Origin of the sequence: Gluconobacter frateurii, from assembly GCF_002723955.1 — a bacterium.
Lineage (GTDB): Bacteria > Pseudomonadota > Alphaproteobacteria > Acetobacterales > Acetobacteraceae > Gluconobacter > Gluconobacter frateurii.
This window is the reverse complement of the sequence record NZ_BEWN01000005.1, coordinates 54,985-281,471: the sequence shown is the minus strand read 5'-3', so window position 1 is coordinate 281,471 and position 226,487 is coordinate 54,985. Positions and strand designations below refer to the sequence as shown.

221 protein-coding genes, 2 tRNA genes and 1 pseudogene (2 of these 224 only partly in view) are annotated in these 226,487 nt (G+C 56.6%); 144 read left to right on the top strand and 80 right to left on the bottom strand.

What is annotated here, in order from left to right; translation table 11 throughout:
- From iolD to GFR01_RS14150, 6 genes are all read left to right on the top strand, one after another.
- A protein-coding gene (iolD, locus tag GFR01_RS14175) for a 3D-(3,5/4)-trihydroxycyclohexane-1,2-dione acylhydrolase (decyclizing) (RefSeq protein WP_099182950.1) crosses the window boundary here: on the top strand, positions 1-905 show its end. It extends 952 nt beyond the left edge of the window; the window shows 905 of its 1,857 coding nt (coding positions 953-1,857); its start codon lies off the left edge, out of view; its stop codon occupies positions 903-905.
- A gap of 47 nt (positions 906-952) precedes the next feature.
- Positions 953-1,855 (top strand): myo-inosose-2 dehydratase, encoded by a 903-nt coding sequence (gene iolE, locus GFR01_RS14170; RefSeq protein WP_099182949.1) that lies wholly within the window; start codon positions 953-955, stop codon positions 1,853-1,855.
- On the top strand, positions 1,837-2,637 hold the full coding sequence (iolB, locus tag GFR01_RS14165; protein ID WP_099182948.1) for a 5-deoxy-glucuronate isomerase: 801 nt from the start codon (positions 1,837-1,839) through the stop codon (positions 2,635-2,637). Before iolE ends, iolB begins: the two co-directional genes overlap by 19 nt.
- Positions 2,638-2,736: 99 nt before the next feature.
- Complete coding sequence (locus GFR01_RS14160; RefSeq protein ID WP_099183025.1) at positions 2,737-4,218, top strand: sugar porter family MFS transporter; 1,482 nt, start codon at positions 2,737-2,739, stop codon at positions 4,216-4,218.
- Positions 4,219-4,223: 5 nt separating this feature from the next.
- Entirely contained in the window at positions 4,224-5,345 is a 1,122-nt protein-coding gene (locus GFR01_RS14155; protein WP_099182947.1) for a Gfo/Idh/MocA family protein, read from the top strand.
- A gap of 30 nt (positions 5,346-5,375) precedes the next feature.
- The gene (locus tag GFR01_RS14150) at positions 5,376-5,789 is read left to right on the top strand and encodes a tautomerase family protein (RefSeq protein WP_099182946.1); all 414 of its coding nucleotides are present in this window, start codon (positions 5,376-5,378) and stop codon (positions 5,787-5,789) included.
- 89 nt (positions 5,790-5,878) lie between these two features.
- Here GFR01_RS14150 and GFR01_RS14145 read toward each other — a convergent pair whose 3' ends face one another.
- Positions 5,879-6,775 (bottom strand): LysR family transcriptional regulator, encoded by an 897-nt coding sequence (locus tag GFR01_RS14145; RefSeq protein ID WP_099182945.1) that lies wholly within the window; start codon positions 6,773-6,775, stop codon positions 5,879-5,881.
- Between the two features lie 143 nt (positions 6,776-6,918).
- Between GFR01_RS14145 and GFR01_RS14140 the strand changes: the two genes are divergently transcribed.
- The 4 genes from GFR01_RS14140 (at position 6,919) to GFR01_RS14125 (ending at position 9,847) form a co-directional block, all read left to right on the top strand.
- Positions 6,919-7,692, top strand: a complete 774-nt coding sequence (locus GFR01_RS14140; protein ID WP_099182944.1) for an SDR family oxidoreductase — start codon at positions 6,919-6,921, stop codon at positions 7,690-7,692.
- Between the two features lie 33 nt (positions 7,693-7,725).
- The gene (locus tag GFR01_RS14135; RefSeq protein WP_099182943.1) at positions 7,726-8,151 is read left to right on the top strand and encodes a hypothetical protein; all 426 of its coding nucleotides are present in this window, start codon (positions 7,726-7,728) and stop codon (positions 8,149-8,151) included.
- A 295-nt stretch (positions 8,152-8,446) separates the two neighbouring features.
- On the top strand, positions 8,447-9,211 hold the full coding sequence (locus tag GFR01_RS14130) for a hypothetical protein (RefSeq protein WP_167384272.1): 765 nt from the start codon (positions 8,447-8,449) through the stop codon (positions 9,209-9,211).
- A gap of 42 nt (positions 9,212-9,253) precedes the next feature.
- Entirely contained in the window at positions 9,254-9,847 is a 594-nt protein-coding gene (locus tag GFR01_RS14125) for a hypothetical protein (protein ID WP_244902306.1), read from the top strand.
- Positions 9,848-10,352: 505 nt separating this feature from the next.
- On the opposite strand, the gene GFR01_RS14120 is transcribed toward GFR01_RS14125, so the two are convergent.
- From GFR01_RS14120 to hisB, 8 genes are all read right to left on the bottom strand, one after another.
- Positions 10,353-10,428, bottom strand: a tRNA-Glu gene (locus tag GFR01_RS14120).
- 50 nt (positions 10,429-10,478) lie between these two features.
- The gene (locus GFR01_RS14115) at positions 10,479-10,844 is read right to left on the bottom strand and encodes a histidine triad nucleotide-binding protein (RefSeq protein ID WP_063905187.1); all 366 of its coding nucleotides are present in this window, start codon (positions 10,842-10,844) and stop codon (positions 10,479-10,481) included.
- Positions 10,845-10,857: 13 nt separating this feature from the next.
- Positions 10,858-11,232 carry a phosphoribosyl-ATP diphosphatase gene (locus GFR01_RS14110; RefSeq protein WP_007284040.1) on the bottom strand — a complete coding sequence of 125 codons (375 nt, stop codon included), beginning with the start codon at positions 11,230-11,232 and terminating at the stop codon, positions 10,858-10,860.
- A gap of 4 nt (positions 11,233-11,236) precedes the next feature.
- Positions 11,237-11,998 carry an imidazole glycerol phosphate synthase subunit HisF gene (gene hisF / locus GFR01_RS14105; protein WP_063905189.1) on the bottom strand — a complete coding sequence of 254 codons (762 nt, stop codon included), beginning with the start codon at positions 11,996-11,998 and terminating at the stop codon, positions 11,237-11,239.
- On the bottom strand, positions 11,992-13,341 hold the full coding sequence (gene hisA, locus GFR01_RS14100) for a 1-(5-phosphoribosyl)-5-[(5-phosphoribosylamino)methylideneamino]imidazole-4-carboxamide isomerase (RefSeq protein ID WP_174694720.1): 1,350 nt from the start codon (positions 13,339-13,341) through the stop codon (positions 11,992-11,994). The genes hisF and hisA overlap by 7 nt, the downstream gene beginning before the upstream one ends.
- A complete protein-coding gene (gene hisH, locus GFR01_RS14095; RefSeq protein WP_007284037.1) occupies positions 13,338-13,976 on the bottom strand; it encodes an imidazole glycerol phosphate synthase subunit HisH in 639 nt (212 codons plus the stop codon). The genes hisA and hisH overlap by 4 nt, the downstream gene beginning before the upstream one ends.
- On the bottom strand, positions 13,961-14,353 hold the full coding sequence (locus GFR01_RS14090; protein WP_099182941.1) for a hypothetical protein: 393 nt from the start codon (positions 14,351-14,353) through the stop codon (positions 13,961-13,963). The genes hisH and GFR01_RS14090 overlap by 16 nt, the downstream gene beginning before the upstream one ends.
- A complete protein-coding gene (hisB, locus tag GFR01_RS14085) occupies positions 14,350-14,946 on the bottom strand; it encodes an imidazoleglycerol-phosphate dehydratase HisB (RefSeq protein WP_007284035.1) in 597 nt (198 codons plus the stop codon). Before hisB ends, GFR01_RS14090 begins: the two co-directional genes overlap by 4 nt.
- Positions 14,947-15,023: 77 nt before the next feature.
- On the opposite strand from hisB, the gene GFR01_RS14080 reads away from it, so the two are divergent.
- Genes GFR01_RS14080 through GFR01_RS14070 form a run of 3 tightly spaced genes read left to right on the top strand, consistent with a single transcriptional unit; the run spans position 15,024 to position 17,943 of the window.
- A complete protein-coding gene (locus tag GFR01_RS14080; RefSeq protein WP_099183022.1) occupies positions 15,024-15,725 on the top strand; it encodes a nitroreductase family protein in 702 nt (233 codons plus the stop codon).
- A gap of 5 nt (positions 15,726-15,730) precedes the next feature.
- Positions 15,731-16,912: a 5-demethoxyubiquinol-8 5-hydroxylase UbiM gene (gene ubiM, locus GFR01_RS14075; RefSeq protein WP_099182940.1), complete on the top strand. Its 1,182-nt coding sequence runs from the start codon at positions 15,731-15,733 to the stop codon at positions 16,910-16,912.
- A 20-nt stretch (positions 16,913-16,932) separates the two neighbouring features.
- Positions 16,933-17,943: a zinc-binding alcohol dehydrogenase family protein gene (locus tag GFR01_RS14070; RefSeq protein ID WP_099182939.1), complete on the top strand. Its 1,011-nt coding sequence runs from the start codon at positions 16,933-16,935 to the stop codon at positions 17,941-17,943.
- A gap of 10 nt (positions 17,944-17,953) precedes the next feature.
- Here the strand turns inward: GFR01_RS14070 and GFR01_RS14065 are convergent, their stop codons facing one another.
- From GFR01_RS14065 to GFR01_RS14050, 4 genes are all read right to left on the bottom strand, one after another.
- Positions 17,954-19,408: a glycosyltransferase family 2 protein gene (locus tag GFR01_RS14065; RefSeq protein ID WP_099182938.1), complete on the bottom strand. Its 1,455-nt coding sequence runs from the start codon at positions 19,406-19,408 to the stop codon at positions 17,954-17,956.
- A 16-nt stretch (positions 19,409-19,424) separates the two neighbouring features.
- Positions 19,425-19,910 (bottom strand): hypothetical protein, encoded by a 486-nt coding sequence (locus GFR01_RS14060; RefSeq protein WP_063905415.1) that lies wholly within the window; start codon positions 19,908-19,910, stop codon positions 19,425-19,427.
- A gap of 85 nt (positions 19,911-19,995) precedes the next feature.
- Positions 19,996-22,371, bottom strand: a complete 2,376-nt coding sequence (locus GFR01_RS14055) for a DUF3772 domain-containing protein (RefSeq protein WP_244902305.1) — start codon at positions 22,369-22,371, stop codon at positions 19,996-19,998.
- Between the two features lie 176 nt (positions 22,372-22,547).
- Positions 22,548-23,621: a quinone-dependent dihydroorotate dehydrogenase gene (locus GFR01_RS14050; protein WP_099182937.1), complete on the bottom strand. Its 1,074-nt coding sequence runs from the start codon at positions 23,619-23,621 to the stop codon at positions 22,548-22,550.
- Between the two features lie 103 nt (positions 23,622-23,724).
- Between GFR01_RS14050 and GFR01_RS14045 the strand changes: the two genes are divergently transcribed.
- Positions 23,725-23,940: a hypothetical protein gene (locus GFR01_RS14045; protein ID WP_099182936.1), complete on the top strand. Its 216-nt coding sequence runs from the start codon at positions 23,725-23,727 to the stop codon at positions 23,938-23,940.
- Between the two features lie 2 nt (positions 23,941-23,942).
- Here the strand turns inward: GFR01_RS14045 and GFR01_RS14040 are convergent, their stop codons facing one another.
- Both GFR01_RS14040 and GFR01_RS14035 read right to left on the bottom strand, forming a co-directional pair.
- The gene (locus GFR01_RS14040; protein WP_099182935.1) at positions 23,943-24,788 is read right to left on the bottom strand and encodes a sugar phosphate isomerase/epimerase family protein; all 846 of its coding nucleotides are present in this window, start codon (positions 24,786-24,788) and stop codon (positions 23,943-23,945) included.
- 4 nt (positions 24,789-24,792) lie between these two features.
- Positions 24,793-25,713: an alpha/beta fold hydrolase gene (locus tag GFR01_RS14035; RefSeq protein ID WP_244902304.1), complete on the bottom strand. Its 921-nt coding sequence runs from the start codon at positions 25,711-25,713 to the stop codon at positions 24,793-24,795.
- A gap of 18 nt (positions 25,714-25,731) precedes the next feature.
- Here GFR01_RS14035 and dusB point away from each other — a divergent pair, with 18 nt between their 5' ends.
- The 6 genes from dusB (at position 25,732) to hflX (ending at position 32,972) form a co-directional block, all read left to right on the top strand.
- Positions 25,732-26,823, top strand: a complete 1,092-nt coding sequence (gene dusB / locus GFR01_RS14030; protein ID WP_099182934.1) for a tRNA dihydrouridine synthase DusB — start codon at positions 25,732-25,734, stop codon at positions 26,821-26,823.
- Between the two features lie 45 nt (positions 26,824-26,868).
- The gene (locus tag GFR01_RS14025; RefSeq protein WP_099182933.1) at positions 26,869-27,597 is read left to right on the top strand and encodes a sigma 54-interacting transcriptional regulator; all 729 of its coding nucleotides are present in this window, start codon (positions 26,869-26,871) and stop codon (positions 27,595-27,597) included.
- 68 nt (positions 27,598-27,665) lie between these two features.
- Complete coding sequence (locus GFR01_RS14020) at positions 27,666-29,960, top strand: sensor histidine kinase NtrY-like (RefSeq protein WP_244902317.1); 2,295 nt, start codon at positions 27,666-27,668, stop codon at positions 29,958-29,960.
- The gene (ntrX, locus tag GFR01_RS14015; protein ID WP_099182932.1) at positions 29,950-31,356 is read left to right on the top strand and encodes a nitrogen assimilation response regulator NtrX; all 1,407 of its coding nucleotides are present in this window, start codon (positions 29,950-29,952) and stop codon (positions 31,354-31,356) included. The genes GFR01_RS14020 and ntrX overlap by 11 nt, the downstream gene beginning before the upstream one ends.
- A gap of 54 nt (positions 31,357-31,410) precedes the next feature.
- Entirely contained in the window at positions 31,411-31,668 is a 258-nt protein-coding gene (gene hfq / locus GFR01_RS14010) for an RNA chaperone Hfq (RefSeq protein ID WP_099182931.1), read from the top strand.
- On the top strand, positions 31,665-32,972 hold the full coding sequence (gene hflX, locus GFR01_RS14005; protein ID WP_063905202.1) for a GTPase HflX: 1,308 nt from the start codon (positions 31,665-31,667) through the stop codon (positions 32,970-32,972). Before hfq ends, hflX begins: the two co-directional genes overlap by 4 nt.
- Here hflX and GFR01_RS14000 read toward each other — a convergent pair.
- From GFR01_RS14000 to GFR01_RS13985, 4 genes are all read right to left on the bottom strand, one after another.
- Entirely contained in the window at positions 32,945-34,111 is a 1,167-nt protein-coding gene (locus GFR01_RS14000; protein WP_099182930.1) for an OpgC family protein, read from the bottom strand. The genes hflX and GFR01_RS14000 overlap by 28 nt on opposite strands.
- 206 nt (positions 34,112-34,317) lie before the next feature.
- Positions 34,318-34,743: a cupin domain-containing protein gene (locus GFR01_RS13995; protein WP_099182929.1), complete on the bottom strand. Its 426-nt coding sequence runs from the start codon at positions 34,741-34,743 to the stop codon at positions 34,318-34,320.
- Positions 34,740-35,369, bottom strand: coding sequence for a cupin domain-containing protein (locus GFR01_RS13990; RefSeq protein ID WP_099182928.1), 630 nt, complete (start codon positions 35,367-35,369; stop codon positions 34,740-34,742). The genes GFR01_RS13995 and GFR01_RS13990 overlap by 4 nt, the downstream gene beginning before the upstream one ends.
- 83 nt (positions 35,370-35,452) lie before the next feature.
- Positions 35,453-36,907 (bottom strand): SulP family inorganic anion transporter, encoded by a 1,455-nt coding sequence (locus GFR01_RS13985; protein ID WP_099182927.1) that lies wholly within the window; start codon positions 36,905-36,907, stop codon positions 35,453-35,455.
- A gap of 188 nt (positions 36,908-37,095) precedes the next feature.
- Here GFR01_RS13985 and GFR01_RS13980 point away from each other — a divergent pair, with 188 nt between their 5' ends.
- From GFR01_RS13980 to GFR01_RS13970, 3 genes are all read left to right on the top strand, one after another.
- Positions 37,096-37,959: an SDR family oxidoreductase gene (locus tag GFR01_RS13980; protein WP_099182926.1), complete on the top strand. Its 864-nt coding sequence runs from the start codon at positions 37,096-37,098 to the stop codon at positions 37,957-37,959.
- A gap of 78 nt (positions 37,960-38,037) precedes the next feature.
- Positions 38,038-38,113 (top strand) — tRNA-His (locus GFR01_RS13975).
- 770 nt (positions 38,114-38,883) lie between these two features.
- Positions 38,884-39,135: a hypothetical protein gene (locus GFR01_RS13970; RefSeq protein ID WP_063905211.1), complete on the top strand. Its 252-nt coding sequence runs from the start codon at positions 38,884-38,886 to the stop codon at positions 39,133-39,135.
- Positions 39,136-39,166: 31 nt separating this feature from the next.
- On the opposite strand, the gene GFR01_RS13965 is transcribed toward GFR01_RS13970, so the two are convergent.
- The 3 genes from GFR01_RS13965 to GFR01_RS13955 form a co-directional block, all read right to left on the bottom strand.
- Entirely contained in the window at positions 39,167-40,099 is a 933-nt protein-coding gene (locus GFR01_RS13965; RefSeq protein ID WP_099182925.1) for a DMT family transporter, read from the bottom strand.
- Between the two features lie 99 nt (positions 40,100-40,198).
- On the bottom strand, positions 40,199-41,098 hold the full coding sequence (locus GFR01_RS13960) for an NAD(P)H-binding protein (RefSeq protein ID WP_099182924.1): 900 nt from the start codon (positions 41,096-41,098) through the stop codon (positions 40,199-40,201).
- A complete protein-coding gene (locus GFR01_RS13955; protein WP_244902302.1) occupies positions 41,095-42,510 on the bottom strand; it encodes a hypothetical protein in 1,416 nt (471 codons plus the stop codon). Before GFR01_RS13955 ends, GFR01_RS13960 begins: the two co-directional genes overlap by 4 nt.
- Before the next feature lie 327 nt (positions 42,511-42,837).
- On the opposite strand from GFR01_RS13955, the gene rplM reads away from it, so the two are divergent.
- From rplM to GFR01_RS13930, 4 genes are all read left to right on the top strand, one after another.
- Positions 42,838-43,311: a 50S ribosomal protein L13 gene (gene rplM / locus GFR01_RS13950; protein ID WP_010502300.1), complete on the top strand. Its 474-nt coding sequence runs from the start codon at positions 42,838-42,840 to the stop codon at positions 43,309-43,311.
- A gap of 9 nt (positions 43,312-43,320) precedes the next feature.
- Positions 43,321-43,812, top strand: a complete 492-nt coding sequence (gene rpsI, locus GFR01_RS13945; protein WP_010502298.1) for a 30S ribosomal protein S9 — start codon at positions 43,321-43,323, stop codon at positions 43,810-43,812.
- Positions 43,813-44,004: 192 nt separating this feature from the next.
- Entirely contained in the window at positions 44,005-45,084 is a 1,080-nt protein-coding gene (locus tag GFR01_RS13940; protein WP_063905215.1) for a branched-chain amino acid aminotransferase, read from the top strand.
- A 240-nt stretch (positions 45,085-45,324) separates the two neighbouring features.
- Positions 45,325-46,746 carry a mannose-1-phosphate guanylyltransferase/mannose-6-phosphate isomerase gene (locus GFR01_RS13930; protein ID WP_099182921.1) on the top strand — a complete coding sequence of 474 codons (1,422 nt, stop codon included), beginning with the start codon at positions 45,325-45,327 and terminating at the stop codon, positions 46,744-46,746.
- Positions 46,747-46,762: 16 nt separating this feature from the next.
- Here GFR01_RS13930 and GFR01_RS13925 read toward each other — a convergent pair whose 3' ends face one another.
- Together GFR01_RS13925 and GFR01_RS13920 are read right to left on the bottom strand one after the other, a co-directional pair.
- On the bottom strand, positions 46,763-47,350 hold the full coding sequence (locus GFR01_RS13925) for a nucleotidyltransferase family protein (protein ID WP_099182920.1): 588 nt from the start codon (positions 47,348-47,350) through the stop codon (positions 46,763-46,765).
- Positions 47,350-48,318 carry an XdhC family protein gene (locus tag GFR01_RS13920; RefSeq protein WP_099182919.1) on the bottom strand — a complete coding sequence of 323 codons (969 nt, stop codon included), beginning with the start codon at positions 48,316-48,318 and terminating at the stop codon, positions 47,350-47,352. Before GFR01_RS13920 ends, GFR01_RS13925 begins: the two co-directional genes overlap by 1 nt.
- Before the next feature lie 156 nt (positions 48,319-48,474).
- On the opposite strand from GFR01_RS13920, the gene GFR01_RS13915 reads away from it, so the two are divergent.
- The 6 genes from GFR01_RS13915 (at position 48,475) to GFR01_RS13890 (ending at position 53,280) form a co-directional block, all read left to right on the top strand.
- Entirely contained in the window at positions 48,475-49,671 is a 1,197-nt protein-coding gene (locus GFR01_RS13915; RefSeq protein WP_244902301.1) for a molybdopterin molybdotransferase MoeA, read from the top strand.
- Complete coding sequence (moaA, locus tag GFR01_RS13910; RefSeq protein ID WP_099182918.1) at positions 49,661-50,698, top strand: GTP 3',8-cyclase MoaA; 1,038 nt, start codon at positions 49,661-49,663, stop codon at positions 50,696-50,698. Before GFR01_RS13915 ends, moaA begins: the two co-directional genes overlap by 11 nt.
- Positions 50,699-50,716: 18 nt before the next feature.
- Positions 50,717-51,199, top strand: coding sequence for a cyclic pyranopterin monophosphate synthase MoaC (gene moaC, locus GFR01_RS13905; protein WP_063905220.1), 483 nt, complete (start codon positions 50,717-50,719; stop codon positions 51,197-51,199).
- Positions 51,196-52,023 (top strand): NTP transferase domain-containing protein, encoded by an 828-nt coding sequence (locus tag GFR01_RS13900; protein WP_099182917.1) that lies wholly within the window; start codon positions 51,196-51,198, stop codon positions 52,021-52,023. Before moaC ends, GFR01_RS13900 begins: the two co-directional genes overlap by 4 nt.
- Positions 52,020-52,523, top strand: coding sequence for a molybdenum cofactor biosynthesis protein MoaE (locus GFR01_RS13895; RefSeq protein ID WP_099182916.1), 504 nt, complete (start codon positions 52,020-52,022; stop codon positions 52,521-52,523). The genes GFR01_RS13900 and GFR01_RS13895 overlap by 4 nt, the downstream gene beginning before the upstream one ends.
- 196 nt (positions 52,524-52,719) lie before the next feature.
- Entirely contained in the window at positions 52,720-53,280 is a 561-nt protein-coding gene (locus tag GFR01_RS13890) for a hypothetical protein (protein WP_174694719.1), read from the top strand.
- Between the two features lie 200 nt (positions 53,281-53,480).
- On the opposite strand, the gene GFR01_RS13880 is transcribed toward GFR01_RS13890, so the two are convergent.
- A complete protein-coding gene (locus GFR01_RS13880; protein WP_063905226.1) occupies positions 53,481-53,687 on the bottom strand; it encodes a TOBE domain-containing protein in 207 nt (68 codons plus the stop codon).
- 124 nt (positions 53,688-53,811) lie between these two features.
- On the bottom strand, positions 53,812-54,951 hold the full coding sequence (locus GFR01_RS13875; RefSeq protein ID WP_063905419.1) for a type III PLP-dependent enzyme: 1,140 nt from the start codon (positions 54,949-54,951) through the stop codon (positions 53,812-53,814).
- Positions 54,952-55,336: 385 nt separating this feature from the next.
- Between GFR01_RS13875 and GFR01_RS13870 the strand changes: the two genes are divergently transcribed.
- Positions 55,337-56,482 (top strand): YihY/virulence factor BrkB family protein, encoded by a 1,146-nt coding sequence (locus tag GFR01_RS13870; RefSeq protein WP_063905228.1) that lies wholly within the window; start codon positions 55,337-55,339, stop codon positions 56,480-56,482.
- A 30-nt stretch (positions 56,483-56,512) separates the two neighbouring features.
- Here the strand turns inward: GFR01_RS13870 and GFR01_RS13865 are convergent, their stop codons facing one another.
- Positions 56,513-57,145: a septal ring lytic transglycosylase RlpA family protein gene (locus tag GFR01_RS13865; protein ID WP_063905229.1), complete on the bottom strand. Its 633-nt coding sequence runs from the start codon at positions 57,143-57,145 to the stop codon at positions 56,513-56,515.
- 154 nt (positions 57,146-57,299) lie between these two features.
- On the opposite strand from GFR01_RS13865, the gene aroQ reads away from it, so the two are divergent.
- Genes aroQ through GFR01_RS13845 form a run of 4 tightly spaced genes read left to right on the top strand, consistent with a single transcriptional unit; the run spans position 57,300 to position 60,132 of the window.
- A complete protein-coding gene (gene aroQ, locus GFR01_RS13860; RefSeq protein ID WP_023943307.1) occupies positions 57,300-57,749 on the top strand; it encodes a type II 3-dehydroquinate dehydratase in 450 nt (149 codons plus the stop codon).
- Complete coding sequence (locus GFR01_RS13855; protein WP_063905232.1) at positions 57,746-58,198, top strand: acetyl-CoA carboxylase biotin carboxyl carrier protein; 453 nt, start codon at positions 57,746-57,748, stop codon at positions 58,196-58,198. Before aroQ ends, GFR01_RS13855 begins: the two co-directional genes overlap by 4 nt.
- Entirely contained in the window at positions 58,198-59,547 is a 1,350-nt protein-coding gene (gene accC / locus GFR01_RS13850) for an acetyl-CoA carboxylase biotin carboxylase subunit (RefSeq protein WP_099182913.1), read from the top strand. Before GFR01_RS13855 ends, accC begins: the two co-directional genes overlap by 1 nt.
- 15 nt (positions 59,548-59,562) lie before the next feature.
- Entirely contained in the window at positions 59,563-60,132 is a 570-nt protein-coding gene (locus GFR01_RS13845; RefSeq protein WP_063905234.1) for an NIPSNAP family protein, read from the top strand.
- 67 nt (positions 60,133-60,199) lie between these two features.
- Here GFR01_RS13845 and GFR01_RS13840 read toward each other — a convergent pair whose 3' ends face one another.
- The 3 genes from GFR01_RS13840 to GFR01_RS13830 all read right to left on the bottom strand — a co-directional run bounded on the left by GFR01_RS13840 (position 60,200) and on the right by GFR01_RS13830 (position 64,230).
- Positions 60,200-62,398, bottom strand: a complete 2,199-nt coding sequence (locus tag GFR01_RS13840) for a peptidase domain-containing ABC transporter (protein WP_099182912.1) — start codon at positions 62,396-62,398, stop codon at positions 60,200-60,202.
- Positions 62,399-62,409: 11 nt separating this feature from the next.
- Entirely contained in the window at positions 62,410-63,702 is a 1,293-nt protein-coding gene (locus GFR01_RS13835; RefSeq protein WP_099182911.1) for an HlyD family secretion protein, read from the bottom strand.
- A gap of 138 nt (positions 63,703-63,840) precedes the next feature.
- The gene (locus GFR01_RS13830; protein ID WP_099182910.1) at positions 63,841-64,230 is read right to left on the bottom strand and encodes a hypothetical protein; all 390 of its coding nucleotides are present in this window, start codon (positions 64,228-64,230) and stop codon (positions 63,841-63,843) included.
- Between the two features lie 471 nt (positions 64,231-64,701).
- On the opposite strand from GFR01_RS13830, the gene GFR01_RS13825 reads away from it, so the two are divergent.
- On the top strand, positions 64,702-66,450 hold the full coding sequence (locus GFR01_RS13825) for a Hint domain-containing protein (RefSeq protein WP_099182909.1): 1,749 nt from the start codon (positions 64,702-64,704) through the stop codon (positions 66,448-66,450).
- An 88-nt stretch (positions 66,451-66,538) separates the two neighbouring features.
- Here the strand turns inward: GFR01_RS13825 and GFR01_RS13820 are convergent, their stop codons facing one another.
- Positions 66,539-67,219: a YfdX family protein gene (locus tag GFR01_RS13820; RefSeq protein ID WP_099182908.1), complete on the bottom strand. Its 681-nt coding sequence runs from the start codon at positions 67,217-67,219 to the stop codon at positions 66,539-66,541.
- Between the two features lie 429 nt (positions 67,220-67,648).
- Between GFR01_RS13820 and edd the strand changes: the two genes are divergently transcribed.
- From edd to GFR01_RS13740, 16 genes are all read left to right on the top strand, one after another.
- Positions 67,649-69,496, top strand: coding sequence for a phosphogluconate dehydratase (edd, locus tag GFR01_RS13815; RefSeq protein WP_099182907.1), 1,848 nt, complete (start codon positions 67,649-67,651; stop codon positions 69,494-69,496).
- Positions 69,497-69,507: 11 nt separating this feature from the next.
- Complete coding sequence (gene eda, locus GFR01_RS13810) at positions 69,508-70,131, top strand: bifunctional 4-hydroxy-2-oxoglutarate aldolase/2-dehydro-3-deoxy-phosphogluconate aldolase (RefSeq protein WP_010502249.1); 624 nt, start codon at positions 69,508-69,510, stop codon at positions 70,129-70,131.
- Positions 70,132-70,331: 200 nt separating this feature from the next.
- A complete protein-coding gene (locus GFR01_RS13805) occupies positions 70,332-70,895 on the top strand; it encodes a metal-dependent hydrolase (RefSeq protein WP_082872771.1) in 564 nt (187 codons plus the stop codon).
- Positions 70,892-72,469, top strand: a complete 1,578-nt coding sequence (purH, locus tag GFR01_RS13800; protein WP_099182906.1) for a bifunctional phosphoribosylaminoimidazolecarboxamide formyltransferase/IMP cyclohydrolase — start codon at positions 70,892-70,894, stop codon at positions 72,467-72,469. The genes GFR01_RS13805 and purH overlap by 4 nt, the downstream gene beginning before the upstream one ends.
- Complete coding sequence (locus GFR01_RS13795; RefSeq protein ID WP_099182905.1) at positions 72,466-72,819, top strand: hypothetical protein; 354 nt, start codon at positions 72,466-72,468, stop codon at positions 72,817-72,819. Before purH ends, GFR01_RS13795 begins: the two co-directional genes overlap by 4 nt.
- A gap of 109 nt (positions 72,820-72,928) precedes the next feature.
- Positions 72,929-74,272, top strand: coding sequence for a hypothetical protein (locus GFR01_RS13790; protein ID WP_244902300.1), 1,344 nt, complete (start codon positions 72,929-72,931; stop codon positions 74,270-74,272).
- Positions 74,273-74,284: 12 nt separating this feature from the next.
- Positions 74,285-75,028: a flagellar hook assembly protein FlgD gene (locus GFR01_RS13785; protein WP_099182903.1), complete on the top strand. Its 744-nt coding sequence runs from the start codon at positions 74,285-74,287 to the stop codon at positions 75,026-75,028.
- A gap of 166 nt (positions 75,029-75,194) precedes the next feature.
- On the top strand, positions 75,195-76,868 hold the full coding sequence (fliF, locus tag GFR01_RS13780; RefSeq protein WP_099182902.1) for a flagellar basal-body MS-ring/collar protein FliF: 1,674 nt from the start codon (positions 75,195-75,197) through the stop codon (positions 76,866-76,868).
- A 1-nt stretch (position 76,869) separates the two neighbouring features.
- Positions 76,870-77,883 (top strand): flagellar motor switch protein FliG, encoded by a 1,014-nt coding sequence (locus GFR01_RS13775; RefSeq protein WP_099182901.1) that lies wholly within the window; start codon positions 76,870-76,872, stop codon positions 77,881-77,883.
- Positions 77,884-77,888: 5 nt separating this feature from the next.
- Positions 77,889-78,527 carry a hypothetical protein gene (locus tag GFR01_RS13770; RefSeq protein ID WP_099183018.1) on the top strand — a complete coding sequence of 213 codons (639 nt, stop codon included), beginning with the start codon at positions 77,889-77,891 and terminating at the stop codon, positions 78,525-78,527.
- A gap of 18 nt (positions 78,528-78,545) precedes the next feature.
- Entirely contained in the window at positions 78,546-78,878 is a 333-nt protein-coding gene (gene fliN / locus GFR01_RS13765; protein ID WP_099182900.1) for a flagellar motor switch protein FliN, read from the top strand.
- Between the two features lie 96 nt (positions 78,879-78,974).
- Positions 78,975-81,125, top strand: coding sequence for a flagellar biosynthesis protein FlhA (gene flhA, locus GFR01_RS13760; protein WP_099182899.1), 2,151 nt, complete (start codon positions 78,975-78,977; stop codon positions 81,123-81,125).
- 25 nt (positions 81,126-81,150) lie between these two features.
- The gene (locus GFR01_RS13755; protein ID WP_099182898.1) at positions 81,151-82,224 is read left to right on the top strand and encodes a flagellar biosynthesis protein FlhF; all 1,074 of its coding nucleotides are present in this window, start codon (positions 81,151-81,153) and stop codon (positions 82,222-82,224) included.
- An 11-nt stretch (positions 82,225-82,235) separates the two neighbouring features.
- Positions 82,236-83,087 (top strand): AAA family ATPase, encoded by an 852-nt coding sequence (locus GFR01_RS13750; protein ID WP_276327982.1) that lies wholly within the window; start codon positions 82,236-82,238, stop codon positions 83,085-83,087.
- A gap of 70 nt (positions 83,088-83,157) precedes the next feature.
- Positions 83,158-84,000 carry a carbon-nitrogen hydrolase family protein gene (locus GFR01_RS13745; RefSeq protein WP_099182897.1) on the top strand — a complete coding sequence of 281 codons (843 nt, stop codon included), beginning with the start codon at positions 83,158-83,160 and terminating at the stop codon, positions 83,998-84,000.
- Positions 84,001-84,005: 5 nt separating this feature from the next.
- A complete protein-coding gene (locus GFR01_RS13740; protein WP_063905266.1) occupies positions 84,006-84,764 on the top strand; it encodes an NAD kinase in 759 nt (252 codons plus the stop codon).
- A gap of 2 nt (positions 84,765-84,766) precedes the next feature.
- Here the strand turns inward: GFR01_RS13740 and GFR01_RS13735 are convergent, their stop codons facing one another.
- The 3 genes from GFR01_RS13735 to GFR01_RS13725 are packed head-to-tail and all read right to left on the bottom strand — an operon-like array spanning position 84,767 to position 87,170.
- The gene (locus GFR01_RS13735) at positions 84,767-85,699 is read right to left on the bottom strand and encodes a 2-hydroxyacid dehydrogenase (RefSeq protein ID WP_099182896.1); all 933 of its coding nucleotides are present in this window, start codon (positions 85,697-85,699) and stop codon (positions 84,767-84,769) included.
- Positions 85,700-85,722: 23 nt separating this feature from the next.
- Positions 85,723-86,208, bottom strand: coding sequence for a low molecular weight protein-tyrosine-phosphatase (locus GFR01_RS13730; RefSeq protein WP_099182895.1), 486 nt, complete (start codon positions 86,206-86,208; stop codon positions 85,723-85,725).
- On the bottom strand, positions 86,190-87,170 hold the full coding sequence (locus tag GFR01_RS13725; protein WP_099182894.1) for an AEC family transporter: 981 nt from the start codon (positions 87,168-87,170) through the stop codon (positions 86,190-86,192). The genes GFR01_RS13730 and GFR01_RS13725 overlap by 19 nt, the downstream gene beginning before the upstream one ends.
- 162 nt (positions 87,171-87,332) lie before the next feature.
- On the opposite strand from GFR01_RS13725, the gene GFR01_RS13720 reads away from it, so the two are divergent.
- From GFR01_RS13720 to GFR01_RS13685, 7 genes are all read left to right on the top strand, one after another.
- Positions 87,333-87,647 (top strand): hypothetical protein, encoded by a 315-nt coding sequence (locus GFR01_RS13720; protein ID WP_099182893.1) that lies wholly within the window; start codon positions 87,333-87,335, stop codon positions 87,645-87,647.
- A 1,008-nt stretch (positions 87,648-88,655) separates the two neighbouring features.
- Positions 88,656-90,788 (top strand): AfsR/SARP family transcriptional regulator, encoded by a 2,133-nt coding sequence (locus GFR01_RS13710; RefSeq protein WP_244902299.1) that lies wholly within the window; start codon positions 88,656-88,658, stop codon positions 90,786-90,788.
- A 74-nt stretch (positions 90,789-90,862) separates the two neighbouring features.
- A complete protein-coding gene (locus tag GFR01_RS13705; protein WP_063905273.1) occupies positions 90,863-91,444 on the top strand; it encodes a DUF3576 domain-containing protein in 582 nt (193 codons plus the stop codon).
- A gap of 7 nt (positions 91,445-91,451) precedes the next feature.
- Positions 91,452-94,049 (top strand): leucine--tRNA ligase, encoded by a 2,598-nt coding sequence (gene leuS, locus GFR01_RS13700; protein ID WP_099182891.1) that lies wholly within the window; start codon positions 91,452-91,454, stop codon positions 94,047-94,049.
- Positions 94,050-94,051: 2 nt separating this feature from the next.
- Positions 94,052-94,708, top strand: coding sequence for a hypothetical protein (locus tag GFR01_RS13695; RefSeq protein ID WP_063905275.1), 657 nt, complete (start codon positions 94,052-94,054; stop codon positions 94,706-94,708).
- Positions 94,708-95,709 carry a DNA polymerase III subunit delta gene (gene holA / locus GFR01_RS13690; protein WP_099182890.1) on the top strand — a complete coding sequence of 334 codons (1,002 nt, stop codon included), beginning with the start codon at positions 94,708-94,710 and terminating at the stop codon, positions 95,707-95,709. Before GFR01_RS13695 ends, holA begins: the two co-directional genes overlap by 1 nt.
- Before the next feature lie 130 nt (positions 95,710-95,839).
- Positions 95,840-96,850 carry an SDR family oxidoreductase gene (locus tag GFR01_RS13685; RefSeq protein ID WP_099182889.1) on the top strand — a complete coding sequence of 337 codons (1,011 nt, stop codon included), beginning with the start codon at positions 95,840-95,842 and terminating at the stop codon, positions 96,848-96,850.
- A 42-nt stretch (positions 96,851-96,892) separates the two neighbouring features.
- Here GFR01_RS13685 and GFR01_RS13680 read toward each other — a convergent pair whose 3' ends face one another.
- Complete coding sequence (locus GFR01_RS13680; protein ID WP_373317602.1) at positions 96,893-99,370, bottom strand: TonB-dependent receptor plug domain-containing protein; 2,478 nt, start codon at positions 99,368-99,370, stop codon at positions 96,893-96,895.
- A gap of 181 nt (positions 99,371-99,551) precedes the next feature.
- Here GFR01_RS13680 and GFR01_RS13675 point away from each other — a divergent pair, with 181 nt between their 5' ends.
- A complete protein-coding gene (locus GFR01_RS13675) occupies positions 99,552-100,769 on the top strand; it encodes an SMP-30/gluconolactonase/LRE family protein (protein ID WP_099182887.1) in 1,218 nt (405 codons plus the stop codon).
- Positions 100,770-100,815: 46 nt separating this feature from the next.
- Here the strand turns inward: GFR01_RS13675 and GFR01_RS13670 are convergent, their stop codons facing one another.
- The 4 genes from GFR01_RS13670 to minC all read right to left on the bottom strand — a co-directional run bounded on the left by GFR01_RS13670 (position 100,816) and on the right by minC (position 103,236).
- The gene (locus GFR01_RS13670; protein ID WP_063905280.1) at positions 100,816-101,178 is read right to left on the bottom strand and encodes a YidB family protein; all 363 of its coding nucleotides are present in this window, start codon (positions 101,176-101,178) and stop codon (positions 100,816-100,818) included.
- A 75-nt stretch (positions 101,179-101,253) separates the two neighbouring features.
- Positions 101,254-101,523 (bottom strand): cell division topological specificity factor MinE, encoded by a 270-nt coding sequence (gene minE, locus GFR01_RS13665; protein ID WP_099182886.1) that lies wholly within the window; start codon positions 101,521-101,523, stop codon positions 101,254-101,256.
- Positions 101,520-102,338, bottom strand: a complete 819-nt coding sequence (gene minD, locus GFR01_RS13660; RefSeq protein WP_099182885.1) for a septum site-determining protein MinD — start codon at positions 102,336-102,338, stop codon at positions 101,520-101,522. The genes minE and minD overlap by 4 nt, the downstream gene beginning before the upstream one ends.
- Before the next feature lie 160 nt (positions 102,339-102,498).
- Positions 102,499-103,236 carry a septum site-determining protein MinC gene (gene minC / locus GFR01_RS13655; RefSeq protein WP_099183016.1) on the bottom strand — a complete coding sequence of 246 codons (738 nt, stop codon included), beginning with the start codon at positions 103,234-103,236 and terminating at the stop codon, positions 102,499-102,501.
- Positions 103,237-103,315: 79 nt separating this feature from the next.
- Here minC and GFR01_RS13650 point away from each other — a divergent pair, with 79 nt between their 5' ends.
- The 48 genes from GFR01_RS13650 to GFR01_RS13415 all read left to right on the top strand — a co-directional run bounded on the left by GFR01_RS13650 (position 103,316) and on the right by GFR01_RS13415 (position 145,608).
- A complete protein-coding gene (locus GFR01_RS13650; RefSeq protein WP_063905283.1) occupies positions 103,316-103,984 on the top strand; it encodes a glutathione S-transferase family protein in 669 nt (222 codons plus the stop codon).
- Between the two features lie 14 nt (positions 103,985-103,998).
- Positions 103,999-105,174 carry a BaiN/RdsA family NAD(P)/FAD-dependent oxidoreductase gene (locus GFR01_RS13645; RefSeq protein WP_099182884.1) on the top strand — a complete coding sequence of 392 codons (1,176 nt, stop codon included), beginning with the start codon at positions 103,999-104,001 and terminating at the stop codon, positions 105,172-105,174.
- A gap of 109 nt (positions 105,175-105,283) precedes the next feature.
- Entirely contained in the window at positions 105,284-105,529 is a 246-nt protein-coding gene (locus GFR01_RS13640) for a hypothetical protein (RefSeq protein WP_034880508.1), read from the top strand.
- A 44-nt stretch (positions 105,530-105,573) separates the two neighbouring features.
- Positions 105,574-106,800 (top strand): DNA recombination protein RmuC, encoded by a 1,227-nt coding sequence (locus GFR01_RS13635; RefSeq protein ID WP_099182883.1) that lies wholly within the window; start codon positions 105,574-105,576, stop codon positions 106,798-106,800.
- Positions 106,801-106,847: 47 nt separating this feature from the next.
- Positions 106,848-107,579 carry a response regulator transcription factor gene (locus tag GFR01_RS13630; RefSeq protein WP_099182882.1) on the top strand — a complete coding sequence of 244 codons (732 nt, stop codon included), beginning with the start codon at positions 106,848-106,850 and terminating at the stop codon, positions 107,577-107,579.
- Positions 107,566-108,990: a sensor histidine kinase gene (locus tag GFR01_RS13625; protein WP_099182881.1), complete on the top strand. Its 1,425-nt coding sequence runs from the start codon at positions 107,566-107,568 to the stop codon at positions 108,988-108,990. The genes GFR01_RS13630 and GFR01_RS13625 overlap by 14 nt, the downstream gene beginning before the upstream one ends.
- A gap of 170 nt (positions 108,991-109,160) precedes the next feature.
- On the top strand, positions 109,161-112,328 hold the full coding sequence (locus GFR01_RS13620; protein WP_099182880.1) for an efflux RND transporter permease subunit: 3,168 nt from the start codon (positions 109,161-109,163) through the stop codon (positions 112,326-112,328).
- A 23-nt stretch (positions 112,329-112,351) separates the two neighbouring features.
- A complete protein-coding gene (locus GFR01_RS13615) occupies positions 112,352-113,617 on the top strand; it encodes an efflux RND transporter periplasmic adaptor subunit (protein ID WP_373317607.1) in 1,266 nt (421 codons plus the stop codon).
- A complete protein-coding gene (locus tag GFR01_RS13610) occupies positions 113,617-115,233 on the top strand; it encodes an efflux transporter outer membrane subunit (RefSeq protein WP_174694718.1) in 1,617 nt (538 codons plus the stop codon). The genes GFR01_RS13615 and GFR01_RS13610 overlap by 1 nt, the downstream gene beginning before the upstream one ends.
- Before the next feature lie 105 nt (positions 115,234-115,338).
- Positions 115,339-115,773 carry a 50S ribosomal protein L11 gene (gene rplK, locus GFR01_RS13605; RefSeq protein ID WP_063905289.1) on the top strand — a complete coding sequence of 145 codons (435 nt, stop codon included), beginning with the start codon at positions 115,339-115,341 and terminating at the stop codon, positions 115,771-115,773.
- 4 nt (positions 115,774-115,777) lie between these two features.
- Positions 115,778-116,470, top strand: coding sequence for a 50S ribosomal protein L1 (gene rplA / locus GFR01_RS13600; RefSeq protein ID WP_007282709.1), 693 nt, complete (start codon positions 115,778-115,780; stop codon positions 116,468-116,470).
- A 309-nt stretch (positions 116,471-116,779) separates the two neighbouring features.
- The gene (rplJ, locus tag GFR01_RS13595; RefSeq protein WP_099182879.1) at positions 116,780-117,298 is read left to right on the top strand and encodes a 50S ribosomal protein L10; all 519 of its coding nucleotides are present in this window, start codon (positions 116,780-116,782) and stop codon (positions 117,296-117,298) included.
- Between the two features lie 66 nt (positions 117,299-117,364).
- Positions 117,365-117,739, top strand: coding sequence for a 50S ribosomal protein L7/L12 (rplL, locus tag GFR01_RS13590; RefSeq protein ID WP_007282711.1), 375 nt, complete (start codon positions 117,365-117,367; stop codon positions 117,737-117,739).
- Positions 117,740-117,980: 241 nt separating this feature from the next.
- Positions 117,981-122,153: a DNA-directed RNA polymerase subunit beta gene (gene rpoB, locus GFR01_RS13585; protein WP_099182878.1), complete on the top strand. Its 4,173-nt coding sequence runs from the start codon at positions 117,981-117,983 to the stop codon at positions 122,151-122,153.
- A gap of 80 nt (positions 122,154-122,233) precedes the next feature.
- Positions 122,234-126,550 carry a DNA-directed RNA polymerase subunit beta' gene (rpoC, locus tag GFR01_RS13580; RefSeq protein WP_063905291.1) on the top strand — a complete coding sequence of 1,439 codons (4,317 nt, stop codon included), beginning with the start codon at positions 122,234-122,236 and terminating at the stop codon, positions 126,548-126,550.
- Positions 126,551-126,936: 386 nt separating this feature from the next.
- A complete protein-coding gene (rpsL, locus tag GFR01_RS13575) occupies positions 126,937-127,308 on the top strand; it encodes a 30S ribosomal protein S12 (protein ID WP_010502158.1) in 372 nt (123 codons plus the stop codon).
- A gap of 12 nt (positions 127,309-127,320) precedes the next feature.
- Positions 127,321-127,797, top strand: coding sequence for a 30S ribosomal protein S7 (rpsG, locus tag GFR01_RS13570; RefSeq protein ID WP_063905292.1), 477 nt, complete (start codon positions 127,321-127,323; stop codon positions 127,795-127,797).
- Between the two features lie 110 nt (positions 127,798-127,907).
- A complete protein-coding gene (tuf, locus tag GFR01_RS13565; protein ID WP_063905293.1) occupies positions 127,908-129,098 on the top strand; it encodes an elongation factor Tu in 1,191 nt (396 codons plus the stop codon).
- A 120-nt stretch (positions 129,099-129,218) separates the two neighbouring features.
- Positions 129,219-129,527: a 30S ribosomal protein S10 gene (rpsJ, locus tag GFR01_RS13560; protein ID WP_007282720.1), complete on the top strand. Its 309-nt coding sequence runs from the start codon at positions 129,219-129,221 to the stop codon at positions 129,525-129,527.
- 10 nt (positions 129,528-129,537) lie between these two features.
- Complete coding sequence (gene rplC, locus GFR01_RS13555; protein WP_023943130.1) at positions 129,538-130,221, top strand: 50S ribosomal protein L3; 684 nt, start codon at positions 129,538-129,540, stop codon at positions 130,219-130,221.
- 11 nt (positions 130,222-130,232) lie between these two features.
- Positions 130,233-130,847, top strand: coding sequence for a 50S ribosomal protein L4 (gene rplD / locus GFR01_RS13550; protein WP_063905294.1), 615 nt, complete (start codon positions 130,233-130,235; stop codon positions 130,845-130,847).
- Positions 130,848-130,888: 41 nt separating this feature from the next.
- Positions 130,889-131,185 carry a 50S ribosomal protein L23 gene (locus GFR01_RS13545; RefSeq protein ID WP_174694725.1) on the top strand — a complete coding sequence of 99 codons (297 nt, stop codon included), beginning with the start codon at positions 130,889-130,891 and terminating at the stop codon, positions 131,183-131,185.
- Between the two features lie 16 nt (positions 131,186-131,201).
- Complete coding sequence (rplB, locus tag GFR01_RS13540; protein ID WP_010502120.1) at positions 131,202-132,032, top strand: 50S ribosomal protein L2; 831 nt, start codon at positions 131,202-131,204, stop codon at positions 132,030-132,032.
- A 16-nt stretch (positions 132,033-132,048) separates the two neighbouring features.
- Positions 132,049-132,327, top strand: a complete 279-nt coding sequence (gene rpsS, locus GFR01_RS13535) for a 30S ribosomal protein S19 (RefSeq protein ID WP_007282725.1) — start codon at positions 132,049-132,051, stop codon at positions 132,325-132,327.
- 2 nt (positions 132,328-132,329) lie between these two features.
- A complete protein-coding gene (gene rplV / locus GFR01_RS13530) occupies positions 132,330-132,737 on the top strand; it encodes a 50S ribosomal protein L22 (protein ID WP_010502117.1) in 408 nt (135 codons plus the stop codon).
- A gap of 3 nt (positions 132,738-132,740) precedes the next feature.
- Positions 132,741-133,418, top strand: a complete 678-nt coding sequence (gene rpsC, locus GFR01_RS13525) for a 30S ribosomal protein S3 (RefSeq protein WP_007282727.1) — start codon at positions 132,741-132,743, stop codon at positions 133,416-133,418.
- A gap of 55 nt (positions 133,419-133,473) precedes the next feature.
- Positions 133,474-133,890 carry a 50S ribosomal protein L16 gene (rplP, locus tag GFR01_RS13520; RefSeq protein ID WP_007282728.1) on the top strand — a complete coding sequence of 139 codons (417 nt, stop codon included), beginning with the start codon at positions 133,474-133,476 and terminating at the stop codon, positions 133,888-133,890.
- 1 nt (position 133,891) lies between these two features.
- Positions 133,892-134,125 (top strand): 50S ribosomal protein L29, encoded by a 234-nt coding sequence (rpmC, locus tag GFR01_RS13515; protein WP_007282729.1) that lies wholly within the window; start codon positions 133,892-133,894, stop codon positions 134,123-134,125.
- A 13-nt stretch (positions 134,126-134,138) separates the two neighbouring features.
- On the top strand, positions 134,139-134,411 hold the full coding sequence (rpsQ, locus tag GFR01_RS13510) for a 30S ribosomal protein S17 (RefSeq protein WP_010502113.1): 273 nt from the start codon (positions 134,139-134,141) through the stop codon (positions 134,409-134,411).
- A 12-nt stretch (positions 134,412-134,423) separates the two neighbouring features.
- A complete protein-coding gene (rplN, locus tag GFR01_RS13505; RefSeq protein ID WP_007282731.1) occupies positions 134,424-134,792 on the top strand; it encodes a 50S ribosomal protein L14 in 369 nt (122 codons plus the stop codon).
- Positions 134,792-135,112 (top strand): 50S ribosomal protein L24, encoded by a 321-nt coding sequence (gene rplX, locus GFR01_RS13500; protein ID WP_007282732.1) that lies wholly within the window; start codon positions 134,792-134,794, stop codon positions 135,110-135,112. Before rplN ends, rplX begins: the two co-directional genes overlap by 1 nt.
- Before the next feature lie 11 nt (positions 135,113-135,123).
- Positions 135,124-135,687: a 50S ribosomal protein L5 gene (gene rplE / locus GFR01_RS13495; protein WP_023943122.1), complete on the top strand. Its 564-nt coding sequence runs from the start codon at positions 135,124-135,126 to the stop codon at positions 135,685-135,687.
- A gap of 133 nt (positions 135,688-135,820) precedes the next feature.
- Positions 135,821-136,126, top strand: a complete 306-nt coding sequence (gene rpsN, locus GFR01_RS13490) for a 30S ribosomal protein S14 (protein WP_007282734.1) — start codon at positions 135,821-135,823, stop codon at positions 136,124-136,126.
- Between the two features lie 12 nt (positions 136,127-136,138).
- Positions 136,139-136,537 carry a 30S ribosomal protein S8 gene (gene rpsH / locus GFR01_RS13485; protein ID WP_010502111.1) on the top strand — a complete coding sequence of 133 codons (399 nt, stop codon included), beginning with the start codon at positions 136,139-136,141 and terminating at the stop codon, positions 136,535-136,537.
- Between the two features lie 10 nt (positions 136,538-136,547).
- Positions 136,548-137,084, top strand: coding sequence for a 50S ribosomal protein L6 (gene rplF / locus GFR01_RS13480; RefSeq protein WP_063905297.1), 537 nt, complete (start codon positions 136,548-136,550; stop codon positions 137,082-137,084).
- Positions 137,084-137,446: a 50S ribosomal protein L18 gene (gene rplR / locus GFR01_RS13475; protein ID WP_063905298.1), complete on the top strand. Its 363-nt coding sequence runs from the start codon at positions 137,084-137,086 to the stop codon at positions 137,444-137,446. The genes rplF and rplR overlap by 1 nt, the downstream gene beginning before the upstream one ends.
- A 12-nt stretch (positions 137,447-137,458) precedes the next feature.
- Entirely contained in the window at positions 137,459-138,031 is a 573-nt protein-coding gene (gene rpsE, locus GFR01_RS13470; RefSeq protein ID WP_007282738.1) for a 30S ribosomal protein S5, read from the top strand.
- Positions 138,024-138,212 (top strand): 50S ribosomal protein L30, encoded by a 189-nt coding sequence (gene rpmD, locus GFR01_RS13465; RefSeq protein ID WP_063905300.1) that lies wholly within the window; start codon positions 138,024-138,026, stop codon positions 138,210-138,212. The genes rpsE and rpmD overlap by 8 nt, the downstream gene beginning before the upstream one ends.
- A 1-nt stretch (position 138,213) precedes the next feature.
- The gene (rplO, locus tag GFR01_RS13460) at positions 138,214-138,699 is read left to right on the top strand and encodes a 50S ribosomal protein L15 (protein ID WP_063905301.1); all 486 of its coding nucleotides are present in this window, start codon (positions 138,214-138,216) and stop codon (positions 138,697-138,699) included.
- 96 nt (positions 138,700-138,795) lie between these two features.
- The gene (secY, locus tag GFR01_RS13455; protein ID WP_063905302.1) at positions 138,796-140,169 is read left to right on the top strand and encodes a preprotein translocase subunit SecY; all 1,374 of its coding nucleotides are present in this window, start codon (positions 138,796-138,798) and stop codon (positions 140,167-140,169) included.
- Positions 140,166-140,747, top strand: a complete 582-nt coding sequence (locus GFR01_RS13450; RefSeq protein WP_099182876.1) for an adenylate kinase — start codon at positions 140,166-140,168, stop codon at positions 140,745-140,747. Before secY ends, GFR01_RS13450 begins: the two co-directional genes overlap by 4 nt.
- Before the next feature lie 218 nt (positions 140,748-140,965).
- Complete coding sequence (rpsM, locus tag GFR01_RS13445; RefSeq protein WP_010502104.1) at positions 140,966-141,343, top strand: 30S ribosomal protein S13; 378 nt, start codon at positions 140,966-140,968, stop codon at positions 141,341-141,343.
- Between the two features lie 58 nt (positions 141,344-141,401).
- Positions 141,402-141,794 carry a 30S ribosomal protein S11 gene (rpsK, locus tag GFR01_RS13440; RefSeq protein ID WP_007282744.1) on the top strand — a complete coding sequence of 131 codons (393 nt, stop codon included), beginning with the start codon at positions 141,402-141,404 and terminating at the stop codon, positions 141,792-141,794.
- 129 nt (positions 141,795-141,923) lie between these two features.
- A complete protein-coding gene (locus GFR01_RS13435) occupies positions 141,924-142,943 on the top strand; it encodes a DNA-directed RNA polymerase subunit alpha (RefSeq protein ID WP_007282745.1) in 1,020 nt (339 codons plus the stop codon).
- A gap of 28 nt (positions 142,944-142,971) precedes the next feature.
- Positions 142,972-143,391, top strand: coding sequence for a 50S ribosomal protein L17 (rplQ, locus tag GFR01_RS13430; RefSeq protein ID WP_063905304.1), 420 nt, complete (start codon positions 142,972-142,974; stop codon positions 143,389-143,391).
- 332 nt (positions 143,392-143,723) lie between these two features.
- On the top strand, positions 143,724-145,040 hold the full coding sequence (locus GFR01_RS13425) for an MFS transporter (RefSeq protein WP_174694724.1): 1,317 nt from the start codon (positions 143,724-143,726) through the stop codon (positions 145,038-145,040).
- A 96-nt stretch (positions 145,041-145,136) separates the two neighbouring features.
- Positions 145,137-145,385 carry a hypothetical protein gene (locus GFR01_RS13420; protein WP_244902298.1) on the top strand — a complete coding sequence of 83 codons (249 nt, stop codon included), beginning with the start codon at positions 145,137-145,139 and terminating at the stop codon, positions 145,383-145,385.
- A 52-nt stretch (positions 145,386-145,437) separates the two neighbouring features.
- Positions 145,438-145,608, top strand: coding sequence for a DUF1328 domain-containing protein (locus GFR01_RS13415; protein WP_007282750.1), 171 nt, complete (start codon positions 145,438-145,440; stop codon positions 145,606-145,608).
- 70 nt (positions 145,609-145,678) lie between these two features.
- On the opposite strand, the gene GFR01_RS13410 is transcribed toward GFR01_RS13415, so the two are convergent.
- From GFR01_RS13410 to GFR01_RS13395, 4 genes are read right to left on the bottom strand one after another with little or no spacing between them, the layout of a single operon-like run.
- The gene (locus GFR01_RS13410) at positions 145,679-147,214 is read right to left on the bottom strand and encodes an efflux transporter outer membrane subunit (RefSeq protein ID WP_099182874.1); all 1,536 of its coding nucleotides are present in this window, start codon (positions 147,212-147,214) and stop codon (positions 145,679-145,681) included.
- Positions 147,214-150,492, bottom strand: a complete 3,279-nt coding sequence (locus tag GFR01_RS13405) for an efflux RND transporter permease subunit (protein WP_099182873.1) — start codon at positions 150,490-150,492, stop codon at positions 147,214-147,216. The genes GFR01_RS13410 and GFR01_RS13405 overlap by 1 nt, the downstream gene beginning before the upstream one ends.
- A complete protein-coding gene (locus tag GFR01_RS13400) occupies positions 150,489-153,674 on the bottom strand; it encodes an efflux RND transporter permease subunit (RefSeq protein WP_099182872.1) in 3,186 nt (1,061 codons plus the stop codon). Before GFR01_RS13400 ends, GFR01_RS13405 begins: the two co-directional genes overlap by 4 nt.
- A 24-nt stretch (positions 153,675-153,698) precedes the next feature.
- Entirely contained in the window at positions 153,699-155,033 is a 1,335-nt protein-coding gene (locus GFR01_RS13395) for an efflux RND transporter periplasmic adaptor subunit (RefSeq protein WP_063905310.1), read from the bottom strand.
- Positions 155,034-155,318: 285 nt separating this feature from the next.
- On the opposite strand from GFR01_RS13395, the gene GFR01_RS13385 reads away from it, so the two are divergent.
- The 4 genes from GFR01_RS13385 (at position 155,319) to GFR01_RS13370 (ending at position 158,153) form a co-directional block, all read left to right on the top strand.
- Entirely contained in the window at positions 155,319-155,609 is a 291-nt protein-coding gene (locus GFR01_RS13385) for a CsbD family protein (RefSeq protein ID WP_061511102.1), read from the top strand.
- 62 nt (positions 155,610-155,671) lie between these two features.
- Positions 155,672-156,301: a DUF4339 domain-containing protein gene (locus GFR01_RS13380; protein WP_099182870.1), complete on the top strand. Its 630-nt coding sequence runs from the start codon at positions 155,672-155,674 to the stop codon at positions 156,299-156,301.
- Positions 156,302-156,447: 146 nt separating this feature from the next.
- On the top strand, positions 156,448-157,071 hold the full coding sequence (locus GFR01_RS13375) for a ribonuclease HII (RefSeq protein ID WP_048843620.1): 624 nt from the start codon (positions 156,448-156,450) through the stop codon (positions 157,069-157,071).
- Positions 157,068-158,153 carry a site-specific DNA-methyltransferase gene (locus GFR01_RS13370; protein ID WP_063905313.1) on the top strand — a complete coding sequence of 362 codons (1,086 nt, stop codon included), beginning with the start codon at positions 157,068-157,070 and terminating at the stop codon, positions 158,151-158,153. The genes GFR01_RS13375 and GFR01_RS13370 overlap by 4 nt, the downstream gene beginning before the upstream one ends.
- Here GFR01_RS13370 and GFR01_RS13365 read toward each other — a convergent pair.
- Positions 158,150-158,758 (bottom strand): TetR/AcrR family transcriptional regulator, encoded by a 609-nt coding sequence (locus tag GFR01_RS13365; RefSeq protein WP_099182869.1) that lies wholly within the window; start codon positions 158,756-158,758, stop codon positions 158,150-158,152. The two genes, GFR01_RS13370 and GFR01_RS13365, sit on opposite strands and share 4 nt — an antisense overlap.
- Positions 158,759-158,895: 137 nt before the next feature.
- Between GFR01_RS13365 and GFR01_RS13360 the strand changes: the two genes are divergently transcribed.
- On the top strand, positions 158,896-159,819 hold the full coding sequence (locus GFR01_RS13360) for an alpha/beta fold hydrolase (protein ID WP_244902297.1): 924 nt from the start codon (positions 158,896-158,898) through the stop codon (positions 159,817-159,819).
- A gap of 81 nt (positions 159,820-159,900) precedes the next feature.
- Here the strand turns inward: GFR01_RS13360 and GFR01_RS13355 are convergent, their stop codons facing one another.
- The 5 genes from GFR01_RS13355 to GFR01_RS13335 form a co-directional block, all read right to left on the bottom strand.
- Complete coding sequence (locus tag GFR01_RS13355) at positions 159,901-160,512, bottom strand: ankyrin repeat domain-containing protein (RefSeq protein WP_099182868.1); 612 nt, start codon at positions 160,510-160,512, stop codon at positions 159,901-159,903.
- A gap of 77 nt (positions 160,513-160,589) precedes the next feature.
- Complete coding sequence (locus GFR01_RS13350; protein WP_099182867.1) at positions 160,590-162,638, bottom strand: hypothetical protein; 2,049 nt, start codon at positions 162,636-162,638, stop codon at positions 160,590-160,592.
- Positions 162,635-165,388 (bottom strand): DUF4159 domain-containing protein, encoded by a 2,754-nt coding sequence (locus GFR01_RS13345; RefSeq protein WP_099182866.1) that lies wholly within the window; start codon positions 165,386-165,388, stop codon positions 162,635-162,637. Before GFR01_RS13345 ends, GFR01_RS13350 begins: the two co-directional genes overlap by 4 nt.
- Positions 165,385-166,311, bottom strand: coding sequence for a DUF58 domain-containing protein (locus GFR01_RS13340; protein WP_099182865.1), 927 nt, complete (start codon positions 166,309-166,311; stop codon positions 165,385-165,387). Before GFR01_RS13340 ends, GFR01_RS13345 begins: the two co-directional genes overlap by 4 nt.
- 5 nt (positions 166,312-166,316) lie before the next feature.
- Positions 166,317-167,345, bottom strand: a complete 1,029-nt coding sequence (locus GFR01_RS13335) for an AAA family ATPase (RefSeq protein ID WP_099182864.1) — start codon at positions 167,343-167,345, stop codon at positions 166,317-166,319.
- Between the two features lie 94 nt (positions 167,346-167,439).
- On the opposite strand from GFR01_RS13335, the gene GFR01_RS13330 reads away from it, so the two are divergent.
- From GFR01_RS13330 to GFR01_RS13320, 3 genes are read left to right on the top strand one after another with little or no spacing between them, the layout of a single operon-like run.
- Complete coding sequence (locus tag GFR01_RS13330; protein ID WP_099182863.1) at positions 167,440-168,033, top strand: DUF1285 domain-containing protein; 594 nt, start codon at positions 167,440-167,442, stop codon at positions 168,031-168,033.
- Entirely contained in the window at positions 168,030-169,241 is a 1,212-nt protein-coding gene (locus GFR01_RS13325; protein ID WP_099182862.1) for a CCA tRNA nucleotidyltransferase, read from the top strand. Before GFR01_RS13330 ends, GFR01_RS13325 begins: the two co-directional genes overlap by 4 nt.
- A gap of 47 nt (positions 169,242-169,288) precedes the next feature.
- Complete coding sequence (locus tag GFR01_RS13320) at positions 169,289-171,043, top strand: ABC transporter ATP-binding protein (RefSeq protein ID WP_099182861.1); 1,755 nt, start codon at positions 169,289-169,291, stop codon at positions 171,041-171,043.
- Here the strand turns inward: GFR01_RS13320 and GFR01_RS13315 are convergent.
- The 6 genes from GFR01_RS13315 to GFR01_RS13290 form a co-directional block, all read right to left on the bottom strand.
- Positions 171,001-171,513 (bottom strand): RNA pyrophosphohydrolase, encoded by a 513-nt coding sequence (locus GFR01_RS13315; protein ID WP_099182860.1) that lies wholly within the window; start codon positions 171,511-171,513, stop codon positions 171,001-171,003. The genes GFR01_RS13320 and GFR01_RS13315 overlap by 43 nt on opposite strands.
- Positions 171,510-172,616 (bottom strand): divergent polysaccharide deacetylase family protein, encoded by a 1,107-nt coding sequence (locus GFR01_RS13310; protein WP_099182859.1) that lies wholly within the window; start codon positions 172,614-172,616, stop codon positions 171,510-171,512. The genes GFR01_RS13315 and GFR01_RS13310 overlap by 4 nt, the downstream gene beginning before the upstream one ends.
- A gap of 30 nt (positions 172,617-172,646) precedes the next feature.
- Positions 172,647-174,110 (bottom strand): S41 family peptidase, encoded by a 1,464-nt coding sequence (locus GFR01_RS13305; protein ID WP_063905325.1) that lies wholly within the window; start codon positions 174,108-174,110, stop codon positions 172,647-172,649.
- 124 nt (positions 174,111-174,234) lie between these two features.
- Positions 174,235-175,524 (bottom strand): murein hydrolase activator EnvC family protein, encoded by a 1,290-nt coding sequence (locus GFR01_RS13300; RefSeq protein ID WP_099182858.1) that lies wholly within the window; start codon positions 175,522-175,524, stop codon positions 174,235-174,237.
- Positions 175,511-177,049, bottom strand: coding sequence for a 2,3-bisphosphoglycerate-independent phosphoglycerate mutase (gene gpmI / locus GFR01_RS13295; RefSeq protein ID WP_099182857.1), 1,539 nt, complete (start codon positions 177,047-177,049; stop codon positions 175,511-175,513). Before gpmI ends, GFR01_RS13300 begins: the two co-directional genes overlap by 14 nt.
- A 119-nt stretch (positions 177,050-177,168) precedes the next feature.
- Positions 177,169-177,360, bottom strand: coding sequence for a CsbD family protein (locus GFR01_RS13290; RefSeq protein ID WP_063905328.1), 192 nt, complete (start codon positions 177,358-177,360; stop codon positions 177,169-177,171).
- Between the two features lie 148 nt (positions 177,361-177,508).
- Here GFR01_RS13290 and msrB point away from each other — a divergent pair, with 148 nt between their 5' ends.
- The 3 genes from msrB (at position 177,509) to GFR01_RS13275 (ending at position 178,947) form a co-directional block, all read left to right on the top strand.
- On the top strand, positions 177,509-177,928 hold the full coding sequence (gene msrB, locus GFR01_RS13285; protein ID WP_099182856.1) for a peptide-methionine (R)-S-oxide reductase MsrB: 420 nt from the start codon (positions 177,509-177,511) through the stop codon (positions 177,926-177,928).
- Entirely contained in the window at positions 177,925-178,563 is a 639-nt protein-coding gene (gene upp / locus GFR01_RS13280; protein ID WP_010502049.1) for a uracil phosphoribosyltransferase, read from the top strand. The genes msrB and upp overlap by 4 nt, the downstream gene beginning before the upstream one ends.
- A gap of 96 nt (positions 178,564-178,659) precedes the next feature.
- Positions 178,660-178,947: a DUF1330 domain-containing protein gene (locus GFR01_RS13275; protein WP_099182855.1), complete on the top strand. Its 288-nt coding sequence runs from the start codon at positions 178,660-178,662 to the stop codon at positions 178,945-178,947.
- Here GFR01_RS13275 and GFR01_RS16250 read toward each other — a convergent pair.
- From GFR01_RS16250 to greA, 3 genes are all read right to left on the bottom strand, one after another.
- On the bottom strand, positions 178,917-179,111 hold the full coding sequence (locus GFR01_RS16250) for a hypothetical protein (protein WP_408870399.1): 195 nt from the start codon (positions 179,109-179,111) through the stop codon (positions 178,917-178,919). The genes GFR01_RS13275 and GFR01_RS16250 overlap by 31 nt on opposite strands.
- Before the next feature lie 145 nt (positions 179,112-179,256).
- Entirely contained in the window at positions 179,257-180,483 is a 1,227-nt protein-coding gene (locus tag GFR01_RS13270; RefSeq protein WP_099182854.1) for a threonine ammonia-lyase, read from the bottom strand.
- On the bottom strand, positions 180,483-180,956 hold the full coding sequence (gene greA, locus GFR01_RS13265) for a transcription elongation factor GreA (protein WP_007282780.1): 474 nt from the start codon (positions 180,954-180,956) through the stop codon (positions 180,483-180,485). Before greA ends, GFR01_RS13270 begins: the two co-directional genes overlap by 1 nt.
- 228 nt (positions 180,957-181,184) lie before the next feature.
- On the opposite strand from greA, the gene GFR01_RS13260 reads away from it, so the two are divergent.
- Positions 181,185-181,391, top strand: a complete 207-nt coding sequence (locus tag GFR01_RS13260; RefSeq protein WP_099182853.1) for a helix-turn-helix domain-containing protein — start codon at positions 181,185-181,187, stop codon at positions 181,389-181,391.
- A gap of 52 nt (positions 181,392-181,443) precedes the next feature.
- Here GFR01_RS13260 and carB read toward each other — a convergent pair whose 3' ends face one another.
- Both carB and carA read right to left on the bottom strand, forming a co-directional pair.
- Complete coding sequence (gene carB / locus GFR01_RS13255) at positions 181,444-184,698, bottom strand: carbamoyl-phosphate synthase large subunit (RefSeq protein ID WP_099182852.1); 3,255 nt, start codon at positions 184,696-184,698, stop codon at positions 181,444-181,446.
- Between the two features lie 3 nt (positions 184,699-184,701).
- The gene (gene carA / locus GFR01_RS13250) at positions 184,702-186,075 is read right to left on the bottom strand and encodes a glutamine-hydrolyzing carbamoyl-phosphate synthase small subunit (RefSeq protein ID WP_099182851.1); all 1,374 of its coding nucleotides are present in this window, start codon (positions 186,073-186,075) and stop codon (positions 184,702-184,704) included.
- A gap of 218 nt (positions 186,076-186,293) precedes the next feature.
- Between carA and GFR01_RS13245 the strand changes: the two genes are divergently transcribed.
- From GFR01_RS13245 to GFR01_RS13235, 3 genes are all read left to right on the top strand, one after another.
- Complete coding sequence (locus GFR01_RS13245; RefSeq protein WP_063905337.1) at positions 186,294-186,749, top strand: GatB/YqeY domain-containing protein; 456 nt, start codon at positions 186,294-186,296, stop codon at positions 186,747-186,749.
- Positions 186,750-186,945: 196 nt separating this feature from the next.
- Positions 186,946-188,331: a methyl-accepting chemotaxis protein gene (locus GFR01_RS13240; protein ID WP_099182850.1), complete on the top strand. Its 1,386-nt coding sequence runs from the start codon at positions 186,946-186,948 to the stop codon at positions 188,329-188,331.
- A 77-nt stretch (positions 188,332-188,408) separates the two neighbouring features.
- On the top strand, positions 188,409-189,365 hold the full coding sequence (locus GFR01_RS13235) for a cation diffusion facilitator family transporter (protein ID WP_099182849.1): 957 nt from the start codon (positions 188,409-188,411) through the stop codon (positions 189,363-189,365).
- Here GFR01_RS13235 and GFR01_RS13230 read toward each other — a convergent pair whose 3' ends face one another.
- The 5 genes and pseudogenes from GFR01_RS13230 to GFR01_RS13210 form a co-directional block, all read right to left on the bottom strand.
- Entirely contained in the window at positions 189,366-190,349 is a 984-nt protein-coding gene (locus GFR01_RS13230) for a zinc-dependent alcohol dehydrogenase family protein (protein ID WP_099182848.1), read from the bottom strand. It abuts the gene before it with no gap.
- Between the two features lie 34 nt (positions 190,350-190,383).
- Positions 190,384-191,412: an alcohol dehydrogenase AdhP gene (adhP, locus tag GFR01_RS13225; RefSeq protein ID WP_099182847.1), complete on the bottom strand. Its 1,029-nt coding sequence runs from the start codon at positions 191,410-191,412 to the stop codon at positions 190,384-190,386.
- 24 nt (positions 191,413-191,436) lie between these two features.
- Complete coding sequence (locus GFR01_RS13220; protein ID WP_099182846.1) at positions 191,437-192,858, bottom strand: NAD(P)(+) transhydrogenase (Re/Si-specific) subunit beta; 1,422 nt, start codon at positions 192,856-192,858, stop codon at positions 191,437-191,439.
- A complete protein-coding gene (locus tag GFR01_RS13215; protein ID WP_007282792.1) occupies positions 192,855-193,175 on the bottom strand; it encodes an NAD(P) transhydrogenase subunit alpha in 321 nt (106 codons plus the stop codon). The genes GFR01_RS13220 and GFR01_RS13215 overlap by 4 nt, the downstream gene beginning before the upstream one ends.
- Positions 193,172-194,392, bottom strand: a pseudogene (locus GFR01_RS13210) (NAD(P) transhydrogenase subunit alpha). The gene GFR01_RS13215 and the pseudogene GFR01_RS13210 overlap by 4 nt, the downstream one beginning before the upstream one ends.
- 333 nt (positions 194,393-194,725) lie before the next feature.
- Between GFR01_RS13210 and dnaG the strand changes: the two are divergent.
- From dnaG to GFR01_RS13175, 7 genes are all read left to right on the top strand, one after another.
- The gene (gene dnaG, locus GFR01_RS13205; RefSeq protein ID WP_099182845.1) at positions 194,726-196,564 is read left to right on the top strand and encodes a DNA primase; all 1,839 of its coding nucleotides are present in this window, start codon (positions 194,726-194,728) and stop codon (positions 196,562-196,564) included.
- Positions 196,565-196,698: 134 nt separating this feature from the next.
- Positions 196,699-198,651: an RNA polymerase sigma factor RpoD gene (gene rpoD / locus GFR01_RS13200; RefSeq protein WP_099182844.1), complete on the top strand. Its 1,953-nt coding sequence runs from the start codon at positions 196,699-196,701 to the stop codon at positions 198,649-198,651.
- A gap of 11 nt (positions 198,652-198,662) precedes the next feature.
- Positions 198,663-199,235: a GNAT family N-acetyltransferase gene (locus GFR01_RS13195; protein WP_244902296.1), complete on the top strand. Its 573-nt coding sequence runs from the start codon at positions 198,663-198,665 to the stop codon at positions 199,233-199,235.
- Between the two features lie 157 nt (positions 199,236-199,392).
- Entirely contained in the window at positions 199,393-199,875 is a 483-nt protein-coding gene (gene rpsF, locus GFR01_RS13190; protein WP_099182843.1) for a 30S ribosomal protein S6, read from the top strand.
- A gap of 5 nt (positions 199,876-199,880) precedes the next feature.
- Positions 199,881-200,162 (top strand): 30S ribosomal protein S18, encoded by a 282-nt coding sequence (gene rpsR / locus GFR01_RS13185; RefSeq protein WP_007282799.1) that lies wholly within the window; start codon positions 199,881-199,883, stop codon positions 200,160-200,162.
- A 10-nt stretch (positions 200,163-200,172) separates the two neighbouring features.
- A complete protein-coding gene (rplI, locus tag GFR01_RS13180; protein WP_099182842.1) occupies positions 200,173-200,766 on the top strand; it encodes a 50S ribosomal protein L9 in 594 nt (197 codons plus the stop codon).
- A gap of 137 nt (positions 200,767-200,903) precedes the next feature.
- Positions 200,904-202,124, top strand: coding sequence for an SAM-dependent methyltransferase (locus GFR01_RS13175; RefSeq protein WP_174694717.1), 1,221 nt, complete (start codon positions 200,904-200,906; stop codon positions 202,122-202,124).
- An 8-nt stretch (positions 202,125-202,132) separates the two neighbouring features.
- On the opposite strand, the gene GFR01_RS13170 is transcribed toward GFR01_RS13175, so the two are convergent.
- Genes GFR01_RS13170 through GFR01_RS13125 form a run of 10 tightly spaced genes read right to left on the bottom strand, consistent with a single transcriptional unit; the run spans position 202,133 to position 212,585 of the window.
- Complete coding sequence (locus tag GFR01_RS13170) at positions 202,133-202,663, bottom strand: DNA-3-methyladenine glycosylase I (protein ID WP_099182840.1); 531 nt, start codon at positions 202,661-202,663, stop codon at positions 202,133-202,135.
- A gap of 28 nt (positions 202,664-202,691) precedes the next feature.
- Positions 202,692-203,516 carry a 16S rRNA (adenine(1518)-N(6)/adenine(1519)-N(6))-dimethyltransferase RsmA gene (gene rsmA, locus GFR01_RS13165; protein WP_099182839.1) on the bottom strand — a complete coding sequence of 275 codons (825 nt, stop codon included), beginning with the start codon at positions 203,514-203,516 and terminating at the stop codon, positions 202,692-202,694.
- A gap of 1 nt (position 203,517) precedes the next feature.
- Complete coding sequence (locus GFR01_RS13160; RefSeq protein WP_099182838.1) at positions 203,518-204,876, bottom strand: peptidylprolyl isomerase; 1,359 nt, start codon at positions 204,874-204,876, stop codon at positions 203,518-203,520.
- Between the two features lie 2 nt (positions 204,877-204,878).
- Complete coding sequence (locus tag GFR01_RS13155; protein ID WP_373317605.1) at positions 204,879-207,197, bottom strand: LPS-assembly protein LptD; 2,319 nt, start codon at positions 207,195-207,197, stop codon at positions 204,879-204,881.
- A complete protein-coding gene (lptG, locus tag GFR01_RS13150) occupies positions 207,197-208,420 on the bottom strand; it encodes an LPS export ABC transporter permease LptG (protein ID WP_082872777.1) in 1,224 nt (407 codons plus the stop codon). Before lptG ends, GFR01_RS13155 begins: the two co-directional genes overlap by 1 nt.
- A complete protein-coding gene (gene lptF, locus GFR01_RS13145) occupies positions 208,381-209,529 on the bottom strand; it encodes an LPS export ABC transporter permease LptF (RefSeq protein WP_063905348.1) in 1,149 nt (382 codons plus the stop codon). Before lptF ends, lptG begins: the two co-directional genes overlap by 40 nt.
- Positions 209,530-209,581: 52 nt before the next feature.
- Positions 209,582-210,061 carry a hypothetical protein gene (locus GFR01_RS13140; RefSeq protein WP_063905349.1) on the bottom strand — a complete coding sequence of 160 codons (480 nt, stop codon included), beginning with the start codon at positions 210,059-210,061 and terminating at the stop codon, positions 209,582-209,584.
- A 3-nt stretch (positions 210,062-210,064) separates the two neighbouring features.
- Positions 210,065-211,078 carry an L-threonylcarbamoyladenylate synthase gene (locus GFR01_RS13135; RefSeq protein ID WP_099182837.1) on the bottom strand — a complete coding sequence of 338 codons (1,014 nt, stop codon included), beginning with the start codon at positions 211,076-211,078 and terminating at the stop codon, positions 210,065-210,067.
- On the bottom strand, positions 211,075-211,872 hold the full coding sequence (locus GFR01_RS13130) for a 3'(2'),5'-bisphosphate nucleotidase CysQ family protein (protein WP_099182836.1): 798 nt from the start codon (positions 211,870-211,872) through the stop codon (positions 211,075-211,077). Before GFR01_RS13130 ends, GFR01_RS13135 begins: the two co-directional genes overlap by 4 nt.
- Before the next feature lie 53 nt (positions 211,873-211,925).
- Positions 211,926-212,585: a hypothetical protein gene (locus GFR01_RS13125; protein ID WP_099182835.1), complete on the bottom strand. Its 660-nt coding sequence runs from the start codon at positions 212,583-212,585 to the stop codon at positions 211,926-211,928.
- 82 nt (positions 212,586-212,667) lie between these two features.
- Here GFR01_RS13125 and GFR01_RS13120 point away from each other — a divergent pair, with 82 nt between their 5' ends.
- From GFR01_RS13120 to GFR01_RS13075, 10 genes are all read left to right on the top strand, one after another.
- Complete coding sequence (locus GFR01_RS13120) at positions 212,668-214,149, top strand: leucyl aminopeptidase (protein ID WP_099182834.1); 1,482 nt, start codon at positions 212,668-212,670, stop codon at positions 214,147-214,149.
- Positions 214,133-214,609 carry a DNA polymerase III subunit chi gene (locus tag GFR01_RS13115; RefSeq protein ID WP_167384269.1) on the top strand — a complete coding sequence of 159 codons (477 nt, stop codon included), beginning with the start codon at positions 214,133-214,135 and terminating at the stop codon, positions 214,607-214,609. The genes GFR01_RS13120 and GFR01_RS13115 overlap by 17 nt, the downstream gene beginning before the upstream one ends.
- A gap of 66 nt (positions 214,610-214,675) precedes the next feature.
- Positions 214,676-215,521, top strand: a complete 846-nt coding sequence (locus GFR01_RS13110; protein WP_099182833.1) for an aldo/keto reductase — start codon at positions 214,676-214,678, stop codon at positions 215,519-215,521.
- A 106-nt stretch (positions 215,522-215,627) separates the two neighbouring features.
- Entirely contained in the window at positions 215,628-216,875 is a 1,248-nt protein-coding gene (locus GFR01_RS13105) for a hypothetical protein (RefSeq protein ID WP_099182832.1), read from the top strand.
- On the top strand, positions 216,872-217,732 hold the full coding sequence (locus GFR01_RS13100) for a hypothetical protein (RefSeq protein ID WP_099182831.1): 861 nt from the start codon (positions 216,872-216,874) through the stop codon (positions 217,730-217,732). Before GFR01_RS13105 ends, GFR01_RS13100 begins: the two co-directional genes overlap by 4 nt.
- A complete protein-coding gene (locus GFR01_RS13095; protein WP_099182830.1) occupies positions 217,729-218,250 on the top strand; it encodes a hypothetical protein in 522 nt (173 codons plus the stop codon). The genes GFR01_RS13100 and GFR01_RS13095 overlap by 4 nt, the downstream gene beginning before the upstream one ends.
- Positions 218,250-219,341 carry a hypothetical protein gene (locus GFR01_RS13090; RefSeq protein ID WP_099182829.1) on the top strand — a complete coding sequence of 364 codons (1,092 nt, stop codon included), beginning with the start codon at positions 218,250-218,252 and terminating at the stop codon, positions 219,339-219,341. Before GFR01_RS13095 ends, GFR01_RS13090 begins: the two co-directional genes overlap by 1 nt.
- Entirely contained in the window at positions 219,338-220,777 is a 1,440-nt protein-coding gene (locus GFR01_RS13085) for an NADH-quinone oxidoreductase subunit D-related protein (protein WP_174694716.1), read from the top strand. The genes GFR01_RS13090 and GFR01_RS13085 overlap by 4 nt, the downstream gene beginning before the upstream one ends.
- Positions 220,774-221,259: an NADH-quinone oxidoreductase subunit B family protein gene (locus GFR01_RS13080; RefSeq protein ID WP_174694715.1), complete on the top strand. Its 486-nt coding sequence runs from the start codon at positions 220,774-220,776 to the stop codon at positions 221,257-221,259. The genes GFR01_RS13085 and GFR01_RS13080 overlap by 4 nt, the downstream gene beginning before the upstream one ends.
- A gap of 173 nt (positions 221,260-221,432) precedes the next feature.
- Entirely contained in the window at positions 221,433-222,368 is a 936-nt protein-coding gene (locus tag GFR01_RS13075) for an ROK family protein (protein WP_063905433.1), read from the top strand.
- Positions 222,369-222,451: 83 nt separating this feature from the next.
- On the opposite strand, the gene GFR01_RS13070 is transcribed toward GFR01_RS13075, so the two are convergent.
- From GFR01_RS13070 to GFR01_RS13060, 3 genes are all read right to left on the bottom strand, one after another.
- Positions 222,452-223,333, bottom strand: coding sequence for a CDP-alcohol phosphatidyltransferase family protein (locus tag GFR01_RS13070; protein ID WP_007282822.1), 882 nt, complete (start codon positions 223,331-223,333; stop codon positions 222,452-222,454).
- A 14-nt stretch (positions 223,334-223,347) separates the two neighbouring features.
- Complete coding sequence (locus tag GFR01_RS13065) at positions 223,348-224,025, bottom strand: phosphatidylserine decarboxylase (RefSeq protein WP_099182827.1); 678 nt, start codon at positions 224,023-224,025, stop codon at positions 223,348-223,350.
- 61 nt (positions 224,026-224,086) lie between these two features.
- Positions 224,087-224,803 (bottom strand): class I SAM-dependent methyltransferase, encoded by a 717-nt coding sequence (locus GFR01_RS13060; RefSeq protein WP_244902295.1) that lies wholly within the window; start codon positions 224,801-224,803, stop codon positions 224,087-224,089.
- A 41-nt stretch (positions 224,804-224,844) separates the two neighbouring features.
- Between GFR01_RS13060 and gloB the strand changes: the two genes are divergently transcribed.
- Positions 224,845-225,561, top strand: coding sequence for a hydroxyacylglutathione hydrolase (gloB, locus tag GFR01_RS13055; protein WP_099182825.1), 717 nt, complete (start codon positions 224,845-224,847; stop codon positions 225,559-225,561).
- Positions 225,562-225,614: 53 nt separating this feature from the next.
- Here the strand turns inward: gloB and GFR01_RS13050 are convergent, their stop codons facing one another.
- Together GFR01_RS13050 and cydB are read right to left on the bottom strand one after the other, a co-directional pair.
- Positions 225,615-225,770 (bottom strand): hypothetical protein, encoded by a 156-nt coding sequence (locus tag GFR01_RS13050; RefSeq protein ID WP_007282826.1) that lies wholly within the window; start codon positions 225,768-225,770, stop codon positions 225,615-225,617.
- Between the two features lie 19 nt (positions 225,771-225,789).
- Positions 225,790-226,487: the 3' portion of a cytochrome d ubiquinol oxidase subunit II gene (gene cydB, locus GFR01_RS13045; RefSeq protein ID WP_063905364.1), read on the bottom strand. 328 nt of this gene lie beyond the right edge of the window; 698 of the gene's 1,026 nt are visible here — the last part of the coding sequence; its start codon lies beyond the right edge, outside the window — the gene reads right to left on this strand; its stop codon occupies positions 225,790-225,792.

Below are 226,487 nucleotides of genomic sequence, written 5' to 3'. Positions count from 1 at the left end.
ATAATCCGTCCGTGAAGATTGTCACCCTGAATGTGCAGGTTGCAGACGCGACAAAGCATCTTGCGACCCCGCTTGTGGCGGATGCACGCGTGGGGCTGAGAGCGCTGGAAAGTTATCTTTCGGGCTGGAAAGCTGATCCGGATTGGACGCAGAAAGCCAGAAACGGTCTGGAGGCATGGTCGGAAAGTTCCCTGCGCTATCAGGCTGAGCCGTCTGCTTCGCAGGAAGCCCTGCCGAGCGATGCGCAAGTGGTTGGGGCCGTGCAGCGCGTGGCTCAGTCGAGCGATATTGTGGTCTGTGCTGCTGGGGGGCTGCCTGCTGAACTCCAGAAACACTGGCGCCCCGGTCTGCCGGGTGGATATCACATGGAATACGGCTTTTCCTGCATGGGATATGAGCTGGCAGGTGCTTTGGGCGTCAAAATGGCGGATCCCAGCAGGAATGTGACCGTCATGCTTGGTGACGGCTCTTACCTCATGCTGAATTCCGAGATCGCAACATCCGTGATGCTGGGTCAGAAGCTGACAGTCGTCCTCCTGAATAACCGGGGCTATGGCTGCATTAACCGGCTTCAGCAGGCGGTCGGCGGGGCACCGTTCAACAACCTTCTGGAAAACTGCACTCAGGTAGTGATGCCGGAAATCGACTTTATTCAACTGGCGCAAGGTCTGGGCGCTAGGGCGGAAAAAGTCTCGGGGCCTGCGGAACTTTCGGCAGCCGTACAGCGCGCCAGAACTGCAGATCGTACGACGGTGATTGTAATTGATACCGACCCGAAAGCGATCACGGATGATGGTGGCACATGGTGGGATGTCGCGGTTCCGGAAGTGTCAACGCGGGAGGCAGTTCGGGAAGCTCGCACAACCTACGAACGGTTGCGGGTTGGTCAGCGCATCGGGAATTGAAACTGAACACAGGAAGTGAGGCCTTCAGTGAAGGCCGGGAGTCTTCAATGCCTATTAGAATTGGTGCCAATCCCATTATCTGGAGCAACGACGATATGCCGTCTCTGGGTGGTGATATTTCTTTGGACACCTGCCTGTCTGAAGCGCGGGAGGCAGGGATTGAGGGGATGGAACTGGGGAACAAGTTTCCAACAGCGGCCTCTGAGCTGGAATCTGTGCTTGCGTCATATGGACTGGAACTGATTTCCGGCTGGTATTCGACGGAGCTTCTGGTTCGAAGCGCGGAAGAAGAGATCGAGCGGATGCAGCCGCATCTGCAGCTTCTCAAAGCTCTGGGAGCCCCGGTCTTCATCGCTGCGGAAACGTCGAATGCCATTCATTCAGATGTCAGTATTCCGCTTTCCCGACGTCCTGTTCTGGCAGAAAAGGAGTGGCCGGAATTTACACGTCGCATGACGCTGATGGCTGATGCCGTGGCTGCCGCAGGAATGGACTTTGTTTACCATCATCACATGGGTACCGTTGTTCAGTCTCGCCAGGACATTGATGCCCTCATGACGCTGACCGGGCCTTCCGTGAAGCTGCTGCTTGATACGGGTCATGCTCTTTGGGGTGGTTCGGATCCGGCAGAACTGGCGAAGGTCTATCGTGACCGTATTCGCCATGTGCATGTGAAAGATTTGCGGCCAGCCAATCGGGCCACGGCGGATGCGGAAGACTGGAGCTTTCTGCAGGCGATCATGGGGGATGTCTTCACTGTCCCGGGTGATGGTTGCATCGACTACGGCAAGGTGTTCGCAGAAATTCCAGACTATTCCGGCTGGGTTGTTCTTGAGGCGGAACAGTATTCGAAAGAGGTCAGTCCGCTGACCTATGCCCGGATGGGACGAAACTATCTGGTTAATATCCTTTCACAGACGGGGCATCTATCATGTCTTCGCGCCTCCTGATTCACGCTCACCCACGCGATGAAAATCGTCGGATTATCAATCTGACGCCAGAACAGGCTGGGTGGGATTACATCGGCTTTGAAGTGATGTCACTCAAGGCCGGTGAAACGGTTTCGGAAGCCACGGACCGAACCGAGGTTTGTCTCGTTCTGGTGAGCGGTCGTGCCCGTATCGAAGGTGCGGAGCAGGATTTTGGTGTGCTGGGAGAGCGGATGAGTCCATTCGATGGGCTGCCGTGGTCGGTGTACCTTCCTCCGGCAACGGTGTGGCGTGCTGAAGCCGAGACGGATGTGGAGCTGGCAGTGTGCCGTTCCCCTGCGTCCGGAAAATATCCGGCACGACTTATCCCTCCGGAAGAAGCGGGCGAGATTGCACGGGGCACAGGAACAAACGAGCGGCTGATCCGGAATATCCTTCCGGATACAGCACCGGCGGAAACGCTGCTCGTTGTCGAAGTCATTACCCCTGGCGGTCACTGGTCCAGCTACCCGCCCCACAAGCATGATACCGATGATTTTCCCAATGAGACCTATCTTGAGGAAACATATTATCATCGCTTGAAACGGGGCAGCGGTTTTGCTCTGCAGCGCGTCTATACGAAGGACGGTTCCCTTGATGAGACCATGGCTGTTTCCGATCGGGATACCGTTATGGTTCCGAAAGGGTACCATCCGGTCGGCGCGCCGCATGGGTTCGACCTTTATTATCTCAATATGATGGCGGGACCGCGCCGGGCGTGGAAATTCTCCATGGATCCCGATCAGGCGCATCTTCCATATTGAGCGCTAAAGAAAACCTGCACGGCAGGGTACTTCAACAGGAAACGACAAGGCCAACCAGTCACCAAGAGAGAAATGCTTCTTAGTGATGGAGTAGAAATCATGGCTACTATCAAGGATGTCGTGTTCGTTCAGTCTGAACGACATGATGTAAAATATGTTCTTCGTATCTGTGCCGTCGCAGCGCTCGGGGGTATCCTCTTCGGATACGATACGTCCGTCATTTCGGGCGCAATTGACTCCCTGCGCGACTATTTCCAGCTCTCTCCGGCGGAGACGGGATGGGCAGTTTCGAATGTGGTTGTTGGCTGCATCATCGGTGCTGCCCTGTCCGGTTGGATGGCGCATAGACTGGGGCGACGTGTCACGCTTTTTGTGTGCGCCATTCTGTTCACGATCTCGGCTCTCGGGGCTGCGCTCGTTCACAGCTTTCTGTGGTTTGTTATTTACCGCATGATTGGTGGCGTTGCGGTGGGCGTCGCTTCGGCAGTCTCACCGATGTACATGTCGGAAGTCTCACCAAAGGACATGCGTGGTCGTGCTCTGACCATGGAGCAGTTTGCTATTGTCTTCGGGCAGGTCATTGTCTTCGTTGTGAACTATCTTATCGCCAGAAGTGCTTCGACAGAATGGTTGAGAGATGTTGGCTGGCGCTGGATGATTGCATCGGAAATCGTACCGTGCGTCATTTTCTGTGCAACGATCTTTTTGATCCCGGAATCACCTCGGTGGCACGTCCTGCGCGGGCGGGATGAAGAGGCTCTCACGACGCTGAAACGGATTTCCAATGAACAGCACGCTCATTCGCTGCTGGGGGAAATCCGTGAGTCCGTCGCTAATATTGAAATGGACGCGCGTGACAGTGTTTCGGTTTTAAAACGAGATGGTGCGAAATGGATCATTTTCGTCGGTGCCATGATTGCACTGCTTCAACAGCTCACTGGCGTGAATGTCATCATGTATTACGCCCCCATGGTTCTGAAGACCACGAGCGGTGGTATCCAGGCTGCACTGTTTCAGACAATCTGGATTGGCGTGGTTTCGGTCTGCGGGGCAATGCTTGGGGCCTGGATTATTGATCGAAAAGGACGTCTGCCCCTGATCCGTGTCGGGTCTGTGGTGATGTGCCTTGGTCTTCTGACTGTTTCATGGGCGCTTTATACGCAGACCACAGGCTTGCTGGCGCTGATCGGTATGCTGGTCTTCATGTTTGCTTTCGGTATGTCCTGGGGGCCTGTGACCTGGGTTCTGGTGGCTGAAATCTTCCCGAATGCCATTCGTTCAATTGGGATGAGCATTGCCGTATCCTGCCAGTGGACCATGAATTTCGTGGTCAGCCAGACCTTTCCAATGCTGAGCGAAAACAAGTTCCTGAACGAGCATTTTCATGGCGCATTTTCCATGTGGCTCTTTGCCGGTCTGTGCCTCGTGTGCATGTGGTTCGTTCTCAAGTATGTGCCTGAGACCAAAGGCGTTTCTCTGGAGAAGATCGAGGCCGTCATGCTGAGCCGTCGTCCTGGCGCTGCACCCGTCGTTACGCCGGTTAGTGCTCCGGTTGTTCCTGTGGTGTCAGGTCAGGAGTGATATCAATGAATACTCTTAAAATTGGCCTGATTGGCACGGGTTTCATGGGGAAGGCCCACGCCTTGGCGTATCAGGCAGCGGGGAATGTTTTTGAAGATATTTCCCGGCCGGTGCTGCACAAAATTGCAGACATTGATGGGGAGCGTGCGCGTCTTTTCCAGCGTCAGTTCGGTTTTGCCTCATACACGCAGGATTGGCAGGAGGTCGTCAACAATCCGGAGATCGACATCGTTTCCATTACGACGCCTACGCTTTTGCATCGTGAAATGGCATTGGCTGCTATCGCCGCAGGCAAACATGTTCATTGCGAGAAGCCGCTGTCTCCTACAGCATCCGAAGCCTGGGAGATTGTTCAGGCGGCTGAAAAGGCCGGTGTCAGGACGCAGAGTGGCTTCAATTATCTGAAGAATCCCCTCCTGAAATATGCTCGTGATTTTATAGCGTCGGGAGAACTCGGGGAGATTTACGCCTTTAACGGGATCCACGCGGAAGACTTCATGTCTGATCCCCTGTCGCCTTATAGCTGGCGCTGCGATCCGGCCGGCGGGACGGGCGCGCTGGCAGATGTCGGAAGTCACATCATTTCGATTTCCCGTTTCTTGCTGGGTCCTTTGACGTCAATCTTTGCCCAGCTTGATACAGTGGTGAAGCAGCGTCCTGCTTATCCGGGAGCATCCGAACTCAAAGAGATCAACGTGGACGATGTCGCGCGAATGATCGTCACTTTTGAACGTGGATGCTCGGGAACCATCCAAGCGAACTGGCTGGCAACCGGTCGCAAAATGCAGTTGGAATTCGAAATTTCTGGCAGCAAGGGCGCGCTTTCGTTCACGCAGGAACGCATGAATGAACTGCTCTATTACAAAGCGGGTGATGATAGTCGATCAAACGGATTCCGATTGATCGAAACAGGTCCGCAACATCCGCCATATGGTGAGTTCTGCGTTGCGCAGGGCCACCATCTTGGCTTCAACGACATCAAGACGATCGAAATGGCAGAATTCATTCGTGCCATCGATCGTGGCGAACCCAGCAGTCCGGATTTCCGGGAAGCATGGGAAATTCAGAAAATCATCGACATTGCTGTCCGCTCCCATCGGGAACGGCAATGGCAGATAATTTCCTGAACCATTTCAATCAAAGCTGGAGAAAAGACCATGCCACTCCTTCATTTTCATATACTCGAAGGCCGCACGGATGCGGAGATCAAGACGCTTCTGGATGCGGCTCATGAAGCCATGCTGGAAGCTTTCGAGGTGCCCCGTGGTGACCGCTATCAACTCGTCTCGGAATACAAGCCGTCCCGCATGATTGTCGAAGACACGGGTCTCGGTATTCCCCGTACTGAAAAAGTCGTGGTCGTCCAGATGTTCAGCCGTCCACGCGGTGAAGAAAAGACGGCTCTGTTCTATAAACTGCTTACGGAATATCTCGAAAGAGAATGTGGAATTTCTTCTTCGGATGTCATGGTTTCGGTCGTGGAAAACGAGGATGCCCATTGGTCCTTTGGGCTGGGGCGCGCGCAGTTCCTGACCGGAGAACTTGGCGGTAAGAAGCTACATCTCGTTTGAAGTTAGCCTATCGATTTGAGGCTTCCTTCCCTCTTTTGGGAGGAAGCCTCAGTTCAAAGCGCGATGCTAAACTTCCAGACTGAAGGTGTTCAAAGAGAACTGTTCAGCAGCGGTACGACCCACTCTACAAATGCCTGGACGCGACGCGAAAGATGTTTGCGATGCGGATAAAGAATGGTCATCGGGAGGCCTTCAGCGCGCCAGTCCGGCATCACTTCCACAAGATCTCCCGCGGCGAGATGATTTTTGACATCATAGGCCGGAATCTGGATCAATCCCAGCCCTGAGAGGCAACATGCGATAGACGCTTCTGCGCTGTTGACAGTAACGCGTCCTTTGACAGGTTTCAAACGTACTTCGCCATTTTCGACCCACTCCCAGTCCTCTACGCGACCGGATGTTGGTGAGGCGTAACGGATGACATGATGCTGACCCAGATCATCCGGGCAAGTAGGGGAACCAAATCGTCTGATATAGTCAGGGCTTGCCACATTAATAAGTTCAAGGTCGCAAATCTTACGCCCAACCAAGCCGGAATCCTGTAGTGGCCCTACGCGCAGAACGCAGTCAATCCCATCCTCGATCAGATTGACAGCCCGATCTGTCATTCCGAGTTCAATGTCAATTCCGGGGTAGGATTCCAGAAAATCCGGCAATGCAGGTGCGATGATCAGCCGCCCAATTCGACCGGGAATATTGACCCGCAGGACGCCTTGTGGACGAACCGCATCCTGACTGAACAGAGCCTCGACCTCTTCTACCTCGGTCACAATCCGGAGGCAGTGGTCATAAAAGGCCGCCCCGTCTGGTGTAACGGAAACGGAACGGGTTGTGCGCGCCAGCAAGCGCGTTCCCACTCGTGTTTCCAGTTCCTGGATCGCAACCGAAATGGTCGACCGGGGCATTTTCAACGTGTCAGCAGTGCGTGTGAAACTTGCTGTTTCCACGACACGTGCGAAAATCCGGAAAAGGTCGATCCTGTCCAATGTCGATACATCCGCCTTGGTTTGTTCTGATTTTCTGACAAGTGTTATCAGAAAAGAGGCATTTATAACGATATCACGAATGATAATCTTTCTGAACGGAAAGCGTGCCAGACACGTTCTGAACCTTACGGAGAGACAGGATCATGGCAGATCACAGTATCAAGGGAAAAACCGTTCTGATCGCAGGGGGAGCAAAGAATCTCGGCGGCCTGATTGCCCGTGAACTAGCGGCTGCAGGCGCCAAGGCTATTGCGATCCATTACAATAGCCCAGCCTCGAAACAGGACGCAGATAAGACTGTTACCGATCTAAAGGCGGCAGGTGTTCAGGCAGTGTCTTTTCAGGCGGACCTCACAACGGCTGCAGCCAACACAAAACTTTTCGCCGATACAGTTGCCGCTATCGGCAAGCCGGATATTGCCATCAATACAGTTGGTAAAGTGTTGAAGAAGCCTATCGCCGATACGTCGGAAGACGAGTTCGATGCGATGTTCGCGGTGAATACGAAAGCTGCTTATTTCTTTATCAAGGAAGCAGGTATCCATCTTAATGACAACGGCAAACTCCTGACACTCGTAACGTCACTGCTTGGAGCTTATACGCCATTTTATTCCACATATGCCGGCTCTAAGGCGGCAGTTGAACATTTTACCCGTGCGGCTTCAAAGGAATATGGTGCGCGTGGCATTTCCGTGAATGCCATTGGTCCAGGCCCGATGGACACCCCGTTTTTTTATGGTCAGGAAGCCCCCGACGCAGTGGCCTATCATAAATCTGCCGCCGCACTCTCTGCATTGAGCAAGACGGGACTGACAGATATCGAGGATATTGCGCCATTTGTTCGCTTTCTTGTTTCGGAAGGCTGGTGGATGACGGGACAGACCATTCTGATCAACGGCGGCTATACAACAAAATAGTGAATATCTGGTCCGCGCCCGAGGAGAAACCTTATGAAGCAGACATGGAAAAAGGCCACCATCATGGGCCTCTTCTCTTTCTCGGCTGGATGCACAGGTCTTGGAGAGGCCTTCAGCACTGTGCAAGCTACGCCGCGGATGCTTGACGATCATACGGCGGTCATCTCAGGGGCCGGGGCAGGGACAGACACAATGAGCAGTGTACAGCAGGCGGTATTCCGCTCTGCTGCAGCGACAGCAAAGAATGCTGGTTATCAGTATTTCGTGGTCTTGGACGAGCAAAAGACCCAGGTTCCCGGCCCGTCGTCGTCATATGGGTCGAAACAGGCTCGTAAAACCTATCAGCTTTCGGAGCCAAGAGATGAGCTCACTGTGCGTCTTTATCGAGCCGGCGAGATCGATCCGAGTCACCCAGGGCTTTTTGCTGCAGACAGTGTTCTTAGTGAGAACGTCCGATAATGAAATGGCTATCAGTGTTTAGCTGTAAATCCGTTCATACTCGGGCATCATTATCTTTCTGATTTCAGAACGACCGAACGATCTGACCGGATCTATAGGGTGGTTACTATGTAATCAGTCCAAGGAGACGGCGACAGTGTGGTTGGTTCTCCCCTCGCAGCGACAAAATCTCTCGGCCTGTGACTGGGGGAGAATATTGGCCCTGTTTTTTGATACTCTGTAAAATTGTTCTGCAGATATGGAAAAATGATGCGTCAACTGTGCTTCATTCTCTTGGCCCCGGAATACTGAGATCATGACACTCACCATCGGTGCGACATGTTGGAATGCCTCCAAATTTATACGTATTCTTCTTTGGGGGCTTGCGGTCAGTATACCCGCGCATTCGTTGGCTGAAGACGTGCAGGAATTTAATGACTATGCAGGTGTCGTCGGCGATGCGCCAATCGGTATGACATTAAGTCTTTCAGAAGATAAGGTCCGCAAGGGTAGTCATTATTATTATAGAAAATATCTTAAAGATATTCCTCTTACCGGAACCATCGACACCGAACTTCGGTTTGTCGAGCCGGGAGGGGGTGTTTTTTTACTCCATTATGTTGATAACAAACTGGTACCCGTTACAGCGGAGAATAGCACGGGTCTTATTGGAACGTGGAGCGGAAATGGTCACACGGTTCCCGTGAAATTGGTTAGTGTGGATAGTAGTTCTTATCGGGTTGGTCATCGGTATGAAGATGTAACGAATAAGGATGATTCTCAATTCGAAGAGCCTATTAAAAAATTTTATGATGCTGTCATTAATGGCCGACCCTCCGACGCGGTGCAGTTCGTGGCGTTTCCTTTGAGAGTTAATGTGGGTGCCCGGAAATTCATAATGATCAATAGTGCTTCGGAACTTCAGCAGAGATGGAATATTGTCTTTCCTCCCGCGTGGTTGGAGGCCCTGAAGAAGTTCTCCCCCCATGATCTGTTCACCAGAAACGGCCAGGCCATGATAGGTGCGGGCCTTGCTTATTTTGGAGACGACGGGTTGGAAATCGTCAATGCCATACCTTAAGACGCAAGTGATCAGACAGAACTAACAGGGAGTAAGCCGATCGTGGAACCACATTTGCTGACCTCTCCAGATATTTTCCAGCATGTGCGCATGATCATGGGGATGGTGATCGGTCTGAGCATGACCCGTCTTCTGACGGGCCTTGTCCGTATAATCCAGCATCCCAACCAAACGCGCATCTATCCGGTTCACATCGGCTGGGTTCTGACATTACTTCTGATGCTGATGCATTTCTGGTGGTGGGAATTATGGTTGATTGAATTATCCGTCTGGACGTTTGAGACGTATTTGTTTCTCATTCTCTATGCGATTGTTCTGTTTTTTTTGAGTGCTTTTCTTTTTCCTGACACGATAAGCGATTATAATGATTACGAAGACTTTTTTATTCGCAGAAGAAAATGGTTTTTCTCTTTTTTTGCTGTCACGGTCCTATTTGATCTGATCGATACCTTGATTAAAGGCAGAGCGCATTACGCTATGTTTTCAATCGAGTATTGGTTCCGTGTTCCAGTTTATCTCGTGCTGTGTAGTGCTGCGATTGTCTTTACCAACCGTCGGTTCCATATGGGATTTGTAACTATTGGCCTGCTTTACGAAATTTCATGGATTGTTCGCCATTTTGAGAAATTATCATGAGCTCTGACGAGCAATAAGGAAGTATGGCTGTTTCATGTGTAGAGAAGGATAACATAAGAATTTTTACAGCGAATTTTGTCATATAATTAATGTAAAAGTCAGCTTCTTCAGCGGTCGGAAGGTGCTTGGGTTTGGATCCAAGGTTCTTTTGATCATATGGATTCCTATGCGTGGATAGCGTAGCGTTTCCAGATAGATATATTGTTTTGAGAATAGTGTGTCCTTGAAGCGCCCAGGGTCTATTTGAGTTCTTTCCTTGTTAAGTCAGCGTGGACCAAAGCGAAGGAAGCAAAAGTCTTTTGCGAACATTTGCCTTCGATCATCTTTTCGGCCCAGATACTTGTCGGATCGAATCGTACTTCGTCGGCTTCTCTCACATGGAACCTCTGCCAACACTGAGCCATATTTCCTGACTTGGCTCAGGAAGGGGGCCAAATCCAGCATCTGGAAAGTCAGGAGAGTGTCTTTATCCACTACAATTCGCAAAAAACTGCGTTAGTTTGAGTGGCGTCCCATAGGGGATTCGAACCCCTGTTGCCGCCGTGAGAGGGCGGTGTCCTAGGCCTCTAGACGAATGGGACTAGGGCGAGGGGGTTAATAGAAGACCCCCTCGGGCTTGGCAAGCGTTATTTCAGGATTTTTTAGAGAGTAGCGGCCCAAGAGATGTGCCGCCAAAGAGATGCACGTGAAAGTGGGGAACTTCCTGTCCAGAATTAGGACCGGAATTACTGATAAGGCGGAAGCCTTCTTTCGTTAGGCCCTCGTCTTCCGCGACCTTTGCTACAGCGCGCCAGAACCCGGTGATCTCATCAGCAGAGGCTGTCGCGCTGAAATCCGCGATGGACACGTATGGTCCTTTAGGGATGACCAGCACGTGGATGGGTGCCTGCGGTGCGATGTCGTGGAAAGCGAGTGCGTAATCGTCTTCGTAAACCGTACGGGACGGGATTTCCTTGCGAAGAATACGGGCGAAAATATTGCTATGATCGTAGGTCATGCAAACGTCTCCTTCAGCCAAGCTTCTCTTTGGGGCGGGAGGCCTTTTCCGCAATGCCGCTGGTACCTTCGCGACGCTTCAGTTCTGCCCAGACGTCTTCCGGGGAAACGCCTGCGTCTACCCACATAACGATCAGATGGTACAGAACGTCAGCGCTTTCTCCGACGAGTTCCTTGCGATTGCCATTCACGGCCTCGATCAGACACTCGACGGCTTCTTCGCCAAACTTCTGGGCAATCTTGTTCCGTCCGCGTGCCATCAGACGTGCGGAATGGCTTAGCGTTGGATCCGTACCGCGGCGGGACTGAACGGTTTCGAACAGGCGTTCCAGCACATGTTCCCGTGCTGGGGATGCCTTACGCTCTTCCGGTTTTGCTGCCTTTGCCATTGCCTTATTCTCCAAGTCTGACCGGAAGGCCGGCCTCATTCAGTGCCTGTTTGACGTCCCCAACGCGGAACTGTCCGAAATGGAATACGCTGGCGGCTAGCAGGCCGCTTGCGCCGACCTGCGCGCCTTCAACAAAGTGATGCAGTTCGCCAACGCCGCCTGATGCAACAACAGGGATGGTCACTGTACCACAGACCGCTCTGAGCAGATCCAGATCGAAACCGGACTTCGTGCCATCACGGTCCATGCTGGTAAGCAGGATTTCGCCTGCGCCCAGATCCTGCATCTTTTTGGCCCATTCCACCGCATCCAGTCCGGTAGGTTCGCGGCCGCCCTTGGCATAGACTTCCCAGCCACCACGACCATTCGACCGCGCATCAATCGCCACGACCACGCATTGGCTTCCAAAGCGCTGCGAGGCTTCGCGGATCAGCTCCGGGCGTTTGATGGCAGCCGAGTTTACGGCGCATTTGTCCGCACCGGCCAGAAGCAAACGCCGCATGTCCTCACACGTACGAACGCCACCACCAACCGTCAGCGGAAGGCAGATGGCTTCAGCAGTCCGGCGAACGACATCCAGAATGGTGTCCCGGTTCTCGACGCTGGCCGTGATGTCCAGAAACGTCAGTTCATCCGCACCAGCGGCGTCGTAGAGTTTTGCCTGTTCAACTGGATCACCCGCATCACGAAGGGAGACGAAGTTCACCCCTTTGACGACGCGGCCATCCTTGACGTCCAAACACGGAATGACGCGGAGTTTCAGCATGAACCGAGTACGTCCAGGGCGTCCTTGAGGGCAATGCGGCCATCATAGAGCGCGCGGCCGACAATGGCACCGGAAATGCCTGGAACCGTGCGAGCAATTTCACGTAAGTCCTTCAGGTGATTCAGCGTGCCGACGCCACCGCTTGCAATCACGGGAATGGAGAGGCGGCGGGCCATGTCAGCCGTCTGTTCCAGATCCAGACCGGCCAGCATGCCATCACGCGTGATTTCCGTGAAGATGATGGCAGCAACGCCTGCGTCTTCCATGCGAAGAGCCAGATCATTTGCTTCCAGTTCGGACACTTCGGCCCAGCCTTCTGTTGCGACGCGGCCCTGACGGGCATCGATACCTGCGACGATCTGCCCAGGGAATGCGCGCGCTGCCTGACGGACCAGCTCTGGGTCCTTGACGGCAACGGACCCGAGAATAATGCGGGACACTCCAGCCTCCAGCCAGCGTTCGATCGCAGCCATGTCACGGATGCCCCCGCCCAGCTGAACGGGTAGGCTCGTGGCCTTCACGATAGATTCAATGGCCGGGATGTTCGTGGACTTGCCCGCAAAAGCGCCGTTCAGATCCACAACATGCAGGTGACGGCAGCCCGCTTCTTCAAACAGGCGCGCCTGTGCGGCTGGGTCATCGGAATAGTGCGTGGCGTCTTCCATCTCGCCACGACGCAAACGGACGCAGGCACCGTCTTTCAGATCAATGGCAGGATAGAGCGTCAGGCCGTGTGTGGCTTTTTCAGGCGCTTCGGACGGTGCAGGTGCGCCACCGGCGTCTGGCGCGGCAATGCTGGACTGCCAGCGCGCAGCTTCATGTTCACCGGCGAGAAGTTTGGAGAAGAAAAGTCCGCGCACCGTCTGGCCTCCGATCCGTGCATAGTAGGGGTGGGTTCCCCAGTGCTCGAAGTCGAGCGACCGGAACAGCCCGATAGCAGCGTCATGCGTTTCACGCACGTCGCAGTTAATAACCTTGCAGCCCATGGCTTTCGCGCCCTGGATCATGGCGTTTGCCAGAGCACGTCCAAGGCCACGGCCACGCGCGTAGGGCGCTACGAAAAATCCCGTCAGATTGACGGTGGCGGCATGGGCTTCATAGCTGGAAGGTGGCCGGGCAAGCTGGCCCGCGCCACAGATCATGCCCTTGTCGCGGACGACATAAAGACTGCGTTCCGGAACGAGGAGCATGCCCTCGAAGTAGCGTTCCAGTGCCTGAGAGCCAGGCGGCTGCAGCCATCCAAAGCCCCCACCATCAAGAATGGCCGCCGTTACAGCCTCGCACAGGGCTTCCATGTCATCGGGAGACAGGGACGAGACGACGCGTTCGCAGGTAACGGTCATGATGTCCACCGCAGGAAGTTGCCCATGATGGTAAGGCCGACAGCCTGACTTTTTTCAACATGGAACTGCGTCCCACAGCGGTTGCCGCGAGCGACGATAGCTGGGACCGAAGAACCATACTGTGCAGTTGCTACCAGTTCGTCAGGGTTGCCGTCATGCAGGGCAAAAGAATGGACGAAATAGCCATGTACGCCGGGTTCCAACCCTTCTGTCAGCAGATGCGCGCCGGGCGTGAAGTCCAGAGTGTTCCAGCCCATATGGGGCAGGCGCAAACCGGCATCCGCAGCTTCGTCCATGCGGCGGATATTACCGGAAATCCAGCCTAGGCCTTCAGTGCGACCATGTTCCAGCCCATATTCGCTCATGAGCTGCATACCGACGCAGATGCCCAGAAAGGGTGTGCCGTTAGCAGTTGCGGTTTCCAGCGTATTGCGAAGATCCGTGCCTAGTCCTTCCGCACAGTCCGCGAAGGCGCCCTGACCTGGAAGGATGAGACGATCCGCATTCAGGATCGCATCGGCATCGCGGGTGATGGTGACGTCGGCGTCGATGCCACGAAGGGTGGCGGCCTTACGAGCGGCCTGAGCGGCCGAGGCAAGATTGCCACCGTTATAGTCAATTACGACGACGCGCATGGGAACTCCGGGGGTGAAACGGGAGAAGGCTGCTGGTCCGCCCAGCGGAGCAGCGCGATTTCCTTGCTGGGGGCAGTAATCGGCGCACCGATCTCGCGCCCGTTCAGGCGCATTTCCCACAGACGGATATCGGACGTGAAAGTGGCGAGCGCGGCATGCAGGCTGACGATGAGAGCCATTTCCCATCGTGCAGTCACCAGAAGGTGGAGCATGATCGAAACGGCCGCTGCCATCATGGCGGAAATCCAGGCGCCGTAAGTCAGGAGGCCCAGCCAGCCGAAAAACAGAACCCGCCACGAAAAGCCCTCCTGCACCATGACGGGCAGGCCAAGCGGTCGGGACGAGTTCGGGTTAACGCAAGGTGTGAAGAGCTTCACAGGACGCCCTTGGTGGACGGGATGGCACCTGCCGCCCGCGGGTCCATGGAGACGGCCACACGAAGGGCACGGGCCACGGCCTTGAAGCCGCTTTCCGCAATGTGATGAGCATTGGTACCAGCCTTGCAGGTCAGGTGCAGGGCAATATGGGCTGACATGGCGAAGGCACGGAAGAACTCTTCGAACAGTTCCGTATCCATCGTGCCGATCTTCTCGCGCGGGAACGTGACATTCCAGGCCAGATACGGCCGGCCGGAAATATCCACTACTGCTTCACACAGTGCCTCATCCAGCGGAACCAGAGCATGACCGAAGCGCTCGATACCGCGCTTGTCACCAATGGCCTGACGGAATGCCTGACCGAAAACGATGCCGACATCCTCAACCGTGTGATGCCCGTCGATATGCAGATCACCCTTGGCCACCAGCTCCAGATCAAAGCCACCATGTTTGGCAAGTGCCGTCAGCATATGGTCGAAAAAGCCGATGCCACTGTCCACGGTGGAGCGTCCCTGACCGTCGAGGGACAGGGCCAGAGTGATGTCGGTTTCGCTTGTCGCGCGGTGCAGACGGGCGTGACGGGTTTCGGTCATGGTGGTTCTGCTACACCAGCGTGAGGGTTATTTCCACGCTGTCCCTGAAATGAGTGATGGAAAAGGAGGCTCATAGAGTGCCGCAGAACAGGGTTTCTGTCACCTCTCTTCAAGAGTTTGGGCAAGACTCTGCAAGCCTCTTGGCGGATGCGGTCGATCGCGCCATATCTGAACTCATGGCACATCATCATGCATCCCTCGAATTCCTTCTCTCCCGCGCCTCGACGGATAATCTCGTGGAGCCGCCCCCCAAGGGAGATCAGCTTCGCAATATCCTGTCCGCTGCGCTTCGAGCGCCGGATCATGGTCGGATGCGGCCCTGGCGTTACACGGTTATCAAAGGAAAGCACCGTGAGGCGTTCGCCCAGGTTGTGCTGGAGGCCATGGACCGGCAGGAGCCGGATGCTCCCGCCGCCAAGAAAGCCAAGCGCCGGGACCGCTTTTCCAGCATGCCCATGATCATTGCTCTGGGCATGCATATCGAGCCGGACGGCAAGATTCCGGTCATCGAACAGGAAATGTCTGTAGCAGCCGGAGCCATGAACGTTCTCAACGCGCTTCATGCGGAAGGTTTTGGTGGCGTCTGGGTAACGGGCGCTTTCTCGGAAGACCGCACTCTTCTGGAAACGCTTGGCCTCAAGGAGCCTCATCGTCTGGCTGGCTTCCTCTTCGTAGGAACACCGGAAAAGCCTGTCGAGGGTCGTAAGCGGGCCGACGTCGATGACTACATGGCCATCTGGAAAGGTGAACCGGTCACATTTGGCGCAGACGCGGGCTGAAACGTATGACGTATGATGTGATCGTAGCGGGCGGTGGTCCTGTCGGGCTTGCCTGTGCCATTTCTCTTGCACGCGATGGGCGGAAGGTTTGCGTTGTTGAGCGGTCTCCGCTCTCCGTTCTTGCTGATCCACCATTCGACGGTCGTGAAATTGCGCTGACACATCATGCGTCCAACTGGCTGAAAGACGCTGGGGCTTGGGCTGAGATCCCCGCAGAGTCCATTTGCCCGATGCATACGGCACGGATCGAAACAGGCGCCGTGGGAAGCCCTCCGCTTCTGTTCGATGCACCGGCTGAGGGGCCTGATGCGCTGGGCCATCTGGTTGCCAATCACTTGATCCGCCGTGCGCTGTATCGCGTGGCAGCCCGTACACCCGGCGTTGAAATTCGCGCAGGTGAAGGGATTGAGACGGCGCGGCATGATGCGCGATCCGCGAGCGTGACCTTGACGGATGGTACGAAGCTGGACGCAGACCTGTTGGTCGCTGCGGATGGTCGCTTCTCGAAACTGCGGGATGCTGCCGGGATCGGAGCGATCGTTCATGATTTCGGTCGCAGCATCCTTGTCTGCCGCATGCATCATCCTGAGCCCCATGCCCATACGGCGCTTCAGTGGTTCGATGAAGGTCAGACCATTGCACTGTTGCCGATCGCGCCTGATGGTCGGGACGGGGCATCATCATCTTTGGTGCTGACATTGCCCGATGACGAGATTGCCCGCCTCAAAACTCTTGAGCCGGAGGCGTTCAACGCTGAGATTACGAAGCGTACGCACGGTCGCGTAGGGCCGATGACGCTTGAAAGCCCGCGTTGCTCCTATCCGCTGAAGGCTGTGTATGCCCATCGCTTTCACGCGGCGCGTTTTGCCTTGATAGGGGATGCTGCGGTTGGGATGCATCCGATTACCGCGCATGGTTTCAATCTTGGTCTCAAAGGGCAGGAAGTGCTGGCGCGCGCCATTCATGACGGCCCAGGGGATGCAGGTGCACCGTCGGTTCTCTCTAAATTTGCACGGACGCATCGTCTGGCGACGGCACCGTTGTTTGCCGCTACCAACGCCATCGCGACAGTTTACACGCGCGACGAAGCACCATTCCTTGCGGCACGAAAGCTTGGTCTGGCTGTTGCCAACCGACTCCTGCCATTCAAATCCGCCGTCACCAGTATGCTGATGGATCGTCGTTAAAAGTTTGTGGAGTTTTCCCCATGAAAGCGTTCGGACACACCCGCGCGACCCGCATTGATGAAGCTGATGCTTTGGTGGAGCTGGACATTCCTACTCCAGAGCCTGGCCCACGGGATGTCGTGGTTGAGATTTCGGCAGTATCCGTCAATCCGGTTGATACGAAGTTGCGTTCCGTTGCTCCCCCAGAGGGGCAGGTGCGTGTTCTGGGTTATGATGCAGTTGGTCGGGTCGTTGCGACCGGCGGCCAGGTGCGCGGGTTCCGGGCTGGTGATCGCGTCTTCTATGCTGGAAGCAGTCTGCGGCAGGGAAGCAACGCCCGTTTTCAGGCCGTTGACGAACGTCTCATAGCGCTTGCTCCTGAAAGTCTGACGGATGAGGAGGCTGCTGCGCTTCCCTTGACGGCCCTGACGGCCTGGGAGCTTCTGTTTGATCGACTGGGTCTGCGGGCGGGGGAGATGGAAAACCCGGACGCGCTGCTCATCGTGGGTGGGGCAGGCGGTGTTGGCTCCATTCTGACGCAGATTGCGCGACGTCTTACAGGCCTGCAGGTCGTCGCTACAGCTTCCCGACCAGAGACGGTTGAATGGTGCAAATCCATGGGCGCGCATCATGTGATCGATCATCGTCGTCCTCTGGATCAGGAACTGGCCCGCATTGGCATCCCGCATGTGCGATATGTGGCTGGTCTGACAGCGACAGGCCAGCACAAGGATGCAATCGTTCGTGCTCTGGCTCCCCAAGGAGCGCTGGCCATGATTGATGATCCGGGCGAGTTCGACATTATGCCATTCAAACGCAAGTCCTTGTCCGTTCACTGGGAATACATGTTCGCTCGCCCTGTTTTTGAGACGCCTGACATGGCTGTACAGGGGCGTATTCTTGGTCAGGTGGCGTCTCTCATAGACGCAGGCCTCTTGCGTACGACTCTCCATCAGGTGATCGGGCCGATCACCTTGGAAAATCTTCGTAAGGCGCATGAGCTCATGGAGAGCGGTAAAGGGGTTGGTAAGGCCGTATTGGCAGGCTTCTGAGGAGAAGACTTTAGGACTGGAGCAAAAGCTCCAGTTGCCCGCGCTCATTGTTTTCCAGCTGATCCGCAAGCAGGGGAAGTATGGAGATCGTAAGCCTCAGGTCTATACGGGAGAGTATACTGATGGTGTGCAGCGAGCCGGAGTACGACAATGCCTGCCGGGCAAACCGGAATATCGGGCCGCCTGTAACCTGCTCAGACCATAACGGATCTTCAAGAGGAACAAGCTCAAACAGTTCCCATTCCTGAACATTCCGGCGGTCTGAAATGACCTGCCCGCCTAGTGCCGCCGGTACTGCGCCCAGATGGTATTCTCCAGCTCCCTGCCGAAGCGCCACCAGATCCGGGGTATTCGTATAGATAATATCGTAAGGCAGAAAATCGAAAAGGCTGGCATCCCCGTCCATGTGGAGAGAGGCGATGTCGCCTTTCTGGTCTGCGGCCAGAAGGTACAGCCGTTCGCTTTCGTTCCCGATGCGAAGAGCCAGAAGCGGTACGTCGGTAGAGTTGCCAGACATTACATAGGGAATGCCATCCCTTATCCCGATGCGATTATTGTCGCTCGTTTTCAGTGTGAAGAGCTGAAAGGCGGGAGGAAGAGCTTGCGCAGCATCGGGATGAGCTTCCGGAAGGGAATCCAGCACTCTTGCACACGTCTGACGGGAGACCTTGCGCTCCCATTCTCGCACAGAAGCCGTGTGACGCTGAGGTGTAGTATCGTGGACATCGTTATGGTCGGCACTTGTAAAACCATCAACTCGAAGTGTGATATCCTTACGCTTCCGAGCTCTATCGATGTAATGTTCCATGCTTCTGAGCTGGAAATGCAGAATTCGTGCGCCGCGCCAATCTGGTATATTCTGAATAATGCCTTTTACGTCTGACCACTGGATATCGCGGTCAGCTGCGTCCACATATCTGTAAGGGGCCACGTCAAAGTAATGAACATTGGACCAATGCCCGCTCCACCGTTCAGGCTTCACAAAAGACTTGATATGTCGGTTGATGGCATTTTCGGCTCGGTAGTGATGCGTAAACGCATGGAAAGCAGGCATAAGCGGTTTGGTCACGTGCCCGGAGCTGCCATAATTGCACCAGTTAATACCAATTGCCCCGACGTTATCCGGAAAACTGCGTAAAAATCCCTGAATGGTTTCGTGGGTTTCAAGGCTCAGATATTCGTCCGCATCCAGAAAGCCGATCCAGTCAAATTCGTTTTTAAGATGTTCGAGCGCTTCGAGATAAACCAGCCTCTGGCGTTCGACATGTGAGCCGCTGCCACCTTTGATCCGGTATAATCTGATGTCGTGGACACAGGCTGCATCCGTAACAAGGCGATCCATTCCGTCTGTTGAACCGTCATCAAAGAGAACAACAGTATCAACGCCCAGACTGACGTACCATCCGAGCCATGACAGGATATCAGAGGCCTCATCGCGGACGATGGCAACAACGGCAACTTTCATACGGGGCTGTTTCGGCTCAGTTGAAATGGGTCCGCAGGAGCGGAGTGGGCGAAATGCACAGAAGGATAAAGCCAAAAATGGCCATAACCTTCAGAGCGAAGAAGACCATATGCTGGCACATTTCCCCAGTCGTGGCCATCATCATGAGCGGATCGGGCTTAGGGAGGGCTGCATGTCTGTCAGCTTGCAGGCGCTCCAGGGTCGCGTTGCGTTCATTCGCCCGCTCGCCACGTCGTCGCACTCTTTCGGTCCCTGAAATATCCGCTTTTTCGTAAAGAGTGGAAAGATATGTCTCCAGGTCTTCCCTGCGATAGGCAGGCTGGCCGTCTGGCATATGGGTGCGCTGGGGGCCTGCACCCAGAATAGCTAAGGTCTTGAGACGACGCAGGGACAGTCCAAGATAAACAGCAGCTTCCGGGACAGCCAACAGACGCGAGCGTAAGGGCAGATGGAAAACCTGCCCGGTCGTATTGTGTCCGGAAATGTGTGACGGCGGAGTCATGATCCGTGTCCCGACAGTGCTGACAGGGGAACCGTAATGGATGCCTGCCGGAAATGCGAGGGTTTCCGGCGAGGCATTTGCTCTATCAGGCAGTTGTGAGGGTGATATTTTCTGCACCGAAGCGACGGAATACATCAAACAGGATGGCATCCTGCACACCGCCTCCATCGCGTGCGGACATGATGCGGACACTCAGGCTCATGGTGAGGTTAAAGTTCGAAAGTGCGCTGACCTTCACGGACGGAGCCGGGTTGGAAAGAACTTCGGGCCGTTGCGCCGCGACTTCGATCAGCAGGGACTTCACCTTGTCCAGATCAGCTGTGCTGGGCACTTTGAAGTTCAATGTGAGCACGCTTGTCGAGCCTGAAGTGGTGCAATTCTTCACGCTTGAGGTGATGAACTGCGAATTCGGAACGATAAGGGTTGATCCGTCACCCAGACTGATATCGGTGGCGCGAATGCTGATGCGTTTGACGTCGCCCTTGGCGCCAGCAATCTCGACCAGATCCCCGACTCTCACCGGTCGTTCTGCCATCAGGATCATGCCAGATACGAAATTCTGGACGATGGACTGAAGACCGAAACCGATACCCACCGACAGGGCACTGACAACCCATGTCAGGTTCTGGACCGACAGGCCGGCAATCGAAAGAATACCGAGCCCCACAAGGATCCAGGAGCAGTAGGTGAAGATACTGAGAATGGATGTGGTCGCACCGATGTCCAACTGTGTTGTCGGCAGGAAGCGATCCCGGATCCAGTGCTTTGTCTGCCGGATCAGATAGTAGGCGACAATTACCACCACGACACACAGAACAACTGTATCGAGCGAGACTTTAACGCCGTGAATCGTGTTACCGACAAACAGCAGTTTCAGCCGGTTCCCGATATCGCCTACACTGAAGCTGCCATCTGTCTGCGCAATCGAAAAAAGCAGCAGGAGCAGCAGGACGTTGCCCAGTCCGGACAGGACGACGCTGATCTGGGTCAGGCGTCGGGACGAAAGACCGAGCGCATGAAGGCGAACACTGAAGCGGCCTTCAGACTCAAAGACGTGATCGAGCACACTCCGCCAACATAGACCCAGCAGAACGACAACGGCCAGGCCAGTGCCGATTGAGAGGAGCCACCCATTTAGGGAAAATGCGAACGAGACATACCCTAGCAGGATAGCGACCAGAGAGATGCCGAAGACCAGAGACGACAGGCCAAGCGCTGTGGGGGCAAATGTCCGCGTGTCGTCCTGATTGCCAAGGCGTCTGAAGATGTCGATCGCACAGAGACCGACAGTCAGGGAAAAGACGATTTCCAGCAGTGTTTGAAGTGTCGGCCCGAAGACATCCTGTGCCTGGAAGGCCCGAAGAAGGTTCAGGAACAGAATGCTGAGGGCCAGCATCCAGTCTACGCCACGAAGCGCCTTTCGTTCTCCCGGGTTTCCGTCAGCCAGAACTCCCTTGCGTCCGAACACAGGAAGACCTGCCCCGATGATGAAGCCGCAGACTGGCAGACTTTCGCCGAGTGTGAGGGCGATTGGGCCGCCTTCTGTGTCCAGGGCCGCTGCACTCCAGATAAGCCAGACAATGCCGCTGAAGACCGCACAGAGAATGCCATTGAGGGTAATGGCGAGAATGCTGTTGGCCAGAGCGTCTTTCACGCCGTTTTCGGCAGAAGTTCGGAATCTCGCGCCGGCTCGTGAGAGTGCTTTGAGCGTGAAGGGGGAGATGACGCCAATCAGAACCAGCGTCCCGATGCCTCCAATCAGGAGCATCATCCAGTCTGCCAGTACACCGCCTGAATGCAGGGATGAGCGGTTTTCCGGACGCTCAGTCAGGAGGGCATGCCAGAATTTCGGTGCTGCCGGTGAGACTGTGCGTTCTGATAAGGCAGCGTGCTGCAGGCGAGTACGTCTTGTAGCCACAGCCGAATTCAGTTGCTGGGCCTGAAGGTTATAAAGCCTGGCACGCATCAGCGCTGATTTTACCGCCTGCGAATTCTGCTGGAGGCGTGTGCGTTGGGCCGTGACGGAACTGTCTTCGTTGTCTGCAGGCTTGGGGCCAAGGATTTTGAGGTACGAGTCCGTAATATCGTCGTAGGACTGGATCTGGGTCAGGGCGTCCTGAGTGTTCTGCTGAACACGCTGGGCACGGGCTGAAAGATCATCAAGTTCGCTGCTGCCGATATTGGCATCGGCACGATTGAGCGTGGTGAAGATCTGCTTGAGGGTTGCAGAACTGTCCTCAAGCTGATGGTTGATCGTGTCTGAAACCGCACTCCATCCCAGACCGCCATTGGTGTCAGCAGGCGCTTTCTGAGGCGCTGGCTGGGCGGTGGAAGCTGCTGCCAACGCATCAGGAGGCAGAAGAGGCGCGCCACAGAAGAGTGTCAGAGCAAGGAAAGCGCCTCTAGTGGTGAAGCGGGTTCGCCGGGTTTTCTCGGGCCCTGTTGATCTAGGCTCTCTCATGTGGGGCTTTCACTCCTGGTATTGATGGCACTGTCAACGATCTGAAGGGGCCCAAGGTTCAGGAAAGGCGTGTATCCTCTCTGATCTGTCAGAGTTTTCTGTCGGCAAAACAGAAAGCGCCCCTGTCATACGGAACAGGGGCGCTTAAAATGATGGGCTGTCAGGAGTGGGCTGCGTCAGGCCGGCCTGGATGAGCCATGTGCGTCAGAAATCGTCTCGAAGCCTTTGCGGCGCATGGCTTCCAGAAGCTCATTTTTCAGTCGTGCCAGAATGCCAGGACCTTGGAGCACGAAGGACGAATAGATCTGAACCATATCGGCGCCTGTGCAGATGCGGTCGAGAATATCGTCCCCTGTCTCGATGCCGCCGCAGGAAATCAGAGCGATGCGGCCTTTGTTAAAACGCGAGACGACTTTCAGAACTTCCCGAGAGCGGGGGGCAAGCGGGCGTCCGGAGAGGCCGCCTGTTTCTGCCGCGTAAAAGCTGTGAAGTCCAGCGGGCCGAGCAATGGTTGTATTTGTCAGGATCAGCCCCTGTGCTCCGCCCGCAATGGCCGCTTCAAGAATAGGCTCGTAAGAGCTGTCATCCATGTCCGGTGCCAGTTTGACCAGAAGGGGCAGACGGTCTGGATTGCGGGTATTGATCGCTGCCAGGAGATCCGTGAGCATCTGGGCAGATTGAAGATCGCGCAGACCGGGTGTGTTTGGGGATGAGAGGTTCATCGTCACGTAATCCACATACGGACTGACGCGGGAAACAAGTTCCGGATAATCCCGCAGGGGGTCGGCACCGATCTTGTTGATGCCAATATTCGCGCCCAGAGGCACAGTCGCACCGCGTGTGCGACCATTGGGCATCGGGCGGTGCAGGCGCGCGAGGTTGCGGCAGAAGCGATCAATGCCGCAGCCATTGAACCCCATGCGATTGATGATGGCTCCGTCTTCAGGCAGGCGGAACAGGCGGGGCTGTGGGTTGCCGGGCTGTGGTCGTGGCGTCACGGTGCCGGCTTCCACATGACCGAATCCAAGCTTGGCCAGTGGGCGGATGGCACGAGCATTTTTATCGAAGCCCGCAGCCAGACCAATCGGGTTCGGAAAGCGCAGACCAAATGCGCGGGTGGCAAGGGCCGGAACGTCTTTTGGCGCAGACCCTCCGAGGCCGAGGGCCATGGAGTTTATGGCAAGCTCGTGCGCCGTTTCCGGGTCGAAGCGATGCAGGAGGGGCGTGGCCAGTTTTCCAAGATCAATCATGGGTCTCTTCCTTACCGCAAACCAGTGCATGGTGCACAGGGCAGGGCAGAACGTGAGGGTAGAGGGGTTGGCGGCAGCATGGGGACGCGATAGACGCGGAACAATGTGGGAAGAACCCTATCTTGAAACATGCTGCCGCTCGACCCTGCACCGACTGCTGCTTTGCGGCGATGCCGGTCGGCCAACGGGGCTACGTGACCAGCCCTGTCTGGAACGTCTTGAGCGCATGGGGTTCGTGCGGTTGCGTGATGACGGTCGTTTCGTGATTACGGAATGCGGTCTTGCAAGGCATCGGCTGGAAATCGGCCCCACAGGCTGAGGTCAGCCTTTTTGCCATGCCTGTTCCAGTCCTTCACGTGAGGCTGCAATCAGGTCATTGAGGTCACCATCATAAAGACTGTCCGGTACATCGGATGAGAAGATCTCAACCGTGCAGGCACCGCGGAACCCTGCCTCCCACGTGGCATGAAGCAGATCATGGAGCGGGATCAGTCCGTCACCGGGGATCAGGCGGTCGGTGGTGGAAAAGGGGGTGCGCCAGTCACTGACCTGAAGGACGTTGATCTTGTCTCCGGCACGGTAGATGGCGGAGCAGACGTCATCCTGCTGCCAGATGTTCCAGTAATCGAGACATAATCCCATGGCTGGATGGCCAACACCGTCAATGATGTCCATCGCCTGATCGATGGTCCAGATAGCACTTTCGATATTCACGGAGGTCGGATTCAACGGTTCCAGCGAAAGGGAAACGCCAAGATCGGCTGCTAGTGGGCAAAGGTCTCTCAGATATCGGATGGTCTCATCCATGACCCGATGCATGTTGCCTTCTAGTGGCGCGCCCGTGTTGGTGACGAAGACGGTGCCCGGCGCATAGGGTGCGAGGGTTTCAATACTTTTTCTAAGGCGGCCAACCCTCTCGGCGGGCTCGGAGGGTTGGGGAGCCATACGGCTACCAAAGAATGTCCGAACGGCTGGCTGGATTGCGCTGATGACCATTCCGCTACTGGCAGCGAGTGTCATCTGTTCATGGATGCGCGCAGGATCCAGCTTCGCTTCACAAATCTCAATGGCCTGAACGCCGGCGGCTGTGTAGTGCGCAACGTCTTCTTCAAAAGACCAGGGCTGCGTGGTGAACTCGTTCATGCCGAAGAGGAAAGGCAGGGTCATGGGATCAGCCTTTCAGGAACTCGATGACGGTTCGATTGAACTTCTCAGTTTCGTCAATGAACACCATATGGGCGCTGTCCTTGAAGAAGACGGCTTCACAGTTTGGCATGTGATCTGCCACCCATGCTGGGCCGCCAGCAGGGAGAATCTTGTCTTTCTCGGCGACCATCATAAGAGACCGCAAACTGAAATGCGGCAGCACATCCCGCCAGTCCTGCGTGGTGTGATCGGCCATCATGGCAGAGCGGGCATAGTTGGGGCTGGCCGCCATTTCACGCAGGAGGAATGCTTTCTCCTCCTTCGGAATCTCATGGCTCAGGCAGTCCGCCAGATTAGTCTGGTCGAAATTTTCGGAATCGAGAAAAACCTGCTGCTGGAGATAGGCCAGTCCCGCCTGATCGTAGCAGGTTGCGTGGCCGAGCTTCCATTCCGGGGAGTAGAACTGTTTCGGTGTCTGCTGCACGAAGATGGCGCTTCGAAGCCGGTCCTGTCCGAATAACTCCAGATAGGACCAGATGACGGGACAGCCAATGGACCAGCCTAGAACTGTTGCATCCTGAAGATTTAGCGCGCCGATAAGATCCCGCAAATCAGCCGCGAGGCGGGCAATGCGGTAGCCATGTTTGGGCTTGTCTGAGCGCCCATGTCCACGCAGATCCATGGTAATAACGCGGGCGTGTTCGGAAAGGGCTTCAACATTGCGATGGAAAAATCGACCCGAAAACGTCCACCCGTGGATCATGACCAGAGGGCGTCCGTGGCCCTGTTCTTCGTAATGGATGCGCGTTCCGTCTGTCGCGGTGATGTGGGGCATGGGAGCTTCCTGCGTTGCCTTGCTGAAGTAGGGAAGGGATGCAAGGCCATAGCGTTTCAGGGGCGTTAACGGTTTCGTGGCAAAGGAGCGTTTGCGCTTGCGTGGACGCATCGGTAAATTGGCGGGGTCATGACAGCTTCCTCCTCTTCTGCTCCTCCGAACCGCGTTCTCGCGCCGATTGATCTTGGCCAGGGTGTGGTGATCGAAGACCCGGTGATCCTCGCTCCGCTCTCGGGCGTGACGGATCTGCCGTTCCGCCAGCTTGCGCGCGAGTTAGGCGCCGGGCTTGTGGTGTCCGAAATGATCGCGTCCTGGGCGATGATCCGGGAGAACGAAAATACCATGCGGATGGCGCGTTCGGCCGATAATGGCCCGAATGCGGTTCAACTCGCGGGGTGTGATCCGGAGGCGATGGCACAGGCTGCGAAGATTGCGGTTGATGGCGGTGCAAACCTCATCGACATCAATTTCGGCTGCCCTGTGAAGAAGGTCGCGATCGGGCAGATGGCGGGTTCTGCCCTGATGCGGGACGAAGTGCAGGCCGGAAAGATTCTTGAGGCTACGGTAAGGGCTGTGAATGTTCCCGTGACGCTCAAGATGCGGATGGGTTGGGATCATAATTCCCTCAACGCGCCACGCCTTGCGAAAATCGCGGAAGAGAGTGGAATCCGGCTCGTGACGGTTCATGGCCGCACTCGTCAGATGTTCTATAACGGGACGGCAGACTGGCGTTTCGTGAAGACCGTGAAGGATGCTGTCGGTCTGCCCGTGATCGTGAATGGAGATATCAACACGATCCGTGATGCCCGTGAGGCGTTGCATCAGTCTGGCGCTGACGGGGTGATGATCGGGCGGGGATGCTATGGACGGCCATGGTTCACAGCGCAGGTGGCTCAGTCCTTGAAAACGGGGCAGGATGTTCCGGACCCGGATCTGGCGACCGAAAAATCCATTGCCCTGCGCCACTACCGCATGATGCTCGATCATTTCGGGGAACGTCCAGGCTTGCGCCTCGCACGCAAGCATGTGTCTTGGTATTCAGCAGGTTTGCCAGGGTCTGCCACGTTCCGGTCCGCTATCAACCGTGTGGATAATGCGCCGGAAGCGATTGGCATGATGGAAGAGTTTTACGACCGGCATATTGAAGCAGGAGTAGTCAGGGATCGTGAAAACGGACCTGCTGGGAGTATGCCGCGTGATGGATGCAGTGAGGCGGCTTGAGGGCATGAGGTGTCTTCTGTCTGACCGTTGCCTTCACCGTCAGGCATGATGATGCAGGTTGAGCCTCTGCTGGCGGATGATGCCTGTCGTCCCGTCTTTCTTTATGGCGCTTCGCGACTTGACCGGCAGGATGTGGCCCGCCGGCTGCATAACCATAGCCGTCGTGCGCAGAAGCCCTTCGTGGTGGCTGCACTGACCGCCACACCATGTGCTTTGCGAGAAGAAGCCCTGTTTGGCGCGCGTGAAGCAGGATGGTTTGCACAGGCACGCGGAGGTACCCTGCTTCTGGACGAGATCGATTGTCTGGGGCCGTCCTTGCAGGTTCGGTTTATTGAAGAAATAGAACGTCGGGAAGCGGATGTCAGGATTATTGCTGCCAGTCGCCACGATTTGACACTACTGCTCCGGCAGGGTGGTTTTCAGGCTGGATTACATCGCTGGCTGGCAGCCTTCGAGCCCTCCCAGAGACTGGGGCCAGAGCGCATCAGTGCTGTCTGCCGGCTTCCTGGAGCCGGGAATGATCGACCGCGGGGGCTGGCCAGAGCGCTTGAGCGCCCGCTGACAGAGTATTTCGAGACGGGTCTCGAAAATGATGCAGGCGATCTTCATGCCAGTGTGGTGGGGGAAGTCGAACGTCCGCTCATTACCATGGTGCTGCGTCGGACAAGTGGCAATCAGCTTCGGGCCGCCGCCATGCTTGGTCTGAACCGCAACACCTTGCGCAAGAAGATCAGGGAACTGGATATTACGGTTCCAAAGGGAAGTGACGAGTGAGTTCTTTGTCTCCGGGGCGTGTGCTGAGACGACTGACAAGCGCCAACGGGGTGGTTCTTCTGACCGTCATGGCACTGGTTCTGGCGTTTGCGACCTTTGTCGTTCTTGCAGGGGGAATGTCCCTGGCGCATCGCCCGCAGGTGCAGGCGATCATTTTCCTGCTCGACTTCATCATGCTTATGCTCATTACGGCAGCGGGCGTGGTGCAGATCGGGCGAATGCTGGCAGAGCGCCGGCTTGGGCTGGCTGGTGCAAGACTCCACGCGCGCCTCATCACGCTGTTCGGAATCGTGGCGGTCGCGCCGACGATCGTGGTGGGAGCCGTCGCTGCGCTGTTCTTTCATTATGGCGTGGAGATCTGGTTTTCCAACCGTGTGAGCAATGCCCTGTCAGAAGCCCGTTCTGTCGCGGCTGGCTATCTGCAGGAGCATAATGATAATATCCGGACGGAAGCTTTTGCCCTCGCAAACACACTCATCCTGATCCAGAACGATGAGCTGTTCACACATGGAACAGATCTCTTTCACAATCCTTCGCGTCTGCAGGAACTGTTGGATGATGAGGTTTATGAACGTGGGCTGACGGATGCGGAAGTCTTCGATCCGTTGACCAACAAGGTCCTGGGAGTTGGTGGCCTGCTGGGCAATACGGACATGAATGCCCGGCCTCCACTGCCACCGAAGTCTGTTGTCGAGATGGCGCGTGCCGGTGACGTGGCCATTTTGGACCGTCCCGATCAGAGGATTGTGCGGGCTGTTGTGTCACTGGGCGGTAACTCAGGCCTGATGTTGGTCATTACCCGGCCTGTTGACCCGGATGTTCTGGAACATATGCGTCGCACGAATGAGCTCGTGCAGGATTACCAGCGCATGATTTCCAATCGTGGCAAGACGCAGGTCACGGTTGTAGTGATCTTCGGTCTGATGGGACTGCTGGTTCTGGCGGTTGGCATGCTGACTGGTCTTGCGCTCGCAAACCGCATTGCCAATCCACTAGGTCTTCTCATTCTTGCTGCAACACGGATTTCGCAAGGTGATCTGGGTGTTCGCGTTCCTGTTCCCGCCAAGTCCAGCCGGGAGAAAGACGATGAGGTTGTGGGCTTATCGCGCGCCTTCAACCGGATGACAGATCAGCTCGAGAGCCAGCGTTCCGAACTGATGCAGGCCTATGATCAGATCAATGAGCGCCGCCGCTTCACCGAGACCGTTCTGGCAGGTGTATCAGCGGGTGTGATTGGTCTGGATCGCGGGCAGGTTATTGAGCTGCCCAACCGCGCGGCCTCCGTGGTGCTGCAACGCGACCTTCAGCCGGCGATCGGTACCAAGCTTTCAGTAAGTGTGCCGGAATTTTCCATCCTGCTCGACAAGGCCCGCCTTGCCCCTGACCGGATCCACACGGATGAAATTCAGGTGGATACGGACGGTGCACAACGGCCTGGCGGTCCGGGTGAGGGTGGCGGTGCGGGCGCCGGGCGTACGCTTTTAGTCCGCGTTGTGGCTGAACTGCGCGGGACGGACGTTGCAGGTTACGTCGTGACGTTCGATGACATCACCGCTCTTCAGTCTGCGCAGCGCAAGGCGGCCTGGGCTGATGTGGCCCGCCGTGTCGCGCATGAGATCAAGAACCCGCTGACGCCGATCCAGCTTGCAGCCGAACGCCTCAAGAGGCGCTTTCTGAAGGAAATCCAGAGCGATCCAGAGACCTACACCCAGCTTGTGGATACGATTGTTCGTCAGGTCGGAGACATTGGCCGGATGGTCGATGAATTTTCTGCGTTTGCGCGGATGCCGCAGCCCGTCATGCAGAATGAGGATTTTTCAAGGATCTGTCGTGAAGCTCTCGTTCTTCAGCGAAATGCCCATCCGGATATCGTATTCGAGACGGTTGATCTTCCGCCGTCAGGGCCAATCGTGCGCTGCGATCGGCGACTCATAGGGCAGGCACTGACAAACCTGCTACAGAATGCTGCGGACGCCATTATTATGACAGGCCGCGGAAAACCGGGAGAAAAGGCTTCTGACGGAACAGTGCAGCCAATCGGACACATTGTGGTGGGCTTGCACATTCGGGGCGGGCATGTCCTGCTAGGGATAGAAGATGATGGGATCGGCCTGCCGGCGGGGGAACGCCACCGGTTGACCGAGCCTTATGTGACACACAAGGCGAAGGGCACGGGCCTCGGTCTTGCGATTGTCAAAAAGATCATGGAGGACCATGCCGGGATGCTTCAACTCACCGATCGGGACCCCGATCCGTCCACCGGACGGCGCGGGACACTCGTCACGCTGTCTCTGCCTCTGGCGGAGCTGGACGGTGCGGGAGAGAAAGAAGGCCGGATCATGAGGGTGACAGATGGAACATGAGATTCTGATCGTCGATGACGAGCCGGACATCCGGTTCCTGATCGAAGGTATCCTGAACGACGAAGGATATGCGACCCGCACGGCCGCGAACTCCGATCAGGCCCTGGAGCTTTTCAGAGCCAACAGACCGTCCCTGGCTATTCTGGATATCTGGTTGCAGGGTTCCAGGCTGGATGGCCTTGAGCTGCTCAAGATCATGCAGGCCGAGGAGCCAGGAATGCCTGCGGTGATGATCTCGGGTCACGGCACGATTGAGACGGCTGTCGCCAGCCTTAAGCATGGTGCATACGACTTTATCGAGAAGCCTTTTCAGTCTGACAGGCTTCTGGTCGTGGTGCAGCGTGCCCTTGAGGCCGCTCGTTTGCAGCGTGAAAATGCAGAACTAAAGCTGCGGGCCGGTCCGGAGACGACCTTATCCGGTGAAGGCGCAGCCATTTCGGCAGTCCGTGGCCAGATTGAGCGTGTTGCACCGACCAACTCCCGTGTGCTGATTACCGGCCCTGCCGGCTCAGGCAAAGAAGTGGCCGCGCGCATGATCCACGCTCGATCCCGCCGTGCGGAAGGGCCGTTCATTGCGCTGAACTGCGCCACTCTGGCTCCGAATCGCTTCGAAGAGGAGCTGTTCGGCCTTGAGGGAAACGACGGGCAGCCGGCGCGCCGGGGCGTTCTGGAGCGTTCCCATCGGGGCACTTTGCTGCTTGATGAAGTGGCCGATATGCCTCTGGAGACGCAGGGCAAGATTGTTCGTGCTCTTCAGGACCAGACATTTGAACGGATTGGCGGGAATACGCGCATCAAGGTGGATGTGCGTGTCATCGCGACGACCAACCGTGATCTTCAGTCCGAGATCATGGCGCATCGGTTCCGTGAAGACCTGTACTATCGTCTGGCCGTCGTGCCACTGCGTATTCCGTCGTTGCGCGAGCGCCGGGAAGATATTCCGGGTCTGGCCAAGCACTTTCTTGAGCGTTGCGCCCAATCCTCCGGGTTGCCGATCCGTGAGCTGTCCGTGGATGCGCTGGCTGCTTTGCAGGCTTACGAATGGCCGGGGAATGTCCGCGAATTGCGGAACCTGATGGAACGTCTGCTGATTATGATGCCGGGCTCGGGCAGTGATCCCATCCGTGCGGATATGCTGCCGTCCAGCATCAGTCAGGGTGCGCCGTCCATGACCCGGCTGAACTCCGGAGCAGATGTCATGAGCCTCCCACTTCGCGAAGCTCGGGATCTGTTTGAGACCCAGTATCTTCAGGTCCAGTTGATGCGGTTTGGCGGCAATATCAGTCGCACGGCCAATTTTGTCTGCATGGAGCGCAGCGCGCTGCATCGCAAACTCAAGCAGCTGGGCGTGACGACACAGGAAGATCGCTCCACCACTCCGGCGGTTGGAAGTTGAGCGATCTGTGACCCTATTCCCTTTTCTTTTCAGGACCGGCGAGACAACAGCACAGTGACGTCAGAACCTTCCAATTCCCCCGCCGGAACGCAGACCGTGCAGGAGATTTTTCTCCAGCATCTTCGTCAGGCAGAAGCGCCGGTTACGGTGTTTCTGGTCAATGGCGTGAAGCTTCAGGGGGTTGTGTCCCAGTTTGATAGCCACACCCTGCTTCTGCGCCGTGATGGGCACGTTCAGCTCATTTACAAGCATGCCATCAGTACAATCATGCCGGTGGGAGCGCTCCCACGCTTTACGGAAAATGAACTTTGAGCGGATTTGATACCAAGAAGCCTGCCACCCGTGCTGCTGTTATTCTTCCATGGGAAAAGACAGGGCCACAGGAAGACATCCGGGCTGCCGATGCCCGACTGGAAGAGGCGGTTGGTCTTGCTGCCTCCATCGGACTTGTCATTGTCCGTCAGGCCGCAATCCTGCTGCGGGCCAGACGCCCTGCAACGCTCCTCGGAAGCGGCCAGGTGGAACAGCTTGCCGAGGCGGTGAAGCTCGATCAGGTTGATGTTGTCATCATTGATGCGCGCCTCTCTCCGGGCCAGCAGCGTAACCTTGAAAAGGCCCTCGGCTGCAAGGTTATGGATCGGACCGGCCTTATTCTCGATATTTTCGGTGCCCGTGCGGCGACGCGGGAAGGTGTGCTTCAGGTTGAACTGGCACATCTGGAATATCAGCGTTCACGTCTTGTCCGCCTGTGGACCCATCTTGAGCGGCAGCGCGGTGGTTTCGGCTTCCTTGGTGGTCCGGGTGAAACCCAGATGGAAGCGGATCGCCGGATGCTTGCCGAGCGGATTGGCAAGATCAAGAAAGAGCTGGAGCAGGTGCGTCGGACGCGTGGCCTGCATCGTGATGCCCGCAAGCGTGTTCCTTTCCCGATTGTGGCTCTGGTAGGTTATACGAATGCGGGTAAATCAACGCTGTTCAATGCCCTGACTGGCGCTTCGGTTCATGCTCAGGATCAGCTTTTTGCGACGCTTGATCCGACCATGCGTGCCCTTCGTCTGCCCTCAGGCCGGAATGTCATTCTGTCCGATACGGTGGGCTTCATCAGTGACCTGCCGACTGAGCTGATTGCTGCCTTCCGGGCGACGCTTGAAGAAGTATCCCAAGCGGACGTTATTCTGCATGTACGTGACATTGCTCATCCGGACAGCGTGGCACAGCGGGCAGACGTTCTGAATGTTCTCGACGGCATGGTGCGGGATGGCATGCTGGATGCCCAGTGGCCGGAGCGAACGATCGAGGTTCTGAACAAAGCCGATCTGATGGGTGGCGTTGAAGCCGTACCGAAGCGGGAAAATGCGGTTGCTATCTCGGCCATCACCGGCGATGGCATTCCGGATCTTTTCGAGACACTGGACCAGTATCTAACGCAGGCCATGCTGGATATTCGTGTCCAGCTTTCACTTCAGGATGGCGCGGCCCTTGCGTGGCTCTACCAGCATGGTGAAGTTGTGGAACGGTTGGACCATGAAAACGGAATGGATGTGTCTGTGCGTCTGTTTCCCATGGATCGGGAACGGTTCGAGATCAGTTATCCGGGACGTACGGTCGCCGTCTGAAGAGCTGCACTGGCTCGGGCCGCTTTCGCTCTCTGGCGGGAGCGGTCCAGCGGGACAGCCAGAACAAATGTCAGAATCAGCCCCAGAACATTGATGATGATCTGAAGTCCAAGGCCTGTGCCAAAACTGCCAAGGATCAGTCGCCCCAGCAGGTCGAGAACCGTCCCGAACGAGAACACTTCCAGCGAGTTTCGACCCAGAAGAGCCAGAACCTGTCCCAGTCGATCTGCGGAAAAGCGCCGCAACATGCTGGATGACTGAACAAGATAAAAGATCGACATGATGTCAAACAACCGCCAGACGGCGAGGGTTGATTTGCCATTGTTCGGGGGCGCGGGGAACAGTTTCAGGCCGCCAAGATGCCAGTATTCGTATGGAAAACACAGGATGAATGCGCCGATCAGGTAGCCGCCGCAAAGCATTCTGGCCCAGGTTCGTGCGGGAAGGTCGCCATGATGGCGTGAGGCCCAGACTGCACCCAAAATGCCCAGAATATAGAGAAACTGCCAGCCAAACGGATTGAGATACCAACCATTCGGATCCAGCCAGTTTGGAATGGTAATGCGCGGATCAATATTCGCGACGGCCCAGATCGCTGCACTGACCCCCAGCAGAAGCCAGACGCTCTTCTTGAGAACGGCATAAATTAGCGGAAACAGCGCCAAAAGAACGATGTAGAGCGGCAAAATATTCAGATAGCTGGGCAGCGCATCAAATGTCAGGATGCGCCAGAGCCATCCATAGCCGTGAGCCAGTTGCGGCTCGAGAATATATTCCGGTACGGGCTCGTAGTGGCGCCAGTGTCGGACCGTCCAGACAAAGACAAGCGTCATGGCTGTTTGATAGATATATAGCTTGGCGCAGCGGGAGAGAATGCGTCTAACGCCGCTGCTCCAGCCTTCCCGATCAATAAGCCGGCCATAGGCCAGATAAGACGCATATCCAGCGAGCAGCACGAAAATTTCGGCAGCGTCAGCGAAGCCAAAATTCCGGATCGTAATGCGGTTGATGAGGTTATCCGGCACATGATCTGCCAGCATCATCAGCAATGCAGCTCCCCGTAACGCATCTACGCGATGATCGCGGGTATGCTTGCGCGGTAAAGGCTGCGCTTCGGATGAAGGGGCGGGTAGCTGCATAAGGCTTTAATACAGTTTCCGTTCATCCGGAGTATGGAGGCTCGATTACCGTAACATTAAAGATTGTATGGAAAACTGGGCACGGGGTGACGGCTCAATCGTCTCACCTGTTTTATCGCCCGGTCAGCTAAGGGTTTTTAATACTGAGGCACAATCAGAGCCATGAAATTTTCTGAAGGAAATTGATTATTTTGCCACGGTGAAAATTAATGGCTTTGGGTTTGGATATAGTCATTTGCCGTAAATGGGGGTGCTGAAATAGCGTAAAAACTGAGAGTTGAATCAGCGGCAGCGGCAATATGGTGTTTGAGGCGGGGGCTGATGCGGACGATATCGCCGGCCTGAACGGAAGACGTGTCCGAGCCCAGCCAGACAGTGCCCTTACCAGCATGGATGAGATAGATCTCTTCAGATGTCCTGTTATAGCTTTCAGGGTAGGCTGTTCCGGGTGCCAGAGTGAACAGGGCAATGCTCTGGTGGGTAGAAAGCAGGACGGAGCCGATACCTACGAACTCCTGCAGTGTGCTTCCCGGGGCAGGGTAAATGGCAGGAACATGTGCGGGGTGTACAACCTGAGCCGCAGCGAGGCTGGGTGCAAACAGGAGCGCTAGAATGCCGGGCCTGATGTTCATCGAGGTTGGTCCTTCGTACGGGTCAGGGCAGTAATCTGTTTGCGGAATGCGGGGTAACGCTGACTGAGGGCCTTGCGTTCGCCAGGATGAAAATCTTCCGGAATAAATCCGGGAGCCATTGTTGTTCCCACAAACGACCAGCCGCCCGGCCCAACCGGAGCTGAACCCTGCCAGACATTTTCGGGCACGACATAGGCGGGATGGTCACGATCCAGCACGATTTCTTCTGCAATGCCGTCCGGATGAAGCAGAAGGAGATGAACGGGATCTCCTGAATAGAAGTGCCAGACTTCTGCTGTCTTGAGTTTGTGAAGAGCGGAGAAATCTCGCCGCGTCTCGACGAACAGGATGGCCGTCGAGAGGGGATGTGTAATTCCATCATAGCGCTCAGGAAGAGCTGACCCCGGAATGGTTTCGGCCGTCCGCTGCAACTGTGCAAACCATCCACCCTCTACGGGTACGCGCTGCATTTTATAGCGTTTGATAAGGGCCTGAGCGGCAGCGGGCAGGGGGGCGGCAGCATCAGTCGGAGAAACCGATGCACTCGGGCGTGCTGTTGCGGAAGGAAGCAGTCCTGCGACAAGCAGACAGCCGGGCAGAAGGCAGGCACTCAGAAAGCGTAGCATCCGGAAGTGATTTCCTCTGACGGTCGCGGGGTTAATATTTTACCCCGCTTCCGCTTTAGATGCGATGGGTCCTGTCAGCAGGATTACATTGCGAGCAGGGCGTTGTCTGACTGGGAGGCAATGATGCTGTGCTGGTCCTGCTTCAAGCCAATAACTTCCACAGTTCGACCATGGCCTCGCAGCTTCTCCAACGTCTTTTCGAGAACCTGCACGGACGTGACATCCCAGAAACGGGCATGTGTCAGATCGAGGATAACAGTCTCCGCATCCGTCAGATAATCAATTGCATCGTACAGGCCATCTGCTGATGCGAAGAAAACCTGGCCCGTAACCGTATAGGTTTCGGCGGATCCTTCACGATGACTGCTGACCGTCAGAAGTCCTGCGGCTCTCCAGGCGAAGAACACGCCTGACAGCAGAACACCAGCCAGAACGCCAGCCGCGAGGTCATGAGTCAGGACGACAACAATGACTGTCACCAGCATGATCAGGGTCGAGAGTTTCGGCTGACGAACCATGTCACGCAGGCTGTTCCACGAGAACGTGCTGATGGACACCATGATCATGATGGCAACAAGGGCTGCCATGGGCACCTGACCGACCCAGCGATGCAGCAGAACCATCAGGGCCAGCAGGAACGCGCCGGCAGTGAAGGTCGAAAGACGCCCGCGACCACCATAGCGCAGATTGCCAACCGTCTGGCCAATCATGCCGCAGCCTGCGATGCCGCCAAAAGCACCAACGAGAATATTGGAAATGCCGAGACCCGTGCATTCCATACGCTGGTTGCCATGCGTATCTGTCAGATCATCGACGACAGAAGCGGTCATCATGGACTCAAGCAACCCGACCGCTGCCATGGCGACGGCATACGGAAGAACGACTGAAAGCGTCGCCCAGTCGAAGCTGACATGAGGGAATGTCAGGTGAGGGAGGCCGGTTGGCAATTCCCCGAGATCCGACACGGTGTGAACAGGCATCGGATGTATCATCGTGATGGCCGTCAGCAGGACGATACAGATCAGGGGGGAGGGAATGGCATCCGAGATTTTCGGGAGCAGATAAATAACAACCAGGCCCAGAGCGATCAGGGCGTATGTTTCCCAGCCCACTCCAAGCATCTGCGGCACCTGAGCAGAGAAAATCATGATGGCCAGCGCGTTGACGAACCCGGTCCGCACTTCTGCCGAGACGAAGCGCATGACGGCCTGTAGCCGTAGCAGGCCAAAGACAATTTGCAGGGCGCCGGCGATCAGGGTTGCGAGGATCATGGCCTGAAGGCCGTGGGCATGCACCAGAGGGGCCGCGACCAGAGCGACCGAACCCGCGGCTCCCGAAATCATGCCCGGTCTGCCCCCGAAGATCGCGATCGACACTGAAATCACGAAAGAGGCGAACAGGGAAACAGCCGGAGAAACCCCGGCAATATAGGAAAAGGCAATAACTTCTGGAATGAGGGCAAACGTGCCGACCATGCCGGCCAGAACCTCACGCAGCGGGTTCTGGCCCCACTGGTGGCGGTAGAGAGCGGGTGTCATGTCAGTCCTTCAAGGGTGCAGGGTCAAAAGGGTTGCGACGTATTCGGGCCCGGCGCGGCAATGAGACATGCAGTGTAACGCGACTTGCTTTCTGAATGAAGCGTTTCTGCCAAAAGATGCCAGAAGAGGATTGAACACTCCGAGCGGTCAGGACGTTGGCGTCTTACTGATCATATATGGAGTGTTCCATGAGTAACTATCCCAAACCCCCGTTCGACACCCCTTTGCAGGACCGCATTCCCGGGCAAACGTCCCAGATGACGCCCAAGCCGGACCATGGAGAACAGAGCTACGTTGGTAGTGGAAAGCTGCGCGGGAAAGTGGCGATTATTACAGGTGGTGACTCCGGTATTGGTCGTGCTGTAGCGATTGCGTTTGCGCGTGAAGGTGCGGACGTTGCGCTGTCATTTCTGCCAGAGGAAACGGACGACGCCCGCGAAACGGCATCCTGGGTTGAGAGGGCTGGCCGTAAGGCTCTTCTTCTACCCGGTGACATCAAGGAACGGTTCGTCTGCAAGGAAATCGTCGATAAAACCGTTGCGGAGTTCGGAAAGGTCAATGTTCTGGTGAATAACGCAGCGTTTCAGATCGAGCGAAACTCTTTGGAGGAGGTTAGCGAAGATGAATGGGATCTGACGTTCGATACCAACTCAGGTGCCGTTTTTCGGCTGTCTCGCCTTGTTGTGCCGCATATGCCTGAAGGTGGAGCTCTAATCCACACTGTCTCGGTTAATGCTGATCGGCCAAAGCCGAAACTTCTTGCCTATTCGGCGACGAAAAGTGCCATTCTGAATTTCAGTGGCGGTCTGGCAGAATTGCTGGCCGAAAAGGGCATCAGGTCCAACACGGTTGCACCGGGCCCGATCTGGACGCCCCTGATCCCGGCAACAATGGACGGTGAGCATGTCCGGAATTTTGGTGCGGATGGCCCGATGAAGCGTCCCGGTCAGCCCGCGGAACTTGCAGCGGCCTATGTTTTTCTGGCAAGCAATGAGGCAAGTTATGTCTCAGGCGCGAATATTGCTGTCACGGGTGGTGTACCCGTCATCTGAACTGAAAAATTTGTAGAAAAGTTCCAGAAAGGGCTGGACGCCTGCTTCGGCTTTCTCTAAAGAACGCATCGCTGTGTGGCGGATGTAGCTCAGTCGGTAGAGCGCCGGTTTGTGGTACCGGTTGTCGCGGGTTCGATCCCCGTCATTCGCCCCAGCAATCTTCTCCAGAATAAAATCAATGAGTTAGCTCTCGGGAACTCTTCTGGGTTCTAACGCTGCGTCATGGGTCGAGCGTCATGCCTTTTGGATCATTCCAAGGGCTTCTGACCATGCGCCATTTGACCCTTCGTGGACGCACATATTGCGTTTGCTTCATCATTCCCAAAGACCGTTGGTTTGATGTTGGTAGGCCCACAGGATCCACGACAGGACGCCGCAGAGACATCGTGCGGACACCTGAGGTGTTGAAACGCGGCCATTTCAGCAATTTGCAATCTACTAAGGTCCTTCAGGGCGCTGATATGGAGCTGCTGGTCTCGGGGTGGATACTGAATGGTCCACTGATGCTTCTATTGATCGGCAACCTTTAGCGACCTCTATTGTGCAATCTCTCATTCTCACTCTGTCATCACGACAAAGGTACATGAACTGTAAGCTTCAGAACGGTGGGAGAAACAAGAAGAGCCTGAGTGCTTGGGTACTCTGCTAATCCGGTAGACATTGAGAGTGAGATGGACAGGTTACGAACGAGCTTTTGGATCGGCACAGACTATCTTCGAGGTATCTTGAAGTATTCTTTTTGAGGTGGTGGCGTATGGATATCATTGCGAAGTCTCGACGAAAATCTTTTATCAAAGCCCTATTGGTGACCTGTTCCTGAATGATGCCTGGTTACAGAATCTCTGGCAGGACGGATTTGTTTTGACCAGCTTCGTTTCGGTATCGCAATTTTCTATGCAGGAGTTTTGAAGAGGGAACCCTGTCATGGAAAGACCGTGGTTCGCAGCAAAGCGATATGGCTATGGTGCCGGGCGGCCTATTACCTGGGAAGGACGTGTCACAGTCATGGCGTCCATCGGAATTATCAGTCTGACGAATTTGTTCATGATGGGGGCCAAGAGCGTTCCGATTATGGTTCTATCCGTCTTTGTGGATCTGGCGACTGTCATCGGATTGCTCTGGATATGTTCCGTGAAAACTGAGGGAGGATGGAAATGGCGCTGGAGTGATGAGTAGTCGCCTTATTTCCTGTTACTGCTCATGGTTTTTATGGTTTCGCCGGTTGTTGCTCGAGGGTGTGATGGCGGTGCCAATGCTCTTCCAGAGCCATCCGTTCGTATCTGAGTTTCTGTCGGATCCAGTGCAGCATTCCTGAGAGTGTGACGACAACGATCCCAACAAACGTCCAAGTATCTAGCGGTTGATGGAAAAGCAGGTAGCTGAACGCTACGGCCCAGAGCATCTGGCTGTATTGAGGTAGGGCAACGCGATTGGCGGGAGCGAGGGCCGTCGCCATCATCATGAAAAGCTGCCCGAGAGCTGCCAGAAAACCGTATCCAAACAGAAGGGCCCAGGTCGCAGCACCATGTGGCCAACTGGCGTGCATCAGCATCAGAAGCCCGTCGCCGGTCAGGGGACCAAACAGGCTTGATCCGAATAAAGACAGTCGGGCGCTATTGTTGCCTGCCAGTCGATAAGCAATGACGCTGGTGGCGTTTGCCGCCGCCGCAATAACGGCGCACAAGTGCCCGAAATGAAATGCCCGGGCACCGGGGCGCAGGACAATCAAAACCCCCAGAAATCCGACGACTACGGAAAGCCACGTCCAGCCCGAGACCTTTTCTTTGAGAAGCCCGACAGAAATCAGGGTGACGAAGAATGGCATCAGAAACATGAGCGCCAAAGCTTCTGGCATGGGCAGAAGCATGAAAGCCATGACGCTGGCGGCCGTCGAAACAAAGGTGGAAACAGCGCGCAACAGCCACATGGAGGGGCGGTCAGTTGCAAAAATATCCGAGTAGGGTTCGTGGGACCGTCGGATGAAGGGCAGGATCAAAAACCCCAGTACGCCCCCCGAAAAAGCCACTTCAAAAGGATCGAGCTGGCCTGCCAGACCTTTGGAGCAGGCATCGCTGATTGAGAAGAGCGCAAAGCCGACAAAGGACAGAAACATGCCCGATGACAGAAACGTCGTTTTCATTTGAGGTGTCCCCCTTTTCGGGCATGGCCCGTATGGGGACTATGAAAACCTCATGGATCGAGCCGTCAATGTTTCAGAAGATGAAAATCTTTGTTCTGCTCAGGTCGGGTTTGAAGGGCGGGCAGACAAAAGCTGCTGCAATCCGGCTTCAAGTGGAATGGGATTGATCCCCAGTCGAGTACGCATGGGAGTGATGTCGAAATTCTTGTCTTCCAGCAGTCGTCGTACTTCTGCGGGTGCCACTTTGGGCAATTTCGGGAGGCGTCGCATCACGTGCGATGCTGCCATCAGAAGCCATCCGGGAAGGGAGATGACTGGACGCCCTCCAAGACCGGAAAAGTATAGGATCATCCGCACGAACGTCCTGTAAGGCACTGCGGTCGGTCCTGCGATGACGAGGCTTTCCGGGCCGCTGACTTTGCCTGCAAGAAGTAGATTGATCGCAGCAATAACGCAGCGTGTAACATCCTGCTGATTGATGGGCTGAACGAGAGAGCGACCTCCACCCGGCAGGGGAATGATCGGCAGGCGTTCCAGAAGAAGGGCAAGACGCTGCACATTGTCTTCACCCTGCGCGCCATAAATCATGGTCGGGTGCAGCAGGATGGAAGGGCGTCCATCGGCTTGCAATGCGGCCTCCCCAGCCAGGACGCCTCGACCATGGTCATCAAGCCAGCGTGTGAACTTGCGGGTACTGCCCAAAGCCACAATGGGCGCATGGGTTGCAGCAAGAATGGCGGGCAGATGCCGTGCATGTGCCGTGTTGACTACAACGGCTGCATTTTCAAGGGCGATCGGCAGGGCAATGGGATCAGTCAGGTCTGCCTGACGGACAGCAGCGCAGGCCTCAGCCAGGTCAGGTGCGAGCTTGCCTGGGCTGCGAACGATCGCAATGACCCGTTGTCCGTTCTTAATCAGTGCGCGGCAGAGAGCAGCGCCTGAGCGGCCACTGGCTCCAATGACGCAAATATTGGCTGTTTCGCTAGCGGACTGTGTCATTGTGCGCTGACTGTCAGGCTATCGGGGGCAAGCAGAGACAGGACGCCCACAGGTGTCGATGCCAATGTGGAAAGTGTGGAGAGAGGCATGGGAGGCTTCGGCGCAAAAACGATGGAGAGCGTCCGGTTGTTGGGATTGGCGACGTAGTCGGGCAGGACGGCAAGAGACGGATACGGCGACAAAGCCATTTCCATACCCTGCGCCAGCGTAGTGCGGGCCTGATCCTCTTCGGTGGAATTCAGTGGATGGCCAGCATTTACAGCGGGAAGAAGCTGAACGAGGCGATCGCCGTGGAGTGTCAGAGATGTTTGAACCAGTCGGACTGTGTCTTGAAGGTTCTGAGACGATTTGGCTTTGAGTTGCTGATCGGACGGCCCCGTCAGGTCCATGGTGAAATGAAAGTCCGTCAGGTCAGGGACTGCCAGAAGGCCCTGCGCATGGATCGCGCCAGTCTCGGCTACACGCTCCTGAGTGTAGGTCAGGGTGGAGTGCTGTCCATCAATATGGAGAGGTGTTTTTGTCTGCGGGGCATGGAAATGAAATCCTTGGCCCTCGAAAGTGCTGCTGTCCGTACCATTCTTTCGCGTCCCTTTGCCTGTCAGGGTATCGAGGGTGAAAGAGCGGTCGGAAGAGATAATTTGGGCATTGGAGAGTTGCAGACTCTCAATTGGCGGCACGGCGTAGGATAGCGCGGTATTGCCGGTTTGCTGAGTAGCGACCCAGGCAGAAAGTTCAGGCTGTGTAAGTTTGAAGTTCCGCAGTGCCATCTGCATTGACACCATGTGCGAGGTGCGATCTGCCTGCAGGCCCGTGCGGGACACAATCGCCATGACATTCTGAATTGTGGCGGTTGTCGTTCGACCAGGGCCGTAGCCGTCAATCTGAAGACTATCGATTGTCAGACTGTTGAAATGAGTCCCGTTGGGCTGAACAACCTGTGACAGGTTCTGGACGGATAGATGATCGATGGTGCCGCGGTCCAGATTGACGTGACCGAAATCCAGCGCCTCAATTCCGCTTTTGCCAGCCGTAGGTGGGGGTGTGACAAGATGTGTCATGTGTGCACTGTGAGCGCGAATGATGCTGTTGGGGGTCTGAAAGGTCGGATCTTCCATATCCAGATGTGACAGGGTCAGACCACCATCCGGAGTCGGGATGGGATGACCCAAGCGCAGGGTATGGGCGCGGAATGTCAGGTTCCCATTCTGTAGAACCACGTCTGTCAGGAGCGCTCCGCGGGCCAGGATAGCGGGGCGGGCAGAGGCATAGGTGAGGGTTGCACCAGCGGGAAGGGCGGCGCGGAACCGCGAAATTCCGCGATCGAGCGCGACGGTGGCGGCATGGTTGATACCAATGGCGCTCATTCCTGCGATGACCGCGAGCAGGCTCGCTGTGAGCCAAGGGCGTTTCACGTTGTTTTTCCCGTTTTTCGTCAGCACTGGAGACAGGACGTCACGGTCCCGAAAAGTGGCGGCACGATACCACTCCGTGCGTCTGGGGCAAATCCGGAGGTATGAAAAACGCGGTATTATAATACCACATTAAGAAAAATGGCGGTAAACCGCGCCGAATCATCTATCACGATTCAAAAAGATCACTTGACGGAAAGGCTCAGGACCGCAATAAGGCCGCACCTGATCCGCTTTCAGGGGCAATGGTCTTCCTTCGGGACAAGCCATCGCTGCTGAGAGCGCCATCCACGGCGCGGTACTGCCGCGCCCCAAGCTGGAATGTCACTGATGAAGACCACACGTTCGCTGAAGCCGGCGGAGGTGACGAAGAACTGGGTGCTGATCGACGCCGAAGGGCTCGTTCTCGGCCGTCTCGCCACCATCATCGCTACCCGTCTCCGCGGCAAGCACAAGCCACAGTTCACCCCGCACGTCGACTGCGGTGACAACATTGTTGTCATCAACGCAGAAAAGGTTGTGCTGACGGGTAACAAGGTTGGCCAGAAGCTGTTCCACTACCACACGGGTCATCCGGGTGGCATCAAGGAGCGCACCATCACGCAGCGTCTCACGGGCAAGAACCCGGGCCACGTTGTCGAGAAGGCTGTCGAGCGCATGATCACACGTGGTCCGCTGCAGCGCGCTCAGATGAAGCATCTTTATGTTTACGCTGGTTCCGAGCACCCGCATGACGGCCAGAAGCCTGTCAAGCTGGACGTGGCTGCCCTGAACCGCAAGAACACCATCTCACACGAGTCGTAAGGCCTGACCATGTCCGAGACCCAAGAGCGCACCGGCACGCTGCAGGACCTTGCGAGCGTTGCTCCTGCAGTTGCCACCAATGCCGCCCCGGTTCACGAAGTAAAGCGTGACGCACAGGGCCGTTCCTACGCAACCGGTCGTCGTAAGGACGCCGTGGCCCGCGTATGGATCAAGCCTGGCAAGGGTGACATCATCGTCAACGGCCGTCCGGTCACGACGTATTTCGCCCGCCCGGTTCTGCGTATGCTCCTGACGCAGCCGTTCCTGATTGCTGATCGTTACAACCAGTTCGACGTGTACTGCACGGTTGCTGGTGGCGGTCTGTCCGGTCAGGCTGGTGCAGTTCGTCACGGTATCTCCCGTGCACTGACGCATTACGAGCCGAGCCTGCGTGGCATCCTGAAGGCTGCTGGCTTCCTGACGCGTGACAGCCGTATTGTTGAGCGTAAGAAGTACGGCCGTGCGAAGGCACGTCGTTCCTTCCAGTTCTCGAAGCGCTGATTTTTTCAGCTTTTCGAAGCTTTGGAGAAGCCCTGGCCACTCTGTGGCCAGGGTTTTTTCATATCTGATCCTTAAACTTTAATGTCTGTTATCGGTGTGATTTGGAAATAATATTTCCCTATCGCCTCTCCGGAACTCCTGTGGCAGAGTGCCCCGCACGTTTATCAGAGCAGTTTGCGGAAGTTCTTTTCCATGACGACATTTACCATTGAGAAAACCGACACTCCGACTGATCCCGCACGTCGTGCGGAGCTTTTGGCTAGTCCTGCTTTCGGGCGTGTCTTCACCGATCATATGGCGATCATTCGCTACACCGAAGAAAAAGGCTGGCATGATGCCAAGGTGACGGCTCGTCGCCCTCTCAGTATCGATCCAGCTTCCACGGTGCTGCATTATGGTCAGGAAATCTTCGAGGGCATGAAAGCCTATCGGGAAGCGGATGGCCACGTGGCGACGTTCCGCCCGCAGGCCAATGCATCGCGTTTTGCAGCGTCAGCAAAGCGAATGGGAATGGCTCCCCTGCCGGAAGACCTGTTTATTCAGGCGGTGGACGAACTGGTTCGTGTCGATCGGGACTGGGTACCATCGGGCGAGGGGCAGAGCCTCTACCTGCGCCCGTTCATGATTTCCAATGAAGTCTTCCTCGGTGTGAAGCCGGCGACGGAATATCTGTTCATCGTGATTGCGTGTCCGGTCGGTGCGTATTTCAGTTCCGGCTGCGTGTCCGTCTGGGTGTCTGAATTCTACACGCGCGCTGCGATCGGCGGGACGGGCGAAGCCAAGTGTGGCGGTAACTATGCCGGCAGTCTGGTGGCTCAGGCCGAAGCCAAGGAAAAGGGCTGCGACCAGGTTCTGTTCCTGGACGCACGTGAGCGTCGCTTCGTCGAGGAAATGGGCGGCATGAACGTTATGTTCGTCCGGAATGACGGCAAGATCGTTACGCCTCCACTTGGTGGCACCATTCTTCGTGGCATTACGCGCGACAGTCTGGTCAAGCTGGCTGCGGATCACGGTATCGAAGTGCTTCAGGAACCAGTGGAGATCGATGAACTGTTCGCGGGTGCGGCGTCCGGAAAGTACACGGAAGCGTTTGCCTGTGGTACGGCGGCCGTGCTTTCGCCGATCGGCAAGCTGATCCGACCTTCCGGGGAAGCCGTTTTCGGCGATGGCAAGACGCCAGGGCCGGTGGCGACGAAGCTCAAGACCCTTCTGACGGATATTCAGGGGGGGCGTACAAACGATGTGCACGGCTGGGTCCATCGCATCGTTTGAGGCTTGAAAGCGCCCCGTATTCTTCGGTTAACGGGGCTTAGCGGAATGTGCGTGACAGGTTGTATCACGGAACGTGATAGAGTTTGTCACGCGCATCTCGCTTTGTATTTTTCAACTGATCCGGCTTGCCTTTCCCAGGCTTGAACTGGCACTTCTGCCGGTGTTTTGTGAAACTATACCCCGATATGGCTTTGCCACATTCATGGCTGCCTTTCACGCGGTGGAAAGAATATCTGCTCCATGGTTCAGCATGTCGTCCCGGTAATCCTGTCAGGTGGATCAGGAAGCCGTCTCTGGCCTGTCTCGCGCAAGAGCTATCCCAAGCAGTTCTGGCCTCTCTTGAATGACAGGACCCTGATTCAGGAGACGGCGCTTCGTGGTCAGGTCGCTGGTTTCTCAGACCCGATTGTCGTCTGTAATTCAGAGCATCGTTTTATTGTGGCTGAGCAGCTGCGGGATGCCGGGATACAGAAAAGCCACATCGTTCTGGAGCCAGTCGGACGGAACTCCGCGCCCGCCATTGCCGCTGCGGCTTTTATGGTTGCGGAGCAGGACCCGGACGCCATCCTCTGGATCATGGCGGCAGATGCGGCCATCACGGATGAAGAGGCTCTTCGTGGTGCTCTTGGTCGTGCGATTGAAGCGGCAGATGCTGGACGGATTGTCACGTTCGGCATGAGGCCGACCCGGCCTGAAACCGGCTATGGCTATATAGAAGTCGGCGCTGAACTGAATGGTGTTCACGGCGTCTATGACGTCTCCCGCTTTATCGAAAAGCCGGATGCGGCCAAGGCACTAACGCTCTACAATTCCGAGAAGTATCTCTGGAACTCTGGCATGTTTGTTGTGAAGGCCAGCGTCTTCCTTCAGGAAACGGAGCGGTATGAGCCGCGCATCCACGAGACCGTTGGCCAGTCTGTTCGTAATCGCCATACGGATATGGATTTCGAGCGGCTTGAAGAAAAAAGCTTTGCTGCTGCACCGGACATTTCGGTTGATTACGCGATTGCCGAGCGGACTGAACTGGCGGCTGTTGTACCAGGCAGTTTTGGGTGGTCTGACATTGGAAGCTGGGATGCGCTGTGGGATCTGAGTGCCAAGGATGAGGACGGGAATGCCGCGATTGGTGACGTGTTCCTGGATGGCGCGAAGAACTGTTACGTCCGCTCTGACGGGATTGTGGCGACTGTAACGGGTGTTGATAACTTGATCGTGGTTGTCACGCCGGATGCGGTCATGGTCTCGCATCGGGACCGGGCACAGGACATCAAGCACATGGTGTCCCGTCTGACGCTGGCGGGCCGCAAGGAAGCGACAGCTCATAACCGATGTTATCGCCCGTGGGGCTTCTATGAGAGCCTCATTCAGGCAGATCGCTTTCAGGTCAAACGCATTGTTGTGGAACCGGGGGCAAAGCTCTCGCTTCAGAAGCATTTCCATCGGGCGGAACATTGGGTCGTGGTCGGTGGTACCGCGCTCGTCACGCGCGATGAAGACCTTGTGCTGGTGCGTGAGAACGAGAGCGTCTATCTGCCGTTGGGATGTGTTCATCGCTTGGAGAACCCCGGCAAAATTCCGTTGACGCTGATCGAGGTCCAGTCCGGCCCGTATCTTGGCGAAGACGATATCGTGCGTATCGAGGATGTTTACGCACGGAGCTGATGTGGTGTGCGATCGATCAGGTGAGCTGGTCTATCCAGCCTGCGCTGATCGCTTCTGCCAGTTGCTCGGGCGTGTCTAGGTCTTCCAGCAGTTCTGGAGCCTCGATTTTCAAAGGTGGGTTGCTTTTCCAGAGGCTCCGGAAACCCTTGTCTCCTTGAAGTTCGGATGCTCTTGCCAATGTCTCCGTCGTAAGGCGCACGGGAATGCCCTGTGCGTCCGGGCGATATTGCGAGACGATATTCTGCTCCGCGCTGTTTTCCATTAATTGCATCAGGCGTGTAAGAGTCAGGCGCGGCTGATCCGTTCCTGCAATCAGAACGGGATGAGGGCTGCCTTTCAAGGCTTGTGCCGCGTATTGAAGAGAACTGGCCAGACCGGTTTCCCAGTCTGGATTGCGGCAGATTTCTACAGGGAGGCCAGCGAGGACTGCTTCAACGGTCTCAGCGTTTCCGCCAGTGACTATGATCAGCCTGTCGGGCTGTGTCTGGAGCAGCAGGTCCGCGATATGCCGCACAAGTGGAATACCCTGCCGCAGGAGCAGTTGTTTGGGTTGCCCAAGTCGGCTGCTGCCACCTGCGGCCAGAAGAACGGCATTATGAGGCATTATGCAGGCCGATGTGCCGTGACCTGAGACAGAATGGAAAGCGCTATTTCCATCGGGTTGCGGGCATTGATATCCATCCCGGCTGGTAAATGAAGTTTTTTAAGCTCGGTAGCGTCAATTCCTGAAGCCTTCAGGGCTGAAAGGCGGCTGGCTATCTTGCGGCGGCTTCCGAGAATTCCAACACAGAAGGCGTCGGACTTCAGGGCTTTGGAGGCAATTTCCAGATCGGTATGGGCGTCATGAGTCAGTGTGTACACGGCTGTCCACTCATCAAGAGGGAGCTCATCAAGACACTCTTCCAGACGTCTGCGATCATAATGGTCTTGAGCCACCATGCTGGGAGGGAGGGTCGGTCCAAGCGGGCGAAGCAGAAATGTCTCGACGTTGAACTGTGGGGCCAGTTTTAGAAGTGCGAGCGTAACTGGGTCTCCGCCAGCTACGACAATTCTGAGGGGAGGGGGATAGCGCCTTACGAACGTCTTTTCATCTTCAGGTAAGGGCAAATTGTGTGTGAACTCCATTGCGCCTGTCTGAAGGTCCGTGACGAGGGCGAGTGCGTGACGCGCCTCGCGGGCTTTCCGTAATGCAGCAACATGGGCAGCAAGATCCGCAATAGGCCGAACAAAAATGCTGATCCGGCCGCCGCAGGTGAGCTGGATGTCCAGAACGGGACTGCCAGCACCGTAATCCAGAAGGCGAGGGCGGCGATCTTTCAGGCATTGCAGCGCTTCTGCTGCGACCGCGGCTTCAACACATCCGCCAGAAACATAACCCTGAACATCTCCAGTGCTGGAGATGGCCATTTCACTACCAAGCGACCGTGGTGAAGATCCCGTAATAGACACAAGGGTGGCAAGAGCCGCCTGCTTGCCCTGTGCCAGCCATGCTTCCAGTGTGGGAAGGAGATCATCACTCAGGCCGTATTCCGGCCATTGGGGAAGGGGTGCAAGCCTGTCCGGCCCCATCATGAAATATCCTTTCCTTTACGGGCCCATAAGACTAATCCCAAATGCGATTATGACATAGCCTTTCACGTTCGGGTGTTGATCCTTGGCGTAGCAGGTCTATATCGGCAGGGATAACTCCGGGATGACCTCCGGCACGGATAATCAGAGGAACGGAAATTGGCTGAACTCCTGAGTGTCGCACAGGCCATGGGTCTGGTCCTGGGATATGCTGGCCATTTTGGAACCGAGCAGGTTCCGCTGGCTGAGGCGTCAGGTCGCATTCTCCGGCAGACCATCTGCGCCGAACGTGCTCAGCCTCCTTATGATCGTGTCATGATGGATGGTATTGCCTACAGGTATGGAGCCGGGCCGGTTCTGGGATGTCAGGGCATCCAGCGCGCAGGCGTGCCGGGACAGGCGCTTCCGGAAGGGAATGCCTGCCTGGAGGTCATGACGGGGGCGGTGTTGCCTCTGGGGGCCGATACTGTTGTTCCCGTTGAACGGTTGCTTCGGGATGGAAAGCATATTCGGTTTGAGGACGGCTACGCGCCCGAAAAAGGCCAGTTCGTTCATCGCCAGGGATCGGACTGTTCTATGGGGCATGAACTGCTCGGCTCGGGCCTGCGTCTGAATGGACCTGCGCTGGCTGTTCTGGCCGGGAATGGGCACGCGACTGTTGAGGTGTCTCGCGTTCCGTCGATCGGGATCGTCGCGACGGGCGATGAACTGGTCGAAGTTGGTGGGCCGGTGCGGGATTGGGAAATCCGTCGTTCGAATGAATATGCGCTGACGGGAGCACTGGTTTCACGGGGCTTTACCCGTATCGAACGGTCAGTCGTTCCGGACGATCTCGCCGAGACGATGCTGGCGCTGGAAAAACAGCTCTCCAGACACGATGTTCTTGTGCTCAGCGGAGGCGTTTCCATGGGGCAGTTCGATCATGTACCAAAAGCATTGATGAAGCTTGGTGTGGAGCGCGTTTTTCACAAGGTGGCGCAACGTCCCGGCAAGCCGCTCTGGTTCGGTGTTGGTCCAGAAGGACAGCGTGTTTTTGGACTGCCCGGTAATCCGGTTTCAGCGACGTGCTGTGCCACGCGCTATGTTATTCCCATGCTTCTGGCAGCTCAGGGTTTAAAGCGGCCCGAAACGTACTCCGTGGAACTTGCAGCGGATGCAGCCCGGGTCTCAACGCTGACCCGTTATCTTCCAGTCCGTGTGACGCGTGATGGCTCCGGGCGTGCGCTGGCGACACCGTATCCGATGCCGACTTCAGGCGATTTCAGCTTCCTGGCTGCGACAGACGGTTTTGTAGAACTGGCACCAGGTGAAGACGCCGCTCCCGTCGGGTCACACGCTGTTTTTCATGGCTGGTAGCTCAGTCACATCTTCTGTTCGGGATCGTTTCCAGCGGCCCCTGCATGACCTCCGGATTTCAGTCATGGACCGGTGTAATTTCAGGTGTCCGTACTGCATGCCGGAAGCGACATATCATGAGCATTTCCGCTTTTTGCAACCCAAGGAAAGGCTGAGCTTTGACGAGATCGTCCGGGTAGCTCGGGCGGCCGTTTCGCTGGGTGTGACCAAGTTGCGCTTAACGGGGGGAGAACCTCTTCTTCGGCCTGAGCTGCCTTCTTTGGTTCGTCGGCTTGTCGATATTCCGGGCGTTGAAGATGTGGCTCTGACGACGAATGGCGTTTTGCTGGATCGTCATGCCATGGCCCTCAAAGATGCTGGTCTGGGTCGGGTTACGGTGAGTCTTGATAGCCTGGACCCTGCGATCTTTTCCCGTATGAGCGGGGGGCGTGCGCAGCTTGAACCTGTGCTGACAGCTATTGAGGCGGCGAATGCACTCTCATTTCCCGGTGGTGTGAAAGTGAATACCGTCGTGCAGCGTGGTGTGAATGATATCGGGGTAGAGGATCTTGCTGCCCGGTTTCGTCATACCGGCATCATCGTGCGGTTTATCGAATATATGGATGTGGGGACGCGTAATCACTGGGAGCTGAAAGAAGTCGTTCCATCCCGTGATCTTGTTGCCCGGCTGAATGCACGTTGGCCGCTTGAGCCCCTTGGGCCTCAGTATCAGGGAGAGGTTGCCCGTCGATATTGGTATCAGGATGGCGGCGGTGAAGTCGGGTTTATTTCGTCGGTTACGGCACCGTTCTGCGGTGATTGTTCCCGGGCCCGGCTGTCCTCAGATGGGCAGATCTATACATGCCTGTTTGCATCTGAAGGCACGGATCTGCGTGGTCTTCTGCGAAGTGATGCAGATGACGATGCCCTGCGTGATCGGCTTGCGTCCGTGTGGCAAGCGAGGACGGACAGATATAGTGAAGAGCGTGTCGCAGGTAAGACCAATCCGGCATCACACCGGATCGAAATGAATTATATTGGCGGTTAGATCGGGAGGCCGGGACAGATGAAAACGCTCACCCATGTCAACGAACGTGGAGAAGATCCTCGGATGGTGGATGTCAGTGGCAAGGACGTCACGGAGCGTGCGGCCCATGCACAGGCTCGGGTTCTGTTCCCTGCTGACGTGGCGAAAACCCTGAGCGATGCCGGGTTCATGACGAAGAAGGGCGCGGTTCTGACTGTTGCACAGATTGCAGGCGTGATGGGCGTGAAAGCGACGTCCCAGCTGATCCCGCTTTGTCATCCCTTGTCCCTCAATGGGTGTCGCGTTGAGATTACAATGGAGGGAGATGAAGCCGTCATTGATTGCAGGGTCTCCTGCCAGGGTAAGACAGGCGTTGAGATGGAAGCCCTGACGGGAGCTTCTGTCGCTGCGCTCACGATCTATGATATGTGCAAGGCATTGTCCCACGACATGGTCATCCGGGACGTCCGGCTCATGGGGAAGGCAGGCGGGAAGCGGGACTTCCAGCGGATCGAAGCATGAGCCCGCTTTATGGGCTGGTTCTTGCTGGCGGCCTCAGTTCCCGTATGGGGCAGGACAAGGCTGCGCTGACCTATCATGGTGAGCCGCAGCTTCGGAATGCTTTCGATGCAGTGTCCCCGATGGTCGAGCAGTGCTTTGTCTCTGTTCGAGAGGCTCAGAAAGACGAGCCTCTGCGTGCGGGGTTCCCTCAGATCGTTGATGCCGTCGATGTGGACGGTCCAGCCGCCGGGCTTCTGTCTGCCCATCAGGCGTATCCCGATGCGGCATGGCTTGTGCTGGCCTGTGATCTGCCACTGCTGGATCGCGTCACGCTGGAAACGCTGATTGGCGTGCGGGATGATCAGCATGTGGCGGTAGCCTATCGAAGTGAGCATGACGGTTTGCCGGAACCGCTGTGTGCCATCTGGGAACCTGCGGCGTTGGAAGCCTTGGCCCGACAGGTTGAAGAGGGTCGGAAATGTCCTCGGAAACTCCTGATCAATAGCGATACCCTGCTTCTGTCTCCAAGAACAACGGGCGCACTGGATAACATTAACACCCCCGAGGAACGTGAAAGCGTATCCCGGCGACTGGGAGGCCAGATGATCCGCCTTGATGTGGAATATTTTGCTCAGATGAGAGAGTTGGCAGGACAGAAGGTTGAAACGGTGGAAACCACTTTCGGGACTGTCGGGCCGCTCTATGAGCAGCTTAAGGAAAAATATGGTTTCCCGTTTGAGGCTTCGCGTCTCCGGGTAGCCCTGAATGGAGATTTTGCGCCATGGACACAGCCCTTGAAAAACGGAGACCATGTTGTGTTCATTCCGCCGGTGACGGGCGGATGACGCGCTTTCTGATGGCGGATGCGCCCGTTGATCTGAATGGTCTGCGGGACGGGCTGCATCTGGCGGAAGCCGGGGGGTTCTGCACCTTCGAGGGGTGGGTCCGTAACAGCAATGAGGGCCGCCCGGTGGATGGGCTGGAATATGAGGCTTACGCCCCCCTCGCCGTAAAAGAAGGGGAGCGGATTATCGAGGAGGCTCTGGCCCGTTTCGACATCAGCCATGCTGTTGCGATGCATCGCATGGGAACGCTTCGGGTGGGGGACGTTGCTGTCTGGATCGGTGTGTCCGCGCCGCATCGTGATGCCGCTTTCCGGGCCTGCCGATACATCATTGACGAGATCAAGCATCGCGTTCCGGTCTGGAAGAAAGAGCATTATCTGGACGGAGACGCCGAATGGGTCGCCTGCCATCACTGTCAGACCGCCCCTCGTGCCAGTGATAATGCGCACGATCATGGGCATCATCACCATGATCACGGCTCCTGCGGGCATCAGCATTAAACGTCTGCCCGGCGACGGTTTATCAAAGGTCGCCGGGTCACCTCCCAGAAAATACAGAGTTTTGCGGTCCACTTTTTGGGAACGACAGACCGTCATGTCCCTTGTGGAATGAGCGGTTCAAACTCTATTTTTAGATTGATATTGCAAATCATTCTCAATTAAGGTGTCTCCGGTTCTGCTGATTCGGAGATTGATCATGACACGGACGCCACTTTTCCTGTCTGACCTGTGCTGCTGCGAGCGTCTTGCGCTCTGGAGTATCCGGTGTCTGGTCAGTCGCTACCGACTTCCTTACTGCCACGAGACACGCACGACGGACGGAATGTTTCCTGCATCTTTCCGGCCGGTTCTGGATGCGGCAGAGCGTGCGTTTGAGGATGCCAGCCAGCATCTGAAGGAAGCGGGGGCGCCGGCCCTCGATATCAATCCGCCAGGATCGCAGGGCTTGAGCGCTATGGAAGAGCGTTTCCTTCAGGGAATTCAGACTGTTCAGAACGAGGGGCAGAAAGAGGTCTTTGCCCTGCTGGCGGATCTGTTTCCCGAGCGGCTGATGCAGGGGTACATCGTGACGGCACTTGCGCTGATCTCGGACTGTATGGCGGGTATTGGTCACTGGCTTCCGCGCCATGAAAGAAAAACGGCTGGGGCTGGCGCACTGTCATCTCTTGCACGCTGGAAAAAGATTCACCCCGCGGACATGCGTGTTCTCTGGCCCCGTGACGTTCCTCCCTCGTGGGCAGGCAGGACGCTTCACTAAGTGGGCAGATTCAGAAATGAGAGACTATTCTTCTGCGCCCAAAGAACTCGAAACAGCAGCAGTTTCGCTGCTCCTTCTAAGTCTGGGAATACTCAGTTTTAGCTGGATCGCATGGATAGGATTCGACCTGACCCTTGAGGAAATTTTGAACGCCTTCTGGGGGCAGGGTCAGGTCTGGTCGATGTTCAGAGAGTAAGGGTTCAGTCTACCCCGACCATTACGCTGGATGCTTTGATAACGGCATAGGCGTCTTTGCCGACTGACAGATCCAGCTCATCCACCGCCTCATTCGTAATGGCACTCGTGATGATCGTGCCATTGACGTCGAGTGTGATGTGAGAGGTCGTTGCACCCTTCACAATCTGGGTGATCCGGCCTTTGAGCTGATTGCGTGCACTGAGTTTCATGTGTCTGTCCCTGCGAATGTGTTTCCACCAAGGTGGTTAACGACATAGCCAGACACAAGTCTCATTTATAGATCGTGCGTCTTTCCGAGAGATGGCAAAGCCAGATCTCTCGGAGCAGAATTTTTCAGATGTAGTGCTCAGTCAGCGGCGGGAAGCCATTGAAACCGACGGAGCAATACGTTGAGACATAGGCGCCAGTCGCCAGAATTTCGATCCGGTCACCGGACTTCAGGCTGTTCGGCAGCGGGATGCGGTTCTTTTCGTAAAGAATGTCCACACCGTCACAGCTTGGGCCTGCCACGACGCAGGGAGAGCGCGTGCTGTCCGTCTCATCATGAGGTGTACGGAATGTGTAGCGAATGGCTTCACCTTCCGTCTCCGCCAGGCCGCCAAAGCGGCCGATATCCAGATAGACCCAGCGTGGATCCTTCTCGGCACCACCCCGACGGCTGACCAGAATAACCTCACTGGAGACCAGACCAGCCTGACCAACCATGTACCGGCCGGGCTCAAGCAGGACTTCTGGCTCACCGTCCGGAAAGTGCTCGGCCAATGCTGCGCGGATAGCCGTGCCGAAATCCTGCACGGACGGAATGTTTTCCCGGTAATGCGTTGGAAAACCACCGCCCAGATTGATCATCTGAAGATCGAGCCCTTCCGCACGCAGTTCATGATACAGCGTTGCGGCTTTGGCGATGGCGTGCTGATAGGCGGCGATGCCGGTCTGCTGGCTGCCTACATGGAAGGACAGACCGTAAGGGTGCAGGCCAAGCTCTTTCGCACGTCGCATGAGATCGCGCGCGTGGGCGATTGTCGTGCCGAACTTGCGGGAGAGGGGCCAGTCAGCACCTTCGTTTTCGACAGCCAGACGGCAGAAAACGCGTGCGCCAGGTGCATTGGCCGCAATTTTTTCAAGCTCTTCCATGCTGTCCAGCACGAAGAGATCAATGCCCATCGCGCGGGCCTCGCGAATGGCACCGACCTTCTTCAGCGTATTGCCGTAGGAGATGCGGTCCGCCGTTGCACCTGCATCAAGGCACATCCGAATTTCTTCCAGGGAAGCGGCGTCGAAAGAGGAGCCGAGAGCGACCAGGCGCTTCAGAATAGCCGGGGCCGGATTGGCCTTGATGGCATAGTAAATCTTGCCCGACGGCAGCGCGTCATGAAGAGCACGATAGTTGTTTTCTACAACATCGAGATCAACGACGAGGCAAGGGGTTGCCGGCTGTTGCTCGGCAAGAAAACGGGTGATTTTGGGAGTCATGACACTCATTCCCAGAACCGGACTCGTCAGGGAAGAATGACACCCTGCGAGTGTGTTGCGAAACGGTCGAACGGACCAGCGAATAGCGGGGACCCAAAAGAACGGGACCCGGAAGGCCAGAACGCTTGACGTCGTTGCGTAACCTCGAGAGGGCCAGTGGCACGTGCGTTGCTGCGTGACGGGGCGTATGAAACCAAAGCCTCATCCTTGCAAGGGGTATTTTTGCATTATTTGCATTTAGGAAATAATGATGGCCGTGAAATCAGGGCAAATTCGGAACGTAGAAGGCTATTTCTGCGTAATAGCAGGGCTGAGCTGATCTTGAGTCTGAAGAGCAGTTCACCTTGCATTCTGCCCATAAACAGGAACTGCCGAGGACCCCTGCGTGAGCTTATTTCCCGATTCTGCGTCAGCTTCCGGCCCCGCGCCGGACGCACCTTCGGACCCTGACCGGAAAACAATCCAGAATGATATGGAGCGTGTCAGGCAACTGACGCCCGACCCGGACGAGGAGGATATCCGTCAGGCGCGCAAGCTTGGTCCGGATGCGCCGGGAACAGGGGCAGCATCTCCACTTAATATGCCAAAGGCTGGCTGGAAGATCGTATTTCGTCAGGTCTTCTCAGAGGTGGGCTCATCCCAGACGTCGCTTTCCGCTGCCGGATGTGCGTTCTACGCAACATTGTCGCTCTTCCCGGCCATCTCCAGTCTGATCTCGCTTTACGGGCTGGCCTTCGATCTCCAGACCGTGGAGCCGCAGCTCGAAGTTCTGCGTCATCTTCTGCCGCCAACTGCCTATTCGCTTATTGGAAACCGGATTCATGAGCTGGTCTCCCAGCCTCATACATCCCTGACGATAGGCCTGATTTTCTCCCTGTCTGTGGCGCTATGGTCAGCGTCCGCCAGCACAAAGTCGATTCTTTCGGCTCTGAATATGGCTTATAATACGACCGAAACCCGCGGCTTTCTGCGCTTCCAGGCGACAGCACTGGCGACGACGTTTACGGCGGTGTTTGGTGCAGCCCTTACGTTGGCTCTCATGGTCGCAGCGCCGGCGCTTGTAGATTATCTGCCCCGTATTCTGGGTTTCCGGAAACCGCCGCCACCGTTTGATCTGTTGGTTTCCTACGGAGCGCCGTTAGTTGTTCACACGCTTGCGCCGCTTCTGATGCTGCTGTTTGTCTTCGTGGCAGTCACGATGCTGTATCGTTTTGCACCGTGCCGCGATGCCGCGAAATGGCGCTGGATTGTGCCCGGTTCTGCGGTCGCTACAGTTCTGTGGGTGATCCTGTCTCTGGGCTTCTCATGGTATGTCGCGCATTTTGCGAGCTATGGCGCAACGTACGGACCCTTGGGTGCTGTCGCCGCGATCATGATGTGGTTTTTCGTGAGTGCGTATGTCGTGCTGTTCGGCGCGGAGCTGAATGCCGGACTTGAAGAGCGCGCGCGTGGAGCGCAGCCACGGATTTCCGGATTGCCCCAACCAGACCCATTGGTCGCGGAGGCCGTTGCTGCAGAGCATTCGCCCTGACAGCGTCAGAACAAATGATTACCCCGCCAGTTAGTGCTGGCGGGTTCTTTTCTTGGACGAGGTTTGGGAAGAAGCAGCCTGAATGGCTTCTTCGCTCGTATCAGCCGAATCGGCTTCAGCCACTTCGCTTGCAGCGTTCGGGGCTGTCATATCTGTCGACGGATGATCAGCGACCTGAGCAATCGTCACATGCGCCGTGCCGCTGTGCAGCATGCCGATACGTTCGGCAGCAGCATGGGACAGATCAATGATCCGGCTGTTGAAAGGGCCACGATCGTTCACTGTAACGATGACTGACCGGCCTGTGTCCTGAGACGTCACGAGCAGCTTCGTGCCGATTGGCAGCGAGGGGTGAGCCGCTGTCATGTCATTGGTATTGAAAATCTCACCGCTACTGGTCCGGCGGCCATGGAAATGGCGGCCATACCAGCTTGCCATGCCGTGCTGCGTCCAGGACGCTGCTTTGTGCGCACGGTTTGCAAGCGCAGTTCTTACCGAGTCTGCCCAGCTAGTTCTGACTGTCCCCGCTGAACCATCCGGAGACTCGTCGGCCGCATAGGCGACAGAGGCACCGCTCATTCCTGCAAGGGCGACAGCAAATGTCATGCCGCGCAGAGGAACCAGACGTAAAGACGGACGTAGGGCAGACAGGACAAAATGCACTAGACTGGTATCTTCTCCAGTTGACGAAAGCGGGCTCGAACAATGCCTGGTAGCACAAAACCGATGCCCTGTCCTCCTTTGAACCCCCCGAAGACGGCAGGAATAGGGCGATGACGCTTTCATGACGGCTCCGAAAGTGCTATCGCGCGGCCAGATGAAACGTCCTCTCATTGCCGTACTGAACGGCCCGAACCTCAATATGCTGGGTCTTCGTCAACCCGGGATCTATGGCCACGCTACGCTCGACGATGTTGAGCAGGTGTGCATTCAGGCTGCCGAACGCCTGGATGTTGCCATTGATTTCCGCCAGACGAACGGGGAGGGAGAACTTGTGTCCTGGGTGCAGGAATGTCGCGGCCGCGCTGATGGAATCGTGATCAATCCTGCTGCTTATGGACATACCTCGATTGCTTTGCTCGATGCGCTTCTTGCCGTTGAGCTGCCAATCGTTGAGGTTCACATCTCGAATATTCACCGCAGGGAGCCATTCCGGCATCATACCTACGTCTCGCAGGCCGCCATCGGTGTGATCTGCGGCCTCGGCGTCAGGGGATACGCGCATGCGCTTCAGGCAATAACCGACATGATCGAAGACGAAGGATGAGCCGTATGCTCGTGGACAAGGATGCCATTCGGGCATTGGCCGATATTCTGACCGAAACCGGCCTGACCGAAATCGAGATCTCCGAAGCGGACAGCCGCATCCGCGTGGCACGCAACGTCAACGTGGTCCAGGCCGCCGCTCCGGCCGTTGCCGCTGCGCCTGTCGCTGCTGCTGCTCCGGTCGCTGCTGCCGCTCCGGCTGATCCGGCCAAGCATCCGGGCGCTGTGCCCAGCCCGATGGTGGGTGTAGCTTATCTGACCCCCGATCCGTCTTCCCCGCCATTCGCGCAGGAAGGTCAGCCAGTTGCTGCCGGCCAGACGATCATGCTGATCGAAGCCATGAAAACCTTCAACCAGATCAAGGCGCCTCGCGCCGGTACGCTGACGAAGTTCCTCGTCGAGTCCGGCCAGCCTGTTGAATTTGGTGAGCCACTGGCGATCATCGAGTAATGTTTTCCAAGATCCTTATTGCCAACCGTGGTGAGATCGCGCTGCGTATTCAGCGCGCCTGCCGCGAGATGGGCATCAAAACCGTAGCGGTCCACTCCACGGCAGACGCCGATGCCATGCATGTGCGTCTGGCGGACGAAGCCGTCTGCATTGGGCCGCCAAGCTCTCGTGATTCCTACCTGAATGTCGCCGCCATTCTCTCGGCGGCCACGATCACCGGTGCGGAAGCGATTCACCCCGGCTACGGCTTCCTTTCCGAGAATGCCGAGTTCGCCGAGACGGTGGAAGAGCATGGTCTGGCCTTCATCGGCCCGACGGCGCAGCACATCCGCATGATGGGTGACAAGATCACGGCCAAGACGACCATGCGTGAGCTGGGCGTTCCATTGGTTCCGGGATCTGACGGTGCGTTGCCAGATCTGCAGTCGGCTCGTGAAGTGGCTGAACGCGTGGGCTATCCTGTGCTGATCAAGGCCGCGGCTGGCGGTGGTGGTCGTGGCATGAAGGTTGCCAAGACGGCTGACGAGATTGAGGAAGCCTGGACCGTCGCACGTACCGAAGCGCGCGCGGCCTTCGGGAACGACGAAGTTTATCTTGAAAAGTATCTCAATCGTCCGCGTCATATCGAGCTTCAGATCCTTGGCGATGCCCATGGCAATGTGGTGCATTTCGGCGAGCGTGACTGCTCCCTCCAGCGTCGTCACCAAAAGCTGCTTGAAGAGGCCGGTTCCCCGGCTCTGACAGATGCCGAACGTGAAGAAATCGGTCGCACCTCGACCGAGGCTCTGGCGCGTATGGGCTACCGGAATGCTGGTACGCTCGAGTTCCTGTATCAGGACGGCCAGTTCTGCTTTATCGAGATGAACACCCGCCTTCAGGTGGAGCATCCGGTAACGGAAATGGTGTGCAGCGTCGATCTGGTGCGTGAGCAGATTCGGATCGCAGCTGGTGAAAAGCTTGGCTACACGCAGAAGGACATCAAGATGTCCGGCCACGCTATCGAGTGCCGCATTAACGCCGAGAACCCGGCAACCTTTGCGCCGAGCCCTGGCACGGTCAATGTGTTCCATGCTCCGGGTGGTCTGGGTGTGCGAATGGACAGCGCTCTTTACGCTGGCTATCGCATCCCGCCGTACTACGACAGCATGATTGCCAAGCTGATTGTTCATGCTCCGACCCGTCAGGAAGCCATCGCCCGCATGCAGCGCGCGCTGGACGAATGTGTGGTTGATGGTGTGCAGACGGTTATCCCACTGCATCGGAAGATCCTTGCTGATCCGTCTTTCCAGAAGGGTGACTACACCATTCACTGGCTGGAGAATTTCGTCGCTGAACAGACGAAGTCCTGACCTGGAGACCATGCAATGAGTTACGCAGAAACTGTCTTTCTGGATGTTCAGGTCGGACATGTCCCGCAGGTTGTTTCTGCGCTCTCTGGCCTTGAAGGGGCTGGAGCATGGGTGACGGAAATTGGTCGGCTCAACCGGATCACATTGTTCCGGACCGCAGAGACTTATGCCGAATTGCTGGAAGGGCGTCCGGAAATACTGGCGTCTCTGCCGCATGAGCATCTGGTTCGGGTCGAAGTGACATCCTGGCGTGTGATCACACCTGTGGCCGACCCGGGAACTTATGGTGGTGTCTATGAATGGCGCTGCTATGAGGCTACGCCTGACGGCATGGCCGATTTGGAAGAGCGTTTTCTGGCTGCCGCACCGGCGCGGACAGGGCTTTCACCTCTGACATGCACGCTTGTTTCGCTTGAAGGTGCCCCACGGTTTGCCCATTTGTGGCCGTATGCAGATCTGAACCAGCGTGCTGAAGTCCGTTCAGCTGCGGTTGCAACAGGAACATGGCCACCGAAGGTGGCATCTTTCCTGACGCGGATGGAAAATGAAATTCTCGTTCCGCTGCCGGGATCGGCTTGGCGTTAACGTATCACGCCGATTCAGAGAAAAAGAAAGCCGGACTGCACTGTTGCAGCCCGGCTTTTTTATTGGATCATCCGACTGTGGGCTGGGGCCACTGACCATACTGGCTGAGGCTGGTAAATTTGGAAGCTGAGGGCTTTTCCTCACGCACGGGAGTATGGCCCTCCCGCTCAATTTTCAGGCCGTCTGCTGTGAGGCGGAAGACGATATCTGCATGGGCAATGGTTGCAGGCCGATGTGCGACCATGATGCGTGTCGTGTGGAGCTGTCGCAGTGCCTGGGCGACTTTTGCTTCGGTGGCTTCATCAAGATGGCTGGTGGCTTCATCAAGGAACAGGATCTGTGGTGCGCGATAAAGGGCGCGGGCGAGAAGGACGCGCTGCTTCTGACCACCAGAGAGGCTGGACCCCATGTCACCTACAAGAGACTCATACCGCATGGGCATGCGCTGGATATCGTCGTGGATGGCAGCCCGTTTGGCGCAGGTTTCGATCAGCGTATGATCAGGGCTTTCCGAGAACCCGCAGATATTGTCTCCGATTGAACCGGAGAACAGACCATCATCCTGAAGTACACCAGCAATCTGGGAACGGTAGCCATCCAGTGTGAGACTGCGGATCTCCGAGCCGTCCATGAAGATTTCTCCCTCACTAGGCTCCTGTAGGCCCATGAGGGTTTTCAGAAGCGTCGTCTTGCCACAGCCTGAAGGACCAACAATGGCCACGCTCTGTCCGGCAGGAATGTCGAAGGACAGGTTCCGGAAAATCCAGGGACCGTCAGGGCTGTAGCGTACGGAGAGATTGCGGACTGCCAGAGTACCGCGGCCTGTCTCGTGAGAGGATGACGGAGGCAGCAGGAGCCCCTGAGGCTCGGGGTCGCTCATAACGATATCCGAGAGGCGATCCGTCTGGATACTCAGCATCCTGAGCTTGAAGCCAGTATTGATGAGGCTGCTGATCCGGCCTGCAAACTGGTCTTTGTAGGACAGGAACGCCACAAGCATACCGACTGACATATGTCCGCGCATGACCATATTGGCCCCGAGAACCAGCATGATCAGACGGTCTGCTCCAAAGATCATATCGGCGAGCCGACCAAAGATCAGATCGAAGCGCTGTAGCCGCAGATGAATGTTCATCGAATCAATGACGCTGTTCAGCCAGGCTGTCTGGCGTCGCTCCCGGAGGTTTAGGAGCTTGACTGTGGCCATGTTGCGTAGCGTTTCGATGAAATGCGTCTGGCTTTTTGCATCCTGTACGACAGCTTCTTCCGACGCGCGGCGATAGGTGCCGTAGGTCGTCAGCCGCAGAAGGATATCCAGTCCCATGGCGATGCAGGCAATGGCGCCCAGCCAGCCACCATAGAGGAATAGCATCACGCCCATTCCGACAGCCATGATACCGTCCAGAATGGTCTGCACGAGGTCGGTGGTCAGCGTGTGCTGAATCGCAGACAGCGCACCAAAACGGGAAATGACGTCTCCGATATGGCGGCGCGTAAAATAGTCCAGAGGCAGGCGTGTCAGATGCTCGAAAAGCGAGCCGTTCCATTTCAGGGAGACCCGGCTTCCGAACATGACCACGGCCCAGCTTCGAACACTGGCCACCAGCATCTGGAGCAACAGGAGCACGACCATGGCGCAGGCGACGGTCGTGAGAAGGTCGTGGTCGCCTGTGACAAGCACTTCATCAATGATGATCTGACTGACCATCGGTGAGAACAGGGCGATGATTTCAAGGCCCAGGGAAAGTGCGAAGAGGTAAGCCAGCGCGGGCCTGAGGCCAGAAACATGCTTGAACATGTCCCGTAGCCGAAGGGTTTTGCGCTCATCCTTGCGCTCGAAACGTTCAGTCGGCGTGACTTCGAGTGCGACGCCGGTGAATTCCCGTGAAAATTCCTCCGGACCAATTTCTTGCCTGCCTACAGCGGGATCATGAATAATGACTGTCTGTTTGCGCCGCTCGGTTAAAACCACAAAGTGGTTCATTCCCCAGTGTAGAATGCACGGGACAGTCAGCTTATCGAGGTCTTCAATTTCCAGCCTGATAGCACGGGCGTTGAGACCTACACGCCCCGCAACCCCAACGATTTCCCGCAGGGTTGTTCCCTGAGAGGACGTTCCCTGCTGCCGCCGAAAAGTGGCAATATCAATGGGGTGACCGTGGTAACCCATGACCATGGCGAGGCAGGCGAGGCCGCACTCTGCCGCTTCGGACTGAAGAATGACTGGAACATGGCGGCCAAAGCCGAACTGGAGATCACGCAGCATCCGGGTTCTCCTTATCGCGGGCCAATGGTGGTCGTGGTCAGGGTGTTGCGGACACTGATGACGGGATCAAGCAGCCACTGCCAGAGATGCCTGCGATCTGTTGCAATATCGGCGGAGACCGTCATGCCTGCTTCAAGCGGGTGCCGTATTCCGTAGGTTTCGACATAAGTCTGATCTGGTTGAACCCGGATACGATAAATGTCCTGAGGAGAGCTGTTTTTCTGGTCGTTCTCCTGTCCAGAATGAGGCGCCTGTTGGCCTCCGCCGGTGACAGGAGCATGCGTGATCTCTGCAATATGACCGTGATGCAGGCCGAATTTCTGATACGGAAATGCATCGTAGCGCAGGAGGACGGGTTCGTTCTCTTTGAGAAATCCGATCGAGGCACTGTTGACGTAGAGTTCGATCTGCAGAGCCTGGTCTGTTGGTAGAAGGGTCACAAGCGGGGTGCCCGCTGCGACCTGTTCTCCGAGATATCCCCGGACGCCGGTCAGGATCCCATCTTCCGGAGCAAGAACAATAGTGCTGCGACGGCCTTCGTTTTCCGCGGTCTGCTGGTCGATGGCCGCAATCTGCTTGTCCAGTTCATTCAGGTCATGGGAAAGTTCGCTATCAAAGCGGGCAAGTTTGGAGGCGAGATCTGAAATTTTGCTTTCTGCGTCAGTGCGAGACTGCAAGGCCTGTGCATGGGAGCTTAGAAGCTGGGCGTAGGTATAAAGCTGACTCTGGAACTGCGTTTCGGTGATCAGATGATTGTTCTGCGCCCCCTGCATCTTGGCCAGGGCTTTCTGGACCAGAGGCAAGACGCTCTCGTCATTGGAAAGCTGGGCCGAGATCTGCTCACGCTGGCGGGTCAGGAACTGGATCTGATTCAGAAGGGCTTGATGTTCGATAGGAGCGGATTTTTCGCGTAAAGCCCGCTGGTTTTCCAGAAGCGTCTTCTGGCGCAGAAGGTCGGCCAGAACCTGCTTCTGTGTCGGTCCGGTCAGGGATGTTGCTTCCAGATCCTCCGTAAAGAGTACGTCGCCCTTCTGAACACGCTGCCCTTCTGTGGCGTGGATGACGGAAATCGTTCCAGGCTGGATGGCGCCCAGTGTCAGAAGACCGCTCTTGGGCATGACCTGGCCGGTTGCATGCACGCGACGAGTGTAGGTGCCAAACGTCAAAAGAAGCACTGTTCCGACGGTGAGAGCCACGCAACTCCAGGTCACAATCCGCACGGGGAGGGGCTGGCTGATCTGGACGCGGCCAAGCCATGCGTCGCGACGGGCATCCAGGGCTTCACGGCGGAAAAGAGAACTCATGGATAAAAATATGAACCAGAAGAAGTGAAAAGAAAGTGAAGATATACAAATAGCAGTAAAGGCTCTCCGTCGTTTGACGGAGAGCCCTTCAAGTAACTATTCTTCATCCGAAGATGAAGCGCAGAAATCGCGAGAAAATTAGCCCACTGCAGGCGGGAACGTGATTTTTGTACCGCCATTGGCGATGGAGGTCGAAATCGCGCTTACGACACTCTTGTAAATGGCGAGACCGTTCGTTGCGCTTTGGGCACCGATCTGTGCACCAAGCTGCACATAAGATGCAATGTTCTTGATATCGGCAGCGATTACGGAGTTGCTCGCAGACTGAGCCAGGTCAGCAAATACGTTGTAAACGCCAGCCAGATATCCGCTGTATGCACCTAGTTGAGTGGAGTAATAGGAAGCATAGTTTGCAGATCCGCAGCCAAAGTTGACACCGATTGAAATTCCACATTGGGAATCATATCTGCCGCATCCACCTGATACTTCATTAAGCTCGGAAACAGAGAGTTCTCGGAGGGCAGACATTGTTTTGGTCCTTGGAATACTAATTAAATTCTGCCGTTTCCATGTTCTTTACCCGGTTTATTGAGAAGTGGCCGAAAGCATTTCTCAAATACGATGAAAGGTATGGATTGGCGAAGAGTTGACCCCGAATTAGAGGACGACGCTGATTTTTCAAAGATAATAAATCGTTAAAGAAGAAAAAGTTTATATATATCTTCTATCCTTTACGAATCCATAAAACATGTTTGCAAAACTCTTCTGATAACGGCGGAGAATAGCGGATTTTCTCTATTATTATTTTGTAAGATTCCTTATAAATCTGTGAGACATGAACGAATTTCCAAATTTTCTCGATAAAAAATCGTTAAAAAGCAAATTATACTTCCTTTGCCCCTTTATTCAAAAAAAATTAACGCTATCAGTTGGATCGTGACGAAAGGTTTCTTTCGGTTCGCTGTGATGTGTTTCTGAAATATTTCGAAGGGGAATGATATGTCGTCTCGAAGCAAAACTGATAACAGTTCGCTGACTGCTGCGACGCAGGCAGCGTCTTCGGCTCCTACTACAAGTGGAGGAAGCGGGACGAAAACTGACCCCTATATTCTTGCCAGCAATACGGGAACTATTACCCTCCAGGCAGGGAAATACTATGTCGTCCCTGACAACGTGACGATCGGGAAAGCCGTTACCAATAGCGCGACGAACGACGCTAGCGGCGGCATCAATGTTAACGGTGCATATCTGGAGATCGCCTCTAACGCACATGTTAACGGCACGATCAATATGAGTGTTTCGGGTTCATCGCTGAAGCTGGATGCGACACCGAAGTGGGTTTATAGTGAATATAACCCTGGCAAAAGTGGCGTTGGCCAGTCGACATGGACATGGCAGTCCATTCAGTCTGCGGTCATTGATGGTCTTGTGACCAGTGATGACAAGCCAAATACGGCAGTTAGCATTGTTGCTGAAGGCGTCACCAGTGACGGATCTGTGCGTGTTCTTGGAACGTATGGTTCCAGCACAGCTAATGGCTCTGAGTTGATTTACGACAAGACATACACGCCGGCTGGTAGCAAAAGCAGCGGCTATCTTGGTTTTGAAGTCCTTGTGCCGGCAAAAAGTTCGGTTCTGAGTGGAACAGCTAAAACGCTTCCATCAAGCCAGACGAGCAACGGCGAATATATCGTCGGTGATACCGGCTCCAACGTATATGTCTGTTTTCTCTCTGGTGCGATGATCTGGATGGCCGACGGGTCTGAAAAGGCCGTTGAAGATATTCAGGTTGGTGACCAGGTTACTGCGCTGGTGGATGGCCAGTCTGTTGCGCGTGAGATCGTCTGGACAGGACGGAAGTTTGCCTACACGCGGGCAGGGCTTCCTGCTGATGAAGCGGGTTATCCGGTGCGTATTGCTGCGGGTGCCCTTTCGGAAGGCGTTCCTTCACGGGATCTCTTTGTGACGTCCGAGCATAGCCTGTTCGTAAATGGCGGCTTTGTTCCGGTTCGTATGCTCGTCAATGGTGGTTCCATTGCGTATGACCGCAGCCAGAGCAACTTCTTCTACTACCATATTGAAACGGCTGATCACTCTGTAATCTTCGCAAATGACTGTGCGACAGAATCCTTCCTGGATACGGGGCACAAGAATATTTTCGAAGGAAGCGACAATATTATCTCGTTGCGTGCCAAGACGTGGGCAGATGCTGCTGCTCCTCTAATGACTGCACGGGAAGTTATTGAGCCACTTCATGCGTCTTTCGTTGCTCGTTCGATCGAGCAGGGAGCTTCTGTAGAGGCCGCTCCTGAAGTCACGACAGATTCAGGTTTGCGTCTGGTCACGACCGAAGGGGTGACGGTTCATCCGCTGCGTCAGGTCGGCTCTAGCGTGTCCTTCATGTTGCCGCCTGGTACGCGTGGAGTGCATTTGGTTTCCCGTGCGAGCCGTCCTTGTGACACGACTGGTCCGTTTGTGGATGATCGTCGTCAGTTGGGTGTTCTGGTCGGTGCAGTTCAGCTGGCGGCGTCAAACGGCAGTCAGCGCACTGTTGTTTCGCACCTGGATAGCCAGCTTTCAGGATGGAATGCGCCGGAAGGGGCGTATTGCTGGACTGCGGGCTGTGCATTTCTTCCGCTGCCCGATTGCACAACAAATGCCAGTAGCGTCCTGACGCTGGAAATCGCAGGCGCTGGCCCCTATCTCGTAACCAATCTTGTGGAAGATGCTCAGGTGCTTTCGGCCTGACCTTCCATTCCTGTGACTGAACAAGGAAAAGGCGACATACCCCAAAGGTATGCCGCCTTTTTTGTCTGCGGTTGCGTGAGGTAGGAGATTACTTGGGAGTGGAAGGCGTCTTGTTGGGAGCAATAGACGTCACGAAGTCCTCAGAGACGAACACGATGGAGTTCAAGGCTTCATCAAGGGCCTCCAGAGCTTCTTGTGGGTGTCGCCCTTCCGTGAAGACAGTTGCTCGATTGATCGCGCCCTGGAATGGCGAGATCGGTGCAAGAGCGAGAATAAAGTCTGCATTCTGCCCCACGACTTTCATCGTCTGTGCGGCACTGTCTGTATCGCCGTTTTTCAACTGCGTGTTAGCTGATGCCACAGCGGCTTTCTGCTCAGGCGCAAAGGTTTCGCTGGCAATGAATTCGCCTCCAACTGGCAGCCAGTCAACCTGACCCATGACTGGGTGATGCTCGGGAGGAAGTGGGTGGCCGGGCGCTGTGTGAAGGTCGCTTTCTGCGGCCTGAAACTTCTGACTGGCTTTTACGGCTGCAACGAGGCGTTTCTGGGCATCATATAGAGCCGGGATAGCGGCGTCGGTCTGTCCGGTGGCTAGAATCTGCCGCGCTTTCAGAAGATCCGTCATGGTGTGCTGGCCATCTGCGGACAGATGGTGGAATGCGCGGTGCGCTTTAAAGGATTCCCAGTCCTTGTGGAGTGATGAAGCATGAGCAGGGATGGTTGAGAACGTCAGAGCCGCTGATGCCATTAGAGAAAAGAAAATCTTCATAAAAAAATTCCATAATCAATAAGTCTATTCTCTCTGTATGTGGGTGTATGACTGATGATTTCAATTGAAACATGATTTATTTTTCGTTGATAATTTGGATTAATTTTGTACCAATTACCTGTATTGCTACAGGGTTATTTAATATCGATAGAAAATTTCTTAGAAAATACGCAGTTTTGAAAATGTGGGCGAGACATTATCGGGTATTTTGTTTCTTCTGAGTGTGGCGTTTATGTTCTAAATGGAAAGAAAAAACTCCACGAAAGGAAATAAAATAAAAATATTTCCTTAAAGGGGGGGAGGGGGTGGTTGCCGTTGCAGGTCCGTTTCCGTATGAACATAGCCCCTTCACGAGGCTGTGTCTTTCAGCGGAAAGAGCGTTTTTTTCCGTCTGGCAGCGCGTGTGTCAGTCGAGCAGCGAGTGTTCCAATGTCTTTGAATTCCGTCGTCGAGAGTGTGACCGCCCGGATTATCGAGCGTTCGAAAGTCTCCCGTCGCCGTTATCTTGCTCTGATGGAGCGGAACCGGGCGAAGGGCGTCTCACGTCCGCGTCTGGCCTGCGGAAACCTCGCTCACGCTATTGCCGCCGCTGCATCCGACAAGCCCGAGCTCATGCGTCCTACGAGCACCAATCTCGGGATCGTCACGACATATAATGACATGCTTTCGGCGCATCAGCCCTATGGCCGCTACCCCGATCAGATCAAGCTGTTCGCCCGGGAAGTTGGTGCAACGGCTCAGGTCGCCGGTGGTGCGCCTGCGATGTGTGATGGCGTGACACAGGGGCAGGAGGGCATGGAGCTCTCCCTGTTCTCCCGCGACGTAATTGCCATGTCCACGGCAGTTGGACTGAGCCACGGCATGTTTGAGGGCGTTGCGCTGCTGGGCATTTGCGACAAGATCGTGCCGGGGCTCCTGATGGGTGCCCTTCGTTTTGGCCATTTGCCGACCATTCTCATTCCGGCAGGCCCGATGCCGTCGGGCCTGCCGAACAAGGAAAAGCAGCGGATCCGCCAGCTCTATGTTCAGGGCAAGGTGGGGCAGGATCGCCTGATGGAGGCGGAAAACGCGTCCTATCACAGCGCTGGAACTTGCACCTTCTATGGTACGGCCAATACGAACCAGATGATGGTCGAGATCATGGGGCTGATGATGCCGGATTCCGCTTTCATCAATCCCAATACGCCGCTGCGGCAGGCCGTGACACGGGCCAGCGTCCACCGTCTGGCAGAAATCAGTCTTAACGGTGAAGATGTTCGTCCGCTGGCGCATTGCGTGGATGAAAAGGCGATCGTCAATGCGGCTGTTGGTCTGTTGGCGACGGGTGGCTCGACCAATCACACGATCCATCTGCCCGCCATCGCCCGTGCTGCGGGTATCATCATTGACTGGGAAGACCTCAGCCGTCTGTCAGCCGTTGTGCCACTGATGACGCGTGTTTACCCGAGCGGGTCGGAAGACGTGAACGCATTCAATCATGTTGGTGGAATGCCGACTGTGATTGCTGAACTCTCCCGCGCAGGTCTGCTGCACACGGATATCATGACGGTGTCCCGTGGTGGCTTCGCTGACTACGCCTGCCGCGCCAGCTTGCAAGATGACGAAGTGGTTTATACACATGCCAAGCCGTCACTGGATCGGGATATCCTTCGGGATGTGAGCGAGCCGTTTAAGGCGGATGGTGGCATCAAGCTCATGACCGGCAATGTGGGACGCGGCATCTACAAGAGCAGTGCCATCTCCGAAGAGCATCTGACGGTTGAGGCACCCGCACGCGTTTTCCATGATCAGCATGATGTCGCGACGGCGTTCCAGAATGGCGAGCTGGAGCAGGACGTTGTCGTCGTGGTGCGCTTCCAGGGACCAGAAGCCAACGGTATGCCAGAGCTTCACAAGCTGACGCCCACCCTCGGTGTGCTCCAGGATCGTGGCTACAAGGTTGCGCTGCTGACAGATGGCCGCATGTCTGGTGCGAGCGGTAAGGTCCCGGCAGCTATTCACGTTGGCCCGGAAGCTCAGGTTGGCGGTCCGATTGCGAAGGTGCGGGACGGTGACATGATCCGTGTCTGTGCTGTGACGGGGCAGATCGAGGTTCTGGTGGATGCGGCTGAGTGGGATGCCCGTGATGCTGTTCCACCGCCGCCGCCAGCACTTGGGACGGGCCGTGAGTTGTTCGCACTGATGCGTTCGGTGCATGATCCGGCCGAAGCAGGGGCGTCTGCCATGCTGGCGCAGATGGATCGCGTGATCGAAACCGTTGGCGACGATATTCACTAAGGACGATTTTCATGACTGATACCGCAAAACTCGACGCTGTCATGACCCGTTGCCCGGTTATTCCGGTGCTGGTGGTCAATGATGTGGCACAGGCTCGCCCGCTCGCAGAGGCACTCGTTGCCGGTGGTCTGACCACGCTTGAAGTCACGCTGCGGACACCCTGTGCGCTCGAAGTAATTGAAGAAATGTCCAAGGTGGATGGGGCTTTTGTCGGTGCAGGGACGGTTCTGAACCCGACGGATCTGGAGCGTTCGGTCAAGGCAGGATCGCGTTTCATTGTCAGCCCGGGTCTGACTGCATCTTTGGCAGATGCTGCCCGCGATCACGATATGCCGTTTCTTCCAGGTGTGGCGAATGCTGGTGACATCATGCGCGGTCTGGATCTGGGTCTGACACGCTTCAAGTTTTTCCCGGCTGTGACCAATGGCGGCATTCCGGCTCTGAAGAGCCTGGCCAGTGTGTTCGGAAATGTCCGTTTCTGCCCGACGGGCGGCATTACGGAAGCAAGCGCACCGGAATGGCTGGCACTTCCATCCGTATCCTGTGTTGGCGGCTCCTGGATTACGGCTGGCGAGTTTGATGCCAAGACCGTCACACAGCGTGCGACAGCTGCTGCGCTGCTGCGTCAGAGCTAAAAAGCAGACTGTTCGTGAGAACAAGGGCGATTCGGAGAAATACCGGATCGCCTTTTTTTATTGCTACGACACTGCTGTTGGCGCGCCATGAACGGATTAGGAACATCATAAGTGGCCCGGTTGTGGCATTTAAGGAATTTATCGTGAAAAAATAAGGGATTATCTCTTTTCTGAGGCGATGAAGCGGATCATAAGAGCGCGTGACTGGACGCTCTCATCTCCTGATCGGTGGTTTCGCCGTACTGTGTGCCATGCGATGGCACATTCTTGCATCAGAGCCGCTTTCCGTGTGTACGGGGCTCCTCGGCAGTCTGCTGCCCGATATTGATACGGAACGCTCAATGCTTGGCGCGAGGGTGAAACTCCTGTCCCGCTTTCTGGCTCGAACGGTGGGTCATCGTGGACTGACGCATTCTGGCGTTGTTCTGCTTCTGGCTGCGTGTCTGGTTTCCGCTACCATGGGCAAAGATGCCCTTTATGGCCCGGTTGGTGCCCTTTTTCTGGGGGTCGCGACACATATTGTTGCTGACCTGCCGACCGGCGGGTGCCAGCTTCTCGCGCCGTTGAGCCGTTCCCGACTGTCTTTCTGGCCCTACGTCCGTACGGGCGGTGTGGGTGAGATCATGCTTCTTCTGCCCACCCTGTTTTTCCTGGGGTGGGCAGGGTTCGCTGGCCGTGATCCTTTTCTGGGTCATGCCCCTCCTGTCCTGCATCACCAGCGGTTGCATGGACATGTTTTGAAGGATATTGCAGTTCCATCATGACTGAGACCCGACTCCCCGTCCGTCGCGCCCTTCTCTCCGTCTCTGACAAGACGGGACTGATTGACCTGGGGCGTGCACTTGCAGCCCACGGTGCAGAACTGCTTTCGACGGGGGGCTCAGCACGGGCGCTGCGTGAGGCGGGTCTGACAGTCAAGGATGTTTCCGAGCATACCGGCTTCCCTGAAATTCTTGATGGTCGCGTCAAGACGCTGGTGCCGCAAGTGCATGGCGGCATTCTGGGACGCCGCGATCTTCCGGCTCATCTGAGCCAGATGGAGGAGCACGGTATCGCTCCGATCGATCTTGTCTGCGTCAATCTCTATCCGTTTGCAGCAACAGTTGCTTCTGGCGCAGGTGACGAAGATTGCATCGAAAACATCGATATTGGCGGGCCGGCCATGATCCGTGCGGCTGCCAAGAATTTCGGGCATGTCGCGATCCTGACCTCGCCGGAGCAGTACGGTGATTTCGTGAAGTCGCTTGAGACCGGTGGAACATACCTGAGCGAACGGCGGGAATATGCTGGCGCGGCCTATGCGCATACGGCGTCCTATGACGGCATGATTTCGCGCTGGTTTGCCGAGCGCGCAGGCGAGCTTCTCCCGCCGGTTCTGACGCTGAGTGGCTCGCGGGACGAACTGCTGCGCTACGGTGAAAACCCGCACCAGAAGGCTGCTTTCTACCGCGATGGCAGCACGCGGGCAGGGATTGCAACAGCGCGCCAGGTTCAGGGCAAAGCGCTCAGTTACAACAACCTGAATGATACGGATGCTGCGTTTGAAGCTGTGGCGGAGTTTGATGCGCCTACTGTCGTCATCGTGAAGCACGCCAATCCGTGTGGTGTAGCTTCTGCGTCCACGTTGGAAGACGCTTGGATCGCTGCTCTGCGCTGCGACCCAGTTTCAGCGTTCGGCGGTATCGTTGCTGTGAACCGCACTCTTGATGCGGCAACGGCTCAGCGGATCAGCTCTATCTTCACGGAAGTGATTGTGGCGCCTGATGCAGACGAGCGGGCTATCGAAATTCTGTCCCGTAAGAAAAACCTGCGTCTGCTGCTGACGGGCGGTATGCCCGATCCGACAGCGGAAGGACTGGCGTTCCGCTCAGTGGCTGGCGGTTTCCTGGCACAGAGCCGCGATGCGGGTCGTGTGACAGAACAGGATCTGAAGGTCGTCACAAAGAGAGCGCCGACCGCTCAGGAGATGAAAGATCTTCTATTCGCATTCCGCGTAGCCAAGCATGTTAAGTCCAACGCCGTCATTTATGTACGCGATAACGCGACGGTCGGTGTCGGGGCAGGCCAAATGTCACGCGTCGACAGCGCACGTATCGCCGCGCGTAAGAGCGAGGATGCGGCAGAAGTTGCGGGCGAAACCGCGCCGCTGACCAAGGGCTCCGTGGCTGCCTCGGATGCGTTCTTCCCCTTCGCGGATGGTCTGGAAAGTGTTGTCGCTGCTGGTGCTGTCGCTGTGATCCAGCCCGGTGGTTCCATTCGTGATCAAGAGGTGATCGACGCTGCAGATGCGGCGGGTATTGCCATGGTCTTCACAGGAATGAGGCATTTCCGGCATTGAAACCTTTCGCACTCGCTAGCCTGCTGCTGGCTCTCTCCGCTCCTTTGATGGCTGAGGCTGCGCCTTGTCTTTATGATATGTCGCCGCTTCCAGTCACAAAGGGTATTGTCTCTCGGATTACGCCGAATGGCGTACTGTTGAGAGACGGAACAACCGTAATTCTGCCGGAAGAGCTTTTGGCAAATGTTCGGTTGGCACAGCCTCTGTCCGTTCGCGGGCTGGTGGCTCAGGCCACCCACACAGTTCAGGCTTTTGCTCTGGATGGTAATCCCCCTGTCTGCCCTAACCCTGCAACAGTGACACGGGGGCCGTTTCCGGGCTCGCCAGGGTATGATCACATCCAGAACTGAGTTTTCGTACCTCTCTGAATAAGGGGTACGTCATAAACCTTTTCTTTACGTCTATCATGCAATTCTCCTCCCCGGATGTCCGTTACTCACAGTCGGGGAGGGCTTGGTATTGTCACAGATTCTACCCTCCGCATATGTGGGAGGTGATCACAGCCAATCATCTGTTCTTATGGGAGCGCAACTCGCTTCAACAGAACGGTTTCAAGATTTTCTTAAAAGCTACGTTCATACTGGTGAACAACCGGTTGCGAAGGCGCCTGCACATAGGGATGTAGCGCAGTTAGGTCAGAAAAAAGACACTGATACATCGCTAAAAACGCGTAATCCCGTTGAGGATAACAAGGCACAAAAGGTTTCCTCTCCGAGTGCTGCTGAAGAGCAAAATGCGCTGAGTCAGAAATCTGATCAAAAAATTCAGAAAAGCCCTAAGTTGAAAGCTGACACCCAACCGGTACAACTTCGTTCGGATAGACCTTTACCTCCAGCAAAAAAAAATTCGTCTGATTTTGCTGAAAAGGACGGCCAGTCGAAGTCCTCATTCGAGACAGAGGAAACGAAGAGTGACGCCTCATCTATTCCCGTAAAAGCCGTTCAAAACACTCCTGCGGTTCCCGCAGGCAGAGGTGATTCTAATCAGGTCTTAAATCTGGCAATTCAGATATCTCCTGAAAGCGAGCAGGTGCTCTCTTCTGAACCGGTTTCGATACAAAATACGGCAACTGGGAGGGTTGCTCCTGAGTGTGATAACGCAATACAGCCTGTAGATGACAACTTAGCTGATTCGGCGGTTCCTTCTCTCGTGGGCGACACCTCAGAAGGTGAAGGGAAATCGGTTGGGAATGGGTTTTCTGTGCTTGAACAAATGCCGGCACAGGAAAATATTCCGTCTTCTGAAACATCGGCATCCTTATTAACTTCTGCGCCGAATGTGGGTGCAGAAGCGTCGGATGGAAGCAAAAGACAAGCGCCCTCTGTCGAAACTGTTTCTGTACGCTCTGACGTCCGATCTATTCCGGCACCTGATATTCCGGTCATTTCCCATACGTCCTCTGATAGTCACCTTAACACAGAGATTGAAATGTCCTTGGGAGAGAGCGGAAAAGTTCATGTTTCCATTGATGAGGCAGAAGGTGGCGAACGACACGTTCATATCCGTGCAGAAAACCCTGATGTTCTACAGTCTTTGACGGATGATAAAAGTAATCTTTTTTCCACGCTAAATCAGAGTGTCATCTCAGTATCTTCTGATCAGCTCATTATTCCGACCGATCTGACACTAAGCCTGATGGGAAATTTCTCCCAGAGTTCGAGAGACGGATCTGGTCAGGGAAACCGTTCGACGGCGGAGGATGCAGAGCATCCTGGATCGTCTTTAATGTCCAGAAACAAAACACAAGCATCCGTTCAATCGTCCCGAACAATGCTTCGTGGCGTTGTTGATCTGACAGCCTGAAGGAAATTTTTTATGGTGTCTTCTGTCAGTACCACGTCCAGCAGCGCTGCATCGCTGCTCAGTCAGGCGGTTTCTGCAGCGAAATCGAATGCGGCCTCGCAGACGTCCAGCGCATCTTCATCAACGTCGACGGCCAGTAGCGTTGCCAGTGCTGCACTCTCTTCACTCGCTGGAAATTTCAATCAGTTCCTGACGCTTCTGACAACTCAACTGCAACATCAGGATCCTAGCAACCCGACGAGCACAGATAGTTTTACCAGTGAGCTGGCACAGTTTGCGGGTGTCCAGCAGCAGGTGGAAACCAATACCAACCTGACCAGCCTGATTACGGCGACGCAGGACACCCAGATGACATCTGGGATCGGTCTGATTGGTAAGACCACGACTGCAACCACGTCCTCTCTGCCCCTGCAAAATGGTAACAGTTCGATGAGTTTTACATCGAGTGTGGCGGGTCCTGTGGCGATTGCGGTGACCGATTCCAATGGTCAGGTCGTCAAGACCGACACCGTAACAGCTCAGGTTGGTACAAATACCTGGTCTTGGGATGGTGTGAGTGATAGCGGCACCCAACTATCGGACGGGCAGTATTTTGTTGCTGTAGAGGGCACGGACTCAACGGGCAGTGCTACGGCTCTTTCGACGACAGTTTCTGGTACCGTAACCGGCTTGAGCCAAACATCCAGTGGTCTGAATGTACAGATGGGAGCCACATCAATCGCCTTGAGCGATCTGGATAGTTTTTCTGGCGCCTGACAATACGATGAGGAAAACTCCACTCGTTTTAAGTAGGCATTAACCTTTTTCATACACAATGCTCATCAGTAATTGCAGCGTTAAGGGTGACACGCATGTGGATGGGCAAAGTGCTGTTGCCAGACAGGTCCGAAGATAGGTTTGCCTCGATGAGCTGGGGCTTCAAGTGAAGGCTTTTCTGGCAAATCTCAAACAGCTTGGTCTGCCACGTCTGGCCGCTCTGGGTGGCGTGGGTGCTGCCATGCTCGTGCTTCTTGGCGTGTTGGTTCTGCACGGGGCGGACTCAGCCAATGCGCTTCTCTATCGGGATCTCGATCCCCGGGAAGCGGGCGAAATTGTGGACCAACTTGCCAAGGAACATATTTCATACCACCTGCAGGATCAGGGCGGCACAATCCTGGTGCCGGATGATGACGTCGCCAAAGCGCGCCTCTTGCTTGCTAAAAACGGTTTGCCTTCCGGTGGGTCTGTTGGATACGAAATTTTCGACAAAGGTAATAGTTTCACTGCGACCCAGTTCGAGCAGACAATCAATGAGACGCGTGCTCTTGAGGGTGAACTGGAACGGTCGATCCGCCTGATCCATGGTGTCAGAAATGCACGTGTTCATCTTGTTCTGCGGCATCGGGAGCTTTTTTCCACAGAGGAGCAGGGTGCACAGGCAAGTGTCCTGCTCTCCATGGATGGTGCTCGCCGACTGGACGAGGAAAGTGTAGCGGCCGTGGTTAATCTGGTGTCCGCTGCCGTACCTGGCCTCGACGCTAAGAATATTTCTCTCGTGGATAACCGAGGACACGTCCTGCTGCGTCAAGGCGGTGGCGGTCTGGACAGTAATCAGACGGCTGAAGCACAGCGCCAGGCGCTGGAACAGCGCATCTCACGTGAGGTGGAAGATATGCTGGGTGCGTCGGTCGGTATTGGGCGTGTGCGTGTTGATGCCACAGTCGCAATGAACAACGATCACGTCAAAGAAACCCAAGAAAGTTATGATCCCGATCAGCAGGTTCTTCGTTCGCAGCAAACAAAGAACGAGAAGAACATTAATACGCAGGCCGTAAACAACACCACAGTCGCCAACAATTTGCCGAATGCAAATGCTGGTCAGCCACAGAATGGCAGTCAGAGCAGCCGACAAGAACAGACGGATAACTACGAGATCGGCAAAAAGGTTCGCACGCTTGTGCAGGACCAGCCGCGAATTGCCCGTATCAGTGTCGCTGTAATGGTGGATGGCGTTAATCAGGCTGATCAAAAAGGCCAGCATATCTGGCAGCCTCGTAGTCAGGCGGAACTGGAGCGGCTTACAGCGCTCACAAAAAGCGCCATAGGCTTTGATCAGACGCGTGGGGACGTTGTTACAGTCATGTCCATGCAGTTCTCGGATCTGGATGCTGCGATGCCAACCGCTTCCACAGGTTTCATGAATGGACTGTTCAACCGCTCGAATGAGATGGAAGCCATCCGGTTCGGCATTTTCTCGCTGTGCCTGCTCATGGTTTTATTCTTCGTAGTACGCCCCTTGTTGCGCCCGGTGCCGGGCGCAAGCACAGGGGGGAACTCCACATTATCCAGGGACGTGAGCGGAGGATTGGCTCTCCCTGGCCCTGCTGGCCAGTCTGCAGGCGGTAATGGAAATCAGGGAGGCAGTTTGCTTCCCGCTCCATATGACATCGTAGATGCAGAACTTCAGGAGGGTGAAGAGACAATTACAGTTAATGGTGTTGCCGGAAGAATTCGAGCTTCATCGGTACAAAAAGTCGTGGATCTGGTGGAAACGCACCCGACGGAAAGCATCGCTCTGATGCGGAGTTGGCTCATGCCTCAGCAGGAAGGGCGCTGAAATGATTGGAATGGAGAAAGCCGTTACAGGCGCGCAGAAAGCAGCCATTCTTATGATGGCACTGGGTGAAGAGAATTGTGCCCGCCTGTTCGAGCAAATGCATGAAGAAGAAATTCGTGAAATTTCTTCTGCAATGTCTCAGTTAGGGATGGTTTCGGCCGAAACGGTCGAAAGTGTTTGCCACGAGTTCAGTCGTAGCCTTGGGTCCTCTGAAGTTCTTATTGGCGATATCGAGACCACTGAGCGCCTTTTGAAAAATGCGCTTCCTGCCGGTCGAGCTGCTGCAATTATGGAAGAAATTCGTGGTCCGGCAGGTCGGACCATGTGGGACAAGCTAGGGAATATTTCCGAAACGGTCTTGGCAAATTACCTGCGTAATGAATATCCCCAGACCGTTGCTGTAGTATTAAGTCGAATCAAGGCGGCTCATGCTGCACGGGTACTGTCTCTTCTTCCAGAAGATTTTTCTCTGGATGTTATGACGCGTATGCTGAAAATGGAAAATGTTCAGAAAGGAGTTCTGCATAGCGTCGAGCAGACGTTGAGATCTGAATTCGTCTCTAACCTTCCTCGTGGCGCCCATCGCGACAGCCATGAAGTTCTCGCAGATATTTTCAACAATTTCGATCGTCGGCTGGAAGCGCGTTTTATGACTGCGCTCGAAGAGCGTAGTCATGACGACGCAGAGCGTATCAAGAGCCTAATGTTCACATTTGAGGAGTTGGCTCACGTTCCACCTGAGGGTCTCATGGTGTTGCTGAACCAGATTTCTCGAGAAATCCTTCCCATGGCGCTTAAAGGAGCAAGTGAAAAACTGAGAAATGCGTTTCTTGCTGCAATGTCTGAGCGAGCTGGACGTATTCTTATAGACGAAGTGGAGGCATTAGGGCCGGTTCGCATCAAGGATGTAGATGCAGCGCAGAGCGAGATTGTCCTTGTAGCCAAGGGGCTGCTCGACCGTGGGGAGATAGAGCTTGTGGATCAAGAGCAGTCCGGCAACGAGATGCTTCTGTGACAGCCATGAATTACGAGAGATCAGACCGGGTTGCTGGTGTTCTATACGCGGAAGATTTTGATTTTCCCGCGTCTGAAGATGTGTCGCTTCCTGCTCATGAGGAAACCCAGAAAGAGCCAGAAGTTCTGGTTCCTTCCTATACTGAGGAAGATCTGGAGAATGCTCGGCGCGCAGGAGAAGAAAAGGGAAGGCTCGAAGAGCGACGAGATTTTGCGTTGGAAAAAGAAGAATGGATTAATGGGGTTGAGCAGAAGGTTCTTGATCTCATTAATGAACTGAATGAGCAGTTTGAGAATGTGTTAAGAAACGTATCTGAAGAAGCTGCTTCAGTATTACTTTCCCAAGTGGCTGCTCTGTTTCCATCCCTGCTTCAGAGTACAGGGAAAAAGGAGCGGGATGCTGTTCTGGATAAAATTCTTTCTTCGCTCAAACGGGTTGTCTGCCTTCGCATAGAGGCTCCTGAACAGGAAATAAATTATTTGTCGACCTTATGTGCGCAGGCGGGCGTCATAAAGATGGATTGTCATGTCAATGATGCTCTAGCTCCTGGCGATTTTCGATTTTCTTGGCCTGAAGGACAAGCTTTCCGAAATGCTGGAAGTATAGCTCAAGATATCATGAGAAACTTTGAGTGTATTAATTAAGTAAAAGGAATACCGTCGATGTCTGATACAAACAAAGAATTCGACCTGGATAATGTTGAGGGAGGCTCTTCTCAGGCACCTGAAGCTCCAAGGTTCGCCCATGATCTCGAAGCGATCTATGACATACCGGTTACAGTGAGTGCGGTGCTTGGGAGAACAACCATGCAGGTGAGTCAACTGCTGCGTCTGGGACGGGGGGCTGTGGTAGAGTTGGATCGTAAAATTGGGGATTCAATCGATATTTTAGTGAACAATAGGTTAATCGCTAGAGGTGAGGTGGTCATGGTCGATGAGTCTCGACTTGGAGTAACAATGACAGAAATCATCAAGTCCGAAAAAGTTAAAAACTAGATGGTATTTTTACGGATATTTAACTTTGTGAGGAGATAATTTCCACATTCGGAGCGAAAATAGGTTCCTCCGTCTAGTGTTGGCGGAGAGGCGCAAATGAGTGAGGCGCAAGGCAGTTTTCCTGTTCTTCAAAAAATGCCTGCGATTTCTGGTGCTCTTCAAAAGATACCTTTGCCGAATTGGGTGCGAGGACAGGCTCGTTGGCTCCCTGGCTCCGATGTGGGGCTGGCGCTTGCTGTAGCAGCACTCCTTTCCGTACTTGTTCTGCCTCTCCCGACTTTTATTCTGGACGTAGGGCTGGCTCTTTCAGTTACCGCTTCTGTATTAGTGCTCATGGTCGCTCTTTTTCTGACAAGACCATTGGATTTTACATCTTTTCCTACTTTATTATTGTTGACGACCCTGCTTCGCCTGTCACTAGAGGTTGCCACAACACGCCTTATTCTAAGTCATGGTTATGAAGGTGCTTATGCTGCAGGCCATGTCGTAGCTGCCTTCGGTGGTTTTCTTATGGGGGGCGATGTTGTTATCGGGGCCATTTTGTTTGCCATTCTACTTGTGGTGAATTTCATGGTTATTACCAAGGGTTCAGGACGTATTGCTGAGGTGGCAGCACGGTTTTCTTTGGATGCGATGCCAGGAAAGCAAATGGCGATTGATGCGGAGCTTTCCTCTGGTGCAATCAGCGATAAGGTTGCCCGGCAAAGACGGAAAGAGCTTCAGGAGGAAAGCGGTTTTTATGGCGCAATGGACGGTGCTGCCAAGTTCGTGCGTGGGGACGCAATTGCCAGCCTAATTATTACGGCGATCAATATTGTTGGGGGGTTGGCTATTGGTATCGGTCGACATGGAATGTCAGTTTCTGATGCGGCGTCCGCTTTCACGACACTGACGATTGGTGACGGACTTGTTTCTCAAATTCCTGCCCTCCTAGTTTCGACAGCTTCCGGTATTGTCGTGACAAAAGGCGGTACTGAGGGGGCGGCAGATGTTACTCTTGTTCGACAGCTCGGTGGTAATCCAAAGCCATTAGCGCTCGCGGCAGGGTCTGCGGCGGTGTTAGCTCTTATGCCGGGTCTGCCAGCTTTGCCTTTCTTGGCTCTTGCAGGTCTTGCTGGCGCTGGAGCATGGTTTCGGCATCGGTCGCCAATCCAGGATCAGGATGCCGATGGCGATGCAGTCAGTTTGCCTGAAAATGCTCAGCCTTCTGAGGTGCCAATTTCAGAAAGTCTTCGCGTTGATCTGCTGCGGCTTGAACTCGGCTTTAACCTTCTTTCGATCGCCAGTGGCGACGGCGCCCGTCTGACCGAACAAATTAAGGTTCTGAGGCGAACAATTGCTGGCGAAATGGGGTTCATCCTGCCTCCCGTGAGAATTCAAGATAATTTGCAACTTTCGGCAGATTCTTATTCCGTGCGCATCAAGGAAATAGAAATTGGTCATGGCGAAGTACAGATAAACCGTCTTATGGCCATGAACCCCAAAGGAGGTTTGCCCGATTTGCCTGGGGAGCAGACGCGTGAACCTGCTTTTAACCTGCCCGCCCTTTGGATTGATCAAAACCTGCGAGAAAAAGCAATTATGCAGGGCTATACGGTGGTGGACCCAGCCAGCGTGATCATTACGCATTTGACCGAGCTGGTACGTGAAAATATGTCTGACCTTCTCTCGTATACGGAGACGCAAAAGCTGCTGGATGAAATGCCGCGTGATCAGCAGAAGCTGATTGTCGATCTTGTTCCCTCTCAGATCTCAGTCAGTGTTATCCAGCGTGTTCTTCAAGGGCTGCTTGCCGAGCGTATTTCGATAAGGGATCTTTCTGGTATTCTTGAGGCGCTTCAAGAGGGATGCGGCATGGGGCAGAAATCAGTTTCTGCTCTGACAGCTCATGTACGCGTGCGGTTGGCTCGACAAATTAGTGCAGCGGTCACAAGTCCTAAAGGCTACATCCCGATTTTGACGCTAAGTCCGGACTGGGAAGTCGTTTTTTCAGAAAATATGACTGGCCCCGCTGATGATCGCCAAATTGCACTTCCACCTTCTCGTCTTAACGAATTTGTAGGGAAATTGCGTCAAGCTCTCGATATGGCGTTGGGGCAAGGTGAAAACCCGGTCATCCTTGTTGCAGGCGGTTTCCGTCGCCCAGTCCGGATGATCGTCGAGCGCATCAGGCCAGCGACTATGGTTCTTTCGCAGGCAGAGATTTCAACGCGGGCAAAGATATATACCGTGGGGGTCATTCAGTGAGGCAACGTATAGAGAGTGGTGGATCATGCGGATAAAGCTGATCCGGGATGTCTCAATGTCAGCCGCAATGGCGACACTGCGTAATACGCTGGGAGAAGACGCTTTTATCCTCTCCTCTCGGGCGACGTCCGAAGGAGGGATAGAGCTCACTGCGGCACTTGATCCGGAACTGCCCGCTGAAGATGAGCGAATCAAATCTTCTCCTGCGGTAAAGACAGTTCCGAAAAAAACATTTCAAGACTGGCATGGTTTGGATCTGAGTAGTTTTTCTGACGACGGGTCGGAATTGAATTACAAAAAGGTTTTTTCAGAGAACATTTCGTTCGAAGCGCTCGATCTGTCTGTGGAGGCGCCTCCTGTTATGGTGTGTGGCGTCCCCGGCAGTGGAAAAACCCTGACAATTTCCCGATTGGCTACCCGTCTAGCTCTCGCTGGTATAGCGCCTGTGGTTATGACGACAGATACAGAGCGTTCTGGGGCGCTGGAACAATTAGCGGCGTGTACTCGAATACTTGGTCTGGATCTCATCGCGGTTGAAAGTTCTAAAATGCTGGAAAATCTGTGCCGCGTAAAAAGGGGCAAGATGCCCGTCCTTATTGATACCGGAGCAGTCGTTCCTTTTGACGAAAAAGGGATGAAAATACTGGCTGGTCTTCAAGAAGCTGCCGAGGCTAGTCTGATATTGGTTCATCCCGCCGGAGAAGACCCTTTTGAGACTGAAGAAACAGTTTCATGGTTTCATAAAAATGGCGCCAGTAAAATGATAGTCTCTCGTACGGATTGCGCGCGTCGTTTGGGGGGCGTTGTCAGAGGAGCCATGGCTGGCATGTCTCTGGCCGAAGCAAGTACGGGAAGCCAATTGATTGGTGGCCTTAGAACTCTGGATCCCTCCAGGCTTAACGAACTGATGATGTCTAAATGGGAGACCGCATCAACGATTTCCTCAGATGGGCCTCAGAAGAAACTTGCTCAGAGTGTTGTACCTATTGTTTCGAGGCGCGCGGCAAATTCAGATTCAAATTTGTTAAAAACGAACGTGTCCACTGTGACTGGGGCTGCGGCTCTTATGAGGCATATCGCTGCACAGGGCGGTGTATGATGGACCCGGTCATGGATCATCAAATTAAACAACGGCCGCCGGAAACTCTAGTCGTTGCTTCCTCTCATCCACGCCGGACGCGAATTATTGCAGTGGCGTCGGGCAAGGGAGGAGTAGGCAAGACTTGGCTTTCTGTTTCGCTAGCACAGGTTCTGGCACGTTCAGGATATAAAGTTCTAATTTTCGACGGCGATTTTGGTCTGGCGAATGTAGATATTCAGCTTGGACTTGTTCCCACTCATGATGTGGTGGATATTTTATCCGGATCCGTAACGATAGAAGAAGGGGTCCAGCATTTCCGGGGAGGAACCGGGCTCTCTGCGTTTTCTTTCGACGTCCTTCCCGGACGGTCCGGTATTTCGGCTATTTCTGGCATGGATTGTGAAGCGCTTGATAAGCTGCTCTTGTCGCTCAGGCTGGCAAAGCAGTACGATTTTGTTTTGCTGGACCTTTGTGCGGGAATAGATTCGGTTACCCGACATTTGGCGGCCATCTCAGATCAGCTGTTGGCTGTCACAACAGATGAGCCTACGGCGCTGGCAGACGTTTACGCAATCATGAAGCTTTATCTCCGGGACCGACGCCGCGTTGGAGGCGACGACATGCACTGTCAGCTGGTCATCAATCAGGCTTCCAGTCATCGTAGTGGCGTCCAGACATATGAAAAGCTGCTGCAAGCGTGTCGTTTCTTTTTGAAATGGGAGCCTCAACTCGCGGGAACGGTGCGCAAAGACAGTAGGGTCCCTGCTGCCATACGTAAGCAGTCCAGTCTTATGGAAACATTTCCTGCCTCCCCAGCGGCCATAGATGTTGGACGGCTTGTTCGTCAGGTGGTTCAGGGCAACTTACCTGCAATGGAATAAATCGCGGCTTACGTCTCTCTGAGGGATCGCTTATGGTTCCTGGGTTACTGTTCCCAGGAATGTACTGACCATGCGCGTTGCCCTGATCCAGATGGCTCCTTCGGCTGACCGGAGTGCCAATATCCTTCAAGCTCAGCGGCTGGTTTCAGAGGCTGTGAAAGCTGAGAAGCCCGATCTTGTTGTTTTGCCTGAAATCTGGAGTTGTCTGGGGGGCGCGGTGGCGATCAAGCAGGCGAGTGCGGAACTTCTTCCAGCTCCTGGTGACACGGGAGGTGTGCTGTATGAAGCGTTAAGGGCCATGGCTCGCGAACACAACATTTGGGTTCATGGCGGTTCAATTGGAGAGCTTTGCGGTCCTGACACTGGTGGCAAGCTTGCCAATACCTCACTCGTTTTCAATCCCCGCGGCGAAGAATGTGGGCGTTACAGAAAAATCCATCTCTTCGATGTCGTCACGCCTAATGGCGATGGTTATCGGGAAAGCGATAACTATGTACCTGGCGAGACGATCGAAGTTGTCGATATTGATGACGTCCCGACTGGCCTAGCGATTTGTTATGATCTGAGGTTTGCTGAACTGTTCCTTGCACTTCGAGCTGCAAATGTAGAAATGATTATTCTGCCGGCAGCTTTTACGCAGCAGACGGGGGAGGCTCACTGGGATATTCTGGTCCGTGCTCGCGCCATTGAGGCGCAGGCGTGGGTGATAGCGTGTGGCACGACAGGGTGGCATGTCGATGGGCAGGGTAATCAGCGTCAGACGTATGGTCATTCCATGATTGTCAGCCCGTGGGGAGAAGTCGTTCTTCAATTGGGGAGCGAAGAAGGTTGGGGCGTGGCGGATCTTGATATGGATGAGGTCCGTCAGGTGCGGCAGAGAATGCCTGTTCAGGCAAACAGGCGGTTGATCTAACCACCATGAAAATCGCTTTTACGGCTGCTGCTACTGATGCCGCGCAAGATGCACTCGCTGTTTTCTCTGCCCGTTATGGGAATGTCCCTCTGGAAAAGGCGGATGTTGCCGTCAGTCTGGGCGGCGACGGATTCATGCTGGAGACACTTCATCGGGTGCTCGGTCTGGATCTGGCTGTCTACGGCATGAACTACGGCACCATCGGATTCCTCATGAACACTCCGGATGAGGATAATCTGCCAGAGCGTTTATTGAATGCGCAGCCCTCTCTTCTTCACCCGCTCCATATGACTGCGACAACTGTCAGTGGGGAGGTCGTTGAGGGGAAAGCTTTTAACGATGTGTTCCTCTTCCGCCAGACCCGGCAAACTTCCAGGATACGTATTGAGATTGATGGCCGGACAAGACTGGATGAACTGATTTGCGATGGCGTGATTGTCGCTACGCCAGCCGGTTCGACAGCCTATAATCTTTCCGCACATGGCCCCATTGTGCCTCTGAGTGCGAATATTCTGCCGTTAACTCCTATCTCTGCTTTCCGTCCAAGGCGGTGGAGAGGGGCTCTCTTACCCTCGACCGCGGTAGTGCGATTGACGCTTCTTGATACGGACAAGCGTCCGACGGCAGCGGTCGCAGATTTTAAGGAAATTCGAGATGTCGTGGAAGTCGTAGTGAAAGAGGACCGCAGACAGCATGCTACGGTCCTGTTCGACCCGGATCATGGTCTGTCCGAACGGATTATCGCCGAACAGTTTCTACCCTGATGTCACAGAATAGGCGTTAGGAGAGGCTTGCCTTCGAAATGGGCAACGAGGTTATCCACCATAAGATTTCCCATTGCCGTTCTCGTTTCAATAGTTGCCGACGCCTGATGGGCCTGAAGAACCGTATTCTCCAAGGTAAAAAATTCTGGATTAATATTGGGCTCGTTCTGGAAAACATCCAGGCCCGCTCCGGCAATACGCTTCTGCTTCAGAGCGGACAGGAGAGCTGCTTCATCGACAACTGAGCCGCGTGCAATATTGATGAGCACACCGTCAGGTCCAAGGGCGTCCAGAATGGCAGCATCGACCATATTTGCTGAGCGTGGGCCGCCCGAAACAGCAAGAACAAGGACGTCAGACCAGTCTGCCAAGGCTTTCAGGTCCGGTTCAAAGCGTAGTGTGCTTTCTGGGCGACGACGGGAATTGAAGTAAGCCAGTTCCATGCCGAAGGCTGTAGCGCGGTGGGCAATGGCCTGCCCGATATGGCCAAAGCCTGCAATTCCCATACGCTTTTTGTTAACGCTTCTCGAGAGAGGAAGAGGCTGCGTTGGCCATTTCCCCGCGCGGACGAGACGATCATTGAGAACAGTTTCACGCATCACAGCAAGCATGAGGGCGATGGCCATGTCTGCCACGTCATCGGTAAGTGTTCCGAGTGTCGTGGCTACACCAATCTTGCGCTGACGTGCCTTTTCCAGATCAATCTGGTCAGTGCCGACCCCGTTGACCGAAATCACCTCCAGTGCCGGGAGTGCGTCCATAATAGGGCGTGGCAGACCTGATCCGCCACCTGTCGCCACGCCGCGGATTTTATCTGCGTAAGGCGAGAGCGCTTCAGGTCCCTCGTACTGATGGATTGTAAACAGGCTTTCCAGTCGTTCCGTGATGGCCGGAGGGAACTGGTCGATTGCCAGAATGTCAGGACGGGAAGACAAGGCGTTTCTCCAATCTGGTGACGTTAAGCCTCAACGGGGCCAAGTTCTTTTTCAGCAAAATAGCGGCAAGCTTCTTCGACTTCCTGCCAGGTGACATCAAAGCCTTCGTCAGGACCGTAATATGGATCTGCTACGGCATTCCCCTGTCGGCCCGGAAGATGGTCCAGCATTAGGGAAACACAAGCCTTGCTTCCATCGGGCTGCAGATTACGCAGGTAAGACAGGTGGGAATGGTCGAGTGCCAGAATATGATCAAATCGATCAAAATCTTCGCGTGTTACAAGCCGAGCTCGAAGATCTGATGCATCCAGTCCATGTTGAAGTGCAACACGGCAGGCTCTGGGGTCTGGCGGGTATCCGAGATGCCAGTGTCCGGTCGCGGCTGAGTCGATATCAAGGTTCAGGCCACGGATCGTAGCTTCCCGACGCATGGCGAGTTCTGCAAGTGGGGAACGGCAGATGTTACCTGTGCAGACAAACAGGAAACTCTTCAAGCGCCGGTGAGCCATATGAAAAATGCCATTGTTGCAATGGAACTGAGCGTTCCGAAAAACAGGACCGATGCGATTTCGCGTTCGAGTGCATGATACCGCATCGCCAAGATAACGTTGATGGAAGCGCTCGGGATTGCCATCGTCAACACACTTTCCTGAAGTGCCTGAACAGGAAGGTGCCACAGGCGCGCGAGAATGTAGATGATGCCGGGGATCACAATATTCCGAACGCCAACAATCGTGCCAACCAGCGGGCTGAAACGGACCTGACGGGTAAACAGCACGACACCTGATGCGAAAAGGGCGGCGCCGCCTGTTGTGCGTCCTAGGAGCTGAAGCGAGCCTTTCAGAAAATGCGGAATGGATGCGCCTGCGCTGACAAGGATCAGTGCCATGAGAGGCACCCAGACGACTGGTTCGCGACAGGAGTGCAGGAGGTGTCCCACAAGCTCCCTTAGTTCGTCGCGGCGCTCTGCGGACGGTGATCGAGGCTGGCGCCCCTCATGATCATGCCCCATGAGGATGAGCGTGATAGGAAGCTGGATCAGGTTCATTGCCAGTGCGGCAATAGAGATCGGGACGCCGCTTGCTGCTCCAAAAATCTGACCAAGAACCGGAATACCAATAAAGGGCACGGAAGGCCCGGTAACGGTCATGGCAATCATTGCCGCTTCGCTCAGGCGGCGTTTGAGCGCAAAACGGAAAATTGAAAAAACAACAAAATATCCGCCGACCATGGCGAGGAGGATCAGGGCGGCGACAGGTCCCGCGGAAAGAACCTGAGCTTTTGGTGTGCTGAGAATGGAGACCAGAAGTTCAAGGGGCAAGGCGTAAAGCATGACCAGTCGCGTCAGAACGCCAGCCTGCTGGGCGTCGAAATCTTTGCGATAAGCAGCGAAATAACCGAAACCAAGCGTGACCAGGATTGGAAGGATCGCTTCAACGATCGTGAGCAGCAGGTTGGGAGAACTGGTCATGTATTGCTCATAAAAATGCGGAAGTTCCAGCTGTGTCAGGGTTCTTTCGTAATGACATCGTTACCATTCGTCCATCCCCGCTGGCGCGGGTAATGATTGACCTGAGTGCTCGGGAGTGTCTTTCTGGAGCAAATCTGTCCCATTTTCTTTCATGGTCAAATCATGCAGTCCATTTTCGATACCTTGGTTGGCTTCATTCTGACGTTGCTAGGGCTGATTGTGGCCGCCGTCACCTTTGTCGAACTGCTTGTCAGGACTGCTTTAGGCAGTATCGGGATCCATGGTCCGATCCAGACAATATTGCTGGTGCTTTTGTTCGTCGCGTTAGTAGGGCTGTCATTACGTGTTTTTGGGAGATTGCTGGCCGTTTTGCTTACAGCAGCATTCCTCGTCTATCTGTTGCATGCCCTTCTGGGGATTCCGCACACTATACCCATGCAGAGTATCCCCCAGCAGGACAAGACTGTCAGTTTTTAAAGAAAGTTGTGGTGTCCGCGAGAGGATTCGAACCTCCGGCCCCAGGATTCATACCACTTCGGCTTTCGCCGCCGCACCCACTATGAGTGCGTTCGTGGTCTGGACTGTCTCTTCACCAAGGCATTCTGAAAGCCCAGGTGTCACCCGTACAGTCTCTACACCTTCTCTCTGCCACGGCAGAGAGCTTGGCTCGGGATTGGCACGACTCAAGTAAGTCAGAGCGTTCCCCGAATTTGAGCGAATCCACTATGGAGTTTCCAGCCATAGCGCCCAATTCAAACTTAGGAATCCTGTGCTCTATCCTGCTGAGCTACGCGGACACACATTGGGAGTGTTATCGCACGACCGTTTTTTTCGCAAGGCAGTGAGAACGCCAACAGATTCTGAAAAAATACGTTAAAAATAAAAAAACTAAATCTTTCCAAACGTTGTTTTGAGAAAAAACATATGAAAATTAAATTACCAATTTTTAGAAACAATTTAAATATTATTTCTAAAACAAGGATTTGATAGAGCAATTCCTACAAAAAGGAACCCTTCTAAAGAGAAGATGTTTCTTGCGCTTTTGTTTCGGCTGTGCTTCCAGTCGGCACCAACCTGTTAGGTTCCTTGATATCAAACTTATAGAAACGTCTGTATCAAGAAATTATTCTCAGGTGGCTTTCTGCTCGTAAGCTGTTCTTCGGACGGCACGTGAGAAAGTAGTGCATTTGGAGGCATGTCTGCCCGCCTTGTCTTGGCGCTGCAGGTTTTTAACCTCCAAAAAAAGGCCGTAATCCATCGTGAGTCTAAATCTCGTACGGCGGAGAAGTGGTCGCTGGGCATTATCAGCGCTTGGGTAGGAAGGATGGCAATACCGCAGCCCTGTTCCTACAGCATGCGCTTTGAAGCGCGGTTTTAGGTTTGCTTCGGTTTGAGGATACTTGTCATGATTTCGTGTCGGATGTCTGCTCCGGTTCAGGGCTGTTTTCGTCCGGAGCCATGTTCTGATTACGGATATTGATGGGTATGACCAAAATGCTTTCCGGTTCCGTACGTCAGGCTCGTGAAACCGACCCCACTCTGTTGCGCCTCAAGCTGATAGGCCAGATGGAAGCCCGGACTTTGACGGGCGAGAGCGTTCTTCCTGTTGGGGGGAAAACGCGCGCACTTCTCGCCATTCTTGCTCTTTCTGACAGAAAACCGGTCTTGCGTTCTCGGCTGGCGGAGTTGCTTTGGAGCCGGCGCCCTGAAGATATGGCTCGTGCATCCCTGCGCCAAGAAATTCATCGTCTGCTCGATGCCCTAAGCCCTGTGGGGGTCGAGCTCATCGATGTGCAGCGTCATTCACTAACGTTAAAGCCTGCTCTGACGTCCGTGGATGCGGAACGTATTCTCACGGCTACCGTCCGGACCATTGATGGCATTCCTGCCCCTGAAGAAATTCTTCTTGGAGAACTCAGTGGCATTGATCCAGCCCTTGATGAATGGCTGGACCAGCAGCGGGCACGACTGTCTCATCATCTTCTTGCGATTTATGAAGGCTGTCTGCGAGAATTGACGGACGCTGATCAGGTTGATGATGTCACGGATCGTCTTCTCAAGGTTGATCCGCTCAATGAAGCAGCATGGCGTGCCAAAATCCAGAATGCTCTACGACGCGGCGAGCACGCTCGTGCCACTATGCTTGCAGAGCAGGCGACTAGAGTGTTGGGGCAGCAGGAAGGGCTTACGCCAAGTCCACTTACTCAGGGGGTGCTGGCGAGCGTCTTGAAAATTCCCGGGTCCGAAGGGGGTATTGCGACTTCGGATGCTGCAGGGTCAGAGGTTATTTCGGCCCAATTTTCAGGAGGGGATGAAAATTTCCCACTGGCCGTCTCTGGTCAGCGAACCGATCCCATGTTGGCTCTGCCTCTGCATCTCGCCCGGATGGCTGCAGGTCAATCTCGCAAGATTTCATTGTTGATCCTGACGCCGTTCACGGCTGATGGTCATAAAGACATTGAACTGAAATGTGCCACCAGCCTCGGCGATCAGTTTGAACTGCTATTTGTGCATGTCGATACGTTCGATATCGTCGCGATGCCGGAAGGCTTTGTGCCTGATCCGGTAAATCCCATGGCGTCTTATCGGAGCCTTGGAGCTGACTATATCATCACAGGTGCTGTACGTGCCGGCGCTTCCGATCATGCACTTCGCCTGATTTTGAAGGTCATGGATGTTCGTGCCGGCGGCGTTATTGTCTGGGGCACTCATTATGATCTTCCAGAAATGGATCCAATGTCAGTGGCATCAGGGCTGATCGGCCCTGCGTCCGCCATGCAATGGGGGCTTCTCCTGGCAGAAGCACGCCGTATTGCTAATCGGGCAGATGGCGAACTGTCAGCTCTCGGAAAAGCTGCCCGGGTCTTTATGCTTTTGCTTAAAGGGAGCAACGAGGTTTTCCCCCATGTTAGCCAGCTGCTGGAAATGGCAGGGACCGAAGACCCGCGAGAGGGAAATATCGCCCTCATGCAGGTGCTGTACTGTCTGATCCGTTATGAAAATGACTGGAGCGATGAAGGTACAAAGCTTCTGACGACGGGGGTTCAGTTCGCTCGGCAGCTTGTCAACCTCAAGCCTGATGCATCTGGAGGAGCGGTTCTGCTGGCGACGCTGCTAATGCATGATCGGGCATCGCTTCCGATGGCTCGGTCCATTATTCATATGCTTGCAAAGACGTTGGGAGGTCTCAAAAGCGGGAATGATCTTCCGGACTATATGCTGTGTCATCTGCTGCTACGGTTGTTTGATGAAGATTTGAAGGGGGCGGCAGAGCTCGCCGGGCAGTTACGAAACAATCCGTATCATTCGCCTCTTTATATTCTGATTCGGCCATTCTTCATGATGGTCATGATGCTTGGTGGTGAACGCCGCGATGTTATCGAAATGGGGCGTCTGATGGCAGGGCTGTATCCCAACTATCCAAGTGCCCTGGTCTATTATCTCGTTGCTCTCGTTGAAGAACGCGAAAGCGAGGAAGAAATCCAGCATGTCCGTGATCACCTGCACCGACTGGTTCCGGATCTGACAATTGCGAAAATTCTGAGCCGTTTTCCATATCTGAGTGAAGCGAAAAAGACTGAACTTCATCAGGCTTTTCTGGGCGCTGGCCTCTCATAAGAGACCTGTAAGCCAGGAGGGCGCTTGGCCTTGCCCGGCGGGCGCGATATGAACACGGAATTGATGTTGCCCGGATGCAGGTTTCGCCAGTCTGTATCCATGCCCGTGACGGCCCTGGCCCGGCCTGCAGGACCACCATGATGTCTCGTACGCAGATGACTGCTTCCCGCTCTTTCCATCGTTCCGCAGTTCGCGTTGCCCTCGGCATGCTCGCACTTGGAACCGTCGCAGCTTGCGGCGGTGCTCGTGATCCCAGCAGCCTGACAGCACCTCGCAATCATCTCCTCGGTGTTGACCGTGGCGCAGAAGGTGGTGCTGATCAGCTCAAGGGTGGTGTGAACGCCTATCTGTGGCGTGGCGCGATTGACACCCTCTCCTTCATGCCATTGGCATCTGCCGATGCCGTTGGTGGTGTTATCCTGACAGACTGGTACCAGCCGCCGGCCAGCAAGGATGAGCGCTTCAAGATTGCGGCCTATGTGCTGGATCGTCGCATGCGTTCCGATGCCCTGCGTGTTTCTGTATTCCGTCAGACGCTTCAGGACGGCCAATGGCAGGACACCCCTGTCTCCGCCACGACGACTTCCGACATCACGACCCGTATCCTGACCCGTGCCCGCCAGCTGCGTGCGGAAAATGGCGAGCGGGGCAACTGAGTTAGACATGAGCGATTCCACGACCCCGGCTTTCGATTTTCACTCACGAGAGCCGTTCTGGCAGGCCGAGTGGAAGCAGCGGAACGTTTTTGCCGTTCCGGATGTACCTCCTGCTGACCGTCCAAAGTACTATGTCCTTGAGATGTTTCCGTACCCTTCCGGGCAGCTTCATGTCGGGCATGTGCGAAACTATACGCTTGGAGACGTTGTAGCGCGCTACAAGCGGGCACGCGGATTCTCTGTGCTGCATCCGATGGGATGGGATGCGTTCGGACTTCCTGCGGAAAATGCAGCTCGTGAACGCAATGTACATCCTGGCAAGTGGACGATGGAGAACATCGCCACCATGCGCGGAACATTGCAGCGTCTGGGCTTCTCGCTGGACTGGGATCGTGAAATCGCGACGTGCCTGCCGGAATATTATGGCAAGCAGCAGAAGCTGTTTCTTGACATGCTGGCGGGTGGTCTGGTCGAACGTCGTGATTCGTCGGTCAACTGGGATCCGGTGGACCAGACAGTTCTGGCCAACGAGCAGGTTGTTGAAGGACGTGGCTGGCGGTCAGGAGCACTGATTGAGAAGAAAGTTCTCTCTCAGTGGTTCCTGAAGATCACGAAGTTCGCCGAGCCTCTGCTGGACAGTCTGGGGAAGCTTGATCGCTGGCCTGAGCGTGTGCGGACGATGCAGGAACGCTGGATCGGTCGTTCCGAAGGCGCGCGGGTGCGGTTTGCGCTGCACAATCCACCGGCCGGGTTCGACATGGATCTGGACGGCATCGAAGTCTTTACGACGCGCCCTGATACGCTGTTCGGCCTGAGCTTTGTCGGTATTGCAGCGGATCATCCGCTGGCCGCCAAGGTGGCGAAAACTAATCCGGCTGCCGCAGAGTTCATTGAAGAGTGCCGCCGCCTTGGAACATCCGAGGAAGTGATCGAAGCTGCTGAAAAGCGCGGCTTTGATACGGGTCTTCGCGTCAGCAATCCGCTGAACCCGGATCAGTCCGCACCGATCTGGATCGCGAATTTCGTGCTTATGGATTACGGAACAGGCGCGGTGTTCGGTTGCCCTTGTGGCGATCAGCGCGATCTTGATTTCGCCCGCAAGTACGACTTGGCTGTTCCGCAGGTTCTGCTGCCTGCCGGAGAAGATGCCGAGACGTTCACGGTTGGCAAGAAGGCCGTGACCGGAGACGCGAAGCTCTATAACTCAGGGTTCCTTGACGGGCTCGATGTCGCTGTTGCCAAGAAAACGGTCATTGAGCGTCTGGAAGGCATGGGCGTCGGGCATGGCGTCGTGAACTGGCGCTTGCGTGACTGGGGCATTTCCCGTCAGCGGTACTGGGGTTGTCCGATCCCTGTCATCCATTGCGACAGCTGTGGTGCAGTGCCTGTTCCTGATGATCAGCTGCCGGTCGTTCTGCCGGAAGACGTGACGTTTGATCGCCCGGGCAATCCGCTGGACCATCATCCGACATGGAAGCATGTGGCTTGCCCGAACTGTGGTGCCCCGGCGATCCGCGAGACCGATACGTTCGATACATTCGTCGATAGTTCATGGTATTTCGCACGCTTCACGAGCCCCCATGCCGCGACCCCGACGCTTCCGGAAGCGGCTAATGGCTGGCTGCCGGTTGACCAGTATATCGGCGGTATCGAGCATGCGATCCTGCATCTGTTGTATGCACGCTTCTTTACGCGAGCGATGCATGAGACCGGGCATCTTGGGATTGATGAACCGTTTGATGGCCTGTTCACCCAAGGTATGGTGACGCACGAAAGCTACAAGGATGCGAGCGGCTGGCTCTATCCGGAAGAGGTCGAACGCCGTGGAGAGCAGGTTGTCCGCCGCGATAACGGAACGCCGGTTCAGGTGGGCCGATCGGAGAAAATGTCCAAGTCCAAGCGCAACACGGTTTCTCCCGTAGAAATCATTGAGCGGTTTGGCGCGGATACGGCCCGCTGGTTCGTGCTGTCGGACAGCCCCCCAGAACGTGATATGGAATGGACGGCTTCTGGCGTTGCTGCTGCCGCCCGCTTTGGGCAGCGTCTCCATCGTCTGGTGTCGGCTGTTGCCACGGCTGATCCGATCGACAGTGTTCATGGTTCAGCCGGGGACAATCTGCGTCGTGTCACCCATCGGACTATTGCGGCCGTTACAGAGGCGCTTGAAGCCTTCACACCCAATGTTGCCGTTGCTCGACTGCATGAACTGACCTCTGCTCTGGCTGAGGCACAGAATAAAAGCGGGGAAGGGCTTCCGGCTGCGCGCCGCGAAGCAGCATCTGCGCTGTGCCTGCTTACCGCACCTATGATGCCGCATCTTTCGGAAGACATGATGGCCGTGCTTGAGCCGGGTGGCGATCTTGTGGTGGACAGGGCATGGCCGGAAGCTCAGGATGAGTGGCTGGCGGTTCAGAGCGTCACGATTGGCGTTCAGGTGCTTGGAAAGCTGCGTGGAACCATTGAGGTTCCGCCAGACGCTCCGAAGGATCAGGTGCTGGCTGCAGCAAAGGCCGAGCCGAATGTGGCTCGCGCCTTGGAAGGTAAGCGCCTCGTGAAGGAAATCCACGTTCCGAACCGGATCGTCAACTTTGTAGTGGCAGGCTGATCGTGAAACGTTGCAGTGCTCTGACGGTAACGGGCTTTCTGATGCTGGGAGGGTGTGGTTTCACACCTCTTTACGGAAAGCTGTCCCCTAAAACTGATGTTTCTGCAGAGCTGGCTCAGGTTTATGTAGCGAACATTCCGGGGCGTTACGGTCAGGAACTGCGACTGGCACTTCAGAAAGATCTGGCAGGTGCTGGGCCGGAAAACCCGCAACGTTACACGTTGCGGGTCAGTTCAGGCGCCAATACCGAAGCCATTGATATCCATCAGGACAACACATCCGGCCGCAACCGTGTAACAGGCAATGCCCATTGGCAGCTTTTTACGGTAGAGCAGTCTCCCCAGTTTGTGACGCAGGGCGACGTTACGACTTTGGATGGATATGGCACAACGTTTGAGCAATATTTTGCCCAGACCCTGAATGATGAGTCAGTAAAGGGGCGCGTAGCACAGACACTGGCACAAAATCTGACCGAACAGCTGGCGATCTGGTTCAGATCCCACAACATGCCGTCCAAAAATACCCAGGTGGATCTGCCGCGTTATATCAACACCGACAGGATGCCTTCTGATGACGGCACTTCCACAGACAAGGTTGGTGCAGATGGCTTCCCGGCGTCGGCAACGGGGCGTCTCTCACAGGGGACCATCACTAATTAATGAAGGTTGAGACCCGGAATATCGGGCGTGCCTTGGCTGACGCAGGCGGATGGCGCGCAATTCTCCTTTATGGAGAAGATTCGGGACTCATCCGTGAGCGTGCGGCGCAATCTGTTCGGCAGGTAGCAGAAACGCTGGATGATCCTTTCCGTGTGGCTCAACTCGATCGGGACACGCAGGATCGTCTGGAGGATGAAGCAACCGCTCTCTCCTTGATTGGTGGTCGGCGCGCTGTGTGGGTGCGGGATGGACAGGATTCTCTTGTTCCGCTTCTGACCCGTACGCTCGAGACGCAGACCGATACCTTCATTGTCATTGAAGCGCCGGGCCTTTCATCGCGATCCAAACTTCGGGCGCTGGCGGAAAGCCGCAAGGATGTTGCATCCATTGCCTGCTACCCTGAAGAGGGCCGTGCCCTTTCCCAAACTGTCACGGATGCCTTGTCACAGGCGGGTGTCTCTATCGATCGCGATGCCTTGACCTGGCTGATGGGGCGGTTAGGGACTGACCGAAGCGGAGTTCGCGGCGAAATAGAGAAGCTTGTTCTCTATGCAGGCGCTAACGGCCGACTGGATCTGGACGCGGTTCAGGATTGCGTAGGGGATGCCGGAGGAAGTTCTCTGGAAGACGCCGTGTTTGCAGCGTTGTCCGGAAATCGGAGCGAAGCTGATCAGGCTCTTGAGCGCGCTCTTGCCGATGGTGCGAACCCTGTGGCGGTGGCTCGTGCCGTATTGGGTGTTCTCGTGCGGCTGCAGAAGGTTGCACTCGGGGTGGAGAGCGGTCAGGGGCGTGCGGAAGCGATGAAGGCGCTCAAGCCGCCTGTGTTCTTCAAGCGAGCGGCTGCATTCAATCAGGCTCTTGATCGTTGGAATGCAGATGCTTTGGCGCGGGCCATGCGGGAAACGCAGGCTTTTGAACTGGCCTGCAAACAGAGTGGTACGCCGGATATGGCGCTCTGTCGGCGCCATATCGCCTCCCTGTGTGGAATTTGGAAGGCCTGAAAGCTTTTCAGAACTATTCTCGAATTTATGAAACCCGCTTGGATGTCGGGGTCTTTTCTCTGCATGTCTGCAAATGAGTGTCGTGTTGGCGTGGACTGCCAACCGGCGCTTTTCAGGGAAGGATCTGACAATGAGTGGGAAAACCTCCGATGATGCACGCCGCAAGGTTCTGAAAGGCGCTGCTGTGGGCTTGGCTGCCCTTGCATCTGCAGGCCGATCCAGAGCCGAGACCGCTCCTACTCAGAACGGCACTCTTCCGCCCCTGATGGATCCCGGTAAACTTCACACAGCAGGCCCTTTCAAATCACAGCCTCAGCCGTGGCCGGGTCTGGCATCCCACATGACACCGCGCCCCGACCATGGGGAGAAAACCTATCGCGGCAGTGGGCGCATGGCGGGTCGCAAGGCTCTGATTACCGGCGGCGACTCAGGTCTTGGGCGGGCAACGGCAATTGCCTTTGCCCGTGAAGGTGCGGACGTCGCCATCTCCTATCTGCCGCAGGAAGAAGAGGATGCACGGGAAGTCATTCAGCTGGTTCAGGCGGAGGGGCGCAAGGCTGTCGCGTTGCCTGGAGACATTCGGACTGAAGCCTTTTGCCAAAAACTCGTGACCGATGCTGTTTCTGGCTTGGGTGGCTTGGATTGTCTGGTGAACTGTGCTGGTCGACAGCATTATCACGAGAGCATTCTTGATTTGACGACCGAGGATTTTGACTGGACTCTGAAGACCAATCTCTACGCGCTGTTCTGGATCATCAAGGCCGCCATTCCCCATATGCCGCCCGGAAGTTCAATCGTGAATACGAGCTCGTCCAACGCGTACGAACCATCCGAAATTCTCGTGGACTACAGTATCACCAAGGCGGGCATTGCAAATCTGACCAAAAGTCTCGCCAAGCAACTGGTTCCCAAAGGGATCCGGGTCAATGCGGTGGCACCAGGACCATTCTGGACAGCACTGCAGGTGAGTGGCGGTCAACCTATGTCTGCGGTCGAAAAATTTGGCTCTACCGTTCCCATGAAACGTCCGGGACAGCCCGCAGAAATCGCACCCATCTATGTTCAGCTTGCCAGTACGGATGGCAGTTACATCACGGGGCAGGTATTTGGCGTAACAGGCGGCACCGGGGTACCGGGCTGATAAAAAAACCGGCGGAGCAGCCTCCGCCGGTGTGCTGCTTTCTTAGAAGCGGGCTGAAACATCCAGATAGTAGTAGCCGCCCGCGATGCCGAGCTGGTTGGTGCTCATGTAGTACTTTGGAGCACCCAGATAACGGTTTGCTTTAGGCACAGCAGACGGATACGCGGCGAAGATGTTGTTGCCGCCAATCGTCGCGCTCCAATGCGGGTTTATGTTGTAGGTGACGGACGCGTTGGTCGTCCATTTCGGGGCATTCTGGAACTCGAGATAGTTCGTGGTCGAGAATGCGTTCGGGCCAGTGTAGTACGTCAGATTAGAGGTCGTCTGGCCATAACGGATTTCATGTACCGCTACTGCCCATGTGTTGTTGGGAGAATGCCAGCGGCCACCGAAGATGATCTTGGAGCGCGGATAAGCCGTCGTCAGATAGGCGAGCGTTGGAATTGTCAGCAGGTTTGCACCAGTTGTGGTGGTGCCCTGATGACGCAGACGCGTCCGGTTCAGGTTGATCGCAACATCCCAGTCCACATGACCGAAGCGGCCAAATTCGCTGGGATAGGTCGCATTGATGTCCAGACCTTGTGTGCGGGTCGTGGCGACGTTGGCGAACCAGTATGTTGAAAGCTGACCGGCTCCCCAGCTTTCGGAGCCAGCAGGAAGCGGGAAGTTATTCATGGCAAGGGCACTGTAGGCGTCCGAGCCATAAATCGTTCCACCTGGCTGGATGCGGTCACGGAGGTCAATCTGATAGGCGTCTACCGTCACATGCAGCTTGCGAATGGGTTCGACGACGATGCCACCCTCTACGCTTGTGGCCTGTTCAGGCTTCATCTGGGATGCGCCGTTGGCAAGCGCGCCAGCCGAGTTGGCTGCAATCAGGCCTCGTGCGGCAGTTGGGGAGACAGCCAGCGCGGAATAATGCTGCTGGGCCAGTGTCGGGGCGTGGAAGCCGCTGCTGAACGTTCCGCGGACGGCAAAGCGCGGGCTGAAATCGTAGCGTGTGGAAATTTTGCCCGTCTTGGCATTTCCAACATCGGTGTAGTGCTCGATGCGTCCTGCCAGATCGACCTGCCAGTTCTTCATCAGATGCGTTGCAATGTCGATGTAGCCAGATGCAACATCACGCGACCAGTTGCCCGCGTTGTAAGACGTTGTGCCAGGAATACCGTCAGCGCCTGTACCTGCTGTGCTGTCTGCAGAGCCCGTGCCCATTGAGTAAGACTCATAACGATACGCTGCGCCGCCAGCCACGTTGATGCTGTGCGGCCAGAAAGAGAAGTTGAACTTCCGGGAGAGGTCAAAACTGCTCGTCCACTGGGAGTTGTTATAGCCTTGTGCGTTGTAAAAATTCGTCGGCGACCGCCCAGAGGCCGTATAGACGGCACTGTTGATTGTGCTGAGCGCATCGAACCGATCGAAATCGCGGCCATAGACCGTAGAAAGGTCCCAATGCCAACCGGCCAGCATGCCCTTGAAACCGGCCGTCAGCTCGTAGTCGTTTTCCTCCAGCGCGAGGATCGGTGAGTAGCCGTATGGGTATTTCGCGGCGTATCCCGGATAGGCGGTGAGCGTCGATGGCAGGCGATAGTTCTGGTAGGATTCCGCATGACGATGAGCATAGGTCGCGCTTGCGTAAGCCTGAACGTTCTCAGTGATGTCATAGCCCGCAGTGATGGCAACGCTTTCACGCGTCTGTTCGGGCTGGCTCAGCACCTGGTTGGTATACTGGTTCGTACGATTGTCTTTGCCGGACCGGAAAGCGTGGTCCTGATGCACGAAATCGCCACCGATATGGACGTAACCGCGGTTGTGAAGATTGAAGCCACCATCCAGATAGACGCCCTGTTGGAAGCCATCTCCTTCGCTCGTAATCCCGGTATTGGAACGCATGTTCAGACCGTGATCCTGCTTTTTGGTGATAATATTCACCACGCCGGCAATCGCGTCCGAACCATACTGGGCAGAGGCACCATCCCGCAGAACTTCAATATGGTCGATCATGGACATGGGAAGCATGTCGATATCAACGGGGGTGGCGCCTTGGGACGGGCCGGGATCGGCATAGATGTTTGCCGTCGTGTGACGGCGTTTGCCATCAACCAGTACAAGGGTTTCGTTCGGGTTCAGACCTCGCAGAGCGATTGTATCCGTTAGTGCGCCTGCATCGAAGCCAGCTGTCGGAACGGTCAGAGACGGGAGCAGGAGCGAAAGAGCGTCACGCAGGGTGGGCTGACCCGTTGAAGCGATCTGCCGGTTTGATACCACGTCGATCGGGGAGATCGAATCACGGGCCTTTTTGCCGAATTCACGGGTTCCCGTCACGATGACAGATTCATTGCCGCCGGAAACATCCTTGGCAGGTGCCGGTGCAAGTGATGGATGGCTCTTCGTTTTCTTGTGGGTGCCTTCTGCTTTTGCGGTAGGGGCTGCACAAAGTCCTGCAACCGGCATGACAAGGGAGGAACCAAGAAGAGTTGTGCCCAGAAGCACGATATGCCGGGAGGAAAAACGTACAGACACGATTTAACGATCTCACGAGAGTGTTTGATAATTCGACAGATTGGTGTCGTGTATCGGGTTGGTCAACGGAATTTCTTCCGTTTCAATAACATTTGCGTATTTCTTACCTCAGTGTGGCGCCATTCCCTCACTTGCGACGTTATGACACAGACCGTTGGAGCGAAAAACAGGAGTCTGATCTGTGAAGCGTCGCCACTTTCTGCAAACCGCCTCGATAGCCCCCGTCTCCCTGGCTGCAATTCCCCTTTCAGCTTTTCCTGCCCTGGCTGCAGGAAACGAAGACCGGGGAACAAGCCCATATGGGGTGTTTGACATTGTTGCGAGTTTTGATGGTCCCGGCCCGTCAGGGATTGTTGTGTTGCCTGATGGACGCACGTTTGTCGGCTTCCCGCGGCATGCTGTGAATCACAAGGGAGCTACGCTCGGGGAGTTGGTGAAGGGCAGGGTGGTTCCTTATCCGTCGAAAGAAGAAAGTCTCCCCAGCAGTCGCCCTGATGCGGACTGTCTCGTCTCAATCCATGGAATGACGCTCGATCGTAATGGACGGATCTGGGCCATTGATGATGGAAAGCGCGCAGGTCATCCGATTGCGCCAGGCGCAGCAAAAATTGTCTGTATTGATCCGAAAACCAATGCCGTCGTGCACAGGATTATTCTCAAGGCACCTGTTCTGCTTCCGAACAGCCATATGAATGATCTGCGCGTGTCCCTGTCTCATGGGTCTGCGGGGACGGTTTTTGTCACGGATTCATCGTTTGGGACTGAACCGGCACTTGTTGTTGTGGATGTCGCGACGGGGCAAGGAAGACGGGTTTTAAGTCAAAGCAAGGCTATTCTGCCGGAAAAGGGATTTCTGGCAATTATCGAAGGCGAGCCACGGCAGTATTTGCTCAAGAAGCCACAACTGGTTTCTGGGGGAGTGGATGGAATCGCGATTACAAAGGACGAGCAACGCCTATATTTCGCGCCCCTGACAAGTCGGAGACTTTACAGTTTACCCGTTGCTCTTCTGGCAGATCCCATGACCGATGACGCCAAACTGGAAGCGGCTATCCGGGATGAGGGAGAGAAGGGGGTGGCGGATGGGCTGGACTTCGACAGTCATGACCGCCTGTATACGACTAATTATGAGCATGACTGTATCTTGCGAAGAGATCCGGATGGGTCGTTCAAGCTTATGCTTCGTGACCCGCGTATACTTTCCCCGGATGGGATTTTTGCCTCTGAAACGCATGTTTACTGCACGTTCGGACAGTGGAACCGGCTGGCGTCTTTCAATGATGGGAAAGACCGACGGGAGCCACCTTATCTTCTGGCCCGGTTCCCGATTCAAGCGCCAGAAGCCTATAATGCCTTGCCGGACACAGCTTCGATCAAGGCTGGAACGCCGGGAGACTGAATAAAAAAGCCTCGGCCCATTTCTTGGCCGAGGCTTTTCTGTCTGTTCAGGCTGTCTGTTCAGGAGGAGCTTGTGTGGCAGTGGTGTGCTGGTCTACCGCGGCTGGAAGAAGTTGAGCCAGTGCAGGCAGAATGGTGGCAGCCGGCAGGCCTGTCTTGGAAACGAGCATCTGAACCTGCTGGTCGGTCAGAAGATTGCGGAGTTCGTCTGTTGTAATGGGCAGGTTCTCACCATTGCCAATCCATGAATGGATCTTGTCTTCCAGGCCGGCGCTTTTGGCCTGATTGATGAGCATGTTCAGGCCTTCACCCTTGAGCATATCACCGAAGCTGCCGCCGAGCTTGTCGCCCAACTGGCCACCAAGGGCACCCATGGCCTGATTGACGATGTTACCGAAGAAGCCGCTCATAATGTGTCTTCCGTCTTTGGGGCGGCCACGCGGCCGCTGTAAATTATTGGTCGGGCGTGCCGTTCTGTCAGAAGATCAGGATGCGCGCTTGTTGCTGAGTTCCTGCGGAACTTCGACGTCGATTTCCAGCATGGAGCATCCGCTGCCACGGTCCAGCTTGATCTGAACCTTGTCCTGATCAACGGCGACATGGCGGGCAATAACTTCCATGATCTCCTTGTGGAGCTGCTTCAGCAGGTCAGATTCACCTTCTTCCCCAGCGCTGCGCTCATGGGCCAGAAGGATCTGGAGCCGGTCACGCGCAACGGCGCTCGTAGGTGGCTGTCGCTTTGCGAGGAAGCTCATGCCGCACCCTTTTTACCGAACAGCCAGTCAAGGAAGCCGCGCTTCTCTGTCGGCACTGAAACATCAATTTTTTCGCCTGACAGGCGCCGTGCCGCTTCGAAATAAGCGCGTGCCGGGAGGCTTTCAGGAGAGGAAAGCGTGACGGGTGCACCGACGTTCGATGCCTTCAGAACGTCTTCGCTTTCCGGAACGATACCCACGAGTGGGATCGAAAGGATTTCCAGAACGTCTTCAACGCTCAGCATTTCCTTGCGCGCTGCGCGAGCCGGATCATAACGCGTCAGAAGCAGGTGCTTCTCGATCTTTTCGCCGCGTTCCGCCTTCTGGGTCTTGATATCGAGCAGGCCGATGATGCGGTCCGAGTCACGAACGGAACTGACTTCCGGGTTTGTGACGATCACGGCAGCATCTGCATGATACATCGCAAGTTGAGCGCCGCGTTCGATACCGGCCGGGCTGTCACAGATGACCCAGTCGAACTTTTCGCGAAGCTCGTCCATGACGCGTGCGACGCCTTCAGACGTCAGCGCATCCTTGTCACGTGTCTGGGATGCCGGAAGAATGGAAAGGGTTTCGCAGCGCTTGTCACGGATCAGGGCCTGCGACAGGCGGGCATCACCCTGAACAACATTGATCAGGTCAAACACCACCCGACGCTCTGCGCCCATGACCAGATCAAGATTCCGGAGGCCGACGTCGAAATCCACGACAACGACATTTTGCCCGCTTTGCGCAAGCGCTGCGCCGAGTGCAGCAGTTGATGTCGTCTTGCCGACGCCACCCTTGCCTGAGGTGACAACCAGAACCTTGGCCATGAAAACTCCAAAAACTGCGTCTGCGACTGTGTGCCGCCTAATGCACGGAAGCCGCGCCTATTTTTCACATACTATGGGATAGTGAAGCCTTACGGCAACACGGGAATAGGGGCGGTTTCGTGGCACCGGGTCACTTTAACGCCGGTTCAATGTCTTTACGTTACCGCGGGAGGGGCAGAACACGCACCCGGTCTTCATCAAGCAGAGCCTGTGCGGGCTGACCGAAAATAGCGGGATCGATATCTTCCGTAACGGCATAGAAGCCATCCAGTGCAAGAAGCTCGGCTTCCATCCGCGATGCGAATATTCTGGCTTCAGATTTTCCGCCCACACCTGCAATGGCCCGTCCGCGGAGCGAACCGTAAACGTGAATGGATCCGGCTGCTACGATTTCTGCGCCCGAGGAAACAGATCCAAGAATGACAACATCGCCCTGCATGTGCTGGATGCACTGGCCTGAGCGGATGGCACCATCAAGAACAAGGGTTTGACCGCCGGAAACGGCTGAGGCGACTGCGGTATCTGCTTCAGTGGCCTGTTCTGGTAGCTCGACTTCACCAGAAGGTCGGCCCCCATCAAAAGAGGCCGGCCAGTCCCAGTCTGCCACGGCAGGCCAGGAGCGGTCGCCGCCCTCGATGCTGATGATGCGGACGCCGCGGCTGCGGATATCTTCAAGCAGGGTTGGCAGGCCTGCAGTATCTGCGGCTAGAAGGCCGAGATCGAGAATGACCGGTTTGCCACTGAAGAGGCCGCCGGAGCGAACGATCTGCTGGTCAAGACCCGCCAGCCAGAGATCGAGCGGTGCTTCCGGAGACAGGACAAGTGCCAGGAAGGAGCGACCACGGGCACGGATGCGCATCGGGGAAGAAGCACGGGAAGCGGATGCGGTGTCTGACATCGGAAAATTCGTTGGCCCTGTATGGAAGCGATGACGGAGGCTCTTGTGAGCAGGTAGTGGCTGACTTAGAACATAAAGCATGCGTATCCTGCATCACCTTCCACTCTCCCCGCAATGCCGTCTGGTTCGGCTCGTGCTTGGCGAGAAGAGACTGCCCTGTGAACTCGTGATCGAACGGGTGTGGGAACAGCGCGAGGAATTCCTTGCCCTGAACCCCGCTGGTGAAGTTCCCGTCCTTGTTGAAGAGAACGGTCTTGCCGTTCCCGGAGGACGAGTCATTTGTGAATATCTGGACGAAGCCTATCCGGATACGCCTCTGCTGGGACGTACGCTGGCAGAGCGCGTGGAAGTTCGCCGCCTGATGGACTGGTTCGAGAACCGTTTTGCACAAGAGGTGACCCGTAATCTTCTCGGCGAGAAGGTGGACAAGCGTCTGTATGGACGCGGTCATCCGGACGGGAATGTGTTGCGGGCTGGCTACGGCAACATGCGCTTTCATCTGGATTATATCGGCTGGCTTGCTGAGACGCGGTCCTGGCTGGCGGGCCCGTCCATTTCGATGGCTGATTTCGCGGCGGCAGCGCAGCTCTCCGCACTCGACTTCATTGGGGATGTGAACTGGGCCAAGGCACCTGCTGCCAAGGACTGGTATGCAAGGGTTAAATCCCGCCCATGTTTCCGCGGACTTCTGACGGACCGAATGAGTGGCATTACGCCGCCCGGTCATTACGCTAATCTGGATTTCTGAGCAGGAATTTGTCCGTGACGTATGATGTGGTGGTCCTTGGGGCTGGCGCGGCTGGCCTTATGACTGCTGCGACCGCTGGGCAACGTGGTGCAAGTGTTCTCGTTCTGGATCATGGGCCTGAGCCGGGCCGCAAGATCCTGATTTCGGGCGGTGGCCGGTGCAATTTCACGCATCTGGAGACCGGACCGAACTGCTTTATTTCCCAGAACAAACATTTTGCCCGGTCTGCGCTGGCCCGTTATACGCCGCGCGATTTTGTGAAGCTGGTGGATCGTTATCGCGTCGCCTGGCATGAAAAATCCAAGGGCCAACTGTTTTGCGATGGCTCGGCGCGACAGATTGTGGACATGCTGGTTTCCGAGTGTCAGGCCGCGCGTTGCGAAGCACGGATGCAGACGCGAATCATGGATGTTCGCTCTGACGGAGACGGCTTTGTCGTGCAGACGGATGCTGGGGATGTTCAGGCGCGTTCTGTCATTCTGGCGACGGGTGGCCTGTCCATTCCCAAGCTGGGGGCCTCTGATCTTTCGCTGCGGGTTGCGAAATCGTTCGGCTTGAAGATCATACCGACGGCGCCAGCACTTGTTCCGCTGGTGTTGGCGGATGCTGATCCGTCTTTGGCGGGTGTCTCCCTGAATATTATTGCAACGACAGGCAAAAAAGGGCCGCGTTTCGAGGATGGTATGGTTTTCACCCATCGTGGTGTGTCCGGCCCGGCGATCCTACAGATCTCGTCTTATCTGGAAAATGGAGGGTCGGCTCAGATCGATCTCCTGCCTGGAAAAGATGCCCTGAAGATGCTGCTGGAGATCAAACAGGCCCGTCCGAAGGCGTTGCCTCCCAGCCTCTTGGATGCACTTCCGTCGCGTCTTGCAAAAGAGCTTGTTGCTGACCTCGGCGATACGATGCTGGCCAATCAGCCGGACAAGAAACTCCGTGCGCTGGCGGATCGTCTGTCCCGCTGGAAGATTTCTCCTGCTGGAACCGAAGGATATGCCAAGGCGGAAGTCATGCGGGGCGGGATCGACACCAGTGGTCTCTCGTCCCAGACGATGGAAGCGCGCGATGTTCCTGGGCTTTATGCGATTGGCGAAGCTGTGGACGTGACGGGCTGGCTGGGTGGTCACAATTTCCAATGGGCCTGGTCTAGTGGCGTTGCAGCAGGGCAGGCGGCGGCTGAACGCAAATAAGCTGGAACAATCACGCCACAGGATTGCCATACCGGCGTAGGATGCCCGCAACTGACGTAGTGGAAATCCGTTTTCCGTTCATTCATGTTGTCTTGAGAGGGTCATACCGATGTCTCGTTCCATCCGCCGTTCTGCACTACGTGTCGCCGCGGGACTTTCGTTTCTCGGGCTGGGCGCCTGCGTAGGAACGGCCGCTTCAGGGCCTGTAAACCCGTCTGCTCCCGTTGCCGGCTATGGGTACACCTGTAAGGCTGGGATCTACACCTGCAAGATGCCAACTCAGGTCCCGCTTGGTACGTCGTGCTCCTGCCCTGGTCTGGGGGCAGCCAGCTACGGCAATGTGCATCAGCCGTAATCCCTGACATTGGCCCTTTGGGCTGAAGGGGATAGAACCGCGCCATGCAGGATGGGATTTCCGGTATGGCGCAGTTTGTTCCATGGATTATTGCCGCAGTTTCGCTCGCCGTTGCCGCCCTTGCGATCATGCGGGGCGGGAGCGGGGACGTTGCCCGTCTTCTCGACCGCGAAGCCGATGAGCGTGCGCGGGATGCTGAGTATCAGCGCGCTCATCTGGCGGAAGTCGAGCGTGTTCTCTCCAGCCGGATGGATCAGCTGCGGTTGGAAACCAATGATCGTCTGGGGGATCTGACCCGGCGGGTTGGGCAGGATCAGGCTGAAGGTCGTGTTCTGCTGTCTGAGGCGCTACGAGAAATGGCGCAGACCCAGAACGTGCAGATTGAGCGCATACGTGCTGCCGTCAACGAACAGCTTCATGGTGCTGTCGAAAAACAGATGCAGACCAGCTTTCAGCGCGTAGTTGAACAGTTCAGCGCCATGCAGAAAGCCTTAGGCGAAGTCACGAACGTCACGGCTCAGATCGGAGACCTCAAACGCCTGTTCTCCAATGTGAAGACGCGTGGCGGGTGGGGTGAGGCTCAATGCCGTGCCATTCTGGATGATGTTCTGCCGGAGGGCAGCTACGACACGAATTTCCGTCTGGGAGATGGCGGGGAGTCTGTTGAATTTGCCATCCGGATGCCAGTGAAGGGCCACGTTGCGCCTCGCTTGGCCATCGACAGCAAATTTCCGACTGAGGCTTATGAACGCCTTCTGAACGCGACTGAGCTTTCTGATGCGAATGCTGAGAAGGCGGCCCGTAAGGAACTTGAAGCGACGATGAAGCTCGAGGCCCGCAAGATTGCCTCCAAATACATCTGTCCGCCGATCACGGTTGAATTTGCAGTGCTCTATTTGCCAACAGATGGCCTCTACACGGAAATTGCCCGGATGCCCGGCGTCATTGACGAAATCGGGCGTTTGTATCGCGTGATCGTCATGGGCCCCTCTCTGCTGCCAGCCATGCTGCGTACGGTTCATCTCGGTTATGTGACACTGGCACTTGAAGAGCGAACAGAAGCAATTGCGACGCTCCTTGGAGCAACCCGTCAGGAAATGCTGCGGATGGATCAGGTGCTGGACAGATTGCAGCGGAATGCAGGGACAATGGGCAATACGATTGAAGAAGCCCGGCGTCGGACGCGCGTGTTGGGCCGACGCCTGAGAGCACTGGATGGGGTGGAAAATCTCGAAGATGCACAGGATGATCTTGAACTTCCGGAAGTCTAAGACTGATTTTAATGGGATGACAGCTGATATTACCCCATGTGACAGTCATGAGCATGATGACCGTATCTGAACACGAGGCGGCTTCCCGCCCGAATGAGCCTGTTATCCGTCTGCTGCTGATCGAGGACGATGAGAGCATCGCCCTGGAAGTAGCCGAGGAACTGACGTCTCGCGGTTACCTTGTTACGCACGTAGAGAATGGTCTTCTCGGCCTTGAGGCTGCGCAGTCCGGGCGATACGACCTGATGATCGTGGATCGGATGTTGCCTGAGCTCGATGGGCTTAGCGTTATCGAGATTCTGCGTCGTCAGAAGATCATGTTGCCCGTTCTGGTTCTTTCGGCTCTCTCCGCAGTGGACGATAGAGTGAATGGCCTGAAAGCGGGTGGTGATGATTACCTCACCAAGCCTTTTGCGATGGAAGAACTTGCCGCTCGTCTCGAAGCCCTTCTGCGGCGCCCGACCGACAGCCGTGAGACGGTGCTGCGTGTCGGACCGCTGGAGATGGATCTCATCGAGCGGAAGGTTTTCCGCAACGGGCGTGAGATCGAGCTGCTTCCGCGTGAATTTCGGCTGCTGGAATATATGATGCGTCGGCCGGGAACCGTTCTGACGCGCACGATGTTGCTGGAGGATGTCTGGAACTACCGCTTTGTTCCTCAGACCAATCTGGTGGACGTGCATATTGGCAAGCTTCGGCGCAAGATTGATGTCGCGGGTGAACCTCCGTTGATCCACAGCATCCGTGGTGCAGGGTTCAGTCTGCGTGTATCGGACTGACATTTTCCGGACCGCCACGTTCCGCCTGACGCTGGCGTTCGTGGTGGCGATGATCGGCGGTATTCTGCTTCAGTTCGGACTCGTTTACGCCCAGATGAACGGATATGAGAGCGCGCGCTCCAGCGATCTGCTGCGGCGTGAAGCGGCTCTTCTGGTGCAGGAAAGTCCTGAGCGTCTTGAAGATGAGGTTCGTGAACGCAGCAAGACGGATCTGCGTGTCATCCTGAATGGCGCTAGTCTGTTTGATCTGAACCATAACCGGATTGTTGGAGATATCCGTCACTGGCCCGAAGGGCTGGACGTATCTGACCGGACGCGTCGGCTCACCGTCGCTCCTCCAGGGGATACACCGTACGAAATGCGTTACCTGGCGATCGAAGTGCCCGGTCCGGATGGTGCCAGCGGAGACCGTATCCTCGTCCTGGCACGTTCGATGCATATGGCAGATGAGTTGCGTTATATCATCAAGCGTGCCGCTCTGATTTCGGTTATTCCGATGGTGCTGTTTGCTCTACTGGCCGGCTTGTTTCTCAGTCATCGGGCATTGGGGCGCGTCAAGGAGATGCGGCAGGCGATCGAGCGCATCATGGCGGGCGATCTGCATGAGCGTCTGCCTGCAGGGCGAGAGTGGGATGATATTGAGCGTCTGGCGGGTGCTGTGAACCGGATGCTGGACCGGCTTGAGCATCTTCTGGATGAAATTCGTGACGTAGGGAATGATATCGCCCACGACCTGCGGACACCTCTGGCGCGTGTTCGTGCACGCCTTGAGCGGGCGTTGTCCTCCCAGGATGACCCAGAGCATCTCAAGTCGATTATCCTTCGCGCCACGCAGGATCTGGATCAGTGCTTTTCCGTTATCACGGCGTTGCTGCGAATTGGTGAAATCGAGAACGGACGTCGTCGTGCCGGATTCACGAGCATGGATCTGTCTGAACTGATTGCAGGAATCGCAGACCTGTATGAACCGATTGCCGAGACGCAGGGTCTGGCCCTCACGGTCAGTGGCATCGATAGCCCGATTCCACTGTATGGTGATACGGATCTGCTGAACGAGGTTCTCGCCAATCTGGTGGATAACGCGATCAAGTTTACGCCACCCGGTGGCGAAGTCGGTCTGATCGCCGGGCGGGATGAAGCCGGGTGTGCGTGGCTCAAGGTCTATGACACGGGTATCGGTATTGCGGAGGACGAGCGTGGGGCGGTTCTGGGGCGTTTTTACCGGTCAGACAAAAGTCGTCACATTCCCGGAAGTGGTCTTGGCCTGAGTCTGGTTTCCGCCATCGTGGATTTGCATGGGGCTTCCCTAAAAATCAGTGCCTATCGGCCGAACAGGGAGATGGTGGGATCAGTATTCACCATTCATTTTTCAGGCCGAAGCGGCTCGGATCATCCCATCAATATTACATGACATTTCTATTTCAGGGCTGAATCCGGGCGTTCTTAAACTCAATTTTGCTTGTCGCACCACATATGTCCGGTATGACTTGTCTCAATTTGAAGGGGACGCCCGTTGAGACTGACCAAGACTGACGCAGCCGTGCAACTCCTGTCATTCAGGAACAGGAGCACAGCAGGCGCATGAATGCCATCGTCGTAACTGCCCTCAAGAGGCCTTATACGTTCGTAGTTCTGTCGATCATGATCCTGATTTTCGGGGTCAAGGCGATTGTTTCGACTCCGACGGACGTCTTTCCTTCCATCAAGATTCCGATTGTTGCGATTGTCTGGTCCTATACCGGGCTTATGCCTGAAGATATGTCCGGTCGTATCGTTTATTATTACGAGCGATCCCTGACGGCTACGGTCAGTAATATCGAACATATTGAAAGTTCGTCTTATTACGGACGCGGTATCGTCAAGGTCTTCTTCCAGCCAGGAACAAATACTGCTGTTGCCCAGACACAGATCACTTCTGTGTCCCAGACGGTCATCAAGCAGTTGCCTACTGGTGCGACCCCTCCACTCATTATTGCCCTGGATGCCTCGTCAGTCCCGGTTCTGACACTTCAGGTGAATAATTCGACCATGTCCGGGTCGGAAATTTACAACATGGCGTCCAACCTGATCCGGCCTGCGCTGGTGCCGGTTGCCGGTGCGGCCATTCCAAATCCGTATGGTGGCCTTGCGCCGGACATCATGGTGGATATTGATCCTATCAAACTTCTTGCGCATCGCCTTTCACCAGAGGATGTAGCGAACGCCCTGAACCGGCAGAACATCGTCCTGCCAGCCGGTGACCAGAAAGTCGGGTCGATTGACTGGATGGTGAAAACCAACTCCACACCGCTCGATCTGTCCGTCTTTAACAAGATGCCAATCAAGCAGGTTGGTAACTCGGTTATCTACCTGCGTGATGTTGCCTGGGTGCACAGGGGCGGTCCGCCTCAGATCAACGCGGTTCTCGTAAAAGGCCAGCAGGCCGTTCTCATTGTCATCCTCAAAAGCGGCGATGCGTCCACGCTGTCCGTTGTGGCGGGTGTGAAAGCTCTGCTTCCTCAGATCAAGGCTACCCTTCCAGCAGGAACGACCCTGAACGTACTGACGGACGCGTCAGGCTTCGTGAAGGAATCCGTGTTTGACGTGGTTCGTGAAATGATCACGGCTGCGATCCTGACCAGTCTGACCGTATTGCTCTTCCTCGGGTCGTGGCGTTCGACGATCATTGTGGCGACATCCATTCCGCTTGCGATGCTGTCATCCATGATCGGTCTCAGCATCGCCGGGCAGTCGATTAATGTCATGACACTGGGTGGCCTGGCGCTGGCGGTTGGTATCCTCGTGGATGACGCAACGGTCATGATCGAGAATATCGATGCCCACCTTGAAATGGGCAAAGAGCTGGAGACGGCCATCATCGATGCGTCCAACCAGATCGTTGTTCCGACCTTCGTTTCGACGACCTGTATCTGTATCGTCTGGCTGCCGCTGTTCGAACTGACAGGTGTTTCGGGCTGGCTGTTCATGCCGATGGCTGAAGCCATCATCTTCGCAATGATTGCTTCGTTCATCCTGTCCCGGACATTGGTGCCGACGATGGCCAACTGGCTGCTGCCTGCTCAGGTCAAGATGCATCGTGATCCAGAATGGCATCATCGCAAGCCCGGTATTTTCGGACGCTTCCAGCGGGGTTTCGAAAGCCGGTTCACCAGCTTCCGTGAGCATTACAAGGGCATTCTATCTGGACTGATCGCTATCCGTGGCCGGTTCGTAACCATGTTCCTGCTTGCAGCTGTGGCCTCCATGGCGCTGCTGTTGTTCGTCGGGCAGGACTTCTTCCCGGAGATCAAGTCCGGAACGATCCAGATGCACATGCGCGCGCCAGTGGGTACGCGTATTGAGGAGACCGGGAAGATCGCGGGACTGGCGGAAAAGCGTCTGCGCACCATCCTGCCGGGTAAGGTGGAGAATGTTGTCAATAACTGTGGTCTCCCGTTCAGTCAGCTGAATCAGGCAATGGTGCCCTCTCCGACGACGGGTGCGCAGGACTGTGACATTACGATCCAGCTGAAGGACGATGAAAGCCCGATTCCTGAATATCGTCAGAAGATTCGTAAGGGACTGACCGAGGCTTTCCCGGGAACGATCTTTACGTTCCAGCCAGGCGACATGACGGCGAAGATTCTGAATTTCGGCTTGCCATCGCCGATCGACGTGCAGATTTCCGGTCGGGATCTTCAGGCGAACTTCGACTTCGCAGCCCGTCTTGCCAAGAAGCTCCGTCATATTCCGGGTGTTGCCGATGTATCGGTGCAGCAGCCGATGACGCAGCCGACCTTGATGGTCAACAACCGCCGAAGCTTTGCTCTTGGAACGGGTATCACCCAGCAGGACGTCGCGTTGAACTCTCTCGTGACGCTGTCAGGTAGCGCCCAGGTTGGCCAGACCTACTACCTGAATGCACAGGGGACATCACAGCTCATCGATGTGCAGACGCCTGCGAACTACCTTCAGACGATGAATGATCTTGAAATCGTTCCCGTCGACAAGGGGGATGGCAACCCGACGAACCAGACGCCTCAGCTCTTGGGAGCTCTGACCGAATTGAAGCAGACGGGTACGCCTGCCGAAGTGTCGCATTATAACATCATGCCCGTGTTCGACATTTACGCTGCTCCGGAAGGTACGGATCTGGGTACGCTTTCCCGGGCCGTGAACCGAATTGTCGATAGCGAACGCAAGAATCTGCCTCACGGTTCTACCCTCGCAGTGCGCGGGCAGGCCGTGACGATGAATGATGCATATGTGCAGCTTATCGGCGGCCTCGCGCTCTCTATCGCTCTAGTCTACCTGATTATTGTGGTGAACTTTCAGTCCTGGCTTGATCCGTTCGTTATCATTACGGCGCTCCCGGGCGCACTGGGCGGCATTTCCTGGAGCCTGTTCCTGACGCATACCGCGTTGTCTGTGCCGGCCCTGACGGGTGCCATCATGTGTATGGGTACCGCGACGGCGAATGCCATTCTTGTGGTGTCCTTCGCCCGTGAGCGGCTGGATCATCATGGAGACGTTCTTCTGGCCTCTCTCGAAGCCGGCTACGAGCGTATCCGTCCTGTTCTCATGACGGCACTTGCCATGATGATCGGTATGATCCCGATGTCGATTAGCAATTCTTCCAACGCTCCTCTGGGCAAGGCCGTGATTGGCGGCCTGCTGGTCGCAACGATCGCCACGTTGCTGTTCGTGCCCTGTGTTTTTGCCCTGATCCATTACAAGCGGCCTGCTGGGCCTGAAGGAGACCGCGCGTGAACCACTCTTCTGAACAGGGGCAAATGATGTCTCACGGGCAAGAACCGAAGGGTGGAAGCGCTATGCGTAACAGGCTGATCCTGCTGGGTGTCGTTCTGGTTGCCATTATTCTGGCGGCTTGGGGAATTATCGAGCGTGGCGTGCATTACCATTCTCTGTCCGGCGTCACGGAGGATGCTGCCATTCCTCCGGTAACACTGATTTCGCCGCAGGATGGGCCTAAAACACGTCAGGTCGATCTACCGGCGAATCTTGCCGCCTGGTACGAAGCGCCCATTTACGCGCAGGTCTCTGGCTATGTGAAAATGTGGTACAAGGACTACGGCGCGCATGTGAAACGCGGAGATGTTCTCGCCGAAATCAGCACCCCTAGCATCGATGCCCAGTTCGAGGCTGCCAAAGCGCATTACAACGTCATCCTCGCCCGGTATAACCTTGCTGTCATCACAACGAAGCGCTGGACAGCGCTGAAGGGAACGCAGGCTGTTTCGCGTCAGGAAGTGGACGTGCAGGCTGCGAACGCTGCGGCGCAGAAAGCTGAGCTTGAAGCGGCCGAACATGAAGTCGAGCGTTTTCAGGCTCTGGAAGACTTCAAGAAGATTGTTGCGCCGTTTGATGGGATCGTGACGTCCCGTCTGGTGAACGTCGGTGACTACGTGAATGCGGGGGGCGGCAACGTGAATTCACGGGGGTCGGCGTCTGAGCTGTTCTCGGTGGCAGATGTGCATCGTATGCGCGTTTTTGTCTCTGTTCCGCAGGACTTTGCGAGCGTGATTTCACCAAAGATCACGGCTGACTTGTCGGTCCCGCAGTATCCGGGTCGTCTTTTCCGGGCGACATTCCTTGCGACGGCGAATGCATTCAACGCCGCAACCCGTACGGTGACGACTGAATTAACGATCGGCAATGAGGATAATCTTCTTTGGCCGAATTCCTATGCTACCGCGCATATTTCTGCACCGGGTAATCCTGACATCCTGATTCTTCCCGAAGGTGCGATCATTTTCCGTGCCCAGGGCATGCAGGTCGCTAAGGTCATTAACGGGCATGTGCATCTGGTAAATGTGACGGTTGGGATCAATTTTGGCACGACGGTTCAGATCCTGAGTGGTGTGACGAAGAATGACCAGCTTATTGCCAACCCGACTGCTGATCTGCTGGAAGGGGATGAGGTCCGCGTCGTGCCGACGACACCGGGTTACAATGTTCCGACTAAGGCCCAGCAGGAAGAGGATCAGAAATCAGTGCGTGCGCATGATGCCAATCCGGATGAGGCTGGATCCCGTTGATGAGACTGACCGATCTGAAGGGCGGGTATTTTTCGCGTCCGCGCCGCCATGTCGCGACCGCGCTGGCAGGTGTTCTGTCCATAGGGTTGGCGTCCTGCAATCTGGCGCCTGAGTACCATCCTCAGAAATTCCTTTATCCTGAAGGGTGGGAAGGCAAGGGAGTGATGGGCAATGCTCATCCTGCGGACGATACGCTTCGCAGCGATTGGTGGACGATGTTCCATGACCCCATCCTGAACGAGATGGAAACCAAGATGCTGCAGGTCAATCCAGACCTGCAGGCTGCGGCGGAGGCATTCACGCAGGCGCGTGATGTTGCGAGAGAGGCCGAAAGCAAGCTGTATCCGCAGCTCACGGGTTCCGCTCACATGAGCGACAACAAGGGCTCTATCGGGCGGTTGTATAATAACCCGCGAACAAGCTCTTCTCTCGTTTATGAATCCAATCAGGCCTATAGCGGCGCTGCCACATGGGAACCGGATTTCTGGGATTCCATTCGCAATTCAACCCGAATGGAAAAAAATCTCGCGCAGGCGACGGCCGCTGAATACGCTTCCGCAAAGCTGAGCCTCGAAGCGGAACTGGCAAGCGATTATATCGCACTGCGCGGTCTGGATGCCCAGAATGCTGTCTATGAAGATTCGATTCATTATTTCCGGGCAGCCGTAGAAATTACCGAACTGCGACAGGCGGGGGCGATTGGTGCGGGTCTCGATGTGTCCCGTTCCGAAAACCAGCTCTATTCAGCCATGGCCGCCCAGAGCAATCTGGTGGCTGAGCGCCGCGTTATGGAAAATGCGATTGCGGTGTTGCTGAATACGGCACCCGCAGGTTTTCACATCGCACCTGTACGCGATGTGAAAATGCATTTCGGGGCCGTGAAGGTAAATCCCGGCATACCGTCTTCTCTGCTGGAGCGTCGTCCGGATATTGCTGCCGCCGAACGTAGAATGGCTGCTGCCTCTCGGGCGATTGGTGTGTCCCGTGCGGCTTTCTATCCTCATATCACTCTAAGTGCCGAGGGCGGCTTTGAGGATGGTGGCTTTGACTTGGCGAGCATCTCACGCGCCTTCTGGAAGATCGCTGTGCAAGCAGTCGAGCCTGCTTTTACAGGTGGTCTGCGAAGGGCAGCTCTTCAGCGCTCCTGGTCTCAGTATCGGGAAACCGTGGATGATTATCGCGGGATTGTTCTGTCTGCCTTTCAGGACGTGGAGAACGGTCTGACGCAGAGCGGGCAGTACAAGATTGCTCAGGATCAGCAGCAGCGCGCTGTGGAAGCCGCTCTCCGCACACAGAGTATGACGATGGCTCTCTATACGGGTGGTCTTTCAAACTACCTCGATGCTCTTGTCGCGCAGCAGGATGCCCTCCAAGCGCGTCTCGCGCTCGTGCAGACACAGACCTCCCAGATCCAGGCCACGGTCCGTCTTGTCAGAGCACTCGGCGGTGGTTGGGATGCCAGCGAATTGCCTGGTGTGAAGCAGATCGATCCGTTTGGTGCTTTCCAGTATGAGGGTCTTCATAAGCCGCAGCCTGTCGCAGGTATCGATAACCATGCGTCTGCACTCGACAATGATCTGCGCGGCGACCATGCGGATAAAAGCTTGACGCACTAGGTGAAAGCGGTCTAGGGGACCGCCTCACTTCGAACGCGGGAGGAGCCGGGTCAGCCGACTCCGTTAAACCGCGGTTCGGGAAAGAAACAAAAGGGAGTCCCGGATATGGCCAAAAAAGTTGTTGGCTACATCAAGCTTCAGATTCCGGCTGGTAAGGCCAACCCGTCTCCGCCGGTAGGTCCGGCACTGGGTCAGCGCGGTCTGAACATCATGCAGTTCTGCAAAGAGTTCAACGCCAAGACGCAGCAGCTTGAGCCAGGCATGCCGATCCCGGTCGTCATCACCGCTTATGCAGATCGTACGTTCTCCTTCATCACGAAGACCCCGCCGAACACGTACTTCCTCATGAAGGCAGCCAAGATTTCCAAGGGCAGCCAGACTGTTGGCAAGGCGGCTGCTGTTGGTTCCGTAACGACGGCTCAGCTTCGCGAAATCGCTGAGACGAAGTTCAAGGACATGAACGCCAACGACATCGACGGTGCCGTGCGCATGCTCGCAGGTTCCGCCAAGTCGATGGGCCTGAACGTGGTGGAGGGCTGATACCATGGCAAAGAACAAGCGTCTGAACGCCGCACAGGCAACTGTCGAGCGTAACAAGCCGTATGCACTTTCCGAGGCTGTGGCTCTGGTAAAGAGCAACGCCAAGGCAAAGTTCGACGAGACGATCGAAATTTCCCTGAACCTCGGCATTGACCCGCGTCACGCTGACCAGATGGTTCGTGGTCTGATCTCCCTGCCGAACGGCACGGGCAAGACCCTTCGCGTTGGCGTGTTCGCACGTGGTGCCAAGGCTGAAGAAGCTTTGGCTGCTGGTGCAGAAGTTGTCGGTGCAGAAGATCTGGCTGAAAAGATCCAGGCTGGCGAAATCAATTTCGACCGCTGCATTGCAACGCCTGACATGATGGCTCTGGTTGGTCGTCTTGGTAAGATCCTTGGTCCACGTGGTCTGATGCCAAACCCGCGTCTGGGTACGGTGACCATGGACGTTAAGGGTGCCATTACGGCAGCCAAGTCCGGCCAGGTTGAATATCGCGCTGAAAAGGCTGGTATCGTTCATGCTGGCGTTGGCAAGGCTTCCTTTGATGAAGCCAAGTTGATTGAGAACATCAATGCTCTCGTTGACGCCGTGCAGAAGGCTCGTCCGTCTGGCGCCAAGGGTACCTACATGAAGAAGGCTGCACTGTCTTCTACGATGGGTCCGGGCGTCCGTGTTGACGTATCCAGCTTCGAGGCTTGATTGAAGCGGGGGCTTTCTATAGAAGGCCCCCAACAAGGAATGACACTACGCTTCGGCGTGGTGGCGTAGGGGTGGTCTGCTTGCAGATTGCTTCCAAACCTGTCCAAGACCGCACGTAACATCTTTGATGTTTTAAATGCTTCTCTTGAAGCGGCGAGCGTCAGGCGGGGCGCCAGTGTTTTAGTGGTTCTGCCACGATGCGCTGGGTTCGCTCACTTCTGTGGACAGGCGAGCGGGATATTTCCATATGTGGGGATATCTCATGGGTAACTTGGTTCGGATTGTTCCGGACTGACGAGGAGACAGGTTTTGGACCGTACGGAAAAGCGGGCCTTTGTCGAGTTCCTCGCCGATGTGTTCAACAGCACGTCCATGGTTGTCGTCACCCAGAACAAGGGTCTGACGGTTGCTGATGTGACGGAGCTGCGTCGACGCATTCGTGCGGCAGGTGCGACATACAAGGTTGCGAAGAACCGGCTGGCCAGCCGCGCTCTGGATGGGACCCAATTCGACGGCATTGCGCCGCTGCTCAAGGGGCCAACGGCCCTAGCCTGGTCTGAGGACCCGGTCGCAGTTGCAAAGGTGATCGTCGAGTTCGCCAAGACGAATGACAAGCTTGTAGTGCTCGGTGGCTCCCTTGGTTCCCAGACGCTTGGCGTCGATGGAATCAAGACACTTGCCGAGCTGCCGTCTCTGGACGAACTGCGTGCAAAGCTGGTGGGTATGATTCAGACCCCGGCTACGCGTATCGCAGGTGTTGTTCAGGCTCCGGCAGGCCAGCTTGCTCGCGTCTTCGGCGCCTATGCCAAGACCGGCGAAGCCGCTTAAGAGTAAGGTCAACGCTGCGGCGTAGGCTTGAACCCATTCAAACAGTGCATCACTTAGGATAAGACCATGGCCGATCTGGCAAAGATTGTTGAAGAGCTGTCCGCTCTTACCGTTCTCGAAGCTGCTGAACTTTCCAAGCTTCTCGAAGAGAAGTGGGGCGTTTCCGCTGCTGCTCCAGTAGCAGTTGCTGCTGCTGGTCCGGCTGCTGGTGCAGCTCCGGCTGAAGAGCAGACCGAATTCACCGTTGTTCTGGCCGCTGCTGGCGACAAGAAGATCAACGTGATCAAGGAAATCCGTGGCATCACGGGTCTGGGTCTGAAGGAAGCCAAGGACCTGGTCGAAGGCGCACCGAAGACCGTTAAGGAAGGCGTGTCCAAGGACGAAGCCGAAAAGATCAAGAAGACCCTGGAAGACAACGGCGCCAAGGTCGAAATCAAGTAATCAACTTGATCGGGTCGTCTCTTTTTTAAGGGGCGGCCTCTGCGAGAGCAGACGGATAGGGCGGGGATCGCATGCGGTTCCCGCCCGATTTGCCGTTGGTGGAAATAAGAGTATAATACGCGGCTCGCTACGTATTGAAATTACTGAAAGCCGGTCGTTCCGGTCGTCCGTGTCGCGTCAGGCGGTTGTCTGTCAGCGAAGTCCCGGGCGACTCGAAGGTCTGGTGCAGAGGGCAAGATAGATGAACGCGATCACCAAATCGTTCACGGGACGCAAGAGGATCCGCAAAAGCTTCGGGCGCATTCCCGAAATTGCGCCGATGCCCAATCTGATCGATGTGCAGCGCGCTTCCTACGAAGCGTTCCTGCAGATGAATGTGAGTCCTGACGCACGTCAGAACTCCGGTCTGCAGGAAGTATTCCGTTCGGTTTTCCCAATTAATGACTTTGCTGGTCGCGGTCGTCTGGACTTCGTGTCTTACGAGTTCGAAGAGCCAAAGTATGACGTCGAAGAATGCATTCAGCGTGGTCTGACATACGCAGCCCCGCTAAAAGTCATCCTTCGTCTGACAACGTGGGACATTGATGAAGATACGGGTTCGCGCTCCATTCATGATCTGAAGGAACAGCCGGTCTACATGGGCGACATGCCGCTCATGACAGACAATGGTACCTTCATTATCAACGGTACCGAGCGCGTCATCGTTTCTCAGATGCATCGTAGCCCAGGTGTCTTCTTCGATCACGATAAGGGCAAGACGCATTCTTCGGGTAAGTATCTCTTTGCTGCCCGTGTGATTCCATATCGTGGTTCATGGCTCGATTTCGAATTCGACGCCAAGGACCTGATCTACGTTCGTATTGATCGCAAGCGCAAGCTTCCTGTCACGACGCTTCTGTACGCACTTGAAGGCGCAAACTACATCGCGCAGCGTGACCGGAAGATTGCAGAAGGCGGGGATGTCGAAGGTCTCGACATTCGCGGTATGGATCAGGATGAGATCCTGTCCTACTTCTATGACATGGTTCCGTTCACCCGGATGGGTGATGGCTGGGCACGTCCTTTCGAGCCAGAAGCATTCCGTGGTCAGAAGCTGCTAAGCCCGCTGGTTGATGCCGACACGGGCGAAGTGGTTGCTGAGGCAGACGCCAAGCTGACCGCTCGTATGGTCCGCAAAATTGCCGAAAAGACCCGTGTGGTTCAAGTCGGTCGTCTGGATGTTCTCGGTCGCTATCTTGCCTATGATCTCGTCAATGAGCATACGGGTGAGATCTATGGTGAAGCTGGTGAGGAGCTGACGGAAGATCGTCTTGTTGCTCTTGAAGAGCTTGGCATCACGGAACTTCCAACGCTTTCGGTTGACGGTTCGCATGGTCCGTGGATCCGCAACACGCTCTCCGTTGACAAGAACACCAGCCGCGATGAAGCGCTGATCGATATCTATCGCATCATGCGCCCGGGTGAGCCGCCGACCAAGGAAACCGCTGAAGCGATGTTCCGTGGTCTCTTCTTTGATCAGGATCGATATGATCTGTCGTCCGTTGGTCGTGTGAAGATGAACATGCGTCTCGATGTGGATGCGCCGGATACCCTTCGCGTTCTTCGCAAAGAAGATATCCTGCGCACCATCAAGATCATGTGCGACCTGAAGGATGGCCGCGGTCAGATTGACGACATCGATAACCTAGGTAACCGCCGCGTTCGCTCTGTCGGCGAATTGATGGAAAACCAGTATCGCGTGGGTCTGCTCCGTATGGAACGTGCCATTCGTGAACGTATGGGATCCGTCGACATTGACACGGTCATGCCGCATGATCTGATCAATGCAAAGCCGGCTGCTGCTGCTGTTCGTGAGTTCTTCGGTTCTTCACAGCTTAGCCAGTTCATGGATCAGACAAACCCGCTTTCCGAAGTGACGCATAAGCGTCGTCTTTCGGCGCTCGGTCCGGGCGGCTTGACCCGTGAGCGTGCAGGCTTCGAAGTCCGTGACGTTCATCCGACGCATTATGGCCGTATTTGCCCGATCGAGACGCCTGAAGGTCCGAACATCGGTCTGATCAACTCGCTCTCGACCTATGCCAAGGTCAACAAGTACGGCTTCATCGAAACGCCGTATCGTCTGGTTAAGGACGGCATTCTTCAGGATGGCTGGAAATATCTTTCTGCCATGGAAGAAGAGAAGCTTGTCGTTGCGCAGGCTGATGCCAAGCAGAGCGCAGATGGCCATCTGACGGACGAGCTGGTTTCCGTTCGTAAGTCTGGCGATTTCCGTGTTGTGCCGCCTGAGCAGGTTACGGCTTGCGACGTGTCACCGAAGCAGCTTGTTTCGGTTGCTGCAGCTCTCATTCCGTTCCTTGAGAACGATGACGCCAACCGTGCGCTCATGGGCGCAAACATGCAGCGTCAGGCTGTTCCGCTGGTGAAGGCAGATGCCCCGCTGGTTGGAACAGGTATGGAAGCAGCTGTTGCACGTGACTCCGGTGCGACGATCGTTGCCAAGCGTCGTGGTATCATTGACCAGATCGATGGTGCACGTATCGTTGTCCGCGCGACTGACGATGCAGGTTCGACGCAGGGTGTCGATATCTATCGTCTGCGCAAGTACATGCGTTCAAACCAGTCCACCTGCATCAATCAGCGTCCGCTGGTGAAGGTTGGTGACACGGTTCATGCTGGCGACATCATTGCTGACGGTCCGTCCACCGAGCTTGGTGAACTGGCTCTGGGTCGTAACGTACTTGTCGCGTTTATGCCTTGGAACGGTTACAACTTTGAGGACTCCATCCTCATCTCTGAGCGTATCGCGCGCGATGACGTCTTCACTTCGATCCACATCGAAGAATTTGAAGTCATGGCTCGTGACACGAAGCTGGGTCAGGAAGAGATCACTCGCGACATTCCTAATGTCGGTGAAGAAGCTCTTCGTAACCTCGACGAGGCAGGCATTGTCTATGTCGGCGCCGAGGTGAATCCGGGTGATATTCTCGTCGGTAAGGTAACGCCGAAGGGTGAAAGCCCGATGACGCCGGAAGAGAAGCTCCTCCGCGCCATCTTCGGTGAGAAGGCTTCCGATGTTCGTGATACGTCTCTGAAGCTGCCGCCTGGCACGACCGGTACGATCGTCGATGTTCGCGTCTTCTCACGTCGTGGTGTCGACAAAGACGAGCGTGCAATGGCAATCGAGCGCGCCGAAATCGAACGTCTGACGAAGGACCGAGATGACGAGCGTTCCATTCAGGAGCGTAGCTTCCACAACCGTCTGCGTGAGCGTCTGGTTGGCCAGGTTGCTGGTGCCGGGTTCAAGGGTATCCGTTCTGGTACGCCGATCACGGTTGAAGTTCTGGATGAGCATCCTCGTGCGGCATGGCGCAACATCTCGGTCTCCTCTGATGAGGTGACTGCTGAACTCGAAACACTGCGTTCCGAGTTTGATGAAGCTGTCCGTCGCATCAATGCGCGTTTTGACAACAAGGTTGAAAAGCTGCAGCGCGGGGATGAACTGCCGCCTGGCGTGATGAAGATGGTCAAGGTCTTTGTTGCCGTGAAGCGTAAGCTTCAGCCGGGTGACAAGATGGCTGGTCGTCACGGCAACAAGGGTGTCGTTTCCCGTGTTGTGCCTGTCGAAGACATGCCGTTCCTTGAGAATGGTCAGGCTGTTGATATCGTTCTGAACCCGCTGGGTGTGCCGTCGCGCATGAACATAGGTCAGATCCTTGAAACCCATCTGGGTTGGGCTTGTGCCAATATCGGTGCAAGCATCGGCGAGATGGTTGACGAGTATCAGCGGACTGGTGAGCGAAAGCAGGAACTGCTTGATCGTCTGCGGGACGTTTACGGGGACGAAATCTTCGAAACCGACGTTGCTACTCTGCCGAACGAGCAACTCATCGAGTTGGCCAACAACCTTCGCAAGGGTCTTCCGATTGCTACCCCGGTGTTCGATGGTGCTTCCATCCCGGACATCGAAGGCATGCTGGAAAAGGCTGGTGTGAACAAGTCGGGTCAGTCTCAGCTGATCGATGGTCGTACGGGCGAGACATTTGAGCGCCAGACCACGGTTGGTTACATTTACATGCTGAAGCTGCATCACCTTGTCGATGACAAGATCCATGCACGTTCGATCGGTCCGTACTCCCTCGTCACGCAGCAGCCGCTGGGTGGTAAGGCGCAGTTCGGTGGTCAGCGCTTTGGTGAAATGGAAGTCTGGGCGCTGGAAGCATATGGTGCGGCTTATACGCTGCAGGAAATGCTGACGGTGAAGTCGGATGACGTTTCCGGCCGTACCAAGGTCTATGAGGCTATCGTGCGCGAGCAGGATGACTTCGAAGCAGGCATTCCGGAGAGCTTCAACGTTCTGATCAAGGAACTGAAGTCTCTCGGCCTGAATGTCGAACTCGAGCAGGGCGAGATTTAATTGTCTCGCTCCCCTCTCGCTTCACGGTTCAATTTTGAAGTGCCCGCGGGACGCCGCGGTGCACATTGGGGTTTCGGCGCATGAACGAACTCATGAAAATCCTGGGTCAGGCTGGTCAGTCAGTCAGCTTTGACCAGATCAAGATCCAGCTTGCTTCCAGTGAGCAGATCCGCTCCTGGTCCTACGGCGAAATCAAGAAGCCGGAGACCATCAACTACCGTACGTTCAAGCCAGAGCGTGACGGGCTTTTCTGCGCCCGCATTTTTGGTCCTATCAAGGACTATGAATGCCTTTGCGGCAAATACAAGCGGATGAAGTTCCGCGGCATTGTCTGTGAAAAGTGCGGCGTTGAAGTCACGCTTGCCAAGGTGCGCCGTGAGCGCATGGGGCATATCGAACTTGCTTCCCCGGTTGCGCACATCTGGTTCCTGAAGTCGCTGCCGAGCCGCATCGCCACGATGCTGGACCTGCCGCTCAAAGACGTTGAGCCTGTTCTGTATTTCGAGAAGTTCCTCATTCTCGATAAGGGCGTCTGTGATTCCGATCAGATCGACTCCTATAAGAATGGCAAGAAGCGCGACCAGTATCTTCTCGATGAAATCCGTTGCGAAGATCTGCTCGACGAATATCCGGATGCGGGCATTGACGTTGGGATCGGTGCCGAGGCGATCAAGCGGGCGCTGTCCAGCTACGACTGGGGCATTCCTAATGCGCAGGAACGCGAGCTGAGCCTTGCTGCTAAGGCAAAGGGGCTGCCGGATCCGTTTGACTATGACGCTGAAGTCATGGAAGGCGATTCCGAAAAGACGATGATGCGCAAGAAGCTGCGCAAGGCAACGTCTGAAGCTGCTCGTAAGAAGCTGGTCAAGCGTCTGAAGCTCGTTGAGGCATTCGTTGAGAGTGGCTCACGTCCGGACTGGATGATCATGGACATCATTCCGGTAATTCCGCCGGAACTCCGTCCGCTGGTCCCGCTGGATGGTGGTCGTTTTGCAACGTCTGATCTGAATGATCTGTATCGCCGCGTCATTAACCGTAATAACCGTCTGAAGCGCCTGATCGAGCTTCGTGCGCCGGATATTATTGTCCGTAACGAAAAGCGCATGCTTCAGGAAGCTGTTGACGCGTTGTTCGACAACGGCCGTCGTGGGCGTGCGATTACGGGTGCCAACAAGCGTCCGCTGAAGTCTCTGTCTGATATGCTGAAGGGCAAGCAGGGCCGTTTCCGTCAGAACCTTCTTGGTAAGCGCGTCGACTATTCTGGCCGTTCGGTCATCGTGGTTGGTCCGGAACTGAAGCTGCATCAGTGCGGTCTTCCCAAGAAGATGGCGCTCGAACTCTTCAAGCCGTTCATCTACTCCAAGCTGGAAAAGTACGGTCACGCCACCACCATTAAGGCTGCAAAGCGCATGGTGGAGAAAGAGCGTCCGGAAGTCTGGGATATCCTCGAAGAGGTTATCCGCGAACATCCAGTGATGCTGAACCGTGCCCCCACGCTTCATCGTCTTGGCATTCAGGCGTTCGAGCCGACCCTGATTGAAGGTAAAGCTATCCAGCTTCACCCGCTGGTCTGCACCGCCTTCAATGCCGACTTTGACGGCGATCAGATGGCCGTGCACGTTCCGCTGTCGCTCGAAGCGCAGCTCGAAGCGCGCGTGCTGATGATGTCCACGAACAACATTCTCAGCCCTGCAAACGGTAAGCCGATTATCGTGCCGTCTCAGGATATCGTTCTGGGTCTCTATTATCTGAGCCTTGAAGTTCCTGAGTATCGTGAGACACCGGACGAGGCCGTCATCGAAGGTGGTAAGGTCATCAAGGCTGCCCCACCTGCGTATTCCGATGTTGCTGAAATCGAGAGCGCAATGCTTTCGGGTTCTCTGCAGCTTCACGACAAGATCCGTCTGCGTCTTCCGACCGTTGATGAAAACGGTAACCCGATCCGCCAGACGATTTTGACGACGCCGGGACGTGCCCTTATTGCGCAGATCCTGCCGAAGCACCCTGCGATTCCATTCAGCCTGATCAACAAGCAGTTGACGAAGAAGAACGTGTCCGATGTCATCGATACGGTCTATCGTCACTGTGGTCAGAAGGAAGCAGTAATCTTCTGTGACCGTCTCATGGGCCTTGGTTTCAAGCACGCTGCCCGTGCTGGCATTTCCTTCGGCAAGGATGACATGATCATCCCGGCAGAGAAGGCTACGCTGGTTGGCAAGACGTCGGAAGAGGTCAAGGAGTTCGAGCAGCAGTATCAGGACGGTCTGATTACGGCTGGCGAGCGTTACAACAAGGTGGTTGATGCTTGGTCCCGTTGCACGGACGAAGTGCAGGCCGCCATGCTGAAGGAAATCTCCAAGCAGGTCATCGGCAAGCCGACGAACTCTGTGTGGATGATGAGCCACTCGGGTGCTCGTGGGTCGCCGGCCCAGATGAAGCAGCTTGCGGGTATGCGCGGTCTGATGGTGAAGCCTTCTGGCGAGATCATCGAGCAGCCGATTATCGCAAACTTCAAAGAAGGTCTGTCGGTTCTCGATTACTTCACGTCCAGTCACGGTGCCCGTAAGGGTCTTGCTGATACGGCTCTGAAGACCGCGAACTCTGGATACCTGACACGTCGTCTTGTTGACGTTGCGCAGGATTGCATCATCGTTGAGCCTGATTGCGGTACAGAGCGCGGTCTGACGGTTCGTGCGGTGATGGACAGCGGTGAAGTCGTTGCCTCTCTTTCCGAGCGTATCCTGGGCCGTACAACGTCCAAGGATGTGCTGCATCCGGTGACGCACGAAGTCCTTCTGCCTCGCAACACGCTGATCGAAGAGCCGGAAGCCGAGCTCATCGAGAAGGCTGGTGTCGAGAGCATGGAAATCCGTTCGGTTCTCACATGTGACAGCCGCGTCGGAATTTGTGCACACTGCTATGGTCGTGACCTGGCCCGCGGTACGCCTGTGAACATTGGTGAAGCTGTCGGCGTGATCGCTGCTCAGTCCATCGGTGAGCCAGGTACACAGCTGACAATGCGTACCTTCCATATTGGTGGTGCGGCAACGCGTGGTGCTGAGCAGTCAATGGTCGAGGCGTCCCGTGATGGGCGTGTGACGATCAAGAACCGTAACGTTGTCGAGAACTCTCAGAAGGTTCTGGTTGTGATGTCGCGTAACTGCGAAATCCTTCTGACCGATGAGAACGATGTCGAGCGTGCCCGTTATCGTGTGCCTTATGGTGCACGTCTGATGGTGGGTGAGGGTGAGGCAGTCGCACGTGGCCAGAAGATGGCTGAGTGGGACCCGTACACCCTTCCGATCATTACCGAGCAGGCTGGTACCGTCGAATACCTTGACCTGATCGACAGCATCACGCTTGTCGAACGTATGGATGAGGTCACAGGCCTTAGTTCCAAGGTTGTGGTTGACTACAAGCAGGCTTCCAAGGGTGTGGATCTTCGTCCGCGTCTGCAGCTCAAGGATGCTGCAGGCAATGTGGTCAAGCTCGCCAATGGCAATGACGCCCGCTACTTCCTCTCACCAGACAGTATTCTGTCTATCGAGAATGGTGCGGAAGTTCATGCTGGTGACGTTCTGGCGCGTATTCCGCGTGAAGGTTCCAAGACGCGTGACATTACCGGTGGTCTGCCGCGTGTTGCTGAACTCTTTGAAGCTCGTCGTCCGAAAGATCATGCGATCATTGCTGAAGGCGATGGGCGCATTGAATTCGGCAAGGACTACAAGTCCAAGCGTTGCGTCATTGTGAAAAATGACGAAACCGGCGAAGAGACCCAGTACCTTATCCCGAAGGGCAAGCACGTTTCCGTTCAGGAGGGCGACTTTGTTCAGAAGGGTGATCCGCTGGTCGATGGTCCGCGTGTGCCCCATGACATTCTGAAGGTCATGGGTGTCGAGGCGCTCTCTGACTATCTGGTCAACGAAATTCAGGACGTCTACCGACTGCAGGGCGTGAAGATCAATGACAAGCATATTGAAGTCATTGTTCGTCAGATGCTGCAGAAGGTTGAAATTCTGGAGCCGGGTGATTCGACCTATCTGATCGGCGAAACTGTTGATCGGATTGAATACGAGATCGAGAATCAGCGCCTGCAAGAAAATGGCGATACCCCAGCAGTGGCTATGCCGGTGCTACAGGGTATCACCAAGGCTTCTCTGCAGACGCAGTCCTTCATCTCCGCGGCGTCTTTCCAGGAGACCACACGCGTGCTTACTGACGCCGCTACATCCGGCAAGGTCGACACGCTTAATGGTCTCAAGGAGAACGTGATTGTCGGCCGTCTGATCCCGGCGGGTACGGGTAGCGTCATGAACCGTCTTCGGGGAATTGCTGCCAGCCAGGATCGTCACCGCGTCGGTCGTTCAACGGCCGAAGTGGAAGACGCTGCAGAGTGATGAAAACCTCTCTGTTTTCTTCTGAAGGGAAGGACAGAGAGGGCAAATGTGTCGATTCCGGGAACTCTCTTCTCAGAATCGATGCATTTGTGGCCGAAAGACTTGACTCAACGCGGAACCCTTCGTAGGTTCCGCGCCCTCGGCTACTCCCGCCGGAAGAGGCGAAAATTAAGCCGTCGAAGACAAAGAATCGCATGTGGTGCCGCTAACCCGGTTTCGGGAATGCCAAGGCCGCAGGCTACAAAAGGAGGGAAATGGCTTTAGCTGTTTCCCTTTCCAAATGTGGGATAGGCAGGCGGTTCAGCCGCATGTCGATTTGAATAAAATGTCATGGCAGGAGGCCTGGTGCTTCCTGTCCGGAATAGGACAAGGATTGGGAAGGGCGCATGCCGACCATCAACCAGTTGATCGCGAACGGCCGTGAGCCGGCCGCAAAGCGGAACAAGGTCCCTGCACTACAGGGATGCCCCCAGAAGCGTGGCGTTTGCACGCGCGTGTACACGGTAACGCCAAAGAAGCCGAACTCCGCTCTGCGTAAGGTCGCCAAGGTGCGTCTGACCAACGGGTATGAGGTCGTGAGCTACATTCCGGGTGAAGGTCATAACCTTCAGGAGCACAGTGTTGTGCTAATCCGTGGTGGCCGCGTGAAGGATCTTCCTGGTGTGCGTTATCACATCCTGCGAGGCGTGCTTGACACGCAGGGCATCGCAAAGCGTCGTCAGCGTCGTTCGCTGTATGGCGCGAAGCGTCCGAAGTAAGAGGTATTTGGAATGAGTCGCCGTCACCGCGCTGTAAAGCGTGAGATCCTTCCCGATCCGAAGTTTGGAGACATCGTTATCACGCGTTTCATGAATGCGCTGATGTACGATGGAAAGAAATCCACCGCTGAGGGCATCGTTTACGGTGCACTTGAAGTTCTGCGTAACCGTGGTGGTAGCGCCGCTGATCCAGTGGCCATGTTCCACTCGGCTCTGGACAACGTGAAGCCGGCTGTAGAAGTCCGTTCACGTCGTGTGGGTGGTGCTACCTATCAGGTGCCTGTGGAAGTGCGCGCAGAGCGCCGTCAGGCTCTGGCGATCCGGTGGCTGATCGATGCTTCCCGCAAGCGTGGCGAGAACACGATGCAGGAGCGTCTGTCCAACGAACTGATGGACGCGGTCAACAATCGTGGCTCCGCTGTCAAGAAGCGTGAAGACACGCACCGTATGGCTGAAGCCAACAAGGCATTCAGCCACTATCGCTGGTAAACAGAACCCGCTAAAGGGCTTCCGGCAGTATCTGGGAATCTGGATACTGACTGGAATGAACTTTCAGTCTTACCCCTGTCTCGTGGGAGGCAGGGTTTTGGAGATAGACGATGGCAAAGGCTAAATTCGAGCGGACGAAGCCGCACTGCAACATCGGCACCATTGGTCACGTCGACCACGGCAAGACCTCGCTGACTGCTGCAATCACCAAGACGCTTGCGAAGAGCGGCGGCGCCGAGTTCAAGGCGTACGACATGATCGACGCAGCGCCGGAAGAGCGCGCTCGTGGTATCACCATTTCCACGGCACACGTTGAGTACGAGACGAAGAACCGTCACTACGCTCACGTTGACTGCCCTGGTCATGCTGACTACGTGAAGAACATGATCACGGGTGCCGCTCAGATGGACGGCGCGATCCTGGTTGTGTCTGCTGCTGACGGTCCGATGCCGCAGACCCGTGAGCACATCCTGCTTGCTCGCCAGGTCGGTGTTCCGGCTCTGGTTGTCTTCCTGAACAAGGTTGACCAGGTTGATGATCCGGAGCTTCTGGAGCTCGTGGAAATGGAAGTTCGTGAACTTCTGTCTTCCTACCAGTTCCCGGGCGACGATATCCCCATCGTCAAGGGCTCTGCTCTTGTAACGCTTGAAGACGGCGATGCCACCATTGGTGAAGATCGCGTTCTTGAGCTGATGGAAGCTGTCGACACGTACATCCCGCAGCCGGAGCGTCCGGTTGATCGTCCGTTCCTGATGCCGATCGAAGACGTGTTCTCGATCTCTGGTCGTGGTACGGTTGTCACGGGTCGTGTCGAGCGCGGCGTGCTTAACGTTGGTGATGAAGTTGAAATCGTTGGTCTGAAGGACACAACGAAGACGACCTGCACGGGCGTTGAAATGTTCCGCAAGCTGCTTGATCGCGGTGAAGCTGGTGACAACATCGGTGCACTGGTTCGTGGCACGAAGCGTGAAGACGTTGAGCGTGGCCAGGTTCTTGCAAAGCCGGGTTCCATCACCCCGCACAAAAAGTTCAAGGCTGAGGCATACATCCTCACGAAGGAAGAGGGTGGTCGTCACACGCCGTTCTTCACGAACTATCGTCCGCAGTTCTATTTCCGTACGACCGACGTCACTGGCGTCGTGACGCTGCCAGAAGGCACGGAAATGGTGATGCCGGGTGATAACGTTGCTATGGACGTCGAGCTGATTGCTCCGATTGCCATGGACGAAGGTCTGCGTTTCGCAATTCGCGAAGGCGGCCGCACCGTGGGTGCAGGCGTGGTTTCCTCCATCAGCGCCTAAGTCCTGCGTTTCGCCGTTGATATGGAAGCCCCGGCCAGATTTATTTCTGGCCGGGGTTCCCTTTCAGATGCAATGGCAGTAGGACGAGACCCGAATTTTTGAGTTGGACGAATTAAGACTATGGACAACCAGAACATCCGCATTCGCCTTAAGGCGTACGATCATCGCGTGCTGGACAACAGCACCAAAGAGATCGTAAACACGGCGAAGCGTACGGGTGCGCGGGTTCGGGGTCCGATCCCGCTGCCGACGCATATCGAACGGTTCACGGTGAACCGTTCGCCACACGTGGATAAGAAAAGCCGCGAACAGTTCGAAATTCGGACTCACCGCCGGCTGCTCGACATTGTCGAGCCGACCCCGCAGACCGTGGACGCCCTCATGAAGCTCGACCTCGCCGCTGGCGTTGACGTCGAGATCAAACTCTAAGGTCCAGACGATGCGTACCGGATTGATTGCAAAAAAGCTGGGGATGACCCGGCTGTTTAAGGAAGATGGCACTCATGTGCCTGTGACGGTTCTACATCTTGACGAAGTTCAGGTTGTAGACGCTCGCACGAATGAACGTGATGGCTACACCGCCGTTCAGCTCGGTCTTGGTAATGCTAAGGTGAAGAATGTCACCAAGGCAAATCGTGGCCATTTCGCCCGTACCAAGGTTGAGCCGAAGAAGACCCTCGTAGAGTTCCGCGTTGCGGAAGATGCTCTGCTTGAGGCTGGCACGAAGCTGTCTGCGAACCATTTCGTGGTTGGGCAGAAAGTTGATGTCACGGGTCAGAGTAAGGGTAAGGGCTTTGCGGGTGTTATGAAGCGTCATAACTTCGCTGGTCTCGAAGCCTCCCACGGCGTGTCCATCAGCCATCGTTCTCATGGTTCTACGGGCCAGCGCCAGGATCCTGGCAAGGTCTTCAAGGGCAAGAAGATGGCAGGTCACATGGGTGATGTGCGTGTTACCACGCTGAACCTTGAAGTGGCTGCCGTGGATGAAGAGCGTAACCTGATCATGGTCAGAGGCGCGATTCCTGGTGCGAAAAACAGCGTTGTGCTGATTCGCGATGCAATCAAGAAGGCACGCCATGCCGATGCGCCGTATCCGGCTGCAGTCGTGGCGGCCGCCGGTTGAGGGCGAGGGGCATGGAATACGATATCAAAACCCTCGATAATGGCAGCGCAGGCTCAGTCGCGCTTCCAGAAGAGATTTTCGCGGTTTCTCCGCGTGCCGACATTATGGCGCGCGTTGTGCACTGGCAGTTGGCGAAGCGCCGCGCTGGTACGCATCGCACCAAGGGCATGGGTGAAATCTCTGGCACGACCAAGAAGCCTTTCCGCCAGAAAGGTACGGGTTCTGCTCGTCAGGGCTCCCTGCGCGCTCCGCAGTTCCGTACTGGTGGTGTTGTGCATGGTCCGGTTGTGCGTGATCATGGCTATGACCTTCCCAAGAAGGTTCGTCGTCTTGGCCTGATTTCTGCTCTTTCGCAGAAAGCTGCAGATGGCAAGCTGGTTGTGCTCGATACCGCAAACGGTGTTAGCAAGACCCGTGAAGCGGTGGCAAAGCTGAAGGCACTTGGCTGGTCGTCTGCGCTGATCGTGGACGGTGCAGTTGATGAGCAGTTTGCTCGTGCAATTGCCAACCTGCCGAAGATCGACGTGCTGCCGACAATCGGTGCGAACGTCTATGACATCCTCAACCATGACGTGCTGGTCATTACCCGCGCAGGTCTTGAGGGTCTTAAGGAGCGTCTGGCATGACCATGTCTATCGTCATGAACGCACGTAAGACTGCTGAGAACATGTCTCAGGAAGCTCTGTACGATGTGGTCCGTTCGCCGCTGATCACGGAGAAGGCTACGCTTCTGTCTGAGCGTAATCAGGTTGTCTTCAAGGTCTCTACGACTGCAACCAAGCCGCAGATCAAGGCCGCTGTCGAAAAGCTCTTCAATGTGAAGGTTACCGGCGTGAACACGCTGGTCCAGAAGGGTAAGACGAAGCGCGTCAAGGGTCGTCCTGGTCGCCGCTCTGACATCAAGAAGGCGTATGTGCAGCTTGCAGAAGGTCAGTCCATTGACCTTACAGCGAAGCTGGGCTGACGCGGGGTAATCAACCATGGCACTAAAGCACTTTAATCCCACGACGCCGAGCACACGCGGCACCGTGCTGATTGATCGTAGCGAGCTCTGGAAGGGCAAGCCGGTCAAGCAGCTGACGGAAGGTAAGAACAAGTCTGGCGGCCGTAATAACCACGGTCGCACGACAGTTCGTTTCCGTGGCGGCGGGCACAAGCAGTCCTATCGTTATGTCGATTTCAAGCGTCGCAAGTTTGATGTTGGTGCAACGGTCGAGCGTCTTGAGTACGATCCGAACCGTACGGCATTCATCGCACTGATCAAGTATGATGACGGTGAGCTGGCCTACATTCTGGCACCTCAGCGTATCAAGGCTGGTGACCGCGTTATCTCTGGTGCGCACACTGACGTGAAGCCAGGCAATGCGATGTCCCTCGGTGCGATGCCGGTCGGTACGATCGTGCACAACATCGAGCTGAAGCCGGGCGCTGGTGGCAAGCTGGCCCGTTCTGCTGGAACGTATGCGCAGCTGGTCGGTAAGGATGCCGGTTACGCTCAGATCAAGTTGCAGTCCGGTGAGCTGCGTCTTGTCCGTGGTGAATGCATGGCAACGGTTGGTGCTGTCTCTAATCCAGACAACATGAACCAGCACATGGGTAAGGCTGGACGTTCCCGTTGGCTCGGACGTCGTCCGCACAACCGTGGTGTTGTCATGAACCCGGTCGATCACCCGCATGGTGGTGGTGAAGGTCGTACTTCTGGTGGCCGTCATCCGGTTACGCCGTGGGGCGTTCCGACGAAGGGTTACAAGACGCGTGTTAACAAGAAGACGGATAGCCTGATCATCCGTCGCCGTAAGTCCGGCAAGTAAGAGGGGGCAAACAGAGATGGCACGTTCCGTCTGGAAGGGCCCGTTCGTTGACGGGTATCTGTTCGGCAAGGCAGAAGCAGCTCGTGCTTCTGGTCGTAATGAAGTGATCAAGATCTGGTCGCGTCGTTCCACGATCCTGCCGCAGTTCGTCGGGCTTACGTTCGGCGTCTATAATGGTCACAAGTTCCTGCCTGTGCAGGTCACGGAGAACATGGTCGGTCATAAGTTCGGTGAATTCTCACCGACACGGACCTACACCGGTCATGGCTCTGACAAGAAGTCGAAGCGGGGCTGAAAATGAGCAAGCCGAAGCACATCCGCACGCTCGCTGATACGGAAGCGCAGGCAATTACGCGCAATATCCGTGTTAGCCCGCGTAAGCTGAACCTGGTTGCGGCAATGATCCGTAACCAGCCAGCTGACAAGGCTATTGCCGCTCTGACCTTCTCGCGTCGTCGTATCGCGCAGCAGGTTAAGAAGACTCTTGAGAGCGCCGTGGCCAACGCTGAGAACAATCATCAGCTGGACGTTGACCGTCTGGTTGTGAAGACGGCTGAAGTCGGCAAGTCCATTGTCATGAAGCGTTTTCACGCTCGTGGCCGTGGTCGTTCGGCTCGCGTTGAGAAGTTCTTCAGCCACCTGAAGATTGTTGTTGCCGAAGCTGCAGAAGTCTCGGAAACGAACGAAGAGCAGAAGGCAGCTTAATCCATGGGACATAAGGTCAATCCAATCGGGCTTCGGCTCGGTGTTAACCGTACCTGGGATAGCCGCTGGTACGCAGGTGCAGACTATTCTCGTCTTCTTCATGAAGACCTGAAGCTTCGTGCATTCCTGCGTCGCAAGCTTTCTGGTGCCGGCGTTTCCCGCGTCGTTATTGAGCGTCCTGCCAAGAAGCCTCGCGTGACGATTTACGCTGCCCGTCCGGGCGTCGTAATCGGCAAGAAGGGTCAGGACATTGACGCTCTGCGTAAGGAACTGAGCCGTATGGCGAAGACCGACGTAGCGCTGAATATTGTTGAGATCCGCAAGCCGGAAATCGATGCAACGCTAGTGGCTGAGAACATTGCTCAGCAGCTCGAGCGCCGTGTTGCTTTCCGTCGCGCCATGAAGCGCGCAATCCAGTCTGCAATGCGTCTGGGCGCCCAGGGCATCCGTATTACTTGCAGCGGACGTCTGGGTGGTGCCGAAATCGCACGTGACGAGAAGTATCGTGAGGGACGTGTGCCGCTGCATACGCTTCGCGCTGATATCGACTATGGCACGGCGACGGCCAAGACGACTTATGGAACCTGCGGCGTGAAGGTCTGGATCTTCAAGGGTGAGATCCTGGCTCATGACCCCCTGGCACAGGACCGTCGTGCCGCGGAGCAGGCTCCGCAACGTTGAACTGTAGGCGCAAGCCTACAGTTCCATTGCTGGTGCTGATTGAGGATTTAACAACATGCTTTCCCCAAAGCGGACAAAGTTTCGTAAAGCCCACAAGGGTCGTATCCACGGCCTGGCGAAAAGCGGAACGCAGCTGAACTTCGGTGCATATGGTCTGAAGGCTCTTGAGCCAGAGCGGATCACTGCCCGTCAGATCGAAGCGTCCCGTCGTGCTATTACTCGTGCGATGAAGCGTGCTGGTCGCGTGTGGATTCGTATTTTTCCGGACCTTCCGGTCTCGACAAAGCCTGCAGAAGTGCGTATGGGCTCCGGCAAGGGTTCCCCAGAGTACTGGGCAGCTCGTGTCAAGCCGGGTCGTATCCTGTTCGAGATCGAAGGCGTTCCGCCGGAAGTCGCCCGCTTGGCGTTGAGTTTGGGAGCTGCAAAGCTTCCGATCAAGACCAAGTTCGTTCAGCGTATCGGAGACGCGTAAGATGGCCGACACGTACAAGCCTGCAGATCTGCGCGCGAAGAGCGAGGACGAGCTGAACGCTCTGCTCATCGACCTGAAGCGTGAACAGATCAATCACCGTTTTGCGGCTGCCACAGGGCAGTCGGAAAACACTAGCCGCGTCAAAGTCGTGCGCCGTGCAGTTGCACGTATCAAGACGCTGGCTCAGCAATCGAAGAACCGTGCGGGCGCCCAAACGTCCGCCGCAAAGTCCTGAGAGGAGACGGACGATGCCAAGGCGCGTCCTGACAGGGCGGGTAACGAGCGACAAGATGGACAAGACGGTTACCGTTCTTGTTGATCGTCGTATCATGCATCCGCTCTATAAGAAGTTCATCCGCCGCTCCAAGAAGTATGCGGCCCATGATGAAGCCAACGTCTGCCAGATTGGTGACCTGGTTCGCATTGAAGAATGTGCACCGATCTCCAAGCGCAAGACTTGGTCTGTCGTCGCACGCAACGGAGAGGACATGGCTTCGGCTTCCTCTTCCGTCAGCGCATAAGGGGGTAGGCACATGATTCATCCCGAGACCAACCTTGACGTCGCCGATAATTCCGGTGCGCGTCGGGTGCAGTGCATCAAGGTGCTGGGCGGCTCCAAGCGGAAGACTGCCTCGGTCGGCGACATCATTGTCGTATCCGTTAAGGAAGCCATTCCCCGCGGTAAGGTGAAGAAGGGTGACGTCCATCAGGCCGTTATCGTTCGTACGTCTTATCCGGTACGTCGTGCAGACGGATCTGCGATCCGTTTTGACAAGAATGCTGCTGTGCTTATCAATAAGCAGCAGGAGCCGATTGGCACGCGTATCTTTGGCCCGGTCGTTCGTGAACTGCGTGCTCGCAAGTTCATGAAGATCATCTCCCTGGCGCCGGAGGTGCTGTAATGGCTGCACGTATTAAAAAAGGCGATCAGGTCCTCGTTCTCTCTGGGAAGTCCCGGGGCGTCCGTGGCGAAGTTCTTGCTGTCATGCCAAAGGCCGAGAAGGCCGTGGTGCGTGGTGTAGCTGTCGCCAAGCGTCATACGAAGCCCAACCGTATGGGTGGAGAAGGTGGAATCATCGAGCGCGAAATGCCGATCCATCTTTCCAACCTGAAGCTGGTTGATCCCAAGAGCGGTAAGCCGACGCGCGTTGGCTTCCGGGTTCTTGAAGACGGTCGCAAAGTTCGCGTTGCCAAGGCAACCGGCGAAGTGATCGAAGGCTGAGGAACGCAAAAATGAGCGATAACAACACCGCTTTGCCGCGTATGCAGCAGCGTTACGAAGAGCTTCTTCGTAAGCAGCTTCAGGAACAGTTTGGCTACGCAAACCCGATGCAGGTTCCCAAGCTCGAGAAGATCGTGCTGAACATGGGTGTCGGTGAGGCTGCTGGCGATCAGAAGAAGCTGGATGCAGCTGTTGCTGAAATGGCGGCTATTTCAGGTCAGAAGCCTGTAAAGACGCTTGCTCGTAAGGCTATTGCTGGCTTCAAGATCCGTGAAGGTCTTCCGATCGGTTGTAAGGTAACTCTGCGTCGTCAGCGTATGTATGAGTTCCTCGACCGTCTCGTGACGATCGCTATGCCTCGTATTCGTGACTTCCGTGGTCTTCCGGCAAACAAGGGCTTTGATGGTCGTGGCAACTTCGCCATGGGTATCAAGGAGCAGATTGTTTTCCCGGAAATCGAATATGACAAGATCGATGCTGTACGCGGCATGGACATCATCTTCGTGACCACCGCAAAGACTGATGCTGAAGCAAAGGCTCTGCTGAAGGCCTTCGATCTGCCGTTCGCAGGTTGATCAGGTAATTTTTCAGACCGATCGCGACTAAAATAAGGATTCGGCCTTCCATTGGGAGGCCGCTTTCCTTTATAGACACGCAGATTGGAAAACCGTCGGGATAGGCCTGACAGGTTCCGGGAGAAAATTCGAGATGGCGAAGATCTCAGCGGTTAACCGTAATAACCATCGCGCAGCTCTTGCAAAGCGCGACAAGGAAAAGCGGACCGCTCTTAAAAACATCATCAAGGATCGTTCCCTTTCGGTTGAAGACCGATTTGAAGCGACTCTTAAGCTGGCACAGATGCCACGTAACGGATCCGCAACGCGCGTTCGTCTTCGTTGCAAGCTGACCGGTCGTCCCCGTGCTAACTACCGTAAGTTCGAGCTGTGCCGTATCGCTCTGCGTGATCTTGCGTCCGCCGGCCAGATTCCTGGCATGGTCAAGTCGAGCTGGTAAGGGATAGATCGAATGTCGTTGTCTGATCCACTGGGTGATATGCTTACCCGGATCCGTAATGCTCAGCGTGCACGCCATGCTGCATGTGTTGCGCCTGCTTCCAAGCTTCGCACAAACGTGCTTGAGGCTCTGAAGCGTGAAGGTTACATCCGTGGTTTCTCCACGGAAGAAGTCCGTAAGGGCGTATCCCAGCTCCGTATTGAGCTGAAGTACGTTGAGGGGCAGCCGGTTATTAAGGAAATCCACAGGGTCTCCAAGCCTGGCCGTCGTGTCTATTCGAAGATCAAGGAACTTCCGCGCGTATATGCCGGCCTTGGTGTGTCGATCCTGTCCACCCCGCGTGGCGTCCTTTCGGACGTCGAGGCCCGCGCTGCCAATGTTGGCGGCGAGGTTCTCTGCCGCGTCTTCTGAGGAGGGTCGCATGTCTCGCGTAGGTAAATATCCTGTAGAAGTTCCGGCTGGCGTTCAGGTTGCTGTCGTTGACGGCATTTTCACTGCCAAGGGCAAGCTCGGCGAACTGAGTTTTCCGGTGTCCCGTCACGTGGATGTCACGATTGAAGCCAGCTCCGTCGCTGTTGCTCCGGTCGGCCGTCGTTCCCGTGAAAACTGGACGATGTGGGGAACAACGCGCGCTCTGATTGCTAATATGGTCAAGGGTGTGTCGGTTGGTTTCACCAAGGCTCTCGAAATTCAGGGTACGGGTTTCCGTGCTGCTGTTCAGGGCTCTAACCTGGTGATGAACCTCGGCTTCTCGCACGATGTCGTTTATCCCATCCCGGCCGGTATCAAGATCACAACGCCGCGTCCGACCGCTATTGTCGTCGAAGGTCACGACAAGCAGCGCGTTGGTCAGGTTGCTCTCGATATTCGCAGCTTCCGTAAGCCTGAGCCTTACAAGGGCAAGGGCGTCCGTTACGAGACGGAAGTTCTGCGTCGCAAGGAAGGTAAGAAGAAGTAATGGCATCGCAGCAAGGATTGCAGGAACGTCGCCGTCAGCGGCTGCGTTTCCAGCTTCGTCGCAAGAGCGGCGGCCGGCCGCGTTTGTCGGTCTTCCGTTCCAGCAAGCACATTCACGCCCAAATCATCGACGATGCACAGGGTCGCACGCTCGCCAGCGCTTCAACGCTGGAAAAGGAGCTTCGTGGCAGTGGCAACAGCGGTGCAAACGTGGACGCGGCTTCAGTGATCGGCAAGCTGATCGCAGAACGTGGCCTGGCAGCTGGCGTAACGGCCGTCGTGTTTGATCGCGGCGCTTATGTCTATCATGGCCGGGTCAAGGCCCTGGCAGAGGCTGCCCGCGAGGGCGGGCTCTCGTTCTAAGGAGGATCACACATGGCACGTGAGCCAAGAGAAGGCGGCCGTGGTGGTCGTGAGCGCGAGCAGGGCGATGATCTGGTCGACAAGCTTGTAACCATCAATCGTGTTGCCAAGGTTGTTAAGGGTGGCCGTCGCTTTGCTTTCGCAGCGCTGGTTGTCGTTGGCGATCAGAAGGGACGCGTTGGTTACGGTGCAGGTAAGGCCCGTGAAGTTCCGGAAGCCATCCGCAAGGCAACCGAGCGTGCAAAGCGCACAATGATCCGCGTACCGATGAAGGAAGGTCGTACCCTCCATCATGATACGTTCGGTCATTACGGCGCTGGCAAGGTTGTTGTCCGTGCGGCTGAAGCTGGTACAGGTATCATCGCTGGTGGTCCGATGCGTGCGGTTTTCGAGAGCCTGGGCGTTAACGACGTTGTTGCCAAGAGCCTCGGAACGCGTAACCCGCATAACATGATCAAGGCTACTTTTGCTGCCCTTGAAAAGGCAAGCAGCCCGCGCAACGTCGCTTCGCGTCGTGGTAAGAAGGCTGCAGAGCTTTTCGGTAAGCGTGAGCAGGCCCAGACTGAGGAGGCTGCAAATGTCTGATAACGGTAAGACCGTTCAGGTGACGCAGATCGCTTCTGTCATTGGTCGCAAACCGGGCCAGGCAGAGACTATTGTTGGTCTTGGCCTGCGCGGTATCGGTTCCACCCGTACGCTCGAAGATACTGCTGCCGTACGTGGAATGATCCGCAAGGTTGCCCACCTCATCAAGGTGGAGGGTTGAAATGAACCTTAACGAACTCCGCGATAACGAGGGTTCTCGTTATCGCAAGAAGCGTCTTGGACGCGGCATCGGTTCTGGCAAGGGTAAGACCTCCGGACGTGGTGTTAAGGGTCAGAAGGCTCGTGAGGGCGTTTCCCTCAATGGCTTCGAAGGTGGTCAGCTCCCGCTGTATCGCCGTATGCCCAAGCGTGGCTTCGTGAACATCTTCCGCAAGGAATATGCTCCGGTGAACCTTGGTGCGATTTCGAAGGCTATTGAGGCAGGTAAGCTGGATAAGTCCGCTCCTGTTACAGAAGCTACTCTGCGCGCTGCAGGTCTTGTCAACGGCAAGACCCATGGTGTTCGCCTTCTTGCGAAGGGTGAACTTACGCATGGTCTGACCATTGAAGTTGACGGCGCTTCTGCAGCAGCTCTTGCTGCTGTTGAGAAGGCTGGCGGCTCCGTCAAGGTGCTTGCACCGAAGAAGGAAGTTCAGGCTGAGGCCTGAGTTCTCCTCTCCCGGATTTATCTGGGGTATGGTTAGATAGTGAACAGCGTCCCGTGCAGATGTGCGGCGGCGCTGTTTTCATGAAAGGACAGGTGGATGGCTTCCGCAGCAGAGCAGCTCGCCGCCAATCTCAATATGAGTTCCTTTGCCAAGGCGACTGAACTCAAGAAGCGTATCTGGTTTACGCTTCTGGCTCTCATCGTTTACCGACTGGGAACATACATTCCTGTTCCTGGTGTTGATGCAACGGTGATGGGTCAGCTGCTGGCACAGCATCAGGGTGGCATTCTGGGCATGTTCGACATGTTCACGGGTGGCGCTCTCGGACGCATGACTGTGTTCGCCCTGAACATCATGCCTTACATCAGTGCCTCCATCATTATTCAGCTTCTCTCTACGGCTTTGCCTTCGATGGAAGCCATGAAGAAGGAAGGTGAGGCCGGTCGTAAGAAGCTTAACCAGTATACGCGTTATCTCACGGTTTTTATTGCGCTGTTTCAAGCCTATGGCATCGCTGTCGGGCTTGAAAACATGACGTCTCACGGCGCCAGCGCTGTGGTTATGCCTGGAATGTTCTTTATCGCCTCCTGTGTTGTTACGCTGGTGGGCGGGACGATGTTCCTGATGTGGCTCGGTGAGCAGATCACGTCTCGTGGGGTTGGCAACGGTATTTCGTTGATCATCTTCGCAGGGATTGTCGCAAATCTTCCACATGCTCTAGCCAGCCTTTTCGAGCTGGGTCGAACAGGCGCGTTATCACCGATCTTTGTTATGATTTTCCTTGTGCTCGCGATTGCGACCATAGCGTTCATTGTGTTCATGGAGCAGGCGCAGCGTCGGGTGGTTATTCAGTACCCGAAGCGTCAGATTGGTAATCGCATGTTCGGTGGTGATTCCACGCACATGCCGCTGAAGGTCAATACTGCAGGCGTGATTCCGCCGATTTTTGCTTCCTCGGTACTGCTGATCCCAGTGACGATCTCGGGATTTATGAACGGCCATAATATGCCGGGCTGGCTTTCTGTTCTTGGGCAGCAGCTAGGGCAGGGACAGCCGCTTTACATGCTGTTTTATGCAGCAATGATCTTGTTCTTCTCGTATTTCTATGCGGCTGTGACGTTCAATCCGGAAGAGACTGCCGAGAACCTGCGTAAGCAGGGAGGCTTCATTCCCGGTATCCGTCCCGGGGCGAGCACGGCGTCCTATTTTGATCGTATTCTTTCCAGATTGACGACCATTGGCGCGCTCTACCTTGTCGTTGTTTGCCTGCTGCCACAGATCCTGATCAGCAAATATAATGTGCCGTTCTACTTTGGTGGCACGAGCCTGATCATTATTGTATCGGTTACGATTGATACAGTGACACAGGTCCAGTCTCATCTGGTGGCACATCAGTATCAGGGGCTAATCCGCAAACAGCGCAGTCGTGGAACCCGAAGCTCGGGTCCTGGAGGGAGCAAGCGTCGATGAATATCATTCTTCTTGGTCCTCCTGGCGCGGGGAAAGGAACCCAAGCGAAGCGTCTAGAGCAGTTATATGGCCTGAAGCAGATCTCTACCGGAGATATGCTTCGTGCTGAGGTTTCTGCGGGAACGCCGATCGGACAGGAAGCGAAAGCGATCATGGCGCGGGGGGAATTTCTTCCCGATCCAATCATGGTCAAGATGATTCAAGGGCGTATTTCGCAGCCAGATTGTGCTCAGGGCTTTATTCTGGATGGCTTTCCTCGTACAGAAAGCCAGGCAGAAGCGCTTGACGCCATGCTGGGTACGGCTGGGCTCAAGATTGACGCAGTCATTCTACTGGATGTCGCTGAAGATCAACTTGTAGAGCGCATCGCTTCCCGAACGGCTGAGGACGGTACGCGCCGTCCGGATGATAATCCGGAAGTAGTTCGATCCCGTCTTGATATTTATCGCCGCCAGACTGCTCCGATCCTTCCATATTATGAGAAGGCGCGACGTTTGAAGCGTGTAGATGGGATGTTGGATGTCGATAAAGTTGGTGCTGAAATCGACACGATCCTCGGGAAAACGACGAAAAATTGATTGAATGACCTATGATCACGCAAAAGTGACCATAGGCATTTGACTCAAGGGGGGTGCCCGGTATATTGCGCGCCCTCGACATATCTGCAGCGTGAGTGCGGCCTAGGCTCCGGAATCGGACTGGGACTGACGTTAGCTGCGATGCAATCGATCCGGTTCCGGCCGGACATGAAACAGGCTGACGCGGTCTTGGAGACCGCGTCGATGGGAGAATTGGCGTGGCACGTATTGCCGGCGTAAACATTCCGACCAACAAGCGGGTGGTCATCGCCCTGCGCTATGTCTACGGCATTGGCCCGTCGACGGCACAGGCAATCTGCAGCAAGCTCGGGATCCCCGACGCGAAGCGCGTAAACGAACTGTCTGACGACGAGATCGTAAAGGTCCGTGAACTGATCGACGGCGAATATCGCGTCGAAGGTGATCTGCGTCGTGAGACGGCTATGAACATCAAGCGTCTGATGGATCTGGGCTGCTACCGCGGTCTGCGTCATCGTCGCGGCCTTCCGGTTCGCGGTCAGCGTACGCACACGAATGCTCGTACCCGTAAGGGTAAGGCTGTGGCGATTGCTGGCAAGAAGAAGGTCACGCGCTAATCCGCGCCTGACTGCTTCACTCTGACGCTTTTCGCTAACTTTTAGGACGACCTCTATTATGGCCAAGGCCGCAGCACCGCGCATTCGTAAGAAAGAGCGCAAGAATATTATCTCTGGCGTTGCTCACGTGCTTTCCACGTTCAACAACACCATGATCACGATCTCCGACGCGCAGGGTAATGCAATTGCATGGTCCTCCTCGGGCGCACAGGGCTTCAAGGGCTCGCGTAAGTCCACACCGTATGCAGCTCAGGTTGCTGCTGAAGACGCAGGCCGCAAGGCTCGCGAGCACGGTATGGAAACGCTTGAGATCGAAGTGTCCGGTCCGGGTTCGGGGCGTGAAAGTGCTCTTCGCGCGCTGCAGGCTGTTGGCTTCACGATTACGTCCATTCGTGACATGACGCCGGTGCCGCATAACGGCTGCCGTCCGCGTAAGCGTCGTCGCGTCTGAGTGATGCTGTGCTGCGCATCCCTGGGGGTGCGCAGCATGTTTTGTGATTGCATCTTCTACCGCACGATCCGTGCGGGCCAGGTGCCGCCAATTTTGTTGGCGGGCTTCGTTGTTTGAAAGGCCACGACCTTGGTTCTCCAGAAAAACTGGCAGTCCCTCATCAAGCCGGAGAAGCTTGAAGTCGAGCCCGGCCCGGTTGCCTCGCGCATCGCCACCGTCGTGGCGGAGCCGCTGGAGCGCGGCTTCGGTATGACGCTCGGCAACGCGCTGCGTCGTATTCTTCTGTCTTCCCTTCAGGGTGCAGCAGTAACTGCCATTCAGATCGATGGCGTTCTGCATGAGTTCTCTGCTGTTCCGGGTGTGCGCGAAGACGTGACGGACATTGTCCTGAACGTTAAGCAGCTCGCACTTCGCATGCATGGTGAAGGCCCGAAGCGCATGATTCTCACGGCGACTGGTCCGGGAGAAGTGACGGCAGGGCAGATTCAGGCTGGTCATGACATTGAGATCATGAATCCTGACCTCGTAATCTGCACTCTTGATGACGGCGTGAAACTCGGAATGGAGTTCACCGTCAACATGGGTAAGGGCTACGTCGCCGCCGCTGCTAACCGTCCGGAAGACGCACCAATCGGCATGATCCCGATTGATGCCATCTACTCGCCGGTTCGTCGCGTGTCTTACAAGGTCGAGCAGACCCGCGTTGGTCAGGTTACTGACTACGACAAGCTGCTGCTGACGGTTGAGACGAATGGTGCTGTAACGCCGGAAGACAGTCTGGCTCTTGCTGCGCGTATTCTGCAGGATCAGCTTCAGCTGTTCATCAACTTTGATGAGCCGCGTCCGGTCCAGCATGAAGAACCGCAGGATGACCTGCCGTTCAACCGCAATCTTCTTCGCAAGGTTGACGAGCTTGAGCTTTCGGTGCGTAGCGCCAACTGCCTCAAGAACGACAACATTGTTTATATCGGCGATTTGGTGCAGAAGTCCGAACAGGAAATGCTGCGTACGCCTAACTTCGGGCGTAAGTCGCTCAATGAGATCAAGGAAGTTCTCACCGGTATGGGGCTGTCGCTCGGCATGAGCGTTCCGGCCTGGCCGCCCGAGAACATCGAGGATCTGGCCAAACGTCTCGATGAGACGTTTTGAGAACTTCTTAGGGTAAGGAAAACTAGCAATGCGTCATGGTGTGAGCGGGCGTAAGCTCAATGTCACCTCTTCTCACCGCGCTGCCATGTTCCGCAACATGGCCGTCGCACTCATCAAGCACGAGCAGATCACGACGACGCTGCCGAAGGCGAAGGAACTTCGCCCGGTTGTCGAAAAGCTGATCACGCTTGGCAAGCGCGGCAACCTGCACGCTCGTCGTCAGGCTTTCGCTCAGCTGCGTGACGATGCGATCGTCAGCAAGCTCTTCAGCACGGTCGCAGAGCGTTACAAGACGCGCTCGGGCGGTTACTCCCGTGTTCTGAAGGCTGGCGTGCGCTATGGCGATAACGCTGATATGGCTGTTATCGAGCTCGTGGAACGCGATCTCGATGCAAAGGGTCAGGACAGCGGTCCGAAGCCGGTTGCAGAAGAGCAGGAAGCCGCCTGAGGCTCCGTTCTTCGGGAACAAAAAAGGCCGGTGCAGTCATGCACCGGCCTTTTTTTTATTCTTCGGTTCACATTCCTGTGCTGAGTGTGTAGTTTTGCCACATCTCTTGCAGGACGATTCCCGTCTGGTTTCCAACCGGCTAATTTTCTCCCGCCCTCTCAGGGCGGGAAGGGCATCTTTTTCCTGAAGGTCGGCAAGCTGCTGGCCTCGCTGTCCTGCATTATTTTGAGAAACGGGCCCGAGCACTCTCGTAGGGCCCGCAACGACGCGTCCCATATCTGTTTCGGCAATGAGGTCGAAGCAGATTCGTGATGCGCCTTCGCCTGGAGAGCATGAAAATGTCCGAAACAGCCGCACCGAAACGCGGACTAGCGGAAATTCTTGGCATCCCACGCGCCCTTTTCTGGGCTTTTGTTGGTCAGCTTCTATTTATGGTCGGGGATGGCGTCGAAGCCGGTTACCTCGACACTTACATGCTGCATCACGGCCACTCGCAAGGGTTCGTAAACGAACTCTTCACGCTTTACGGCATCACCGTCATGATTGCCGCCTGGTTCTCCGGGCCACTCTCGGATCTGATGGGACCGAAGAAGGTCATGTGGATCGGTCTGGTCCTCTGGGCCGTTCTCGAAGTCTGTTTCCTGACATTCGGGCTTGGGCCGAATAGCGGACCAATGATTCTCCTTTTTTATGCGCTGCGTGGATTTGCCTATCCGTTGTTCGCATACGGTTTCCTTGTATGGATCGCCGCCGCTACCCCGGCTGCCATGCTTGGGTCGGCTGCAGGATGGTTCTGGTTCTCTTTTTCCGCAGGTCTGCCGACACTTGGTTCACAGTTCGCGCGCTATACAATCCCCTATCTGGGGGAACTCAAGACGTTCTGGTGTTCGCTTGGTCTGGTGATCATCGGTGGTCTTGTGGCGCTGCTGTTCACGCACGAACCAACCGGCAAGAAGCGCCTGCTGCCTGATCACGTGCCGACCAAGGACATTTTCTTTGGCTCGCTCAGCATCATGTGGCGTGAGCCGAAGACGACAATTGCTGGCATTGTTCGTGTCATTGATACGTCCTCGGAATATGCCTTCCTTGCGATCATGCCTGCCTTCTTCGTGGATCAACTGCACTTTAGCCTCGGACAGTGGCTGAATCTGCTGTCACTGATCTTCCTCAGCAACATTCTATTCAACCTTGTTTCTGGCATGGTTGCTGACACGCTGGGTCATCGATTTGTGGTGTCGGTTTTCGGTGGTATCGGTGGTTTCGTTGCCATCCCACTGTTCTATTATGTGCCGCTCTGGTTCCCAGGCAATTTCTGGGCCGTTGCTGCCGCTGGTATTTTCTATGGCGCGACTGTTGCTGCCTTTGTTCCGCTCTCCGGTCTGATGCCTCAGATCTGCCCGCGTGAGAAAGCTGCTGCACTTTCCATCCTCGGACTGGGCGCTGGTGCGTCAACCTGGGTGGGGCCTGCAATCGTATCGCTCTGTGGCGCTGTGTTTGGTCCGGGCATGAGCTATGTGATCTGGACGTTCGCAGTGATTTATCTGGCTTCTGCCGGTATGACGCTGGCCCTCAAGATTTCCCCTGAGGCCCGTCGCTATACAGAAGAAGCTGCGGCACGTGGCGAAGTGACTACAGCTGTCGGTCACTGAAGCAATCAGTCACATCTTCGTTGGTAAGCTGTAAAAGAGCAGGGGGAGTTCGTTATCGAACTCCCCCTGTTTTCGTATGTATTGGATGCATTGGTTATGGAGTTTGAAGCTATGGATGCTGATCTGGCATCGTATCTGGATAAGGCTGTTCCATCTTTGCAGGAAGGAGCCGAACACTTTGTTGATTGTGATCGCCTGAAGAAAAATATCTGCACAGTCGCAAGAGAAAGTCGGGCTGTTGTGGCAGATCTGATGGTGGATCAGCCATTATTCTTGCTCTCGTCGGCATTTGTCAGCGGTCTATTGTTGGGGCGCACTCTTTTTTCGGGGAAGAAACCTTCCTGAGGCATGTGACGTTACGACATGACCACGACCTGTAATTCAAGGATCATGTCCCATGCTGCACTATGCTATCGTTTTCTTTATCATTTCCATCATCGCCGGTGTGTTCGGCTTCTCGGGGATCTCCGCGGCTACGGCAGGCATCGCGAAGCTGTTCTTCATTATCTTCCTCGTCCTCGCCGTTCTGGCAATTCTTGCAGGCGTCGCTGGACTGCACGCTCTGTAAGGCGTCTCCAGTTTCGTGCTGACCGGGCATGAAAAAAGGCGGGTACCGAAAGGTCCCGCCCTTTTTATTTTTATCGTCCGTTCTTGTCTTTCTGAATGAAAGAGGGGAGGAGAGGATTGTCTGTCTGAAGAGACGCTTTGGTCGGTAGATCCTTCGTGCTCCAGCCTCCTCCAAGGTCTGTCAGGAGGGCCACTTCGGCGTTGAGCTGTTGCTGACGAATGCTCAGTTGCGTCTGTTCGTATTGCAGGGCGGTCTGTTGGGCAGTGATCACGGTGGTGTAGATCTGGGTGCCGGCAAGATATTCGTTCATTGAGACCCGAACCGCAGCCTGAGCGCTTTCAACGGCTTGATTCTGAAGCGTTAGCTGTTGATCCAGATAATGCAGGTTGGACATCTGATCTTCCGTGTCCTGCATGGCAGCCAGAACTGTCTGGCGATAGGTCGCTACCGCATTGTCGTAGTCGGCTTCGGCTTCACGTACGGCTGCAGTTCGGGCGCCCCCCTGGAAAATCGTTTCTGAGGCAGCAGCACCAAGGCTCCAGGTTCGCGTGGCTGTCTGGATCAACTGCTGAAGCGGATTGCCGCTGTATCCATAAGAAGCGGTGAGGGTAATTTCCGGAAAGAAAGCCCCGATCGCATAACCGATTTCCGCATTGTAGGCTTCCATATTTCGCTCAGCCTGAGCAACGTCCGGCCTACGCTCCAGGATCATGGATGGAAGGGCGACGGGAGCAGCTGGAATGGTCTTCGGGAGCAGTGCAACAGCGATCGTCACGTCTGCTGGTGTGCGGCCCGTCAATACCGCGATAGCATGCTCGTATTGCGCGCGGGCAATATGGGCGTTGGCCAGGCTGGCTTCTGTGGATTGCAGCAGATACTTGGCCTGTAGAACGCTCGTGGGATCTGCAACACCAGCTTCAAGCTGGTTTTGCAGGATTTTCAGGTTGTCCCGATAGAGGCCGACGTTGCGCGTATAGAGATCGACCAAGCTGTCCTGATACCGGAGGCTGAAATAATCCTGCGCCAGAGTGAGCTGGTAAGACAGGCGCATACTGGCCACCAGGGCCGCATCGCCCTGTGTCGCGGCGACCTGCTCCTGAATCTGCCTGCGGATTTTGCCCCAGACGTCGACAGTCCAGCTTGCGGAAGGGCCGGTAGCCCACGTGTTGCTCGTATAGGACTGGGTTGAACTGTAGGTGAAGCCGCCGCTGGTGCTGGTAGCACTGCTGCCTTGGGAATTGCGGTTAAAGCTGAAGTTTCCGCTCAGGGTTGGATAGAGGCTGGCCTTGATGGAATTGATCGTTGCCGCAGCCTTACGATACTGCGCCTCGTATTCCTTCAGGCTCTGATTGGATGTCGCAACACGTTCTTCCAGATCGTTCAGGAGCGGATCATTGAAGACGGTCCACCAGTCTCCTTTGGGCATGAGAGCCAGATCAGGCTGTGCTTTGTTCCAACCGGTCGGCGGCGGAACTTCCTTGAAATGCGGAGAAATGACAGCCGAGGGACGATGGTAATTTGGTCCGACCATGCAGCCACTCAGGAAAGGCAGGGCTGCGGCTCCCAGAAGAAGGGCGCGCAGGGAAGGCATGCGAAGGGCGGTCATCAGATTTCCGTTTCCCGGGGCGAGATGTGAAGCAGAATGGCAAAATGATGCCGGACGCGGCCGAGCATCTTTCCGAAACGATCAAGATAGAGAAACACAACAGGCGTGCTGTAGAGCGTGAGAAGCTGGCTGACCATCAGGCCGCCTAGAATGGCAATACCGAGAGGTCTGCGGAGTTCGCTGCCATATCCATTTCCAAAAACGAGCGGCACCGCGCCGAACGCTGCAGCCAGAGACGTCATGAGGATGGGGCGAAAACGCAGGATGCTGGCCTGGTGGATGGCCTCAAGAGCAGTTGCGCCCTCACGTTGGGCGACAAGTGCGAAGTCGATCAGCATGATGGCATTCTTCTTGACGATGCCGATCAGCAGAATGACGCCAATCATCGCCATCAATGAAAATTCCTGCCCGAAGACCTGAAGAGCCAGCAGGGCGCCGACGCCTGCTGAGGGAAGGGTGGAAAGGATGGTCAATGGGTGGATGAGGCTTTCGTAGAGCATGCCCAGAACAATGTAGACCGCAGCGAGCGCCGCGAGGATCAACAGCGGCTCATCACTGACGGACTTCTGGAACGCTGCTGCGTTGCCCGCAAAACCGCCGTGAATTGTAGGCGGCACATGAAGCTTGACCATGGCCGCTTCCACGGCCTGAACAGCAGGCCCGAGCGAGGCGCCAGGTGCCAGGTCGAAGGAGACGGTGGTGGCAACAGACAGGCCATCATGATTCACTGTCAGGGCCGTGTTGGTCATTCTTTGGTGACCCAGAACTCCAAGGGGAATCATGCTTTCTGAACTGGTCGTGACAGCAGAACCGCTCGAAGCAGATTTACCCCCCGCAAGCGAATTGGCGACAGAGTTGAGATAGGATTCCTCACTCTGGGACAGAGTCGTCGATGTCGTACTGGCTCGGACCCGGATGTTGTTGGAGGATGTTCCCCCAGCCGCAGTGCCACCTGAGGCGCTGACCCACATCTGTTTCAGGGTCTCAGGGCTCTCCCAGTACCGGGGCGCCACTTCCATGACCACATGATATTGGTTCAGGTTGCCGTAGATCACCGAGGCAGAACGCTGGCCAAAGGCGTCATAGAGCGTATTGGCGATCAGCTGCGGGGTGATGGAATAACGGGAGCTCATATCGCGATTGATCGCAATCGCAATGGCCTGACCTCCTTCTTCCACATTGGACGAGACATTCATCAACAGGGGAATCTTGGAGAGGGCGGCCACGATTTTTGGCGTCCACTCGTAGAGTTCTTCTGCTGATGGGCCTTCCAGCGAGTACTGATAGGACGCATCTCCTGAGCGTGCGCCGATCCGAACGGCCCCCGGGGCCATCAGGCGCAACTGGGCGCCCGGAACGTTAGAGAAAGCCTTATTCAGGCGCTGAACGGTTCTGGCCAGATCGTCCTTCCGGTCTTCCTTGGGCTTGAGGGCCACAAACAGGTTAGCCGAGTTTGAAGAACGTCCCCCTGCGCCACCCATGACGCCTGCCACATCGCGGTCCGCTGCCACGACTTTCATGGCGCGGGCTGTGATGTTCTTCAGGGACTGAAAAGACACGGACTGGTCTGCCACGAGACGGCCCATGAGTTGCCCGGTGTCTTCGGATGGGAAGAAACCCTTAGGCATCTTTACGAAGAGAATGCCTGCCAGAATAAGCGTGGCAGGAAGGGAGAGCACGACCAGGAATGGATGCCTTAGACCCCAACCAAGTGAGCGATCATAACCCCTGGCAACACCGTCAATCGTCTGTTCCAGAAGCGATCCGATCTTTCCCCAGACTGTGTTGCTGTTGGTCGGCGCGGCATTCAGGATCATGGCGCTCAACATCGGGGTTAGCGATAGCGACAGGACCATCGAGATAGTGAGTGTAATAACCATCACCATCGCAAATTCGTGGAACAGCCGTCCGGCAATGCCGCCCATGAACATGATGGGTGCAAATACGACAACCAGAGACACCGTGATCGACAGAACCGTGAAAGCGACTTCACTGGCTCCGAGCACGGCGGCTTCCAGCCGTTCATGGCCCATTTCCATATATCGCGTGATGTTCTCAAGAACGACGATGGCGTCATCGACCACAAAGCCGGTCGAAATCGTCAAAGCCATCAGGGACATGTTGTCGAGCTGGTATCCCATCAGGGCCATGGCGCCGAATGTTCCGATAATGGACACCGGGACGACAACAGCTGGGATAAGGATGGCCGTGAAGCTGCGCAGGAACAGCAGCACAACGATGACCACCAGAACCACGGCAATGATAAGGGTTTGCTTCGTGTCGTTCAGAGAAGCCCGGATGGTCTTTGACCGGTCGATCAGGACGTTGAGATGGGTGTTGCCCGGCAACGCTGACTGGAGAAGGGGCAGGCGGCTGCGGATACCGTCGACGGTCTTGATGACGTTCGCCCCGCCTTGGGTGAAGACAGTGCAGATGATTGCGCGCTGGCCGTTGTGAAAGCCGGTTTGCCGAAGGTCTTCCACACTGTCGTTGACTTCTGCGACGTCTGTCAGGCGCACCGGCTGATTGTTTCGGTAGGCAATGACCAGACCGCGGTAGTCTTCCGCCTTGCTGGCCTGATCGTTCGTCGACAGCATCAGGCGTGTGCCATGCGAGTCAATGAAGCCCTTGGGCGTATGGGCATTGGCTGAGGCAAGGGCTGCGCGGACGTCTTCAAACCCGATGCCGTAGCGGAACAGGCGCAACGGATTCAGTTCAACACGAACGGCGGGCAGGGCGCTCCCGCGGATTTCGACTTCTCCGACACCTTCAACCTGGCTGAGCTGTTGGGTCAGCACGTTGCTTGCAAACTCGTAGAGTTCCTGAGGGGTGCGGGTGTCAGAGGTGAGCGTCATGGCCACGACTGGCGGACCGTTGGAGTTTGCCTTGTCGTAGGTCGGGTTCGTGCGAAGTGTGGAGGGAAGATCCTGCCTTGCCCCCTGCAAGGCTGACTCCACATCACGCGCCGCGCCATTGATGTCTCGGGAGAGATCAAACTGGAGCGTGATGCGGGTCTGATTAACCGTGGATTCAGACGTCATTTCCGTGACGCCTGAAATAGCTCCCAGATGTCGTTCCAAGGGAGCAGCAACCGTACTGGCGATCTCGGAAGGAGAACCGCCAGGCTGGTTGGCCATCACCATGATGACGGGAAAGTCAACGTTCGGGAGGTCGGCAACGGGGAGGCTGAAATAGCCCAGAATGCCAGCGATCACGAGCGCAACGGCCAGAAGGGTTGTCCCGACTGGCCGCATGACAAAGAGGCGGATCAGGTTCACGGGTTGCTATGCGGGCTAGGTGAGGGTGTCCGGCTGGCGTGATAGCGATTCAGCAGCCCACGCGTTCTCCGGCCGATCCCGTCCATGAACAGGTAGATGACCGGCGTTGTGAACAGGGTCAGCATCTGAGACAGCATCAGGCCACAGACGATGGCGACACCGAGAGGGCGGCGAAGTTCCGATCCGACGCCATGGCTCAGCATCAGCGGCAGGGCACCGAACAGGGCGGCCAGCGTCGTCATGAGGATAGGACGGAAACGCAACAGGGCGGCCTGACGAATAGCCTCCAGTGGCGTGTGCCCTTCAAGCCGCTCCGCCTCGAGCGCGAAGTCAATCATCATGATGGCGTTCTTTTTCACAATGCCGATCAGCAGCACGATGCCGATGATGCCCATGATGTCGAGATCCATCCCGAACAGGTACAGACCGATCAGCGCCCCGATCGCTGCTGATGGTAGCGTGGACAGGATCGTGATGGGGTGGATGAAGCTCTCATAGAGAATACCCAGCACGATATAGACCGCGATGACGGCCGCCATGACCAGCCAGATTTCATTGGTCAGGGAGGAGCGGAACGCCGCGGCTGTTCCCTGAAAAGCAGTCTGGAACGCAGGTGGCAGGCCGATGCTCTGCTCCACACGCTCAATGGCGTTTGTAGCGGCGCCCAGTGAGTACCCCTTGGCGACGTTGAACGAAATCGTCGTGGCGGGGAACTGGCCATAATGGCTGATGAGTAGGGGAGCCAGACTATGGGTGATGGTTGTGACCTGCTTGAGCGGCACCAGGCCGGATGTCGGCTGACGTGTCGGTCCGGATGTACTGCCTCCGGCTTCGGATGAAATGCCGGGCAGATAAAGTTGGCTCAGGGAGGTCAGATCAGTCTGCAGGTCCGGCAGGGCTTCCAGAATGACGCGATACTGGTTGGCCTGCGTATAGATCGTGGAGATCTGACGCTGGCCGTAACTGTCGTAAAGAAGGTTGTCGACGGTCTGTGGGGTGATGGAATAACGCGCGCCCGTTGCCCGATCGAGCGACAGCTGCGCGACCAGTCCTTCTGCCTGAAGATCAGATGTGACGTCTGCGAGAGATGGCTCTTTCTGCAGCTCAGCTACGAACTTTGGCACCCAGGTTTTGAACGTGTCGTAGTCCGGATTTTCCAGCATGAACTGGTATTGCGTGGCGGAAATCGAGGAATCCAGAGACAGATCCTGAATGGGCTGTACGAAAAGCTGTGTTCCGACGACATTCTGGCCTAGCTGGCCCAGACGGTGGAGGATGGTTGTCAGATCAGACGTGCGTGCATCCCGAGCCTTCAGGTTGATCAGGAAACGGCCGACGTTCATCGTCATGTTCTGGCCGTCGATGCCCACGAAAGACGAGATGCTGGCGACGTCCGGGTCCTTGAGGATTTCCGCGCCAAGTGCCTGCTGACGATCCTTCATGCCCTCGAAGGAAATGGCCTGTGACATGACCGAAATGCCCTGCACAACGCCGGTATCCTGCGTCGGGAAGAAGCCTTTCGGGATCGTGTAGGCCAGAACGCCCGTCAGGATGATCGTTCCAAGCGTGACCAGAAGTGTCAGTCCGCGGAAGCGGAGCACCACATCGAGCCAGCGGCCATAAAGCGCAATCATGCCGTTGATGTTGCGCTCGGTTGCGTTCGAGATGCGTCCCCACAAACCGTGGCTTGCGGATGGAGCGTGCGTGTCCGTCAGCATCCGGGCGCACATCATCGGGACCAGTGTGATGGAGACGATGGCGGAGATGACGATGGTGATCGACAGCGTCATGGCGAATTCGTGGAACAGCCGTCCTACGACATCCTTCATGAACAATAGCGGGATCAGCACTGCGATGAGCGAAACGGTCAGCGAGATGATCGTAAAGCCAATTTCACCAGCACCCTTAAGGGCGGCTGTGTAACGGTCTTCGCCAGCTTCGATGTAGCGGGCAATGTTTTCGATCACCACGATGGCGTCATCAACCACGAAGCCAGTCGCGATGGTCAGGGACATCAGCGATAGGTTGTCGAGTGAGAAGCCAAGCAGGTACATGGCCGCCATGGTGCCCACAAGGGATAGCGGGACCGACAGGCTTGGGATGATCGTGGCAGGAACATTCCGCAGGAAGATGAAGATCACGCCAACCACGAGCAGCATGGCAAGGCCAAGCTCGTATTCCACATCCTCGACTGAGGCGCGGATGGTCGTGGTGCGGTCGGTTAGCGGCGTGATGTCGATGCCCGGTGGCAGATCCTGCTTGAGCTGCGGCAGGATGCGCAGAACGTTATCCACGACGCCGATCACATTCGCGCCGGGCTGTCGCTGAACGTTCAGGATCAGGGCTGGGGTCTTGTTCGACCATGCTGCGAGTTGGCTGTTCTCTGCACCTTCCACAACAGTTGCGACGTCACGGACGCGGATCGGACCATCGTTCTGATAGGCGATGACCTGGTTCATCAGCTGCTCGACAGACTGGATTTGTCCGTCAATACGCAGGGACGTGGAGCGCTTAGGGCCGTCAAACGTGCCGGTCGGGGAGTTGACGTTCACGGTCGTGATGATGGTCCGCAGGGTATCGATCGCGATGCCGTACGAGGTCAGCTTTGGGATGTTGACCTGGATGCGGTAGGCCTTGCGATTGCCACCTGAGAGCGTCACGAGACCGACGCCGGATATCTGGCTGATCTTCTGTTCAAGACGCGTGTTGACGTAATCTTCCACTTCCGGAAGCGGCATCGTCTTGGACGTAATGCCAAGTGTCAGAACAGGCGTGTCCGCGGGATTGACCTTGGCATAGATCGGGGGAGCCGGAAGGTCTGTGGGCAGCAGGGACGTCGCGTTGTTGATCGCTGCCTGAACTTCCTGCTCCGCCACGTCCATGGACATATCGAGGCCGAAGCGCAGGGTAATGACGGACGCGCCGCCCGACGACTGGGAGGTCATCTGGTCAAGGCCGGGCATCTGGCCAAGCTGCGTCTCAAGCGGGGCTGTGACGGATGTGCTCATCACGTCCGGCCCAGCGCCTGGATAAGAGGTCGAGACCGTAATTGTCGGGTACTCGACCTGTGGCAGGGCTGAGACCGCCAGGAAATGGTAGCCGAGCAGACCGCTCAGCAGGATGGCGAACATCAGGAGGCTGGTGGCAACCGGACGCTCGATGAACAGGCGGGACGGATTCACGGTCTTGCTGTTCCCTGTGAGCGATCAGTGATTGCCAGCGGCATCGGGGGCAGACGGGTCATTGCTGTGCTTGGCAGCATCGGTGCTCTGCTGACCATTGCGATGGCGATGATGGGTCTCGGCCGTCTGGGCTTCTGCGGCAGCGGTCTGGTTGGTGGACGTATCCGGGATGGAAACTTTCTGGCCGGGGCGCAGATGGCTGACACCGTCGGTCACAACGCGGTCTCCAGCTTTCACGCCAGACAGGATGACGGCATTGCTGTCATCAGTTTCACCAACCTTCACCGGCACGTCCTTCACGGTCATGTCCGGCTGAACGACGTACAGAAACTGTCCGTCAGGGCCGGTCTGAAGCGCATTGCCGGGAACGATGAGGGCATTGTGCAGTGTGTTGACGAGCAGGTGAGCATTGACGAATTCGTTCGGAAACAGGCGTTCATCTTCGTTGGCGAAGATACCGCGCATACGAACAGTGCCCGTTGAGGTGTCGATCTGGCTGTCCAGAGCCTTCACAGTGCCATCGGCGATCTTCTGGGTGTTGTCGCTGTTCCATGCTTCAACCGGCAGTTCACCGACTTCGCGCAGGCGATCAGCAACCGGGCCGATCTGATTTTGCGGAACGGTGAAGATGACGGAAATCGGTTCCATCTGCGTCAGGATCGTCAGACCACCGGACTGGCCGGCGGCGACGTAGTTTCCCTTGTCGAGCACTCGGATACCAACGCGACCATCAACGGGGGCGATGATATGGCAGTACATGACATCCAGTTCGGCGTTGCGAACATTTGCTTCATCGAACTTTACGGTGCCTTCAAGCTGCTGGACCGTAAATTCTTGGTCCCGGGCCGTCATGGCGGATGTAGAGTTCTGCCGGATCAGGGTCTGGTAACGGGCATTATCCACGCGGGCTTTCTCAAGCTGCGCACGGTCGGCGGCCAACGTACCCTTGTATTGTGCCAGAGTGGCTTCGTAAGGGCGGGGGTCGATCAATTCCAGTTCGTCCCCTTTCTTCACGTGCTGACCTTCCTGATAGTACACGTCCAGAATGTGTCCGCTGACGCGAGGCGTGATCGTCACGTTCGTGATGGGGATGACTGTGCCGAGAAGCTGGAGAACTACCGGCATGTCTCCGGTGTGAACCGTTGCGACCGCGACGGGCTGGACGTCGCCGGTCTGGCCCTTGTGCCAGCCTCCAGCGTTCTTTCCGTGCGGACGCAGGACCGCAAAGAGAATCAGCAGGAGAACGAGAATGACGATCCCCCAGAGGAGCCAGCGCCGACGGGAGCGTCGGGCGGGTTGAAGGGGCTGGGCGTTGCTGCTCTGGTGGCGGTCGCTGAAGCCGGCCGTCTGCTCGTCCATAATCGTTCTGTCTTTCCCGTACGCTTGGATCCGGGTGTGCTGGAGAAGGACACCCCTTTTGTCACTCATTCCTCTATAGTGCAGGCTGCGCAACCCTGCCATGACAAGACCTTAAATCCTGTTCAGGTTTGGGAACGAATTTGAAACGGTGTACCTAAAGAGTTGCTTTTTCAGGATATTGCTCTCTTGCTCCATTTCATGATCGCACCATATTCTTGAAGCAACCCTATGGTTCGTAGGTCGTTAACAACGAACACGGATCATATCCGGAGACAGGAGAGACATATGGCTGACACAACGACAACCAAGGCCGAAGGCCTCCTCGACGAAGCCAAGGGCAAGGTCAAGGACGGTATCGGCGGCCTGACCGGTGACACGGCAACGCAGGCTGAAGGCAAGTTTGATCAGCTTTCCGGCATGGCTCAGCAGGAATTTGCTGATCTGTATGACGAAGGTGAGACGAAGCTTGAAGCTGCAACGGCATTCGTTCAGGATCGCCCACTGATTTCCGTGGTCATTGCTACTGTTGTTGGCATGATTGTTGGTGGTCTGCTGTTCGGCCGCAAGAGCAGCTGATTTCACGCACGGATTACTTCGTGTGCTAGAAGCCTTCCGGAGTAATCCGGGAGGCTTTTTTTATGGAATGGTTTTACGAGAACAATGGGCAACAGTCTGGCCCCGTGTCCCGTGAAGAAATTCTGCGTCTGATCATGCAGCAGCGGATCCGTCCGGAGACGCTTGTCTGGACCCCCTCGTTCGGGGACAGTTGGCGACCGGCATCTGCGGCTGGGCTGGTTTCCCCTCTGACCGGCATTCTGAGGCCGAATGCAGAGGTGTCCGAACACTGGGCGTGGGTGCTTCTGGTTGGCCCCTGGCTCATGGGGCGGATTACACTTTACATCATGGACTGGCGGCATGTACCCGAGGCTGCCCGCATGAATACCAACGGCATTGTCGGATTGCTGGTCCTTGGTCTGTTTTTTACGGCATTTACCTTGGATCGGAATGCTATCCGAGAAGCCGGAAATACGCCTCCGGGTTTCTGGTGGTGGCTGTTTCTGCCTGGCTACTTCTGGCGTCGTCGTCAGGTTGTAGGGAAAGGGATGTCGTTGCTGGTGGTCAGTCTGGTTCTTCTGGTGTTCAACATTGGAGACACGATTGCCCGTTTTCCCGAAATTCGTGAGCAGGCAAGACATGCTCATCATTCAACAGGTACTTCTCAGTCGATGGTTCCAACGGACGGAGAGAGTGAGCAGGAGAACCTGTAAAGCGATCAGAAAGAGTCTTTCGGAACACACTTGACAGCTTATTCTGAAAAATAACCCATTTTTGGGCTTCCCTTTCGAGTCGCCATGATTCAAAACCGATTCGGTAGTCAGTTTATTGACCGGATCGGTCGGGGAGCAGTTCAGGAATGCCAGATTATGCCCTTGAAGCCGCCCATGGAGGGCTGGTCGTCGGGATCGACGAAGTAGGGCGTGGTCCTCTGGCTGGGCCTGTAGTTGCCGCCGCCGTCGCATTTACGTCTGAGCCTGATAAGAAGCTTTCGGCTTTGCTGGATGATTCCAAGAAGCTGACGGCAAAGCGGCGTATGGTCGCATATGACCTGCTGATGCAGACGCCGGATATTCTGACAGGTATCGGCGCAGCATCCGTGACCGAGATCGAAAAAATCAATATTGCTCAGGCCTGCCATCTTGCCATGCGTCGGGCACTGGATCGGCTTGGCCGGATGCCTGACCTCGCACTGGTTGATGGCAAGCACGCACCGAAGCTGCCTTGTCCCATTCAAATGGTGATTGGCGGAGATGGCATCAGCCTCTCCATCGCAGCCGCGTCCATTATAGCAAAAATTACACGCGACCGTCTGATGGCCCGTCTTGCCGTGAGGCACGATGCCTACGGGTGGGAACGTAATGCCGGTTACGGCACCGCCGTTCATATGAGCGGCCTGAAAATTCGGGGCGTAACGCCCCATCACAGGCGCGGATTTGCGCCGATCCGAAACATGATTGAAGCAAAGGCGCACGCAGCATGACCGGCGAACTTCCCGTGGACCAGATCCTGCGTGGTGAATGCGTGGAAACGATGAAGACCCTGCCGGATGGCAGCGTGGACTGCATCTTTGCCGATCCGCCATATAATCTTCAGCTTCGTGGCGAGCTGCGTCGCCCGGATGAGACGGTTGTCGATGGCGTTGATGATGCCTGGGACAAGTTCGACGACTATTCCGCATACGACAAATTTACGCGGGAATGGCTGTCCGAAGCACATCGCATTCTGGATAAGGACGGCACGATCTGGGTGATCGGCTCCTATCACAATGTGTTCCGTCTGGGCGCGATCCTTCAGGATCTTGGCTTCTGGATTTTGAACGACATTATTTGGCGCAAGTCCAACCCGATGCCGAATTTTCGTGGGCGTCGGTTTACGAATGCTCATGAGACGATGATCTGGGCGGCGAAAAGCCCGCAGAGCCGTTATCGGTTCAACTATCAGGCCATGAAGGCCCTGAACGATGATCTTCAGATGCGGTCGGACTGGTATCTGCCGCTCTGCACGGGCAACGAGCGCCTGAAGAACGAGCATGGCCTGAAGCTGCATCCCACCCAAAAGCCTGAGAGCCTGCTGCATCGTGTTTTGGTAGCGTCCACGAATGTGGAAGATGTCGTGCTGGATCCGTTCTGTGGAAGTGGCACAACGCCAGCAGTGGCGAAGCGTCTGGGGCGTCATTACGTCGGCATCGAACGGCATCCAGACTATGTAAAAGCTGCGCAGGAACGTGTGGCGCGTGAAGAGCGCCTGACATCCGAGCAGATCGCAGTGACGCCGGCGAAGCGCGAGATGCCGCGTATTCCGTTTGGAAGTTTCGTGGAAACCGGCGTTCTGCCTGCTGGTACTGCTCTCTATGATCGTCAGAAACGTCTCAAGGCGACAGTGACGCCGGACGGAACACTTGTGTCTGGCAATCAGCGTGGGTCCATTCACAAGCTCGGTGCGACGTTGACGAATGCGCCATCCTGCAACGGATGGACGTTCTGGTTCTTCGAGCGCGACGGGCAGATGGTACCGATTGATATCCTGCGTCAGGAAAGCGTAGCCCTTCGAAACGTCGGCTAATTTTCCCCAGACGCCATCTGCTGCTTCAAAAGCTGCAGAGCGGATTGTGCGGCATTTTGCAATCTTTCTGCCGAGATGCCGTCGCGGGCCTGCACAGAGAGGCCATGCAAAAATGTTGCAAAGAAATCTCCGAGTGCCCGTGGATCACATCCTGCGCGGAGTTCTCCTTCCTGTTGGGCAAGCCTGAACCGATCGACCAGTGAGGTTGTCTGGGCTTTGCGATGTTGGGCAAGCCATGTGGCAACAGAGGCGTTTGTGGTCGAGCAGTTGGTGGCAGACGCGACAACCATGCATCCTCTGGGTCCGTCAGGTTGCGTATAGAGCGCGATAGCCTGCTCCAATATGCGTTCCATGGCAGCCAGAATGGAGCGTTCTTCTTTCAGGGCATGTGTGGCGAAAGAGCCTTCATGGGTTTCGTAATCCAGGATGGCCTCCCGGAAGAGGTCTTCCTTTGATCCGAAAGCTGCATAAATCCGGGCTGATGCCAGTCCGAGGGTCGCCACAAGCTCTGACAGGCTGGTGCTTTCAAATCCCTGCCTCCAGAAAAGATCTCTGGCCTTTTTCAAGGCATCCGTACGGTCGAATTCTCGGGGTCTGCCAGCCATCGCGTTCACCATTCTTTGCCGATTGATAAATATTGAGCTTGATCTTCTACATCAAGGCTCTAATTCTTTGCCAAACAACAAAGAATAGGATGGACGTGATGTGTGGATGGTTTTTTCGCCTCTTTCTGCAGGGGAGCTTGCGACGTTATGGCGCGGTGCTTGTGGTGATTTCTGCAAGTGTTTTTGGAAGTTCGGGGTATGCCCAATCCTTGCCTCCCGGCTTTCATGACAAGGTCCGGACGGTCAATGGCCTCAAACTTCATTACGTTGAAGGGGGGGAAGGGACGCCGGTTCTTCTCATTCCGGGATGGCTACAGACATGGTACGCGTGGCGCGCGATAATGCCGGTTCTGGCTCAAAATGGGCATCGCGTGATTGTGGTCGATCCGCCGGGGATGGGGTCTTCTGCTCGCCCTCAGAGTGGCTACGATACGGGTGCTATCGGGGCAGAACTTGATGCACTGATGCAGCAGATCAGCCCCGGACCTTACACCGTCATGGGGCACGATATCGGCATGTGGATTGGATACGCGATGGCTGCCGATTATCCCCAGAATGTTTCTCGTCTGGTGCTGGTTGAAGCTATTATTCCGGGTCTGCTTAAGAAAGAGCCGGAAGTTTTCATGCCACAGGCCCAGAGTGCATTTTTCTGGCAGTTCATGTTCAATCAGCAGCCTGATCTGCCTGAAATACTGATCAAGGGACGTGAGCGCCCGTTCATGGCTTATCTTTTTCAGCATTGGGCTGTGCACCCCGAACGGATCGCTCTGGATGTCTATGCCAGAACCTATCACACTACGGACGGTATCCGGGCGCAAATGGGATATTACCGTGCTTTTCCGCAGACGATCGCCGAGAACCGGAGTCGGGCGCGACAGAAACTGACGATGCCCGTTTTAGCGTTGGGCGGTGACCATGGTGTCGCGGATTTCCCACGGGAAATGCTCGCTCCGGTGGTGAGTCATCTGACTGCGGGCCTCCTGAGAGACTGCGGGCATTTTGCTCCCGAAGAATGTCCTGAAGAAATTGACCAGCAGGTCATTCCATTTCTACGGAAATGATAATGCATAAGTTGGATGAATAAAAAAAGCCGGGAGGAGTATTCTCCTCTCGGCTTTTTTCTGTCTCTGAAAGTGAAGAGACTATCGTCCAGCGAAGCCGAGGAAACCAGAAGCGGGATCCGTGCTGGCACCCTTTTCATCGAAACGGGGAGCGAGGTTTTTACGGCTCGCGGTGGCGGCGCTGCCACCAATTGTCAGATGGCCGCTGCCACCTTTCATCTGAACGCCATTGTCCTGAACGCTTGTGTCAAGGCGACCATCAGGATTGTAGGTGCGCATGGAAAGCAGCAGGAACATGATGTCGTTGCGGTTCAGATCGATCGCCATATCAAGCGGTGACTGATCGAGAATGTTGTGCGCGTTCATGTCCGCACCACGATTCAGAGCTTCCTTGGCTGCGTTCAGCGAGCCCCGGTTGATCGAATCAAACAGGGCCGTGGTCGGGTTCGTATCCGTACGGGCATGGCCACCGTCATCGTCGGAGGCTTCTGCGCCGGGCAGAGCTGAAGGAGGGGCCGCGCGTTTGGCAGCCTTGCGGGCTTCAGCCTTTTTGGCGGATTCCTCGGCTTCCTGCTCAGCCTCTGCATCGTCGGCGTCCTGCGCGTGGGCAGAGTGCCAAGGCACGAAAATGGTCGGCGTGGCTGCCAGAGCGGCAATCAGCAGAAGGCGGGGAAGGGTCAGAGGCAGTCGCATAGGGTCAATATACTGCGATCTGAACTCCTGTGCGAGTCTCCAGAATCGTCGACCCCAACTTGTCACACGTCGCAACATCAGCGGCCTTCCCGCCACCAGCCAAGTCCAAGGAATGTCAGCGCCATCACAAGGGCGAGCCAGCCGGGGACCAGATCCTGGGTCCGCGTTTCTCCGGCGACAGCGGCCTTGCTGACGGGAAGGCCAATCCAGCCGGATCCAGACAGATCCTGCCCGGCCTGTACTTGTCGAAGATGCGGGATTAAGAGCCCTGCCCAGTGCTGGCTGCCGCCAGAGGCTTGGGCGATTGGTCCCATGACAGTCGCCGTTGCGCGGAGATCCTGCCGTTCCAGAACATCCTGAGACACGGGGCTTGCGAACGCGACGAGGCCATCCTGCCGGATAGTCCAGATTCCATTTCCACTGACGGGGAGCGTGCCAGTCCACAGTCCTTTTCCGCCCGTCATGGAGAGGGGCTGGGTCCGGCCATCCGGGAGTGTCACCATGGCCTGTGGTGTGATGGTCGTCTGGCCAAGGGCATGACGCTCGACAAGGAGCTGCCCGTTTTCGATACGGGCGGTTAGGCGGTTTTCCTCAAGGTCTGGCTCTTTCATCAGCCAGTGGGACAGGCGACGAAGCAGTTCCGCTTGTGGCCCACCACCGCCTTCGCCACGAGACCAGAGCCAGAGCTGATCAGACAGGAGCATGGCGACGCGGCCCTGTTCCACACGATCCAGCAGAAGAAGAGGAGAGCCGTCAGGACCGCTCATCAGGTTCTGCCCGTGAGACTGATCGACTTTGGCCGACCGATACCAAGGCCCCCAGTCGCTGCTGTTGCCAAGACCTGCGGTGACAGGATGCGCTTTGCCGAGATCCGTCAGACCGGGGCGGAAAGGCTGGGTGATGATCCCGTCCGTTGGGACGTGAGCCGGGAATACCTGTGCCAGTGTCGTGTCCTGCAGGGAGCCATCTTGTACGAACTCCGGACCGGCCGTGACAAGCAGACCCCCTCCCTTGCGCACATAGTCCGCAATGTTGGTAAGATACTCTTCAGGCAGGATGTTGCTGTTTCGGAATCCATCCAGAATGATGAGATCAAAGCTGCGGATCTTTTCCTGAAACAATTCCCGGATTGGAAACGGAATCAGCGCGAGATCGGAAAGCGGTGTGCCATCATCCGTGTTGGGAGAGCGCAGGATGGTGAAGTGGACCAGATCAACAGAAGGATCTGCCTTTAGCAGGCGACGCCAGACACGTTCACTCTGATTGGGAACGCCCGAAACCAGCAGGACGCGGAGCCTGTCCCGAACGCCACGGATACGGATGACATCAGAGTTGTTGAGCGTTGAGGCCTCACCGGGAAGGGAGGAAACGGACAAACCCACCAGTGTTTCGCCGGGATGCTGAACCGGGATGGTAATGTCCTGGGGCTGGCTGGTCTGGATCGTACGTGTTGCGGGTGGGGCATCACCCGCGCGTACAGTCAGCGTTGCCGCTTTTGCGCCGGGCGATCCGAGATCGTCTACCTGAAGGCGAATGGTCGCGTTCTGTCCTACGATGGCATAGGGCGGCGTGCTGAGGATACGCAGCCTGCGGTCTGTTTCTTCTCCCTTGGCCGTTACAAGGAGATGCATCGGGAGCGTCTGCTCATTCGGACCGTGGAAACGCGCAGGCAAATGCGTGGGAACGTCATGGTCCATGCCGTCTGTGACGACAATGGCGCCAGCAAAGCGACCCTGTGGCAGGTCAGCATGATCCATCGCGTCGAACAGGCGAGTGCCGTGCCCGTTGCCTCCGGGAACGTCGACCCGATGCAGGGTCAGGCCGGGAAGATGGGCCGCATCCTGCATGATCTGGGTGGCTGTCTGATCAGCGAGCGCGGTTCTCGGGCCAACCTGCATGGAAGGCGAACGGTCCACAATCAGGAGCGCATCCTGCGGGACAGGCTTGAAAACCGGATGGAGTGACCGTGGTCCAGCCATCCAGCCCAGAAGCACCAGAATGGCGAGAGCGCGCCAGATCATCCCGCGTGCACCGCGAATGAAGCCGTAAACTGCGCCTGCTGTAATGGCGACTGCGATTGTGATGAGCAGCCAGAGTGGCAGGAGAGGGGCGAGATCGAACGTCATGGCGCGTCCTCCTCGTCTTCGTCTGTGCTGCCAGTATTGGTCTGGCCGTCTGGATTGTCCTGCCCCAGCCGGCGCAGCATTTCAGGGTAGTGAGCCTGATCGCTCTTGTAGTTTCCCGTCAGGGCGTAAAGCACCATATTGACCCCGAAGCGATAGGCCTGTGTGCGCTGGTCATCTCCGCCGGGCAGGACTGCATAAGGATGATTGCCGGAGGCATCGACCGCCCAGGCATGCGCCCAGTCTCCATTGCCGATAATGACCGGACTGACGTCATCATTCGCCTCGTCCCCATTGCGGGCGACATAAACGGGTTGACCGTTGATCCGGCCGGGAAAGCCGCTGTGGAGAAGATAGAAGGTGTGTCCCAGAACGTGTTTGTCCGTTAGTTTGGCGAGGGGGGGAATGATCAGCCCATCCGTCACGCGCTTCAGAGCCGCGCGGACTGCACCGCCAGACCCGGCATCCATATCTGTACCTGCACCCTGCTGATCGATCAGCAGGATACCGCCGTGATCCATGAAGGCATTCAGGGCCTTGGTACGAGCGGCATCGGGTTGGGCATCTGCGGTAATGGGCCAGTAGAGCATCGGGTAGAACGCGAGATCATCTTTGCCGGGTAGCACGCCATCCGGATGGCCGAGAGCCGCTGAACTCCGCGCACTGGTATAATCGGACAGGCCCTGAAGACCTTCCTTTGACGCTTCATCCACATCGTCATGCCCGGTTAGGACATACGCGAGACGAGTTTCGAGAGCTGCTTGTGGAGCCGAGGCCGGGAGGGCGGGGGGAATGCTGGCTGTCTGCGCCTGTGCCTGCGGCATGGCGATCAGAACCAGTATCGCAGCTATCGGTCCGAGCAGGCCGCGGCGTCTGAGAGACAGGGCGAAGTCCACGAGCAGTACCAGAAGTCCAGCCGCCAGAAGCCATGGCCCGATTGGTCGGTCCGGATGAGCGCCATCCGGCGTAATGTGGGTGCCAAGTAGGGGCTCTTCATTGAGAGGGGCAGCGTGATCGGAAACATTGAGCGCGCGGGTGCCATGCGCGGGGCCGTAAAGACCCGGAGGGTGAGTCACGCTGATACTCGTCTTTGAAAGATCGTTCCCATGAATGGAGCGTGCGGCCGCAGGGGGCATGACGAGGCCGCCATCGCTGTCGAGCATACGCCATGGAGCAAGGTCTGTTGGTCCGCTTCCGGCCACACCGGCGGAACGTTCAATCAGGCGTTCCAGCATCTGTGGGAACAGCCCGGAAATGGGAAGATTGGACCAGTCGGGAGAGGCCGTGACGTGGAACAGGACGATCTCCCCATTTCCTTCCGTACGGGCGGTGACGAGGGGTGTTCCGTCTGCCAACGCGGCCCAGACATGATCCTGGAGGCCGGTTTCGGGCTTTGCGAGGACCTGACGAGAGACCGTCACATCAGGAGGAATACTTAGATCCGCAAAAGGCGAAGAGGCCGGAAAGGACTCCAGTGCCTGTGGTTTGCCCCAGGACATGGGGCCTCCCAACTGGCGCATTCCGTTCATCAGGGGAACGGGCAGAAGAGCATCTTGCGTTTCGCCTGAGGTATCGTCCTGCTGGGGAGATTGTTCTGCGGCAAGGCCGGGACCAGCAAAGCGGATGAGCATTCCACCGTGTCGCACCCACTCCAGAACACGCTTGCGGGTTTGATCTCCAGAAAGTGCGCCATCCGTTGCGACCAGAACAGAAAGAGACGAACCGAGCAGTGCGGTCGCATCGCCGTTCCGACGCTCTGACAGTGTGTCGAGGGCGTGGTTCAGGAAGAATGCCGAGCCGATGAGGGGGGTTGTATCGCCCGGTGTCTGCAACAGGCCCACCGGACGGCGATGACCGGCGTCGCCAAGCAGAACGGTGGTGGCTGGCCCTGCCATGCCTTCGAGCGCGAAATGATCGAGCTGATTCCGAAGCAGAGCCGGCAGGGTTAGGGTTTTGTCTTCGCCAACCTGTGCTGGAAAGGTGGCAAGCGTGCCGCCATTGGCTGCCACTGCTCGAATCGTGACGGTTCGGGAAGGACAGTTCAGCCCTTCAACCTTTGCGTGAAGTGCGCCGTCCGGGCCGAGGCCCGCTGCCAGACGGAGGATATCGCAGGGGTTCCAGCGCATATCCTGTATGGAGCGCGCCTTTCCTAAGGCAGTCTGAAGAACTGCGTCGTTGGGTGAGGAGAGGCCGTCAGAAAGAACAACGACATGCTTGTCGGAAAGGTCAATCCGCTGAAGAACACCTGCCAGCCCGGAGCGATCAACCGGCCAGGGGCGTGCGTGCAGATGTTCCAGATATTCTGACAGGGCGTGTCCGTCATTCGTTGTGAATGGCTCAGGCATTGCACCGTCGGAAGATCGGGCGGCATGAACGACCGTGACAGGATTGCCATTGCGAAGAGCGGTTTGTCCCAGAGACAGAGCCGCTGCGACACGTTCATTCCAGTGTGGAATGGATGCCCAGCCATCGTCGAGAACGATCAGAAGCGGGCCATTCGTCGTGTCATTCGTGTGCGGAACAAGAACTGGTCTGGAGAGTCCGAAAATAACGAGAGTAACAGCAACGATACGCAGGATCAGTAGCCACAGCGGTGAGCGCGCGGCATCTTCGCGCCGGGTTGTCAGTCGCTTGAGCAGCAGCAGGGAGGGAAAGGTTTTTTCCTGCGGAGCTGGCGGCGTGGCGCGGACAAGCCACCACAGGGCGGGGAGCGCCAGCAGGCCCAGGAGCAGAAGCGGGGACAAAAAGATCATCGGCCGCCTCCCATGGCAAGATGAAGGGCCAGAAGTGCCGGGAGTGGATCCTGTGACGTGTCATGCATGACGCAGTCAGCGTGGAGACGGCCCGCGCTCCCCTGCAAGGCGGCGAGATGTGCTGACATGGCCTGTTCGTAAGCTGGCCCGAGGCTCTCGACTGCGGGAAGGGTCAGAACGCCACCTTCAAGTCCGGAAAACCGGATGCGTCCCTTCTGGTCGAGGGAGCGCTCACCGGGATCGAGAATACATAGCAGATGCGTCCGGACCGGCCGGTTGGCGCAGTGCTTGAGAACGGCATCAATCCGGTCTTCTTCCCAGAGAAAGTCGCTGATGAGGACGAGATCCGTTTGCGGCGGAATACCATCCAGAGGGGGGAGCTCCAGTTCATCTGGCGAGGAATGGAGAAGGGCTTCACCGAGACGTCCAAGCACCTGACGGCCAGCGAACGTGCGTCCCGCTTCTGGCCCCGTCAAAAGCCCGGCCTTTTCCCCACCTCTGAGCGCGGCACCAGCAAGAGCCAGCGTGCAGAGTTGGGCGCGTTCGAGTTTGGTGGGCAGCGTGGGCGCCGAGCGCCAGTCCATGGAGGGAGACGGGTCGCACCAGATCAGCAGGGACTGCGCGTTTTCCCGCTCTCGTTCCCGCACCCAGAACGTATTGTCGATTGGCGAACGGGCGGATTGTCGCCAGTCGATGGACGTCGCAGGCTCTCCGGCATTGTACGGTCGAAACTGCCAGAAGTCTTCGCCGTTGCCAGCCCGTCTGCGCCCATGCGTGCCAACCTGAAGGCTGGCGGCAATTTTTTCAGCATGCAGAAGAAGGGCCGGCAGGGCTAGCCGCTCTGCCGGGGCGATCATGGACTCTGATGGGCGGCTGTTTTTGCGGGAGAACAGGCCGCGGAGCGCTTCGGTCGGGCTTTTCACGGGACTCAGAGGATCGTCTGGGCCTGTTTGCGGATCAGGGCCTCGACCGTCACGCCAGAAGCTCTTGCACCGAAGCCAAGCCCGATACGGTGAGACAGGACCGGCTCGGCCAGTGCCACGACGTCATCAAGGCTTGGTGCCAGACGGCCGTTCAGAAGGGCGCGGGCGCGGGTGGCGATCATGAGGGCCTGTGCGGCACGGGGGCCTGGTCCGAAAGAAACCGCATCCCGTACGTCTGGGGATGCAGAGGCATCTTCAGGGCGCAGGGACCGTGTCAGGGCCAGAATGGCATCGACGATCTTGTCTCCCACGGGCAGGCGCCGAACCAGCTTCTGGGCAGCCAGAAGGGTTGTCGCGTTCATCAGAGTGGGGGCGTGGGCGGTTGTGGCGCCCGTTGTTTGCAGAAGCATTTGACGTTCTGCATCCCGATTTGGGAAATCCAGCGGAATGCGGAGCATGAAGCGGTCGAGCTGGGCTTCCGGCAGCGGGTAGGTGCCTTCCTGCTCAATCGGATTCTGGGTCGCGAGAACGTGGAAAGGCGATGGCAGGACGTAATCCTTGCCACCCTGCGTCACGCGATGCTCGGCCATGGCTTGAAGAAGCGCGGACTGGGTCCGTGGGCTGGCACGGTTGATTTCATCGGCCAGAACAAGCTGTCCGAAAATCGGGCCGGGCAGGAATCGGAAAGCCCGCTGTCCGTTGACGTCCTGATCGAGAATCTCCGCACCTGTAATGTCGGACGGCATGAGGTCAGGCGTGAACTGAATACGGGTCGCATCCAGGCCCAGCACGCGGGAGGCCGTATTGACGAGAAGTGTTTTGCCGAGACCCGGCGCGCCCATCAGAAGCGCGTGACCGCCAGAGAGGATCGTGACGAGAACCTGCTCGATCACACGGTCCTGTCCCAGCACAATTCCGCCAATAGCCTTATGGACATCGCGGAGAACGGGGGCCAGACGGTCGGCCTCGGCCACATCTGCTTCGCCCTGGAGGGTTCCGGCGGAGGCGCCGGTAGAATAATGCTGCTCGCTCATATCACCAGTCTGACAGGTGTGGGGGTTTCATCAAGGCTCGATTGCACCCAACTTGGTGTGAGAAGAGAAGTTTTCATTTTAACCGGAGGGAAAATTGAGCGCGCATGATTGTCGGGATGCCTCCCGATCCGACGTTTTCCCCGCACCAGGGGCATCCGAAACCGTCACTGCAACAGCATCTGGTGCTGGTGTACGCCAGCTTCCTTTCCTGATCCGCAGGGACGGGACGTGGCTCTATCGCGGCTCTCCGGTAACCCGAAAAGCGATGCTTTGCATGTTTTCGTCCATGCTGACGCGGGATGCGGAAGGCACATATTGGCTCAAAACGCCCATGGAAAGCGGCGTCATTCAGGTGGAGGATGTTCCTTACATCGCGGTTGAGCTTGATTTCCGGGGAAGCTGTGGCCGACACCAGACGCTCTGTTTCCGGACAAATATGGATGAACTCGTCTGTGTGGGGCCGGATCATCCGATCTCCTGCGACTGGGATCGGCCCGTCGATGACTGTGGTGCGATCCCATATGTTCACCTGCGTGACGGGGAGGGCGACTTTCCTATCCGTGCGCGAATCAGTCGTTCCGTTCATTTCGAACTTGCGGCATTGGCGGTCCCGGGACATGCAGAAGGAAAACCCTGTCTGGGCGTCTGGAGTCAGGACTGTTTCTTCCCGCTTTCGCGTCAGCCATGAGCGATCCCTCAGGGCTTCTGTCCCGCCTGAAGGATCGACGCGGTCTGGATGAGTTGTGGGCTCTGTTGCCAGAAGCTCGACTGGTTGGCGGTTCGGTTCGGGATCTTCTCCGGGGCGTGCCTGTTCATGATCTTGATCTGGCCACATCGGATGCGCCGGAAGATGTTCTGAAAATCCTGAAGGCCGGGGGCGTGAAGGTTATCCCCACCGGGCTGGCACATGGGACCGTAACGGCTGTCATCCGGGGCGAACCTTACGAAATTACAACCCTGCGTCGCGATGAAGAAACGGACGGCCGACATGCTGTCGTTGCCTGGACGACGGACTGGGCCGAAGATGCGGCGCGGCGGGACTTCACCATTAACGCCATGTCGCTAGATCGGCATGACGTGCTGCATGATTATTTCGGTGGCATTCAGGATCTGGCCGATCATCGTGTCCGTTTTGTTGGGGAGGCAGGACGCAGGATTGATGAAGATGCGCTCAGAGCGCTCAGGTTTTTCCGGTTCGACGCGCGGTACGGTCACGGCGAACCCGATGCGGAGGCTTGTCATGCAATATCGAAGCGGTTGGAGCTGATTGATGCGTTATCGGCCGAACGCATTGCTTCCGAATTGCTAAGAATTCTGACTGGTCCACGGGTTGTGGAAACGCTTTCAGTTATGAAAGACGTGGGACTGCTGGCGCATCTTGTCCCCGCTTCGGATGTTCATGCATTGCGCAGGCTTTTGGCGTGTCAGGCTCCTGAAGAGGCTCTTCTGCGATTGTTCGCGCTTTGCCATGCCGACTGGAGCGGTCTGGGTGAGCGGCTGAAGCTGTCGAATGCGGAACGGGACCGGCTTCGACAATTTGGAGACAATACGCCGACCCTTGGGCCTGCCATGTCAGACGATGATCTCCGCCGGGCTCGGTTTCAGCAGTCACTTCCCGTTCTTCTCGACAGAAGCTGGTTGACGCAGGCCTTTGCTCTAGGTGCCCGGGATAAGGGATGGGATGTTTTCAGAGAGCGTTTGCAGCAATTGCCTCAGCCGGTTTTTCCGTTGACTGGGCAGGATGCAAAAGATGCTGGATTGCTGCCCGGGCCTGCCATGGGAGCGTGGCTGAAGGCCGGGCAATCCTGGTGGCTGAAGGAGGGCTGTAGACCGGACGGGAAAGCCTGTCTGGCCTATTTGGTAAAAACATCCGAAATGGCGCGGAAATCGGACTGAAACCGTCTGGTTTCGCAGTTTTCCAGAGGCCTGCTAAACCCCCTCGCATGAGCAGAAAGACAGCCCTTGATACAGATAGCCAGATTCTGATCCGCAGAATCTGGCGGGACGAAATGCGGCATCACGTTCGTCAGATCGTGACTGTGATTGTGCTGACCGTTCTAATGGCCAGCCTGACCGCGCTTTATCCGGTCGTCATCAAGCGCGCCGTGGACATGTTTGCCGCGCAGGACCCTCGGATTTTGTATCAGGTGCCAGCGCTGGTCGTGATTGTGACCACACTGAAAGCAGCTTCCCAATACGGGCAGACAATCGCCGTTCAGGGGCTCGTTCTGACGGTTATCCGCGGGTTGCAGTCCCGCATGTTCAAACATTCTCTGCAGACCGATGTGTCGCGTATCGAGCGCGAAGCGCCTGCCCAGTGGGCTGCGCGATTTACAACAGATGCCGTTTCCATCCGGGAAGCCATGGTGCGTGTTGTGAACGCACTGGGTGATGCCGTGACAGTTGTCGGCTTGGTGGCCGCCATGATCTGGGCGGACTGGGAACTGAGCCTTATTGCCTTGGTGCTGTACCCCGTCGCTGCTGTTCCGATTCAGAAGCTGGGCAAGAAAGTGCGCCGGGCGTCTGGCGGAATGCAGGAGCAGATCGGTGAGACGTCTGCGCTCCTGAACGAAAGTTTTGCGCTGGCACGGCAGGTCCGGATTTACCGGATGGAAGACCGTGAGAGCAGCCGTGTCGACCAGTCACTTGATCTGCTGCACACGGCATTCCTGCGCATCGCAAAAGGGCGCGCGCGTGTTGATCCGGTTCTGGAGGTTCTGGGCGGAACAGCTGTGGCCGTTGTTCTGGGATTTGCGGGCTGGCGCGCGGCCATGGGCGGGGCAACGCTTGGAGACTTTACAGCTTTTATTACGGCTCTCCTGACAGCCGCCCGGCCCATCCGTGCGCTGGGTTCTCTCAACACGGCGATGCAGGAAGGTCTTGCCGGACTGGCGCGTGTTTTTGCCGTCATTGATGAGCCGCCTGCGGTTATTGACCGTACGGATGCCGTGTCTTTGCCCGGCGGCAAGGGGCATCTTGTTTTCGAACAGGCATCCTATCAGTACGAAGATGGTCGGGTGGGACTGGCCGGTCTGACGCTGGATGTGCAGCCAGGTCAGACGGTGGCTCTTGTTGGGCCGAGTGGAGCAGGAAAATCAACAGCGTTGTCACTGATCCCGCGTCTGCATGACGTGTCGGGTGGGCGTATCCTGCTTGAAGGTGTCGATATCAGGGATGTGCAGGTGGCCTCCCTGCGCGATGCGATCGCGTATGTCAGTCAGGACACGACGTTGTTCGATCTTTCTCTGATCGAAAATATCTGGATTGGTCGGCCGGACGCGAGCCGGGAAGAAGTGGAGGCGGCTTGTCGGATGGCGGCTGTCGATTTTACGGACAACCTCCCGCATGGTCTGGAAACCCGCGTTGGGCCAGGCGGCCGTCGTCTTTCGGGCGGCCAAAGGCAGCGTGTAGCGCTCGCACGTGCCCTTCTGCGAGACCCTCGTGTTCTGCTGCTTGATGAAGCGACAAGTGCGTTGGATTCAGAAAGCGAATCTCGTGTGCAGGGCGCACTTGCCACTCTGCGGACCGGGCGTACTACGGTGATTGTGGCGCATCGTCTTTCAACGGTTCAGTCCGCAGATGTGATTGTCGTGATGGATGATGGCCGGGCTGTAGAGGCAGGATCGCATGCAGAGTTGCTAAAGAAAGACGGCCTTTATGCCCGGTTGGTGCGCAGCCAGTCCTTGGAAGCGGCCTGATAGAGCGCTTTCAGTTCAGGCAGCAGCTTTTCGTAAAGCTCCTGTTTGAAGCCCAGGTTGCGCTTAAGGAGGTCTTTCGGTTCGATCCATTCCCAAAGATCGAATTCTGCTGGGGTATGCAGATCCAGCCGGATGTCGCTATCGTTCCCTTCGAAACCGAGAACAAACCATTTCTGGGTCTGGCCGCGGTATTTCCCCCCGAGCGCCCGTCCGATCAGTGCTGCTGGTAGATCGTAGGCCAGCCAGTCGGAGCGTTCGGCTAAAACTGTTGCGCGTGTGCAGCCTGTTTCTTCCGCAAGTTCACGCAGAGCCGCAGTCCGAGGATCTTCCCCCTCGTCGATACCGCCCTGTGGGCACTGCCAGATATCGCCTGGCAAGTCTGCACGGCGAGCAACAAACAGTTTTCCGTCCCGGTCAAAAAGGGCAACCCCCACATTGGGGCGATAAGGAAGATTGGAAAAATCGGTCATAGGGGAGCCGTCTGAATGTCTTTGGGCTGAGCCGCGGCCTGCTCCTCCGTTGCGCCATTATCTGCCAGCGCGGAAGGTGGAACGAGAACGAAGCGGTTTGTAGCGGGGCCACTGAGCCAGGTCGCGAGACGATCGATTGCGACCGGTGTCAGTGGGCCAACCATCAACAGAATGTGGGTCGGCTTTGCGCCCTCCGGAAGCAGTGTGGCAAGCTTTGCATCAAGCGTTGCGGCATCGGTGTCACCGTTGATCCATGCCGTCGCAGTCATGCCACGGATATGACGGTCTTCCTGGGATGATCCGCTGAGGTAGAGCAGGCCATGGCTGGCGATGATGTCTTCAATCGGATGAAAGCCCGGAGTGGTGGCATATCCGCCGCCGGGCTGGCTGTCTCCGGCTTCCGAAGTATCCGTAAGGCCCGTCGCACCTTGGGCTCGGGACAGGCACCAGTCCAGTTCGCGACGATCATCGGCTTCGGAGTTGCCGTTGCCTAGCGCATGAGGGCCTTCATCGACCGTCTCCGGATGTGCACTCTGCATCGGAAGTGTGACAAAGATTTCTCGATGGGCTGCGTGGGCGCGTGCCAGGACATCCGGCAGATTGCCAATATAAGGCGAGACGCCAACCGCGACCGGGGCTGGAATGCGTGAAAGCACATCGTAGGTCATGGCATCTGAATAGCCAAAGCCCTGCAAGACGATGGCAAGAGCCGTCTTGCCTGATGCCGTGATCGAACTCAGGTCAATCGCAGGGGGCTGTGCAATAGGTGGAGGCATCTGCGGAGATTTGAATGCCGGTGCTGGAGGTGCCGGTACAGTGACAGGAACAGCTTTAGGGGCTGCTGCAATCTGCTGTGCTGCCGGCATAAGCTGGCGCGTTGAATGATTGACGGCCACCGCATCCGGTTGATGAGCAATGGGTGCAAGAGGTTTGTTCTGCGCTGTGACGCGGGGCGTGGAAGACTGGCTCTGATGCCGGAGCATCAGAGCTGCTGTCGTACCGCCTACAAGAACAAGACCCCAGAACGCGACCAGAAGGCGTCCGATAACGGGAAGACGGCTCCAAAGCCCGGGGGAGCGGGATGGAGCGGGACGGTTCTGCACGATCTGGACTGTCCTTCTGGGAAGTAGGGGTTAGTGCGCCGGGGTTGGCGGCGTGGGCTTCTTGTCAGACGGCGGGGCCTTGACCTCGGTTGCCTGTTCAACCGCAGGGGCCGGGTTCGAAATTCCTGCCATGGCATTCACGACCTTGATTGCCTGCTGAAGCTGGAAATCCGTTGCGGGTTTCGTCAGGTCAAACTTCGGCCAGTCTGCCGGGGGAGCCTTGGGAATGGACTTGGAAATCTCCGGAAGATCCGTGCGAGCCGTCTCAGCCGTGCGATTGCCTCCCACATTCGTCAGGATATGGGACAGATCGGCCTCACGATAGCCGTAGCCATCATCGTCCTTGGTTTCCGCAACGGCGATGTCCGGTGTGATGCCAAGTCCCTGAATGGAACGGCCAGATGGTGTGTAGTAACGGGCCGTTGTCAGGCGAACAGCCCCCTGATCCCCAATCGGGATCAGCGTCTGGACGGAACCCTTGCCGAACGTCTTTTCGCCAAGAATGACTGCACGACGATGATCTTTCAGAGCACCGGCTACGATTTCGCTGGCTGAAGCCGAGCCGCCATTCGTCAGCACGACGATAGGCAGACCATTGGTGATATCCGTTCCCCGAGCATCCCAGCGCTGATTGTTCTCCGGATGACGACCGCGGATGGAGACGATCTCGCCTTCCTTGATGAAATCATCGGAGACGGCGATGGCCTGATCGAGCTTGCCACCAGGGTTCGACCGCAGATCAAGGATCACGCCGGTCAGCTTGTGAGCAGGGCTCTTGGCGGCTTCTGCTTTCAGCTTGTCAAAAGCCGTGTGCATTGCGCTTTCAAGATCGTCATCGAATTCGGTCAGACGGATGTAGGCCGTGCTGCCGTACAGGGCGGAACGGACGATCTGGACGTGAACGATTTCGCGCTTCATGTCGAAGGTCAGCGTTTTGCCCGTCTTGGGACGGACGACGGTCAGGCTGATGGATGTTCCCGGATCGCCACGCATCTTGCGAACAGCCTGATCGAGCGTCAGACCATCAATGCTCTTGTGGTCAACCATCGTGATGAAATCACCAGTCTGGATACCAGCGCGCGCAGCAGGTGTGCCATCAATCGGCGACACCACGCGAACATGACCAGACTCAGCCTGAACCTGAAGGCCAAGACCGCCGAACTTGCCGGAAATTTCGGTCTGCATGTCCTTGAACTGGGCGGCGGTCATGTAAGACGAATGCGGATCGAGTTCGCCAACCATGCCATCCAGGGCATTGTTGATGAGGTCCTTGTCCGACACCGGATGAACGTATTCGGCCTTCACAACGTCCATGACCGTACCCAGGAGGGTCAGGAGACGAACGGTTTCAGCGCTGTTGTCATGGGAGACGTCGCGGGCGATGGCGGCGGTAGGGAAAGTGCCAGCGGACCCGACGAGACGCAGTGCGCCCGGTCCGACAGCCAGTCCGGCCAGAAAGGCGGTGCCCAGCAACAGGCCAGTACGGAACTTCATGTGATCTCCATCCTCGGGAACGGGCGTGCTTCCGGCGTCTCTTGCTGTGCAGGACTAGCGCGAAACGGGTTGCCGAAATGTTAAGACGTGAGCTTACAGTGTCCTGCTCTGTCAGAAAACAGGGTCAGAGAAACGGAGCAGGACTGACGATCTGTGCGCCGTGACGCAACTGGACGAAGAGCAGCCCGTCGGAGGCAGGCATTTGCCCAAGTGTGGCGGCTTTTCTGACACTTTGGCCGCTCGAAACACCCAAAGAGCCAAGGCCGGAAAGAACAAAGCGATAATTCTGTCCGCAATCGAGGATCAGCATCTGCCCGAACGAGCGAAAAGGGCCCGAGAAGACGATTCGTCCGCTACAGGGCGCCTGAACCGACGCTGAGGACACAGCAGCATACGTGATGCCGGTGGAAGGGCCGGCCTCGGTATCCTGTCCCCATCTCACGGCGATATGTCCTGACACAGGCGCGTGTCCGTTGCCGGAAGAAACGCCATTTCCGGCAGAGAGTGCCTTTGCCTGTGCTCTTGTTTTTCGGGCCTGCTCCATCTGATGCTGCTTTGCCAGCGCGCGGGCTTCGGCTTCAAGTTCGGCCTTTGCCTGTGCTTCCTGCCGAGCAATCGCCTCGATTTCGGCCGAAAGATCGGCGGAGGCTTTCATGGCTTCGGCGACCGCGGACTTAGCGCGTTTCGCGGCTTGATCCGATACTGTTTCCTGGCGGGCAGCGACCTTTGTTCTGGCTGCTGCGACATCTCGCTGATGCGTCTGGGATTTCAGGAGACCATCCAGTTCTTTCTGACGGCTATCAAGCGCGTCTCCGACTGTCTGGAGTTCTTCCTGTTTTGTCTGGAGGTGCGCGGCGCGTTGCTGGGTCAGGCGCGAGAAGCCACCGAGAATGGACAGGGCTGTCACGCTGTCTGTCGCTGCGGAAGGTGAGGCAAGGAGCGCCGCGTCGGGAGCAATGGACAGGCGCGCGGCGACCGGCAGCAGGGGCTGCAACGCTTCGTTTTCGTGTGCGATATCCTGCCTGATGCTGGTTTGCTTCTGTGTCAGATCTTCAATTTCTGCGTTCAGTGTATCAATACGGGAGCGGGTAGTTTGAACAGCCGTTTGAGCCGTGCGTGTCTGCGCGGCGAATGCGACCTTGCGGGCGTTGTCCTGAAGCGCTTTCTGCTGGGCCTGAGTAGCCGCCTGCTGTCTGGCCCGTAAGGTCGCGGCTTCCTGCGCCTGTTGCGCTTCCAGAGCCTTTCGGGCTGCCTGCACCCGCGCAAGGGCCTGTTGTCCGCCACTTGGGGCGGATGAATGATGAGCAGGCCTGGCAGATCGATGATGGGCGTGATCTGCCGGAGAGGCTGCCATCAGCCATGGCGTAACCGCCAGAGCCAATGGCAGCACTCTGGCTGGATCAGGCGTTTTCAAGCAGGGAAATGCCTGTCATGGCTGCGGGCTGGGGCAGGCCGAGCAGCGCAAGCAGTGTGGGTGCCAGATCGGCGAGGCGTCCGTCATGGATGGTTTTGCCCTCGGCGTGAGCCAGAATGACCGGGACGACGTTGAGTGTATGCGCTGTATGAGCGCCGCCGGTCTCCGGATCACGCATGGTCTCGCAGTTACCGTGATCCGCCGTAACGATCAGTGTACCGCCTGCGCGAGTGATGGCGTCGTTGATGCGACCCAGACCCTGATCAACGGTTTCGCAGGCTTTGATGGCTGCCGGGAGAGAGCCGGTATGGCCGACCATATCCGGGTTGGCGAAGTTCAGAATAATCATGTCAAAGCGGCCGGATTCAATGGCTTCCACGGCACGGTCTGTCAGTTCGGGAGCAGACATTTCCGGCTGTAGATCGTAGGTCGCAACCTTGGGAGACGGAACGAGGATACGCTCTTCGCCCGGAAGCTGGACTTCACGGCCACCATTCAGGAAGTATGTGACATGCGGGAATTTTTCCGTCTCGGCCATACGAAGCTGGGCTTTGCCAGCCTTGGCCACGACGTCTCCCAGCAGATCGTCCAGCGGGATCTTTGGAAAGAGGACAGTCATGTATGGGGCAAGGTGGTCTGAATACCGCGTCATGCCGCTGACCGCTGCGAAATTGATGCGCCGGCCACTCTCGTAACCGTCGAAATCTGGCACAACCAGAACATCCAGAAGCTGGCGGATACGATCTGCACGGAAGTTGCAGGACAGGATGCCGTCGCCGTCTTTCATCCCTGCATAATCGCCAAGGACTGTTGGGATAACGAACTCATCCCCTTTGTCTTCGGCGTAGCTGGCTTTTAGTACGGAAAGGGCGTCGTCTGCATGTGGGCCCTTGCCATCCCGGATTGCATCGATGGCTAGCTTGACGCGTTCCCAACGGCGATCACGGTCCATGGCGTAATAGCGGCCGCTGATCGTGGCGACCTGCACGCTTTCGGGGAGGTCCTTAAGAAGGGCAGGAATATACTCCTGACCGGACTGAGGAGCCGTATCACGACCATCACTGAAGATGTGCAGAGCAACAGGAACGCCGGCCGCGCTGACGATTTTGGCGAGTGCCAGAACGTGGTCCTGGTGGGCATGTACGCCACCTGGAGAAATCAAGCCCATGAGATGGCAGGTTCCGCCAGACGTCTTAAGGGCGTGAATGAATTCTTTCAGGACTGTGTTCTCGGCCAGAGAGCCATCGCGGGCGCTGCGTGAGATGCGCGGCAGTTCCTGCATCACCACACGGCCAGCCCCGATATTGAGATGGCCAACCTCCGAGTTTCCCATCTGACCTTCCGGCAGGCCGACATCTTCGCCGCATGTTTTAAGGAAGGCGTGAGGGGACTTTGCCCACAGGGTATCGAAAGTCGGGGTGTTGGCCAGTCTTACCGCATTGTCAGAGTTTTCCTCGCGCCAGCCGAACCCGTCCAGAATGACGAGCATGACGGGGCGGCGTTGTGAGGAAGCGGTAGAGGACATGGCGGTTTCCTGTCTTGCAGAAGGAGGAAAGAATAGGCGTCAGTATGCCACCTTTCCCCCAAAATGCGAACGCCCGCCGAAGAGGCGGGCGTTGCTGTATCATGACAGTGACGTGAGAGTCAGATCCTGTCGATACCCTTCTTGACGGTGTCCTTGACGTCGCCCTTGGCGGTCTGTGCTTCGCCCTTGAGGTTCTGCACAACACCTTCGCCTTCAAGCTGCTCGTCATTCGTGACGCGACCAACTTCTTCCTTGATCTTGCCTACGACCTTGTTGGTGGCGCCTTTGAGTTTGTCTTCGATGGAGCTCATGGTGATCTCCTCCTGAATAAAGAGTTGCAGGATTTCAACGGGGCAGGCGGCAAGAAGTTTCGCCCTTCTCTCCAGATATGCGTGACAAAAGGGTGTGCGGCTTCCATATATCGGGAACTGAAAACCTCAGATTTTCTGGAGACTGACCATGACCCAAGGCTGCGGTCCCGTTAAGGGCGCCAATGGTGGCGGATGTGGTGTTGGCCTTACCCCGGAACAGCGCCGTATTCTGCTGGAGCATGGTACCGAATATCCCGGTTCCAGTCCGCTGAACGACGAAAAACGTTCCGGAATTTACGCTTGTGCCGGGTGTGGCCGTGAGCTGTTTTCGTCCGCGGCGAAATACGAAAGCGGGAGTGGATGGCCATCGTTTTTCCAGCCGCTGGAAGGCGCGGTTGAAACGACGCAGGATGGGAGCCATGGAATGGTTCGCACGGAAGTGCACTGTGCGAGCTGCCAGGGGCATCTGGGGCATGTCTTTCCTGATGGGCCACCACCCACGGGACTACGTTATTGCATGAACGGTCTGGCGCTCGATTTTCGGCCGGCCGCAGGAGAAAAAGTATGAGTCAGGCGCTGCCGCCTATCGTTCTCGACCATCCGCTGGTGCGCCACAAGCTGACCCGTCTGCGTGATAAGAACACATCCACAGCGGGCTTTCGTCGCCTGACCCGTGAGCTCAGCCTGCTTCTGGCTTATGAAGCCACGCGTAATCTGTCTCTTGTGCCGCGTCAGATCGAAGCACCAAGCGGGTTCATGGAAGGTGAGGAACTGGACGGCAAGAAGCTCTGCTTTGTCTCCATTCTGCGTGCCGGCAACGGCCTTTTGGATGGAATGCTGGATCTCGTGCCGTCTGCGCGTGTCGGTCATATTGGTCTTCGCCGGGACCATGAGACGCTGGAAGTCAGTGAATACTACTTCAATATGCCGAGCGACGTTCCGGGGCGGACCTGCATCGTTCTGGACCCGATGCTTGCAACGGGCCATTCAGCCGCAGCCGCTGTCACGCGCGTTAAGGAAGCAGGAGCAATTGCGCCTGTTTTCGCCTGTCTTCTGGCCGCTCCGGAAGGAATTGCTCACATGACGGAGCTGCATCCGGATGTGCAGGTCGTGACGTGTTGTGTGGATCAGAAACTTGACGAGCACGGCTATATTGTCCCGGGTCTGGGAGATGCTGGCGACCGTCTGTTCGGCACACGCTAATAGATGCAAATATTCGGCACACGCGCTTGTGTGCTGAATGTTATGCCGTTTTGTGGCCGGTTATGGATCATCACCCTTTTCTCGGGAGTTTAATCCATGACCGCCTACGCTATTTTTATCCGCGATAAATTGACAGATCCGGCTGAATTTCAAACGTACTCAGATACGGTTGGGGAGTCCTTTAAAGGCCATCCTGCCAAAATTCTGGCTGCTTATGGAAAGCAGGAAAAGCTTGAAGGTATTGAGCCGGACGGTGTTGTCATTATCGAATTTCCGGATATCGCATCTGCTCGTGCCTGGTACGACAGCCCGGAGTATCAGGCTGCCGCGAAGCACCGCTGGAAAGCAGCGTCCTACAATGTTGTTATTGTAGAGGGTGTTTGAACGGTTGCTCTAAATCGTGAAATCATCGTGTTCGATGTAGTGGGGGACGGCAATGTTTTTGCCGTTCCTGCCAGCGCCGATGCGTTCAAGTGAGGATCATTCGACTGCACGATGTGACAGTTTGAGAAAACGCCCGCTTTGCTGATCTCGTAGGCAACTTCCATCTTGGCTGTTTCGCCCCGTTCGAAGATATCACGAGGATATCTGGCGTCTATATAGCCGGCTTCTACCAAGCTTTCGAATTGCCCGAAAGATTGGTGCAGCCCGCTAGGGACAGCCCAATAAGGGCTGTAAACCAGCGAAAACTTCTCAGTCTCTGCGTACGATGTAATGCCGGGACAGATCCGTCTCGATCTGTTTTGCATGTTCCGTATCGCGGGCTTCAATCATGACGACCAGTTCCGCCGTTTGCACGGATGGGGACGCGAACAGACGGTGATGGGACACTTCGATGATGTTTCCGCCATAGTTACCGATCCGGGCGGAAATATCGGCCAGCATGCCGGGCCGGTCAGGGATCTGGAAAATCAGACGCAGGATCCGGCCGTCCCGCAAGAGCGAGCGAAGTATCGTATTCGCCAGAATACGGGCGTTAATATTGCCGCCCGAGAGGGGAAGGGCGACTTTGCGGCCCTTGAACAGATCCGGATTGGCGATAACGGCAGCCAGTCCCGTGGCGCCTGCACCTTCGCAGACCTGTTTGGCTTTCTCGGCGAGCGTTGTGATGGCGCTTTCGACCTGAAGTTCATTAACCACAAGAATTCTGGAAATCCGGTTGCGGAATGCGTTCAGGCAGTGTTCGCCCATCGTGGTGACGGCAATGCCTTCCGCGATCGTGGAGCCGCCGAGCGTCGGGCCGCCCTCTGTCGGGAACGCAGCCAGGGACGCATAGGCCTCGACCTGTACACCAATGACTTCCACGTCCGGTCGTAAGGCCGCCATCACGGTTGCAAAGCCACCAATCAAGCCACCGCCACCAACCGGCACAACGACCGTGTCGATCTGGGGGGCGTCCTGAAGCAGTTCCAGAGCAGCCGTGCCCTGTCCGGCAATGACAGCAGGATCATTGAACGGATGGACGAGAACGCGTCCTTCTGTCTTCTGCAGTTCTTCTGCTGTGACGCAGGCCTGTGCAAAATCGTCGCCAGCCAGAACGACATTCGCTCCCCAGGCCTGCGTTGCCGCAACTTTGGATGCCGGGGTAAAGCGCGGCATGACGATTGTCGCATCAATGCCGAGAAGACTGGCCTGACGGGCCACACCCTGCGCGTGATTGCCTGCCGAAACGGTAATGACGCCGCGTGCCCTTTCTTCAGCCGTCAGGAGCGCCATTTTGTTGGCGGCACCCCGCTCCTTGAAGGAGCCAATGGCCTGAAGATTCTCAAGCTTGAGCGTAATTTCCGCGCCTGTCAGACGGGACAGGGCGGGGCAGGTAATCGTCGGCGTGCGTACCACTGTGGACGCGATGCGCTCATGGGCGCTCTCGATGTCCTGGATGGTAACGACAGGGACGGTGGACGTCAGGACGTCAGACATCAGCGGTATGTGACTTTCAGGATCTCGTAGGTACGGTCGCCGCCGGGAGCGGGAACGGAGATGGTATCGCCCACATCCTTGCCGATCAGGGCCTTGGCAAGCGGGGAGGAGATCGAGATCAGGCCCTGCTTGATATCGGCTTCGTGGACGCCGACGATCTGGTAGGCGTTTTCCTTGTCTGTCTCTTCATCCACGACTTCGATATGAGCACCAAAGCGCACCTTGGTGCCAGTGAACGTGGACGGATCGATTACGTCGGCTGAAGAAACAATACTTTCAAGCTCAAGCACGCGTCCTTCGATGAAGGACTGGCGGTCACGAGCGGCATGATACTCTGCGTTTTCGGAGAGGTCGCCATGCTCGCGTGCTTCAGCAATGGCCCGGATGACGGCAGGGCGATCAACGCTCTTGAGGGTACGCAGTTCGTCTTCAAGACGCTGCAGTCCCTGCGCGGTCATGGGAATTTTCTGCACTCTGAAATCCTCGGAAAAGCGTAGCTGAAATTGAATGAATAGCCAGACAATATAGGATTTCAGGGGGTTTCTTGCAAGGTGCGGTGTTTTTGTTTATCGAATAGCGATAAATTTGTGATGGTTGTTTATGTCGAAACGATTATCGAGGATCAATAATCAAAGTTATCTGTTCGAGTATGGAAAGCCTTGTTGGCGGGGCAGAAAAAAGACAGGAGACAAGGTCATCTGATGTCTGTTCACGTCAGTCTGGATGAGCTTCTGAAAGAGCGGGGCATGTCTTTGACGGAACTGTCAGAGAAGGTGGGCCTGACGCTTGCCAATCTCTCCATTCTCAAGACAGGGAAAGCAAAAGCGATCCGGTTTTCTACGCTGGACGCTCTTTGTCGGGTTCTCGACTGTCAGCCGGGCGATATTCTTCGGTATTCAGACGAATAAGAACGAAAAAAGCCCGTCAGATTGCTCTGACGGGCTTTTTCATCAGGTAGGTTCAGAACTCGCCCTTGAAGTAGGACTGGAGCGGGGCAACACCCAGATCGCCTTCCTTGAGGACGGCGATTGCGTATGTCGCCGCACGGGCGCCCGCAATCGTGGTGTAGTGCGGAACGCCCATGGTCAGCGCGCCGCGACGAATGTCGTAACTGTCGCGGGCTGCCTGACCACCCTGAGACGTGTTGATGACCATCTGCACGTCCCCGGAACGGATGGCATCCACGCAGTTCGGGCGTCCCTGCATGACCTTGTTCACGCGCTTCACGGGAATGTTGGCCGCTTCCAGGCGTGAGGCCGTACCGCTGGTTGCAAGAATGGTGAAGCCCATTTCGACCAGCTTGCGGGCCAGAGGCTGAACATGTCCCTTGTCGCTGTCACGCACGGACAGAAAGACCGTTCCGGACAGTGGCAGCTTTACGCCAGCAGCGAGCTGGGACTTGGCGAAAGCCCGCTCAAAGCTGGAATCCAGCCCCATGACTTCACCTGTGGAGCGCATTTCCGGACCAAGGATCGTGTCAGCGTTGGCAAAGCGATGGAACGGGAAGACAGCTTCCTTGACGGCCACATGCGGGGAGACCGCGCCGCCATCCAGACGGAACTCGGACAGGCGCGCACCAGCCATGACACGGGCACCGATCTTGGCAACCGGAACGCCAGTCGCTTTGGCGACGAACGGCACGGTACGGGAGGCGCGGGGATTTACTTCGAGAACGAAGACTTCCTGATCCTTGATGGCGTACTGCACGTTCATCAGGCCACGGATACCAAGCTCACGAGCCATGGCTTCCGTCTGGGAGCGGAGTTCCGTCACCAGTGCTGGGGAGAGCGTGTAGGGCGGCAGGGAGCAGGCGGAGTCACCGGAATGGATGCCAGCCTCCTCGATGTGTTCCATGACGCCGGCGACATAGACCGTCTCGCCATCGGCGATGCAGTCCACGTCGGCTTCGATCGCGTCGTTCAGGTAGTGGTCGAGCAGGATCGGGCCGGTCGAGACTTCCGGGCCGGCTGCGCGCAGAACCGTGTTGAGGTAATGCTTCAGACCAGCATTGTCGTACACGATTTCCATTGCGCGTCCGCCCAGAACGTAGGACGGACGAGCGACGACCGGATAACCAACTTCCTCTGCAACCTTCTCGGCATCTGCAGGGGTGCGGGCGATCCCGTTGCGTGGCTGGCGTAGACCGAGCTTACGCAGCATGGTCTGGAAACGCTCACGGTCTTCGGCGCGGTCAATCGCGTCGGCAGGGGTGCCGAGGAGCGGAATGCCAGCCTCTTCCAGTGCGCGGGACAGCTTCAGCGGCGTCTGGCCGCCGTATTGCACGATGCAGCCCAGGATCTTGCCGCCACGGGCTTCCGTGCGAATAAGGGCGATGACGTCTTCGGCCGTAAGCGGCTCGAAATACAGACGGTCGGACGTGTCGTAGTCCGTAGAGACCGTTTCCGGGTTGCAGTTGACCATGACTGTTTCAAAGCCAGCTTCGCGCAGGGCGTAGGCGGCATGAACGCAGCAGTAATCGAACTCGATGCCCTGACCAATCCGGTTCGGGCCACCGCCCAGAATGATGATCTTGTCGCGGCCTGTCGGCTGGCTCTCGCATTCCGGTGTGCCGAACCCGCCTTCATAGGTGGAGTACAGGTACGGCGTGTCAGAGGCGAACTCGGCCGCGCAGGTATCGATGCGGCGATAGACGGGCACGACGTTGAGAGCTTCGCGCTGTGCTGCAACATCCGGGACGCTCTGGCCGGAAAGGCGAGCGAGCTGGGCGTCGGAGAAACCCTGAGCCTTCAGGCGACGGAAACCGTAGGCGTCCTTAGGCAGGCCATTCTTCTCAACGTCACGCTCGGAGGCGATAATGTCTTCCAGCTGGCGCAGGAACCATGGTTCGAATTTGCAGGCCTGCTGAACCTCTTCAACCGTCAGGCCAGCGCGGAGCGCCTGTGCGGCCATCAGGATACGCTCGGGGCGTGGTTCTGCGAGGGCAGCCAGATAGGCGTCCTTGGAACCGTCGCCGGGTGCTTCAACCGGGTCCAGACCCATCAGGCCTGTCTCCATGGAGCGGAAGCCCTTCTGGATCGCTTCGGCAAAGGAGCGGCCCACGGACATGGCTTCGCCTACCGACTTCATGGACGTCGAAAGCAGGGCCGGGGAACCCGGGAACTTCTCGAACGTGAAGCGGGGGATCTTGGCGACAACGTAGTCGATCGTCGGCTCGAAGGAGGCAGGGGTTGTCTTCGTGATGTCGTTCTTAAGTTCGTCCAGCGTGTAACCGACGGCCAGCTTGGCGGCGATCTTGGCGATCGGGAAGCCAGTGGCCTTGGAGGCGAGTGCAGACGACCGGGACACGCGCGGGTTCATCTCGATGACGACCATGCGGCCATCAGCCGGATTGACGCCGAACTGCACATTGGAGCCGCCTGTTTCGACGCCGATCTTGCGCAGGCACGCCAGTGAGGCGTCCCGCATGCGCTGGTATTCCTTGTCGGTCAGCGTCAGGGCCGGGGCAACGGTAATGGAGTCACCTGTGTGAACACCCATCGGGTCGATGTTCTCGATGGAGCAGATGATGATGCAGTTATCCGCGGTGTCGCGGACCACTTCCATCTCGTACTCTTTCCAGCCCAGAACGGACTCTTCAATCAGCACTTCCGTCGTCGGGGAGGCATCAAGGCCGCCTGTGACGATCTGGTCGAACTCTTCGCGATTGTAGGCGATGCCGCCGCCAGCGCCGCCCATGGTGAAAGACGGGCGGATGATGGCGGGCAGGCCGACGTCAGCCAGAGCCGCGCGCGCTTCTGCCAGCGTATGGGCGATGGTGCTGCGTGGGCTTTCGATCCCGATTTCGTCCATGGCTTCGCGGAACTTCTGGCGATCTTCCGCGCGGTCAATGACCTCTGCGTCTGCGCCAATCAGTTCCACATTGTGCTTCTTGAGGAAGCCGGATTTGTCGAGCGCCATGGCGGCGTTCAGGGCTGTCTGGCCACCCATGGTGGGCAGGACGGCGTCGGGCTTTTCCTTGAGGATGATGCGCTCGACGAATTCCGGCGTGATCGGCTCGATATAGGTCGCGTCCGCCAGGCCCGGATCGGTCATGATCGTGGCTGGGTTGGAGTTGATGAGGATGACGCGGTAGCCTTCCTCACGCAGGGCCTTACAGGCCTGTGCGCCGGAGTAATCGAATTCGCAGGCCTGTCCGATAACGATCGGGCCTGCGCCGATGATCAGGATGGACTTGATGTCTGTCCGTTTTGGCATGGCTCAGGCTCCTGCGTTCGTGCTGTTGGCGGCGCGACGGTCCATGACCGCGACGAAACGCTCGAAAAGATAGAAACTGTCAGACGGGCCAGGGCTGGCCTCGGGGTGATACTGAACGGAGAAGGCGTCCTTGGTGGTGGAAGCAATGCCTTCGTTGGAGCCGTCAAACAGGCTCACATGCGTCACCTTCACATCGGCGGGCAGGGACTTCTCATCCACGGCGAAGCCATGGTTCTGGCTGGTGATTTCCACGCGGCCGCTTTCGATGTCTTTGACCGGCTGGTTGGCGCCGCGATGGCCACGATCCAGCTTGTAGGTCTTGCCGCCGAGAGCCTGTGCGAGAAGCTGGTGGCCCAGGCAGATGCCGAAAACTGGCACGTTGGCGTCCAGAACGCTCTTGATGGCCGGGACGGCATAGGTGCCGGTCGCTGCCGGATCGCCCGGGCCGTTGGACAGGAACACGCCTTCGGGCTTCAGTTCCAGAATTTCCTCAGCTGTAGCTGTCGCGGGCAGAACCGTGACGTCACAACCGGCGGTCACGAGGCAGCGGAGGATGTTGTCCTTGGCGCCGTAATCCATGGCGACCACGCGGCGGCGGTTCTCGGTACGGGTCGGTCGGGTGCTTTCCCACACGCCTTCCGTCCAGACGCGCTTCGGCTGCGTGACCTCTTTGGCGAGATCCATGCCTTCGAGGCCAGGCCACTGACGGGCGCGGTTCAACAGGCTGTCGGTGTCGATCCGACCGTTTGCTGGAAAGGCAAGGATGGCAGTTTGGGGGCCATTATCCCGCAGGGAGCGGGTGACGGCGCGGGTGTCGACGCCGCTGATACCCGCACGGCCGTGCTGCTTCAGCCAGCCGTCGAGGGATTCCATGGAGCGCCAGCTTGCCGGAGCGGTGACGTCTTCCTTCACGACGGCGCCAAGAGCGGCCATTTTGGGCGCTTCATTGTCGTCCGTGTTCGTACCGACATTGCCGATATGCGGGAAGGTAAAGGTGACGATCTGCCCAGCGAAAGACGGGTCTGTCAGGGTTTCCTGATAGCCGGTCATGCCGGTGGAGAAGCAGAGTTCACCAACGGCGCCATCGGTATGGGCGCCGAAGCCTCGGCCCCACAGGACCGTGCCATCTGCAAGGACAAGGGCGGCATTGGCGCCGGCAGGGCAGGAATTGGACACGTCCGTCTCTCTTTCTTGCGGGGTTTCAGCGGAAGTCAGGTCCTGGAGTTCGATTCCGGGAACGCGCAGCAACGCGGGCCAGTGCTTGGTCGGCACGGTTCGCGACTGACGCCATTTGCGGACGGCCTCAAGGCCGACGCCGGCAAGAGCGGCGATCTCATCCGCGCCTCCGGCTTTTTCGATGATTCTGTCGATGTCCATGGTCGCCCGTTCCTGGCTCCGTGTTCACTTTCAGGTCTGATAAGCGATTGAGGCGCGCATGGGAAGTTTTTTCCCAAGTGATTCTCGGTAAGGAAAGGTGGTGTGGGAAAAAACTTCCCTTATCAGGCCTTCCATTGTTGGAAGCCTGCTTTTGTGCGAGTCTGCGGCCATGAATTGATACGAGGCTTTCGGGCCTCTGAACAGATGGGAGAAGGCGCATGTCACTTCGCACACAGATCATGGACGATCTCAAGGCCGCAATGAAGGCCGGCCAGTCCGAAAAGGTAGCGCAGATCCGAGGCATCACTGCAAAGCTCAAGGATCTCGAGGTTGCGGCTCGCGCCAAGAGTGGAGAAGTGACGGAAGCGGAAATGATTTCTGCCCTGCGCTCCATGATCAAGTCCCGCACAGAGTCTGCCGCCATGTATCGTCAGGGTGGTCGTCCGGAGCTTGCCGAGAAGGAAGAGGGCGAGATCGCTACGATCCAGTCCTATCTGCCGCCTGAACTGGATGAGGGCACGCTGAAAGCTGCCATTGATGAGGCTGTAACGGCTGTTGGTGCAGGGGGTATGAAGGATATGGGCAAGGTCATGGCGGCTCTTAGGGAGCGTTTCGGTTCCGATCTTGATCCGGCCAAGGCCAGCGGGTTGGTGAAGGCTCGTCTCTCCGCCTGATATGACGAGATAAGTTGAATTGGAAAAACCGCCCTTCAGGGCGGTTTTTTTATGCAATTATGCCTTTGAATCCGTTTGGCATAAAATGTTCCTGTTTAATTAACGTATCATTAAAGCTCATTTGATAGATATCGCCCCTCTACCTTGTCAGAGGCCCGTTTCTGAACCTGGCCGTGAGATGTGAGCGAGAAGCAAGATGCTGCAGTGGATAGAACAGACCGCGTATGTTCGGCAGAAGCTTCGTGTCATCATTGGCGCATTGCTGGTTCTGTCGCTCGTACAGGTAATGGTTGATCAGATCTGTCTGCGTTATCTGTCTGGTCTTCAGGATGTGCAGGTTATCGCGCCGGTTGCGGGTGTGGCCCTCCAGATTGTTCTGACGCTGCTGCTTGGTCGCTTCACCATCAAAATCGTTGCGGTCCCGTTTGAAAAAATCACAGCTGTAACAGAGAAGGTTGCAGGTGGTGCAACGGAAGTGGCGGTTCCTTTCCTGCATCACCGAGACTGTGCGGGGCGGTTGGCACGCTCTCTTCAGGCGTTTCTGAAAAACAGTGAAGAGCGCATTGCCTATCAGAAGCTGGCAGCTGTGGAAGCTCAGCAGGCTACGGAAGCGGAACGGCGGTTTTCGGGTGAGAGCGAACGTATTCGTCAAATTCAGGACAATACCATTGAGGCCATCTGCGCGGGGATGGATGTTGTAAAATCTGGCAACCTGACATTTACCTTTAGCAAGCCTTTCCAGGATCGCTTCGAAGACTTCCGACAGAACTTCAACACGATGATCCGAGCGTATCGGGCCGCTTTGGAAAAAATTTCGGATGGCACATCCGTTATTGCGAGCGGAACGGGAGAAATTTCCGCAGCGTCTGGTGATCTCGCCAATCGTACAGAACGGCAGGCGACCCGGTTGGCAGAGTCCGCGTCGTCCATCAACAATATTACCCTGACAGTACGTGAGACGGCCAAGGCATCCCAGAAAGCCAGAGAAACGGCTATGGGAACGCGAGAGCAGGCGCTATCGGTTTCGGATGTCATGCGTTCAGCTAACGATGCCATGGGAGCGCTTCGTACGTCTTCCCGCCGGATTGAGTCCATTATCGGACTCATTGAGGAAATGGCGTTTCAGACGAACCTTCTATCCCTGAATGCTGGGATAGAAGCCGCCAGGGCAGGGGATGCGGGGCGAGGTTTCAATGTTGTTGCAATGGAGATCCGTGCACTTGCGCAGAGATCTGCCCAGTCCGCCCGGGAAATTCAGGGCATCATCGGGGCGTCCGTCAAGCAGGTGGAAGAGGGAGTTCATCTGGTGGGAGAAGCTGACAAGGCCATGCATCTCATCAACGACCACATTGATGGCATTACCTCAGTGCTGCAGGACATCTCTCGTTCAACTGCGGATGAAGCCGCAAGTCTTGAGACGATCAACACGGCGATCCGGGAAATGGACCAGATGACGCAACACAATGCGGCCATGGTGGAACAGGTGACGTCCGCCTGTCGTAATCTGCGTCAGGAAGCGTCTGATCTGGCGAAAGAGGTCAAGCAATTCACCTTTCGTACTTCGCTCAAGGCAATCGTCTGAGAAATGAAAGTGGGAAAGTTTGACACGGGACCTTCAACCTCTCCAAGCTAAAGACTGTTTCGCATCATGAGGCCAGAATGTCCGCAGGCAGTTCCGTAAAAGTCGTTTTCATCGCGTTGGGCGTGAATTTGGGTATCGCCTGCGTGAAGGGCGCAGCTGCATTGCTGACAGGCTCCGCTGCCATGCTGGCGGAGACCGTTCATTCCTTTGTCGACTGTGGAAACCAGCTTCTTCTGCTGGTGGGTATGAAACGGGCGGGTGCGCCTGCCACGAAACAGCATCCTCTTGGTCATCACCGGGAGCTGTATTTCTGGACGATGGTGGTTGCCGGAGCCCTGTTTGTGGGTGGTGGCGTGGCCTCTCTTTATGAGGGGTGGGAAAAAGTTATGCACCCGTCCGAAATGCAGCCTGTCCAGATCCTTGGGCATGTATTTCCGGGCTGGTGGATGAACGTCGCCATTCTGGCTATTTCGGGAAGTATGGAGGGATACGGTTTCATTGCAGCTGTGAAATCCCTGCCACGCAAAGAGGGTGTTTCCCTTTGGAACATCATTCGCCGGAGTGTGGACCCGGGCCTGTTTGTCGTTCTGTTTGAGGATGGTGCCGCGCTGGTCAGCCTTGTTATTGCACTCGTCTTCACTCTGCTGTCCGTGGTGACAGGTCTTCACGTTCTGGACGGTGTGGCGTCTCTGCTGATTGGTGTGGTTCTGGTTGTTGTCGCCGGGCTTCTGACTAACGAGACGCGCTCTCTGCTGGTCGGCGAGAGTAATCCCGATATTGATGCTTTTGTTCGGGCAGAAGCGGCCAAATTGCCGGGTGTGGTTGGGGTCAATGAAGTTGTGACGGAAACCCGCGGTCCGGAGAGCACGATTGTGCTGGTGTCGCTCGACTGGAATGACGCGATCCCTGCTGGCGATGTAGAGCGCGGAGTGTCGTTACTCGAAAAGACGACGCGGACACGTTACCCGTCTGTATTGCGCATGTATGTCGAGGCGCAGGATCGACGGGATGGGGTTCCGGCACCTCTAAGCTGATTACGGAATGAGGACGGCAGCGCCCTCAAAGCGGCCATGGCGCAGATCATCCAGAGCCTGATTGGCGTTCTTGAGAGTGTAAGGCGTATTCGTCACCTTTATGCCGATCTCCGGTGCCAGTTTCAGAAAATCCAGCCCGTCCTGCCGGGTCAGATTGGCAACGGAGACGATTTCGCGTTCTTCCCAGAGTGTATCGTAGGAGAAGGACGGGATCGGGCTCATGTGGATGCCGCCACACACGACCTTCCCACCCTTGCGGACGGCTTTCAGTCCGGCGGGAACCAATGCGCCGACAGGGGCAAATAGAATGACAGCGTCAAGCGGTTCGGGGGGAAGTTCGTCTGAACCGCCTGCCCACACGGCACCAAGGGAGCGGGCAAATGCCTGCTTCTCTGTGTCTCCGGGGGATGTGAAGGCATAAACCTCGCGTCCCTGCCAGCGCAGCACCTGAATGATGATGTGAGCGGCGGCTCCGAAGCCATACAGGCCGATCTTTTTGCCGTCTCCAGCTTTGCTGAGACAGCGCCAGCCGATCAGTCCGGCGCAGAGGAGTGGGGCGAGGTCCTTGTCTTCCCCTTTGTCACCCATGGGAAAGGCGTATCGGGCATCGGCGACGGTCATAGTCGCGTAGCCGCCATTGCGGGTGAAGCCTGTGAAAAGAGGATGGTCGCAGAGATTTTCCATCCCGTGGGTGCAGTAATAGCAATGCCCACAGGTATGGCCGAGCCATGGGATACCGACCCGTTCCCCCACATTCAGGCTTGTAACGTTGCTTCCGAGCTTGTCGATACGGCCAACAATTTCATGTCCGGGAATGATGGGAAGAGTGGGGTTGGCGAGTTCGCCGTCCACGACATGCAGGTCTGTCCGGCAGACGCCGCAGGCCCCGATACGGATACGGATTTCGTCCGGTCCGGGTTCGGGGTCTGGCAGCTCCACCCATTCCAGAGGCTGGTGGTGTTGGCGGAGCTGCATGGCAAACATGGCGTGTGCTTTCTAAAGTCTCAGGTGTCTTGTCTCAGGACCGGAAATCCAGGACCGTACGGCCCTGAAGGCGGCCGTTCTTGAGGTTGTCGAAGATCGTGTTGATGTTCTCGATCTTGTCTGCCGTTACGACGGACTTGACCTTGCCGCGGGCGAAGAAATCCATGGCTTCGATCATGTCCAGCCGTGTGCCGACAATGGAGCCACGAATGGTCGTGCCGTTCATGACCATATCGAAGATCGACACCGGGAAGTCTCCGGGTGGCAGGCCATTCAGAACAATTGTGCCGCCACGACGGGCATAACCCATGGCCTGCGAGAACGCGGTGCGGCCCACAGCCGTAACGAGAGCACCGTGAGCGCCGCCGACTTCCTGCTGGATGAAGGCTGCCGGGTCCTTGTCCTTGGCATTGACGGTCAGGGCAGCACCAAGCTTTTTGGCTGTGGCGAGCTTGTCGTCATCAATATCGACGGCCACGACATTCATGCCCATGGCAACCGCGTATTGAACGGCCATCTGACCCAGACCGCCAACGCCCGAAATGGCCATCCACTGACCGGGGCGTGCCTCGGTCATCTTCAGACCCTTATAAACGGTCAGGCCAGCGCAAAGGACGGGCGCTGCCTGTAGGGCATCAATGTTGCTGGGCAGATGGGCGACATAGTTCGGATCTGCGACAACATATTCGGCGAAGCAGCCATTGACCGTGTAACCGGTGTCGTCCTGCTCTTTGCATAGCGTTTCCCAGCCGCCGAGGCAGTGTTCGCAGTGTCCGCAGGCAGAGTAGAGCCAGGGCACGCCGACTACGTCGCCGACCTTGACGTGATTGACCTGACTGCCCACTGCCACGATATGGCCGATGCCTTCATGGCCCGGGATGAACGGTGGGTTCGGTTTTGCAGGCCAGTCACCCTCTGCGGCATGCAGGTCGGTGTGGCAGACGCCGCAGGTGTCGACTTTCACGAGGATCTGGTTTGGCCGGATCTCGGGAATGGGAAGCCTCTCGACAGAGAGAGGCTTTCCGAACTCGCGGACGACGGCGGCCAGCATTGTATCAGCCATGAGAGTGTCTCCTTGAGAACTGGTTTACGATGTGCCGAGAGCCTTGACGGCTTCGACCATCTTGCTGAGGACGGCCTGCGCATCGCCGAAGACCATGGCGCAGTTGTCCTGGAAGAAGAGCGGGTTCTGAACAGCGGAGTAACCCATGCCCATGCCACGCTTGATGACAAAGACCTGACGGGCCTGATCGGCATTGAGGATTGGCATGCCATAGATCGGGGAGGACTTATCTGTCCTGGCAGACGGGTTCACCACGTCGTTGGCGCCAATGATGAGGGCGACATCCGTGTCAGCGAAGCTGTCGTTGATGTCTTCCATGTCATAGATCATGTCGTACGGGACGCCGGCTTCGGCGAGCAGCACGTTCATGTGGCCTGGCATACGGCCGGCGACCGGATGGATGGCGAACTTGACGTCCACGCCTGCGGCCTGAAGCTGCTTGACGAAGTCGTAAAGCTTGCCCTGAGCCTGAGCAACGGCCAGACCGTAACCCGGAACAATGATGACAGACGAAGCATAGCGCATTGTCGTGGCAGCATCGCCTGGAGCAACGGACTTGGCTTCTTTCTGCGGGCCTGTGGCCGTGGAGGCAGAGGCTTCACCAAAGTTGCTGAACAGCACGTTGGAAATGGAGCGGTTCATGCCCTTGGCCATCATGACCGTCAGCAGCGTACCGGCAGAACCCACGACCATACCGGCAATCATCAGAGCCGGATCGGCCATGACATAGCCTTCGAGACCCACAGCCAGACCCGTGAAGGCGTTGTACAGCGAAATCACGACCGGCATGTCTGCGCCGCCGATGGGGATCGTCATGCAGATGCCAGCCAGCAGGGCGCCGATGAAGAACAGCAGCGTGGCGATACCGCCGCCATCCTGATGGTACAGGAAGGCTGCCATGATCCCGAGCAGGACGGTCAGCATGAAGACGGCAGCATTAACGATACGCTGCCCACCGAAGCGGATCGGCTTGTTCATCCGGCCATCGAGTTTGGCCCAGGCAATGATGGAGCCCGACAGGGACATGCTACCGATCAGGCCACCAGCGACGGTGACGAGAAGAGGAACAATGCCTGTCTCCTTCGGGCCGGTCAGGGCAATGACGGAGACTGCCGCGGCAGCGCCGCCACCCATGCCGTTGAAGAGGGCGACCATCTGCGGCATGGCCGTCATGGCAACGCTGCGGCCTTTCCAGCCAGCCCAGCCACCGCCGATGACGAGGCCAAGAATAGCCAGAATGACGTTGACGACCAGATGTGGTTTGGCGGCTTCAGAAACACTGAAAATGCCGAGGAAGCTGGCTGCGGTGACGAACAGCATACCCCAGCCTGCCGTCACAATGCCGGAAACGGCCGTAACGGGAGAGGACATGCGCTTGAGGCCATAGACCAGCAGGCCGGAGGCGATAAGGGCGCTGATGGCAACGATATATTCGAGGAGGATCATTTCTGTGCTCCCTTCTGCGGAGCAGCTTTGTCGCTGGGCTTGAACATGGCCAGCATCCGGTCTGTCACGACGTAACCGCCGACAACGTTACCAGCACCCATCATGACGCCGAGGAAGCCGACAACCTGTTCGAGCACGGAAGAGGCGTTGAACAGGGCTGTCAGCGCACCCACGACCACGATGCCGTGCACGAAGTTCGAGCCGGACATCAGCGGTGTGTGCAGAATGGATGGCACACGGCTGATGACCTCGTAGCCCGTGAAGGCGGCGAGCATGAAGATGTAAAGCGCGATGATGAATGTCATTGCGGTGATCATCGTGCGGCCTCCTGTCCTGAAGCCTGTGCCGGTGCGGCGGGGGCGGCAGCCGGGGCAGGGGGTTGTGGTGCTGGTGGCGCCGGGGAATTCGGATCGACGGCTGTGCGGATGCCTTCGTTCGTGATGTAGCCATCATGAGTGAGGGCGGTGCCGGAAATGACTTCATCGGTGAAATCCAGCTGGATCTGACCATCCTTGGTCAGGATCTGCTGGAGCAGATGCATGATGTTCTTGGAATAAAGTTCACTGGCCTGAAGGGCGAGCATGGACGGAACATTGACGGGGCCGACAATCGTCGTCGGGCCAACCTGTACGATCTGGCCAGCCTGTGTACCCTCACAGTTACCGCCACCTTCTGCACCAAGGTCGATGATGACGGAGCCGGGTTTCATGGCCTTGATCTGTTCGGCATCAATCAGGCGCGGAGCCTTCTTGCCGGGGACGGCTGCCGTGGTGACGATCAGGTCGGCGCGGGCGATGTGATCGCTGATGGCCTTGCGGACTGTCTGCTTTTCTTCATCCGTCAGTTCCCGGGCATAACCGCCCTTGCCGGTGGCATCCACGCCGGTATCGACGAATTTGGCACCGAGAGACTGTGCTTCTTCGCGTGTTTCGGGGCGGACGTCATAGCCTTCCGTGACCGCACCAAGGCGCTTGGCTGTCGCGAGGGCCTGTAGACCGGCGACACCAAGTCCCATGACCAAAACCTGTGCTGCCCGCAGGGAGCCGACGGCGGTGGTCATCATGGGAAGGATCTTGGTCATGTGCACGGACCCGAGCAGGACGGCGTAATAGCCGGCAAGGGTCGCCTGACTGGACAGGGCGTCCATGGCCTGGGCGCGGGAAATGCGGGGAACCAGCTCCATGGCGAAGCAGGTCACTTTCTGGTCCCGCAGGGCCTTGACCAGATCAGGGTGGTTCCGACCGTAGATGAAGGACACCAGAATGGCGCCGGGCTTCATGGCCTGAACGGTTTCAATGGTAGGAGGCTAAACGGCGAGAACAATGTCCGCGTCGCCTAGCAGGGCCTTCCGATCCGTTGAAAGGGTTACGTCTTTGTAGGTTTCATCCGGGTAGGAAGAGGCGACACCGGCCCCGTTTTCCATCGCGAAAGAGACGCCGAGGCTGCTGAGGCGCTCGACAACCTGCGGGATCAGGGCGACGCGGCGTTCGCCACCTTCGTCCTGTTCTTTTAGTACCGTGATTTTTACGGTCATAGGTTGAAATCCTGCGTCTTTAATCTTTTGTGGAGGCGCGACTCATCCACCCCAATAAAGGGACGCAGGGGCCTGCACCTCATTCGACTGCCATATTGACGCTATATTTGCGCCTCTTCCATTGATGGGTGTCAAAAGAAAAAAATTTCTTCTGTTTGTCATATTGTAATCGTTTCCAGATCGGGAAAATGGCTACGATTGTTTCGAAAATGGGTATTTGCTGTTCAGGTTTTCTTTAACTCAGGGACGTTGTGGGAAGAGTGGATTTTCCCGCCTCAGGATTGTAAGAGCCTTCTCTCCTGACAGAACTGATCGAAAGGCTCCTGCTGCCCCATGGCATTCGACGCTGCCTTTCTGGACGAACTCCGTAATCGGACGCCCCTGGCCTCCCTGATTGGCCGGCGTAACAAGCTGGTTCGTTCGGGCCGGAACTGGAAAACGTGCTGCCCTTTTCATGGGGAAAAGACGCCGTCTTTCTACGTCTATGACGACCACTTTCACTGTTTCGGCTGTGGTGCGCATGGCGATGCGATTTCGTTTGTCATGCAGAGCGATGGCCGGAGTTTTCCGGAAGCTGTCGAGCAACTGGCGGCGGAAGCGGGGCTTGAAGTTCCGAAGCAGGATCCACGGAGTGAGGCACGTGCGCGGGAAGTCAAATCTCTTGGCGAGGTTCTGTCCCTCGTTCAGGCCAGCTATCGGCGTCGGCTTTCTCTTCCTGAAGGGCGGGAAGGGCTGGCATACCTGCGTGGGCGTGGACTGAGTGACGCAACCATCGAGCGGTTCGGGCTCGGGTGGTCAGGCGATGGGCGGCATCTGGTCGAGGAACTACGTGCCCATGATGTGACGCCTGAGATGCTGGTTCAGGCTGGCATCCTGCGCGTGGATGATCGGGGGCAACCCAAAGGAGAACTGTTTTTCAATCGCGTAACATTTCCGATCCGCGATCGTCGGGGGAAAATAATTTCCTTTGGAGCGCGGACTCTGGGGGAGGGTCAGCCGAAATATCTGAATGGCCCGGAAACGGCGCTCTTTTCCAAACGGCGTACCCTTTACAATCTCGATCTGGCTCGTGAGGCTGTCCACAAAGGGGCTGAGCTGGTTGTGGTGGAAGGCTACATGGATGTCATTGCCCTGGATCAGGCCGGGTTCGGTGGGGCCGTTGCGCCTCTGGGGACTGCGCTTGGAGAAGACCAACTCGATCTTCTGTGGCGGATGTCTCCGTCCCCCATTCTGTGTCTGGATGGTGATGCGGCTGGTGCGCGTGCGGCGCTGCGTGTCTGTGAGGTCGCACTTCCGTTGCTGTCTCCGGAACGGACGCTTCGGTTCTGTCGCCTTGATCCGAAGGATGACCCAGACAGTCTGATCCGCTCTCGGGGAGCCGGAGCGATGGGGGAGGCTCTTTCAGGTGCGACCTCCCTGGCAACGGAGCTGTTTGGCCTGATGACGGGGAACATGTCGGACCCCGGTCCCGATCAGCGGGCAGCACTCCGTGAAAAGCTGGTGGCTCTTTCAAAGCTTATCCCGGATCGTGCTCTCTCGTCTGAGTATCGCAGCACGTTCCTGGATATGTTCTTTGCGCGTTTCAGGCGTGGAGGAAGCGGGAAAAAGCCGTTTCAGAAGAAAGGCGCGCCGCTTCCTCTGTCGACGCAGGCTCCGGGCGAAATGCGTCACATCGAGCAGGGAAGTGTTGAGCGGCTTAATATTCTTACAGCGATGCTTCTGCGGTATCCGGACATCCTCCCCGAAGTGGAGCAGGCCTATAGCAGTCTGGCGCTTCCCGGTGATCTGGATCGGATTCGCTCGGCTCTTCTGGACTGGACCTGTCAGGACGAGGATCTGACGGAAGAGAACTGTCAGCGCTGGATTGAGGATCATGGTCTGACGGATATCGCTGCCGCCGTTACAGAAAGTCCCATGCCGCGCGAAGTAGGGCTTGGAAAAGACCGGGACGATGTTCTCAAGGTCGATGTCGTGGAGAGCTGGTGGCACTTTTACGGGCTTGTAAATTTTCGCAATTTCGAGCGCGAAGTGGCCAATGACATTCAGGCAACCATTATGCAGGTTTATTCTGGCGGGGGCGACGGAGACGCCTCTTTCCCGGAAAGTCTGCTGGCTCGGATGAGGGTTCTGGAAGCCTTGCGACGGGGTGAGGATGTGGAAGAAGAAGGCTGAAAAAGGTCGGCGCTAACGTTTTTTCTTGCGGTGAAGTTGCATTCTTTTTCGTCTAAACCTTGACTTACCGCTCAGGATCGACCACCTGCACGCTGCCGAATTGCTTGCTTTCGGTGGAGTTGAGGGAGAGACGCATGGCGACGAAAACAGCCTCTGGTACGGATCGGAACGCGCAGGAACAGGAGGGGGATGCCACTCTTCTTGATACGCAGTCCGCTGCCGTAAAGCGGCTGATCGCCAAAGGGCGTGAGCGTGGCCACATCACGTTTGACGAGCTGAACGCCGTTCTGCCGCAGGACCAGATGTCCTCCGAGCAGATCGAAGACGTGATGGCAGCTCTGTCGGAAATGGGCATCCAGGTTCTGGAAAACGAAGAGCAGGACGACGCAGAGCCTGCTCAGGAAGAAGCCAAGGAAGAGGCTGAGGAGTCTGACGAGCCACAGGGTGGTAATGTCGACGCTGAAGCTGCCAGCCGGACGGATGATCCGGTTCGCATGTATCTTCGCGAGATGGGCTCGGTTGAGCTTCTGTCCCGTGAAGGCGAAATTGCGATTGCCAAGCGTATCGAGGCTGGTCGGGACGAGATGATTGGTGGGCTGTGCGAAAGCCCGCTGACGATCCGTGCCATCATTTCCTGGCATGAGCGCCTCAAGGATGGCGAAATGCTGCTTCGTGACATCGTGGATCTGGAGGCCAGCCAGGCTGGTGAGCCAGGACCCGAGGGCGAGGAAGGGGAAGAGGGCGAAGAGCCGGCTGACGACGACGCGAGCGATGACGACACCGAAGAAGGTGATGGCGAGCAGCAGGAAGGCAGCGGTCTGTCCCTGTCCGCTCTGGAAGAGAAGCTGAAGCCGGAAATTCTGGCGCGCTTTGAAGCCATTGAGCCGCTGTATCACAAGCTTCGTCAGTTGCAGGTCAAGCGCCTTGAAGCCCTGACGGCAGGTGAAGAATCAACAGATAAATCCGAGCAGGTTTACGAAGAGCTGCGCCGTGAGCTGGTCAGTCTGGTTGAGCAGGTTCATCTGCATAACAACCGGATCGAGGAACTGGTCGCACAGATCAAGGTCCATGTTCAGCGTCTGAACAATCTTGAAGGCCGGATGCTGCGGCTTGCAGAAAGCTGCAAAATCACACGTGATGACTTCCTGCTGAAGTATCGTAACCGCGAGATGGATCCGACCTGGATCGACTTCATCTGCACTCTGCCGGGTAAGGGCTGGAAAACGCTGACGACGCGGCATCTGGAGCAGCTTCGGAGCCTGCGTGCAGAACTGTCCGCGCTGGCGCATGAGACAGGTCTGCCGGTTGGCGAATTCCGCCGTGTGTATGCGACCATTTCCCGTGGTGAGCGTGATTCCACGCGTGCCAAGAAGGAAATGATCGAGGCCAACCTGCGTCTCGTGATCTCGATTGCCAAGAAGTACACGAACCGTGGTCTGCAGTTCCTGGATCTGATTCAGGAAGGTAACATCGGTCTGATGAAGGCCGTGGACAAATTCGAGTACCGTCGCGGTTACAAGTTCTCGACCTACGCTACCTGGTGGATCCGTCAGGCGATCACGCGTTCCATCGCGGATCAGGCCAAGACGATCCGTATTCCGGTGCACATGATCGAGACGATCAACAAGCTGGTGCGCACGTCCCGGCAGATGCTGCATGAGATCGGGCGTGAGCCTGCTCCGGAAGAGCTGGCTGAGAAGCTCGGCATGCCGCTGGAGAAGGTTCGGAAGGTCCTGAAGATCGCCAAGGAGCCGATTTCCCTTGAAACGCCGATTGGCGACGAGGAAGACAGCCATCTTGGTGACTTCATCGAGGACAAGACGGCCGTTATTCCGTTGGATGCCGCAATCCAGACGAACCTGCGTGAAGCGACGACCCGTGTTCTGGCGTCCCTGACGCCGCGTGAAGAGCGCGTGCTTCGTATGCGCTTTGGCATTGGTATGAACACGGACCACACGCTTGAGGAAGTTGGGCAGCAGTTCAACGTGACCCGTGAGCGTATCCGTCAGATCGAAGCGAAGGCGCTTCGCAAGCTCAAGCACCCGAGCCGTAGCCGCAAGCTGCGGTCCTTCCTCGACGATAACTGATCGTCAAGGTTATGTTACCGGACTGGCTCAGTCCAAAGGGGGCATCTACCCGACTTGAGGTGGATGTCACTTTTCTGGAGACGCGCACCTCCCGTGCGTCTCCAGTGCTTCCGGATGGTTTGTCCCTTGAACGGGTTCTGCCACCGGCTCTCACGCTTTATCGCCAGCTCTACCGCGATGTCGGAGAAGATTATTGCTGGTGGATGCGCCGTCCGATGCCGGACGAGCAGCTCGCTGAAATCCTGCATGATCCGTTGGTTTATTTCATGGTGCTCAAGGATGCTGCCGGTGTAGCTCTGGGGTTCTATGAGCTGGATCTGAGGGATCACGGGGATGCCAATCTGGCTTATTTCGGTCTGGTCCCTGCGGCTATCGGGCGGCGGCTGGGCCAAGTTCTGCTGGATTGCGCGGTTTCCCAAGCATTTGATGCAGGAAGCTGGCGGCTCCGGGTGAATACCTGCACCCTCGATCATCCACGCGCGCTCAGCAATTACCAGAAGGGCGGCTTTGTGATCCGGCATGTCGTGCAGGAAGTCTGGGATGTGCCAGACGAATACCTGCCGCCGAGACTGCGTCGACTCTGAGTTTATCCTTGATTTTCGAAGGTCTGCGTGATTAATGCAGCCTTTCCCTGCCGGGCGATGTGGCGTCGCGCCGGCTATACCCACGCTTTCCTCAAGATTGCACTGTCTCCGGCACGGGCTGGACCAGTTGGGTTGACCTCATCCGAAGGGAGTTTTCATGCCACTGTACGAAAGCGTGCTTATTGCACGTAACGATGTGTCCCAGGCACAGGTCGAGAGCCTGGTCGAGACCATTGAAGCCCTGCTGACCGAGCATGGTGGTTCCATCCAGAAGCGCGAATTCTGGGGCCTCCGTTCGCTCGCATATCGCATCAAGAAGAACCGTAAGGGCCATTATGTCCTGCTCGGTATCGACTGCACCCCTGACACGCTGCGTGAACTTGAGCGCCAGCTCGGTCTGAACGAAGACGTGCTGCGCGTTCTGACGCTGCGCGTTGACGAGATCGACGAGAACCCGTCCCCGGTTCTGGCGCGCAAGAACGACGACCGTGGCGAGCGTGGCGGTTTCCGTGGCGGCTCCAAGCCGGCTGGCCGTTTCGAGAGCGGCCGTGGCGGCCCGCGTCGTGGTGGTGAAGACCGCGAAGAGTATCGTGCACGCGGCGAGCATGAAGATGCTCGTGAGGCGGCTGGAGCGGAGTAAGAAACATGTCCGAGACAACCACCCCCGAAGTGAACCCGGCTACCCGTCGTACCGCAGTTGGTGCACGTCGCCCGTTCTACCGTCGTCGCAAGTCCTGCCCGTTCTCCGGCCCGAATGCGCCGAAGATCGACTACAAGGACGTGCGTCTGCTGAGCCGCTTCCTTTCCGAGCGCGGCAAGATCGTGCCGAGCCGCATCACGGCCGTTTCGGCCAAGAAGCAGCGTGAGCTGGCGCAGGCTATCAAGCGTGCCCGCTTCCTTGCCCTGCTCCCCTACGTCGTGAGCTGAGGAGAGCACCATGTCCCAGACCGCACTGATCCTGCTCCAGCGGGTCGAGCATCTCGGCCAGATGGGTGATCTTGTCCAAGTGAAGCCGGGTTACGCACGTAACTTCCTGCTTCCGCAGGGCAAGGCCATGCGTGCCACGGCTGCAAACCGCAAGCGTTTCGACACGGAACGTGCGCAGCTTGAAGCCCTGAACATCAAGAAGCGTGAAGAAGCCGAGCGTCTTGCCGAGCGTATGGACAGCCTTTCGGTTGTTATCATCCGCCAGGCCAGCGACAGCGGCAGCCTGTACGGTTCCGTCAGCACGCGCGATATCGCCGTTGCTGCTACGGACGCCGGCCTGACGATCGCTCGTCAGCAGGTTGTTCTGGCTCACCCGATCAAGGTCCTTGGCCTGACGGAAGCCCGCATCGTGCTGCACCCGGAAGTGTCCATTCCGCTGACAGTCAACGTTGCACGTTCTGCTGAAGAAGCTGAGCGCCAGGCCCGCGGCGAAGCCGTTGGCGTGGAAGAAGAGGATGAGAACATCCTCGGCGAACTGCAGGCAGAGAACGCAGCTGAAGAAGCTGCTGCCGAAGCTGCAGCCACGGAAGAAGCCGAAGGCTGATTTCGCTGGCATAGCCAAAACAGAGAACCCGGCCGGGTATTCCCGTGCCGGGTTTTTTGTTGTCTGCTCTCCTCGCCAGAAAACTGGTAGCCATGTCATGCTTTGTCATGACGCGCGTGAACAGGAGGGAGACAGGTGTGAAGCCCATTCTCGATTTCGTTCTGAAGAAATTCATTCAGGTAGGGACGCTTCGCGTCACGTTCAGTGACGGTACGAGCCATACCTACAAAGGCACCAAGCCCGGCCTTGAAGCAGGGCTTCATTTGAAAACAAAAAAAGCTGAGCGGTCTCTGGTCATTAATTCAGGACTCGCTTTTGGTGAAGAATACATGGCGGACGAGCTGTGTCCCGAAGGATGCACGCTTGAAACGCTCATGCAGGTTCTGATGGCCAATATCATGGAAGGCGGCCATGTTTTTGAAGAAATCGAAGATCGGCTCCGATATTTTTCTCGTCCTCTCAAGGGACTGAATTCCCTTAAAAGATCACGTCGAAATGTTGCCCATCATTATGATTTGAATGGCCGTCTTTACGATCTTTTTCTGGATAAGGACCGTCAGTATTCCTGTGCTTATTTCGCTCATGAGGACATGACCCTCGAAGAGGCCCAGGCTGCGAAGAAACGGCATATTGCCTCCAAGCTCAGACTTGATCGACCAGGGCTTGAAGTTCTTGATATCGGGTGTGGATGGGGCGGATTGGCCCTGACGCTTGCCAAAGATTACGGTGCGACTGTTGTCGGCATTACTCTCTCGAAAGAACAGCTTGAGGAGGCGCGAAGGCGCGTCAGGGCAGAAGGGCTTGAAGGGCAGGTCCGCTTTGAACTTATGGACTATCGGAATGTCCATCATGAGTTTGATCGCGTGGTATCGGTCGGAATGTTCGAGCATGTGGGAAAGCCGCAGTTCGAGCGGTATTTCCAAGGAATTAAAGATTGTCTGAAGCCCGAGGGGGTGGCGCTGATTCATTCGATTGGCCGAACAGACGGTCCGGGAACGACCAATGCATGGCTTCAGAAATATATTTTCCCCGGTGGGTATTCTCCTGCCCTGAGTGAGACATTGGCAGCAGTAGAGCGGTCAGGACTGTGGGTAACGGACTGCGAGATCCTGCGCCTGCATTATGCCAAAACCATCGCAGAGTGGCGCAAGCGGTTTGATGCGAACCGTCAGAAGATCATCGAGCTTTATGATGAGCGATTTGTTCGGATGTTCGAACTTTATCTGATTGGAAGCGAACTGGCGTTTCGGGTGCAGGGGCATATGAATTTTCAGATTCAGCTGACACGATCTGTAGACGCTTTACCGCTCACGCGGGATTATATGTATGAGACGGAGCATAACGGCTCCGAGCCCTGACCTCTGGATTAAGGTTCTGGCGTATAGCGAAAGCAGGATGGGTCATGGTCGTGCACCAGACCCACTGCCTGCATCCAGGCATATACGATCACCGGTCCTACAAACCGGAAGCCGCGTGATTTCAGTTCTTTTGAAATTTTTACGGATAACGGAGACTGGGTCAGGACCGTTCCGCTAGGGTTGTGAATTGGTGCGTCAGGAACGAGTTTCGAGATGAAATCCGCAAAATCCTCGCCATTGTCTCGCATGGCAAGGTAGGCGCGGGCATTCCCGATAGCCGCTACAATTTTGGCACGGGCACGAATAATGCCTTCATCCTGCATCAGCCGATCGACATCTGCATCTGTAAACCGGGCAATTTTTTTCGGATCAAAGCCTTCGAAAGCGCGTCGAAATCCTTCCCGACGTCGCAGGACGATCAGCCATGACAATCCGGCCTGGAAGCTTTCAAGAACAAGCGTTTCCCAGAGAAGGCGGCTGTCCCGAACACGAACACCCCATTCTTCGTCATGGTATTGACGCAGAAGGGGGTCAGTCATGGCCCAGCGGCAACGTGCCGGGGCTGTTTCAGGAACGGGAGCGGGCAAGATGGAGTTCCGCGAGACGGGCGAACTCTGCGACTGAGAGTGTCTCCGCACGTCGGGTCGGGTCAATCCCCGCCTCCCCGAGAAGTGCCTCGCCGCCAATGGATTTGAGTGAAGACCGCAGCATCTTGCGACGTTGCCCAAAAGCCGCTGCCGTGACCCGTTCCATGGCTCGGAAAAGCGCTGGCTCAGGCTGCTCCGCATGTGGGATCAGCACTGCGACGGCAGAATGTACTTTTGGCGGTGGTGAGAAGGCCCCTGGGGGAATACGCAGCGCCACAGAGCACGACGCACACCACTGGGCCAGAACGGCCAGTCGGCCATAAGTGGACGTATCAGGCGCTGCGCAAATACGTTCTGCCACCTCCAACTGGAACATCAGAGACAGACGTTCCCACGACGCAGCCTGTTTTAGCCAGCCGACAAGGAGAGGGGTTGCAACGTTATAGGGCAGGTTGGCGATGATCTGACGGGGGGCGGGCGCAAGGCTCGCTGCATCCAGCTTCAGAGCATCCTGACGGACGACGTGCAGGCGATCTGGGTAGTGCTCTGCCAGTTCGTCCAGCAGGGGCCAGGCTCGCTCGTCAATTTCAACGGCATCGACACGGGCTGCCGGGCTTTCAAGCAGGGCGCGGGTCAGGCCACCGGGACCCGGACCGATTTCCACAACGCTTCGGCCGGTCAGGTCCCCACCGAGGGAAACAATCCGGGCACAGATGCCCGGATCGAGAAGGAAGTGCTGACCGAGAGACTTCTTGGCATCCAGACCGTGAGCCTGAATGGTGTCTTTAAGAGAAGGAAGGCTCACGTTAGTTCAGGGCCGGCTTTGCGGCAGGACGAATATCGATAATGGAGCGGCGTTGCAGATCCCGCTGAAGCTGGCGGGATGCCTGTTCCACCCGTTCGTTCATGAGCTGATCGGCGATTTCGCCGGGTGTCTGCTGGGCCAGATTTTTCTGCTGGCGGTCGCAGACCATGAGCAGGGCAATGCCATCCATCGATACAAGGGGACGGCTGACCTTGTTGGCAGGCAGAGGCTCGATAACGGACCGCATCTGCGGAGCAAGACGCTCCAGAACCTGCGTTCCCGGATTGCTGGGGCGTTTTTCTCCCAGAGACTTGTTGAGTGCTTCCATCGCGTCGCAGCTATGGATGGTCTCGATAGCGTGGGTCGCCTTCTGGAGAGACGCCTGCTGCTGCGGTGTCGGGTTCTGTGGGTTCAGGGGCGCGTCAAACGGGAAGAACGCCTGGCGTAGAGAAACAAGCGTTCCCATCTGCTTGCCAACCACGCGCTTGGCCTGAACGGTTGCGATCACGAAGCCGCCGGCGACCTGAATAGGGTTGGAAATGGCGCCAATAGGCATCTGCCGCACGACATTGACCACTTCCGGGTCAAGATTATCTTCCTGAACCCACCCCATGGATCCACCATCAAGGGCGGACTGTGCCTGCGAGAACTGTGCGGCGACGATCGGGAAGGGCGCACCTTCCCGGAGTTGCGAAATGATGGTGCGGGTGAACGTCAGTTCGTTTTCGTCATGGCGGGGATCAGCCACGGGAACGAAAATTTCGCTCATCATGTACTGAGCGCGACCCTGCTCAGCCTGAAGGGCCTGTTCACGCTGGGCGATTTGGGTCGCTGTAATACGGCCGCCTTCCCCCAGCTGTTCACGCAGAACCTGCATCCAGCCGATCTGAACACGGATCTGGTCGATCAGGGTGGTGAGGGAAACGCCATCGGACGCCAGGCGGTTACGCAGGGCATCCTTGGGCATGCCGTTGCGCTGTTCAATATTGCTGATGGCACCGGCGATCTGCTCCGGTTCGACATTGATATGCCGCTTCAGCATTTCCTGCGTTTTCAGGCGTTCATCGATCAGCTGATGGATGATCTGCCCGCGCATGCGGTTCATGACATCCGGGCTGACAGGCAGTCCGGTGGAGAGTACGAACAGCTTTGCCCGGTTGTCCACATCACGCTGCGTCAGGACCTGACCGTTGATGACGGCGAGGATCTGGTCTTCCGGAGGTGGTTTGGCAGGAGCTGCGGCTTTCTGGGAAGCACTCTTGTGCGTGGGAGCCGTGTGAGCCAGGGCGGCAGGCGCTGCGACAGAGAGGGCCAGCAGGGCAGCCAGGGCCTTGGGGGCGGTGCGTTGGGTCTTGGACATGCTCAGCCGTTAATTCCGAAGGTGCCGATCGTTTTGAACGTGAAGTTGAACATCACTGTGGTGTTCCGCTGCTCGCCGCCGATCCGTGTGTATTGCTTGATATACATGATATCCAGCCCGAAACAGTCGTTGGAATAGCCAATATCCCCGCCGTTTGCGACGAACTGTTTCCGGGACAGGCTGCGACGGAAGAAGCCGGACGCATGATACTGGCGCCAGTGCGTCCATACGCCACCAGTAATTTCATTCGTTTTCACTGCGTAAGGCGAGTTCACGCCATTCGTACGATAATCCGTGGCGTAGTAATAATATGGGGTGACAGGCTCATAGATGTAGCCAGCCGTAAAGCGGAGGGCAGGGATACCCGTGCTCAGCAGGCCTTCGCCATAATCAAGCTGGTGGGTCCAGGGATTGTAGCGTCCACGTGCTGTGACATCGACATACTGGTTCGGCGAAACCCGCAGTCGTGCAACGGGGTCGGACAGGTGATGGTCCAGTCCTGAATAGGGGATGCGATTATGGGTGATATGTTCCTGAACGCTTTCGCCCACGAGCATGTCGATCGTATGACCGTTCCACATCCAGCTCTGGTGAACGCCGACATTGGCGCGCAGGCCGCCATCAAGACGGTCCGTGCCGGTGTAGCGATTCAGCGAGAAGAGGGTTGTATCCGTGAACTCGTAGGACAAACTGTCTTCATTGGGCATGTAGCTGTTGGACGAGTTGCCGGTATTGGGGGCTGCGATCGCCTGTACGATGGGTTCGAAGATCTGTGAGCCACGTCCATGGGCGAAGGATCGCAGGAAGGGCCAGTTCATTTTTACGGCGACTGTCGGCAGGACCTGTCCCGTAAACTTCGTACCCATGGCCGTGTAATATAGAGGTTGCTGATACGTCCGGGTGGCACGGTAGATGTTAGAGTCCAGACGTGCCGTCACAAGCCACTGTTGACCAAGGCTGTTATGGAATGGTCGATCCCACTGCATCTGGAGCTGACCGCGCTGATCGGACACGCCGTTAACACGATAGACATCAAAATCCGTTGTGTTCAGGCTGAAACGGCCGCCGAGGGCATCCGGTTGTCCCTGAAAAGCATAGGTGAAGCGGGGGAGGACCCAGGGAAGGTCTGAGTTCTGAATGACGCCCTGGTTCAGACCTTGATAGGCCTGTGCATCAACGCGGGCGTAGGATCCGGTGCCGTATCCTTCAAGAAAGACATTCGAATTCAGCATTTCCGAACCGTAGCCCGGGACGCGATAGTCACGCATGTAGTTAGCGGATGTCGCGAGATTGATGTTTGCACCGACCAGCCAGTTCTGGCTGAGGGAGAAGTTACCCTGTCCGAAAATATATCCCTGCAGGCCGTATTCGCCGGAGGAATTGACGTTGTTCCCGAAGGTGTTGACGTAACGGCTTTCCCGGTTGGTATCGAACGCACCGCCTGCCGTGATGTCCAGCATTCCGAAGTTAAAGCGGTTGCGGTACTGCGCTGTAACTTCCGGTCCCGTTTTGGTGGAGGCGAGGCCGCGGACGGTCAGATCCTGATGTTCGTCGATTGCCCAGAAATAAGGGAGCGTGAAGTATGTGCCGAGATATCTGTCATGCGGGCTGATGCCAGCCATCAGGAAGCCGCTCTGGCGTTTGACGGAGGGATCGCTCATTGAGAAGAACGGGAAATAGAATACCGGAAGCCCCAGCATTTTCAGCCATGCGTGATCAAATTCGATCCGTTTGTGCTGGGTATCCTGCGTCGCACCGTAGGCCTGGAACTGCCAGAATGGCGGGGCATCCGGTCGCTTCGCACAGATTTCGCAAGCTGTATAAACGGCATGTGACAGGTCGTTGATGAGGCCGTTCGTGCGACGCATACCGTTGCCGGCCAGCTTCGCATTGTCCTGCATCTTCATGAAGATCGAGGTGCCGATCCCATCATGCATGCCATGGCTGAATTCCATGTAGTTGGCATAGGTGGTGCTGCCATCCGGCTCCATGATAGCGACGTGACCCGTCGCCGCCAGAACGCCGGTATTCCGGTCATAAGTAATTTTGTCGGCACGAAGCGCATGATCGCCCTGCCAGATCCGGACATTGCCTTCCCATGTGACCAGACCGTTCTTGGCGTAGCTTTCGCTATCGGCGAGATAGGTCAGGGGATCACGCTCGGACGTAGGTTTTCCAATAACGATGATGTGCGAGTTATCGCGCTGCATCGTGTTGGCGAACATGTCCTGCGGCGCCACGAGCGCTGTTCCCGTCAGGGCGGCGCTTGCAAGGGAAACGTACCTGCGAGCGCGTTTAGGGAGCCACCGGGGCACCGACATCAACCATCCTCCATGTGCAGCAAAAGCGCGACCGCAAGACAAAGTCCTGCGCCCGTAGGTGCCCATGCTGCAAGAACCGGTGGCAATGCACCGGATTCACCAAACTGTTCAGCCACTTTCGAGATGGTGAAGAGTGCAAAACCTGCAGCAATTCCCGATCCCAGCATCCGGGCTACCCCGCCGCGCCGTGCCGGGCGCATCGAAAACCCTGCCGATACCAATGCCATTGTACCAGCAAGGATGGGAAGAGCCAGAAGCGATTGGAAATGTAACCTGTGACGGATCGATGGGAAACCCGAGTGCTCCAGCAGACGAATAAACCCAGGTAATGCAAAGACTGAGAGCGTATCGGGAGACGCAAAACTCTCCTGAACACGGCTGACAGTCAGATCGGACGGAAGGGTCAGGGCGCCGATTTTCTGAGGCATATGATCGGGTTTCAGAAGCGCCGAATCATTGAGGTGCCATTCCTGATTGGCGAGAACCCCCGTGGGTGATTCAACTCGGATAATCAGACGGTCGCGCTCATCCAGACGAAAAACGGTTACGCCTGAAACTTCCAGAGCGTTTTTGTTAAGACGAACATTCTGTGCGTGCAGGATGGCAACGCCGTGTGGAATGAGGCCTTCATCCGCCTGCCGGAGCCAGAGTTCACCTCCTTGCATCGTCAGGGGGCCGCCCCCGGTGCGCAGATAAGACTGGTCGAGAAATTCTGCTTGTCGGTACATGGTGGATGACAGGGCGGACATGCCTGTGGTCGTGAAAAGGCCGATCAGTATCGCACACGCCAGCGGGCTGGCGAGAAACTGCCATGCGGAAATGCCGGCGGCGCGGGCAACGATCAGTTCCGATGATCTGGTCAGGCGCGAAAAACAGACAATACCGCCAAGAAGAATGCCGAAGGGCAGCACGTAGATGATGTAATACGGGATGTGCAGACCCGCGATTTCCAGAATGAGGCTTGTTGGCACATCCGGCCGGGTTGCGGCGCGGCGAAGCAGATCGATGAAATCGAAGAGCGACACAAGCCCGGTCAGGGCCAGAACCATGGCGAGTGTGTTCAGTGTGAAGTGACGGGCAATATAGATTGCCAGCGTCGTGGAAAAACCGACCTCGGTTTCCTGCGGGCGGAGGGTGTGCAGCAGGGTGGAGAACCAGCCGCGCCGACTATAGAACATGCGCTTCATGAAGACTGTTTCGCCTGCCGGGATGTGCCCGTCCATTGTTCAGCAAACAGCAGGGCTGCACAGATGAGACTGGGAAGAAGGGCTACAGCCCAGATGAGGGGAACCAGTGCAAGGTTTCGACCTGCAAGGTTCTGAAGCATGAGCGTCAGCGCCTGGAGGCCAACCACGGTCAGGATGGCTGTCATGGGGCGGGTGATGTTTCCGTGACGGGAGAAGGCACCCCGCAGAACTGCGACTAGCCCGATCATGGCAAAAGACAGCACGGTCAGCGGTGCAGTCAGGCGATGCCAGCCTTCCACTGCGAATTTGCCGCGATCACGCTCTGAAACTTCAGCGGGATTGGGATGAAAGAGTTCGTGCAGGGGCATTTCCGCCGCATCCCGTTCTTCATGATTGTTCTGACGGGAAGAAGCGAGATCAATGGTATTCCGACCGAATGTCAGGACATTCAGGCGCCCGGTATGGCGATCGATTTCTTCGCGGGAGCCATTATAGAGCACGACACGGGGCTTGTCGTTAACGGTCACGATGGTGCCACGTTCGGCCAGAATGGTCGTATGGGCATCTGGATCGCGATCATCTTCCACAAGCACGCCATGAAGCAGGCCGTTGGCGTCTCGTGAACGCACATAGACGGTCATGTCACCCGACACCTTTGTGAAGACGCCGTCCTGCAAAAGAAAGGCTGCCATCTGGTTGCGGATCTGGAACTCGTATCGATGAAACGCATGGTACGACACGGGAGCCAGCCAGAGCGTCAGCACATAGCAAAGCACAACAGAGGTCACGCCGCAGATCATGCCAGGGCGCGCCAGTTCAAGCGGCGAAAGGCCGGCAGCGCGCATGACGGTCAGTTCACGGTCTCCAGACATGCGCTGATAGGTAAACAGCACCACAAGAAAAGTGGTGATCGGCAAGATGACCGCGACGAACGATGGTAGCATCAGGGACGTCAACTGCAGGAAAACGCGCAGTGACAAACCGTGCTGGACGATCATGGAGACGAAATGCAGCGATTGCGTCAGCCAGATGAGAGCAACTGCACCGCCGGTCAGGGCAAGCAGTGCGACCAGAAGCTGTCGAAGGACATAGCGATCGATAAGGGGCAACAGATGTCGCCCTGAAGTGCCGGGGGAAGAGGCCATGGCCCTTCGTGTATCCTTAGCCTGTGACGGGAGAAAGGCAAAAAAGCGGTGTTTAACGGAAGTAGACCGAACGGTCGATCGGAGGGGGATCTGTCAGGCTGTGATAAAGCTGGGTGGCCGCGATCCCTAGCAATAGCCCTGCGCTCAGGCCAAAGGCAATTGCTACGTAACGCCACGGTTGCTGGGCCCTGTTGGTCACGATCTCTGCCTGAAGGCTGTAGGTGTCCATTTGTGTGCGGCTCAGCGTCGTCTGAAGAGAACGTATTCTGCCCTGCTGTGTTCTGATTTCGCCTTCAAGTTGCGCAATGGTCTGCCGCAGTTGCGCTTCACGGGCGCTTGTCCCGGTGCGCATGGGGTCTGTGGCGAGACTGGTGAATAGGTTTTTGAGGGCGCCCCCCGTCAGATTGTTACGCCGGGCGCGGGCTCGTAGAGCGTCCAGCGCGTTCTGTGCCGAGCCGGGAGACTCTTCCAGAACGAGCGCCAGAATATCGGATAGGACCTTGATTTCTTTCGGATCGAAAGTTTCGGGCATGTTTCAGCCGGGGAGGGCTGAAGGGGGTCGGGGTTCAGCTGCACGGCGCAGTCGATCCCGAATGGCCAGCCCAAGCCCATGACGAGGAATTGTCTGGGCAGCGATACGTGTCATTCCCCGTTTTGTACCTTCGGCATCCAGAAAGCGGAGCCCGGCAAAAAGCCTCGCTGCCGCTTCTTCCAGATCGCCCCTTTCGCTCAGGTTCCAGGTTAGCCCCGCATTCGGCAGTGCCGGTCCGAATGCCAGCAGGGCTTCGTTTGGCTGCACGTCGTAGGCATCGAGCCTGACGGGCAGGGATGGAGCGTAATGGGACGCCAGACGTCCGGGAGACGCGGGAAGAACTTCTGTAAAATCATCAGGATGGTGGATGGGGCCACACAAGTCTCTCAGATCTTCGAGCGTGACGCCGCCGGGACGTAGTAGCACGGGCGTATCGCGCGTGAGATCCAGAACGGTGCTTTCCACGCCGACCGAGCACGGGCCGGAATCCAGAATGGCGTCAATGCGACCATCAAGAGAGCGCAGGACGTGCGAGGCATCTGAAGGGCTGACGGTGCCGGAAATATTGGCCGACGGGGCGGCAATCGGGGCACCGACTTCGCGAAGCAGTGCCAGTGCGGTTTTGCCACGGGGGACGCGTAGAGCCAGCGTATCCAGTCCGGCGGCGGCTAGATCCGAAACCGTGGCATTCGGGGAGCGAGGCAGAACCATTGTCAGCGGGCCAGGCCAGAACTTTTCCGCCAGAGCGTAGGCGATGTCCTTGATGCGCCCCTGCAGGTCCGCCTGCGCAAAGGCGCTTTCCGCATCGGCCAGATGGCTGATGAGCGGATTGAAGCGCGGGCGCCCCTTGGCTGCAAAAATGCGGGCGACGGCCGTGTCGGATGAAGCAAGAGCGCCGAGGCCATAGACGGTCTCGGTTCCAAAGGCGACGAGTTTGCCCGCTTTCAGGAGTTCGGCGGCGCGGCGGATACCCGCAGGGTCAGCGGCCAGACGTTCCGTGTGAAGGGTTTCGCTCACGATGCGCCTCCCGTGCAGTAAAAGGATGAGTTCAGGCGCCCTGGCTTGCCGTAGCGAAGGGGCTGACCGTGTTCATCCAGCAGACTTCCCCCTGCTGCTTCCAGAATGGCCTGCGGAGCAGCGGTATCCCATTCCATCGTTGGGCCAAAGCGGGGGTAGAAATCCGCGGCTCCTTCCGCGACGCGCATGAACTTGACCGATGAGGCCAGTTTGTCGATGGACGCGACTTTTCGTCCGGCAAGCCAGCGTTCCAGCAGTTCCGTGTTGCCATGATGGCTGGACGCCAGAACGCGCAGCCCGTCTTCAGACGGAGTGGCTGTATGGATAGGTGTGCTGGTTGTGCCATCGGAGCGATGGGCGCCGAGGCCTTGGCCACCGCTATAGATCATGCCGTAGCCGGGGAGCGCGACGACGCCCAGAACGGGACGATCTCCACGAACAAGGCCGATATTGACGGTGAAGTCCCGTCCGCCGGATGAAAAGCCGCGTGTGCCGTCCAGTGGATCGACCAGCCAGTAGGCTTTTCCGGCTTCGACTTCGATACCAGAAGACATTTCCTCTTCACCGATCGCCGCAAGAGACGGGCAGGCGGCTCTTAGGCCGCGCAGGATGTGCTCCTCTGAGGCCCGATCGGCTTCCGTGACGACAGAAGCGTCTTTCTTGACTTCCGTGCGAAAGCCGCGGGCGCGGATCTCGTTGATGATGTCTGCGGCTTCCGATGCAAGGCGGAAGGCCAGTGACAGCAGGGCGCGGTCATCATCAGGGGAGACCGTTTGAAGAGGAGCTGAGGTCATGCCTGCAAGGCTACTTCATGAAAGGCGTTTCGTCATGTGCTGATACACATCGTCTAATGCAGGCAGCCGTCGGCGGACGGTGGAGGGCCAGCGTCTGCCGAAAGGGGCAGCCCCGTGGCGGCCTTCAAGGCTGTATCAGAACTGCAGAATGTTCCCGGAACAGGAATTTTTTTGACAAAGTGAAAGTAGGAAGGCGTCCAGCCGGGTGTTCCGTCGGATGTCGTCAGGTTGTAGACGTAGATGACTGTCGGGCCGGGGGATGGAACCGGGTGTTCTCCGGGATCACGGGTGGCTTCGAAGAGCAGAACTGACGGTTTTTTATCTAGTAACCCCCTGGCGAACTGCATGGTCGACAACGCATCTTCGCCGGTATGCGGCGCATCGCTTAGATGGTCCCGTAACGACGTGTCGGAACTTCCGGGTTTGGCCTCAACGCCAATGACGCTTGTTTTCCCTTCGACAGTGTTGGTCAGAAGATACAGGTGGTAGCCCCATGCATTTCCATTGTCGCGCCATGTCTGGAACACGGAAAATGGGCCGTCCGGTCCGTTGAAACTGTTCAGGCCGTCATGCAGCGGCAGGGGCGTCAGGTGCTCCAGTTCCGGGGAGGCAGCCTGTACGCTATTGGCCAAAGCCGGTGCGTAAACCATGAAAGCCCTTATCAGGAAAAGTGGGAGTGAACAGGCGGCGACGTAACGCATCCGGTTGATCATTGCTCTGGACCCTCTTGTGTGGAGGCACGCTGTTCCCGATAACGAAGGAACTGAAATGGTTCTGCCATGCAAAAGGTGTCATATGCTCGATATTTCTTTCGGTTCGTTCCCTGCGCTGAATGATGGTGCGTCACAGGCTGTTGCGCTCATCTGTCACGGCAAGGGAACGTCTGATGACGCGACGTTCAAGGCGATTGATGAGGCGACAGCTGGTGCACTGGGGCGGGCTGTTGCGTTCAAAGGATTCAAAGGTGACGCTGGCCAGACACTTGTTCTGACAGCCCCTTCTGCCTCCCTGTCTCAGGTTGTGCTTGTTGGATGTGCGGCCAAGGATGGCTCGGCTGTGACGTCTGTTGCCGTTGAAAATGCTGGCGGTACGGCAGCCAAGGCTCTGGATGGTGTGGAAAATGCCGTTCTGGCTCTGACGGCAGATGTCGCCGGATTTGCCGCAGAAGCTGCTTCGGGGGCACGTCTCGCCCGATATGATTTCGATCTTTATCGCACGAAGAAGTCTTCTGACCGTGCGTCCCTGAAAGCCTTGACGGTGGCAACGTCCGATGTGGCTGCTGCGGAAAGCCGCTGGGTGGCTCTGGATGCCGTGTCCCGTGGCGTGTTCCTGACGCGTGATCTGATCAGCGAGCCAGCCAATATCCTGTCTCCCGAGACCTTCACCGCGCGCATCGAAGCCCTGCGGGAGATTGGCCTTGAGGTTGAAGTGCTTGATCAGGCAGCCATGCAGGAGCTCGGCTTTGGTGCGCTGCTCGGTGTGGCGCAGGGCAGCGCCAATGCGCCCCGCACGGTCATTGTTCGCCATAACGGCGGTGGGGACGAAGCGCCGCTGGCATTCATCGGCAAGGGCGTGACGTTCGATAGCGGTGGCATCTCCATCAAGCCAGCCGCTGGCATGGACGAAATGAAGACCGATATGGGTGGTGCGGCGACCGTCATCGGCCTGATGAGCGCGCTGGCCCGTCGTAAGTCGCCGGTCAATGTCATTGGTGTTGTCGGGCTGGTCGAGAACATGGTGTCCGGCCGGGCGCAGCGTCCGGGCGATATTGTGACGAGCTACAGCGGCCAGACTATCGAAGTTCTGAACACTGATGCCGAGGGCCGTCTGGTTCTGGCAGACGTGCTGGCCTACACGAAGGATCGTTTCAAGCCGAAGCTGATGGTGGATCTGGCTACGTTGACCGGTGCGATCGTGGTGAGCCTTGGCACGGAGAATGCAGGCCTCTTCAGCAATGACGACACACTGGCGTCTGGTCTGTTCGAGGCCGGAAAGCAGGTTGGTGAAGGTCTGTGGCGGATGCCGATGGGCGAGGCCTACAACCGTCAGATCGACTCTGACATTGCCGATATGAAAAACATCGGTGGCCGTCCGGGCAGTGCCATTCTGGCCGCTGAATTCCTGAAGCGTTTTGTGGGTGATGCCAAATGGGCACATCTGGATATCGCGGGCACAACCTGGAAGACGACGGCATCCCCGACGGCTCCGAAGGGGGCCACGGGTTTTGGTGTGCGTCTCCTGAACCAGTTCGTGCAGTCTCATGAGGCTCGTGTCTGAGAACGGGGGCCTGAGAGTGGATGTCGGATTTTACCATCTGACGCGGACGCCTCTTGAAGAGGCGTTGCCTGCGCTTCTGGGCAAGACGTTGGATGTGGGAGAGCGGGCGCTTGTCCGCTGCCCTGATGCCACGTCTGTCACAGCGCTGGATACGGCGCTGTGGGCTTCGCGTGATCCGGTCTGGCTTCCGCATGGAACAGCAAAGATGGGGCACGCGGCGCGACAGCCGATCTGGCTGACTGAGGGGAATGACGTGCCGAATGGTGCGAAATTTCTGTTCCGTGTTGATGGAGCGGGAGACGACGATTTTTCCCCCTTCACAAGAATTTTTGATCTGTTTGACGGTCGTGATCCAGCGAGTGTCCAGCGGGCGCGTCAGCGTTGGGTCGCTTTGAAGGCTGTGGGTCATACGCTCGTGTACTGGCAGCAGCAGGAGCGGGGCTGGAAGAAATCCGGCTGACCTTTTGGCGGAACATCTCCTGCGCTCATGTCGTTGTGTGACTGAGTTCTTCCCGGGAGACGCCTTATGAAAACCGTTACGCTCCGCAACGGCACCACCGTTCCAGCCCTTGGAATGGGGACATGGAATGTCGGAGACAGTGCAGATCGTCGCTCTTCGGAAATCGAAAGTCTGCGCAAAGGGCTGGAAGCCGGTCTGCGCGTGATTGATACCGCGGAAATGTATGGCAATGGCCGGTCTGAAAAGCTGGTCGGCGAGGCCATCGCGGATGTGCGTGATGACGTCTATCTCGTCAGCAAGGTTCTGCCGTCCAATGCATCATATGACGGCGTGCGCCGGGCCTGTCGCCGCTCACTGGAGCGGCTGGAGACGGATTGGCTGGACATGTATCTGCTGCACTGGCGGGGTGGTACGCCGCTGGAAGAGACCATCAGGGCGTTTGAAGACCTTCAGGCTGACGGACTGATCCGGGGCTGGGGTGTTTCGAATTTCGATGTTGATGACATGGAAGAAATCGAAAACCTTTCAGGTTCCTGCCAGATCAACCAGATCCTCTACAGTCTGGAACATCGTGGCACAGAGTTCGATCTGCTGGATCATGATCTGAAGGCAGGCGTGGTCACGATGGCGTATTCGCCATTGGGTCAGGGTGGGGAACTGCTTCAGCATCCCGCCCTCAAGGAAGTTGCCGGTCGGCACGAGACCTCCGCGGGCCCCGCCGATCCGGCTCAGATTGCGCTGGCCTGGGTGATGCGGCGAGAGAATGTCATGGCTATTCCGAAGGCTGGATCTTCGAAGCATCTGCTGTCGAATGTTGCCAGTCTGGAGATTGTATTGACGGAAGATGATCTGAAAGTTCTGGATCGTGCTTTTCCTCCGCCGCAACGCAAGGTATCTCTCGCCATGATCTGACGGGCATGATCTGATACGGCCCGTTTCCACTGCCGAAGCGGACCGTACCCTGTTCAATTTTTCGACCCTGTTTCATACCGATCCGGTCTCTCTGTGCCTCGCAGTATTGACTGTTCCTGCCGTTCTGAAAGCGGATCGGGACAGTGCGGCCGGGCGGGGCCGGATTGCTCTTCCGGCGGCACTTGTTGCGATCCTCGCGACGTCAGGTCCAGCCATTGCCGTGGCTCTTGGCGTCTGGATGACGCAGGAACGCAGGGCCTGTCCCCTCTGGTGGGCGTTGCCAGCGCTGCTGTGTTCCGTTCTGCTTCCTGACAGTACCGTGGCCCTTCTGGCACTTTTTCCGTTGCTTTACTGGCCTGCGCTCAGTTCACGCGATGGGGCGCTGTTTCCGGCTCTCTCTGCCATTCTTGCCGTTTCGGTTCTCTGGCACGCTGGGGCCATCAACCCGATTGTCTGTATGGCAGGCCTCGGCGCGATGACGCTTCTTGTTTTGGGGCGTTGTGCGTTGTGGGGGGAAAAGCCCGGGGACCTTGGGCTGCTCCGGCCAGCCATTCTCGCTACGCTCATGATTGCAGCGCAGGATGAAGGATTGACGACGGGCGCCCGGATTGCTCTGGAAGCCCTGCTGCTGGATCTCACTCTTCTGGTTCTGTACGTCCCAGCACTTCGTCTTCTTCCAGTGCTGGCCATTCTCAGGCTGCCTTTTCCGCCGTTGCCGGGATTTATCGTGCTGTGGCTTGGAATTCATGCCGCGCTTGGGTTGGCTGCCGGTGTGCAGGGCTGGAGCGTGATCGGGGTGTTTGTTGCACTTCTGATCGGCCTGATTTCGCTTGTGGATGTTCTGATTGTTGGGCGCAGACCGGACGCTGGTGTGTTGCCTGTTGGGCCTGCCGGAGCGGTCGGTATCATTGCTCTGGCAACCATGCTGCTGCCTCTGATCGTATTTGGTGTCTTCAGCCCGGTTCTTCATCATGTGGGGGGCGAATGGGTCTGGCCCTTCTGGTCTCTGGGAGGCGGAGACGGCGCGCATCTCAGGTTGCCAGCCATTGTCCTTCTTCTCGGCGCAATCTGGCTGTGGCTGGTCAAATCATGGCGGGTGGAGCGTGGGTTGGAAAAAGCCTTTGCAGGCCTGTTTTCCGGTCGACTTCAGACTGCACAGGGCGAAACCGGCCTGTTTGAAGAGCCCGCTGCTCTGCCGTGGGTGATCCGCCGTCTGATCGTTGGCGGGCGGGGGCGTGCTCGCGCCATGATGGCTCTGAAAGTCGGAAAAATGCCGGAGACACGACGGATGGCTGTTGGCCTGTGGCTTGTGCTGCTGGCTCTGGTGCTTGCCGTTCTGGGGCTGACATCATGATGATGGTTGTCCTCCTTGCTGTCGCCCAGACACTTTTTCAGTGTGTTCTGCTGCTACTTTTGACGCCGCTGACCGCTTGGATGCTGGAAGAGCTGCCGCGCTGGGTTAACGGTGAAGCTGTGTCCGGGCCTGTGCGTCATGTGCGGCGTGCAGGACTTTTTTGGCGCGCTGCGTTCCGCCAGCCTTTGGCGCCTGGGATGGCTCTTGTTCTGGCTGTTTCCCTGTTGAGCCTTGCTGTTCTGCCTGCTGTCACAACGGGAGGCGCCCTGATTTCTCTGGCAAACCCGCTGCTTGTAGGCATTTTTCTGCTCGTTGGCAGGCTGATGCTGGGACGCCCATCCTTGCGGGATGAAGGACGCCGTGTTCTTCCCGCGGTTCTAGTGCTGTGTCTGACGGAAGCCCTGATTGCTCTGGCCGCTCCAGGGGCGGATGGTCTGGGTGGGCTTTGTGCAATGTTGCACATCGAGCCGGTACCGGGGCTGGAAGGTGCTTTAGGGGCCTGTGTTCTGGCTTTGGCCATTTCATGTCCACCGCTTCGTGAAGACGACATGCTTCAGCGTCTGGATGGTATGAAAGACCGGGCGGCCCGCGATATGGCGCGGCAGGTCGCGCAGGTTCTGAATTTTGCCTGGATCTTCCTGCTGGCTGATCTGGCTCTGCCCATATCCGTCGGATTGCGTGACGCAGGTCTCTCGGGATGGTTCGTGGGGCTGGCAGCCCTTCTGGCGCGGGTCCTACTTGTGGTGATGGTGCTTGTGACATTGAGGCTGACAGCGCAGGAGCGCAGCGAACGACTGACGGCGCTGTTTGCGGGTGTGGCGCTTCTTCTGGCACTGGCCGGGAGGTTCGCGACATGATTGTCGGGTTTGGCGTTCTGCTCCTTCTGGCGCTGGCTGGCCTAGGCCGGGATGGACGCGGATTACCACTGTACGGGTTGGTCTGTGCGTTTGCAGGGGCGACGGTCTGTGGCGGTCTGCTTGCGCTGCTGACGTCCGTTACGTTGGTCGGGCTGAATATTGGTGCGTGGATCTGGCTGCGACGTTTTGCGCCTCACGCGCCAGATCGGGGCGCTGTATTGCCTGTGGTGGGGGCTCTTTTGCTGTTGCTGGCACTTGGTCTGTCCGGTGCCAGTCTGGGACTTGCGCCCGTTCTCGGAGCCGGTGTTGTTCTGATCGGGCTTTGTGGCGCGGCGTTCGGGCCGTCTCTTGTGCAGTTTACGGGCCTTCTGGTGGCGGCTGACGGTCTGATCGTTATGGCCTGCATCCTGCAATCCTGGCCGTTGTTTGTAGCGGCTGTTGCGCTCTGGGGCGTTCTGGGCGCGCTGGGCGTGACGTTGCTGCCGCGTCTGGCCTGGCGCCGCGTGGAGGAAAACTGATGCATCCGCTTGCTCCGGTCGGGACATTGTTTGCCGTCACGGTCTGGCCGCTTCTGGCAGCCTTCCTGCTCATGCTCACGCCTGCCAATCGTCAGCCAGCCAGCAGCCTGACATTTGCCATTGCCGGGGCGATCATGACGCCGATTGCGGTCTGGCTGATGCCGGGTGCCGATGCACTTGCGGCGGCGTGTTCCTGTGCCGTGGCCGTTATGCCGCTCCTGCTTCCGCCAGCGAAAGACAGGACGGGGCGCATCCTGCCCTTTCTGGTGACGGGTTGTGCTTTGATGGCACTGAATGTTCATTCCGCGTTCGCCGTCACGGTGCTGTGCGGGGCTGGGACTGTTCTGCTGGCGTGGCGGGAAGGTCGCGGCGCGCAGAAGGCCGCGATCGTCTGGGACATGGCGCGGTCCCGTCTGGGAGGCGTAATTTTGGGAGTATTGGGGGCGTCGCTGCTCTCCATGGAACAGTCTCCGCTTGGGCCTGTCTTATTGACAGTTGGTCTTTGCATGATGGCCGGTCTGGGGCCATCGCCCGTTCCGGAGCCTGAGGCTGCTCTATTGGATACGGGTCTGCGCTTTGCGGCGATCCTTCTGATGTTGCGGCTTGATCATCATGCGCTTGTGCATCTGCTGGTGCTGGTTGCGGGGTTCGGGACGCTCATCATGAAGATGGCCGTGCAATCGAAAGGGCGAGGGCAGTTCCTGCCGGTTCTGGCGGCTCTTGGGGCGATTGCCGCAGCGGTTGGGGAAGGCAGTGCGATTGTGCTTTTGCTCATCACGTCGCTCGGTCTGGCTGTGCTGGAACGGGAAGGCGAGGCTGGCCGCTACCGGACAGTCGCTGATGGGATGGCGCCGTGGCCGGTCTTCTGCGCGCTTTTGGCAATAGGCCGGTCTCTTGAACCGTTTCTTCTTGCTCTGATGATTGTGTGCCTGTTGCCGGGATTGAAAAACGTTCGTCTTGCCGGGTTGATGCCGTCTGGTCTGGCTTTGAAGTCCGGAATGGTGCCGATGGTTGAGGCTGCCCTTCTCGCGGTTGGGTTGTGCGGGCCTTTGCTGTTGGCCTGGCATCCAACGCCGGGGTGGCACCCATGAGCGGAATGGGACGGATCATCAGGAGTGGGGAGCGGGTCGCGCTATCTCATTATTTTCTGGATGCAGAACAGTGGGAAGCCATGCTGGCGGTCCCGGGAACGACATTGTCGCTCTTGTCCTGCTGGGCGGATGAACACCGCGTCTATGTTCTTCTGCTTGAAGGTGATTGCCCGTTGATGGCCAGCACGGCGGTCGAAGATCGTCGTTACCTTGCGCCGTCCTCCCGTTTCCCCGCTGCGGAATGGGGTGAGCGGGTGGCCTACGATCTCTGGGGTATTGAGGCGATGAGCGCGTCCGGGGATGGGCAGCCTGCATTGGACGAGGGGGTGTGGGAAGCCACATGGCCCCTCTCTTCACGTCCAGGGCCGGGTGGGCAGGCGGCGCGTCCTGTTCCGGGTCGTAATGTTCTGCCCGCTGAAAAATCGGGTCTGACAGGCCCACTGGAACTGTCTTTTGATGTGGTCCGGGGGAAAGTGCAGGATGTGTCCGTCAATGCGGGATTGGCGCATCGCGGCGTACTGCATCGGATGATCGGTCTGACACCTGAGGAAGCCCTGCCACTGGTGTCCCGGATGACGGCCGGGGGATTTGTGGCGCATCCGGTCGCGTTCTGTCGTGCTGTGGCTCAGGCACGCGGTTTGCAGCCTGGCCCGGGTGTTCGGGACTGCTGGATGATCCTGCTGGAAATCGAGCGGATGTCTGTTCACCTGTTTGATATGGCGCGCACGGCCAGAGCCGTGGATGCGGGGCTGTTGGCTACACATTGCGAACATGCGCGTGAGGCGATTGCTTCCGCCTGTGCAGAGCAGGGCGTGTCCCGTCGACTGACGGATCTGGTGCGGTGTGATGGTTTCCGCACAAGTTTGGAAATCGTTCCGTTGGCGCAGGCCGTTATGGGCGTGATGCAGCCACGCATGGCCCAACTCAGGGAATTGCAATCCGTTTTTGCCCCGCGTCTGAAGGGGCTCGGCGCTCTGGCTCCGGCGCAGGCGCGGGAATTTGCGGTTGGCGGCCTGGTTGGCAGAGCCTCGGGGCGCAGTCTGGATGTGCGTCGTCGGGAAGCCGGAATGCGACTGGATGCCCTGCGCTCGACAGGATCAAGCGACGGTGACGGAGCGGCGAGGGATGCATTGCGTCTGACGGAGATCCGTGACTCCCTGGCGCTGATCCAGCGTATTCTCGGAAGTATCGGAATGGATGATGACGAACCCGCGCCGGAGGCCACGCAGGAAGGTATCGGTGTTGCGGAGGGTGCGCGCGGGGACATCTGGTACTGGATACGCCTTAAAAACGGAAAAATTGATGCCGTTCAGGCGCGCGATCCTTCGGTATCGTTGTTGTCAGTTTTGCCGGTTGTCCTGAAGGGAGAAACGCCGGAGCGACTGCCTGCTGCTTTGCGGTCTCTGGCCCTGTCTCCATCGGGAGTGGCGATGTGAGCGTGTTTCAGAAGACCGGGCCGCTGAGTGTGCTCCATGCGTTCATTGATGCCTCCCGCTGGAGGGCATCTCTGGAAAAAGACGCCCCCGCACGCACTGACATGATCAGCCTGTATGTGCTGGAGACCGGTGGTTGTGAAGGTTGCGCCATGGAAGTGGAGAGCCTGTGCGGCTCTGCATTTGCGCTCGAGCGGTATGGTTTCACGCGTGTGACAGATCCAGCAGATGCAGACTGGCTTCTGGTGACAGGAGCCATGAGTCGCGCCTGTGTGCAGATGCTTGATCGCGTCTGGCAAGCTATGCCGCCGGGTAAAAGCCTGGTGGCTGTCGGGGCTTGTGCTGTCGATGGTGGTCTGTTCGGGGCTGGATACGCCACTCTTGGAGGTCTCAAGGCCCTGACGCAGGTTCGCAAGACCATTCCCGGTTGTCCGCCGTCTCCGCAGGATATTCTTCTAGGCTTGCAGCGGCTGGCGGGAGGCTGAAAGCTTCCGGTTCCCGAGGTCGGTCGTGTCACTAAAAACAGAAACATTGATTTTTTGTGATGGGACGGCTTGCTCGCAGAGGCTTTCCCGTTCAAGCAGACGAGCGCATACAGTGCGTTAATCCGTTTCTGGCTACCCGTTTCGGGAGCCGTCAAAACAGTACAGGGCATGAGATGGCTGACTATCGCCTTGGTATCGATCTCGGTGGAACGAAGATCGAGATCGCAGTTCTCAATCGCCAGGGCGATCTTGTCCTGCGTGAGCGAATTCCTAATCCGGGTGTTTATCCGGAAGCTATTCTTGCGATCCGTGATCTCGTAACGAGCGTGGACCATCGTCTGGGGGCTGTACCAAGCCACCGCGTGTCTGCCGGTCAGAGCACGTCTACTCTTGGAATTGGTATTCCGGGGTCCATTTCCCCGGAAACGGGTCTGATCAAGAATGCCAATGCCACGTGGCTGAACGACCAGCCTTTCGGCATGGATCTGGAATCCGCTCTGGCCCGCCCGGTTCGCACTGAGAATGATGCGAACTGCTTTGCGCTTTCAGAAGCTGCGGACGGCGCTGCGAAGGGTGCTCAGACAGTGTTCGGTATCATTGTCGGGACTGGCATGGGCGCGGGCATTGTGAATAACGGCCGCGTCATTGAAGGTCGCCATCATATTGCGGGTGAGTGGGGTCATCTACCGCTTCCCTGGCCTCTGCCGGAAGATGGCGAGCCTCGTCCGTGCTTCTGTGGCAACAAGGGCTGCATGGAGCGTTATCTCTCCGGTCCGGCTTTGGCGGCAGACTGGAAGGGCGCTGGAAACCGCAATACGGCTGGCATTGAAGATGCCGCTGCGAACGGGGATCAGGCCGCGATTGATGCGCTTAATCGCTACATGGAGCGTTTCGCACGTGCCTGTTCGCTTGCGATCAACTTCCTCGATCCGGACGTTATTGTTCTGGGCGGCGGGATTTCGAACCTTGCGTCGCTCTATGACCGCGTTCCACCCCTGTTGAGCAAGCACGTTATTACGCCTGTTTGCACGACGCCGATCGTCAAGAACCTGCATGGTGACAGTTCGGGCGTTCGTGGCGCCGCGTGGCTGTGGGATGTGACGGAATAAGAGTACCTGTCAGGCCGAAGATTTTCTTCGGCCTTGTTCAGGTTTAAAAAAAGCCGCTGGGGATACCGGCGGCTTTTTCTGTTTCAGGCGGTTTCTTCTTCAACCGTCTCTGACATGTCTTCAGCTGCTTTTCTTAACCGGTGATAGGACCGGCGAGAGAACGGCAGAATGGCAACATAGAACAGGCCGGCCGCGGCAAGAGCGCCCCACGGATCAGCAACGAGAACGGCGGCATAGAGGCCGGTTCCCAGCATTAGCGGAAGTACATAGCGGGCTGGAACCTTGAAGTTCTTGAAGGACCAGACTGGCAATGTAGAAACCAGAAGAAGTGCCGTCAGGATAAGGCAGATGGCGGAAACAATCGGCTCACGGGCGAGGGCAGCAAGACCATCGGCGTGCATACGGTCTGCTTCCAGTCCCAGGAAAACCGGGAAGAGAACAATACCGGCACCCGCAGGCGCAGGAACACCCGTGAAGAAGTTCGCGGAGTAATCCGGCTTGTCATCATCATCGAGGCTCGCATTGAAACGTGCCAGACGCAGTGCCATGCAGACCGTGAACATGATGCATGGCACGAAAGCATAACGCCCGGCATCTTCAAGGCACCACATCAGCAGCACGAAGGACGGTGCAACACCAAAGCACACGAAGTCTGACAGGCTGTCGAACTCTGCGCCGAAGCGTGTGGTCCCGCGAAGGAGACGGGCAATCCGTCCATCCAGCCCGTCGATACAGGCTGCGATGAGAAGAGCGACCGCCGCGTGAGCGAACTGGTGTTCCAGGGCAAAGCGCATCCCGCTTAGCCCGGCGCAAAGGCCAAGCATCGTCAGGATATTGGGGATCAGCCGGTTGAAAGACGGTCCCCGCACACGGGTGCGGGGAGTACGTCCCATACGGCGCAGTCTGCGGCGAATGCGACGGCGTCGGGCTGGACGGTTGAGTTCAGCCGTCTCGGGAATGGTCATGGGCGCGGTCTGGCTCAGAGCTTCGCCAGGACGGTTTCGCCCCCGATCATGGTCTGACCTTCGACAACGATCGGCTCGATACCCGGCGGCAGATATACGTCGGTGCGGGAGCCAAAGCGGATCAGGCCGAAACGCTCACCTGCTTCCAGATGGTCGCCTTCTTCCACGAAGCACAGAATGCGACGGGCAATCAGGCCTGCGATCTGCACGACGCCGATATTGCGTCCGTCAGGAAGCGTCAGGCGGATTTCGTTGCGCTCGTTATGTTCGGACGCCTTGTCGAGGCTGGCGTTCAGGAACTTGCCTGCATGATAGGCAATCTTCGTAACCTGACCGGCGGCTGGCATCCGGTTGATGTGGACATCCAGCACGGACAGGAATGTCGAGACGCGCCATACTGGCGTGGTGCCCATTTCCAGAGCGGGCGGCGGAGAGACGAGTGAAACGCCTGTCACTCGGCCATCGGCAGAAGCCAGAACCAGGTTTGCACCCGGCGGCGGTGTGCGCTTCGGGTCACGGAAAAAATACAGGCAGAACGCGGAGAACGCTATGCCTGCCTTGCCGAGAAGGCGCGTGAAGCGCCACGGCGTCGCCCGACCGATGAGCCCGACAAGGGCGCCGGCGGCGAGGAAGGGAGTCGCAGCGCGATGCGGCGGCGACAGGACGAGCTTGAAGGACTGGATCAACGACATGGGACGCACTCTTACGGCACAGAAAGCTTGGGTCAAGAATTCGCCACAAAGAAGGCGTTTTTCAGGCAGGTTCCGCAAGCTGTCTGGGAACGGCTGCGCGGGCCTTTTCTTCCATAAGTGGTAGCCCAGCATAGACATTCTTGCGCGCGACGACGATGTGCACGCCCGCACAGGGATAATGCGTTATTTTTCCAACCCGCTCGGGAAGCGTGCCCGACATTCTGGACAGAAGGGCAGGTGGAGCCATGAGAGCGCCCGTGTGCTGCTCGATGCAGAACAGTCCCTGTTCCAGCAGGCGGGTGAGTTGAGCCGTGCTGAAAGGGGTGCCGTGACCGAAGGGTGTTGCGTCCGTATGGGCCCAGTAGCCGGAGCGGTTCGGGACAACGAGGATCAGTTGCCCGTCATCGGTCATGACTTTCCAGATGGCGCGCAGAAAATCGGGAGCCGAGCGGGTAAATTCGAGCCCATGGATGGCCAGGACTGTGTCCATCGACAGGTCATCGAAAGGCAGGCGTCCACTATCAACCAGGCAATCCTGAAGTGTTCGGGGAAAAGCGCGCTGGGTCTGTGGATGCTGGAGGCGCCCCGAAACCGCATAGCCCGCATTGGCGGGAAGATAGGGGCCGGGATAGCCTATGCCGAGCAGGCGACGCGCTCGAAGGTCTGGAAGTATGGCATGCAGCCTCCGGTTCAGGAGCGATGCGGTACGCACGCCTGTCCGGCTTTCGTAGAAGGCCGCGGCATCTTCGGAACGGGAGCGTGTCAGGCGCGTCAGCATGGTATGCATCTAATCAGTAAGCGAAGTTCAGGGGAACCGTCATGTCACTCGATATTCAAGCTATCCCGGTTCTGTCAGACAATTATGTCTGGCTTCTGACGGCAGGTGATGGGACGCGCGCTGTCGTGGACCCGGGCGAGGCTGGGCCGGTGATCGACCTTCTGGGTGAAGGTAGGCTGGATCTGATCCTTCTGACCCATCATCATGCGGATCATACAGGCGGTGTCGATGCTTTGCGGGAGCACTACGGGGCGAAGGTCTTCGGCCCATCCCAGAAGCCAGAATGGCTGCCTCGACTGGATCGTGGCCTTGAAGATGGAGACACGTTTTTCATCGGCGACGTGGCCGTAGAGGTTCTGCTGACGCCGGGCCACGCTGTGGGGCATCTGTCCTATGTTGCCCCGGAAGTGCCAGCGCTTTTTTGCGGGGATGTTCTGTTCAGCGCTGGATGTGGGCGTCTGCTTGAAGGAACGGCGGAAGAGCTGTTCCGGAGTCTGCATCGTTATGATGCTCTTCCAGATGACACGCTGGTCTGCGCGGGACACGAATACACCCGCTCCAACATTGCCTTCGCGTTGCATGTTGATCCGGACAACCCAGCGCTCAAGGCACGGGCTGCCGAAGTGGAAACGCTTCTGGAAGCAGGACGCCCAACTTTGCCGGTCTCTCTTGGCACCGAGCGGGCAACAAACCCGTTTCTAAGAGCGCCAGATGTCGCTCGCTTTGCAGAATTGCGCCGTCAGAAAGATACGTTCTGAAGGCAACAAAAAACCCCCGCCCTTGTGAGGCGGGGTTTTTCTTTCGGGTTAGGTCAGTGATGACCGCCGAAAATGATTTTCTTGAGGAGTTCGGCTCCCACGCCAACGACGAGAACACCGCTGGCCCAGAAAAGAACGAACCACCCGACCCGTTTCATCCAGGCGACAGGGCCTGTTTTCTGATCGGGTTTTCCGTACTCGATTCTCATGGTCCGAACTCCCGGAAAATCAGTGGTAGTGATGCTCTGCCGTCACCTTTCCGCGGAACACGTAATAGGAATAGATCGTGTATCCAAGGATGACCGGCAGCAGGAACATGGCACCGAACAGGACGAAAGCCTGGCTGCTCGGCGGAGAAGAGGCCTGCCAGATGGTGATTGTCGGCGGGACGATATACGGCCAGACATTGATCCCCAGTCCGGAGAAGCACAGGAAGAACAGGCCGAGCGTCGCGATGAACGGCAGCAGGTGCGACTTGCGGTTACGCAGGCCCAAGAACAGCGCACCGGCGACAGCAACGACTGCTACTGGAACGGGCAGCACGAGAGCAAGCTGCGGCCACTCAAGCCAATGCTGCATGTAGGTCGTGTGCAGCTGCGGCGTCCATGCGGAGACAGCCACGATCGTCAGCAGCATCAGGCCGGCAAGCGCATAGGAGACGCGACGCATCGTGTCCTGCAGCTCGCCTTCACAACGCCAGATCAGCCATGTGGAGCCCAGAAGCGCATAGCCAATGGTCACTGCCACACCACAGAACAGGGCAAACGGCGTGACCCAGTCCAGCGACGTTCCGACGAACACGTTGTTCTGGACGGGGATGCCCTGAACAAGCGTGCCAAGGATAACGCCCTGCATGAAGGCTGCGACAATGGAACCGCCGCAGAAGGACGCATCCCAGAAGAACTGGGACCCGGGGGACTTCATCT

What these genes read in the sequence shown, in the direction of transcription:
- rplA (WP_007282709.1), top strand. Translation starts at nt 115,778, where the DNA reads ATGGCAAAGAACAAGCGTCTGAACGCCGCACAGGCAACTGTCGAGCGT.
- lptG (WP_082872777.1), bottom strand. Translation starts at nt 208,420, where the DNA reads ATGGACGGGCACATCCCGGCAGGCGAAACAGTCTTCATGAAGCGCATG.
- GFR01_RS13650 (WP_063905283.1), top strand. Translation starts at nt 103,316, where the DNA reads ATGCGTATCCTGCATCACCTTCCACTCTCCCCGCAATGCCGTCTGGTT.
- GFR01_RS13095 (WP_099182830.1), top strand. Translation starts at nt 217,729, where the DNA reads ATGATTGTCGGGTTTGGCGTTCTGCTCCTTCTGGCGCTGGCTGGCCTA.
- GFR01_RS13620 (WP_099182880.1), top strand. Translation starts at nt 109,161, where the DNA reads ATGAATGCCATCGTCGTAACTGCCCTCAAGAGGCCTTATACGTTCGTA.
- GFR01_RS13725 (WP_099182894.1), bottom strand. Translation starts at nt 87,170, where the DNA reads ATGACCAGTTCTCCCAACCTGCTGCTCACGATCGTTGAAGCGATCCTT.
- fliN (WP_099182900.1), top strand. Translation starts at nt 78,546, where the DNA reads ATGTCTGATACAAACAAAGAATTCGACCTGGATAATGTTGAGGGAGGC.
- GFR01_RS13855 (WP_063905232.1), top strand. Translation starts at nt 57,746, where the DNA reads ATGAGCCGTATGCTCGTGGACAAGGATGCCATTCGGGCATTGGCCGAT.
- GFR01_RS14060 (WP_063905415.1), bottom strand. Translation starts at nt 19,910, where the DNA reads ATGACTCCGCCGTCACACATTTCCGGACACAATACGACCGGGCAGGTT.
- GFR01_RS13890 (WP_174694719.1), top strand. Translation starts at nt 52,720, where the DNA reads ATGACACGGACGCCACTTTTCCTGTCTGACCTGTGCTGCTGCGAGCGT.
- GFR01_RS13140 (WP_063905349.1), bottom strand. Translation starts at nt 210,061, where the DNA reads ATGCCCGAAACTTTCGATCCGAAAGAAATCAAGGTCCTATCCGATATT.
- GFR01_RS13775 (WP_099182901.1), top strand. Translation starts at nt 76,870, where the DNA reads ATGATTGGAATGGAGAAAGCCGTTACAGGCGCGCAGAAAGCAGCCATT.
- rpsS (WP_007282725.1), top strand. Translation starts at nt 132,049, where the DNA reads ATGGCACGTTCCGTCTGGAAGGGCCCGTTCGTTGACGGGTATCTGTTC.
- iolB (WP_099182948.1), top strand. Translation starts at nt 1,837, where the DNA reads ATGTCTTCGCGCCTCCTGATTCACGCTCACCCACGCGATGAAAATCGT.
- GFR01_RS13670 (WP_063905280.1), bottom strand. Translation starts at nt 101,178, where the DNA reads ATGAGCGGCTTCTTCGGTAACATCGTCAATCAGGCCATGGGTGCCCTT.
- GFR01_RS13785 (WP_099182903.1), top strand. Translation starts at nt 74,285, where the DNA reads ATGGTGTCTTCTGTCAGTACCACGTCCAGCAGCGCTGCATCGCTGCTC.
- GFR01_RS13875 (WP_063905419.1), bottom strand. Translation starts at nt 54,951, where the DNA reads ATGACTCCCAAAATCACCCGTTTTCTTGCCGAGCAACAGCCGGCAACC.
- GFR01_RS13270 (WP_099182854.1), bottom strand. Translation starts at nt 180,483, where the DNA reads ATGTCTGACGTCCTGACGTCCACCGTCCCTGTCGTTACCATCCAGGAC.
- GFR01_RS13965 (WP_099182925.1), bottom strand. Translation starts at nt 40,099, where the DNA reads ATGAAAACGACGTTTCTGTCATCGGGCATGTTTCTGTCCTTTGTCGGC.
- GFR01_RS13215 (WP_007282792.1), bottom strand. Translation starts at nt 193,175, where the DNA reads ATGATCACCGCAATGACATTCATCATCGCGCTTTACATCTTCATGCTC.
- GFR01_RS13110 (WP_099182833.1), top strand. Translation starts at nt 214,676, where the DNA reads ATGAAAACCGTTACGCTCCGCAACGGCACCACCGTTCCAGCCCTTGGA.
- GFR01_RS13290 (WP_063905328.1), bottom strand. Translation starts at nt 177,360, where the DNA reads ATGAGCTCCATCGAAGACAAACTCAAAGGCGCCACCAACAAGGTCGTA.
- upp (WP_010502049.1), top strand. Translation starts at nt 177,925, where the DNA reads ATGAGTCAGGCGCTGCCGCCTATCGTTCTCGACCATCCGCTGGTGCGC.
- rplX (WP_007282732.1), top strand. Translation starts at nt 134,792, where the DNA reads ATGGCTGCACGTATTAAAAAAGGCGATCAGGTCCTCGTTCTCTCTGGG.
- rplQ (WP_063905304.1), top strand. Translation starts at nt 142,972, where the DNA reads ATGCGTCATGGTGTGAGCGGGCGTAAGCTCAATGTCACCTCTTCTCAC.
- GFR01_RS13220 (WP_099182846.1), bottom strand. Translation starts at nt 192,858, where the DNA reads ATGATCCTCCTCGAATATATCGTTGCCATCAGCGCCCTTATCGCCTCC.
- GFR01_RS13070 (WP_007282822.1), bottom strand. Translation starts at nt 223,333, where the DNA reads ATGACCATTCCCGAGACGGCTGAACTCAACCGTCCAGCCCGACGCCGT.
- GFR01_RS13755 (WP_099182898.1), top strand. Translation starts at nt 81,151, where the DNA reads ATGCGGATAAAGCTGATCCGGGATGTCTCAATGTCAGCCGCAATGGCG.
- GFR01_RS14000 (WP_099182930.1), bottom strand. Translation starts at nt 34,111, where the DNA reads ATGCAGCTACCCGCCCCTTCATCCGAAGCGCAGCCTTTACCGCGCAAG.
- GFR01_RS13240 (WP_099182850.1), top strand. Translation starts at nt 186,946, where the DNA reads ATGCTGCAGTGGATAGAACAGACCGCGTATGTTCGGCAGAAGCTTCGT.
- GFR01_RS14035 (WP_244902304.1), bottom strand. Translation starts at nt 25,713, where the DNA reads ATGCGTCCACGCAAGCGCAAACGCTCCTTTGCCACGAAACCGTTAACG.
- rplC (WP_023943130.1), top strand. Translation starts at nt 129,538, where the DNA reads ATGCGTACCGGATTGATTGCAAAAAAGCTGGGGATGACCCGGCTGTTT.
- GFR01_RS13375 (WP_048843620.1), top strand. Translation starts at nt 156,448, where the DNA reads ATGCCAGATTATGCCCTTGAAGCCGCCCATGGAGGGCTGGTCGTCGGG.
- GFR01_RS13075 (WP_063905433.1), top strand. Translation starts at nt 221,433, where the DNA reads ATGGCTGACTATCGCCTTGGTATCGATCTCGGTGGAACGAAGATCGAG.
- rplN (WP_007282731.1), top strand. Translation starts at nt 134,424, where the DNA reads ATGATTCATCCCGAGACCAACCTTGACGTCGCCGATAATTCCGGTGCG.
- GFR01_RS13050 (WP_007282826.1), bottom strand. Translation starts at nt 225,770, where the DNA reads ATGAGAATCGAGTACGGAAAACCCGATCAGAAAACAGGCCCTGTCGCC.
- rpmD (WP_063905300.1), top strand. Translation starts at nt 138,024, where the DNA reads ATGTCTGATAACGGTAAGACCGTTCAGGTGACGCAGATCGCTTCTGTC.
- rpsK (WP_007282744.1), top strand. Translation starts at nt 141,402, where the DNA reads ATGGCCAAGGCCGCAGCACCGCGCATTCGTAAGAAAGAGCGCAAGAAT.
- rpoB (WP_099182878.1), top strand. Translation starts at nt 117,981, where the DNA reads ATGAACGCGATCACCAAATCGTTCACGGGACGCAAGAGGATCCGCAAA.
- rpsL (WP_010502158.1), top strand. Translation starts at nt 126,937, where the DNA reads ATGCCGACCATCAACCAGTTGATCGCGAACGGCCGTGAGCCGGCCGCA.
- rpoC (WP_063905291.1), top strand. Translation starts at nt 122,234, where the DNA reads ATGAACGAACTCATGAAAATCCTGGGTCAGGCTGGTCAGTCAGTCAGC.
- GFR01_RS13770 (WP_099183018.1), top strand. Translation starts at nt 77,889, where the DNA reads ATGAATTACGAGAGATCAGACCGGGTTGCTGGTGTTCTATACGCGGAA.
- secY (WP_063905302.1), top strand. Translation starts at nt 138,796, where the DNA reads ATGGCTTCCGCAGCAGAGCAGCTCGCCGCCAATCTCAATATGAGTTCC.
- GFR01_RS13395 (WP_063905310.1), bottom strand. Translation starts at nt 155,033, where the DNA reads ATGGACGAGCAGACGGCCGGCTTCAGCGACCGCCACCAGAGCAGCAAC.
- GFR01_RS13130 (WP_099182836.1), bottom strand. Translation starts at nt 211,872, where the DNA reads ATGACCTCAGCTCCTCTTCAAACGGTCTCCCCTGATGATGACCGCGCC.
- purH (WP_099182906.1), top strand. Translation starts at nt 70,892, where the DNA reads ATGACTGAGACCCGACTCCCCGTCCGTCGCGCCCTTCTCTCCGTCTCT.
- GFR01_RS14040 (WP_099182935.1), bottom strand. Translation starts at nt 24,788, where the DNA reads ATGACCCTGCCTTTCCTCTTCGGCATGAACGAGTTCACCACGCAGCCC.
- GFR01_RS13195 (WP_244902296.1), top strand. Translation starts at nt 198,663, where the DNA reads ATGTTACCGGACTGGCTCAGTCCAAAGGGGGCATCTACCCGACTTGAG.
- GFR01_RS13640 (WP_034880508.1), top strand. Translation starts at nt 105,284, where the DNA reads ATGTCTCGTTCCATCCGCCGTTCTGCACTACGTGTCGCCGCGGGACTT.
- GFR01_RS13730 (WP_099182895.1), bottom strand. Translation starts at nt 86,208, where the DNA reads ATGGCTCACCGGCGCTTGAAGAGTTTCCTGTTTGTCTGCACAGGTAAC.
- GFR01_RS13900 (WP_099182917.1), top strand. Translation starts at nt 51,196, where the DNA reads ATGAGCCCGCTTTATGGGCTGGTTCTTGCTGGCGGCCTCAGTTCCCGT.
- GFR01_RS13305 (WP_063905325.1), bottom strand. Translation starts at nt 174,110, where the DNA reads ATGAAGTTCCGTACTGGCCTGTTGCTGGGCACCGCCTTTCTGGCCGGA.
- hisB (WP_007284035.1), bottom strand. Translation starts at nt 14,946, where the DNA reads ATGACCGAAACCCGTCACGCCCGTCTGCACCGCGCGACAAGCGAAACC.
- GFR01_RS13635 (WP_099182883.1), top strand. Translation starts at nt 105,574, where the DNA reads ATGCAGGATGGGATTTCCGGTATGGCGCAGTTTGTTCCATGGATTATT.
- GFR01_RS13315 (WP_099182860.1), bottom strand. Translation starts at nt 171,513, where the DNA reads ATGACCGATTTTTCCAATCTTCCTTATCGCCCCAATGTGGGGGTTGCC.
- rplB (WP_010502120.1), top strand. Translation starts at nt 131,202, where the DNA reads ATGGCACTAAAGCACTTTAATCCCACGACGCCGAGCACACGCGGCACC.
- GFR01_RS14055 (WP_244902305.1), bottom strand. Translation starts at nt 22,371, where the DNA reads ATGAGAGAGCCTAGATCAACAGGGCCCGAGAAAACCCGGCGAACCCGC.
- GFR01_RS13230 (WP_099182848.1), bottom strand. Translation starts at nt 190,349, where the DNA reads ATGTTTGCCATGCAGCTCCGCCAACACCACCAGCCTCTGGAATGGGTG.
- GFR01_RS13385 (WP_061511102.1), top strand. Translation starts at nt 155,319, where the DNA reads ATGGCTGACACAACGACAACCAAGGCCGAAGGCCTCCTCGACGAAGCC.
- rpsQ (WP_010502113.1), top strand. Translation starts at nt 134,139, where the DNA reads ATGCCAAGGCGCGTCCTGACAGGGCGGGTAACGAGCGACAAGATGGAC.
- GFR01_RS13155 (WP_373317605.1), bottom strand. Translation starts at nt 207,197, where the DNA reads ATGTCGGTGCCCCGGTGGCTCCCTAAACGCGCTCGCAGGTACGTTTCC.
- moaA (WP_099182918.1), top strand. Translation starts at nt 49,661, where the DNA reads ATGGCTGGTAGCTCAGTCACATCTTCTGTTCGGGATCGTTTCCAGCGG.
- aroQ (WP_023943307.1), top strand. Translation starts at nt 57,300, where the DNA reads ATGAAACGTCCTCTCATTGCCGTACTGAACGGCCCGAACCTCAATATG.
- GFR01_RS13970 (WP_063905211.1), top strand. Translation starts at nt 38,884, where the DNA reads ATGGAAAGACCGTGGTTCGCAGCAAAGCGATATGGCTATGGTGCCGGG.
- GFR01_RS13920 (WP_099182919.1), bottom strand. Translation starts at nt 48,318, where the DNA reads ATGATGGGGCCGGACAGGCTTGCACCCCTTCCCCAATGGCCGGAATAC.
- GFR01_RS13630 (WP_099182882.1), top strand. Translation starts at nt 106,848, where the DNA reads ATGAGCATGATGACCGTATCTGAACACGAGGCGGCTTCCCGCCCGAAT.
- rplO (WP_063905301.1), top strand. Translation starts at nt 138,214, where the DNA reads ATGAACCTTAACGAACTCCGCGATAACGAGGGTTCTCGTTATCGCAAG.
- GFR01_RS13825 (WP_099182909.1), top strand. Translation starts at nt 64,702, where the DNA reads ATGTCGTCTCGAAGCAAAACTGATAACAGTTCGCTGACTGCTGCGACG.
- gpmI (WP_099182857.1), bottom strand. Translation starts at nt 177,049, where the DNA reads ATGTCCTCTACCGCTTCCTCACAACGCCGCCCCGTCATGCTCGTCATT.
- GFR01_RS14065 (WP_099182938.1), bottom strand. Translation starts at nt 19,408, where the DNA reads ATGAAAGTTGCCGTTGTTGCCATCGTCCGCGATGAGGCCTCTGATATC.
- GFR01_RS13720 (WP_099182893.1), top strand. Translation starts at nt 87,333, where the DNA reads ATGCAGTCCATTTTCGATACCTTGGTTGGCTTCATTCTGACGTTGCTA.
- GFR01_RS13060 (WP_244902295.1), bottom strand. Translation starts at nt 224,803, where the DNA reads ATGCTGACGCGCCTGACACGCTCCCGTTCCGAAGATGCCGCGGCCTTC.
- GFR01_RS13260 (WP_099182853.1), top strand. Translation starts at nt 181,185, where the DNA reads ATGTCTGTTCACGTCAGTCTGGATGAGCTTCTGAAAGAGCGGGGCATG.
- GFR01_RS13160 (WP_099182838.1), bottom strand. Translation starts at nt 204,876, where the DNA reads ATGTCCAAGACCCAACGCACCGCCCCCAAGGCCCTGGCTGCCCTGCTG.
- GFR01_RS13380 (WP_099182870.1), top strand. Translation starts at nt 155,672, where the DNA reads ATGGAATGGTTTTACGAGAACAATGGGCAACAGTCTGGCCCCGTGTCC.
- rpsR (WP_007282799.1), top strand. Translation starts at nt 199,881, where the DNA reads ATGTCCGAGACAACCACCCCCGAAGTGAACCCGGCTACCCGTCGTACC.
- GFR01_RS13990 (WP_099182928.1), bottom strand. Translation starts at nt 35,369, where the DNA reads ATGCTACGCTTTCTGAGTGCCTGCCTTCTGCCCGGCTGTCTGCTTGTC.
- rplV (WP_010502117.1), top strand. Translation starts at nt 132,330, where the DNA reads ATGAGCAAGCCGAAGCACATCCGCACGCTCGCTGATACGGAAGCGCAG.
- GFR01_RS13245 (WP_063905337.1), top strand. Translation starts at nt 186,294, where the DNA reads ATGTCACTTCGCACACAGATCATGGACGATCTCAAGGCCGCAATGAAG.
- rpsE (WP_007282738.1), top strand. Translation starts at nt 137,459, where the DNA reads ATGGCACGTGAGCCAAGAGAAGGCGGCCGTGGTGGTCGTGAGCGCGAG.
- rplD (WP_063905294.1), top strand. Translation starts at nt 130,233, where the DNA reads ATGGAATACGATATCAAAACCCTCGATAATGGCAGCGCAGGCTCAGTC.
- GFR01_RS13985 (WP_099182927.1), bottom strand. Translation starts at nt 36,907, where the DNA reads ATGACACCCGCTCTCTACCGCCACCAGTGGGGCCAGAACCCGCTGCGT.
- msrB (WP_099182856.1), top strand. Translation starts at nt 177,509, where the DNA reads ATGACCCAAGGCTGCGGTCCCGTTAAGGGCGCCAATGGTGGCGGATGT.
- GFR01_RS13100 (WP_099182831.1), top strand. Translation starts at nt 216,872, where the DNA reads ATGATGATGGTTGTCCTCCTTGCTGTCGCCCAGACACTTTTTCAGTGT.
- tuf (WP_063905293.1), top strand. Translation starts at nt 127,908, where the DNA reads ATGGCAAAGGCTAAATTCGAGCGGACGAAGCCGCACTGCAACATCGGC.
- GFR01_RS13980 (WP_099182926.1), top strand. Translation starts at nt 37,096, where the DNA reads ATGAGTAACTATCCCAAACCCCCGTTCGACACCCCTTTGCAGGACCGC.
- GFR01_RS14070 (WP_099182939.1), top strand. Translation starts at nt 16,933, where the DNA reads ATGAAAGCGTTCGGACACACCCGCGCGACCCGCATTGATGAAGCTGAT.
- GFR01_RS13085 (WP_174694716.1), top strand. Translation starts at nt 219,338, where the DNA reads ATGAGCGGAATGGGACGGATCATCAGGAGTGGGGAGCGGGTCGCGCTA.
- minC (WP_099183016.1), bottom strand. Translation starts at nt 103,236, where the DNA reads ATGTCAGACACCGCATCCGCTTCCCGTGCTTCTTCCCCGATGCGCATC.
- carA (WP_099182851.1), bottom strand. Translation starts at nt 186,075, where the DNA reads ATGGACATCGACAGAATCATCGAAAAAGCCGGAGGCGCGGATGAGATC.
- GFR01_RS13750 (WP_276327982.1), top strand. Translation starts at nt 82,236, where the DNA reads ATGGATCATCAAATTAAACAACGGCCGCCGGAAACTCTAGTCGTTGCT.
- rpsJ (WP_007282720.1), top strand. Translation starts at nt 129,219, where the DNA reads ATGGACAACCAGAACATCCGCATTCGCCTTAAGGCGTACGATCATCGC.
- GFR01_RS13880 (WP_063905226.1), bottom strand. Translation starts at nt 53,687, where the DNA reads ATGAAACTCAGTGCACGCAATCAGCTCAAAGGCCGGATCACCCAGATT.
- ntrX (WP_099182932.1), top strand. Translation starts at nt 29,950, where the DNA reads ATGGAACATGAGATTCTGATCGTCGATGACGAGCCGGACATCCGGTTC.
- moaC (WP_063905220.1), top strand. Translation starts at nt 50,717, where the DNA reads ATGAAAACGCTCACCCATGTCAACGAACGTGGAGAAGATCCTCGGATG.
- GFR01_RS13425 (WP_174694724.1), top strand. Translation starts at nt 143,724, where the DNA reads ATGAAAATGTCCGAAACAGCCGCACCGAAACGCGGACTAGCGGAAATT.
- rpsG (WP_063905292.1), top strand. Translation starts at nt 127,321, where the DNA reads ATGAGTCGCCGTCACCGCGCTGTAAAGCGTGAGATCCTTCCCGATCCG.
- GFR01_RS14025 (WP_099182933.1), top strand. Translation starts at nt 26,869, where the DNA reads ATGATGATGCAGGTTGAGCCTCTGCTGGCGGATGATGCCTGTCGTCCC.
- carB (WP_099182852.1), bottom strand. Translation starts at nt 184,698, where the DNA reads ATGCCAAAACGGACAGACATCAAGTCCATCCTGATCATCGGCGCAGGC.
- GFR01_RS13835 (WP_099182911.1), bottom strand. Translation starts at nt 63,702, where the DNA reads ATGAGTTCTCTTTTCCGCCGTGAAGCCCTGGATGCCCGTCGCGACGCA.
- GFR01_RS13370 (WP_063905313.1), top strand. Translation starts at nt 157,068, where the DNA reads ATGACCGGCGAACTTCCCGTGGACCAGATCCTGCGTGGTGAATGCGTG.
- GFR01_RS13925 (WP_099182920.1), bottom strand. Translation starts at nt 47,350, where the DNA reads ATGCCTCATAATGCCGTTCTTCTGGCCGCAGGTGGCAGCAGCCGACTT.
- rpmC (WP_007282729.1), top strand. Translation starts at nt 133,892, where the DNA reads ATGGCCGACACGTACAAGCCTGCAGATCTGCGCGCGAAGAGCGAGGAC.
- lptF (WP_063905348.1), bottom strand. Translation starts at nt 209,529, where the DNA reads ATGGCCTCTTCCCCCGGCACTTCAGGGCGACATCTGTTGCCCCTTATC.
- dusB (WP_099182934.1), top strand. Translation starts at nt 25,732, where the DNA reads ATGACAGCTTCCTCCTCTTCTGCTCCTCCGAACCGCGTTCTCGCGCCG.
- rplP (WP_007282728.1), top strand. Translation starts at nt 133,474, where the DNA reads ATGCTTTCCCCAAAGCGGACAAAGTTTCGTAAAGCCCACAAGGGTCGT.
- iolE (WP_099182949.1), top strand. Translation starts at nt 953, where the DNA reads ATGCCTATTAGAATTGGTGCCAATCCCATTATCTGGAGCAACGACGAT.
- ubiM (WP_099182940.1), top strand. Translation starts at nt 15,731, where the DNA reads ATGACGTATGATGTGATCGTAGCGGGCGGTGGTCCTGTCGGGCTTGCC.
- holA (WP_099182890.1), top strand. Translation starts at nt 94,708, where the DNA reads ATGAAGGTTGAGACCCGGAATATCGGGCGTGCCTTGGCTGACGCAGGC.
- GFR01_RS13170 (WP_099182840.1), bottom strand. Translation starts at nt 202,663, where the DNA reads ATGACTGACCCCCTTCTGCGTCAATACCATGACGAAGAATGGGGTGTT.
- GFR01_RS13745 (WP_099182897.1), top strand. Translation starts at nt 83,158, where the DNA reads ATGCGCGTTGCCCTGATCCAGATGGCTCCTTCGGCTGACCGGAGTGCC.
- flhA (WP_099182899.1), top strand. Translation starts at nt 78,975, where the DNA reads ATGAGTGAGGCGCAAGGCAGTTTTCCTGTTCTTCAAAAAATGCCTGCG.
- GFR01_RS13960 (WP_099182924.1), bottom strand. Translation starts at nt 41,098, where the DNA reads ATGACACAGTCCGCTAGCGAAACAGCCAATATTTGCGTCATTGGAGCC.
- GFR01_RS13615 (WP_373317607.1), top strand. Translation starts at nt 112,352, where the DNA reads ATGATGTCTCACGGGCAAGAACCGAAGGGTGGAAGCGCTATGCGTAAC.
- GFR01_RS13350 (WP_099182867.1), bottom strand. Translation starts at nt 162,638, where the DNA reads ATGACGTTCGATCTCGCCCCTCTCCTGCCACTCTGGCTGCTCATCACA.
- GFR01_RS13685 (WP_099182889.1), top strand. Translation starts at nt 95,840, where the DNA reads ATGAGTGGGAAAACCTCCGATGATGCACGCCGCAAGGTTCTGAAAGGC.
- GFR01_RS13610 (WP_174694718.1), top strand. Translation starts at nt 113,617, where the DNA reads ATGAGACTGACCGATCTGAAGGGCGGGTATTTTTCGCGTCCGCGCCGC.
- GFR01_RS14150 (WP_099182946.1), top strand. Translation starts at nt 5,376, where the DNA reads ATGCCACTCCTTCATTTTCATATACTCGAAGGCCGCACGGATGCGGAG.
- rplE (WP_023943122.1), top strand. Translation starts at nt 135,124, where the DNA reads ATGAGCGATAACAACACCGCTTTGCCGCGTATGCAGCAGCGTTACGAA.
- accC (WP_099182913.1), top strand. Translation starts at nt 58,198, where the DNA reads ATGTTTTCCAAGATCCTTATTGCCAACCGTGGTGAGATCGCGCTGCGT.
- rplL (WP_007282711.1), top strand. Translation starts at nt 117,365, where the DNA reads ATGGCCGATCTGGCAAAGATTGTTGAAGAGCTGTCCGCTCTTACCGTT.
- GFR01_RS13450 (WP_099182876.1), top strand. Translation starts at nt 140,166, where the DNA reads ATGAATATCATTCTTCTTGGTCCTCCTGGCGCGGGGAAAGGAACCCAA.
- GFR01_RS13895 (WP_099182916.1), top strand. Translation starts at nt 52,020, where the DNA reads ATGACGCGCTTTCTGATGGCGGATGCGCCCGTTGATCTGAATGGTCTG.
- GFR01_RS13410 (WP_099182874.1), bottom strand. Translation starts at nt 147,214, where the DNA reads ATGACCGCCCTTCGCATGCCTTCCCTGCGCGCCCTTCTTCTGGGAGCC.
- GFR01_RS13820 (WP_099182908.1), bottom strand. Translation starts at nt 67,219, where the DNA reads ATGAAGATTTTCTTTTCTCTAATGGCATCAGCGGCTCTGACGTTCTCA.
- rpsF (WP_099182843.1), top strand. Translation starts at nt 199,393, where the DNA reads ATGCCACTGTACGAAAGCGTGCTTATTGCACGTAACGATGTGTCCCAG.
- GFR01_RS14050 (WP_099182937.1), bottom strand. Translation starts at nt 23,621, where the DNA reads ATGATTGATCTTGGAAAACTGGCCACGCCCCTCCTGCATCGCTTCGAC.
- GFR01_RS14140 (WP_099182944.1), top strand. Translation starts at nt 6,919, where the DNA reads ATGGCAGATCACAGTATCAAGGGAAAAACCGTTCTGATCGCAGGGGGA.
- GFR01_RS13335 (WP_099182864.1), bottom strand. Translation starts at nt 167,345, where the DNA reads ATGAGCGAGCAGCATTATTCTACCGGCGCCTCCGCCGGAACCCTCCAG.
- GFR01_RS13365 (WP_099182869.1), bottom strand. Translation starts at nt 158,758, where the DNA reads ATGGCTGGCAGACCCCGAGAATTCGACCGTACGGATGCCTTGAAAAAG.
- GFR01_RS13320 (WP_099182861.1), top strand. Translation starts at nt 169,289, where the DNA reads ATGAGCAGAAAGACAGCCCTTGATACAGATAGCCAGATTCTGATCCGC.
- leuS (WP_099182891.1), top strand. Translation starts at nt 91,452, where the DNA reads ATGAGCGATTCCACGACCCCGGCTTTCGATTTTCACTCACGAGAGCCG.
- gloB (WP_099182825.1), top strand. Translation starts at nt 224,845, where the DNA reads ATGTCACTCGATATTCAAGCTATCCCGGTTCTGTCAGACAATTATGTC.
- GFR01_RS14160 (WP_099183025.1), top strand. Translation starts at nt 2,737, where the DNA reads ATGGCTACTATCAAGGATGTCGTGTTCGTTCAGTCTGAACGACATGAT.
- rpsN (WP_007282734.1), top strand. Translation starts at nt 135,821, where the DNA reads ATGGCGAAGATCTCAGCGGTTAACCGTAATAACCATCGCGCAGCTCTT.
- rpoD (WP_099182844.1), top strand. Translation starts at nt 196,699, where the DNA reads ATGGCGACGAAAACAGCCTCTGGTACGGATCGGAACGCGCAGGAACAG.
- GFR01_RS13420 (WP_244902298.1), top strand. Translation starts at nt 145,137, where the DNA reads ATGGAGTTTGAAGCTATGGATGCTGATCTGGCATCGTATCTGGATAAG.
- GFR01_RS13710 (WP_244902299.1), top strand. Translation starts at nt 88,656, where the DNA reads ATGACCAAAATGCTTTCCGGTTCCGTACGTCAGGCTCGTGAAACCGAC.
- edd (WP_099182907.1), top strand. Translation starts at nt 67,649, where the DNA reads ATGTCTTTGAATTCCGTCGTCGAGAGTGTGACCGCCCGGATTATCGAG.
- adhP (WP_099182847.1), bottom strand. Translation starts at nt 191,412, where the DNA reads ATGGCTGATACAATGCTGGCCGCCGTCGTCCGCGAGTTCGGAAAGCCT.
- GFR01_RS13545 (WP_174694725.1), top strand. Translation starts at nt 130,889, where the DNA reads ATGTCTCAGGAAGCTCTGTACGATGTGGTCCGTTCGCCGCTGATCACG.
- GFR01_RS13415 (WP_007282750.1), top strand. Translation starts at nt 145,438, where the DNA reads ATGCTGCACTATGCTATCGTTTTCTTTATCATTTCCATCATCGCCGGT.
- GFR01_RS14135 (WP_099182943.1), top strand. Translation starts at nt 7,726, where the DNA reads ATGAAGCAGACATGGAAAAAGGCCACCATCATGGGCCTCTTCTCTTTC.
- minD (WP_099182885.1), bottom strand. Translation starts at nt 102,338, where the DNA reads ATGGCCAAGGTTCTGGTTGTCACCTCAGGCAAGGGTGGCGTCGGCAAG.
- GFR01_RS14045 (WP_099182936.1), top strand. Translation starts at nt 23,725, where the DNA reads ATGTGGGAAGAACCCTATCTTGAAACATGCTGCCGCTCGACCCTGCAC.
- minE (WP_099182886.1), bottom strand. Translation starts at nt 101,523, where the DNA reads ATGAGCTTCCTCGCAAAGCGACAGCCACCTACGAGCGCCGTTGCGCGT.
- hisH (WP_007284037.1), bottom strand. Translation starts at nt 13,976, where the DNA reads ATGCGCGTCGTCGTAATTGACTATAACGGTGGCAATCTTGCCTCGGCC.
- hisA (WP_174694720.1), bottom strand. Translation starts at nt 13,341, where the DNA reads ATGACCGTTACCTGCGAACGCGTCGTCTCGTCCCTGTCTCCCGATGAC.
- GFR01_RS13830 (WP_099182910.1), bottom strand. Translation starts at nt 64,230, where the DNA reads ATGTCTGCCCTCCGAGAACTCTCTGTTTCCGAGCTTAATGAAGTATCA.
- dnaG (WP_099182845.1), top strand. Translation starts at nt 194,726, where the DNA reads ATGGCATTCGACGCTGCCTTTCTGGACGAACTCCGTAATCGGACGCCC.
- hisF (WP_063905189.1), bottom strand. Translation starts at nt 11,998, where the DNA reads ATGCTGAAACTCCGCGTCATTCCGTGTTTGGACGTCAAGGATGGCCGC.
- GFR01_RS13275 (WP_099182855.1), top strand. Translation starts at nt 178,660, where the DNA reads ATGACCGCCTACGCTATTTTTATCCGCGATAAATTGACAGATCCGGCT.
- GFR01_RS13995 (WP_099182929.1), bottom strand. Translation starts at nt 34,743, where the DNA reads ATGAACATCAGGCCCGGCATTCTAGCGCTCCTGTTTGCACCCAGCCTC.
- GFR01_RS13090 (WP_099182829.1), top strand. Translation starts at nt 218,250, where the DNA reads ATGCATCCGCTTGCTCCGGTCGGGACATTGTTTGCCGTCACGGTCTGG.
- rplF (WP_063905297.1), top strand. Translation starts at nt 136,548, where the DNA reads ATGTCTCGCGTAGGTAAATATCCTGTAGAAGTTCCGGCTGGCGTTCAG.
- rpsI (WP_010502298.1), top strand. Translation starts at nt 43,321, where the DNA reads ATGTCCGAGACCCAAGAGCGCACCGGCACGCTGCAGGACCTTGCGAGC.
- GFR01_RS13930 (WP_099182921.1), top strand. Translation starts at nt 45,325, where the DNA reads ATGGTTCAGCATGTCGTCCCGGTAATCCTGTCAGGTGGATCAGGAAGC.
- GFR01_RS13740 (WP_063905266.1), top strand. Translation starts at nt 84,006, where the DNA reads ATGAAAATCGCTTTTACGGCTGCTGCTACTGATGCCGCGCAAGATGCA.
- GFR01_RS13705 (WP_063905273.1), top strand. Translation starts at nt 90,863, where the DNA reads ATGCAGGTTTCGCCAGTCTGTATCCATGCCCGTGACGGCCCTGGCCCG.
- rplM (WP_010502300.1), top strand. Translation starts at nt 42,838, where the DNA reads ATGAAGACCACACGTTCGCTGAAGCCGGCGGAGGTGACGAAGAACTGG.
- rplK (WP_063905289.1), top strand. Translation starts at nt 115,339, where the DNA reads ATGGCCAAAAAAGTTGTTGGCTACATCAAGCTTCAGATTCCGGCTGGT.
- rplI (WP_099182842.1), top strand. Translation starts at nt 200,173, where the DNA reads ATGTCCCAGACCGCACTGATCCTGCTCCAGCGGGTCGAGCATCTCGGC.
- rplR (WP_063905298.1), top strand. Translation starts at nt 137,084, where the DNA reads ATGGCATCGCAGCAAGGATTGCAGGAACGTCGCCGTCAGCGGCTGCGT.
- GFR01_RS13065 (WP_099182827.1), bottom strand. Translation starts at nt 224,025, where the DNA reads ATGTCGTTGATCCAGTCCTTCAAGCTCGTCCTGTCGCCGCCGCATCGC.
- GFR01_RS13115 (WP_167384269.1), top strand. Translation starts at nt 214,133, where the DNA reads ATGAGGCTCGTGTCTGAGAACGGGGGCCTGAGAGTGGATGTCGGATTT.
- GFR01_RS13940 (WP_063905215.1), top strand. Translation starts at nt 44,005, where the DNA reads ATGACGACATTTACCATTGAGAAAACCGACACTCCGACTGATCCCGCA.
- GFR01_RS13840 (WP_099182912.1), bottom strand. Translation starts at nt 62,398, where the DNA reads ATGCTGCGTGATCTCCAGTTCGGCTTTGGCCGCCATGTTCCAGTCATT.
- GFR01_RS14115 (WP_063905187.1), bottom strand. Translation starts at nt 10,844, where the DNA reads ATGACCTACGATCATAGCAATATTTTCGCCCGTATTCTTCGCAAGGAA.
- GFR01_RS14110 (WP_007284040.1), bottom strand. Translation starts at nt 11,232, where the DNA reads ATGGCAAAGGCAGCAAAACCGGAAGAGCGTAAGGCATCCCCAGCACGG.
- GFR01_RS14155 (WP_099182947.1), top strand. Translation starts at nt 4,224, where the DNA reads ATGAATACTCTTAAAATTGGCCTGATTGGCACGGGTTTCATGGGGAAG.
- GFR01_RS14130 (WP_167384272.1), top strand. Translation starts at nt 8,447, where the DNA reads ATGACACTCACCATCGGTGCGACATGTTGGAATGCCTCCAAATTTATA.
- GFR01_RS13345 (WP_099182866.1), bottom strand. Translation starts at nt 165,388, where the DNA reads ATGATCTTTTTGTCCCCGCTTCTGCTCCTGGGCCTGCTGGCGCTCCCC.
- GFR01_RS13355 (WP_099182868.1), bottom strand. Translation starts at nt 160,512, where the DNA reads ATGCGACTGCCTCTGACCCTTCCCCGCCTTCTGCTGATTGCCGCTCTG.
- GFR01_RS13125 (WP_099182835.1), bottom strand. Translation starts at nt 212,585, where the DNA reads ATGATCAACCGGATGCGTTACGTCGCCGCCTGTTCACTCCCACTTTTC.
- eda (WP_010502249.1), top strand. Translation starts at nt 69,508, where the DNA reads ATGACTGATACCGCAAAACTCGACGCTGTCATGACCCGTTGCCCGGTT.
- GFR01_RS13120 (WP_099182834.1), top strand. Translation starts at nt 212,668, where the DNA reads ATGCTCGATATTTCTTTCGGTTCGTTCCCTGCGCTGAATGATGGTGCG.
- GFR01_RS13845 (WP_063905234.1), top strand. Translation starts at nt 59,563, where the DNA reads ATGAGTTACGCAGAAACTGTCTTTCTGGATGTTCAGGTCGGACATGTC.
- rpsC (WP_007282727.1), top strand. Translation starts at nt 132,741, where the DNA reads ATGGGACATAAGGTCAATCCAATCGGGCTTCGGCTCGGTGTTAACCGT.
- GFR01_RS14020 (WP_244902317.1), top strand. Translation starts at nt 27,666, where the DNA reads ATGGCACTGGTTCTGGCGTTTGCGACCTTTGTCGTTCTTGCAGGGGGA.
- GFR01_RS13325 (WP_099182862.1), top strand. Translation starts at nt 168,030, where the DNA reads ATGAGCGATCCCTCAGGGCTTCTGTCCCGCCTGAAGGATCGACGCGGT.
- GFR01_RS16250 (WP_408870399.1), bottom strand. Translation starts at nt 179,111, where the DNA reads ATGGAAGTTGCCTACGAGATCAGCAAAGCGGGCGTTTTCTCAAACTGT.
- rpsH (WP_010502111.1), top strand. Translation starts at nt 136,139, where the DNA reads ATGTCGTTGTCTGATCCACTGGGTGATATGCTTACCCGGATCCGTAAT.
- GFR01_RS13235 (WP_099182849.1), top strand. Translation starts at nt 188,409, where the DNA reads ATGTCCGCAGGCAGTTCCGTAAAAGTCGTTTTCATCGCGTTGGGCGTG.